The sequence below is a fragment of the Streptomyces sp. CNH287 genome (genome assembly GCF_000424825.1).
Genome location: NZ_AUKQ01000016.1, coordinates 1 through 207,002, shown reverse-complemented (window position 1 = coordinate 207,002; position 207,002 = coordinate 1). Strand labels below are relative to the sequence as shown.

Sequence of the window (207,002 nt, the reverse complement as noted above, 5' to 3'; positions counted from 1 at the left end):
ACCGGAAGCCTTCAGGTCAACCTCTCCTGGCGGTCCAGAAGCTCCGACTTCTCCAGCCGCCCCCCGCGCAGGGCTTCGCTGCGCAATCCGCTCCAGGCGTTCAAGCCGCAGGTGGTGCAGGCGCACACGCGGGGAGTGGTCAACTTCGACCTCGACCTGGCCTGCATGTACGAACTGGCGGACGGCAGCAAGGGTGTGGTGCAGCCGCTGGGCAATCTGCTGGGCGATTTCAACACGCCGCCGTTCGTCAAGCTCAGCGGTGACGACCGGTTCGGCTCACCGTCCGGCGAGACGATGTATGTGAATCTGGACCACAAGGAGCAGATCAAGCGCCTGCTGGTCTTCGTCTACATCTACGACAACACCCCGGCGTTCGACCGGGCGCACGCGCTGGTCACCCTGATCCCCAGCAACGGCGCGCGGATCGAGGTGCCCGTCGACGAGCGGGCGCCGCAGGCCCGCTCCTGCGCCGTGCTGATGCTCGAGCACGACAAGGACGACCTGGTCGTACGGCGCGAGGTGCGCTATGTCTACGGCTTCCAGTCCGAGCTGGACCGGCTCTACGGCTGGGGCCTCCAGTGGGGGCGCGGCTACAAGACGAAGACGTCCTGAACGAAGACGTCCTGAGCGGAGACGTCCTGAACGAAGGCGCCCTGCACGAGGGCGGCCTGCCCCGCTCGCCCCTGCCCGCCGCGCCGGGTCAGCGGTTGAGGAACTGCGGCCCCTGCGGCGGCAGTTCGGCGGCTCCCGGACCGGCGATCGCCGGTCCGGCGCCCCCCGGTCCGGCGGCTCCAGGAGCCGCGCCCGGCGGCTGCGGGTAGCCGTACACCGGCTGCGGATAGCCGTACGCGGGCGGGACGCTCGGCGGGTGCTGGGGCGGCTGCGGGTAGCCGTGCGCGGCCTGGGTCAGCTGCCCGTCGGGCACGGTGAACGCGGACACCCCGGCCGGCTGCGGCTGAGGTTCCGGGGCGGGCGGCTCCGGAGCGGGCCCGGGCCCAGGGCCCGGCCCTGGTCCAGGCAGCGGGTCCGGTACGGGACCGGGCCCGGGAGGTCCGGGAGGCCCCGGTACCGGCGTCGGCTCGGGGCGCGGTTCGGGCCGGGGGTCGGGCACGGGCTCCGGTACGGGCGAGGGGGTGGGGAAGTCCGGTTCCGAGGGCGGCTCGGGCATCGTCGCGCCGGACGCCGCCGTCCGTACGGGCTGGTCGCCGCCGCTCTCCTCGACCGAGATGCCGAACTCCGTCGCCAGCCCGATCAGGCCGGTGTCGTAGCCCTGGCCCAGTGCGCGGAACTTCCAGCCCTCGCCGCGCCGGTACAGCTCGCCGCAGATCAGCGCCGTCTCCGCCCCCGTCTCCGGGGCTATCGAGAACGACGCGAGCACCGTGCCGCGCCCGTCGCCGCCCTCGCCCCCGGAGCTGCCGGAGCCGCCTCCGGCGTCGTGCAGGGTGAGCCGCAGCTCCCGTACGTCTGCGAAGGTGCCGCCGTCGGCCGAGGCGGCGAGCATCACGCAGCTGACCGTGCGCTCCAGCGCGGCGAGGTCGGCCTCGACGGTGTCGGTCAGGCCGTCCGCCTCCCGCGCCTTGGGCAGGTGCCGGATGAGGCCGGAGGGGTGACGCGGCTGGTTGTAGAAGATGAAGTCGTCGTCCGAACGGACCTGTCCGTCCTCGCCCAGGACGAGTGCCGAGGCGTCGACGTCCGGTACGCCGCCCGGTCCGGGTATCCAGCGCAGTACGGCGCGCACCGCCGTCGCGCTCAGCTGAATGTTCGAGCCCTTCATCATCTCGTGGGTCATACGCTCAATCCTGCCCTCCGGACGCCGCCGCGGACAACGCGGGGCGACCGCTTGTACTTGCCGGTAATGCGGTCTTCATCTTCATGGGGAACGTCCGACCCCTCCTCGAACGTACGATGAGTGGCCAGATCTCGCCCTTCGGGTGCGGGACGGATGCGCGGCCAGGCAGGCAGGCCAGGCAGGCAGGCCAGGCAGGCGGGACAGGACCGCAACAGGTCATGGACACGTAGAAATGAGTACCCGATGCGGCATTTCAGGCACCTCGCGCCTGAGGTCCGGCGCGCGCTCTTTTATCGCGAACCGGTCGAGTTCGGCGCGGGTTCCCCCGTCCGCGTCCTCGCCGCGGCGCTGGGGGCCACGCTCTACAGCCCGGCCACCCGCCCCTCGCTCGCCGAGGACGTGCTCAAGCAGGCCGGACACGGGGTGGTCTCCATGGTGCTCTGCCTGGAGGACTCCGTCGACGACGGCGAGGTGCCGGCCGCCGAGGAGAACCTCGTGCGCCAGCTCACGGCCCTCGCCGCCGCGCCCGCGTCGCCCGCCGCCCCCGCGACACCCCCGCCGCCCGCCGCACCGGACACCGAGGATCAGCTCCCCCTGCTGTTCGTCCGGGTCCGCGCCCCGGCGCAGATACCGGACCTGGTCCAGCGGCTGGGCCCGGCCGTACGGCTGCTGTCCGGGTTCGTCCTGCCCAAGTTCACCGCCGAGACAGGTCTGCCCTTCCTGGAGGCGCTGGCCGACGCCGAGACGGTCAGCGGACACCGGCTGTACGCCATGCCCGTCCTGGAGTCCCCCGAGCTGCTGCATCTGGAGACCCGCGCGGCCACCCTGGCGGGGATCGGCCACGTCGTGGAGAAGTACCGCGACCGGGTGCTGGCACTCCGGCTGGGCGTCACCGACTTCTGCGCGGCCTACGGGCTGCGCCGCACGCCGGAGATGACGGCGTACGACGTGCAGCTGGTCGCCTCCGTCATCGGCGACGTGGTCAACGTGCTCGGGCGGGCGGACGGCACGGGGTTCACCGTGACGGGCCCGGTGTGGGAGTACTTCCGGTTGCAGGAACGAATGTTCAAGCCGCAGCTGCGCCAGAGCCCGTTCCTCAGCGGTCGCGCGCAGGAGCTGCGCACGGCGTTGATCGAGCACGACATCGACGGCCTGCTGCGGGAGATCGAGCTGGACCGCGCCAACGGACTGCTGGGCAAGACCTGCATCCATCCCTCGCACGTGGCGCCCGTGCACGCGCTGTCCGTCGTCTCGCACGAGGAGTACACCGACGCGACGGACGTACTGCGCCCGGAGGCCGACGGCGGCGGAGTGCTGCGCTCCGCCTACACCAACAAGATGAACGAAGTGAAGCCCCACCGCGCCTGGGCCGAACGCACCCTGCTGCGCGGCGAGGTCTTCGGAGTCGCCCGCGAAGGCGTGGGGTTCGTGGACCTGCTGGCGGCGGGGATCAAGTGAACGACGACGAGCGGGAGCGCGAAGCGGTGCTGGACGGAGACCTGCGGGCGGACGAGGCGGCGTGCACCGCCGTCGAGGAGGTGTGGCCGGGCACCTGGGTCGCCGAGCGGCTCGGTGCCGAAGTCACCGGCGAGGTGCGGGACTTGGTCGGCCTCGCCCTGCGCCGCAACCCGAAGCGGGCGCACCTGCTGGTCTCGCAGGTGCTCGGCAAGCACATACCGCAACGTCCCCGGTCCGTGCTGGGCGCCGGTCTCCGGCTGGGGCGGCGCGTGCGTGAGCTGCTGGGCGAGGCCGCCGACCGCGCCGTCGTCCTCGGCTACGCCGAGACCGCCACCGGCCTCGGCCACAGCGTCGTGGACGGCATGGCGGAGCGGGCGGCCGACGGGCGGCCCGGAGCCGCCGTGACCTGTCTGCACTCCACCCGGCGCCCGGTGCGCGGTACGGCGGCGGTGGGCGGCTTCGAGGAGGAGCACTCGCACGCCAGCGCGCACCTCCTGCTCCCGGAGAACCCGGACCTGCTGGCCGGGGACGGCCCGCTGGTCCTGGTCGACGACGAGTTCTCGACCGGGCGCACCGTACGGAACACCATCGCGGCGGTGCACCGCACACACCCGCGCAAGCGCTACGTCGTGGTCGCCCTGGTGGACATGCGCTCGGCCGAGGACACCGCCGCGCTGGAGCGGTTCGGCGCCGAACTGGGCGCCCGGGTGGAGGTGGTGGCGCTCGCCTCGGGCGGGATACGGCTGCCCGCCGACGTCCTGGAGCGCGGCCGGGACCTCGTCGCGCGCCACGCGGACGAGGGTGCGGGCTCGGGCTCGGGCACGGGCGCCGGTGCCGCCCTGCGGGTGGACCTCGGCTGGCCCGCGGGCCTCCCCGACGGCGGCAGGCACGGCTTCACCCCCGCCCACCGGGAGCGGCTGGGCGCCGCACTGCCGGGCATGGCGGCGCGGCTGGCCGACGCCCTCGCCGCGGTACCGGCCCTCGCCGCGTCAGCCGCCGCCCCCGCCGCCACCCCCGCCGCACCCCGGGTGCTCGTGCTCGGCTGCGAGGAGCTGATGTACGCCCCGCTGCGCCTCGCCGCCGCCCTGGAGCAGCACCTCGGCGCCACCGCCGAGGTGCGCTTCTCCACCACCACCCGCTCGCCCGTCCTCGCCGTGGACGACCCGGCGTACGCGATCCGCACCCGGCTCGCCTTCCCGGCCCACGACGACCCGGCCGACGGCCCCGGCGAGCGCTACGCCTACAACGTCGCCCCGGGCGCCGACCCCGCCCGCCGCTTCGACGCGGTGATCGCCGTCGTGGACTCCACCGCCGACACCCCCGCCCTGCACGCCCCCGGCGGCCTGCTGGCCCGGCTCGCCCCGCACACCGGCGCCGTGCTGCTCGCCGTCGTGCCCTCCTACATCCCGCCGCCCGCGCCGCTGCGGGGGCCGCGGTTCTCCTCGTACGAGCCCGAGGACGTCGGCTGGCTCCTCCAGGACGTCTCGGAGGTGCGGCTGGAGGCGCCGACCGAGGAGCGCGAGGAGGCGATCCAGAGCGGCGGCGCGCACTACGCCGAGTCGCTGCCCGTCGAGTACCAGCCCAGCGAGGACTACCAGCGCCTTTTCCACTCGGCGCTCGACGCCTCGGCCGCGCGCATCGCCCGCGCCGTCGGGGCGGTGACCGAGACGGTGCTCGCCGAGCGCGGCCCGCGCCCCGTACTGGCCTCGCTCGCCCGCGCGGGGACGCCCGTCGGCGTCCTGATGCGCCGCTGGGCGCGGCACGTGCACGGTCTCGAACTGCCGCACTACGCCGTCTCGATCGTGCGCGGACGCGGCATCGACACCACCGCGCTGCGCTACCTCGCCACCCACCACGACCCCGCGGACGTCGTCTTCGTGGACGGCTGGACGGGCAAGGGCGCCATCACCCGCGAACTCGCCGACGCGCTCACGGCGTTCACGGCCACGCACGCGGACGCGCACGCTCCCGCGGTGTTCAACCCGGAGATCGCGGTGCTCGCCGACCCCGGCGGCTGCGTCCGCACCTACGGCACCCGCGAGGACTTCCTCATCCCCTCCGCCTGCCTCAACTCCACCGTCTCCGGCCTCATCTCGCGCACCGTCCTGCGCGACGACCTGGTCGGCCCCGGCGACTTCCACGGCGGAAAGTTCTACCGTGAACTGGCCGGGGCCGACGTCTCCCGCCTCTTCCTGGCTACCATCGAGGCCCGCTTCGACGAGGTGCGCGACGCGGTCGCCGCCGACGTACGGGAACTGCTCGCCGCCGACCGCACGCCCACCTGGACGGGCTGGCGGGCCGTCGAGCGGATCAGCGAGGAGTACGGCATCGGGAACGTCAACCTGGTCAAGCCGGGCGTCGGCGAGACGACCCGGGTCCTGCTGCGCCGGGTGCCCTGGCGGGTGCTCGCCCGGCGTGGCGCGGGCCGCGACCTGGACCACGTACGCCTGCTGGCCGAGCAGCGCGGCGTGCCGGTCGAGGAGGTCGACGGACTGCCGTACAGCTGCGTCGGCCTGATCCATCCCCATTACACGAGGGGCGCCACCGGCGCCGACGGGAAGGCCGCCAAGTGACCACCTCCGCCGCAGCGGGCGCCGCAGCGGGTACGCTCTTCGCCAGCGATCTCGACCGCACCCTCATCTACTCCGCCGGTGCGCTCGGCCTCACCATGCCCGACCCGCAGGCCCCCCGGCTGCTGTGCGTCGAGGTGTACGAGCAGCGCCCGCTCTCCTACCTGACGGAGACCGCGGCCGCCCTCCTGGCCGAACTGGCCGCCGGGCCCGTCCTGTTCGTGCCCGCCACCACCCGCACGTGCGAGCAGTACGGGCGCATCCGGCTGCCCGGCCCGCCCGCCGCGTACGCCGTCTGCGCCAACGGCGGGCAGATCCTCGTCGACGGCGTACCGGACCCCGGCTGGCACGCGGAGGTGCGCCGCCGCCTTGCTGCCGACTGCGCGCCGCTCGAAGAGGTACGCGCGCACCTGCTGGCCACCGCCGATCCGGCCTGGCTGCTCAAGGAGCGCACCGCCGAGGACCTGTTCGCCTACCTGGTGGTCGACCGCGCGCTGCTGCCCGACACGTACGCCAAGGAGCTGTCCGACTGGGCCGGGCCGCGCGGCTGGACCGTCTCCCTCCAGGGCCGCAAGATCTACGCCGTACCGCGCCCGCTCACCAAGAGCGCCGCCGTCGCCGAGGTCGCCCGGCGCACCGGAGCCACCCGTACCTACGCCGCCGGGGACTCGCACCTCGACGCCGACCTGCTGCTGGCCGCCGACGCGGGCTGGCGCCCGGGGCACGGCGAACTCGCGGACAGTGGCTGGACCGCCCCGCATGTCACCGCGCTCGAGGAGCGCGGGGTGGCGGCGGGCGAGCGGATTCTACGGGAGGCGCGGCGGCTCACGCGGTAGACGCCCGCGCCTGCCGCCCCGCCGGTGCCGGGGTCACGCTTCGCGGTCGCCCCGGGCTCTGCGGTTCAGCTCCGCTAGCCGCCGCGCCCGCGCCGAGGCCTGCTCCCGGCCGCGTCGCTCCCGGGCCGCCTGATCGGGGTGGCGGCTGCGCCAGTACGGGTTGTCATGCGGCAGCGCGCCGCTGACCCGCCCGTACAGGCCGAAGACCAGCAGCAGGAGGCCCACCGCGAAGCTGAAGATCACGTTCTGCAACTCGAAGGCGAACGGGTTGAACTCCCGTTCCAGCAGGATGAGGTTCACGAAGCCGCTCAGCAGGAAACCCACTGCGAGTACCGTGTTCAGCGTCGAGGCGAAGTTTCCGCCGCGCACCATGCCGTAGAAGAGCAGCACGCCGACGATGATGGAGAGCACGCTGAGCGCGCCGTTGGTGTTCAGGCCCGCGACGGTGTCCCCGCCCCGGTCGAAGAAGCCGATCTTGTCGATCAGCCCCAGAATCCCGAAGGCCAGCAGCAGCAGGCCCACGAGACCGGCTCCCACGCGGTAGACCTTGCTCAGCTTGTGGTCGACGGGCAGATGCTCATCGAGCGCCGTGTGGCGCAGCGAGTGGATGGCGGCCATGAGCGGCCCTCCTCACCGGAGGCTACGCCTCCAGCATCCGCCCCCACCCGGCCGATCTCAACCGCAGACCGGCGGACCGTAGACCGCACGGGCGCACGGAGTCACGGGGCGCACGGATTCACGGGGCGAACGGGCCGCCGGAACCGAAGGCGAGAGCCGCGAAGCGCTCACCCATGCGCCGATGCGTGGCCGCGTCCGGATGCAGCTGGTCGGGCAGCGGCAGCTCGTCGGCGTCCGCCTCGCCGTAGAGCCGGCGGCCGTCGAGGTGGTGGAGGTACGGGTCGGACGTCGCGCGCTGCCGTACGAGGCGGGCCAGCTCGTCCCGGATGACGCGGAGGGTCAGCTTCCCGGCGGCCCGCTCTTCGGGGTCTCCGGTGGCCCGGAGCTGGAGCCTGCCCGTGCTGAGGCTGCCGAAGTCCGGCGCGGTGGGGCCGGGGGTGTCCTCGTGGATAGGGCACAGCACGGGCGAGACGACCAGCAGCGGGGCGGTGGGATGCCCCTCGCGGATGGTGTCGAGGAAGCCGTGCACCGCGGGGCCGAACGCGCGCAGCCGCATCAGGTCGGTGTTGACGAGATTGATGCCGATCTTGACGCTGAGCAGATCCGCGGGGGTGTCGCGCAGCGCGCGGGCGGTGGACGGGTCCAGCAGCGCGCCGCCACCCAGCCCCAGGTTGGTCAGCTCCACGCCGCCGAGCGAGGCGGCGAGCGCGGGCCAGGTGGTGCTGGGGCTCGCGGCGTCGGAACCCTGGCTGATCGAGCTGCCGTGGTGCAGCCACCGGCGGCGGTCCCCGTCCGGCGGCGGCTCGACGGGGGCGTCGCTGCGCAGGGCGACCAGCTGGGTGATCTCGTTGTGCGGCAGCCAGATCTCGACGTGCTTGACGCGGCCCGGGAGCCCGGAGAACCGCACCGTGCCCACGGGGCCGGGCCGCAGCTCGGTGGACCCGGTGGCCAGGTCCGCCAGCAGGACGTTGCCGCCGGTCACACTGCCCTGCCCGGCCAGCCGCCCGTCGACCAGCAGGTCGTACACGCCGTCGGGGCGGGGCGGCGCGCCCTGGTAGGCGTTCCTGGTCCGGAGCGCGTCCAGTTCGACGGCGGAGGCCCGGGTGCGGAAGCTCAGCCGCACGCCCGACGGCTGCGCCTCCGCCAGGGCCAGCGGCCCGTCGGGGCACTGGGCACGAGCCCGCGCGGGCAGCCGGTGCGGCAGCAGCCCGTACGCGTTGCGCTCCAGCTCCAGGGCACCGCGCACCAGGCCGGGGGTCAGGGGTGTGGTGATCCAGCCCGCCGACGGTGCCGGCGCGGGGGTGTGCGGGACGTCGCTGCGGGGGGCGTTCATGGGTGCATTGTGCGGGCCCGCCGGGTGGCCCGCGCAACGCGATTCCCCGGCCTGGCCCTGCGAGCCCTGGCCCTGCGAGCCCGGCCCCTGCAAGCCCCGGCCCCTACGAGCAGCAGCCGCCCCCGCAGCAGCCGCCGCCACCGGTACCCGCCCCACCGCTCGGCGCGGCGCCACCGGAGGAGGCGGCACCGCCCACGGAAACGGTGGACAGCAGCTTCACGGTGTCCTGGTGCCCCTGGGGGCAGCTCGCGGGGTCACCGGAGCGGGCCATCGGACGGCGGAGTTCGAAGTCTGCGCCGCACTGGCGGCAGCGGTACTCGTATCGAGGCATGCCCGAAGCATAGCCGCGGCGTCCGCACCGCAACCTCGATCCGCCCGGCCCTCTTTGCCGGTTCCGCCTCACTGGCCGCCCGCGCCGCGCTCCTGCCGGATCTGGTCCACCACGGTCTGCACCGTCTCCTTCACCGCGTCCAGTTCGACCAGGAAGTGCCAGTAGTCCGGGTGCCGCCCGGTCAGCCCCGCCACTGCGCGGTCCACCCGCTCCACCGAGTCGTCCAGCGGGCGCGCGTGACGCGGGTCCGGGGTGCTGCGGCCCGCCATCGCCAGCCGCTGGGCGTCCCGGATCGCGAAGCGCACCCGCTCCACCTCCGCGCTCTGGTCGAAGCTGACCTCGTTCAGCCGCTGGAGCCGGTCGCCGGCCGCCTTGACCGCGTCGTCGGTGGTGTTCAGCAGCGCCCGCACGGTCGACAGCAGCGCCGTGGCGTCCGGCCACCGCTGCTCGTCCCGGGCCTTCTGCGCATCCCGCAGCTTCTCCTCGGCCTGCCGCGCCGTCCGCACCGCCTCGTCCGGCACCCCCTGGAGGTCCTGCCAGCAGGCCGCGCTGAAACGGCGCCGCAGCTCGCTGAGCACCGGCTCGACCTTGCCCGCCCGGGTGTGCAGCGCCTGCGCCCGGGTGCGCAGCGAACTGAGCCGCTTGTCCGTCTCCGCGGCCGTCTCCGGCAGCCGCTCGGCCTGGCCTCGGATCGCCTCCGCCTCCCGCGCGACGCGGTCCGCCCGGTGCAGCGTCTCCCTTACGCCGTGGCGGCCCGCGCCCTGGTTGAGCTTGGTCAGCTCCGGCGAGAGCGCGGCCAGCCTCGCCGCGAGGTCGTCGGCCGCCAGGCCGGAAGCCCGTACGGCATCCAGCGCGTTGGACGCGGCCAGCAGCCCCTGCCGCCCCCGCTCGACGGCCGGGGCGAGGCGGGCCAGTTGGGTCTCCGCCTTGTCCAGCAGCCGGCCGAGACCCTGCTCGAAGCGGTCCAGCTCGCCCTTGACCCGCTTCAGCTCCTCGGTGGTCCTGCTCAGCTCGGCACGGGCCCGCGCGGCGGTGCCCGAATCCAGGTCGTCCCGGTCCAGGTCATGGGAGTCGACGGCGGTGATGTACGCGTGGCTGACCTCGTCGATGCGCGTACCGAGCGCGGCGAAGTCCTGCACCGCCTTGCGGCCCGCGGGCGAATCCTCGACAGCGGTGATCGTCTCGATGGAGATCCGCAGGTCGCGCTGTGCGGTGTCCAACTCGTAGAAGGCTGCTGCCGCGGCGTCCTTGGCGGCCTGCGCATCCGCCCGCAGGCTGTCGGCACGACCGCTGCCCCATCCCCATCGGCGGGTGCCGCCGCCGTTCATCGTCACGAAATCCTCTCCCCGTGCGCCGCAGCCGGATGATCAGTGCTCATTCTCCCACCCTGGGACAACGAACACACGGGTCAATCCGTTCACGCTCACCCCCCGGCACCGGCCGGTAGCCACCGGTTTGCATCCGCGCCCGGCCGACAAGGTATCCTGTGGCCTCATCCCCGTCCCGGGCGCATAGCTCAGCGGTAGAGCGCTGCCCTTACAAGGCAGATGTCGCAGGTTCGATCCCTGCTGCGCCCACCAGCGGAATCCCGCAAATCCCCTCGTCGGCCTGGGTGTTCCGAGGAACACCCAGGCACGTTCGAGCACCTCCGAGTACGGTCGAGTACGGTCGGGAATCAAGATCGTCTCCCGAATCTCTCCCAAAAGATCATGGCGTGATTGCAGGTCGGCGCACCCTGTCGGTGGTCCGGCTTCCCTGATGCGCCCGGCTGTTCGAGGGGGCTACCGCCACGGGCCCGGCGGTGCCGACTGCTACCGCGCGGGCGCTCCAGTGCCCGTGCGACCGGGGAGAGCGCGGCCCTGGCGGTGGCGCCCCCTGGACCAGTCGCAGGCGCCGGCGGCCCGTGAGCGCGCGGCGGTGCGCCTGGTGGCAGGCGGCGAGGGCGCGCTCTGCGAGCGCGAGCAGTTCTTCCCGGCGCTCTGGTGACCGCTCCTCTCCTCATCGCGGACGCGCTTGAGGTCGACCTCGCGGACCTGGTGCGCCAGCCGTAGCCGTCAGCGGACGGCGGCGGTGTACGCCAGCAGCGCCACCCCCGCAGCGACCACCAGCGCGAAGCAGATGCTCCACGCCGGCACGCCGAAGAAGCGGGTGCCCTCGTCGTCCTCGTGCGGCGGCATGTTCGCGCACGCCGGGTCCTGGCACATGCGCTCGCTGCGGATCTGCATCTCTACCGCCTCCGGGCTCGGGTGAGGACGGTCGCCACGATACCGACCGCGACCGCCGGTAAGGGCACAGCGGCGACCATGCAGCCGGACGAGCCGCCCGCCGTACCCTGGTCGCCGCCCGGCCCCGGCGCCCGGTGCTTCGCCTTGTCCTCCGCGTGCTTGCCCCGGGATTTGTTCTTCCCGCTGGCCTTGTCCTGGTACTCGCCGTACTCGCTCACGGGTCTCCTCGGGTGGGTGGGGCCGGGTGGTGCCGCCGCCGGAAGGCACCACCCGGAGCGCGTGCCTCTTCTCGGGGTGGCGGTGTTTCAGCTCATCGAGTCGGGTCTCCGCGACCTTCCGCGTCAGCGCTTGGAGCTGCGGGTCGTCGGTTTCGCGGAGCGCTCGGGACGCGGTCGCTGCCTCTACGATCAGGTCGTCGGTGTCCCGCTGCTCGTGCGCGCGGTCTTGGCTCATGGCGTCTCGCTTCGCTGTTCCTCGGTGGTGTCGGGTGGGGTGCCCGGCCGCGTGCTCACCGCGCGGCCGGGGACGGGGCTCCCGCCTGCCGCGCGGGGATGCCTGCGGCGGGCCGGAGCCGGTCTTCACGCCGCATCCGGCGGCGGCGGTGCGGGCCGCAGGCGCGGGGCTGCGCGCGTCGCGTCGATGGCGGCCAGGTCGTCGGCGAGCCAGCGGTGGCCCACGCCGTGCAGCAGCAGCGTCCGGGCGCATGGCAGGCAGCCGAGTTTCGTACGTGCTGGTCCGGAGCCGCTTTCGATGTAGGCGACCGCGACCCGCTCCGGCGCGTGCTCGCCGCACAGGCAGCACACCCCGGCGGGTTCGATGAGGTCGCCCGCGTCAACTCCCGTCATGGGGTCCTCGGCTCGGTGGGGGTGGTGTGCCAGGGGCGGCGGATGATTTCGCGGTAGGTGGTGTGGGTGGGGAGGCGTCCGGTGTGTTCCATGGCCCAGCGTTGGGCGGCGGTGAAGTCGGTGTAGGCGGCGGAGGTTTTGGCGCAGATGGTGCACTGCATGGCGTGGGTGACCGGTTCGGCGTCCGGTCGGTGGTCTGGGGTGCAGTGCCACTCGCGCGGCGGCGCGACGGCAGGTGGTGCGGGACTGTCCAGGGGGACGTTGACCAGGAGGCGGTAGGTGATCCCGCCTTCGAAGAAGAGCAGCTTGTCTCCGCCGGGCAACGCCCGCAGGTTGAGTACGACGCGTGGGGCGCCGTAGACGCGGACGGTGTCCCCGATGTGCACGGTCTGCGCCGTCACGACCGCTTCGGGCCGCCGCGTCACCGCGCGTCCCCCTCTTCGAGGAACCCGAGCAGGACACCGCAGTCGGTGGTCAGCAAGAAGACATGCGCGTGCGCGATCACCGGCGTGGTCGCGGGCGGCCACTCCAACGTGTGCCGCACCATGTCCAGGCGGGAGCGCCTCTGCCACCACGCCAGCGACCCCCGCCACAAATCCTCCGCTGCTGCGGCTGCCTCGGCTGCCGCGAGGAGAGAGGTTGCGTGGGCGCGTAACTCCGCCTCAAGCGGCGCCAGATCAGGCCGCCCCGGATCGGCGAGCGCGGCCTGCGCCCGCTCTATCACCGCCCGCACCACGGCGGCGGTATCGGGCAGCGCGGTGGGGACGGGCGGAAGGTCTGGGGTCACTGTGTGCCTCCGCTGGCATGGCCGCCCACTTGACATGCGGCATGTGCATGGGCGGAGTGCAGGTGTTGCCGCAGGCCAATGACGCTATGGGCGTGATGTGCACCACAGCCACCGATGTGCACCGATGTGCACGCGACTTGTTTGTGCCCTTGACCAGCGACATGCCTCACACGAGAGTGATGAACATCTGTGAACACCACGAGGGCTGGAGCCGGTCATGGACCTACAGTTCATCGGAATCGACCCGAACACCGGTGATGGCGAGAGCCCCACCGTGTGGATCGACCAGGAACAGAAGGAACTCGTACTACAGGGCTGGAAGCCGGGCGCGGAACTCGAAGCTGAGTGTGCGCGGTTCGAGGCTCCGGGACACGCGACGGGCATCCCGGACCACGAGGCAGTAATCAGAATCCCGGCCCGCATGGCGCCGATGATCAGGGAGGCGTGCGATGCCGTTGAGCGTCCCGACGTTTCCTGAACTGCTCGGCGGCGCCGTCGAGTCGGCCGTCCACCTGGAGATGCGTGACGCCTACGCGGTCGACTACGAGGCGGGGCCGTTCGCCGAGTGGAAGGGCGGCTTCCGTCACGATCCAGCCGATCGGGCGTCGTGGTGGCGGCCGTGGCTCGGCCTCATCCAGGAGACGGTAGGCCGCGGCGTGATCGTGCGGCGGGCGCGCATCGTGTCCGAGCCGGTGAGCGAGTACATCCGCTACGAGTACGACGGGACGTTCACCAACGTCGCCGCAGGCGAGCAAGTGCGGTGGCTCCCGCGGCGGCGAGCCTCGGGCATTGCGCTGCCGGGGAACGACTTCTGGCTGATCGACGGCCGCCTGATCCGGTGGAACCACTTCACCGGAGAAGGAGTCTCAGCGGGCGGGGAGATCAGCGAAGACCCGGCGGCGGTGAAGCTGTGCGCCGAAGCGTTCCAAGAGGTCTGGGCACGCGGCATCCCGCACGACAACTACACGATCAGCTAGCGCGGAAGTGGCCAGGCCAGCTCATGCCCATCTCCCCGTCCTCCGCGGCCCAGGCCGCCCGCGAAGCAGTCGCCGGGCGCTTGAAGGAACTCCGCGCTGATGCCGGAATCACTGGGCCTGAGCTGGCCGCCCGCTGCGGCTGGTCGCATCCGAAGACGTACCGGATCGAGGGAGCCCGTACACCGCCGTCCCCCGACGACATCCGCCGCTGGTGCGACGCGTGCGGTGCCGGCCACCAGTCGGCCGACATCATCGCCCAGTCCCGCACCGCCGAGTCCATGTACGTCGAGTGGCGCCGCAAGGTCCGCACCGGACTCAAGCAGCTTCAGAACAGCTACGTGCCACTGTTCAAGTCCACCAAGATGTTCCGCGTCTACTCGTCCACCATGGTTCCTGGCCTGCTCCAGACCGAGGGCTACGCGCGAGGGTTGATGCACTCGATCACGAGGTTCCGGAGCATCCCCGACGATGTGGCGGACGCGGTGGCCGCACGGCTTGAGCGCTCCCGCATCCTTCACGAGCCCGGCCACCGGTTCTCCATGGTCATCGAGGAATCGGCGCTGTCCTACCGGTTGGGTGACGAGGACGCGATGGCTGCGCAGCTCGGTTACCTGCTCACCGCAGGTGCACTGCCGTCGGTGTCGTTGGGCATCATCCCCAGCGCGACGCAGGAGCGGTCTATGTGGCCGCAGGAGACGTTCCACGTGTACGACCATTCCCTCGTCTCGGTGGAGTTGCTGGCCGCGCGCGTCCAGGTCACCCAGCCGTCTGAGATCACCCTGTACGTGAAGGCATTCGAACAGCTGCGGGGAATGGCCGTGTACGGAGCCGATGCCCGCGCGCTCATCGTGAACGCGATCGAAGCGCTGCGGTAGCGGGACCACGGGGCGGGCCGCGAACGCACGGGCGCCGACTTCTCAGTCGAGCGCGCGGTCTGGTCGGCGAGGTACGGAACGGGAACGCGGTGGCAGCGCTGCTCATGCTGCATAACCTGCGAATCCGCCAGGCGTAGACGCGCGCTCCCGGTAGGAGCTGGCGATGTGCCCTGACTGTGAACGACGGAGGTGCCCCGCCGCCGTGATGCGTCGCACGTCCTCGGGTCGCTTGCCATCCGCGCGGCGATTTCCGCCAGCGCGGACCCCTCCGGGAGGGGAAGCGCGGTGGGGGTGCCCGAGGTCAGGGCGGCTGGGGTTCTTGCGCCATTGCTCTACCCGCTGAGCTACCGGCGCCGGAGCGCCGGGCGGGGATCGAACCCGCGACCGATGGATTTAAGTGAAGTATCCCCAGCCTGCGCACCGGGCACCCCCCGATGCTGTGCCTCCCGAGGTCGAAAGTCGGCGTGCGGCGTGATTCACCCAAAGAAGTAGCCGCGGCCTGCGCACCGGGAGGTGTGTGAAGCGCTGCCGTCACTTTACTCGAACGGCCCCGTAGCGCAGCTGAGTTATCGGGAGCGGGGGGCGGCCGTCAGGTGTGGATGGCGAGTTTGAACTGCGCGTGCACGATGTTGCGGGTCCGGGAGTCGTCGTGGTGGACGTACAGCGCGAGCGTGGTGCCCGGGTGGACCAGGATCTCGTGGCTCTTGGTGAAGCATTGCAGCCCCGGTGAGCGCGGCCGGTGGTCGGTGGCGGTCGTGTCGCGGCCGGTGGAGAGGCCGAGGGGGTCGCGTACGAACTGGTCGCGGAGTTCGGTGTAACCCCCGTCCTCCCACTGGATCATCGCGGTCAGCCCGCCCCAGCCGTCCGCCGAGGGCCAGATGAGTCCGGACCGGTCGTCCTTGTCCCAGTCGTCGACCTGGTGCCCGTCCGGCTGGGCGGCCTGGTGCATGCCGTGCTCGTCGAGCGACTCGTCCGTGCCGAAGGCGAAGCGGACGAGGTGGTAGCCGTCGGCGGGGATGGGCTGCGGGGTGTCGCGGATGAGGGAGCAGACCTGCACTGCCATGGGGGGTTCCTCCGTGAGCGGCGCCGGTCGCCGGCGGGTGGCGCTGACCGACGCGCGGCGCGGCTGATCGTATCGGCATGTACTCGACAAATACCCGCTCCGGTGCCCGCTGTCACCCGTTGCCGAACGGTTGCCGGGCGGCGACAGAAGCGCCGTCGGTGCGGCACTAGGGTCGTCGTAGCGCGCCGGGGAGGAGGGCTCGTATCTCCAAGGGGGTCACGGATGGCGACCGGTTGCCGCGATTGTTCGACGTGCACGAAGCCCGGCCTGGTGCGGCTGGTCCAGAAGTGCGCGGTCGGGGCGCTCTACCTCTGCACGGCGGGCATCGCCTACGTCGTCAAGCGCGGTCTGATGCGCCACTGCCCCCAGTGCGGGCACCTGTTGGGCAACCATGCCCGCCGCCGGGACGGTTCCTTCCACGACTGAGTGCGGGCATCCGGCCGCATCGGCGCGTGAAGAGCCCGTCAAATGAGGTTAGCCTTGCCTTCTTTGAGTGTCGTTCCGTTCGGAGCGGCACACCGTCGAAGCCGGGGAGGCGCGTGGTGACGGAGCCGGGCGAGGAGCAGGCCGAGGGTCGCGAGAAGCTCATGCGGATGGTGTCCGGGGGCATGGTGTCGCACCTGCTCGCCGTGGCCACCCGGCTGAAGCTCCCGGACGCGGTCGGGGACGGCGAGCGGTCCGCCGAGGAGCTGGCCGCCGCGTACGAGATGCCCGGGGCGAACATGACCCGGCTGCTGCGCGCGCTGGCCGCGTACGAGGTGCTCGCCGAGCCCGCGCCGGGCCGCTTCACCGTGGGGCCCGTCGGCGCGCTGCTCCGCAGTGACCAGGAGGGTTCGCTGTACGCGCGGACCCGGATCTTCACCGACCCGGTGATGGTCGCGGCGTGGCAGCGGCTGGAGTTCAGCCTGCGCACCGGGCGCACCGCCTTCGACGAGATCTTCGGCACGGACTTCTTCGGCCACCTCGGGACCGAGCCCGAGCTGTCGGCGCTCTTCAACGCCTCGATGGGGCAGGGGGCCCAGGCGGTGGCCGCCGCGCTGTCCGAGCAGTACGACTTCGGCCCGTTCCGCACGGTGGTCGACGTCGGCGGGGGAGACGGCACGCTGCTCGCCGCCGTGCTGGGCGCGCACCCGCGGCTGCGGGGCATCGTGTACGACTCGACCGAAGGGGCCGCTCAGGCACCGGAGTTGCTGCGTGCGGCATCCCTTGACGAGCGCTGCACGGTCGAGACGGGCGACTTCTTCACCGCTGTGCCGGAGGGCGACGTGCACGTGCTGAAGAGCATCGTGCACGACTGGGACGACGAGCGGGTGGTGACCCTGCTCGGGCACTGCCGCCGCGCGGCGCCCGCGCACGGGCGGCTGCTGCTCGTCGAGCCGGTGCTGCCGGAGGCGGTGGACGGCTCCCAGCCGCCGCCGGCCTACCCCAGCGACCTCAACATGCTGGTCAACCTCGGCGGACGGGAGCGCACCCGGGCGGAGTTCGAGGGCCTCCTCGCGCGGGCGGGCTTCGCGCTGCACGCGGTCCGCCCGCTGGGGGCGTACTACAGCCTGGTCGAGGGGGCGCCTGCCTGACCCGCTCGACCTGCCTGAACCGCCCGACCCGCCCGGTCAGCCGGGGGAGTGCGGGCGCGCCGCGCGCGGGGCGTCGGGCCGCTGGGGCACGGGGGTGCCCAGCAGCCGGGACGCCGCGCGCCGGGCGCGCTCCGGAGCCGCCGGGTCGGCGTAGAGCTGGAGGGCGTGGTTCAGGCTCATCAGGATGCCGTTGAGTTCGAAGACGATCTGGTCCGCTTCGGTGTCCGCGGGCAGTTCGCCCGCCGCCACGGCCGCGTGGATGTCGCTCGCCAGCCGGTGCCGCCAGGCGGTGAACTGCCGTTGCAGCAGGTCGCGTACGGGCCCGGTGCGGCCGTCGTACTCGAAGGTGGCGCTGGTGAAGAGGCAGCCGCCGGGGAAGACGCCGCGCTCCAGGTAGGAGATCCAGGCCGCGCACGTCGCGCGCAGCCGGGTGAGCCCGGGACGGGCGCCGGAGACCGGGTGCCACACCTCGCGGCTGAACGTGCGCGACGCGCGCTCCAGGGCGGCGATCTGGAGCGCCTCCTTGGTGCCGAAGTGGCCGAGCAGGCCGGACTTGCTCAGGCCCAGGTCGGTGGCGAGACGTCCGATCGTCAGCCCGTCCAGGCCCTCCAGGGAGGCGAGTTCGATGCTGCGGTCGAGAATCCGCTCGCGGGTCCGCTGGGCCTCGGCGACGGACTTGCGGGGGCTCATGGGGACATCGTAAGCCGAGACGCGGGTCAATATAGCGTCCGACCGATCGGACGCTATATTGACCCGATGATGACCACTCACCTCGCCGCGCTGGGCCACTACCAGCCCGAACACGTGCTCACCAACGACGATCTCGCCCGGACGGTCGACACCAGCGACGCGTGGATTCGCCAGCGGACCGGTATCCGGCAGCGCCGGATCGCCCGCACCGAGTCGGTGACCGACATGGCCGCCGAGGCCGCCGGGAAGGCCCTCGCCGGTGCCGGGCTGGACCCGGCGCAGATCGGGCTGGTCACCGTCGCGACCTGCTCCGCCATCGACCGCTGCCCCTCCATCGCCGCCCAGGTCGCCGGACGGCTCGGCATCCCGGCGGCGGTGGCGTACGACCTCAACAACGGGTGCGCGGGCTTCACCACGGCCCTCGCCACCGCCGACCACACCGTACGGGCCGGCGCCGCCCGGCACGCGCTGGTCATCGGCGCCGAGAAGATGTCGGACCTGGTCGACTGGAGCGACCGTGCCAGCTGCGTGCTGCTGGGGGACGGGGCGGGCGCCGCCGTGGTGAGCGCCGGCGCGCCGGGCGGGGGCGGGGCGGCTACGGGTGAGCCGGGCACGGGTGCGCCGGATGCGCGGCCGGGCATCGGACCGGTCGTCTGGGGCTCGGACCCCACCCGGGGCGACGCCGTGCAGCTGCTCGACGCCTGGCAGCCGCGCTTCGCCCAGCAGGGCCAGACCGTCTTCCGCTGGGCCACCACCGAGTTGGCCCCGCTGATCCGCGAGGCGTGCGCACGGGCCGGGACGACTCCGGGTGAACTCGGCGGCATCGTCACCCATCAGGCCAACCTGCGGATCATCGACTCCCTGGTCCAGCGGCTCGACGCGCCGCAGGCCGTCGTGGCGCGCGATGTGGTCGACTCCGGCAACACCTCCGCCGCCTCGGTGCCGCTGGCACTGGCGAAGCTGGTGGAGCGCGGCGAGATCGCCACCGGTGCGCCGGTGCTGCTCTTCGCGTTCGGCGGCGGGCTGTCCTGGGCGGGACAGGTCGTCAGCTGCCCGTAGCGTCCGGTCGTGGTGGCCCGACGGCCTCTCAGGCGGTGGCGGGCGCGGGCTTGCGGTGTATGACGTACGCCGCGAGCGAGCCCGCCGCGAACAGCGCCAGCACCGAGATCGCGGTGCTGAGCCAGGCCGTGTCCAGCCACCTGCTGCCCAGATAGCCGAGGGTGACGCTGTACGCGGCCCAGGTCAGGCCCGCCAGCGCCGACCACGGCACGAACTCCTTCGCCCGCCGGTGCGCCGCCCCGGCCGTCAGACTGACGACCGAGCGGCCCGCCGGTGCGAAGCGCGCCAGCACCACCAGGGCGCCGCCGCCGCGCGCCAGCGCGTGACCCAGCCGCTCGTGCGCGGCGGCGAGCCTGCGGGAACGGCCGATGACGCGGTCCAGGCGGTCGCCGCCGCGCCAGGCCAGCCGGTAGGCGGCCAGGTCTCCCAGCAGCGAGGCGGTCGCCGCGCACAGGACCAGGGTGATCATCTCGGCGAAGTGGGTCGTGCCGCGGGCGGCCTCGGCGGCGGTGGTCCCGGCGGCGGCGGTCGCCGCGGCGATCACCAGCACACCGCTGGGCAGCAGCGGGACGAAGACGTCGAGCAGTACGGAGAGCGCGATGACCGCGTATATCCAGGGCGTACCGACAAAGGAGCCCAGAGCCTCCGGCACAGCTGGCTCCCCCGTTCGACTCCGTATCAGCCCGCTTACCGCCGTCCAGCGTACGCCGGGGTACTCCGCTCGGTTCGCGCGGGTGGCAGTGGCGTCGATCTCACCGGGCGGCGGTGTAGAGATGCGTCCATGGGCGCACGGCGCGTCAGGCGGGCCCGGAGTGAGGAGCGGCAGTCGTGGCAGAGGTGGCAGCAAAGAGGGGCAGGGCCGGTGCGACGGCCAGGGCGGCGGCGTCGGCGGTGGTCGCGGCGGTGACCCTCGCGGTGGCCGCCGGGAGCGGTACCGCGGGCGCCCACGGGGCTCCCGCCGACGCGGGCGCCACCGGCCACGAGCTGCGGGTGAGCGGGCGGTTCGCGCCGCCGCACGCGTTCGTCCCCTCGCCCGCGCTCACCTACGACCAGCGGCTGGTGCCCGCCGCCGCGGACATCACGGTGCGGCAGCGCGCCGAGGCGGCGGGCACCACCGTCGCCGTGTCCGTACGGGGCCTCGCGCGGCGGCACACGTTCGGGGTACACGTGCACACCCGGCCGTGCGGCACCCTCCCCGAGGACGCCGGGCCGCACTACCAGCACGTGCGGGACCCCAACCCGCCCTCGACGGACCCGGCTTACGCCAATCCGGGCAACGAGGTCTGGCTCGACCTGCGCACCGACCGCCGGGGCGGGGGCCGTTCGGCCGTGCGGCAGCCGTGGCACTTCCGTACGGGCGAGGCCCGCTCGGTCGTGCTGCACGAGCACGCGACCAGCACCGAGCACGGCGAGGCGGGCATGGCGGGCGCGCGGGTCGCCTGCTTCACGGTGCCCTTGTCGGGCGCCGGGCGGGAGTGACCGGCGGCGGGCCTGGCCGCCCGCACACCGCCGCCGGGCCACCGCGTGGCTGCCGGCGGGCGTCTTTGTCGGTATCGGCGTCACCGAATCCGCGCTGGGCCGCGCCCCCGCCGCCGTCAACCCGTGCACCCACCGGCTGGGGCGGCAAACTGGCAATCAGCCGCAAGTTCGCCCCTACCGCCAGGAACTACACCGTCTCGAAGCTGATGTCCCAGGTCGCACTCAGGGTCCCAACTCACGGATGGACTAGTGGGAGTTCGCATGTAGACATGCCCTCTGACCCTAGTTAGAGTTAAAGCATGGCACTTCGGATGACACTGCAGACTCAGTTGGTGTTGCAGGCGCTGCTACGTGACCCCGCTCGCGAAATTTACGGGCGGGAACTGTCAGATCAGACCGGGCTCATGCCCGGCACCACCCACCCGATCCTGCTGCGGCTGGAGACCGAGGGGTGGGTCACCTCCCGCAAGGAGGACATCGACCCTCACGTGGAGAAGCGGCCCGCCCGCCGCTACTACCGGTTCACCGCAAACGGCGCAGCTCAAGCCAGCGCTGCCCTGACCGCCGCTCGCCGCCCTCGCAGCACCGCCCTGCGCGGCCTGGCCGGGGAAGGTGCGACATCCTGATGACTCCAATCCTCCGTACAGGACGCCAACAGCTCCTCAAAACCGCAACGCGCAGCCTCGGTACCGTGGTCGCGATCACCCTCGTCGGCACAATGATCGGCGCCTTACTCCGTACGGGAATCGGCATCATCGACGGCGACGTCGGTACGACCGGGAGCGACTTCAGTCCCATCGGCCGAAGCGGCCTGATCGGGGCTATGGCGGCGGGTGCTGTCGGCAGTGGAGTGCTGGCCATCAGTGCCTTCTTCAAAGGTTTCCGCCGGAAACTGACCAGGATCACCGAACGTGCCAGCGGGTGGTGCCTTGGCTGCCTCGCGACCCTGGGCGGCTGTTCGATCCCCATCACCGTCTACCTTCTGTGGTCGGATACCGCCGTGGACGCTCTCTACGAGAGCCTCCACGGCAACATCTTCCTGCTGATCATCTGGGGTGCCTTCGTCGGAATCGCGGCGGGTGCTGCACTCGGCCTCGCCGTCGGCCTGCTCACCGTGGTTTACCTGGCCGTAGTCGTCCTGGTCCGGGTGTCGGCCGGGTTCCTCCACTCGGCTCGCAAGGAGCCGGAGTCGGTGTCGGCGGACCTGATCGACGGTGCGTGCGAACCCTGGCCCATTCGAACGGCTGCGGCGCTCATGCCTCCTGAGGCCGGTCGACGATGGCGGGACGACTTCAACGAAGCCCGCTACGACTACGAGAGCGACCAGCACGCCAAACTGCTGGCCGACTTCCTCGTTCACGCCCCGGCCGTCGCCGTCTGGGCCTGGACTGCCATCCTGCAGCGCCGTGTGCCTGGCGCCGGAAAGTCCCGGAAGCCCCGATGGTGACATCCGGCTCCACCGTTGAGCCTCCCATCAGCACCCCGTCAGGCCGACGGGCCTCTTTCGGCCTGGCCACAACCATCGTCGCCACCCCTACGGGCATCGCACTCGTCAGCCCCACGCTGGCCACTGTGTTGGCCAGTGCCGAACTCACGCTCTTGCTCACCGTTCTACTCGCCGCAGTCTTCGCCCCGGCCACCGTCAGCGAACGCGCCTTCCGTCTACTGCGCTGGATGACCGGCCGCCCCGAGCCAGGACAGCCCACCGACCCGGCCGGACCCCACAATCCAGGTGCTGCTCCGGAGAGTGACCCTGAGGCTTCACCGCGAACCCACGTGCCCACCACCTGAAATCCGGGCATCGTGACGAGTCGGCGGCCGTTCACCTCACCGCTCCACCTGGTCGGGCGGGCCCTTCACGTCTCCGGGGGCTTCTGATCGTCGTGTTCTTGCTCCTGCGCCCAGACGATCGCCCATTCGTCGAGCGGACGAAGGGCGTCACGGAGTGCTGTCCCCAGTCGAGTGAGCTCGTAGCCATCGGCCGAGGGCGCGATGATCCCGCTCGACGCGAGTTCGCGGAGCCGCTGGTAGAGGACGCTGGATGACAGCCCTTCGCACCGTGCCAGCAGCGCGCGGGCGCCGAGCGGACCCGCACGCAGCTCCCAGAGAATCCGCAGCGCCCACCGCCGGCCGAACAGGTCCATCGCGGCCATGAGGGGACGGCCGGTACTCGATCCACGAACCGGTGTTCCTGGGCGCGGCGTCGGCATGACCCTCCTTGTGTTTCTTTATTCGAAACACTAGCATCCAGCCGTGTTTCTGATTTCGAAACAAACTCGACGGGAGAGCCGATGTCGCGGACAGCACTACGGGAACCGCCGTGCACCGACCAGACCGGCGTACGGCCCGCGCGCATGATGCCCCGGGACGCCTCGCCGATCGGGCAGCTCCGCACGTTCGCCGGAACCCTCCCGATGGCCGACGCCATGCACGGGCGGGGTCGCTACGAGTCGGGCAGAGTGCCGGCGTCCTGGGACGGAGGTCGACATGCATAAGACGGTGGTTCTGTATCCCGAGCCCGCCGACCCGGACCACTTCCGCGACTACTACGTGAACCATCACCTTCCACTGGTCGTGGATTGGCCCGGCCTGCTTGCGTGGCGCTACAGCTTCGACGTGGCGGTGACCAGCGGAGAAGTGCAGTACTTCGCGGTCTTCGAAGCCGACTTCGCTGACGCCGCCGCCCTGGCCGCGGCGCGGGCGTCGCCGCAAGGCCAGCGGCTGGCCGCCGATGTCGTCAACTACGCCACCGGCGGTGTGGTCGTCATCGACTACCCGGTGCAGGACGGCACCGGCTGAGGCAGGACGGCACGCTCCGGGACTCGCGTTCGGAGCGTGCCGTTGCGGCCAGGTCCCGGCTGTCTTCAGAACGCCGTCGGCGGTTGCCGTTCGTCGAGCATCAAAGGAGGGCCGATGTCCTGGCCGGATGTCACGGTGGTTGCTGCGCGGATCAGCGCCCGGTGGGGGAAGACTCGCTCGCCCCGGTCACCGCGCGGTCCAGCACCGGCGCGAGCCGTACGCCCCCTTCGGTCACCCGGGCGCGGTGCATCGCGAGCCGGGCGGCGCGCCCGTGCAGCGTGAGGGTCATCAGGTGGTTCCCGAACCACGGGCCGCCCGTACGGCGCCAGCTGACCGACGGCGGCGCCAGCCTCCCGTGCCGGGCGAGCAGGCGGCCCAGCAGGCGGCCCGCGCCGCTCCAGCCGAAGCGGAATCCGGTGTGCATGAAGCCGGGGATGCTGTTGTGGATCGGCGAGCACGTCAGCTGGAGCACCCGCGCGTCCGGGGGCGTCTCGAAGTGCGGGGCCGCGAAGCGCGGTTCCGCCACGTACGCGTGGTGCACGTCGCCCGAGAGCACGCAGACCGTCGCCGGGGCGGCGGGCCCGCTGCCCGCCTCGGCTATCAGCTCGGCCAGGTCCTGGAAGGAGCGGGGGAAGGCGCCCCAGTGCTCCAGGTCGGAGGCGCGGCGCAGCTTCTCGCCGAAGCGCGCCCAGCGCGGCCCGCGCGCTCCCGCACACAGCGCCGCGTTCCACGACTCGGCGTCGTGGATGGCGGGCGGCAGCAGCCAGGGCAGCGAGGAGCCGATCAGCAGGTGGTCGTAGTCCTCCCGCCCGGTCAGCGCCTGGTCGCGCAGCCAGGCCAGCTCGTGCTGGTCGAGCATGGCCCGCCGCCCCTCGGCCAGCACCCGGGCGGCCCGGGTGTCGACCATCAGGAGGCGCACCCGGCCGAAGTCGCGGCGGTAGCTCCAGCGGACGGACTCCGGGTCCTCGTCGGCCTCGGCCGCGAACGCGCGCAGCACCTCCGTGCCGTCCCCGGCGGCGCGCACCGCCGCGTAGACCGGGTCCTCGGCCAGCTCGCCGGGTGAGAGGTTGCCCAGGTGCTGGTAGACCCAGTACGAGGTGAGCCCGCCGAGCAGCCGCTCATGCCACCAGGAGGTGGCGCGGATCTCGCGCTGCCACGACTCGCTGGTGTTCCAGTCGTCTATCACGTCGTGGTCGTCGAAGATCATGCAGCTGGGCACCGTGGAGAGCAGCCAGCGGACCTCGGGGGTGAGCCAGGACTCGTAGTAGAGCGCCGTGTACTCCTCGTAGTCCGCGACCTGGTCCCAGGGCGGCTCGCTCAGGTCGCGGTGCCGGGCGAGGCCGGTGCGGACGGCCTCGGAGGTCTCGTCCGCGTACACCTGGTCGCCCAGCAGCAGCAGGACGTCGGGCAGCTCGCCGCCCGTGATCGCCTGCCGGGCCAGGGCCTCCAGGGCGTCCGGGCCGACCGGGTCGTGCGAGCTGTCGGCCGGGCGGGCGGCCCAGCGGCAGGAGCCGAAGGCCAGCCGCAGCGCGTCGCGCCCGTCGGGGGCGGGGGTGCGGATGGTGCTGGGGGGCAGCGGCGCGGGGGCGGCGAGGGCGCCGCGCGCGGGCGGTGCGGCCGGCGCGGGCGGCGGCCACACCTGCGTGCCGTCCAGCAGCACGCGGTAGGCCGTCTCGGTGCCGGGCTCCAGCCCGACGACGGTGACCAGGGCGTAGTGGTGCCCGGACACCTGCCAGGTGGCGGCCGTACCTCCGGCGGGGGACGCCTCGCAGCGCACCTCGGCCTCGCAGGGGCCGTCCGTCTCGACCCATACGGTCGCCGTGTCCTCGTCCACGTACCGCAGCAGCGGGCCCAGGCGTAGCGCGGTCATCGCGGTCTCCCCTCCATCGCCCCGTAACCGTACGGAACGACGGAGGGAGACCGGTAGTTTCCCGTACCTGGTGCTTCTGCCGTACGGGCGGCACGGCCGTCAGCAGCCGGCGAGCACCTCCTCCAGCGCGCTCTTCTCCGCCGCGTCGACGTCGAGGCCGTGGGTGTGCTTCACCCACACCCACATCCGCGCGTACGTGCAGTGGTAGCCGGTGCTGGGCGGCATCCAGTCGGCCGGGTCCTGGTCGCCCTTGGACTGGTTGACGTTGTCGGTGACCGCGATCAGCTGCGCCACGTCCAGGTCGTTGGCCAGGCCCTCGCGCTGGTCCTGGGTCCAGTCGGCGGCGCCCGAGCGCCAGGCTTCGGCGAGCGGGATGACGTGGTCGATGTCCACGTCGCCGGTCTCCGTCCAGGTCTCGCCGTCGTACTCGCTGTACCAGCTGCCGCTCGTGGGGGCGCAGTCGCTGCCGGTCTCCACGCCTTCGCCGTCGCGCTTGAGGACGGCCTCGCGGGTGTTGCAGCTGTCGCCCTGGTCGCTCCAGTGCGGGAACTTGTCCCGGTCGTAGCCGTCCATGGAGCCCTCGGCGCGCTCGGTCAGCCCGGCGAGCTGGGTACGCGCCTCGGCGGCGCTGGGAGGTGCGGGCGGCGACGCCTGGGCGGCTCCGTTGGCCGTCAGCAGGGTGGCGCAGAGGGCCAGGAGAGCGGCGAGCGCCGCGCCCGGGAGGGCGCGACGCGCGTAGATGGTGCGCATGCGGTGCATACGGACTCCCTCTAGGTGGGGGGACTTGGAGAGCACATGCTGGAGGCGCCGGATGTCCGTCCGACGGTCTCCAGGTAACAGCGTGACGACGTGTGCACGTCACATCAAGCCCCCCGGCTGTCCGCGCGCGGCGCGGTGCGCGGGCGCAGCGCCGTGCGCGGCGCCCGCACGGCGGGCGCGCGGGGCGCGGGCGTGCCGGGTGCCGGTGCGGCTGCGCGGCTGTGTGGCTCGTGCGGCGTCCGGGCTGGGCCGTCCGGTCAGGCCGACCGGCCATGGCGTCCGCGACGAGGGCACTGGACGCCCCATAAGGTGAGCGCGTGCTGGCCGCCGACGCTCTGCTCCCCGTCAACCCTGTTCTCGGGATCGTCCTCGCCGTGCTGCTGCTGGCCGCGATGGGAGTGGCCGCCGTCGCGCACCTCGTACACGACGACGGCCCCGGCCCCGGCCGCCCGCAGGGCCACGCGCGAGCTGTCGCCGTCGCGGGACTGCGCGCCACCGTCCAACTGGCCGCCGTCTCCCTGCTGATCGGCTGGGTGGTCGGTGCCCTGCCCACGCTGCTCGGCTTCGTGGCGCTGATGTACGCCGTCGCCGTCCGCACCGCCGGGCGCCGGGTCACCGCCAACCGCACCTGGTGGTGGGCCGCGCTGCCGCTGGGCGCGGGGGTGCTGCCGGTGGTCCTGGTGCTGGTGCTGACCGGGCTGGTGCCGCTGGAGGGGGTCGCGCTGGTGCCGGTGGCGGGCATCCTCATCGGCGGCGCGCTGACGGCGACGGTGCTGGCGGGGCGGCGCGCGCTGGAGGAGCTGGAGACCCGTCGCGGCGAGGTGGAGGCGGGGCTGGCGCTGGGGCTGACGGACCGGGACGCGCGGCTGGAGATCGCCCGGCCCGTCGCCGCCGGAGCGCTGCTGCCCGGCCTGGACCAGACCCGGACGGTGGGACTGGTCACACTGCCCGGCGCCTTCGTCGGCATGCTGCTGGGCGGCGCTTCCCCGCTGCTGGCGGGGGCCGTGCAGCTGTTCGTGCTGGTCGCGCTGATGCTGGTGCAGGTGGTCGCGGTGGCGGTCGTCCTGGAGCTGATCGCACGCGGCAGGCTGCATCGCGTACCCTGGGGCGCGTCTGAAGGGGAGTAGCTCTTCGCCGGACCGTCGACATACTGGGTGGCTCGTCCGCCCCGGCGCCCGGAGCGTGTGCGGCGCCCGCGTTCTCGCGCGGTGCGGTGTGTGCGCAGCGAGACCTTCGGCCGCAGTGTCCGCATGCCGTGACGCTGCCGAGCCGAAGCGAGCGCGCACTCCCCGCGGGCCCCCTCCGGTCTCCGGTGGCAGCGGTCCTACCGATCGGGGAATCCCGTGTTCAGTCCCACCGTCGCCGCGGTGACCTTCGGCGTCGTCTTCCTGGCCGAACTGCCCGACAAGACCGCGCTGGCCGGGCTGATGCTGGGCGCCCGCTACCGCGCGAGCTACGTCTTCGCGGGGGTGGCCGCCGCCTTCGCCGTGCACGTCGCGCTGGCCATCGCCGCGGGCAGTGTGCTGACCCTGCTGCCCTCCCGCCTGGTGGACGCCTTCGTGGGCACGCTCTTCCTGGCCGGAGCGGCGGTCCTCTTCCTCAAGAAGGACGACGGCGAGGAGGGCGAGGTCAAGACGCCCGCCAACCAGACCTTCTGGAAGGTGGCGGTCAGCGGCTTCATGCTCATCCTGGTCGCGGAGTTCGGCGACCTCACCCAGATCATGACCGCCAACCTCGCCGCCCGCTACGACGACCCGCTCTCGGTCGCCGTCGGCGCGCTCCTGGCGCTGTGGGCGGTGGCCGGACTGGGCATCGTCGGCGGGCGCACGCTGATGAAGTACGTACCGCTCAAGCTGATCACCAAGGTGGCGGCGGCGCTGATGCTGGCGCTGGGCGTCTTCAGCCTGATCGAGGCCGTCAGGGGCTGAGCGCGCGGCGGCACCGGCGGCGGGCGTGCGGGAGCGCGCGCCCGCCGTGCCCAGGCGCCGGTGGCTCGGGCGCCGAAGCTCAGGCGTCGAAGCTCAGGCGTCGAAGCTCAGCCGCACGGTGCCGTCGGTGAGCGGCTCGACCCGGACCGAGGTCAGGTCCGGCACGCTCACCGTCGGCCCGTGTGCGGCGGCGCGGGGGCCGACGCCCACCACCCGCATGCCCGCCGCCTGGGCGGCGGCGATGCCCGCGCCCGAGTCCTCGAAGGCGACGCAGTCCGCCGGCGCGAACCCCAGTTCGGCCGCGCCCTTCAGGAAGCCCTCCGGGTCCGGCTTGCTCATGCTCACGGACTCGGCGGTGACCTGGACGAGCGGCATGGGCAGCCCGGCCGTACTCATCCGCGCCGTGGCCAGGGCGACGTCCGCCGAGGTGACCAGCGCGTGCGGGACGGAGCCCGCCCCGAGCGCGGTCAGGAACGCGAGCGCGCCCGGCACCGGCACGACGCCGTCGAGGTCGGCGGTCTCCAGCGCCAGCAGCTCGCGGTTCTCCGCGTGGTTGGTCTCCATGGGGCGGTCGGGCAGCAGCGTGGCCATCGTCACGTAGCCCTGGCGCCCGTGCACCACCTTCAGGACCGCCGCGCTGTCCAGCCCGTGCGCCTCGGCCCAGCCGCGCCAGACGCGCTCCACCACGGCGTCGGAGTCGACCAGGGTGCCGTCCATGTCGAGGAGCACCGCCTTGACCGCACCTATGGACTCCGAGTTGCGCATCTGAACTCCTCCGCTGGTCGCACCGCTTTGTTTGTCTAGGATACAAAGTGTTTCCCCCTCCCATGTCACGGCGCCCCTGACGCGGGGCGCGGGGTGCTGCCGCGCGGTTGCGGCGCCTCGCCGTGAGCGCCGTGAGCGCCTCCGCCTCGGCGACCCGGTCGCCTCATACGCATGGCCGATGTGGAGACGGCGGCTGGCGGACGACGGGCTGTACGGCCGCTTCGCCGGCCATGTCGCTGCGCTGCGGGAAGGGTCGACGCGGTCGGTCTGGGGGTGAGGTGCCGCGCCCCCGGCGCCGGCGTGGTGTCCCCGGCTCCCGTCCGGAGGGCAAGGCGGCTCCGCCCGCCGGTCAGGGACGCCCCGTCCGTCAGGTGCGGGGCACGGGCGGAACCACTTTGTTTGGGCAGGGTACAAAATGAGGGCTGCCAGTGCGCCGTCGGGGGTGCGCCCGCGCGGTCACACCGAGGCGTCGTGCCGCTTGGCGGTCCGGCTGATCCGGCTCATCCGCCCAGGAGTGCCCGCGCCGCGCGGGCACTCCTGCGGTGAGTTGCCCGTATCCGCGTTCAACTCGTGCACCAGCTCGGTCAGTTCGTGCGGGCGCTGCGGACCCCACCAGTCGCCCAGCAGCTCCGCGAGGGCCTCCTCGCGCGCCCGCGCCAGCTGCCCGGCCACCGTGCGGCCGTGCGGTGTCAGTACCAGTGGCAGCCCCTCCCGTACGGCGAGGCCACGCTCCTCCAGTTCGCGTGCCGCGTCCGCGACGACCTCGCGGGGCACCGGGCCCCGGTCCGCGAGCAGTGCGGGCTCCACCGCGCCCCGCCGGTAGAGGCGCAGCAGCATCCAGCAGGCGGCGGGCCGCAGTTCGACCCCGGCGCGCCGTGCGATGCGCGCGTACAGGTCCCGCCGGCCCTCCCTGGTGCCGAGCAGGGAGAGCGCGCGCCGCACCTCGTCCGCCGAGGAGCGCTCGACCGGGTTGGTGCCGAGTGTCTCGCTCGCGTCCGGTGTCTGCACGCTGCGGCGCAGCGGGTCCTCGCGGAGGAACAGCGCGAGCACGAAGGCGAGGAGCACCACGGGCGCGGCGAAGAGGAAGACGTCCGTGATGGAGGCGGAGTACGCGCCCAGCACCGCGCCGCGCGTGTCCGGTGGCAGGGTGGCCACCGCGCGCGGGTCTTCCTGGAGGGAGCCGGGGGTGACGCCGTCCGGCACCGTACGCCCGCTCAGCGCCGCGCGGAGTTCGTCGCCGAGCCGCCCGGTGAAGACGGCGCCGAAGACGGCGACCCCGAACGAGGCGCCGATCGAGCGGAAGAAGCTGGCGCCGGAGGTGGCGACGCCCAGGTGGCGGTAGTCGACGGCGTTCTGCACGGCCAGCACCAGCACCTGGATGACCAGGCCCAGGCCGAGCCCGAAGACGGTGAAGTAGACGCTCATCTCCAGGGTCGAGCTGTGCTGGTCCATGCGGTTGAGCAGCACCAGGCCGAGCGCGGTGACGGCCGTGCCCAGCACGGGGAAGATCTTCCAGCGGCCGGTGCGGCTGACCAGCTGCCCGGAGAGGGTGGAGGTCAGCAGCATGCCCGCGACCATGGGCAGCATGTGGACACCCGACATCGTCGGGGTCACGCTGTGCACGACCTGGAGGAACGTCGGCAGATACGTCATCGCGCCGAACATCGCGAAGCCGACCACGAAGCCGATCACCGCGCAGAGCGTGAACGTCCGGATGCGGAACAGCTCCAGCGGCACCACCGGCTCCGCCGCCCGCCGCTCCACCCGTACGAACACCGCGAGCAGCACCACGGCCAGCACCGCCAGGCCCAGCGTCTGGAGCGACATCCACGGCCAGCTGGTGCCGCCCAGCGAGGCGATCAGCACCAGGGCGGTGGCCGCCGAGGCGATCAGGAACGTGCCCAGGTAGTCGATGCGGTGCGCGCCGGAGCGGCTCGGCAGGTGCAGCACGGCGGCGGCGACCAGCAGCGCGAGGGCGCCCAGCGGCAGGTTGATGTAGAAGACCCAGCGCCAGTCGAGGTGCTCGGTGAAGAAGCCGCCCAGCAGCGGGCCCAGCACGCTCGTCGTACCGAACACCGCCCCGAACAGGCCCTGGTAGCGCCCCCGGTCGCGCGGCGGCACGAGGTCGCCGACGATCGCCATCGACAGCGTCATCAGCCCGCCGCCGCCCAGCCCCTGGAGCGCCCGGAAGCCGATCAGCTGCGACATGTCCTGCGCGATCCCGCACAGCGCGGAGCCGATCAGGAAGAGCACGATGGCCGCCTGGAAGAGGCGCCGGCGCCCGTACTGGTCGCCCAGCTTGCCCCACAGCGGGGTGGCGGCGGTCGCGGCCAGCAGGTAGGCGGTGACCACCCAGGACAGGTGGTCCAGGCCGCCCAGTTCGCTGACGATGGTGGGCAGCGCGGTCGCCACGATCGTCTGGTCGAGCGCGGCGAGCAGCATGCCCAGCAGCAGCGAGCCGATGGCCAGCCACAGCGAGCGCCGCGGCAGCTGCTCACCGCCGCCGGGCGCCGCGGGCGCGGCGCCGGACGGGCCGGACGCACCGGGCGCGGCGGGCTGCGCCGTCATGGGCCTCCCTCGCTCCCTCTCGGGGACGGGCTGCCCTCCCATCGTCACCGCTGCGCGCCCGGACGTCCTGCTGGAGGGTTCGCGCGCGGACGGTGTGCGCTCGTGCGCGCACCGTGTGCACGGGCACGCGCGGACCTAAGCTCGGCGGATGACATCCAGGTGGACGAACGAGGCCGCGATCGGGCAGTGGAACACCTCCGTCACACGGGCGGCCATGGAAGCCAACGCCACGGACGGGGACTTCGCCAAGCGCCACCTCGTGAACCCCGTCCTGCTGCGGCTGCTCGGTGACGTGCGCGGCCGGCGGGTGCTCGACGCGGGATGCGGGGACGGGTACTTCAGCCGCATGCTCGCCGGGCGCGGGGCACAGGTCGTGGGGGTCGAGCCGACGGACGCCATGTCCGCGTTCGCCCGGGAGCGGGAGGCCGAGCTGGGGCAGGGCGTCCGCTACGTACGGGCGGACCTGGCGCGGCTGCCGGATCTCGGCGGCCCCTTCGACGCCGTGGTGTGCAGCATGGTCCTCATGGCGGTCCCGGACTGGAAACCGGCGATGCGCGCCTGCGTGGAGGCCGTACGCCCGGGGGGCCTGTTCGTGTTCGCGCTGGTCCACCCGGCCTTCGAGCAGCTTGCCGCCACCTGGCGGGAGCACGGGGCGTATCGCGTGGAGCGGTATCTGGAGGAGTACGAGATCCGCGGGCCCGCGGCCCCGGACTTCCACCGTCCGATCTCGGCGTACCTCAACCAACTGGCCTCCCTCGGCTGCCGCCTGCGCGAGTGCGTGGAGCCCGGTCTCGATCCCGAGGTGGCGGCGTCGGCCCGGGCCGCGGCTCCGGGGGCCGACAGCTACGTGCACCTGCCGAACTTCCTGATCATCTCGGCCGAGGTGCCGTGATCCGTGACGGGTCGCGGCGGCCGGGCGCCGCGGCGGAGGCGAACACCCGCTTCCGCCAAAGGTCTTGACCGCGAACTGCCAAATGGAATAGGTCTAGACCTTGGTGATGTGAACGAGGCGAACACACCGCCGCCGCCGGCTCTTCACGGAGCGGCTGCGCCCCGCATCGTTGTCGGAGTGTCCGTCTTCACGTCGCCAGGCACGACCAGGCCGCCATCAGGTGTCAGCTCCCCAGGCTGACGACCGCCCCCACCCAGACAGGCGGCCCATAGTGAAGGAGTTGGCATGAAGAGCAAGAGCAAAGTCGCCGCAGTGGTCGGCGCGAGCATCGCTCCGCTGATCGCCGTAGCCCTCCCGGCCAGCACGGCCAGCGCGCACGGCTACGTGAACAGCCCGCAGAGCAGGCAGGCCCAGTGTGCCGAGGGCACCGTGGACTGCGGAGCCATCAAGTGGGAGCCGCAGAGCGTGGAAGGTCCCAAGGGCCTGACGAGCTGTAGCGGCGGAAACGCCGGGTTCGCCGAGCTGGACGACGACAGCAAGGGCTGGAAGGTCACGGACGTCGGCAGCTCGCAGGACTTCACCTGGCGGCTGACCGCCCGGCACGCCACCAGCACCTGGCAGTACTTCGCCGGCGGCAAGAAGCTCGCCGAGGTGGACGACGGCGGCGCCCAGCCCGGCGCGACGGTGACGCACAACGTCAACTTCGGCGGCCTGAAGGGCCAGCAGAAGGTGCTGGCGGTCTGGAACATCGCGGACACCCCCAACGCGTTCTACGCCTGCATCGACGTCAACATCCGCTGACGCTCTCGGCGTCAGCAGCACCCCCGGCAGCCCGCGGACGTTCCGGAGCGTCCGCGGGCTGTGGCGTGCCCGGACCCCGTTGCTCCACCCGCCTGCCGCCGCGGGGGCGGCCCGGGGGTGCCGGGACGGCCGCGCGGCGAAGGTCCTCCAGGACCTGTCCGCGCTGCCCGGGGCGGGGGGACGTGTGGTCCGCCGTGGAAGACCTCACCCGGTACGGCAGCGCCCTGCGCGCCGGTGAACTGCTCCGGGCGGACTGGGCTACGGCCTCGCGCGGGGAACGGTAGCGGGCCGGGCCGCGTCCTTCCCTACCGGTGACAACCCCGGGTACGGCTCCTGTCACGTGTGGTGGCCGGGCACCGGTACCTGCCTGGCGCTGCTCGGCAACGAGGAGCGCGCCGACACCGGCCCCGTGCTCCGGCGGCTCGCGGCCGTGGCCGAGGGCTGAGGGAGGACCCACGCAGGGTGCCGGAGGCGTGCCGGGGAGGGGCCTTGGGGGCGCTCCGCGCGGCCTCGATACGACAAGTGCCGTGTGCGGCCGATATTCTGGCGTTTTGGCGCGGTTTCGCCGTTGATCAGGCTGAATCTCCTGTTGACGGTGGGCTTCGGGGCCGTGTCAGGTAGCCGGTGGATGTCTCGCGTCTGACCACGGGGATGATGGTGCGGGACGACGGTTCGCAACGAAGGGGAGACGGCGGCGCGTGAGGGCTGATACGTCTGGGGAGCGGACGGAGAGGGACAGCGCGGACGTGGTGCGCGCGGGCCTCGCCGGGCAGCTGGGCTCACGCGGGGGAATGGCCCTGGCGGGGCTCTGGCTGCTGGCGGCGGCGCTCGTCGCGCGGCAGGCCGCCGCGGTGCTGCGGCAGCCGCCGGACGAACGACTGACCGACCTGCTCACCTGGATCGGCGACAACGGCGTCCTGCGGGTGCGCGGCTCCTTCTACGACGGGGCGACCCCGTTCACGGGCACGCCCTTCGCCGGACTGGTCCTCAAGCCGCTGACCCGCGCGGCCGAGCAGGGCCTCGGCGTGGCCTGGACCTTCGGCACGCTGCTGCTCGTCGCGGCGCTGGGCGTGGTCGCCGTACGGGCGCTGCCCGCACCGGTCTCGCCGCGCGCCAAGCTGTTCGCCGTGCCGGTGGCGCTCAGCCTGCTCGTCGTGTCCGTGCCCGTACGCAGCACCTTCACCCTCGGGCAGACCAGCATCCTGCCGGTGCTGCTCGCGCTGGTGGGCTGGCTCATGCTCAGCGGGGAGCGGCGGGCGGGCGGCGTGCTGATCGGCCTGGCCGCCGCGCTCCAGCCCGCGGTGCTGCTCTTCGTCCCGCTGCTGTGGTTCACCGGCCGCCGCCCGGCGGTGGCCGCCACCGGCGGCACGTTCGCCGCGTGCACGGTGCTGGCCTGGCTCACGATGCCGGGCGACTCCTGGACGTACTGGGTGCACCACATCGCGGGCTCCGGGCTGGGCGACTCCTCGGACGCGCTGTCCAACCAGTCCCTGCACGGCGTGCTGCTGCGGCTGGGCCTGCGCGGCCCGTTCGAGCTGGCGCTGTTCGCCGTCCTCGCGGTCGGCGTCGCCTGGCTGGCGCTGCGCCGGGCCGTCCGCTACGCGAAGGACGGACAGCCGCTGCTGGCCGCCGCCCTGGTGGGCTGCGCGGTGGTCGCGGTGTCGCCGACGGCCTGGCAGCACCAGCAGCTGTGGATTCTGCTGGCCGTGGCCGGCCGGGTCGGGCGCCGGGCGGGCGACCGGCTGATGTGGCCGGTGGCCGTCGTGCTGGTGATGTCGCTGGAGAGCGGCGCGCTGGTGCCCGGCATGCGCGGGCTGCACCTCCTCAGCGAGAACGCCCCGCTGCTCATGGCCCTGCTGGCGGCGTGCTGTGTGCCGTTCCTGTCCCGGTCCGCCGAGAGCTGGGCCAGACCGGAGCCCTCCGGCCCGTTCAGCCGCCCCAACCTGCTGCTGGAACTGCTGCTGATCCGGGTCGGCTACTGGGCGTACTCGTACGTGCGCGGCGACCACTCCCCGGCCAAGCGGGCCGAGGCGGAGGGGAACGGCAGCCAGATCCTGGACTGGGAGAAGCTTCTCCACCTGGACATGGAGCACGGCCTCAACCAGTTCACGGCCCGCACGGAGTGGCTGGAGGCCGCCAGCAACTTCTACTACTCCACATTCCACTTCCTGGTGCCCATCACCCTGCTCGTGGTGCTCTACATCCGCCGCCCGCCGTCCTACCGGCGGGACCGCGCGGCGCTCAGCTTCGCCACGCTGCTGGGGCTGGTCGGCTTCTGGCTCTACCCGCTGGCGCCGCCGCGCCTGATGCCCGGCCTGGGCTACGTGGACACGGCACACGGCCCGCAGGACCTCTCCGACCCGAACTTCGGCGCGCTGACCGAGCTGTCCAACCAGTACGCGGCGATGCCGTCCCTGCACGTGGGCTGGTCGCTGTGGTGCGGGGTGGTCGTCGTACGGATGACGCGCAACAAGTGGCTGCGCGCGCTGGGAGTGCTCTACCCGCTGCTGACCACGTTCGTGGTGATGGCGACGGCCAACCACTACCTGCTCGACGCGGCGGGCGGAGCGGCGGTGGTCGCGGGAGGCTACGCGCTCCAGCGCGTGCTGGGCCGGTTCCTGCCCGGCACGGGCAAGGCGGACAAGACGGGCGTAGCGGCAGGCGCTCCGGGTACACCGGTGGTCACCGGCGGTGCCCCGGCCAAGGAACTGCCCGGCACCCCGGCGCCGGTGCCCGGCCAGGGCTCGGGCCCCCGCCGCCCCGGCCCGCCGCGCGAGGAGGGAGCGGGCGAGGAGCCCGTCCCGGCACCCGCCAGGGAAGCGGTGGCTGCCAAGGAGCCGGTGGCCGCCGCGCCTTCGGGCGGCGCCGCACACGGCGCACCGCCGGGCGCGGCGGCCGAGGGCGCGCCGCCCACCGCCGTCACCCGTGCAGCTTCAGGCCCTTCGACGCCCGGTCCACGGAGTTCCGCGGACCGTACAGCGCCAGACCCACCAGGTTGAGCTTCTCGGCGTCGACGGCCCGCACCGCCGCGCGGTTGTCGACGTCGTTGTCGGTGGCGAACATCTCCTCGGTGTAGACGGCGGTCCCCAGCCCCCGCGACAACGCCCGCTCGCGGACGCGCCGCAGCGCCTCCACGTCGGCCCCGAAGCACAGCACGGGCTCGCGGAACATGCCCAGATAGCGGTTCCCCGAGCCGTCCTCGTACGGTTCGCCGACGATCTCCTCGGTGCTGCGGGCGATCCCGCCGGCCAGGAACGCGGTCACATTCAGCTTCTGCCACTGGGCGAGGTCCGCGCGGACCACCAGGGCGATCTTGGTGTCGAAACGCATGCCGCGAGCCTCGCAGCCGCCCCCGCGCCCCGTCTTGAACGCTGGTGCGCACCGGACGGTACGGCGACCGGCCCGGTGGCAGACTTGCCGCATGGGTCAGGCCAGGGAGCAGCACCGCGACTGGGCGCAGTACTGGCGCGACCCGGACCGCCCGCTGGAGGCCATGCGCGCCCACTTCACCCGGCACGTCTTCCACCGGCACAGCCACGACGCGTACTCCTTCGCCGTCACCGAGACCGGCGCCCAGCGCTTCCGCTGCCGGGGCGGCGACCACACCAGCGGAGCGGGCATGGTGATGGCCTTCAACCCCGACGACCCGCACGACGGCCAGGCCGCCGCGGAGTTCGGCTTCACCTACCGGATCGTGCACCTGGGCCCGGACGTCATCCGCTCCGTCCTGGACGACGCGGCCGGCCGCAGCGCCGCGATGCCGCTCTTCCCCAGCCCCGTACACGCCGATCCGGTGCTGCGCGCCGCGCTGCTGCGGCTGCACGTCGCGCTGACCGGCGGCGCGGACGCGCTGGTGCGCGACGAGCGGCTGACGGAGGCGGTGGTCGCGATGGTCCGCCGGGGTGCGGGCTCCGCGGTGCGTACGGCGGCGGGGGAGGCCGGGTCCGGCGCGGTGCGGCGGGCCCGGCTGCTGCTGGACGCCTCCGTGCCGGGAGCGCCCTCCGGCGTGCCTGCCCTCGGGGAGATCTCCGCCGAGCGGCTCGCGGACGCCGCCGGATGCAGCCGCTTCGCGCTCTACCGCGCCTTCCGTGCCGCCTACGGCATGTCGCCCAGCGACTACCTGCGGCAGTTGCGGCTACGGGACGCCCGGCGGCTGCTGGCGGCGGGCAGTTCGGCCGCGGCGGCGGCGGCGGCATGCGGTTTCGCCGACCAGAGCCACCTGCACCGCTGGTTCGTCCGCTGCTACGGGGTGACCCCCGGCGACTTCCGCCGCGCGGGCCGCCCCGCCCGGCCGGGAGGGCCGGTTCACAGCGGGGCGTAGCACAGGCCGGGGTCGACCTCCGACGGCGTTCGGAACGCCAGTTCGCTGATCCTCAGGTCCGTGAGGTGCGTGCCGAGGCAGATCTGGGCGCCACCGGCCGTGGTCAGCCGCAGCCCGCACATCGCGAAGGAGTCGGGAACCCCTGGTTCAGGTTCGCGGCTGATCACTTCCACCGAGGTGATCGGCTCGGTCACCAGGTAGCGCAACGGGTGGCCGGGAGCCGGTTCGGCTATCGGCGCCCGGATCGTCATGCCGGAGTACCAGGAGGAGTTGGCCAACGTCCTTGCGACATCCGGCAAGAAGCGGAGGTTGGCCTTGGACTCCTCGGTGTCAACCAGCCATTGCTCACCCTCTTCACCGGTCAGGAGCGCGGGCCCGTACTCAAGGCGCGGCTCGGCCTCGGCGGGTACGTCGAGAAGCCGGGCCACGGTTCGCAGGCGCCGCCCGAGAAGACGCCCGGCCAGCCGGTGGTTGTCAGGAAGGTAACTGTGGACGCTGCCCGGGGGAAGCGAGTCCGGGTGGAACCTGTGCACCAAGGGATGATCCTCCAACGAATACGCCTGCCCGGTGCCATCAGATCACGTGTGCGGATGCGGCCATCCGGTGGCCGCATCCGCACACGGACCCGTCTCACGGACGGAACTCCACCGGGGCCGCGAAGGCCGCGCGGCGGGTGGCGCGGCGGAGGGCTGCCAGGACGGTGGCGCCCAGGGTGAGGGTCAGTACGACGGTGAGGGCCGCGCGGGAGAGGTCCCAGCCCATGGACGTCGTCAGGTTGTACGCGACGAAGCGGGAGAGGTTCTCGCCCAGCGGGTCGCCGGGGACGAAGGAGATGCTGGAGCCGAGCCCCGCGATGTACGTCCAGCCCTGGAGGTTCATCACCGTGCCGTACAGCACGGCGGAGACCGCGCCGTAGGCGGCCAGCAGCCACAGTTCGGCGCGCCCGCGCAGGGTGTCCGGGCCGGGCAGCAGGCCCGCGCCCATGCTGACCCACCCCATGGCCAGCATCTGGAACGGCATCCACGGCCCGACCCCGCCGGTCAGCAGCGCGGACGCGAAGAGGGACACGGAGCCGAGCACGAAGCCGAAGCCCGGGCCGAGGACGCGCCCGGACAGGATCATGAGGAAGAACATCGGCTCCAGCCCGGCCGTGCCCGCGCCCAGGGGGCGCAACGCCGCCCCGGCCGCCGCCAGTACGCCGATCATCGCGATGGCCTTGGCGTTCAGTCCGGTGTCCGCGATGGTCGCGACGACGACCGCGAGGAGCAGCGGCAGCAGGGCCGCGAAGAGCCAGGGAGCGTCCTGGGAGTGGGCGAGCCCGGAGGCGGAGTCGGCCAGCAGCGGCCAGCCGAAGGCGGCGACGCCGATGGCCGAGACGAGGCCGAGGGCGGCGACGGAGCGCGGCCCGAGGCGCACGGCGCGCGCCTGCCGGTCGGCAGCGGGCAGGAGGGGGCCGGGTGTGCGGGTCACCGGGTCGCCTCCGCCGTGAGCGCGTCCCGGACCTGCGGGACGGTGAGCCAGCGCTGCGGGGCCAGGATCTTGGCGACCTGGGGGGCGAAGGCGGGCGAGGCGGTGACGACTTCGGGCGCGGGCCCGTCGGCGACGGTCTCGCCCTCGGCCAGGATGACGACGCGGTGGGCCAGTTCGGCGGCGAGTTCCACGTCGTGCGTGGCCAGTACGATCGCGTGGCCGGAGGCGGCCAGTTCGCGGAGGATGTCGACCAGCCGGGCCTTGGCCGCGTAGTCGAGTCCGCGGGTGGGTTCGTCCAGGAGCAGGAGCGGCGGCGCGGCGGTGAGGACGACGGCCAGCGCGAGGGCGAGCCGCTGCCCTTCGGACAGGTCGCGGGGGTGGGTGGCGTCCGGTACGTCCGGCAGCAGCCGGGTGACCAGGGCGCGGCAGGTGCCGTGCGCGGCATCGGCGTCCGCGTCGGCCGCCGCGCACTCGGCGGCGACGGTGTCGGCGTAGAGCAGGTCGCGCGGCTCCTGCGGGACGAGGCCCACGTGGTGCAGCAGCGCGGCGGGCTTGGTGCGGTGGGGGAGCACGGCCCGGGCGCCGGTGCCCAGGCGTACCGATCCGGCGGCCGGTTCGTGCATGCCGACCAGGGTGTTGAGGAGCGTGGACTTCCCCGCGCCGTTGCGGCCCATCAGCGCCACCGTCTCGCCGCCGCGCACGGCCAGGCCGATGCCACGCAGCACTTCGGTACGGCCCCGGCGCACAGTCAGCCGCTCGGCCTGCAGGGCGTACGGGGCCTCGGCGCTGGCCGCGGCTTCGGCGCCGGCGGCGCGCGCGCCGGGCGCCGGCAGCGCCGCCAGCCGCTCCCGCAGCGGGCCCGCGCGGCGCCGCGCGTCCCGTACGGTCAGCGGCGGCGGCGTCCAGTCCGCGAGCTTCCCGAGCGCGACGACCGGCGGGCGGACCGGGGAGCGGGCCATCACCTCGGCCGGGTCGCCGAGCACGGGCGGTTCGCCGGGGGAGGGGAGCAGGAGCACGCGGTCGGCGTACTGGACGACGCGCTCCAGCCGGTGTTCGGCCATCAGCACGGTGGTGCCCAGGTCGTGCACCAGGCGCTGGAGTACGGCCAGCACCTCCTCGGCCGCGCCCGGGTCGAGTGCCGAGGTGGGCTCGTCGAGCACCAGGACGTCGGGGTGCGGGGTGAGGACCGAGCCGATGGCGACCCGCTGCTGCTGGCCGCCGGAGAGGGTGGCGATCGGACGGTCGCGCAGCGCGGCCAGCCCCAGCAGGTCGAGCGTCTCCTCGACCCGGCGGCGCATCACGGAGGGGGCGAGGCCGATGGACTCCATGCCGTAGGCGAGTTCGTCCTCGACGGTGTCGGTGACGAAGTGCGCGAGCGGGTCCTGCCCCACCGTGCCGACGACGTCGGCCAGTTCGCGCGGCTTGTGCGTACGGGTGTCGCGCCCGGCGACGGTGACCCGGCCGTGCAGGGTGCCGCCGGTGAAGTGAGGCACCAGCCCGGAGACGGTGCCCAGAAGAGTCGACTTGCCGACTCCGGACGGGCCGACCAGCAGGCACAGTTCGCCCTCGGGCACGGTGAGGTCCACGCCGTGCAGCGCGGGTGCGGCAGGCTCGGCGCCGCCCTCGTAGGTCACGGAGACCTGCTCGAACCGGATCACTGGGGCGGCTCCTCGGGTGAGAGCGGGGCGGATGCGGAGGGGCGTCGGGCGGTGTGCAGGGGCGGCGGGGCGGTGGTGAGGGCGGCGGGGACGGTGGCGGCGGGGGCCGTACGGTCGCCGCGCGCGTCGTCCGCCGCCGGTGCTGCCGCCGGGACGGGGGCCACGAACGCCGGGAGCAGCCCCAGCAGTACGGCCGCCGCGGGCCACAGCGGCAGCGGCGGCGCGGCCAGCGGGACGGCGGACGGGTGCAGACCCGCCGGATCGAGGCTGCCCGCCCAGATCAGCAGCCCGGCCACCACCGCCCCGGACCCGGCCACCAGATAGGCCCGCAGGCCCCACACATCGGGCCGGTAGCGCGTCCGTACGCTGCGCAGCCCGCCCAGCCGCAGCCCGCCCAGCGCGGCGGCGACACCGGCCAGCAGCACCGGCAGGCCCAGCCCGGCGCCCTCGGACGCGAGCAGCCCGTACAGACCGGCGCAGATCCCCAGCAGGCCGCCGAGGGTGAGCGCGGTCGTGGTGTGCCGTACGGCGGGCGGTACCCGCGCGGTGCGCCCGTAGCCGCGGGCGTCCATCGCGGCGGCCAGCGCCACCGAGCGCTCCAACGCGCCCTCCAGCACCGGCAGTCCGACTTGGAGCAGCGCCTTCACCCCCCGGTCGCTCCGGCCGCGCAGGCGGCGGGCGGCGCGCAGCCTGCGCACGTCGGCGACGAGGTTCGGCGCGAACGTCATCGCGACGACGACGGCGACCCCCGCCTCGTACAGCGCGCCCGGCAGGGACTTGAGCAGCCGCGCCGGGCTGGCCAGTGCGTTGGCCGCGCCGACGCAGATGAGCAGGGTGGCCAGCTTCAGCCCGTCGTAGAAGGCGAAGAGCATGCCCTCGGCGGTGACCCGGCCGCCGACGCGCACGCCCTGCGCCCACTCGGGCAGCGGCAGTTCGGGGAGGGTGACCAGGACGTGGGTGCCGGGGATGGGGGAGCCCAGGAAGAAGGCGAAGACCATCCGGATGAGCAGCACGAGCAGGCCCAGCTTGAGGAACGCGCCGTACGAACGGGCCCACGGCGCGTCCGTACGCCGCGCGGCGACCACGTAGCCGGCCACCGCGATCAGCAGCGCGAGCAGCAGCGGGTTGGTGGTGCGCGACGCGGCCGTGGCCAGCCCCAGCGCCCACAGCCACCAGGCACCGGCGTGCAGCGCGCCGGAGCGGCCCGCCTCCGGCGCGCGCAGCCGGTGCGGGGGGCGCACGGGGCGTCCCGGGCGCGCGGGGCGTCCGGGACGCGGATGCCGCGAGGTCACGCCGTCATCCGCGGCGGCGCCGCGACTGCCGCCGCGCGGCCACGGCCAGCACCAGGACCGCGCCCACCCCGGCGGCGACGCCGAGCCAGGTGGCGAGGCTGTCGCCGTCGTCCCCGCCGCCGTCGTCCGCCGCCGCCCCGTCGTCCGTCTCCGACGACGCGTCGGCGTCCTTGCCGGAACCCGAGACCTGCTCGCCGCACCCCGACTCCGGGTAGCCCGCGATCGCGCAGAGCAGCGCGTCGGAGCTGTAGCGCAGCGGCCCCGCCTCGGCGGCCAGCGCGTCCGCGACCGTGGCGTCGTCACCCACCCGGGCGCAGGCCGTACGCGCCTTCGGCGGCTTCTCGCCGGAGGGGGCGTCGGCGGCGGTGCCGAAGTCGAGGACCAGGGCGACCCGCTTGCTGCCGGACTTCTCGGCGGTGTCCGCACAGATCGCCGCGAAGTCGGCGGCGCCGCGCGGCTTGGCCGCGTCCCCGGAGTTCTCGCTGACGGAGAAGCGCAGGCCGACCACGGCGCCGTCCTCCGGGCGCAGCGTGGACGGGCCCTGGGTGGCGTACGCCCACTCGCCGCCGGTGCCGCCCCGCTGCTCCCAGAAGGACCAGTAGCGGTACCCGGCCGCGTGTGCGGGAGCGGCGGCGAGCGCCAGCAGGCCGCCGAGCAGGCCCGCCAGCAGCGAGCACACGGCGAGCGCGCGCGTGGCGGGGGCGGTCACAGGCCCTGCTGCTTCCGGCGGCCGGAGAGCAGGAAGCCGATACCGGCTCCGGCCGCGAGGCCCGCGCCGATCAGCGAGACGGTGATGACCGTGCTGTTGCCACCGTCCTCGTCGTCGTCGCCCTTGTCGTCCTCGGCGTCCCTCGCGGCAGCCGCCGTCTCCTCCGGCGTTGCCACCTTCGCGGGCTTGGGGCCGGTGGCGTTCAGCCGCTTGACCAGGTCCGTGCCGCCGAAGTCGCGCGGGTCGGCGCCGGCGGCGTGCGCGGCGAGGACGAGCGAGCCCAGCGCGGCCGGGTCGGACGCGGACTTGTCCCAGTCCCCGGCGTGCTTCTCCAGCCACGCGAGCGACGCACGGGCCTCCTTGCCGTGGCCGCCCGCGGCCAGCGCGATCACGGCGTCGGCGGTGTTGCCGTAGTCCGGCTGGCCCTTGGCGCCGGGCGTGACCGACTCCAGGTGGTGGTCGTTCTTCGCGAGCACGTCCGCCAGGTAGGCCGCCCCGGCCTCCGCCGCGTCGTCCGGCTCCGCGGCGGAGCCCTTGCCGTCGCCGCCCTTGTCGTCACCGCCGCCCTTGCCGCAGGCGAGCGGCTCGGGGCTGTCGTTGTCGTCCTTCTCCAGCGGCTCGACGGCGAAGCCCTCGTCGAGACCGGCCAGCGCCGCCGCCGCCGTCGCGTCCGCGTTCGGGGCGAGGGTGCCCTTGTCCGGCTGGTAGGCGAAGGCGCCGCGCTCGGCGGCCTTCGCGTCGCAGCCGAGCTGGAAGCCGACCAGCGCGTCGAAGGGCGAGTTGTCCTTGTCCGAGAGGACCTTCGCCGGGTCCTGGCCGACGGCCGCGAGCGCGCCGATCACCACCGACACGGAGTTCGCGTCGGAGGGGCTGCCCGGGTTGTAGCCCCAGCCGCCGTCCTCGTTCTGGACGGACTTCAGCCAGCTCACGGACTTCTCCACGGCCTTGCTGTGCCCGCCCAGCGCCGCCAGCGCCTGGACGGCTGCGGCCGTGGCGTTGACGTCCGCCATCGATCCGGCGTCCAGCTGCGACCCGGCGCACTTCTCCGCCGGGTCGGGGCGGTACGCGGGGAAGCGCCCGTCCGTGCACTGCTGCGCCACGAGCCACTTCTCGGCCGCGGGCGCCGGGGTGACGCCCGCGGTGTCCTGCGCCAGCAGCGCCACCGACTGCCGCCACACGCCGTCGAACTTCGGGTCGCCCTTCCCGTACAGGCCCTCGTCGTCACCGGCGGGTGCGCCGGGCGCGGCGAAGGCCACCGGGGCGATCGCCGCCGTGGCCGTAGCGAGCACGGTGGAGGCGGCGAGGACCGCGGCGCTTCGGCGCAGATACATGACGGGTGCCTTTCGTGGGGACGGGACGCAGCGGGCACGGCCGTCCCGTCGCACGGCACACTCCGCGCGGCGGCACACCCGGCTCAGCTCCGTATACCTCGACGGTGCCGGGCCGCGGCTCCGCCCTGCGGCGGAAGCGCGGCTCGGTGAGCCTGCCGACGGTCGGGGGCTCCGGCTCCGGTGGCCGCACGCGCGCTGCGGGCAGGGCGTGTCGCGGGGCACCGTCACGGTTGCGGGTCAGCGCCGGGTTCGCACCGGCTTCTCCCGAACGAGGGCATTCAATGTACTGCCCACCTTAGCTGGCCCCTCCCCGGTGCTCGCCGTCCCGTGCGGGCGCCGCTCAGTGCGTCGCTCCGCCCGGCAGCCGCAGATCCGTGGTCCGGCCGGCGGCTGTGGTGAGGATCGCGCCGAGCGCGGTGGCGATGTCGGTCAGTGACATCGAGGGCGCCGCGCGGTCCACCACTTGGTGTGCCGCGTACGGCACGTGGACGAAGCCGCCGCGCAGGTCCGGCCGTTCGGTGGCGATCAGGTGCGCGAGCCCGTAGAAGACGTGGTTGCACACGAAGGTGCCCGCGGACTGCGAGACGGCGGCCGGGAGTCCGGCCTCCCGTACGGCCGCGACACACGCCTTGACCGGGAGGCTGCTGAAGTACGCGGCGGGACCGTCTTGGGCGATCCGCTCATCGACGGGCTGCTGGCCCGAATTGTCCGGTATTCGGGCGTCGTCGATGTTGAGCGCTACGCGTTCGACGGAAATGCCGGTGCGCCCTCCGGCCTGGCCGACGCAGAGGACGAGCGCGGGATCGTGCTGCCGTACGGCCTCCCGCAGCTCGTCCAGCGATCTGCCGAAGACGCAGCTCAGCTCGACGGCGGTGATCTCCAGGCCGGCGGGCGGCTGTTCGGCCAGCAGCCGCACCGCCTGCCAGGAGGGATTGGCTCCCTCGCCGTCGAACGGTTCGAAGCCGGTCACCAGCGCCCGGTACGGAGGCAGCGGAGCGGGTGGGGAGGGTGGGGAGGACATCGGGGCTGCCCCTAGAACGCGAAGAAGTAGATGAGGGCGATGTTGCAGCCCAGCATGGGGACAGCTGTCGGCACCTGGGCCTTGATCGGGCCGTACTGGTCCTTCAGCTCCAGCAGCGCAGCGGGCACCAGGTTGAAGTTCGCGGCCATCGGGGTGCAGAGCGTGCCGCAGAATCCCGCGAGCATGCCGATGGCGAGGACCGCGGCCGGATTGCCGTCCATCTGCTCGATCAGTACGGGCCAGCCGACGGCGGCCGTCATCACCGGGAAGGCGGCGAACGCGTTGCCCATGATGAGGGTGAACACTGCCATGCCGACGCAGTACAGCGCCACAGCCGCCAGCTTCTGCCCGTCGGGCAGCACCGACTCGGTGATCTTGCCGACCTGGGTGCCGACCCCGGCCTCCTGGAAGATGGACCCGAGCACGGCCAGCAGCTGCGGCAGCAGCAGTGCCCAGCCCATCGCCTCCAGCAGGCCGCGCCCGGCGTGCAGCGGCACACTCGGCCGCCGCTCGCGCAGCATCCACATGCCCACACCGAGAGCGGTGAGGGCACCGATACCGAGCCCGAGGATCGTCTCGCTGCCGTCCTCCAGTACGGGCTTGCCCCCGATGCGCACCTTGTCGATGAGCGTGGCGCAGATCACCGCGACGAGGGGGACGGTGAGTGCCGGGACGAACAGCTTGCTGCCCCAGCGGGCGGCGAGGGCCGTGCGCTGCTTCTCGTCGGTGGTGCGCGGCACACCCTTGCCGGTGAGGCCGAAGCCGCCGATGCAGATCATGACGAGGACGGCGACGCCGAGCGGCTCGGCGGGCACGGTCCCCTCCGCGACCCAGGTGCTGTAGAAGAAGCAGACGCCCAGCAACCCCCAGAAGACGCTGGACCCCAGACGCTTGGGATTGCTGCGGTCGACGGACATCTGGAGCGCCATCGCTATGAACACCGCGCCGACCAGCCAGAAGAACCACTCGGAGCGGATCATGCGCTCTTCTCCCCCTGCTCGCCGGTGCTCTTGCCACTGCCCGCGGCCGAGAGTTCGCGCTCCAGCGTCCGGTCCAGGCGCAGCAGCCGCGCACCGTGGATGAGGAAGGCGCAGATCGCGCTGGGTATCGCCCACAGGGCCAGCTGCAACGGCTCCAGATGGGTGTCGTAGGTGCTGTTGACGAAGCCGGTGATCAGCAGGATGGAGCCGATGGCCAGGAAGCAGTCCTCGCCGAAGAAGAGTCCGACCGTGTCCGCACCGGACGCGTGTGAGCGGACCTTCTCGCGCAGCCGCTCGGGCAGCGGGCGTCCGCCGTTCTGCCGCTCCGCGGCGGCCTCGGCCATGGGGGCGATCATCGGACGTACGGTCTGCGCGGGGCCGCCGATGGTGTGCAGGCCCATCGCGGCGGTGAGTTGGCGCAGCAGCAGGTAGAGGGTGAGGAAGCGTCCGGTGGTGAGCTTGCCCAGCTTGCCGACGAGGGTGCGGGCCTGTTGCTGGAGGCCGTTGCGCTCCAGGAGTCCGATGACGGGGAGGGTGATGGCGAAGATCGTCACCGAACGGCTGGAGGCGAAGCCCTCGCCGAAGGTCCGGAGGATCTCGAAGGGGGAGAGCTTCCCCAGCAGCCCGGTGACGATCCCTGCCACTCCGACCACCAACAGGGGGTTGCGTCGTGTGGCGAACCCGAGAACCACCACGAGGACGCCGAGCAGAACGATCATGTCGCCTCGGTCTTCCGTGTGAGAGCAGTCGCGCCTCAGGGGTAATGCGAGAAGCGGATTGCTGGAGGCTAGAGGATTGTTCAACGATCCGACAAGAGGCTTGCGCAAGCCGACGGGAGGGCGGCGGGCCCAAAGGCGCGCGGAGACGAAGGCGCGGCGGGCGCGGCAGGGGGTGCGGCGTGGCTGGGCCGGGTGCGCTCAGATGTGGGTCGCGGCGCGGTGGGCAGGCGACGGATGTGCCCGGAAGGGGCGCGCGGAACGGCGGGTTGGGGCTGGGTCCGGTGCCGGGTCAGGCTTCCTGGTCGGACGCGTCGGGGTACGCCTCGATCAGCTGGCGGCGGGAGTCTTCCAGGTAGAAGCCCAGCAGGCGCTCGGCTCCCGCCGCGTCGCCGGACTCCAGGGCGGCCAGGATCTCGCGGTTGCGGCTGAGGTAGGGCTCGTAGAAGCGGCGCGGATCGTCCATGACGTGGAAGGCGAGCCGCAGCTCGGCCAGTACGGCGCGCATCAGGTCGTCGGTGCGGGCGCTGTCCGCCAGGCCCGCGATCGCGCGGTGGAAGCGGATGTTGGCCGTCCCCAGGTCCTTCCAGGCACCCTCGGCCGCGGCCCGCTCGCCCGACTGCACGGCTGCCGACACCGCGTCCAGCCGGTGCGGCGGGCTGCCGAGGCTCCGGATGGCCGCGCACTCGATCAGGGAGCGGACCCGGTAGATGTCCCGGATGTCCGCTACGGTGAGCCGCCGTACGAACGTCCCCCGATTCAGGCGGTGGACGAGCAGCCGCTCGTGGGTCAGCAGCCGGAACGCCTCCCGCAGGGTGTTGCGGGAGACGCCGAGCGCGCCGCCGATGCGCTCCTCGGAGAGGCGGACGCCGGGGTGGAAGAGGCCCTGGGCGATGCGGTCGCGCAGGATGCTGGAGACGCGCTCCGCCGTGCTGGTGCGGCCGAGCAGGGCGCGGTCGGCGAAGAGCTCCTCCAGCGCGGGGCCGGTCTCGGCGGTCATGGTGCCTCTTTGGATCGTCAGGCGGCCCGGGGCGGATACTGCTGATGCAGTCAAGCGGAGAAATCGGAACAGAACAACAACCCTCTTGCCAAATTGTTGAACAATCGCCTAGCTTGACTGCTGTGATCGACCTCAACGCGGACCTCGGCGAGGGCTTCGGCCGCTGGCAACTGACCGATGACGAGGCGCTGTTGGCCTCCGTCACCAGTGCGAACGTCGCCTGCGGCTTCCACGCGGGCGACCCCGCCACCATGCGGCGCGTCTGCGCGCGTGCCGCAGCTTCCGGAGTCCGCGTCGGCGCCCAGGTCTCCTACCGTGACCTGGCCGGCTTCGGGCGCCGCGCCATGGACGTCCCCCCCGAGGAACTGACGGCCGAAGTCGCCTACCAGATCGGCGCGCTGACGCTCTTCGCGCGCGCGGCCGGCACCTCGGTGGGCTACGTCAAGCCGCATGGCGCGCTCTACCACCGCACCGTCGGCGACCGTGACCAGGCCGCCGCGGTCGTGGCGGGCGTGCTCCTGGCGGGGGACCCGCTCGCGGTGCTCGGCCTCCCCGGATCGGCTCTGCACACGGCCGCCGCCGCGGCCGGACTGCCCGTCGTGGAGGAGGCGTTCGCCGACCGCGGCTACCGCCCCGACGGGACTCTTGTCCCACGGTCGGAGCCGGGTGCGGTGCTCACCGATCCCGACGAGGTCGTCAAGCGTGCCGTGGGGATCGCCCGTGAGGGTCTGGTGACGGCATCGGACGGACGGCAGCTCGTCCTGCGCGCCCGCTCGCTGTGCCTGCACGGTGACACCCCGGGCGCGGCCCGCCTCGCCCGCCTCGTACGGGAGGCGCTGACGGCGGCCGGAGTCACCGTCCGGGCCTTCGCATGACCGCTGCGGGGACGGCCGGTGCGGACGGACTCCGTGTCCTGCCGGTGGGGCGGCACGGCCTGCTGGTCGAGCTCCGGACGGCCGAGGCGGCCGAGGCGTTCCACGCCGAACTGCTGCGCCGCCGCGCGGGCGGCGGCCTGCCCCCCGTGCGTGAGATCGTCCCCGGCGCCCGCACCGTACTGCTCGAAGGGTTGGACGAGCCCGCCCTGCTGGCCGCCCGGTTGCCCCACTGGGTGGTGCCACCGCTGACCCCGGGCCGGGAGGCGGCGGTCGAGATACCCGTCCGCTACGACGGCCCCGACCTGGAGCAGGTCGCCCGGCTGTGGCGGGTGCCGGCCGAGGAGGTCGCCCGGGTGCACGCGGCGACCGAGTTCCGGGTGGCCTTCTGCGGCTTCGCCCCTGGCTTCGGATATCTCACCGGGCTGCCGGAGGAGTACCACGTGCCGCGGCGCACCAGCCCGCGCACCAAGGTCCCCGCGGGGGCGGTGGCGCTCGCCGGGGCGTACACCGGCGTCTATCCGCGTTCCTCGCCTGGCGGCTGGCAGCTGATCGGCTCCGCCCCGCACACCGTCCTGTGGGACCCGGAGCGCAGCCCGGCCGCTCTCCTGGCGCCGGGGACGCGCGTCCGCTTCGTGCCGGAGGAGAGCCGGTGACCGCCGTGCCGGAGACCGCCGCACTGGAGGTGGTGCGCGCCGGCGCGCTCACCACCGTGCAGGACCTGGGCCGTCCGGGCCACGCCCATCTGGGCGCGCCCCGTTCCGGCGCACTGGACGAGCCCGCGCACCGGCTGGCCAACCGGCTGGTGGGAAATCCGGCGGGAGCCGCGACCTTGGAGACCACCCTCACCGGGTGCGCCGTGCGCGCGCTGCGCCCGACCGTGGCCGTCGTCACCGGTGCGCCCTGCCCGGTCACCGTGGACGGGCGGCCGGCCGCCTGGGGTGTGCCCGTCCGGCTGGCGGCCGGTGCCGTCCTGGCGGCTGGGACCGCCACCCACGGGTTGCGCGGGTACCTCGCCTTCGCGGGCGGTGTGGAGGTGCCGCCCGTGCTCGGCAGCCGCGCCACCGACCTGCTCACCGGGCTCGGCCCGGAGCCGCTGCGGGACGGCAGCCTGCTACGCCTGGGCGCTCCGTCACCCAGCCCGCCCGCGCCGGTCTCCGCCGCGCCCTGGCAGGCGCCGCCCCGCGAACTGGTGCTGCCGGTCGTGTACGGGCCGCGTGCCGACTGGTTCACTCCCGAGGCGCACCGGACGCTGATCACCGGCACCTACCGGGTCGCCTCCGCGAGCAACCGCATCGGGCTCCGGCTGGAGGGGCCTTTGCTGGAGCGCCTGCGCGAGGGCGAACTGCCCAGTGAGGGGATGGCGCTCGGCGCGCTTCAGGTGCCGCCCGAGGGGCGGCCGGTCCTCTTCCTCGCCGATCACCCCGTGACCGGGGGCTATCCGGTGATCGGGGTGGTACCGGCGGAGGCGCTGGCCGGGGCGGGGCAGGCGCCGCCGGGGACGGCGGTGCGGTTCCGCGAGGTGCGCTGACTGCCGCCGCGCGGGGTCGCTCCGTCCGCCACGTCCTGCCCCGCCCCCCCTCGCCCCGCCCTCAGCGGTCACCCAACGGCTCGTCGGTCCCGCCGAGCAGCCCGCACGCCGTCTCGATGTCCACCTGGACCTGTGCGATCGAGGCGCGGCCGGCGAGCCAGGTGATCAGGGCCGAGTGCCAGGTGTGCTCGATGACGCGTACGGCGGCCAGCTGCCGCGGGCTGGGCGCGGCCTCCAGCCGCATCGCGTCCAGGATGACCCGGGTCGTCAGCCGGGAGACCGCGTCCACCTCGGCGCTGACCGAGCTGTCCGCGAACGTCAGCGCCCGGACCATCGCGTCCGCCAGATGCCGGTCCCGGCGCATGGCGCGGAAGGCGCGCATCAGCGCCCCGGCGACCCGCGCGCCCGGGTCCGGCTGGGAGGGCGGGTGCCGGTGGAGGTCGTCGCGCATGCGCTGGAGCTGGTCGCGCATGGTCGCCACCAGCAGGTGCACCTTGGAGGGGAAGTAGCGGTAGAGCGTGCCCAGCGCGACCTGCGAGACCTCGGCCACCTCGCGCATCTGCACCGCGTCGAACCCGCCGCGCCGGGCCAGTTGGGTGCTGGCGTCCAGGATGCGGCGGCGCCGGGCCTCCTGGCGTGCGGTCAGCGGCGGGGCGGGGGTGGGCGCGGGGGGCGGCGCGGACGCCCGCACCGGTGGCGGTTTCGCAGGTGTCGTCATCGGTCCCCCCGTTGCCCTGTCCGTGCGCCCCTCCTCCCCGTCGCCCTGGGGCTGCCCGCACCGCTGGACCGGTGCGTCCCCGCGGGCGGGCGGCGGGTGGCGCGGATCACCCGCTCCGCTGCGTCGCGTGATGTGACCGGCCGGTAGATTCATGGCTCGGCAGGCGACGGGTGAGCCCAATCCTGAAACTTGTTCTAGATTAGCGCGAGCGGCTACGCTCCGCCGAAGTGCAGTGAAGAAGGGGGCCGCGAGTGACCGCAGAGGCCGTACGGGACACCGGGTCCGGCCCCCCGCCCGCACCCGCGCCCCCGCCGGGGCCCGCGACCGGCCGCCCGGGCGGGCGGACCGCCGAGGACGGCGCTCCGCTGCGCGTCGCGCTCCTGTCGTACAAGGGAAACCCTTTCTGCGGCGGGCAGGGCGTCTACGTGCGGCACCTGTCGCGCGAACTGGCCCGCCTCGGGCACTCCGTCGAGGTGATCGGCGCGCAGCCCTACCCCGTGCTGGACGAGGGCGTCACCCTCACCGAGCTGCCCAGCCTGGACCTCTACCGCCAGCCCGACCCCTTCCGCACCCCCCGGCCGGGCGAGTACCGCGACTGGATCGACCTCCTGGAGGTCGGCACGATGTGGACCGGCGGCTTCCCCGAACCGCTGACCTTCTCCCTGCGCGCCCGGCGCCATCTGGCCGCGCGGCGCGGCGAGTTCGACGTCGTGCACGACAACCAGACCCTGGGCTACGGCCTGCTGGGCCTGCCGCGCCGGGACTTCCCGCTGGTCACCACGGTCCACCACCCCATCACCGTCGACCGGCGGCTGGAGCTGGACGCGGCCGAGGGGCGCCGCCGCCGTGCGTCCCTGCGCCGCTGGTACGGCTTCACCCGGATGCAGAAGCGCGTCGCGCGCCGTCTGCCCTCCGTGCTGACAGTCTCGGGCAGTTCGCGCCGCGAGATCGTCGACCACCTGGGGGTGGCGCCTGAGCGCGTGGACGTCGTCCACATCGGTGCCGACGTGCGGCTGTTCTCCCCCGACCCCTCCGTCGCCGAGGTGCCCGGACGGATCGTCACCACCTCCAGCGCCGACGTCCCGCTCAAGGGCCTCGTCCACCTGGTGGAGGCGCTGGCCAAGCTGCGAGCCGAGCACCCGGGTGCGCACCTGGTCGTCGTCGGCAAGCGGCCCGGGGAAGGGCCGGTGGCCGCCGCTCTGGAGCGGTACGGCCTGGCCGGCGCCGTCGAGTTCGTCAAGGGTGTCAGCGACCCCGAACTGGTCCAACTGGTGCGCGGGGCGCAGGTCGCCTGTGTGCCCTCGCTCTACGAGGGGTTCTCGCTGCCCGCCGCCGAGGCCATGGCCACCGGGACGCCGCTGGTCGCCACGACCGGCGGGGCGATCCCCGAGGTGGCCGGCGCGGACGGCGAGACGTGCCTGGCCGTACCGCCCGGCGACGCGGGGGCCCTGGCCGCCGCGCTCGGGCGCCTGCTGGGCGACCCCGGCCTGCGGCGGCGGCTGGGGGCCGCGGGGCGGGAACGGGTGCTGGAGCGCTTCACCTGGGAGGCGGCGGCCCGCGGCACCGTCGAGCGGTACCGCGCGGCGATCGCGGCTGCGCGCGGCGGCGGCACGGCGCGGGGCTCGGTGCCCGGTGCCGCCGCGCCCGCCGCGGCACGGAGCGCGCCCGAGGGCGGCGACGCCGGGTGAACGCCCTCTGCGGGAGCGCCCCCAGGCACCGCCGCCCCGCACTCCGCGCCCCCCGCACCGACAGGCCCCGGCCGCCCGCCCGACACAGAAGGCAGACCACGTGCTGACCGTCGACTTTTCCCGCTTCCCGCTCGCCCCCGGCGATCGCGTGCTCGACCTGGGCTGCGGCGCCGGACGGCACGCGTTCGAGTGCTACCGGCGCGGCGCGCGCGTCGTCGCGCTGGACCGCAACGGCGCCGAGATCCGCGAGGTCGCCAAGTGGTTCGCCGCGATGGACGAGGCCGGTGAGGCGCCCGCCGGGGCCACCGCGACGGCGATGGAGGGCGACGCCCTGGCGCTGCCCTTCCCCGACGACAGCTTCGACGTGGTGATCATCTCCGAGGTGATGGAGCACATCCACGACGACAAGGGCGTACTCGCCGAGCTGGTGCGGGTGCTGCGCCCCGGCGGCCGGATCGCGGTGACCGTCCCGCGCTACGGACCGGAGAAGGTCTGCTGGGCGCTCAGCGACGCCTACCACGAGGTCGAGGGCGGCCACATCCGCATCTACCGCGCCGGCGAACTGCTCGCACGCCTCCGGGAGGCGGGCCTGCGCCCGTACGGCACCCACCACGCGCACGGGCTGCACGCGCCGTACTGGTGGCTCAAGTGCGCCTTCGGCGTCGACAACGACAAGGCGCTGCCGGTGCGCGCGTACCACAAGCTGCTGGTCTGGGACATCATGAAGAAGCCGCTGGCCACCCGGGTCGCGGAGCGCGCCCTCGACCCGCTGATCGGCAAGAGCTTCGTGGCGTACGCGACCAAGCCGCACCTGCCCCGGGACCAGGCGTGACGAGCACCGGCCGTACCGACCGGCTGGTGCTGCCGGGGGTGCTCACCGCCGAGCAGGCGGCCGAGACCGTCGCCGGGATCGCGGCCGTGCAGCGGGCGGACGGCGCCATCCCCTGGTTCCCGGGCCACCATCTCGACCCCTGGGACCACGTCGAGGCCGCGATGGCGCTGGACACGGCGGGGGAGCACGCGCGCGCGGCAGCCGCGTACCGCTGGCTCGCCGCCCACCAGCTGCCCGACGGCTCCTGGTACGCCGCGTACGCCGACGGCGACTCGGCCCGACCCGCCGACCTGGGCCGGGAGAGCAACTTCTGCGCCTATCCGGCCGTCGGCGTCTGGCACCACTACCTCTCGACGGGCGACGACGCCTTCGTGGAGGAGATGTGGCCGATGGTGCGCGGTGCCGTCGACTTCGTGCTCGCGCTCCAGCAGCCGGGCGGTCAGATCGGCTGGAAGCGGGAGCCGGACGGCACCGCGCTGCCCGAGGCCCTGCTGACCGGCTCCGCCTCCGTCCACCAGGCGCTGCGCTGCGCGCTGGCCCTGGCCGAGTACCGCGAGGAGCCGCAGCCGGACTGGGAGCTGGCGGTGGGCTGGCTCGCCCACGCGGTGCGCCACCATCCGGAGCGGTTCCTCGACAAGTCCCGCTACTCGATGGACTGGTACTACCCGGTGCTGGGCGGCGCGGTGCGCGGCGTGGCCGCGAAGGAGCGCCTGGACGAGGGCTGGGAGCGCTTCGTGGTGCCCGGCCTCGGCGTGCGCTGCGTCTCGCCGAACCCCTGGGTGACCGGCGGCGAGAGCGCCGAACTGGCGCTGGCGCTGTGGGCGGTGGGGGAGTCGGACCGGGCGCTGGAGATCCTCAAGTGGATGCAGCACCTGCGGGCGCCGGGCGGCATGTACTGGACCGGCTACGTCTTCGCGGACGAGGCGGTCTGGCCCCGTGAGCAGACCACCTGGACGGCGGCGTCGCTGCTGCTCGCGGTGGCGGCGCTGGGCGGCGACGAGCCGACGGTCACCGTCTTCGACGGCACCGAGCTGCCGTCCGGCCTGGCCCCGGACTGCTGCTGACGCCGGACCTGCCGGCCCGGGACCTGCCGACCCGGGACCGCCGCTGGCAGGCGCTGACCGGCCAGCGGCGTCCGGTGCCGGCCGGTGCCGGTCAGCGGCGGGCGAGGCGGGCGGCCAGGGCGTGGCCCGCGAGCAGGTAGACGACCGCCGCCAGGCCGTAGTTGACCAGCACGTTCAGCCAGTCCGTGCTGATCGGGAACAGGTCGTGGGACCAGCCCGCGAGCCAGCGTGCGCAGTCGTGGGCCAGGACGACCAGGTCGTTGGCCCCGTTGGCGTCCAGCAGGTAGAGCAGAATCCACAGGGCGATGATCGCGGCGGCGACATCGGCGAGGGTGCGTACCGCGATCGCGGCCTGGCCTGCTCCGGAACGTCTCGCAGTGACAGTCATCACCCTCGGGTAGCCACGATGCGGCGGAGCAAACCGGCCCGGCCGCACCGCCCGCCCGCAGGTACGGCGAAGGCCCCTCGCCCGCAAGGGGGAGGGGCCTCGTCGTCACCGCGGTGCGGTGCGCGGTGCATGTGCCGCACCGGGCGCGCGGGCTCAGCCGCGCTGGATGCCGGAGCTGTCCTGCAGCACGCCACGACGGCCGTCCTGCGTCTGGGCGATCAGGGTCTGACCGCGCTGCTCGACCGCCAGGTACCAGGTACCGGGTGCCAGTTCGGCCACCGGGCTCGGCGAACCGTCCTCGGCGAAGAGCGGACGGGCGACCGGGACCGCGAACCAGAACGGCTGGAAGTCACCGGCGCCGCTCTGTGCGGGCGCGGGCTGCGGCTGCCCCTGCTGGGGCTGGCCGGCGCCGTACGGCTGCTGGCCGCTGGGCTGGCCGCCGTAGGGCGGCTGGGGCTGGGCGTGGGCCTGGCCCGGGTAGCCGTAACCACCCTGCGGCTGGCCGCCGTAGGACGGTGCGGGCTGGCCGCCGCCCCCCGCGAGCGGTGCCTTGAGGGCCGGCATGATCGAGTTCATCACGGCGAGCGCGGCGAAGAGGAGGGCGCTGAAGATCGTCAGGTAGGCGCCGAAGCCGAACTCGATGCTGTCGTTCACGTCCGGGCCGTCACTGGAGCTGGGGAACAGCTGCGACATCATCGACCAGATGCCGGACCAGCCGACCACCACGGCGAGCGCGGTACCCCACTGGTCGAACGCGAGGCCCAGGATCTTGCGTCCCTCGGGCAGTGCACGCGCCAGGACGAACAGCCCTGCGGCGACGATCGCGAGCAGGTGCACCGTGGGCAGCATGGGGAAGGTGGCGCGGGACCATGCGCCGTAGTCGCAGTCGTCGCCTGAGCATTCGCCTTCAGGCGTGAAGAACGGCAGGAAAGAAGAGATCAGCAGCAGAACGGCCACTGCGATCAGAGCGCCGTCGCCTCGTGTGAGCGAGCGGATGTTCAACGTGGGGTCCTTGTCGGTCTTGATGGTCGGGTTGAGCTGCTTGCCGGGGGTGAGCACCCCATCGTACGGGCGACACTATGGCCTGATGTGGCGGGCCGTCTTGTTCGTTTCCGTTCTGTGTTAATGCCTCCCGGTCAAGAAGGCCACGAGCCCCTTGCTGATGCCCTCGGCGGCCCGTCCGCGCCACTTCGGATCGGTGAGTTGGGCGGCGTCCCGCGGGTCGCGCATGTTGCCGCATTCGAGGAAGACTTTGGGCACCCGGCTGAGGTTGAGGCCGCCCAGATCGCCGCGGGTCACCAATCCGCGGTCGGTGTCGAGATAGTTGGAGGGGGCGGCGTCGGTGGCGGCACGGAAGGACCGTGCCAGTTCGGTGCCGAGCCGCCGGGAGGGGCCGGTGATGTTCGACGTGTCGGCCTGGCCCGCCCGTACGGACGCGGGGGTGATCACGTGGAACCCCCGGTTGCCCTGGCCGGAGCCGTCCGCGTGCAGGGACACCGCGGCGTCCGCGTTCGCCTCGTTGGCGATCTGTGCGCGCTCGTCGATGCAGGGGCCGAAGGGGCGGTCGCCGTCCTGGGTGAGTTTCACGACAGCGCCCTGCTTTTCGAGTGCGGCGCGCAGCCGGTGGGCGAGATCGAGCGTGAATGAGGCTTCCGGGTAACCGTCGTTGGTGGCGGTGCCGGTGGTGTCACAGGCTTTCTTGTTCGTCCCGATATTCACCAGCTCGTTGATTTCCGTCGGGTGATCCCGGTTGTTCGGATTGTGACCGGGGTCGATCACCACGACTCGCCCCTCAAGCGGCCCGGCCGGGGTTTTCTCCCCGTTCTCCGCCGTCCCGCCCGCTTCCCCTTTCTCCTCCCTTTCCTTTTGCTCCTGGTCCTCCCCGTTACCGTCCGGCTGTCCGGAATTCCCCCCTCTGTCCGAGGTGTCGCGGTCCTGCGCGGTCGGCGCGGGCATGAGCGCGGGTGCCGGGTCCGGCTCCTTGTCCGGCCCCCGCACCGACTTCCACACCAGCCAGCCGGCGAAGCAGAGCGGCACGAGTGTGGCGAGAACGATCATCAGGGTCCCGGCACGGCGGGACGAGCTTCCGTAGGACACGGTTCGCGATCGTAGCGGTGCGGGTCAGTGCCCCGCGCCCGTCCGCCGAAGTACGCGGAGTGAACCGGTGGCGGACACCGGGGTGAACGCGCCCGAACCGAGTGCCCGCTCGTGGATGCGGTGCGGGGCCTGGCCGCCGTCGGCGGGGTCCTCGAAGACGTCGTGGATCACCAGCAGGCCGCCCGGCGCGAGGTGGGGCACCCAGCCCTCGTAGTCGCCGCGCGCGTGCTCGTCGGTGTGCCCGCCGTCGACGAAGACCAGGCCGAGCGCCCCGCCCCACACGGCGGCGACCTGCGGCGACCGGCCGACGACCGCGACCACGTACTCCTCCAGCCCGGCGGCGTGCAGCGTACGGCGGAACACCGGCAGCGTGTCCATCAGGCCGGTGGCCGGATCGACGAGCGCGGGGTCGTGGTACTCCCAGCCGGGCTGCTGCTCCTCGCTGCCCCGGTGGTGGTCGAGCGTAACGACGCTCACCCCGGCCGCGCGGGCGGCGTCGGCCAGCAGGATCGTCGAACGCCCGCAGTACGTGCCGATCTCCAGCAGCGGCAGTCCCAGCCGCCCGGCCTCGACGGCGGCTCCGTACAGCGCGAGGCCCTCGTCCAGGGGCATGAAGCCGTCGGCCCCCTCGAACGCGGTGACCACCTCCGGCGCGGGGCGGCTGCCGTTTCCCGGTCGTGCGTACCTGACGTCCATGCGCTGTCCGCTCTTCGTGCGTCTGTTCCCGCCCCATACTGCCGTACCGGTCTCACTCGTCACTGTGGGTCGGTAGGGTCTTGCTTTCTGTCGATGCCGAAGGGGGCAGCGGGTGGGGGAGAAACCGTGGCGGGGGAAGCGAGCGGTGGGCGCCGCCGTGCTGGCGCTGGTGCTGGGCGGCGGAGCCCTCACGGCGCGGGCGATCGGGGCCGGGGAGAAGGACCGCTACTGCTGGGGAGCGTGGCAGGAGGGCAGCGGCCCCTCCCTCCTGGGGGCGGACCCCACACGCAAGGAGACGCCCGCCCCCTCGTCCGCCCGGCCGCGCGGCACGTGCACCGTCGCAGGGGAGCAGGGCGAAGTCACCGTCAAGGTCGGCCCGGCCCCGCGCGACGTGCACGAACGCATCGTGCTGTTACGCGACTTCCTGGGCGGGTACGCCGTGCCGCTGCCCGACGGCGTGCCCGGTGCCGTCAGCGCGGAGCGGGGCATGGTGGTGCTGCCCGGCGACTGCGACGTCGACCGGCGGCCCTCCGTCGTCACCGTCCGCGGCGAGGAGAGCGATGAGTCGAGCCGGGGGCCCGGCCCCCTCCGGGACGAGTCCGAGGTGGCCCGGCTGCTGCTCGCGGTGGCGGAGAGGAGCATGGACGCCATCGGCTGTGCCCCGGCGCAGCCCTACCGCGCCACCTCGCCGTTCACCGCGGTCAGCGAGCGGGGGAAGGCCGGTCGCAGCATCCTGGGCGAGGACGATCCGGAGCGCGCCTGCCGGATACCGGGGCTGCGGTTCGAGGTGGAGAAACCGCGCTTCACCTTCGCGCTGGGCGTGGTCACGGACCGGATGCAGACCTGCGGCATGACGCTGAGGAGCGAGGAGGAGCCGGACGCCGAAGGCGGGTTCCTGATGGTCGCGGGGCCGAGGCTGGCGGCGCTGTTCGACCCGCTGGTCGGCGACCGCGCGCCGGGGCCGGGCTGGCGGGGCAAGGGCAGGCTCGACCCCGACTTCCAGGCGGTGCGGGCGGAGTGCGCGGGGCGGCCCACCGTCTTCTTCGCACAGCTCGACCCGGCGCTGCGCGACGCCCTGCGCCCTGATGCCCGGCAGGCGTTCGGCAATGCCGTCAATTCCGTGGCGGCGCGCCTCGGCTGCCCTGGGGTGGCGCCGTGAGGCCCCTGCCGTCCGCGGACCCGCGACCAGCGCGTAGCCGAGGGGACGACAGCAGGATGGTCACCTACGCGGCAGCGCGCACGTCACGCGCGGGCTGGTGGCGCCGCAGGGTCCGGAGGCTGCGCGGCAGGGTCCCAAGGCCGGGCGGCGCCGTCCTCGCGGCCGCCGTCGCCGGAGTGCTGGTGGGGGCGGCCGGTGTGGCGTGGCAGACCGGGCCGCCCGCGTCCGAGGAGCGGGCCTGCTGGGGTGCGCTCACCGACGCGGATGTGGCGGAGGTGCTGGACGGGGAGGTCCGCGCCGACTCGACGCCTTTCGAGGCCCTGGAAGACCGAAGTCTGCGGCCCGACGGCCAGTGCCGCCTCGCGGCGCACAGCGAGGGCAAGGAGGGGGTGGTGACCATCCGGGTGCACGCTCCCGGGGGGGTTCCGGGCCGTGACGCGAGAGAGTGGAGCACGGAGTTCCTGACCTCCGACATGGTCCCGCTGGGCGGTGGACGCACCGGCATGGCCTCGTCCGAACGGGCGTGGCTGGCGCTTCCGGCGGACTGCGCGGCCGGCATGTCCGGCGAACCTCCGACGATCGTGGACATCGACACGGGCTCCATGATCGCGGAGAGGGAGTACGAGGAGCCCAGAGCCGCCGCCGACAGGACGGTACTGGCCCGCGCCGTCACGCGGGTGGCCAACACCGTTCTCGAACAGCTTGAATGCGGCGGCGCCTTCAAGGTCCCCAGGCAGCTCTCGGCCGCCGCGAAGTGGGAGCCGACGGCGCCGAGCGGCCTCTGCGGGATCGACGGACTCGCCATGCCGTCGGAGAAGGACGAACGCTCTTGGGCGGAGCGCAACTCGGACGGCGACGGACCCGTCCGTGTCTGCACCCTCGGCTCTTTGCGGCCGGAAATCTCGCTGGTCACCGTCGAGCACCGGGGAATCGCCCAGATGCTCGAGCCCGAGGCGGGACGTGCCGGGGTGCCAGTCGAGAGCGACCAGGGCTACGGCTCGCTCGGCAGCAGCCGGGCCGCCTTCTGCATGACCTGCCAGACCGGTGAGGTCGTCTTCCTGGTGCAGATGGAGAATTACCCAGGGGACGGCATGCGGAAGGCCCGTGCCCTGCTGCCCCGCTACGTGGCCGCGGAGGCGGAGCGCCTGGGGTGCGGGAAGGTCACGATGCGGATACCCAGGACCGGTTGACCTCCCGTCCGGCCGTCAGGGCCCAACTGACCTGCCGGGGGCGTCGGGTGGCATGATCCGCGGGTGACGGAACGAGGGGGCGGCATGGCGGGGCGGGTGAAGGCGAAGCGGTACACGGTGGCGGCCTGGACGGCGCTGGTCGTGCTGGGCTCGGGGGCCACGATGTGGATTCAGGGCAGCACCGACGTGCAGGACCCCCCGTCCCGGGACAAGGGCACGCTCCTCCAGATCGACCCCGCCTGGACGCCGCCCCCGGTCGACGACACTCCGTGCCCGGACGAGCCGCCGGGGTCCGGCACCATCCCTGAGGACTTCGCCGTGCCCGACGACACGGACGCTGGAGAACTCGGCCCCCCCGGTGACATCGCGCCGGACCGCGCGTACATCTACATGTGTGCCTACACCGTGTCCCGTTGATCCGTACCGCCGCCGGGCCCGGGCCCGCCGCCAGGTCGGTGCGCGACCGGGGTCAATGCACGGGCAGCAGGGTGCCCTGCTCGGCGGGCGGGCGGGGGCCGAAGATGCGGCGGTCCGTCTCCTCGATGGCGACGTCGTTGATGCTGGCCTCCCGGCGGCTCATCAGCCCCTCGTCGGTGAACTCCCACAGCTCGTTGCCGTAACTGCGCCACCACTGGCCCGAGTTGTCGTGGTGCTCGTACTGGAAGCGCACCGCGATGCGGTTGCCCCGGAATCCCCACAGCTCCTTGCGCAGCGCGTAGTCCAGCTCCCTGGCCCACTTGTCGCTCAGGAAGGCCACGATGGCGGCGCGGCCGGTGACGAAGCTGCCGCGATTGCGCCAGACCGAGTCCTCGGTGTAGGCGAGCGCGACGCGCTCGGGGTCGCGGGTGTTCCAGCCGTCCTCGGCGGCCTGCACCTTCTGGGCGGCGGACGCTTCGTCGAACGGCGGGAACGGCGGCCGTGACGTCATGGCGGACTCCTTCGCGTACTGCTTGCCAACGCGGGAGAACGGTCGTTCTCCTCGGTGTCCGCTAGTGTAGAGAACGATCGTTCTCGGTGCCAGTGGGAGTTGCTGTGGATCATGAGGAAGCCCGCACCCGCCTGCTCGACGCGGCCGGGATGCTCTTCTACGAACGCGGTATCCAGGCGGTGAGCATGGACGAGCTGCGCGCCGCCTCCGGGGTCTCGCTCAAGCGGCTGTACCAGTGCTTCCCCGCCAAGCATGTGCTCGTGGAGGACTACCTCCGGCGCCGCGACGCGCGCTGGCGCGCCGAGCTGGCGGAGTACGTCGCCGGGCACGCCGCCTCCGCCGAGGACCGCCCGCTGCTCGTCTTCGACTGGCTGTACACCTGGTTCACCGCCGCCGACTTCCGCGGCTGCGCCTTCATCAACGCCTTCGGCGAGCTGGGTGCCGTCTCGGATGCGGTCACCCGCGCCTCCCGCGACCACAAGCTGGCCGTGCTCGACTACGTCACGGGCCTCGTACGCGCCCTGCCGGTCGGAGACCCGGCCGAGCTGGCGGGGCAGCTGGTGCTCCTCGTCGACGGTTCGATCACCGCCGCCGCGATGACCGGCGCCCCCTCGGCCGCCCGGCAGGCCCGCAGGGCGGGGGCGGTCCTGGTGGCGGCGGCCTGTGCGGCCGAGACGGGTTGAGTACTCCAGGGTTAACGGTCTTGGTGTTCCATTAGTATGCATCCCAGGAGAGAGGAAGACGTGTTGAGGGAGCAGGGGAAGGAAGCAGGGGAGCCGCGATGAGTACCGAAAGTGCGGAGCCGGGCACGATCCGGCCGGGCGGGCGCACCGCCAGGGTGCGGGCCGCGGTGCTGCAAGCGGCCGGGGACGCCCTGGTCGAGCACGGCTTCCACCGGCTCGACCTCGCCGACGTCGCCCGGCGTGCCGACGTCGGCAAGACGACCGTCTACCGCCGCTGGGGCACGGCCACGGGACTGGTCTCCGACCTGCTGCTCGACATGGCCGAGCAGTCCCTGCCCCGTACGGACACCGGTGCACTGCTGGACGACCTGCGGGCCAACGCGCGGCTGGTGGTCCGTACCCTGACCGACCCGCGCCAGGGCGCCCTGTTCAGGTCCGTGATCGCCGCCGCGCTCTGCGACACGCGCACCGCCGTGGCCCTGCACCGCTTCTACGCGACCCGTATCGGGGTGTGGGCGGGCTGCGTGGAGAAGGCGGTCGCGCGCGGGGAGGTCCCCGCCGGTACGGACGCCCGCGAGGTGGTCCGCGCGGTGTCCGCGCCGCTCTACTACCGGCTCGTCGCCAGCGGCGACCCGCTGGACGAGGCCGCCGCCGACCGGGCGGCCGAGGCGGCCGTCGTCGCCGCGCGGGCGGGCGCGTACGTGCGGTGAGCGCTGTGCGCGCCGTGAGCGCTGTGCGCGCCGTGCGCGCTGTGCGCGCCGACCACGGGCGGCGCGCTCTGCCCGGGGCGAATCTGCTACGGGCCGAGAACACCGCCGAGCGCGGTCCCGGGGGCCGAGAGTGAGGGGAGTGCGGCGAAGCGACCGCACCTCGAACCCGAACTCCCGCACCACCACGTGAATGTGGAGGACCGATGGCACTGCTCCCCACCGGCCTGGACCCGGCACCGTACGTCCGGGCAGCCGACGACGACACCCCTCCCACCCGCTTCGACGACCACCTCGCCGCGCAGCTCCTCATGCAGCGGATCGTCTTCCTGGGCACCCAGGTCGACGAGGTCTCCGCGAACCGCGTCTGCGCCCAGCTGCTCGTCCTGTCCGCGGAGGACCCGCGTACCGACATCAACCTCTGCATCAACAGCCCGGGCGGCTCCGTGTCGGCGGGACTGGCGATCTACGACACGATGCGGCTGATCCCCAACAGCGTCTCCACCCTCGTCATGGGCTTCGCCGCGAGCATGGGGCAGTTCCTGCTCACCGTCGGGGAGCGCGGCAAGCGGTTCGCGCTGCCGAACGCGCGGATCATGATGCACCAGCCCTCGGGCGGAATCGGCGGGACCACCGCCGACATCGCCATCCAGGCCGAGAACCTCGAATTCACCAAGCGGGCCGTGGAGCGCATCACCGCCGAGCACACCGGCCAGACCCAGGAGACCATCTCGCGCGACGGCGACCGCGACCGCTGGTTCACGGCCGAACAGGCAAGGGAGTACGGCATGGTGGACCGCGTCGTCGAGTCCCTGGAGGACGTCCGCCCGGCCGGGCGGCAGCGGAAGATGGGTCTCTGACATGTCCCAGTACACGATCCCTACCGTCATCGAGCGCACCCCGCAGGGCGAGCGGGCGTACGACATCTACAGCCGCCTGCTCTCCGAGCGGGTCATCTTCCTGGGCACCGAGATCGACGACGGCGTCGCGAACGTCGTGATCGCCCAGCTGCTGCACCTCGAATCCGCCAGCCAGGACCGCGAGATCGCGATCTACCTCAACTCACCCGGCGGCTCGTTCACCTCGCTGATGGCGATCTACGACACGATGACCTTCGTCAGCGCGCCGATCTCGACCTTCTGCGTCGGCCAGGCGGCCTCGACCGCGGCGGTGCTGCTGGCCGGGGGCGACCAGGGGCGGCGGTTCGTCCTGGAGCACGCGCGGGTCCTGCTGGGGCAGCCCGCGAGCCCCGGCCGGCAGGGGACCGCCTCGGACCTCAGCGTCCAGGCCAAGGAGATGCTGCGGATCCGCTCCGAGGTCGAGGAGGTGCTCGCCCGGCACACGCCCCACGACGTCGCGACCCTGCGCGCGGACATGGACCGTGACAGGTTCTTCACCGCCCGGCAGGCGGTGGAGTACGGGCTCGCCGACGAGGTGCTCAGCAGGCGGACCGGCGCCGCCTGACGGCACGGGGCGTCAGGCGGCGAGCGCCGCGCGCCGCCGCCCGCCCCGGTGCGCTCCGGCGCGCCGGACCCGCAGTTGCACGACGGGCGCCACCGAGGCGCGCGGACCGCGGACGGGACCGGCTGCCGGAACGCCGGGGGAGGTGACGGAGGTGATCGAGGTGACCGACGTGACCGGGGCGCCCGGCCGGGCCGCCGCCGTACGCGCCCCGGCTGCCCGCACGCGGGCCGCTCGCGCCCCGGCGTGCCGGGCCAACTCGCCCTGGCCGCGCGCCAGGAGGTCGGCCAGCCCGAGGCCGAGCGCCTGGGCGGCGGCGGCGAGCACCTCGGACGACGCCTCCTTGCGGCCACGCTCCAGCTCGGAGAGATAGGGCATCGAGATCCGGGCGGCGTCGGAGACGTCCTTGAGCGTCCGCTCCTGCGCGAGGCGCTCGCGCCGCAGCACGTCGCCCACGACATGCCGCCACAGCGGCTCCCTGGCCGCCGGGGCGGGTGCGGCTTCTGCCGCTGCCGCCGCTGGGCGCAGGGGAACGACGCGGGCTCGGTTGGACGCGTGGCTGCTCACCCCCTCAGCGTAGGAGGGTCGGGCCCGGTGGGGGAGCGGGCGGCATTCCGCCCTGGGCGAAGTCGCCCGTCCCGGTATGGCGGGAGGGCCGGGCGCTCAAGCGAACTCACGCGAACTCACGCGAACTCGCGTGCCACCGGGGCCAGCTCGCGCCACGTGGACACCGGCAGGGCCCCCGGCTCGGCGGTCAGCACCTGGAGGCAGACGTGGTCGGCGCCCGCGTCCAGGTGCTCCCGTACGCGCCGCCGCACCGCCGCCACGTCCCCGTACGCCACGATGGCGTCCACCAGCGCGCGGCTCGGGCCGCCGACGATGTCCTCGTCGCCGAAGCCGAGGCGCCGTACGCTCGCCTCCTGGTGCGCGGCCAGGGAGACGTACATGGCCACGTGCGCCGTCGCCGTCTCGCGGGCGCGGCCGAGGTCGGTGTCCAGCACGACGGCCTGCTCGACCCCGAGGAACGCGTCCGGTCCCATCGCGGCCCGTGCTCGTGCGGTGTGCTCGACGGGGACGAAGTAGGGGTGCGCGCCCCAGGTGCGCTCGGCCGCCAGCTTCAGCATCTTCGGGCCGAGGGCGGCGAGCACCCGGCGCGGGGCCGGGTCGGGGACGGGGCCGTGGGCGGGCACCGCGTCCATCGAATCCAGATAGCCGCGCATCGTGGCGACCGCCCGGCCGCGGGCGGGGACGGGGTAGCCGTCCAGTTCGTGGACGGTGTCGTCGACGCGGTGGCCGCCGAGCCCGAGCAGGTACCGGCCGGGGAACGCCTCCCCGAGCGCACGGGTGGCGCCCGCCATGGCGATCGGGTCCCGGAAGGCGATGTTGGCGATGCCCGCCGCGACCGTGAGCCGGCGCGTCGCGGACAGCAGCAGCCATGCCTGCCCGACCGTGTCGCGGCCGAACGCCTCCCCGAACCAGACGGCTCCGTAACCGAGTTCCTCGATCTCCGCCGCCGCCTCCCGTACCCGGCCCGCCGGGTGCCCGTCGAAGGCCAGGGTCCAGATGCCGACCCGGCCCAGCTCGTCCCGTGCGTTCTCGGTCATGAGGTTCCTCCGGCCTGGCTGTTCCGGAGAAGGTCTCCGGATATCTGGGGAGGTACGATACGGAGACACTCTCCGTTTGGCTAGCCGGGGAGATTCCCGGAGGGCGAGGAGCGGCGATGACGGCACCCCAGGAAGCCGGAGCCGGAGCTGAAGCCGGAGCCGCGACGCGGCGGCAGCGCACGGACGCCCGGCGCAACCGCGAGCGGCTCGTCACCGCGGCGCGGGAGGCGTTCGCCGAGGCGGGGCCGGAGGCGTCCCTCAACGACATCGCGCGCCGGGCGGGCCTGGGCCCGGGGACTCTCTACCGGCACTTCCCCACCCGCGCGGCGCTGTTGACGGCGGTGCTCAGGGAGCGGATCGAGGTGCTGTGCGCACGGGCCGCGACCCTGCTCGCGGAAGCGGAAGCGGAAGCGGAAGCGGTGGAAGCCGAAGCGGCGGCCGACCGCGCGCTGGCGGAGTGGCTGCGCGCCTTCCTCGCCCACGCCCGCCTCAACCAGGGGCTGGGCAGCGCCTTCATGCTGGAGGAGCCCGACGCGCTGGGCATCGACTGCCACCGGCTGATCCTCGACGCCGCCCGCGGCCTGCTCGCCCACGCGCAGCGCCGGGGCACCGCCCGCGCCGACCTGGCCGCCGACGACCTCCTGGCGCTCGTCACCGGCATCGCCCTGTCCACCGCCCGCGGCGGTGACGAGGACCCCGCGCGCCCCGACCGCCTCCTCACTCTGGTCCTCGACGCCGTGCGGCGCCCCTCCTGACGGTGTTTCCAGGTCGGGGACCGGGGCACCCGCAGTGCTTGACGCGGGCCGAAGTCCCGCCCCGTGGAGGTGGCATGACGAAGACAGCGGCGGCACCGCGGATCGCGGTACGCAAGGGAAAGCGGTCGGCGCGCAAGGCGTCGGACAGCACGGCGATGGAGGGTGCGGCCCGTTGGGGCCTGGCCGCACGAGGCGTGATCTACCTGCTCGTCGGACTGCTGGCGCTCCAGGTCGCCTTCGGCGACGGCGGCAAGCAGGCGGACCGGGGCGGGGCGCTGCACGAACTCACCCGGCAGCCCTACGGGGCGGCGGCGGTGTGGGCCGTCGGCGTCGGACTGGCGGGCATGGCGCTGTGGCGGCTCTCCGAGGCGGTCTTCGGCGCGGCGGGGCCCGACGGGCACCGGCCCTCGAAGCGGCTGCTGTCGGCCGGCCGGTTCGTGGTCTACGCCGTCGTCACGGTCTCGGTGCTCTCCTACGCTGCGGGCGAGTCGGGCAGCGGGTCCAGCGACAAGCAGTCGCAGGACATCACCGCGCGGGCCCTGGAACTCCCCGTCGGCCAGTGGCTGGTGGGCGCGGCGGGCGCGGGCCTGGTCGCGGCCGGGATCTGGATCGCCGTACGGGCGCTGCGGCGCAAGTACCGCGACCACCTCAAGCTGTCGGCCATGTCCCGCACCACGCGCCGCACGGTGGACGTGCTGGGGGTGGTGGGCGGCGTCTGCCGGGGCGCGGTGTTCGCGGTGGCGGGCGGCTTCCTCGTCCAGGCGGCGCTGGCGTTCGACCCGGACGAGGCCAAGGGCGTCGACGACACCCTGCGGGCGTTCCAGGAGACCCCGGCCGGGCCGTGGCTGCTGGTGGTGGTCGCGGCCGGGCTGGCGCTGTTCGGGCTCTTCTCCTTCGCGCTCGCCCGCTGGCGCCGGGTCTGAGCCGTGCGCCCTGGGTCGTGAGCCGCGGGCCGTGAGCCGCGGGTCCTAGGACCCGCGGCTCACCGCTCCGGTCCGGAATGCGGTGGGCGCTGTCGGCGCCGGATGGGAGCATGGCAGGCATGGCCCAGACCCCCGCCGCACCTGATGACGCCTCCCGCGAGGCCCGCACCCGGCGCCCGGCGCCTCGGCTGTGGGCCGTGGTGCTCGCCGCGTGCGCCGGGCAGTTCCTCGTCGTGCTGGATGTGTCGGTGGTCAACGTCGCGCTGCCGTCGATGCGGGCCGACCTGGGGCTGAGCGCGACCGGGCTCCAGTGGGTGCTGAACGCCTACACGCTCACCTTCGCGGGCTTCATGCTGCTGGGCGGCCGGGCGGGAGACCTCTTCGGGCGGAAGCGGATGTTCCTGGTCGGGCTCTCGGTGTTCGTGGTCGCCAGCCTGGCGGGCGGGCTGGCCCAGGAGGGCTGGCAGCTGATCGCGGCGCGTGCCGTGCAGGGCATCGGCGCGGCCGTGCTCTCCCCGGCCACGCTGACGATCCTGACCACCACCTTCCCCACGGGCGCTGCCCGCACCCGGGCCATAGGCACCTGGACGGCGGTCGGTGCGGGCGGCGGCGCGGCGGGCGCCCTGGTCGGCGGCGTGCTGACGGACGCGCTGTCCTGGCGCTGGGTGCTGCTGATCAACGTGCCGGTGGGCGCGGTGCTGCTGGGCGCGGCGGCCGTGTGGCTTGCGGAGAGCCGGGCGGGGGAGCGGCGGCGGCTCGACATACCGGGCGCGCTGCTGGTGACGGCAGGGCTCGGCGCCGTGGCCTACGGGATCGTGCAGACGGAGTCGGTGGGCTGGTCCGGGACGGGTGCCCTGCTGCCGCTGTTCGGCGGGCTGCTGCTGCTGGCCGTCTTCGTGGCGGTCGAGGCGCGTACGCGGGAGCCGCTGATGCCGCTGAAGGTCTTCCGGCGGCGGGCGGTCTCGGCCGCCAACGCGGCGGTGTTCGTGAACGGCGCCGCGATGTTCTGCATGTGGTACTTCATGTCGCTCTACATGCAGAACGTCCTGGGGTACACGCCGATCGAGGCCGGGCTCGCGTTCGTCCCGCAGTCGCTGACCATCGTCCTGGGCTCGAAGCTCGCACCCGTGCTCATGCAGCGCACCGGCGCCCGCAACCTCGCCATGGCGGGTGCCCTCACGGCAGCCGTCGGTTACTTCTGGCAGAGCGGCATGCAGGCGGGCGGCGGCTATCTGGACAGCGTGCTCGGCCCCGGCCTGCTGATGGCGCTCGGCGCCGGCCTGTCGGCCACCCCGCTGGCGACCGTGGCCACCTCCGGAGCCTCTCCCGGCGACGCCGGGCTGGTCTCCGGGCTGGTCAACACCTCCCGCACGATGGGCGGCGCGCTCGGCCTCGCCGTGCTCTCGACGGTGGCCGCCGCCCGGATCGGCGACGCCACCGGGCCGGTGAGCGAGACGGCGGGGCTGGCGCTGGCGTTCCGTACGGGCGCCTTCGTTCTGGTGGGCAGCACGCTGCTGATACTCCTGACGCTGCCGCGCCGGGAGCACAGTGACACGGGTGGCGCGGGCAGTCAGGGTGGCCAGGGCGGTGCGGGTGGCCAGAGCGGCGACCACACGCCGCCGGCCGCGCCGGTCAGCGTGGTTGCCGTGCCCGCCCCCGGCGCCGCCGAGGAGCGGGGTGCCCCCGGTGCGTGACTTCCCGGCCACCGGCCGCCGCGTCCTGGTCACCGGCGCCGCGCGCGGGCTCGGCCGTGCGCTGGCCCACGCCTTCGCCGCCAACGGCGACCAGGTCGCCGTCCACTACGGCACCCGCCGGGCCGAGGCGGAGCAGACCCTCGCCGCGCTGCCCGGGTCGGGGCACACCCTGGCCGGGGCGGACGTGTCCGATCCGGCGGCGGCGCAGCGGCTGGTGGCCGAGGCGGCCGACGCCCTCGGCGGCCTCGACGTCCTGGTCAACAACGCCGCGCTGAACGACCCGCCCCACCCGCCGCTGAGCACCTCCTACGCGGAGTGGACCGCGGCCTTCCAGCAGCACACCGCGGTGAACCTGCTGGGCACGGCGTACCTCTCGCACCAGGCGGCCGGGCACATGGCCGCGGACCGGGGCGGCCGGATCGTCAACATCGGTTCGCGTGGCGCCTTCCGCGGCGAGCCGGACAATCCGGCGTACGCCGCGACCAAGGCCGCCGTGCACGCGCTCGGCCAGTCGCTGGCCGTGGCGCTGGCCCCGCAGGGCATCGCGGTCGCCTCGGTCGCTCCCGGCTTCTTCGAGACCGAGCGGGTGGCCCACCGGCTGTCCGGCGCCCAGGGGGCGGCGATCCGCGCGCAGAGCCCGTACGGGCGGGTCGCGCGGCCGGAGGAGATCGCGGAGGCGGTGCTGTGGCTCGCCTCGCCGGGCGCGGAGTGGAGTTCGGGCACGGTGCTCGATCTCAACGGTGCCTCGTACCTGCGCACCTGAAGTGACCCGGCGCGGGGGCCGGGGCGGGCGGCGGGGCCGGGGTCAGGCGGAGAGCGGCTGACCGCCGTCCGCCGGATGTGTGCCGTCGGCCTCCGGCGGGCAGGTGGCGGCCAGTTCGTCCAGCGAGACCCCGAGGGCCGCGGCCAGCGCCGCCACCGTGAAGAAGGCCGGGGTCGGGGCCCGGCCGGTCTCGATCTTGCGCAGCGTCTCGGCGGAGACCCCGGCCGCCGCGGCGACCTCCACCATGCTGCGTTCGCCGCGTGCCTGCCGGAGCAGGACGCCGAACCGCTCGCCGCGTTGCCGTTCCCACCGGGTCAAAGGAGTGCGCACCATGAGCGTGATACTAATACCGGTATAGAAATTGGTGAACGCGGGGGCCGTGCGGCGATGGTGCGGCATGCCCGAAAACGCAGGGGAGACGCCGGACATGGTGGAGATCAAGACCGACAGCGCGCTGGACGCGATGCGCGAGGCCGGGCGCGTGGTGGCCCGCGCGCTCGCCGCCGTCCGCGCGGAGGCCCGCGTCGGGGTCGCGCTGCACGAACTGGACGAGGTGGCCCGCGCGGAGCTGGCCCGTGCCGGGGCGCGCTCCCCCTTCCTGGGGTACCGGCCCGACTTCGCCCCCACCCCCTTCCCTGCCGTGATCTGCGCCTCCGTCAACGACGTCGTCCAGCACGGCATCCCCGGCGCCTACCGGCTCCGGGACGGCGACCTGGTCAGCATCGACTGCGGCGCGGAACTGGACGGCTGGACGGGTGACGCCGCCACCACCTTCACCGTCGGCACCCCGCGCCCCGCCGACCTGGAGCTGATCGACGCGACGCGGCAGGCACTCGACGCCGGGATCGCCGCGGCCGTCGTCGGCAACCGCGTCGGCGACATCTCGCACGCGATCGGCACCCGGGCCCGCTCCGGCCGCTACGGCATGCCCGCCGACTTCGGCGGCCACGGCATCGGCCGCCGCATGCACGAGGACCCCCACGTGCCCAACCGGGGACGCCCCGCCCGCGGCTTCCCGCTGCGCCACGGTCTCGCGCTCGCCATCGAGCCGATGTTCATGGCGGGCGGCACGGACGCCTACCGTGTCGACGACGACGGATGGACGATGCGCACGCGCGACGGCAGCCGGGCGGCGCACATCGAGCACACCGTCGCGATCACGGAGGACGGGCCGCGCGTCCTCACCCTGCCCTGACCGCCCCCGCCCCCCTGACCGCCCCGCCGAGCTGGCCGAGTTCTGAGCTGGCCGAGCCCTGAGCTGGAGCCGCCCCGTGCCCATCGACCCCGCCCGGGTGGGTGCCGCCGCACCGCACCGCACCGAGATCACCTGGGACCGCAAGGACGTCCAGCTCTACCACCTGGGCCTGGGCGCCGGAACGCCCGCCACCGACCCCGCCGAACTGCGGTACACGCTGGAGAGCGAACTGCGCGCGCTGCCCGGCTTCGCGACCGTCGCGGGCGGCGGGCCGGGTGTCGTGGGCGTGCTGGACACCCCGGGCATCGGCGTCGACCTGGCGGCCGTGCTGCACGCCGGGCACGCGCTCACCCTGCACCGCCCGGTCCCCGTACGCGGCGCGGCGGTGCTGACCCGCGCGGTCACCGCCGTCCACGACAAGGGCACGGCCGCCGTCCTCGACGTGCGAGAGGAGGCCGCCGACGCCGAAGGGCCGCTGTGGACGAGCGACTTCCAGCTCTTCGTACGCGGGGCCGGCGGCTTCGGCGGCGCGCGCGGTCCGTCGCCGGAGCCGCTGCCGCCGCCGCAGGGGGCGCCGGTAGCGGCCGTCACCCGCCACGTGCGCGCGGACGCGGCGCTGCTCTACCGGCTGTCCGGCGACCTCAACCCGCTGCACGCCGACCCCGCCTTCGCCCGCCGCGCGGGCTTCGACCGGCCGGTCCTGCACGGCCTCTGCTCGTACGGCATGGTGCTCAAGGCCGCCGTCGACACGCTCCTCGGCGGCGACCCGGCCGCGGTGCGGCGCTACGCGGCCCGCTTCACGGGAGTGGTCTTCCCCGGCGAGACGCTGCGCGTGGCGATGTGGCGGGAAGGGCACGGGCGCGTCCGGCTGGAGGCGACGGTGGCCGAACGCGCGGACGCGGGGCCGGTACTGGCCGACGGGGTGCTGGAACACGGTGGCCCGGCGGCAGGCTGAGCGGCTGCCCGCGGGGGAGGACCCTGCGCTCCCTACCCGCCCGCGCCGATCCGGGCCGCCAGCTCGTCCGCGAGGCGGGCGGCCCGCTCCAGCATCGCCGTCGGCTGCGGCGGCAGCGGCGACGCGAGCCGGAAGGTGAGCGCACGCACGAGCAGTGGGGCGCCCGCCTCCCCGGGGACGGCCGATTCCACCAGTTGTGGCCCGGCGCCGTGATGGAGCAGGCCGTCCGCCGCTACGATCGCGTCGGCGTATCCGGCCGGCCGCCAGTACGGGGAGAAGTCGATGACGGCGGGCGGGTGGCCCGCCGCGAAGAGCACGTTGCCCGTCAGGTCTCCGTGTACGAGCTGGCAGGGCGCCGACACCGGCTCGGCCAGCGCCAGCAGCCGGTGCAGCAGCGGCAGGACGCTCGGCTCCGCCGCACGCGGCGCCACCTCTCCCCAGGCCACCCGGTCCGCCACCGCCCACGGATGGTCGTGCGCGGCCAGGAACCCGGGGCACGGTGCGTCACGCAGCGCACGGTGGAAGGCGCGCCCGGCCGCCAGCAGCGCGGCCCAGTCGACCGGGGCGCCCCGTCCGCCGCCCGGGCCCGGCGCACCCGCAACGAAGCGGGACGCCGCCCAGCCCTCCACCACCCAGCCGCCGCCGACCGCGCGTACGGGCGGCGGGACCCGGAACCCGCGCGCGCCCCGGTCGCCGCTCAGCTCCGCCATCAGCTCCGCCGCCCAGGCCGCCTTCTCCTCGCCCTCACCTCCGACGGGCTTCAGCACGGCGTCGCCGACCCGGACGCTGTCGCCCTGACCCCCGGGCAGCGGCACGGGCACTCCGGCGAGCCCGAAGGCGGCCAGTACGGACGGGGGAGGCAGCACGGCAGCCGATGGTGCGGTCATGCGCCCATCCTGCCGGGGGCGCACCGCCAGACGCACCCGGGTTCCCGGTCATGCTTGCGCTATCGGTGCCTGCCGCAGCGGCACGGGCCGCGCGGCCTGCCCGGGGGCGGCCTGCTCAGCGGCGGACTGCTGCGCGGGCGGGGCGGCGGCGGCCGGGTCCGGCCCAGCGGCGGGTGCCGGTGGGGTGGGCGCCTCCGTCGCCCCGCCCGCTGCCGCCCGCGCGGGTTCGCCCGGTGCGACGGCAGCCAGGTCCTCCCCGGCGGGCGGCGCGGGCGCTTCGGCCTGCTCGGCGTCCGGCGCGCCGGACGGCTCCGGTCCCGGGGGCGCTGCGGCCACCGGAGCGGACCCGTCCGCCCGCAGGGCGTGCGGAGTCCCCGCCTCCTGCGCGGGCTCTGGCGGTGGGAAGGCGGCCGGGCCCGGCTCGGCGGGCTGAGTGGCTGCCTCGGCCCGGCCGGACCGCCCGGCCTGGAGGACGTGCAGGGTTCCCCACCGCTGCGTGTGGGCCGCCTGCGGCGCGGCCTGCTCGTCCTGCTCGGCGCACCCGGTCCCCGGCCCCTGCCCGTCTGCGGGCGGGGGAGCGGCGGCCGTTTCGACGCGGTCGGCCCGGTGGGGGTGCGGGGTGCCCGCCTCCTGCGCTGGTGTCGGCCCGGTGGGCGGCGGGGGCGTGGTGCCGGGTGCGTGTTTGTCTGCCGACCGGGCGGCGGCCTGGTCCGGTCCGGTGGGGTGCGTGGCTGCTTCGGCCCCGTCGGTCTGCCTGGCCCATGGGGCGTGCAGGGTTCTCCTCGGCCGCACGTGGGCCGGTGGCGAGGTCACGGCGGCGTCCGCCGGCCCGGTGGGTGCGGTTGTTCCGGTCTGTTCCGTCTGCCTGGGGTGGGGAGTTCGCAACGTTTCTGCGTCCGGTGCCGGTGCCGGCGTCGGTGGCGGTGGCGGGACAGCGGCCGGGCCCGCCGTCCCGGTGGGCGGCGCGGGTGCTGCGGTCTGTTCGGTCTGCCTGGCCCACGGGGTGTGCCGGGTGGCCCTCGGCTGCACGTGGGCCGGTGGCGGCGGTGCGGTCTGTCCGTCCTGCCCGGTGTGTGGGGCTTCGGCCGCCTGCACGGGCGCCGGTGGCGGGGACATGGCCGGGACCGCCGCCGCGGTGGGCGGCGCGTGCGGCGCGGGCGTCGCACCCGCCCCGCCTGGCCCGTGCTTGTCTGCGGGCGGGGGAGTGGCGGCCCGGTCGGTGCGTCCGGCCCAGAGGGCGTGCAGGGTTGCCCTCCGCCGCACGTGCGCCGGTGGCGGTGCGGACTGCCCGTCCCGCCCGGTGTGCGGGGCTCCGGCCGTCCGCGTGGGCGCCGATGGCGGGCCGGGCACCCCCGTCGGCGCGGTGGGTGGTGCGGTGGGTGCGGCTGCTTCGGCCTGCCGCGCCTGACCCGTGCGAGTGGCCCACAGGGCTGCCGTGTCCCGCGCCTGCGCCTGCGCCTGGGCCCGTGCCTGAGCCTCGGCTTGTGCCTGCCGTGCGGTCTGGGCCGCTCGCGCCTGCCCGCCCGCTCCGGCCCACAGGGCTCCTGGCCCGTGCCCCTCCGCGGGCGGGAGTGCTGCGAACGGCACGGCCCCGTCGGCCTGTCCGGTCCGGCGGGCGTGCGGGGTGCCCGCCTCCCGCGCGTGGGCCTGCGGTGGTGCGGCCGGTGCGCCCCGCTCGCCCGCCCCGGCTCCGGGCGCCGCCGGTCCGGCTGGCGGCGGCGCGAGCGCCGCCCGCGCCGGTGCGGCCGGCCACAGGCCCGGATCGCCCCCGCGGCCCCGCTCCGCGGCGAAGGGGCGCCGGACCGCCACCCCGCACTCGGTCTGGGCGGTGGAGAACGGCAGCCGCAACTCGCCGTCCGCCGTCCAGAATCCGGTGCCCGCGAGCCAGCCCTGCGGCGCCGGAAGGTGCGTGAGCGCCTTCCGGCCCGGACGCCAGACGGCGATCCAGGTGCCGTTCGGCCCGTCCGCCCGCAGCGCGACCGCGCAGTCCTCCGGCTGGAGCACCTGCCCCGCCTGGAGGGCGAACGGCGTCAGCCGCACGCCCGCCGGGCAGAGCGCCTCCGGGAAGCGGACGGGCCGCGGGCTGCCCAGCAGGCCCCAGCCCAGCCGGTCCGCGCCCGCCGCGTCCGACCGCACGAGCAGCAGGCCGCTCGTAGGGCCCGCCAGCAGCAGCCGGTCGTCGCTGCCCTCGGCGATCTGGAGCAGCGGTGTCACCTCGCCCCCGCGCAGCAGGTCGACCACGATGCTCTTGACGGGCGTACGCCCGGCGCCCGGTGCCGCGCGGTCCAGTGCCAGCAGCCGCCCCTCCCGGTCCAGCCAGGCGCCGCCCGAGCAGTGGCCCGGCACGGTGGCGACCCGCTGCGGCCCGAAGGGCCCGCCCGCCACCAGCCAGACCGAGCTGGCCCGCGGCCCGCAGGCCAGTGCGTACGCCAGCCGCCCGCCCGGAGCGGGCGGCAGCAGGGTCAGGCCGACGGCGCCGATCGCACCGAGGTCGAGCGCGCCGAGCGCGATCTGCCCCGTGCCGGGGCCGGTCGGGTAGAGCAGGGCCAGGGTGTAGCGCCCGCCCCGGCGGCGGGCGATCAGCACCCGCCCGTCGGCCAGCGGCAGCACCTGGCTGTCCGGCGCCTCGGGCCGGTCGCCGGGCAGCGGCACGGCGTACGGCTCGGGGCCGTCCAGCGTCCAGCGCTCGGGGAACCAGCCGCGCACGGGCCCGGCCGCCCTGGTGAGCCGGGCCGCGTACGAACCGTCGGCCGAGATCACACAACTGTCCCGCACCGCGGCCTCTTCCTCGCCTGCGACGATCTCACTGCCACAAACAGTCATTACGCGATCACCTCCGGTGAGGAAAGCTATGCCTCGTACGCCCGGTCGAACAGAGCGAGTTGGGTCCCTTCACACGTAAGGGTGTCGCTCGAATGATTCGACTGAAACGACCATCAACCATGTGCAGAGCGGGTAGTGCCGCCGCTGCCGGGACAGGGCCGCGCGCGGGCGGCACCGGAGGGTAGCCTTCACCTGTGCCCGCACTCTCCGAAGTCATCTCCGCCCTCGACGGCCTCTGGCCCCGCGAGCGCGCCGAGCAGTGGGACGCGGTCGGCACGGTCTGCGGTGACCCGGAAACCGAGGTGACGGGGGTCCTCTTCGCCGTCGATCCGGTCCGGGAGATCGCCGAGGAGGCCGTCGGCCTCGGCGTCCAGCTGCTCGTCACGCACCACCCGCTCTACCTGCGCGGCACGACCACCGTCGCGGCCGACACCTTCAAGGGCCGCGTCGTGCACATGCTGATCAAGCACGACGTCGCGCTGTACGTCGCCCACACCAACGCCGACCGGGCCGCCCCCGGCGTCTCGGACGCCCTCGCGGGCGCGCTCGGCCTGCGCGTGGTGGGCCCGCTCGTGCCGGACGCCTCCGACCCGGAGGGGCGGCGCGGCCTGGGGCGGGTCTGCGAGCTGGACCGGCCCGTGCCGCTGCGGGAGTTCGCCCGGCTCGCCGCCGAGCGGCTGCCGGGCACCGTCCAGGGCGTCCGCGCCGCGGGCGACCCGGACCGCCCGGTCCGCACGGTCGCGGTCTGCGGCGGTTCCGGCGACAGCCTCTTCGCCGAGGTACGGGCGGCGGGCGTCGACGCCTACGTCACCGCCGACCTGCGGCACCACCCGGCCTCCGAGGCCCGGGAGCAGTCGCCGCTGGCGCTCGTGGACGCCGCGCACTTCGCCACCGAGTGGCCGTGGTGCGAGCAGGCCGCCGCGCAGCTGGACGCGATCTCGGAGCGGCACGGCTGGGCCCTGCGTACGCACGTCTCCCGCACGGTCACCGATCCCTGGACCGCCCACGCGGCGTCCGCCCTCGACACCGCCACCCCCGGCACCCCCGACTCGACCACCTCTGGAGCCCCCAACTGAACGCCGCCCCCGCCGACCAGATCCGCCTCCTCGACGTACAAGACCTCGACACCCGGCTCGCCCAGTCCGCGCACCGGCGCCGGAGCCTGCCCGAGCACGAGGAGATCCAGACGCTGGAGGCCGACCTCGCCCAGCTGCGCGATCTGCTCGTCGCCGCGCAGACGGAGGAGAGCGACACCGCCCGCGAGCAGACCAAGGCCGAGCAGGACGTCGACCAGGTGCGCCGGCGGGCCGCCCGCGACCAGCAGCGCCTCGACTCGGGCGCCGTGACCAATCCCAAGGACCTGGAGAGCCTCCAGAGCGAGATCGCCTCGCTCGCCAAGCGGCAGGGGGACCTGGAGGACGTCGTCCTGGAGGTCATGGAGCGCCGCGAGTCCGCGCAGGAGCGCGCGGCCGAACTGACCGGGCGGGTCGAGTCGGTGGGCGCCAAGGCCGCCGCCGCGGGCGCGCGCCGGGACGCCGCGCTGGCCGAGCTGGACGCCGAGGCCGCGACGCTGGCCAAGGAGCGCGGGATCGTCTCCGCCGAGGTGCCCGCCGACCTGCTGAAGCTGTACGAGAAGATCCGCGAGCAGCAGGGCGGTGTCGGTGCGGCCAAGCTCTTCCAGCGGCGTTGCGAGGGCTGCCGCCTGGAGCTGAACATCACCGAGATCAACGAGGTGCGGGCGGCGTCGGCGGACTCCGTGCTGCGGTGCGAGAACTGCCGCCGCATCCTGGTCCGCACGCCCGAGTCCGGCCTCTGATGGGGGCGCGCACCTTCCTCGTCGAGGCCGACGGCGGGTCGCGCGGCAACCCCGGCCCCGCCGGGTACGGCGCGGTGGTCAAGGACGCGCGGACGGGCGAGACGCTGGTGGAGACGGCCGAGTACATCGGGCGGGCGACCAACAACGTCGCGGAGTACAAGGGCCTGGTGGCCGGCCTGCGGGCGGCGTACCAGCTGGACCCCTCGGCGGCCGTGCGGGTCCGGATGGACTCCAAGCTGGTCGTCGAGCAGATGTCGGGCCGCTGGAAGATCAAGCACCCGGACATGCGCCCGCTGGCGGCCGAGGCGCAGGCGATCTTCCCGCCGGGCTCGGTCAGTTACGAGTGGATGCCGCGCGAGAAGAACAAGCACGCCGACCGGCTCGCCAACGAGGCGATGGACGCGGGCAAGCGGGGCGAGCAGTGGTCGCCCCGCGCCTCTACCGCCGAACTGGACGCGGGGGGCGCGGGTTTGGGAGGTTCCGGCGCGGGCGCGCCGACCGGCGGCACGGCCGCGGGCACCGCTGCCGCCACGGGCACCGCAGCAGCCGCCGACGCGCAGCGCGCGTCCGCGCCGCCCGCGGGCTGGGGCGACCCCCTCGGACCGCCCACCACCCTTGTCCTGCTGCGCCACGGCGAGACCGCGCTGACCCCGCAGAAGCGCTTCTCCGGCAGCGGCGGCAGCGACCCCGAACTCTCCGCCGCGGGCCGCCGCCAGGCGGAGGCCGCCGCGGCGGCGCTGGCCGCGCGCGGCACCGTGCAGGCCGTGATCAGCTCGCCGCTGCGCCGCTGCCAGGAGACGGCTGCGGCGGTCGCCGGGCGCCTCGGGCTGGACGTACGCACCGACGAGGGGCTGCGGGAGACGGACTTCGGGGCCTGGGAGGGTCTGACCTTCGCCGAGGTGCGCGAGCGCCACCCCGACGACCTCGCCGCCTGGCTCGCCTCCGCGGCGGCCGAACCGACAGGGGGCGGCGAGAGCTTCGCGGCGGTGGCCCGCCGGGTCGCGCGTGCCCGGGACAAGATCCTGGCCCGGTGGCCGGGCCGTACGGTCCTGCTCGTCACCCACGTGACCCCGGTCAAGACGCTGGCCCGGCTGGCGCTCGGCGCTCCGCCGGAATCGCTCTTCCGGATGGAACTCGCCGCCGCCTCCCTGTCAGCGGTGGCCTACTACGCGGACGGTAACGCGTCCCTGCGCCTGCTGAACGACACGGGCCACCTGCGCTGAGCGTGGCCGCCCCGCGCGGGGGGCCGGTCGTACGCGGGGCGCCGCCGTACCGGGCAGGACGCGGTGGCCGTCACGCTCATGCCTCGGTGGCCTCCGCCTCGAGCGTGATCGTGATGGTCTCGCCGATCATCGCCCCGGCGGCGCCGCCGGTGACCCCGAACTCCGTGCGGTTGATCTCGGTGGACGCGGAGAAGGCCGCGATGGCCTTGCCCTCGTAACCCTTCCCGAAGCCGTTCACCTCCAGGCTGAGGGTGACGGGACGGGTGACGCCGCGCAGCGTGAGTTCGCCGTCGACCAGGAAGGTGTCGCCGTCGGGGCGCACTCCGGTGGAGGTGAACTTCAGGTCGGGGAACTCCTCCGTGTGCAGGAAGTCGGGCGCCAGCAGGTGCGCGTCACGCTGCTCGCTGCGGGTGGAGACGGAGGAGGCTTCGATCGTCGCGGTGACGGAGGACTCCAGCGGGTCCTCGCCGGTGACGATCTGGCCCTCGAACCGGTCGAAGCGGCCCTTGATCTTGGCGATGCCCAGGTGCTTGACGGAGAAGGCGACCTCGGAGTGGATCGGGTCGATGTTCCAGGTGCCGGCTATGTAGCCGGGCGGGACGGAAACGGACACAGGGAACTCCCAGAATGACGGTCGGTGTACGCTCCGTGAGCGAGCGCAGTGCGAAAGTATCAGTTTCGTGTTGAGTGCTCAACTACTTGTAGGGTAGGGGTCATGCCCGTCCCCGACCCCGGCCAGCAGCGTCACCCGCACCGAGCGCAGGACTGGCTGACAGACCGCGAGCAGGAGCTGTGGCGCTCCTACATGACCTCGCACGCCAAGCTCCGGGCGCACCTCGACCGCAGGCTGCGCATGGACGCGGGCATGCCCGTCGCCTACTACGAGATCCTCGTCATGCTCTCCGAGAGCCCCGGCCGCGCGCTGCGCATGAGCCGCCTCGCCGCCGTATGCGACTCCTCCCGCAGCCGCCTCTCGCACGCGGTCGCCGCGCTGGAGAAGGAGGGCTGGGTCAGCCGCTGCGCCACCGACGGGGACCGCCGCGGCTCCGTCGCGCGGCTGACCGACGCCGGATTCGCCGCGCTGGAGGCCGCGGCGCCCGGACACGTCGCCGAGGTGCGCGCCTGCCTGTTCGACGGGCTCACCCCCGAGCAGCTCGACACTCTCCGCGAGGTCAGCCGCATCCTGCACGACAAGCTGAACCGGCGCGCCGCCGAGGTGTAGGGCCGCTCAGCCGTGCGCCCGGCGACGCCGGTAGTAGGCGACCGTCACCACCGCCAGCAGCGGGCCCCAGAGCAGCAGCGGGACGTAGCAGGCGGTCATGACGTGGGCGGCGGTGCCCGTGGGCGAGTGCGGCCCGCCCATCTTGTCCGGATCGTTCCAGGTGAATGCCCCGACTGTCGCGAGGAGGGTGACGATCAGCGCGCCGAGCGCGGCCGGGATCACCGCCGCCGGCGCGGGTATCCGGCGCCCGCCCAGCCAGGGCACCCAGCGGGGCAGGACCTCGCCCCAGCGCTGGACCAGCCCCAGCGTCAGCAGCCCGAGGCACTCCGCGAACACGCTGAGCGTGATCAGGTAGAGGGACGGAAGACCGAGGAGTTCGACGTCGTGCAGGGGGTCCGGCGCGGAGAATCCGGACGGCGCGCCCAGCGCGATCGCGACCCGCCACACGCCGCTGGGCAGCAGGGTGAGCGCGGCGGCCGTGGCGGCCCAGCGGATCGGACGGGAGACGAGGTGCGCGCTGTCCGGAAGCTCGCGCCGGGTGTGGTGTACGGCCGATGTGGCGGCGGGCGCCGTGGGAGCCGTGGGTGCGGTGGTCGTCATGGGGTGACTCCTTGTCCGTGGGCTCGTCCGGGGTGATGCCCTCAGCCTTGTCTCTGCGTGCCCGCCGGGCCATCTGCCGATCGGCGGATCATGCCGCCGCAGCCGCCCCCCGGCGCCTGCCGATCGGGCGATGCAGCCCGGTGCTGCCGTCGGCTAGCGTCGCTCCCATGACCCCAGCCAGTGGAGACGGACGAGCGGTCCGTGCGTACGCCGTCGGCGTCGCGGCGGGCGGTGCGACGCTGGGCACCGTGCTCGCGGCCGACGGGCTCAGCCCGTTCCGGGCGCTGTCCACCGTCGCCGTGGTGGCCGTCGCCGGGTGGGCCCTCGGCGGCTGGTCCTACGCCGCGCACCGGCTGGGGTGGCCGCTCGCCGGGGCCGCCGCGCTCTCGCTGCTCACGACCTTCGTCCCGCCGCCCCTCTCCACCGAGGAGACGGCGGGATGGAAGCTGTTCGAGGTCTTCGCGCTGCTGGCCCTCCTGGCCGTGGTGGTGCGCCTGTCGCCCCGGCGGCCCGCCGTCGTCGGCGGCGCGGTGGCCGCCGGGGCGGTGGCCCTGTGGACGCTGCCGCTGCTGGAGGCCGAGTCCTGGCTGGAGAGGATCGCCGTCCCGCTGCCGTGGCTGCTGCCCGTCGCGGTGGCGGTGGTGATCGGCGGATACCCCCGCTGGGCGGCTCACCGGGCACGGCTCGCGGTGACCGAAGCCCGCCGCCTCCAGCAGCTCGAACTCGCCCGCGACCTGCACGACTTCGTCGCCCACGACGTCAGCGCGATCGTCGTACAGGCGCAGGCCGCAAGGTTCGTCGCCGACAGCGACCCCCGGCAGGCGCTCCTCGCACTGGAGCGCATCGAGAAGGCGGGGCTCAGCGCGCTGGCGTCGATGGACCGCACCGTACGCACCCTGCACGACGCCGACGGCGGCCCCCTCGCCCGGTCCGCCTCCACCCCTCCCGGAGTGGACCAGCTGCCGCAGCTGGTCGAGCGGTTCGCGGCCGAACGGAGCCCCGAGTGCCGGTACGCGGCCGAGCCGGGCGCGGCCGAAGCGCTGTCCCGCGAGGCGGGCGTGGCGGCCTACCGCCTGGTCGTGGAGGCGCTGACGAACATCCGGCGGCACGCCTCCCCGGCCGCCCGCGTCGAGGTGGCCGTGACGTGGGCCGCTGGGCGGGCGGCGCACCCCGGCGCGGTGGAGGTACGGGTGGTCAACGCCGGCCCGCCGGGCGGCGGCAGCGGCCCCGCCGCGCTGCGCCGACGCGGCGGAACCGGGCTGGCCGGGCTGCGCGCACGCGTGGAGGCGGCGGGCGGCACGCTCACCGCCGCCCCCGACCGTGACGGATGGCGGGTCGCCGCCGTCTTCCCCGAGGCGGCATCATGAGCGGGGTGACCACACGCATCCTGATCGCCGACGACCAGGAGGACGTCCGCAGCGGCTTCCGGATGGTCCTCGACTCGCAGCCGGACATGACCGTCGTCGGCGAGGCCGCCGACGGCGAGGCGGCCGTCGCGCTCGCGCACGAGCTGAAGCCCGACGTCGTCCTCGCCGACATCCGCATGCCCCGCCTCGACGGGCTCGAGGTGACCCGGCGGCTCGCGCCGACCACCCGCGTCGTGGTGGTCACCACCTTCGACATGGACGACTACGTGCGCACCGCCCTGCGCGACGGCGCCTGCGGCTTCCTCCTCAAACGCTCGGGACCCACCCTGCTCATCGAGGGCATCCGCGCGGCGATGGCCGGGGACACGCTCCTGAGCCCGCAGATCACCGTGCGCCTCCTGCGCGAACTCGCGGGCCCGGCAGGCGGGACGGCACGGGCGGGCGGCGGCTCCCCCGCCCCGGCGCCGCATCCGCTGACCGACCGGGAGATGGAGATCGTACGGCTCGCTGCCCGCGGCCTGACCAACGCCGACATCGGCGCGCGGCTCTTCATCAGCGCGGGCACCGTCAAGACCCATCTCGCCAACATCCAGGGCAAGCTGGGCGCGTCCAGCCGGGTCGCCATCGCCGCCTGGGCCTGGGAGCACGGGCACGCGGCGCCAGGCGACAGGGGCGCTCCGGCGGATCTTTGAGGAGCGGCCCGCGGCCTCCGGTGCCGTGCCGTGCGCGGAGGGGCGGGGAACCGCCCTCGTGCGGGGTGTACGCGGGCGGTGCGACCACGGAAGAGATCCATCGGACCGTCCGCCTGCGACCCGGCTACGCGCCGCCGCCCGGGGCGATCAGCCCCGTCTCGTAGGCGAGGACGACGGCCTGTACGCGGTCGCGCAGGTCCAGCTTCGAGAGGATGCGGCCGATGTGCGTCTTGACCGTGGTCGGGCTGAGGAAGAGGCGGTCGGCGAGTTCGGCGTTGCTCAGGCCCGTCGCGAGCAGGCGCAGCACTTCCAGTTCGCGCGGGGTCAGGCCGGACAGGTCGCGGTGCGGGGTGGCGCCCTGCGGCTCGTCGCGCTGCGCGAAGCGCTCGATCAGGCGGCGCGTGATCGTCGGCGCGAGCAGGGCGTCGCCGGACCGGACCAGGCGGACGGCGGCCACCAGGTGCTCGGGGGTGACGTCCTTGAGCAGGAAGCCGCTGGCACCGGCGGTGAGCGCGGCGTAGACGTAGTGGTCGAGGTCGTACGTGGTCAGGATGATGACCCGGGTGCCGTCCGGACTGCCGTCGGCCAGGATGCGCCTGGTCGCCTCGATGCCGTCCATCTGCGGCATCCGGATGTCCATGAGGACGACGTCCGGCCGCGTGCGGCGGACCGCGGCGACCGCCGCGGCTCCGTCGGCGGCCTCGGCCGTCACCTCGATCCCGTCGGCGGTGAGGATCATCCCGAAGCCGGTACGCACCAGGGCCTGGTCGTCGGCGATGACGGCGCGCAGCGGCGGGCTCACGCGGCCCGCCGGGGAGCGCGCGCCGTGATCCGGAAGCCGCCGGCGAGGGTCGGGCCGGCCGTCAGCTCGCCGCCGTAGACCGCCAGCCGCTCGCGCAGCCCGATCAGGCCGCGGCCGTTCCCCTCCGCCTGCCCGGCGCCCCGTACGCCGCCGGTGTCGGTGATCTCGATCTCCAGATCCTCCTCGGAGTGGCTGATCGTGACGGTGGCCTCGGCGCCGGGCGCGTGCTTGATCGTGTTGGTCAGCGCCTCCTGGACGACGCGGTATCCCGTGAGGTCCAGCCCGGACGGCAGCGGGTGGGGCGGCAGCGACACCGCGACGCGCACCGGTGTCCCGGCGGCGCGCACCCGCGCGACGAGAGCGTCGAGCTGCCCGAGCCCCGGCTGGGGCACGAGGCCGTCGGGGCGCTCGTGGTCGGGGGCGGCCAGCAGGCCCATCACGTGGCGCAGTTCGGCCATGGCGGCCCGGCCCCCGGCCTCGACCGCGAGCAGTGCCTTCTGCGACTGCGCGGGCGCCGCGTCCATCACCTTGCGCGCCGCGCCCGCCTGGATGACCATCACGCTCACATTGTGCGTCACGACGTCGTGCAGCTCGGCGGCGATCCGGGTCCGCTCCTCCTCGACGGCTCTGCGTGTGGCCTCCTCCTGGTCCTGTTGCAGCCGCGTGTAACGATCCTGATGCTCCGTCAGCTGCCGCCGCCAGCTGCGGCCGAGGCTCGCCAGCACCCCGGCGATCAGCAGCACGACCGCAGGGCTCGACCATCCCGGCAGCACGGGCTCCGTCTCCCGGAAGGCGACCCCGGCCAGCACGGAGGCGAGGAGCAGCCCGCCCATGGCCCCCACCCGGTAGCGGCTGTGGGCGACGGCGCTGTATGCGCCGATGACGCAGGTCAGGACGTTCATCCAGGCGGCGTCGTCGACCATGGCCAGGGTCGCGCCCAGCACCACCGCGAACGCCGTCAGCGGATACCGGCGGCGGTAGGCCAGCGGCAGCGCCGAGAGTACGACGAGTGCCCACAGCACCGGCGAGGACTCGCCCTCCCACGCACCGGGGCCCGGCGGGGGAGCGTCCGGCGGTGGGGGAGGACCTGACGAGGGAAGGTCCGGCGAGGGGGGTTCCGGCGCGGGAGGGTCCGGCGGGTGCGGTACGTCCTGCTCGATATGGACGGGCCCGCTGTCGGGGTAGTGCACCGCCAGGATCAGCATGACGACGGTCAGCACGATCGCCAGCACCACGTCGGCGCGCACCGTCCCGCGCGCCAGGGGAGCGGGTCTCGCCTCCGGGCGGAGCGCGGTCCGCAGCTGCTGACGCCATCCGCGCCGGTCTTCCGTGTGCACCGGGCCATTGTGCGGGGAGCGCGCCCCGGGCCGCATCGGCCTGTCCGCCCAGGGCCCGGCCCGTCAGGAGTACTTCGCAGGGAGGACCCCGCGACCGGATCGTCCGCGAGGAGGGCCGCATGTCGGTGCCGCGGCGGACGTGCGCGGACAAGCTCCGCCCCTACGTTCGCCGTTGCCGGCAACCGGCAGCTCTCCCTCCCGATGCGAAGGACGGACATCCCGATGACCCAGGTGATCCAACTGGAGGGCGTGGCCAAGCAGTACGACAGCGCCGGGGCGCCCGTACTCGGCCCGCTCACGCTCACCGTCGAACAGGGTGAGGCGCTCGCCGTGACGGGCCCCTCCGGCAGCGGCAAGTCCACGCTGCTCAACCTCGTCGCCGGTCTGGACAGGCCCACCGAGGGCACCGTGACGGTGGCCGGGCAGCGGATCGACCAGCGCACCGAGTACGGGCTGGCCCGGTACCGCCGGGAGCGGATCGGCATGGTCTTCCAGTTCTTCAACCTGCTCGACGACCTGACCGTCGCCGACAACATCCTGCTCCCCGCGCAGCTGACCGGGACCCCTCGGCAGCAGGCGAGCACCCGTGCCGGTGAGCTGATGGAGCTGCTGGGCATCGCCGGGCACGCCCGCGCCTACCCCGGGCGGCTCTCCGGCGGGGAGCGCCAACGGGTCGCGGTGGCACGGGCGTTGATCAACCGGCCCGCGCTGCTGCTCGCCGACGAGCCGACCGGCGCGCTCGACACGGCCTCCGGCCACGACGTACGCGAGCTGCTGGTGGACCTGCACCGCGCCGGGCAGACCCTCGTACTGGTCACCCATGACCCGGCGCTGGCGCAGGCGTGCGCGAGCCGCACGATCCATCTGGTCGACGGCCGACTCGCCCTCGACACACAGGCGGAGGCCGTCCGATGTAGGGCTGGGGCATCGGCGCGCTCGGCCGGGTCGTCCGCGCCGGAGTCGCCCGGCGGCGGGTGCAGACGGTGGTCGTCGCGGTGGCCACCATGATGGCGGTGGCCTCCTCCGTGGTCGCCGGCGCGCTCATGGTCGCCGCGGACGCGCCCTTCGAGCGGTCCTTCGAGAAGCAGCACGGCGCACATCTGACGGCACAGTTCGATCCGGCCAAGGCAGGTACGGAGCAACTGCGGGACACCGGGCGGCTGGCCGGGGTCACCGCGAGTGCGGGGCCGTTCCCGGTCATGTCGCTCCACCCGCAGGACCGGGAGGGCGGACAGCTGCCGGGGCTGACCCTGGTCGGGCGCTCCGCACCGCACGGCGACGTGGACAAGCTGGACCTGAAGTCCGGCCGATGGGCGAAGGAGCCGGGCGAGATCGTGCTGTCCGCCGGGTTCACCGGACCCGACCTGGGAGTCGGCTCCACCCTGCGGACGTCGGACGCCGCCGGCAGCCGGTCCCTGACGATCGTCGGCTTCGCCGTGTCGGCCGGCCGGACCGCCGACGCGTGGGCGACCCCCGCGCAGGTCCGCGTGCTGGCATCGAAGAACGGCCCGGTCACCAGCCAGATGCTCTACCGCTTCGACTCCGCCGGGACGGACGCGCAGATCACCGCGGGCCGGAAGACGCTCGCCGCCGCCGTGCCCTCCGGCGCGCTGCTGGGCGCCGAGTCCTGGCTGGAGGCCAGACGCGCCGCCGACCAGGGTGCGGCGCCGACCATTCCGTTCCTCCTCGCGTTCGGCGTGCTCGGCCTCGTCATGTCGGTGATCATCGTGGGCAGCGTGGTCAGCGGCGCGGTCGGCACCAGCCTGCGCCGGATCGGCATCCTCAAGGCCATCGGCTTCACCCCGCGCGAGGTCGTACGGGCCTACGTGGCGCAGGCGCTGATCCCGGCCGGTGCCGGTATCGCGCTGGGGGTCGTGCTGGGCAACCTGCTCGCCGTGCCGCTGCTGGCGGACACCGAGTCGGTGTACGGCTCCGCCTCGCTCGCGGTGGCCTGGTGGGTGAACCTGGCGGTGCCCGCCGCCGCACTGGCCGTGGTGGGGGCCGCGGCGCTGGTCCCCGCGCTCCGGGCCGGGAGGCTGCGTACGGTCGAGGCCCTCGCGGTCGGCCGGGCGCCGCGCACGGGACGCGGCCGGTGGGCGCACCGCGCGGCGGGGAAGCTGCCGCTGCCGCGGGCGCTGACGTACGGCCTGGCCACCCCCTTCACCCACCCCGTCCGTGCCCTCGCGATGCTGCTCGCGGTGGCCTTCGGAACGGTCGCAGCGACCTTCGCGGTGGGGCTCACCGCGTCCCTGAACGCCATCGTCGCCACCCAGGACCCCGAGGACCGCGCCGCCGTCACTGTCGTCAGCGGCGCAGCGGTCCCCCAGGGGCCGCCGCCCAGTGGGCACCGGGCCGATCCACCACCCCCGGAATCGGAGAAGATCCGCGCCGCCATCGAGGCGCAGGCGGGCGCCGCGTCCTACTACGGCACGACCCAGGGGGAGGTCACCGTGGCAGGGGTCTCCGGCTCGGTCCGGACCACCCTCTACCAGGGCGATTCACGTCCCGGCAGCTACGCGATGATCTCCGGACGCTGGATCACCGGAGCCGGGCAGGTCGTGGTGCCCTCGCGCTTCCTGGAGCAGACCGGCACCAAGATCGGTGACACGGTGCGGGTGACCCTCCGGCAGAGCGCCGGGCAGAGCGCCAGGACACTGCGGATCGTCGGCGAAGCCTTCGACACTTCGGGCGATCAGCTGAAGATCCACGCGGATCTGGGCAGCTTCCCGTCGGCCGAGCCCGACACCTTCCTCATCGACGTGCGACCGGGCGTCTCGCCTGCCGCGTACGCCGAGGATCTCGCCGCGACGGTGGAGCCGCTGGGCGGGCACGCCATGGCCAACTCCCCCTCGGAGCGGGACAATCTGATCCTGGTCCTGGAGGGTATGGCGCTGCTGCTCACCCTCATGCTGGTCTCCGTGGCGGGTCTCGGCGTGCTCAACTCCGTCGTCCTGGACACCCGGGAGCGCGTCCACGACCTGGGCGTGTGCAAGGCGCTCGGCATGTCGCCGCGGCAGACCGTGGGCCTCGTGCTCGCCTCGGTGGCCGGGATCGGCACGCTCGGCGGACTGGTCGGCGTGCCGGCCGGGTACGCGCTGCACGGTTTCGTACTGCCGGTGATGGGGCGGGCGGTGGGGACCGGCCTGCCGCCGTCAGTCCTGGAGGTGTACGGAGCCTGGGAGCTGGCGTTGCTGGGGCTGGCCGGGATCGTGATCGCCGCGCTGGGCGCGCTGCTGCCGGCGGTTTGGGCGGCCAGGACGCGTACGGCCACGGCGCTGCGCACGGAGTGACGAGCGGGCGCGACCCGCGGGTCGGCACCTGTGGGTCGCACCCGTGGTCCGCCTTCGCGGGTCGCATCCGCCACGGCCGCCTTCTGGGTCGCCGCGCCTCAGCCGTGCGGGCGCAGCTGGGCTGCTGCCCGCGCCAGGGTCTCCACCCGTGCCCAGTCCTTCGCCGCCAGCGCGTCGGCGGGGAGCATCCAGGTGCCGCCGACGCAGCCCACGTTGGGCAGCGCCAGGTATTCCGGGGCGGATGCCGCACCGATCCCCCCGGTGGGGCAGAACCGCGCCCGGGGTAGCGGCGCCGCCAGCGACTTGAGATACGGCACCCCGCCCGCGGCCTGCGCCGGGAAGAACTTCATCTCCGTCACCCCGCGCTCCAGCAGCGCGACGACCTCCGAGGTCGTCGAGACGCCCGGCAGGTACGCCGCCCCCGAGGCGCGCATCGCCGTCAGCAGCCGGTCCGTCCAGCCGGGGCTGACCAGGAAGCGGGCCCCGGCGTCCACGGCGGCCTGCACCTGCTCGGGGGTGAGCAGCGTGCCCGCGCCGACCACGGCCTCCGGCACCTCCGCCGCGATCCGGCCGATCGCGTCCAGCGCCGCGTCCGTGCGCAGCGTCACCTCGATCGCGGGCAGCCCGCCCGCCACCAGCGCGCGGGCCAGCGGCACCGCGTCCGCCGCGTCGTCGAGGACGACGACCGGCACGACGGGGGCGAGGTCGAGCACGGACGACAGGGGCTGCGCGGGGGAGGTCATGCCGGCCATCCTGCCGCCACCGCGCGCACCGCGCAACGCGCGTTGCGCATCACGCAACAAGCGAGGTGCCGCTCAGAGGTCCGTCACGATGACGTCGAGCTGCCACGGGCGTCCCGGCCCCGCCGGTGCCCCGCCCTCCACCGTGTAGCCCAGCTCCCGCAGCGTACGCGCCAGCGCCGCCGGATCACGCGGCGCTGCGCCCGCCTCCAGCAGGTCCCGCAGCAGGCGCCCCTTGGTGGCCTTGTTGAAGTGCGAGACCACGCTCCGCTTCTCCACGCCCGCCACGATCCGCGACTGGAGCACCCGTACCGTCGCCGTTCGCTCCGCCGGCCCGCCCTCCGGCCGCCACATACCCGCATACGCCGACGAGCGCAGGTCCAGTACGAGGCCGCCGCCCGCCACCGCCGGGATCACCTCCGCCATCGGCCCCCGCCAGTGCCCCGCCAGCGCGCCCAGCCCCGGCAGCCGTACGCCGCCGGAGCACCGGTAGGCGGGAATCGGGTCCTTCAGCCCCACCGCGCCCCACAGACCGGAGAAGACCAGCAGCGCGTGGTTCGCGCGCCGCTTGGCCGCCGCGCTCAGCGTCGCCAGGCCCAGCGCGTCGTACAGCACGCCCGTGTAGATCTCCCCGGCGGGACGTACGGGTGCCGTCCGCAGCCCGGCGTTCCGCGCCACCTCGCCGCGCAGGCCCTCGCTCAGCCCGAGCACCTCGCGGGCCTTGTCCTCGTCGCCGGAGCAGAGCGCGACCAGTTCGGCCAGCACCGACGCGCGCGCCTCCGTCAGGCCGGGCAGCGACAGCGCCTCCAGGTCCAGCACGGACCGGGAACGCACCGTGGCCTTGCCCTCGGACGGCGGCAGCAGCACGAGCACGTGTCTTCCTCTTTCCTTCACGGCGACGGGGTACGGGGCAGCGCCCCGTCCCGCACCCTACGACGCCGCGTCGCTCAGCCTCCGCGTCCGCCCGACGACGACGGGCGGGCTGTGCCACGATCGAGTGAGAAGACCCGCTCCCGGTGGTGCCGACCCCCTCGGCGCCCGAGCATGGTCGCGACCAAGGAAAGGGCGTGACATGGCAGTCATGGCACACGAGCCGCTTTCGCAGGAAGAAGTCCTGCTGGAGGGCTTCTTGGCCCTGGGTACGCCGGAAGGCTTCCGGGCCGAGTTGATCGAGGGGGAAATCGTCGTGACGCCACCGCCGGACGGGGACCACGAGGACTACATCGGGTTGATCGTGAACCAGGTGGCCCGGCGGGCCGCAGCGGACATGCAGTTCTCCGGCCACAAGGGCCTCAAGATCATCGGTGGGCCGTCGGCTCTCACCCACCGCCTGATCCCCGACGGCACCTGGGCGCCCACGGAGCGACGCCTCTTCCGCGGAGCGGAATCGTGGATGCCCAGCGAGGGCGTGGCCATGGTGGCCGAGGTGACCTCCAGCCGCGCCGACCGCGACCGCGAGACCAAGCGCCGCTGCTACGCGCAGGGGGAGATCCCGCTCTACCTCCTGGTGGACCGTAGCCGGGGCGCGGTCACCCTCTTCAGCGGCCCCAAGGGCGGCGACTACCAGGATGTGGTCACCCATCCCTTCGGCAAGCCGATGCCGCTGCCCGCCCCGTTCTCCCTCGACCTGGACACGTCCGCCTTCGAGTGATCGCCCAGGTAGGATGAGCGCAGACAGACGAGTCGCGCGGGCGGTCGCGTCGGAATCCGCGAGGGTTCCGCCGAGGAACGTCCGGGCTCCGCAGGGCAGGGTGGTAGGTAACGCCTACCTGGGGCGACCCACGGGAAAGTGCCACAGAAAACAGACCGCCGGGGTCTCTTCGGAGGCACCCGGTAAGGGTGAAACGGTGGTGTAAGAGACCACCAGCGGCCAGGGTGACCTGGCCGGCTCGGTAAACCCCACCTGGAGCAAGGTCAAGAGGGGCTGTCCGTCCGCGAGGACGGCAGCCCTGCGCGGATGATCGAGGGCGGCCCGCCCGAGTCCGCGGGTAGACCGCTGGAGGTCGCCGGTGACGGCGACCGTAGATGGATGGCCGCCTCCGGGCGGACCGCGAGGTCCGCCCGAGACAGGACCCGGCGTACAGCGCGACTCGTCTGTCGCTCCCGCTCCTCGCCCCGGAAGGCCCCGGGTCCGGAGAACCACGGAAAACCACTGGTGGCTCGGAGTGGGCCCGCTAGAATGAATGAATGTTCACTCAAGATGCCGGTGCGCAGGACGCACCCTCGCCCCGCAGGACGCAGCTCCTCGACGCCGCGTGCAGGCTCATCGCGCGCACCGGCGTGCGGCGGCTGCGGATGGAGGACCTGGCCCGGGAGGCGAAGGTCTCGGTCGGGCTGCCCTACCGCTACTTCGCGAGCCGGGCCGAACTGCTCGCCGGGGTGCTGGACTACGTCGCCTCCGGCGCGGCGGAGCAGCAGCGCCGCCGCTCCCCCCAACGGCATGAGCTCGGCGGGGAGTTGGCGGACGCGCTGACCGCCGACTTCGCGGACGACCCGCTCGCGGTGCAGACCGCGCGGGTGTGGAGCGAGCTGTACGCCGAGGCCCTGTTCGACGAGGCGCTGCGGCACCGGCTGCGCGAGGTCACGTACGGGTGGATCGAGGAGATCAGCGAGGTGATGGCGGCCTCCGTCGGGCACCCGGCCGCGACGGTGCGCCCGGTCGCGGAGCGCCTGGTCGTCACGGCGGACGGCGTCAACGGCTGGTGGGCGCTGGGGATCGTGGACACCGCACAGGCCAGGGAGCTGGTGCTGGCGGCGGTACGGGCCGCCCTCGCCCAGGACTTCGGCGACGCGGCGGGCTGCCCCTGATGGGTGCCGCACACCGCTGGCCGCCCGTGGTCGGCCGGGCCAAGCGCAGGATCGCGGTGACCTACACCCTGGCGGTGCTGGAACTGGGCTGCGAGACGGCGTACCCGTGGGCCGTCGGCTACGCGATCGACAGGCTCCTGGACGGCAACCCGCGCGGACTCGTGCCGCTGGTCGCCGTCTGGCTGGCGCACGCCGGCCTCGGCGTGGTCCGACAGGCCTACGACACCCGGCTGTTCACCTCGCTCTACGCCGAGGCGGTCAGCGACATGCTCGGCCGCGGGAACAGCGCCGGGGTCTCCACGGCCGCGCTGGCGGGTCGCTCCGCGCTGGCGCGGGAACTCGTGGAGTTCTTCGAGGTCGACGTGCCCATGGTGCTCACCGCGGTGCTGGGCTGCGTCGGCTCGCTGCTCCTGCTGTCCGCGTACGAGCCGCGCGCGGGCGCCCTCGCGCTGGCGCTCGTGGTGCCCGTGGCCCTGCTGAACTGGCGGTACGGCAGGCGTGCCGCCACCTTGAACGCGGCCATCAACGACGCGGCCGAGCGGGAGGTGGACGTCATCGCTTCCCGGCAGCACTCGGCGGCCGTCGAGCACTTCCGGCGGCTCGCGACCCTGCGGGTCCGCCTCTCCGACGCGGAGGCGCGCACCTGGGGACTGACGGAGATCTTCCTCGCCGCCACCGCCGTCGGTGCGCTGCTGCTGCTCACCACACCCGCGCCCACCAGTCCCGGCACCATCTACGCGGCCATGACCTACCTCTTCGCCTTCATCGGCGGGCTCGACGCGGTGCCCAGCGCGGTCGAACGCACCGTCCAGGCCCGCGACATAGCCGAACGCCTGCACCCGGACCACGTGGCGGCCCCGCAGCCCGACACCCGCTGACCGGCCTGCCCGGCCGGGCTGCGGGTGTCGGGCTGCGTGGGAAGCTGCGGGGGAGGGCGCCCGGCCGCGCCCCCCGCCCGCCCTCTTGGTCACCTGTGCCCGCCCCGTGCGCCCAGGGGGCGCCGCATGCGCCCCGGGCGGCATAGGGAGATCCCTTGATGCTCCGAACGGTCCTGGTGCGCCGGAGCGGCGGTCTGGTTTCGTGGCGACTACAGCCGTTACGCTGGTCCAGACCACACTGACCAGGTGGGGGGATCATGAACTGCACGAAATGCGGAGCCACGGTAATTCAGGGGCCAGGTGGCGGCTGGTCGTGCAACAACTGCGGAGCGAGCGGATGACCAAGGAGCCACCCCGGTACATCTCCGATCGCGCCACTCTCAACTGCGCACACTGCGGTTGGGGCGAGGTGCAGATCGGGCCTCAGGGCGGATACGTGTGCCCCCAGTGCTTTCACACGAAGATCCCGCCGGGCCAGCCCCGGGCCGAGGACAGATAGCTCGCGAGGACCAGAGCTGCCCGCCCTGTCCGCCCTGACCGGGCCGCCTGACCGGCACCGGTCAGGCGGCCTTCGTCAGCTCCGCGCGGACGGCGGCCCGCCACAGCGCGCGGAGCCTGTCCAGCTCCGCCAACTCGGCCGGAGCCCAGCGCGTCCGCCCCGCGACGAACGCGCGGATCGCGGCGTTCGCCTCGGCCGCGGACGGTGGCGTCGGCGTCGGCAGGTGGGGTGAAGAGCTCGGCATGCATCCAATGTAGGGGCTGGTACTGACAACGGCACCCGCCTTTCCCGCGCTTGGGCGGTCCGAGGGGCGCTCAGCCGATGCGTACCGCCGTGCCCGAGACGTGGACGCGCGGGTCGCCGGGGCGCAGCTCCACCTCGAGCACGCCGGGGCGGCCCATGTCCGCGCCCTGGTGGAGGGTGAGGGTGGCCTCCTCGGGCACCAGGCCGAGTTCGCGCGCGTAGCCGCCGAAGGCCGCCGCCGCCGCTCCGGTCGCCGGGTCCTCGACCACGCCGCCGACGGGGAAGGGATCGCGGACGTGGAAGACCGTGCCCGAGGCGGAGTCCGGGTCGCGCCACACCAGTTGGAGTGTGGTGAGGTCGAGCCGCAGCATCAGGGCCTTGACCCGCTCGAAGTCGTACTCCAGTCGCGCCAGCCGGTCCCGGGTGGCCGCGGCCAGGACGAGGTGGCGGGCACCGGCGAAGGCGATCCGGGGCGGGATGGCGGGGTCGAGGTCGGCGCCCTGCCAGTCCAGCGCGGCCAGCGCCTCGGTGAGGTCGGCGTCGGCGACGGGTGAGGAGTGCGGCTCGACGCTGCTGAGCGTGGCCCGCAGCTCCCCGCCGCCCGAGGTGCGGTCCGTGGTGCCGCCCGCGCCGCCGCCGGCCGTGACGGTCACCGGGATGGCTCCTACGGGCGAGGCGAAGCGCAGCTCGCCGGGGCCCTCCCGCTCGGCGAGTGCGACGGCTGTCGCCACCGTGGCGTGCCCGCAGAAGGGCACCTCGGCGAGCGGGCTGAAGTAGCGGACGGTGTACGCGCGTCCGGATGCCGCCTCCCCCGCCGGCCCGGGCGGGGGAGGGGTGAGGAAGGCGGTCTCGGAGTAGCCGACCTCGGCGGCGATGGCGAGCATCGCCTCGTCGCTCAGCCCGCGCGCGTCCAGCACGATCCCGGCCGGGTTGCCGCCCTCCGGGGAGCGGGAGAAGGCGGTGTAGCGGAGGACCTCGGCGGTGGCGTGGCCGCCGGCGGTGCCGGTCGCGGCGTCGTGTGTGGTCATGGCCCCAGGAACCAGTCAGGGGCGGCGCGGTATTCCGAGAGGCCCGGGCCCCGTGCGCGGGAGCGGCGCCGGGGGACACCGCCCGGTCACCAGTCGCCACCGGATGGCCATACCTCTGTCGCGTACGCGACAACGGGGGGCCGTTCCCGGCCGATGCACTCGGCGGCATGACGCACACAGTGAGCGCCGACCGAGAACTCCGCGCCGCGGCCCGTCATCCGGGCCGGAGGCGGTTCCTGACCGTCACGGGGGCCGCCGCCGCGCTGGCCTTCGGCACCAACCTCCCCGACACCGCGCACGCCGCGCCCGCGCTCGACCCCCGCACCATCGGCAAGGACCCCTTCACCCTCGGCGTCGCCTCCGGCGACCCGCTGCCCGATTCGGTCGTGCTGTGGACCAGGCTCGCGCCCGAGCCCTTCCGGGCGGACAGCGGGCTGCCTGCCGAGCCGGTGACCGTCCGCTGGGAGCTGGCCCGCGACCGCCGCTTCACCCGGTCGGTCCGCCGGGGCAAGGTCACCGCGCACCCGGAGTTCCACCACTCGGTGCACGTGGAGCCCGGCGGGCTGGAGCCCCGCGTCCGCTACTACTACCGCTTCCGGGTGGGCCGTTGGACCAGCCCCGTCGGCTCCACCCGTACGGCGCCCGCCGCCGGCGCGCGGCCCGGCTCGGTGCGCTTCGCGGCGGTCTCCTGCCAGGCGTACCACCAGGGGTACTTCACCGCACTGAAGCACCTGGCGGCGGAGAAGGACATCGACGTGGTCTTCCACCTCGGGGACTACCTCTACGAGTACGCCGTCGACTCCGCGGGCGGCGACCGCAAGTACACCGACAAGGTCCTGCCCGGCTTCTTCGACAAGGAGACGGAGACCCTGGAGGACTACCGACTGCGCTACTCCCTCTACCACTCCGACCCCGACCTGCAGGCCGCGCACGCCGCCCACCCGTGGATCGTCACCTGGGACGACCACGAGACGGAGAACAACTACGCCGACGACACCCCGGAGAGCGGCGGCCCCGCCGAGGAGTTCCTGATCCGCCGCGCCGCCGCCTACCGCGCCTACTACGAGAACCTCCCGCTGCGCCTGCCGCAGCGCCCCGAGGGCGCCGACCTCCAGCTCTACCGGCGGCTGCGCTACGGACGCCTCGCGCAGTTCGACGTGCTGGACACCCGCCAGTACCGCGACGACCAGGCCGACGGCGACGGCTGGAAGGTCCCCACCCCCGCGTCCGAGGACCCCGCCCGCACCCTCCTCGGCGCCACCCAGGAACGCTGGCTGACCGACGGCTGGCGGACCTCGGACGCGGTCTGGAACGTCGTACCCCAGCAGGTGGTCTTCGCCCGCCGCCGCAACCGGACCGCGGCACCGCACCCGCTCTCCATGGACGCCTGGGACGGCTACCCCGCCTCCCGGCAGCGGGTCCTCGACGGCGCGCGGAGCGCCGGGGTGGAGAACCTGGTGGTGCTCACCGGCGACGTCCACGTCCACTACGCGCTCGACCTCAAGGAGGACTACGACGACGCCGGCTCCCGCACCCTGGGTGTGGAACTCGTCACCACCTCGGTCGCCAGCGGCAGGGACGGCGCCGAACGCCCGGACAACTGGGACGAGATGCACGCCGCCAATCCGCACCTGAAGTTCTACAGCGGGCTGCGCGGATATGTGGTGGTCACCCTGGACGAGGAGCAGCTGCGCGCGGACTACCGCACGGTGTCCAAGGTCACCACCCCCGGCGGTACGGTCAGCACCGCCGCGTCGTTCGTCACCCGCGCGGGTGATGCAGGTCTCAGGCCGGTCTGACCTTCACCGGTCTAAACGGGTGGGCCGGGGCGATTTTCCCTGGGAGAATGTGTCTGCCGTTAACAATCTCCTGGAGAGGTGCATGACCGACCCCGGCCCCTCGACTCCGGCCGCCGTACCCGCCCCGCCCCTCGCCCGCACCGGCGCACCCGTCGCCTCCGGCGGGCCCCGCGCCCCGGGCGCACCGGCCGATTCCCGCACCGGTCGAGGCTCCGGCCAAGGCGCCGCCGCGGCACCGCAGTTCACGCCCCGTCGGCGCACCGGCCTGCTGGTCACCCTCATCCTCGGCAGCCTCACCGCGTTCCCCGCGCTGTCGATGGACATGTACCTCCCGGCCCTCCCGGACGTCGGCAGCGCGCTGAACGCCCCGGCCGCCTCCGTCCAGCTCACCCTGACCACCTGCCTGCTCGGCCTCGCCGTCGGACAGCTCGTGGTGGGTCCGATGAGCGACCAGTTCGGCCGTCGCCGCCCGCTGCTGGCGGGCATGGCGCTGTACGTGCTGGCGAGCGCCGCCTGCGCGGTGGCGCCGACGATCGGCACGCTCACCCTCTTCCGGCTCGTCCAGGGACTGGCCGGAGCCGCGGGCATCGTGATCGCCCGCGCGGTCGTGCGCGACCTGTACGACGGGCTCGCGATGGCCCGCTTCTTCTCCACCCTGATGCTGATCTCCGGCGCCGCCCCGATCCTCGCCCCCGTACTGGGCGGCCAGGTCCTGCGCTTCACCGACTGGCGCGGCGTCTTCCTGATCCTGACCGCCATCGGGCTGGTGCTGCTCCTGGTCGTGCTGCGCAAGCTGCCCGAGACGCTGCCGCGCGAGCGGCGCGCCAAGGGCGGCGTGCCGGTCGCCCTGCGCACCATGCGCGGGCTCTTCGCCGACCGCGTGTTCACCGGCTACCTGCTGGCGGGCAGCTTCACCTTCGCCGCACTGTTCGCGTACGTGGCCGCCTCGCCGTTCGTCATGCAGGAGATCTACCGGGCCTCGCCGCAGACCTTCAGCCTGCTGTTCATGGCCAACTCCGTCGGCCTGGTCGCCGTCGGCCAGATCAACGGGAAGATCCTGGTCGGCCGGGTCTCCCTGGACAAGGTGATCAGCTTCGGACTGTGCGTGGTGACGGGTTCGGCCGTCGCCCTGCTGCTGATGACCCTGGGTGTCTTCGGCCCGGCCGGGCTGACGCCCGTCGCCGTCGGGCTCTTCACACTGATGTCCGGCATGGCGCTGATCCTGCCCAACGCCAACTCGCAGGCCCTGATGCGCACGCCGTACGCCGCCGGGTCCGCCTCGGCGCTGCTGGGCACCTCGCAGTTCCTCGTCGGCGCGGTCGCGTCACCCCTGGTGGGCGTCGCGGGCGAGAGGACGGCGGTGCCGATGGTTCTCGTACAGCTCGGCGCGCTGCTGGTCGCGGGGGCGTGTTTCCTGGGACTGTGCCGCCCGTGGCGTACGCGAGACTGAGGCCCGCGGGCTCCCCCGAGCGGGCGGGCCTGCGATCGGACGAGCTGGCCTCGCTGGTGCGGGGCGTCGACGCGCTGCCCGGCACCTGGTGCTCCGGCGCGGTGGTGGTGGCCGGGCGCGGCCCGTACGTGGCCGCGCGGCACGCGGCCGGATGGGCGGTGCGCTACGCCGCGTACGACCCGGAGGGGGACCGCGGCGTCGAGCTGCCGCGCGGACGCTGGGCGCCCGCCCGGCCGGACACCGTCTTCGACCTCGCCTCGCTCAGCAAGCTCTTCACCGCGATCGCCGTGCTCCAGCAGGTCGAGCGGTCCACCCTCGACCTGGAAGCCGAGATCGCCGGTTACGCGCACCGGTTCGGCCGCCGCAAACTGCCCGCACACGGCCTCACCCTGCGGCACCTGCTCACCCACACCTCCGGGCTGCGGCCGGAACTGCCGCTCTACGACCACGGCCCGCAGACCCGTACGGACATGCTGTGGTCCGAAGAGCCGCTCACCCCGCCCGGCGGCGCGTATTGCTACTCGGACCTGAACCTGCTGCTGGCACAGGGCGTACTCGAACTGGTGACGGGCCAGCCGCTGGACGCGCTCGTACGGGAGGGCATCACCCGCCCCCTGGGCATGAACCGCACCCGCTACCGCCCCCCGCCGAGCTGGCGCCCGCACATCGCGGCCACCGAGGACCAGCGCCGGCCCTGGGGCAAGCTGGACCGGGGCATGCTGCACGGCAAAGTCCACGACGAGAACGCGTACGCGCTCGGCGGCGTCGCGGGCCACGCGGGACTCTTCGCCACGGCGGACGACCTCGCGGTGCTCTGCCGCACCCTGCTGACCGGCGGCGCGTACGGGACCGGGCGCATCCTCGCGCCGTCCTCGGTGGCGCGGCTGCTGGCGCCGCCGGGGCTGGGGTTCGGCGTCGGACAGGAGTGGTTCATGGGCGAGCTGGCTGGTCCGATGAGCGAGCGGCGGGCGGCCGGGCACACCGGTTTCACCGGCACCAGCCTGGTCATCGACCCGGTCACCGACACGTTCCTGGTGCTGCTGGCGAACACGGTCCACCCGGTACGCCGCCCCGCCGACTCGGCGCCGCGCGCGGCGGCGGCGACCCGGCTGGCCCGCGCCGTACGGTGACCCGCGGCGCGAGTGTCGGCGCCGCCGGGGCCGCGCTGCGGGCACAGCCCCAGGCCGTGCCGAACACGGGCGCGTCTGCTCCCGCCTCCGCCTTCGTCCCGCCAGGCGCGACGGGACTGCCCGTAAACTGCTGCGGTGCACGACATCACCTCCCCACCGGTCGAAGAGCAGCTCCGGGCCGTACTGGCCGGGCTCCTCGACGGGCTGCCCGCCCGGCAGGCGTCCGGCGCCGTCGACCGGCTGATCGCCCACTACCGGGGGGCCACCCCGACGCACACCCCCGTGCTCCGGGACCGCGCGGACGTGGTGGCGTACGCGGCCTACCGGATGCCCGCCACCTTCGAGGCCGTCGCCGCCGCGCTGGGGGCGCTCGCCGACCGGCTGCCGGGCTGGTCACCGGCGTCCCACCTGGACGTGGGCGGCGGTACCGGCGCGGCCGTGTGGGCGGCGGCGCGCGTGTGGGCGGGGGAGGGCGAGGGCGGCGGCGTGCCGCGCCGCACCGCCGTGCTCGACTGGGCCGAGCCCGCCCTCGCGCTCGGGCGTGAGCTGGCCGCCGGATCGGCCGGGGCGGCACCTCGGGCGGCGCGCTGGCACTCCGGGAAGCTGTCCGCCGAGACGCTCACGGCCGCCGCGCGGGAGCTGTCCGACGCCACCACCGGGGCGGGCCCCGGCGTCGAACTGGTCACCGTCTCGTACGTGCTCGGCGAGCTGACCCCCGCCGACCGCCGCGAGACCGTCGCCGCCGCGGCACGCGCCGGACGTGCCGTGGTGATCGTCGAGCCGGGCACCCCGGAGGGGTACCTGCGGGTGCTGGAGGCCCGGCAGCTGCTGGTGGACGCCGGGCTGCGGGTGCTCGCCCCCTGCCCGCACAGCGCGGCCTGCCCGATCACCCCCGGCACGGACTGGTGCCACTTCGCCGCCCGGGTCAGCCGCTCCTCGCTGCACCGGCGGGTCAAGGGCGGCTCACTGCCGTACGAGGACGAGAAGTTCAGCTACGTCGCGGCGCTGCGCCCCCATCCGGTGGCGAGCGAGGAGGCGGAGCGGCCCGCCGGGGCGCGGGTCGTCCGCAAGCCGCAGCTGCGCAAGGGGCTGGTGCTGCTGGAGCTGTGCACCGCCGAGGGCGAGCTGCGCCGCACGACCGTCAGCAAGCGGCACGGCCCGCTCTACCGTGCGGCCCGCGACGCGGAGTGGGGCGACGCCTGGCCGCCGGAGGCGGACGCGGCCACGCCGGCCACACCGGAAGCGCCCGAAGCCGGGGCAGGCGGCTGACCCGGCTCCCGGGATCGCCGGGAGCCGGGCCGGCCGGTGGGTCAGGGGCCTGCGGCCCGCGGCCCGCGGGTCAGTCGCGCAGCTCGGCCGTGCAGCACTTGACGCTGCCGCCGCCCTTGAGCAACTCGCCGAGGTCGACGCCGACCGGTTCGTAACCCCGTGCCCGGAGCGGCTCGAACAGGCCCTGCGCCGCCTGCGGCACCAGCACGTGGTGGCCGTCGCTCACCGAGTTCATCCCGAACGCCTGCGCATCCGCCTCCCCGGCCACGATCGCGTCCGGGAAGAGCCGCGCCAGGACGGCCCGGCTGCCCGGCGAGAACGCCTCCGGGTAGTACATGACCGCGCCGTCCACGGCGTCGTCCAGCACGCACAGCGCCGTGTCGAGGTGGTAGTAGCGCGGATCGACCAGGTCCAGACCGATCACCGGGCGGCCGAAGAACTCCTGGACCTCGCCGTGCGAGAGCGGGCTGCTGCGGAAGCCGCGCCCGGCCAGCAGCCAGGACGCGGTGACCGCGAAGTCCCCCTCGCCCTCGTTGATGTGCTCGGGCTCGCGCACGTCGGCGTAGCCGTGGCTGCGGTACCAGTCGAGGTGCGCGACGGCCTCGGCGGCGCGTTCGGGATGGGCGAAGCGGGCGCCGAGGACCCGGCCGCCGACGACGGTGGCGCCGTTTGCCGCGTACACCATGTCGGGCAGTCCGGGCCGCGGTGCCAGCTCCTCGACCGTGTGGCCGAGCGCGCGGTAGCGGTCCCGGAGGCTCTCCCACTGCGCGAGCGCGAGCGGGAGGTCGACCGGCTTGCCGGGGTCCATCCAGGGGTTGATGGAGTACGTCACACGGAAGTGCTCTGGTGGGCACATCAGATAACGGCGGGCTTTGAACAACGAGGGCTCCTCACGGGATCGCCGTGCACTGTGTCGGCCGTACGGCCTCACCTGCGGGAGCCGGCGGCGTCGCCCGCCGACGATCACAGGTGAGAACGATGGTCCACTGTGCGGGGCGCGTTCGCCGGGATTCCCGCGGAAAGCACGTGAGCGCCGCGTACGCCGTACGGCTGGCGCCCCCGGCCGCGCTCCGCCGTCGTGCGCCCACCGTGCGCCGCACCCCCGCTGCGCGCCGACCTGCGAAGGGGAGGAGTATGGGGGTGAGTCATCCCCGAGGTGAACGCGGCGTGGCCCGCGACGGGGCGTGCGGTGTCCGTGCCGGGTGGGTGCGATCGGCGGTCGTGATCGCGGATTCGGCCCTGTGCCCGCGTGCCGCTGCGTACCCTCGACCTATCCGGGAGCGCGGGATCAGCGTCCGGAGGAGCGGCGCCACGGTCCCCGGTCGCGAGAGTGAGGCGGTAGATGGAACGCGAGGGCAGATTCTCCCAGTGGCTGCGGCGGCGCGCCCGTACCGGCGCGGGCGGCGGTGCCGCGGAGGCGGGCGGCGGGCAGGCCCGCGAGGATCTGCTGCTGGCGGCGGCCGGCGCCGGCTTCCCGCTGGCGCCCGCCGCGTATCCCGAGGGTTACGGCTGCTCCTGCGTACGCATCGGGTGTCCGACTCCCGGCAGGCATCCCGTCTCCTTCGCCTGGCAGACCCAGGCCACCACCGACCCTGGCCAGATCACGCGCTGGGCCGCCGGCGAGCCCGAGGCCAACTTCATCACCGCCACCGGCCGCGACCACGACGTGCTGGACGTACCGGTCGAGGCGGGCCGGATGGCGCTGGAGCGGTTCGACGCGGAGGGCACGGGGACGGGGCCGGTGGCCGTCTCCGGCGGTGACCGGATGCTCTTCTTCACCGCCACCCGCGGCACCCCGGAGGACGAGGACGAGTGGTGGCCGTGCGAGCTGGACTGCCACCCGGAGACGATGGACGAGCACCCGGGCCTGCGCTGGCACTGCCGGGGCAGCTACGTGCCGGTGCCACCCGCGCGGCTGCCCGGTGACGGCGCGGACGCGGTGGTGCGCTGGCTGCGGCCGCCGGTGCCCGGCGAGGCGCTGCCCGAGCCGCTCACGCTGCTGGAGCCGCTGACGGACGCCTGCGCGGTCTACGCCGGTGGCCAGCCGGACCAGGACAGCGCGGCCCCCTGGCCCGTCCGCTAGGAAACCGCCGTCGGGCCGGGCCGCGCGCCCGCGCGCGGCCCGGCTGCCCGCCGCGCTCACTCGCCGCGCGCGCTGATCAGACCGGTGGTGCGGCTGACGAAGGCGAGGTCCCCGCCGTCCTTGGCGGCGGGCACCGTCACCGCCTGGGACGACATCCGCACGTAGGTGATCGACTGCTTCGGCGTGCCAGTCATCAGCGCCTTGACGTACGGGTCCTTGACCTTGGGCGAGTACCCCTTGGCGACGGTCTGCTTGGTCTGGTGGTGCGAGGCGAAGAAGACGAGCGCCCCGCCGTTCTTCGTCCGTAGCCCGAACGGCGTGAACTGCGGCGGCTTGGCGGGCAGATCGGCCCACTCGGTGCGTACGCCCTCCTGCTTCGCCGCCTTCTCCCGCTGCTCGCGCAGCACGCTGGTGTGCGTGCCCGGCGCGAAGTCGCCCTCCCCCTCCTTGAGGTAGCGGGTGTAGGTCCGGCTGAGCTTGGCGGGCGGGACGGCCAGCTTCGAGCCGGAGATCTCCGGTACCTCCTGGGCGTACCCCTCCTTGTCGACGGCGAAGTCGGGCACCTCGCCCTCGGGGACCACCGCGAGGTACGTCGCCTTCCAGGCGGCTTCGGCGCTGTCGCGCTGGAAGACCAGCAGCCAGCGGTTGCCCTCGGAGGCGCTGCTCGCGGTGTCGGCGACGAACGACTTGGGCCAGCCCGCCTGCTCGGGTATGAAGAAGCGCGGGTCGGTCAGCTTGAGCGGCGTGTGGTCCTTGTTCTTCTCCCCGTCGACCTTCCGGCGGGACTTCAGGCCGGCCTGGTCGATCGCGCCGAGCGCCCCGGCCTCGACGGTGGCGTTGAGCTTCGCGTCCAGGTTCTGGCTGGACTTGTTGTGCGTCGCGGTGAACTTGTCGAGGGCCTTCTGCGCCTCGGACTCGCCGACCGCCGGGATCACGGCCGTCTCCCCGTGCACGGTCATGCATCCCGACAGCGTCAGGGCCAGCACCGCAGGGATCGTCGTCGCCGCCAGCAACCGGGCTCTCATCCTGCGTCCTCCCACACGGCCTTCCGGGATTCGAAACCCTACCGCTGCGCGGCGGCGCCCGGGCGCCCGGTGCCACACCCGGCCGGCGGGGCGGCGTACGGCGGGCAGCGCGCGGGCGGGTGTGGCATCATGCGGCGGATCGGGGGCGGGCGGACAGGGGGGCTCGGTGGCGCGGGGAGCACACCGGCGCAGGTTCAGCGCGGCGCTGCGCGAACTGCGCGCGGCGCAGAAGACGGCCAAGGGGGTCTCGCTCTACTCCCGGCATCTCAACCGGCCCGCCGGGCGCGTCCTGGCGGCGGCGGCACACACCCTGCGGCTCACCCCGAACCAGGTCACGCTGCTCAGCGCGGCGTGCAGCTTCGCCGGAATCGCCGCCCTCGCCCTCGTCGCCCCCTCCTGGCCGCTGGCGCTGTGGGTGTACGCGGCCCTCGCGGTCGGCTTCGCCCTCGACTCGGCGGACGGGCAGCTGGCCCGGCTGCGGGGCGAGAGCAGCGCGGCGGGGGAGTGGCTGGACCACGTGGTGGACTGCGCCAAGATCACCGCACTGCATGCCGCGGTGCTCATCTCCTTCCACCGGTTCTTCGAACTGCCCGGCGCGGGCTGGCTGCTGCTGCCGCTGGCGTTCCAGTCCGCCGCGGTGCTGATCTTCTTCGGCGGGCTGCTCGCCGACAAGCTCAAGCCCCGCGCCCCCGCCCAGCAGGGCGCGCCGCCGCCCTCCCGGCTGCGCGCCGTCGCCCTGCTGCCCGTCGACTACGGTGTCCTGTGCGCCGTCTTCCTGCTGCTGGGCAGCGAAGCGGCCTTCCTCGGCGGCTATCTGGCCTTCTTCGCCGCGCACGCGCTCTTCCTGGCCGCGTTCCTGGTCAAGTGGTTCCGGGAGCTGTCCGCCCTGGGCGCGGGCTGACCCGCGAGGCGCCCGGCGGCGGCGCCAGCGCGTCCAGCGCGCGGCGCAGCTGGGTGCTGGAGGTGTGCACCGTGTACGGGAAGTAGACGATCTCCACGCCGACCGTGCGGAAGTCGGCCTCCAGCCGCTCGCCCTTCGCTGTGCCCCGCCAGTCGTCGCCCTTGAACAGCACGTCGAAACGCACCTGCCGCCAGGTCTCCAGCTTGTCCGGCACCGTCTCGACGAAGGCGGCGTCCACGAAGCGGATGCTGCGCACGATCTCCAGCCGCTCCACCAGCGGCACCACCGGCGGACGCCCCTTCGCCCGCTCCGCCAGCTCGTCCGAGACCACCCCGGCCACCAGGTGGTCGCAGCGGTCCCGGGCGTGCCGCAGCAGATTCAGGTGCCCGACGTGGAAGAGGTCGTACGCCCCCGGCGCGTACCCCACGTACTGACTCATTCGCGATCCCCCCACGGAACTCGGCGAACTCGGCGGACCCCGGCCGCGTCCCGTCGTACAACTGGGAGCGACGAACCGGGCGTTGGCGCCGATCCAACCACAACACGGAGAGGACCGGGGCAACTTGTGTGGACGGTGTGCCCGAAGCCGCTAAGGTGCCTGATCGGGGACAGCGAGGGTATCGAGGGGGAGGGGGCGAAGGTGTCCGCGCAGCCGTTACGGCGTTTACTGCTGGTTTCCACCAACTACGCGCCGGAGCAGGCCGGGATCGGCCCGTACGCCGCCCAGATCGCCGAGCACTGGGCGGCCGATCCGGCCACCGAGGTCGACGTGCTCACCGGCATGCCCCACTACCCCTCCTGGCGCGTCGACCCCGCCTACCGGGGCCGGTGGCGCGCGGCCGAACTGCGCGCCGGAGTGCGGGTGCACCGCAGGCGCCACACCGTCCCGCCCCGGCAGACGGCCGCACGCCGCGCGCTCTACGAGGCGTCCATCCTCGCCCACGGCCTGCTCGTGCCGCCCCGGCTCCCCGGCGGCCCCCCGCACGCCGTACTCGCCCAGCTGCCCAGCCTCGCGGGCGGTCTGCTCGGCGCCCGCCTCGCCCGCCGCCACGGCGTGCCCTTCCTGCCCGTCGTGCAGGACCTGATGGGCGCCGCCGCCGCGCAGAGCGGCATCCGCGGCGGTGACCGCGCCGCGGCGCTCGCCGCCGCCGTCGAGCGCCGGGTGCTGCGCGCCGCCACGCTGACCGGGGTCATCCACGAGAGTTTCGTCGACCGCGTGGCGGCCATGGGCGTGCCCCGCGCGCGCATCCGGCTCGTCCCCAACTGGTCGCACGTCGCGCCCCCTTCGGCGCCGCGTGAGAAGACCCGCGCCCGGCTCGGCTGGACGGACGGGCGGACGGTCGTCCTGCACTCCGGCAACATGGGCCTCAAACAGGGGCTCGAGGTGCTGATCGAGACCGCCCGGCTCGACCCCAGGCTGCGCGTGGTGCTCATGGGCGACGGCAACCAGCACCGGCGGCTGCGCGCCCTGGCCGCCCCCGTCGCCAACGTGGAGTTCCTGCCGCCCGCCGACGAGGCCGACTTCCCCGACGTGCTGGCCGCCGCCGACGTGCTGGCCGTCACCCAGCGGGCCGCCGTGCTCGACATGAGCGTGCCCTCCAAACTCACCTCCTACTTCGCGGCCGGGCGCCCCGTGGTCGCCGCCGTCGCCGACGGGGGCGGCACCGCACAGGAGGTACGGCGCTCCGGCGCTGGCCGGCTGGTGCCACCGGAGGACGCGCCCGCGCTGGCCGCCGCGACCCGCGCGCTGGCCGCGGACCCGGCCGCCGCGGCGGCCCTGGGAGCGCGGGGCACCGCCTACGCGCAGGCCCGGCTGGGCCGAGGTGCCGGGCTCGCACGGATCACCGGCCTGCTGGACGAGGCACTGGCGGAGCACACCGCGCGAAGGGGGGCCACGGCATGAGGGACGGCGGTGCAGGCGGCGGGAGCGGAGGCGGCTCCGGCTCAGGAGGCGGCGGAAGCGTACGGGAGGACAGCCGTGGCACTCACCCGTACGACGAACCCGACCTGCTCCGCGAGCAGTTCCGGCAACTCCTGCGCTACCGCGCGCTCATCGTGCTCGGGCTCCTGCTGGGCGTGCTCGGCGGCGGCTGGCTCGGCATCTCCGGCGGCGACTCCTACGACGCCTCCAGCGAGGTGACCCTGCGCTCCACCACCGTCGACCCGCTGTCCGACTCCGGCGGCGCCAAGGCCGACCTCAGCATGGGCTCGGAGCGCCGCACCGCGCTCAGCCGCGTCGTCGCCGAGCGCGCCGCCAAGGAGCTGGGCACACCCGGCCGGGCCGTCCCGCTCTCCCGGGACCTCCAGGTCACCAACCCGCCCAACACCGTGGTGCTGCGCTTCGCCTACACCGCCGACAGCCCCAGGACGGCGGCCGAGCGGGCCAACGCCTTCGCCCAGGCGTACCTGGACCACCGACAGAAGGACACCGACCGGTTCATCGTCAACACCGTCATCGCCTACAAGGAGCAGCGCGCCCCGCTGGCGGAGGAACGCGACCGGCTGGCCGCCGAGATCGCCGAACTGCCCGACGGCCGCGCCCTGGACTCCGCCGTCGCCGCGCACACCTCCCTGCTGGGCCGCATCGCCGAGATCCAGAGCGACATCAGCAAGCTCGAGGCGCTCGACACCACCCCCGGCACCGTCGTCTCGGCCGCCACCCCGCCCGACTCGCCCGCCGGGCCCGGGCTGTTCCTGCTGCTGGGCCTGGGCGCCGCCGTCGGCATCGGTCTCGGGCTGCTCGCCGCCTGGGTGCGGCTGGTCTTCGACCCGACCGTCCGCTCCTCCGGCGACGTCGTACGCGCGCTGCGCGCACCCGTGCTGGGCACCCTGCCGCGCGGTCGGCGCGGCCGTGCCGGGGTGCTGCTGGCGGAGGGGCGGCTGGCCGAGGAGTACCGCTCCGTGGCCTTCCGGCTCGCCTACGACGAGCAGTTCGCCCAGCGCCGACGGCTGCTGGTCGTCGCACCGCGCGGCAGCATCGAGACGGCGCTGGCCGCCTCCGTCAGCCTCTCCGCCTCCTTCGCCGAGATGGGCAAGGACGTGCTTCTCATCGAGGCGGACCTGCGCACCCCCAGTCTCAACGAGGCGCTGCACCACGCCGACGGCGTACGCCCCGGCTGGGCCCGCGCACCCGAACAGGGCCTGGGCGGCTGGCCGACGGGCCGCCGCGTGCCCATCGACGCGGGCGAGTCGGGGGTCTTCGACCTCGTGCCCGGCCGCCGGGTGCGCAACGTGCCGCGCGCGCTGACCTCGCCCGCCGCGACGCAGCTGATAAGCCAGGCCGACGCCCGCAACGCGGTGGTCGTCGTCCTCGCCCCCGCTGTCCTCTCCTACGCCGACGCCATCGCGCTGACCGACCGGGTGGACGGCGTGCTCGTCGTCTGCGACCCCCGCGAGGTGCGACGGGACGACCTGAGCCGGATAAGAGAACTGGTCGTGGGAGCCGGGGGCACCCTGCTGGGCGCCGTCCTGCACGGTAACGGCACGGGGTCCACGCGCGGCGGCGCTGGTGGCGGTGGCGCCGGCGGGCAGGGGCGCAAGGGCCGCCGGCGCGGCGACCCGGACCTGCCGCCCGGCGAAGGCGGCCCCGCCGACTGGGACCGGCCCCGCGTGCCGCACCGCGACGTCGGCTCCGAGACCGTCGGGCTGCGCATCGTCGATCCGGCCGACCTCGAAGAGCACACCCCGCGTTCGTGACCGCACCGCCTCCCCGCACCGGCACCCCCGGCGGCCCCGCCCGTACCCGTGCCCGCCCCGCCCTGCTCGCCTCCGTCGCCGACCAGGGGGTGGCGGCGCTCACCAACATCGCGGTCCTGGTGGTCGCCGCCCGGCAGTCCACAGCCGCCTCGTTCGCCGTCTTCTCCGTCGTCTACACGGTCTTCGCCGTCGCCCTGGGCCTGTGCACGGCGTACGTCGGCCAGGCGCTGGTGCTGGAGCGCGGCGAGCGGCGGCAGGTGGGCGGCGCCTGCCGGTCGGCGGTCGCCTTCACCGCCTGCGCCTCGTCCGCGCTGGGCGCCCTGGCCCTGGCCGCGCTCTGGCTCACCACCGGCCTGCACGGCGAACTGGCCCGGGCGCTCGCCGCGTTGGCCGCCGTGCTGCCCCTGGCCCTCACCCAGGACTGCCTGCGGTACGCCTTCGCCACCCTGGGCCGACCGCACCGCGCCCTCGCGGCCGACCTGCTGCGGCTCGCCGCCGTTCTGCCGCTGCTGACCGTCCAGCCGCGCGGCGCGGGCGCGGACCGGCTGATCCTGGTGTGGGGGCTCGCCACGCTGCCCGCGCTGGCGGCGGGCCTGCTGCTGCTCGCCCCGCTCGCGCCGCGCCGCGCGGGCGCGCCGGGCACCCGCCGCCTCCCGCACCGCCGCCACCTGGGCGGGCGCTTCGCCGTCGAGTTCGCCGTCGGCAACGCCGGTACCCAACTGGCCGTCATCGGACTCGGCCTGTGGGCCACCCCGCTGGCGGTGGGCGCGCTGCGCGGTGCGACCACCCTCTTCGGGCCGATGAACGTCCTCTACAACGCGGCCACCGGCTTCGGCCCGCCCCTGCTCCACCGGGGCGGGGGCGGCGACGCCGACCCGCGCCGCACGGCCCGCACGGCCGCGGCGGCGGGCGGCGTACTGGCCGCGGTCGCCGCGCTCTGGGCGACCGTCCTCGTGCTCCTCCCGGACCGCTTCGGCCGCATGCTGCTGGGCGACACCTGGACGGCCGCCTCCGCGCTGCTGCCCGCCACCGGCAGCCAGTACGCGGTGATGGCGCTGGGCACCTGCGGCCTCCTCACCCTCCGCGTCCTGCGCCCCCGCACCACGCTGCCCCTCCAACTCGTCTTCTCCGCGCTCTCGGTCTGCGCCCTGCTGACGGGCTACGCCTGGGGCGGCATCACGGGCGCGGCCTGGGGCCTGTGCGCGGGCTCCGCGTGCAAGGCGGCGGCCACCTGGCTGCGCGTCCGCAGCGTCCTGCGCGCACCGGCGGCGCCCGCTGCGGGCACGCTCTAGCGGAACCGGCGGTCGGCGAAGCCCGGCACGATCTCGCGCATACGGGCGAGCGCGGGGGGCTCGGACGTCCGCCGGCTGCCGGGGGTGCGCAGCGCCGTGTGCCAGCCGAGGTAGCCGCAGGAGTTCAGCGTCTCGTCGAGGTACTCCGCGAAGGACAGCGGCAGTTCGGTCAGGTCCTCACCGAGGGTGTGCAGGTGGACCGAGTCCTCCGGGACACCTCCGGCCCCCAGGCGGAAGGCGGCACAGGACTCGGGGATGTACAGGTCGAAGGGTTTGACGGATTTGAATCTCTCCCCGCCCTCCAGCCCTGCGAACCAGACGGCGCCCTCCCAGTCGCCGAACACGTCCTCCAGCGGCAGCACGTCGACGGTGCCCGAAGCGGTCACCCCACCGCCCGCCTGCGGGTCCGCGTACTCCCAGGCCAGCCGGAAGCCGTCCGCCTCCCCGTAGAACTCCGGGACGCCTTCCGGCAGCCGTCCGCCGACCCGCGAGCGGACGGCGTCGATGACGCGCGACCCGGCCGGGGCACGCACCTCCGCTTCTTTGACGGTGAAGCCGGGCGTCGTACGCAGCTCACTGATGCGCGCCGCGAGCCGTTCGGTGAATGCGCCGGACATGTCCTGCCTTCCGTTCGGGGGCGGCGGGCCGGGGGACCGGGACCGTTACACGCCTGCGCCTCGCTTCGGCCGTTCCGCATGGAACGCCACCGAGGCGCTCTGCCTCTGCGCCCACACCGCGTACTTGTTGCGGAACTCCGCGTCCAGCGCGACCAGTGCGGCAACGAACCCGCCCGGGTCACCCGGACGCTCGACGGAGGCCCAGCCGTGCAGCATCCGTACCTGGTCCGGACCGCTCATATCCTTATGCGTCAGGAACTGGCCCAGCACACCGTCGTTGTACATCTCCCTGGCGAGCCGGACCTTCTCCTCGTCGGGGTAGTACCCGAAGAGCAAGGGGTCCGCCTTGGCGAGCCCGTCGGCGTCCTGGCCGAGAGTACGCAGCAGCCGGTGGCGCTCGTCGGACGGGCAGCGGACGAGCAGGTCCCGTCGTACCTGCGGGGTCTGCTGGGTGAAGACGCGGCGGGCCTCCTGAGGGTTGCCCGCCGTGGCCAGCGGGATGAGGCAGTGCGGGAGCAAGTCTTCGTAGGCCGGGATGACCAGCGCTCGGAAGGCGTCCCGGTCCTGCGCACTGGGGAGGAAGCCCAGGAACAACCCCTTCTCCACCGTCGACTGCATCGGGAAGAGGAAGGGGTGGGCTTCCATGACGACCCGTTGCAGTTCGACTGTCGGCACGAGGCTCAACGCCCTCATCCGGACCTGGTCGGTCTGGTTGGCGAGCTCCGCCAGCAGAGCCGTCCGGTTGGCGGGGGTGTCCTGCATCGTGCTGTAGGCCTGCTGCTGCTGGGCGTCGAGCGGATCGACCGGCAGAGGGATCTGCGCCGACCACGATCCTCCCTCGCTCGACTGCTCCACGCCCCACGAGAAGGAGATCCGGTTCGGGACGATGGTGGTCAGGTCGAGGGTGTTCGCCGGGCCGTTCTGGTACTCCACCTGGGCGCGCAGCCACACCGACCGGCCGGCCGCCACCAGGGCCTTGACCTTGTCCTCCGCCTGGGTGGACATGGTGGAGTTGACCGTGGCCGGTCCCGGAGCGAGGTTGAGCACGTTGTTCCCCGGGCCGCCGAGCCGGCCGTTCCACAGGTGCATGCGCACGGCGTTGTAGTGGGCGTCGGGGGGCATCTTCCCGGTGAGCTGTAGCCCTTCACGGGTCAGCGACGTCCAGCCGACGGGATCGACCGTCGGCTGGTTGTGCCCGTTCTGGAGTACGCCGCCTTGCAGGTTGTGCACCTCCACCGTGCCGGCCCGGCCCCCGTCCGGCGTGAAGACGGGGTCGTCGGCCTCGATGCGTGTCGTCCCGTCGTCCTCCACCCAGCGGCGCTGCACCACGGGCGCCGCCGCCGACGTGGCACCGGGCGGCGTCCGGCGCTGCACGGGCTCCGGACTCCCCGAACCCCGCAGCACCCGGTGCGCGTTGGCCTCCGCCGCACGCTCGTGCCGGTCGGCCGGGTCCGAGATCCGCAGCCCCGCACCGTTGTCCGCGCCTGCCACGGGACCCCGCCGCTGCTGGATGACGTGCGTCAACTCGTGCGCGAGAGTGTGCCGGTCGAGACCGCCCTCCCCGACGACGACATGGCTGCCCGAGGTGTACGCGTGCGCGCCCGCCACCGCGGCCGAGGCGCGCGCCGCCGCGTCGTCGTGCACGCGGACGTCGGAGAAGTCCGCGCCGAGACGTGACTCCATGTCCGCACGGACCGCCTCCTCCAGCGGACGGCCGGGCGCGCGCAACACGCCCTCGACAGCGGAACGCTGCCGCTGCGCGCCCTCCTCCTCCCGCTGCACCACCTGCGCCGCTTGCGCCGCCTGCGCCGCCTGCGCCGCCTGCACTGCCTGCGCCCCGGGGTGGCCGGCCCGGCGTAACTGCTGGACGACGGCGGCGTTCCCCGCGCTGCGCTGCAACGCGAGCAGTCGCTGCGACGGCACCGCCTCCTGCCCCGCCCGCGTACGTGACCGCGCCCGCCCCGGCTCTGCGGCCTGCGGCTTCCTGGCATCGTCCCTGGCGTGCATGAGGCTCCTTCGGGCGGGTCCGCGATGACTCCCTCCGCTATACGGGACCCACCCCCACCCGGTCCAGGCCCCCAAGGGCACACCTCCCCGCCCCGAAGGGCAACCCACCTGCGCGAGCCGCCCGGCCGCCCGCCGCGACGCCCGGTGGTGTTCTTGCGGTCGTGGCGCCGTTGCTGTTCAGTCGGGGAGGGCACGTCCCGGAGGGACGTCCGCGTCCCGGGAGAGGCTCCGCGTCGGCCCCGCCGTATGCGGCGTGCTGTTCTCGCGGGGGCTGCCGGAAGGGGGTTCGCCAGTGCTGCGTCACGCGGTGAGGGCCGACGTGCCGGAGATTGCCGCGCTCATGCGGCAGTCGGTGCTCGACGCGTTCCCCCGATTCCACGACGAGCGCGAGACGGCCGCCGCTGCCCGCTACCTCACCGAGCCCGACCAGGTCCTGATCGACGACGGAACCTACTTCGTCCACGAAGCCGACGGGCAGATCGTCGCCTGCGGCGGCTGGAGCAAACGGGGCAAGCTCTACACCGGCTCCGGACCCGGAGCCTCCGACGACCGCCCGCTGGACCCGGCCACGGAGCCCGCACGGGTCCGCGCGATGTTCGTCCACGGCGCCTGGACCCGCCGCGGCCTGGGGCGCGCGATCCTCACCAGGTGCGCTCAGGCGGCCCGTGCGCAAGGTTTCCGCTCCCTGGTCCTGATGGCCACCTTGCCGGGCGAGCAGCTCTACCTCTCCTACGGCTTCCGCGAGACCGGCCGCACCCGTGTGCCGATGCCCAACGGCGTCGTCCTGGACGGAGTGACGATGGAGTACCCCTTGCCCGGGTGACGCACAGACCCACGGGGCGGTGGGGGTCGGCGGCACCGCGCTTGCAGCCGCGCAACCGCCGTACCAAGGGTGACGTCATGAGCCCAGGAACGGCACTCGCCCCAAGCCCGTTTCGGGTCGAGCCGCGGGTGGCGGCGTATGCCAGCAGCGCTATCCCGGCGGCGACCACCAGGGCGAAGCAGAGTGCCCAGGCAGGTACGCCGAAGATGCGGGTGCCCTCGCCGTCGCCGTGGATCTGCCCGCAGTCGCAGTCCAGGTCCACGCGCTCTGTGCGGATCTTCACGCTGTGGTTGGTGGTGGTGCGGGTCGCGGGTGTGGGGTGGTGCGTGTGGTGGCGATGGTGGTGAGGTCGTCGGCGAGCCAGGGGGTGGCCTACGCCGTGTGCCAGGAGTGTGTGGGCGCATGGCAGGCAGCTGAGTTTCGTCCGTGCTGGCCCGGAGCCGCTTTCGATGTAGGCCGCAGCGACGCGTTCTGGCGCGTGTTCGCGGCACAGGCAGCAGGGCCCGGCGGGTTCGATGAGGTCGCCCGCGTCAACTCCCGTCATGGGGTCTTCCGCTCGGTGGGGGTGGTGTGCCAGGGGCGGCGGATGATTTCGCGGTAGGTGGTGTGGGTGGGGAGGCGTCCGGTGTGTTCCATGGCCCAGCGTTGGGCGGCGGTGAAGTCGGTGTAGGCGGCGGAGGTTTTGGCGCAGATGGTGCACTGCATGGCGTGGGTGACGGGTTCGGCGTCCGGTCGGTGGTCGGGGGTGCAGTGCCACTGGCGTGGGGGCTCTGCGGCTGGTGGTGCGGGGCTGTCCAGGGGGACGTTGACCAGGAGGCGGTAGGTGATGCCGCCTTCGAAGAAGAGCAACTTGTCTCCGCCGGGCAGTGCGCGGAGGTTGAGTACGACGCGTGGGGCGCCGTAGACGCGGACGGTGTCCCCGATGTGCACGGTCTGCGCCGTCACGACGGCTTCGGGCCGCCGCGTCACCGCGCGTCCTCCTCTTCGAGGAACCTGAGCAGGACACCGCAGTCGGTGGTCAGCAAGAAGACATGCGCGTGCGCGATCACCGGTGTGGTCGCGGGCGGCCACTCCAACGTGTGCCGCACCATGTCCAGCCGGGACCGCTTCTGCCACCACACCAGCGAGCCGCGCCACAAATCCTCCGCCGCCGCTGCCGCCTCCGCCGCCGCGAGCAGCGCGGACGCGTGCACACGCAACTCCGCCTCCAGCAACGCCAGATCCGGCCGCCCCGGATCAGCCAACGCCACCCGCGCCCGCTCTATCACCGCCCGCACCACAACCGCATCGGGCGGGGTGCCGGTGGCTTGTACCTGCGATTCCACGCCGCGTGGCATTTCACCCGGTACGGTCAGCCGCCCAGCCGTGTCGTGCTGCGATCGCATTGTCACCGTCGGCTCCTTGGAAGTCATCCCTGCCCCGGTGGCCTCCAATGTGGCCCCGGGGCTGACTGGCTCCCAGAGTCGATCTGTGGGCGGCAGACTGCTACCCGCCCGCGGGTATACCCACGATGGGTAGGATTTCGGGAAGTTGCCCCAGCAGGCTTGCGTCGGCAGGAAGGGTGATGGCGTGATCGAATACGAGCCACCTACCGCCCTGCCTCGGTATCTCCTCGTTGATGAGGAGATGCGTGCTGCGCTTGAGACGCACGACTTCGGGATGGTCTTTCGCCTGGCGCGGAAGCGTGCTGGCATCAGCTACTCGAAGATCGCAGCGGAGTGCGACATCAAGCCGGAACGCGTGGGGACACTTGCCCGAGGGCAAGGCAAGGTCACCTCGTTCGACAAGGTCGTGTGCATCGCAGACGCCTTGCGCGTCCCCGGATACATGATCGGCCTTGCTTCTCGACCGTGGGAGGTGGAGAAGGACCGAAGCACTCTGGGTGCACCCAACAACGGTGCACAGAACGGAGATCACGTGCGACGTCGGACTTTCGTGGAGACGGGACTCGCTGTGGCGTTGCCTGCCCTCGTCAACCCGGTCGCCCCGCAGCGCGTTGGGGCTTCGGCGGTGGAGACCTTGAGGGAGCGCACGGCACGACTGCGACGACTCGACAACATTCTCGGCGGTGCCGACACCTACCGTGTGTACCTGAGGGAGTATCAACACACCAAGGCCCTGCTGCGGACGGCTGCTTACACCGAGGGTGCGGAACGCGGACTGTTCTCCGTCCTTGCCGAACAGGCTCAGCAGGCCGGTTGGGCGGCGTTCGATGCTGGCTGGGAGTCTGACGCTGTCAGCCTCTACAAAGAAAGCTACTCGACTGCCGTAGAAGCGAACGCTAGCTGTCTCGCCGGGAATGCGCTGGCATTTCTTGCCTATCAGGCTATTGCGGGTGACCGATCAGGCGCCGTCCAGATCGCTGCCCGCTCCTGCGAAACCATTGACGCCGAGACACCGTCGCGAGTTCGGGCACTGCTGCAAGAGCGGAGGGCTTGGGCGTGCGCCGCATCCGGGCAGACCCACGAGACGGAGCGGGCACTCGATGACGCGTACGCGGCTCTGGACGAGGCGACCGGGTACGAGCAGCCGCCGGACTGGGCCGCGTGGGTCGACCGGACCGAGCTGGACATTATGTCGGGTCGCTGTTGGACGGAGTTGCGTCGACCGCTGCGGGCTGTGCCCGTGCTGGAGGACGCACTCTCACGGTACGACGACACCCATGCACGAGATAAGTCGCTCTACCTGACCTGGTTGGCTGCTGCCTACTTGGCCGCTGGCGAGGTGGAGCAGGCCGGTGTCGTCACCGCACGGGCGCTGGATTTGGCCACCGGCGTTGCATCAGTGCGGCCCCGACAACGACTCGCCCCGGTGCTGCGACAACTGGGGCAGCACCGAGGTGTGGCAACGGTTCGCGTTGCTCTGGAGAAAGCCGGGGTCTAAGCGGATCGATCAGGTTCGATCGTGTCGCTGATCCACTGAAGGCACCGCTCCGCCGCAGCCGCGATCGGTACGGCGGACACCTCGGGGTTGTCCCACGGGTGGTGTTCGAGGAGGTGCTCCTCAAGGGCTGGATATCGTGCGAGGCTCGTCTTCAGCAGAAGCTGCCACTCCTCGCCCTCGCCGAACTCTCCGAGGTGCCAGAAGACCGAGGTCACAGGTCCGATGATCTGGGCTCCGGCTGCGAGGCGGCCACCCACGGTGGACCGGGCCAGTTCGACCGCCTGTTGGCGGGTTGCGGTGGCTGTCGACACCTGCACGAAGTCAGTCATGGCAACGATGTTATGCGCCGGTAGTGCCCTGTGGCCCGAGTCCTCGTGCCTTTCGCAGCGCTGGTGGGGTGCTGCGGAGGGGAGGAGTTGGGCCGGGTCAGGTGGTCCAGGTCGGGGTGGGGCCGTGCGGGGGTCGGTAGGGGAGGGGGCGGCCGGTGTGGGCGTCGAGCAGGATGCGGTCGGCCAGGGGGCGGGCCAGCGGGACGGTCAGCTGCCGCAGCTTTTCCTGTTTGGTGCAGTGCCCCTCGTGCTCGCCGTGCTTGACGGAGGCGGCGAGCACCACCGTGCCGCGTGCCTCCAGCACTTCGACCACCGGGCCTTCGTCGCAGGCGCCGTGCCCGGCCAGGACGGTCACCGAGCGCCCGTCCGCGGCGATCCGGCTCACGTGGTGCAGCGGATGCCAGGGGATGTCACGGGCTCGCCCGATCGGTGGCCGGGGGAGTGGCGAGGGTGTGGCGGCGGCCTGCTTCAGCGGAGTGTCGTAGCCCTCCAGGGTGAACAGCCAGGCGGGGACGGCTGCCGGGCCACGGCTGGTGGCGAGCGTCATCTCGCCCAACCGCACGCCGGTCACCGCGAGGCGGGGACTCGTTCCGGTACGGCGGCCGGAGAGGGCCTCGTACGACTCGGCCGCGCCCGCAAGCGGCCGGGTGAGCGTGTCACCCCCGGCCCAGGTCACCCGGCCGTGCTCGGGCGAGGTGGCGGGCAGTTCTGCGCGCAGGTCGAAGTCGCGCTCGGCGTAGGCCCGTTCGTCGGCTGTGCTGCGCAGGCCGCCGCGTGGGGGCTGGACCACGTCGCCCATGGGGTGGTAACCCGCGCGCCATGCGGCGGATGCGGGCGAGCCGTGCCAGGCCGCAGCGACCTGGCGGGCGCGGTGCGTCAGCTTCTCCGCGTCGGTGCCGGGCTCCTCGCCCTCCCGCTGGCCGCCGCAGCCAAAGCCGGCGCTCAGGACCGCGATCAGCAGGGCCAGGACAAGCCCCCGCACCGCGAGCCGGCCTGCCGTACGCGGTGCCCTGATACGCATGGGGACTCCAGATGGCACGGCGACGTCGCGGCCTCCCTCTGACGCGGCCGGGCCGGGGAGGGTTCCGCCACCGCGCATCATCCCGAGTCAGCCGCGCTTGAAGAACTCGACCTCGCCCAGGGCGAGATGGCGGCCCGGGGCCTCGCCGGAGGCCTTACGGAGGACGAGGCGGATCTTGACCACGTCGCTGATGCCCGTGTTGACCGTCTGCTCGCCCGGCTTGTCGTTGAGGGTCACCTCCTTGCGGTGTACTTCGCCGTCCTTGTCGGTGATCAGCAGGTCGATGTCGGTGGGCCGCGCCTGGCGGCGGAAGTCCTGCGCCTTGGCCGAGGCGCCGGTGTGCACGACGAGGCTGACCAGCCGGAACGGGGAGCGGAAGGTGAACGTCGCGGACTCGCCGACGCGGGGCACGCCCCAGTAGCGGTTCGTCAGGCCGTCCGTGAGGGCGCTCGCGGGGTGCTTCGCGACCTCGGCGCTCGCCGAGACGCTGGTCGGGGTGAGCTGCCGTGGCTTGCCGAGCTTGTCCCGGACGTCCTCGAACGCCTTGCGGCCGAACGGCAGCAGCAGGAATCCGGTGATCAGGACGGCGATCAGCAGGACCAGCACGACGCTCCGGCGGAGCGCGTCGCCCGAGCCGCCGTTGCCCACCCGCCGCCGAAAGGGCCACTGCCTGCGCCACCAGGGCAGCTCCGCCACCGTGTCGGGCGTGTCGAGCGGCGCCGCGCAGCGGCGGCAGAAGCGGCGGCCGGGCGGGTTGGTGGTACGGCAGGAGGGGCACGGCGGGCCGTCCAGGGCGTCGTCGTCCGTTGCGGACTGCCGTACGACCGGCCGCGCGGTGACCGGCTTGGCGGGCTGGACGGGTGCCACGGGAGGGGCCGCCGGGGGCGGAGCGGGTGCGGGCGGTGTGGGGGCGGGTACGGGGGCAGGGTCGGGGGCCTGCGGCTCGCCGGTGCCGGTGTCCGGCGGCCGTACGGGCGGTGACGCGAGCGGTGGCACGGGCGGTGACGCAGGCGCAGGCGGCGGCGTCGTACCCGCTCCCGGCGACGCGGGCTCGGACCAGCCCAGATAGGTCCCGCAGTTCCCGCAGAAGTCGTCGGCGTCGCCATTGGCCGTGCCGCACTCGGGACATGAGCGCATGGGGTCAGCTCTCCTCTCCGCCGGGTGGGCCCGGCAGGATCTCCACCCGGCAGCTGAGATGGACCGGGCACACCGCCTCGACGACCGCCCGCACCCGCGCCTCGTCCCACACGCGGCCCTGTGCGGGCCACACCCGCACCACCACTTCCGCCGCCGGTGCGGGCGGCAGCGCGGAGCCCGCCGTCGTGGACCAGGACACGCCGCCGCCGTCGAGGATCTCCGCGTCCGCGCCGGCGCTCAGCCGCAGCAGTTCCCGCAGCCCGTGCCGGGTGCCGCGCCAGCGGTGCAGTTCCACCGCGTGCGCGACGGCCGCCCGCGCGGGCTCCCCGGCCGCCCCCGCACCGGCCGCCCCGGCCTCCGCCCTGCCGGGGCCCGGTGCCGGGTCGGCCCGTACGCCGACCCAACTCGCCAGCCAGCTGAGGAAGTCGGCGGGCGTCAGGCGCGGGTCGAGGTAGGCGGGCAGGTTGTCGAGGGTGTGGAAGACCGGCGCGAGGACCGTGTCCAGCCCGGCCGTGAACCGCTGCGCGAAATCGTCGTCCGCGTACAGCGCGGGCAGCAGTTCGCCGATGGGGTGCCGGGAGGGCAGCCCGTCCACGGCGGCCCGGCTCACGGCGCCTCCCCGGTGGCATCCGCCGTGACGACCACCTGGTGCTGGTGCGAGAAGACCAGCGCGTCGGGTGCGACGTCGACCCGCTCGGCGGGGGCCGCGCGCCGCCCGGTGATCGGGTCGGCGGGGAAGAGCCGTACCTCCTCCACCAGCGTGACTCCGGCGATCCGCTGGAGTACGGCGAAGACCTCGCCGTACTGCACCGGCCTGCCGAAGGGCCAGCCCGTGCCGTCGGTGCCGCCGCGCAGCGGGTTGAGGTGGCGGAAGAGTGCGGCGAGCGCGGCCTCCCGCACCCGGTCGGCCTCGGCGGCGGGGGCCGTCAGCCGGGCGACCACGGTCACGCCCTGGTAGGCGGGCGGCTCCACGACCAGCCGGGTGCCGATCAGCCGCCGCTCGTCGAGGCGTTCGGCGATCGCGGACAGCATCCGCTCCGGCGGGATCAGCTGCTCGAACCGCAGCCGGTCGCCTTCGTCGGCCACCGCCTCGGGCACCACCAGGACGCGTACGGCGCCGCCCTCGCCCGCCACCGCCGGCAGGCACCTGATCCGCGCGGCCGAGGGCGCGGCCTGGCGGGCGATGATCTCGTGGTCCTCGGCGGTGACCGCGCGCTCCTGGAGGCGCAGCAGCTGGGGCGCGCGCATCTTCGCGTTCTCCACCGTCTCGCCGTCCACCCCGCCGCGCGCGGCCTCCCGGTTGTGCACCGCGGCGATGTAGGGCACCGAACTCTGGAGGACGGAGATCGCCCCGCGCGCGACGTTCCCGGCGGTGCCGCCGCCGGTGCGGTAGCTGGGCACCCGCAGCCGGGCGCCCTTGGGCGGGACGGCGCCGTAGGTGCGGACCGTCCCGTCCGGTTCGCGTACGGCGGGCGGCAGGCTGAACTCCCCGGCCGTGGCGTCGATCACGACGTGCCGGTCCTGCGGCGTCGAGTCGCCGAAGTGCTCCACGGCGGTCCACGTCTCCCAGCCCTCCCCGGCGGAGACCTCGACCACCGGGGGCTCCCCGTCCAGCAGGACCGGCGCCCTGCCCACCGAGAACCGCTGCCCCGCGACGCCCTCGGAGACGCCGAGCGGTACGTCCCGCACCGTCTCGGCGTGCCCGGCGGTGGCAGTGCCGCCGATCGTGAACACCTCGGCCTCGCGGAGGGTGGGGGACTCGGAGTAGAACGGCTGGCCCGGCTCCGGCTCGGTGACCCGGCAGCGCAGCCAGCCCGCCCGGGTGCCCGCGAGCACCGAGGCGGTGTGCGCGGCGGGGACGTACACGACGATCTCGCCCGGCCGGTTGAGGCCGCCGGTCGTGTCGGACGCGGTCTCGCACGCCACCCAGCGGGCACCCTCCCACGCCTCCCACACCAGCGGCGGCTGCCGCGGATCGACGCCGACGCCCTCCACCCGGCTGTCCAGCCGTACGGCCACGATGCACCGCGGTACCGCGGCCGGGAGGCCGAAGAGCAGCGCGTCACCCGGTGCGGGGCGGGTCTGGAAGCACGGCACGTCGGCGCCGTCGGCGAGCCGTCCGGTCACGTCGGTGGCGGTGCCCTGGTGCGGCGCCGTGACCAGCTTCTCCAGCGAGCTGGGCACGATGGGCAGGTCCTCGCCGGTGGTGAAGACCACCGCCTCCTCGGTGTCGCTGCGGGGCGTGGCGACCTGGGTGCCCGCGCGGAGCAGGACGGTCTCCGGCTGCGGCGCGGACAGCCGGAAGTCGACCTCGACGGCGGCGGCGGCGGGCGGGAAGAGGCGCACGCCCAGCAGGTCGAGGAAGGCCGTGTAGTTCTTGTCCGGCACCCGGTTGAGGCGGTAGAGGAGCTGGTCGACCATGTAGGCGAAGGTCTCGATGAGGGTGACCCCGGGGTCGGAGACGTTGTGGTCCGTCCACTCGGGCGCCCGCTGCTGGACGTACCGCTTGGCCTCGTCGACGAGTTGCTGGAACCGCCGGTCGTCCAGATGGGGTGCGGGCAGTGCCATCAGCTGACTCCTCCGTCTTCGGCGGCGCCCTCGGCCGACGGGATCGTGTAGAAGGGAAAGACGAGGTTGCGGCGGTCGTTCGTGGAGCGGACGGTGTAGTGCACGTCGATGTAGAGCGTCCCGTCCTCGACGGAGTCGAAGGCGATCACGACGTCGTCCACCTCGATGCGCGGCTCCCAGCGCTCCAGGGCCGTCCGCACCTCGTGGGCGATGCGGCCCGCGGTGGCGCCGTCGCCCGGCGCGAAGACGTAGGCGTGGATGCCGCAGCCGAACTCCGGGCGCATCGGCCGCTCTCCCGGCGCGGTGCCCAGCACCAGGCGGATGGCCTCCTCGAGTTCGCGGTCGCGCTCGACCATGCCGATCCCCCCGGTGGCGGACACCCGCAGCGGGAAGGCCCAGCCCCGGCCGACGAACCGGTCGGTCACAGCGCGCCCCCGATCAGCACGTTCGGCGCGCCGGTGAGGATGACGGCCCCGCAGGCCGTCCGGTCGCCCATCCGGGCCGCGGGCAGCCCGCCGATCAGGACCTGGCCGGACGCCGCGCCGCCGGGCGAGGGCAGGACGACGTTGGCCGGGCCGAGCGCCGCGTGCGGGGGCATGGGGCAGACGTGCAGGCTCCCCACGACGGCGGCGGGACGTCCGCCGATCAGCACCGTGGACACCCGGGGGAGGGAGCCGGGGGGCGGGGTGGTGAGAGCGCCGCCGTGGACGGTGGTGTCGCCGGTGCGGGCTGCGGGGGGCATCGCGGTTCTCCTCGGTCGTGGGACGGCGGCGGGGCAACGCCCCTGGGCAGGCGGTCAGTTGATGCGGATGAGCTTCCCCTTGAGCACGGTGAGCAGGCCGCCGTCGACGGTGACGCCGGTCGTGCCGTTGACGGTGACCGAGCGCCCGCGCAGATCGAGCGTCCCGGTGCCGGCGTCGAGGGTGATGCCGGTGGCCGACAGGGACACCGAACTCAGCGCGCGCCTCCCGCCCACCCCGAACACCGTCAGCTCGATCCGGCCCCGGCGTTCGTCGAGCATGACCTCAAGCCGCTTGTCGCCGCTGGCCAGCCGTACGCCGGAGGGGCCGCGGGGCGCGTCCAGCAGTTCCAGGCGGTTGCCCGAACGGGACACCAGGGAACGCCGGTTGACCTTGCCGCTGGTCGGGTCGACGAGCGGGACGTCGTGCGGCGAGGGCCGGTCGACGCCGTTGTAGAGCCCGCCCAGCACGTACGGGCTGTCCAGCGAGCCCTGTTCGAACCCGACCAGCACCTCGTCGTTGACCTCGGGCCCGAACACGCCCCCGCCGCCCTGCCCGCCCCACTGGACCGTACGCACCCAGTCGGTCACGTAGGTGTCGTCCAGCCAGGGGAACTTCAGCCGCACCCAGCCGCGTTGGGCGCCGCCCTGCTCCCGGACGTCGGTGACCACGGCGGTGGCCAGGCCCGGCATGCGCGGGCTGTGGGGCGCTGTGCCGCCGCCGGTCACCAGCCCGGCCAGGGACCGGTCCGGCGAGGCGGAGACCGTCACGTGCGACCGGTAGCCGCCCTGCGGTTCGAGCACGTGCCGCACGGAGGTGGTGGTGTAGCGGCCGGAGAAGGCGGCGCCCACGTTGCCGAGCGCGACCGGCACGCCCGCCCGCAGCTTCGGACTCCCCTCGGCGACGGCCTCCAGCTCCGCGAAGCCGTCGCTCACCGAGGCGGCCACGGCGTCGGCCGCCGCCTTGGCCCCCGCCTGCGTGCGGTACGGGGTGTCCGCGACGGTGACCCGCGCGGCGGCGCCGAACGCCTTGCCCGCCACGGCCGGGTTGAGCCCCGGCAGTACGGCTGTGCTGCGGACCGAGGGCTTCCGGGCCACCAGCGGCTTCTTGGTGGTGACGTTCCAGCCCCGGACCTCGACGCTGCCCGCCCCGTCCGCGCCGGTCAGCACGGCGCGCAGCGCGAGCAGGTTGCGGCCGTACTCCAGGACCAGCGGGTCGCGTACGGCCGAGGTCGCGGGGGACGGTGCCTTCGCGGCCCGCGCGGGCCGGACGAACTCCAGCTTGCCCGTGTCGTCGACGCTCACCCGCGCCCCGCTCTCGCGCGCCAGGTACTGGAGGAACTCCCAGTCGGAGATGTTGGCCTGGGACAGGTGCTGGTGGGTGACGGGCACGGGGTCGATCCGGCCGCAGCTCAGGCCCGCACCCCGCGCGACCTTGCGGACGATGTCGGCCGTGGTCATGTTGCGGAACGCGGCCACCTTGCGCCCGCGCATCAGCCGGTGCGTCTTCGCCGACGCCCGCACCACCGTGAACGCGCCCGTGGTGTCGGTGTCCAGCTCCAGCGCCGTCACCTCACCGGTGAACAGGCGCTGCCGGGTGCGGCCGTGCACGGTGACCACGGAGATCTTCAACTGGGTGCCGATGGTGATCCCGGTCTTGGCGAGCAGTTCGTGGTTCGGGTCGCGGTAGCTGAGCACGGCGGAGTCGGGCAGGCCCACGCTCTCGTCCACCTCGCAGCCCACCAGCTGCGCGGCCCACACGGGCGGCAGCTCGCGCGGCGCCTCGACGATGGGGTCGGCGGCGAACGAGCGCCCGCCTCTGGCGTCGGGTGTGTTCATCGGTCCTCACCGCTTTCCGCCGCCGTGCGCTGCGCTGCCCAGCCGTCCGCCGCCGTGCCGTCCGCCGAGGCGCTGTCCCACGACTCGTCCAGGCCGGGCAGCACCAGTTCCGTGCCGGGCACCAGGACCATCGGGTCGTCGATGCCGTTGGCCTCCGCGATCGTGCGCCAGGCGGCGGCGTCCCCGTACTCCCGCCAGGCCAGCAGCGGCAGGCTGTCGCCCGCGATCACCCGGTGGGTGCTGCGGGCCTCCTGTGAACCGGAGGTCGGGTTCTGGCCGGGCGGGTCGACCCCGGCCTCCTCGATGCTGAGCGAGCACGTCGCGCGCAGCGGCTTCCCGTCGACGTCGAAGAGCGTGTAGGAGACCGAGAGGCTGGAGAGCACGCCGTCGAACGAGGTCGTGCGCGCGGTGCCCCAGTCGAAGCGCACCCAGGGGCTGGCCGGAGTCTTGCGGGACAGGCTCTTGGGGGTGGGCACGCAGGCCGTCATCAGCTTCTCGACGGCCTTCTCCACCGAGTTGTCGTGGGTGGCCGTCGCGTCGAGGAACACCTCCAGCGAGAGGGCGCGCGGGCCGCTGCCGACGAACTCCGGCAGTGCCACCTGGCCCGCCATCCGGGACGGGGTGCGCCGCCACTCCGTGCTCTTGCTCAGCGCCAGCGACGCCGGGTTGAACTGCAACGGGAGCCGGGCGAGCGTGCCGCCCGGCTTCGCGCCGACGGACGAGGGCGGCTCCATGATCGTCAACTGGGCGCGGGCACGGCTCGTGCGGGTTGCGGGGGCCATCCTCTTCCTCCTTCCAGGAGCGGTACGGGGGCCGGAGGCGCGGGAGCCGTGGGGTCGGCGGCCGGGGCCGAGGCCGGGGGCACGGGAAGCGGCGGCGCGCCGCGCGGGGTCATGACGGCCGCAGCCCCTCGTGCGCGATCTCCAGCGTCTCCACCGCGGCAGCCGAGTTGGCCGGGTCGAACGACGGACCCGTCCAGCGCACCGGGACGATGCCGAGCACCTGCCAGCTCACGATCCGGCTCAGGTCCGGCTTGAGCGCGACGATCTCGCCGTCCTTGGGCTCGACCCGGCGCACGATCTCGTCCAGCCACTGGGCGATCTTCGCCGTGTCCTCGGTGACCGGGCGGGTCAGCGAGATGTTGGACCAGGTGATGCGGCCCGGCAGCTGCCAGGCGAAGCCGTTGTTGCCGCCCTCGGCGAACTGCTCGATCTCCACCTCGGCACCCAGTCCCTCACAGGTGTGGAAGGCGCCCAGGTCGTTGCCGCCGATCGTGAGCTTGAAGAACACGCTCGTCGCGAAGATCTCGTTCGTCATCCGGTCCTCTCCCTGCGCTGCGATTCCCTGCGTGTCGTGTGGTTCTGTCGGCTCCCGCCGACGGCGCCGGGCCGGTCAGCGGCGGCCGTCGTACAGCCGCCCGGCGCGTTCCCTGCCGCGCCGCAGGTCGGCGCGGAGCAGGCGGCCGACGGGCTCGATCAGCCGCCGCGCCAGCTCCTCGACGTCCACGCCACCGGGGTCCCCGTCCGGCGCGCCGGACCGCTGCGACGGCGGCGCGGGCGCAGCCGGGGACGCGGCGCTCGCCTGCACCTGGCGCGCGGCACCGTGGCGGGTCGGCACGGCGGTCACCGGGACGCCGGTCACGCCCGTCTGCGCCGCCACGCGCTGCACGGCGGCCCGTTGGGCCGCCGTGTGCGGCTGGGTTGGGGCGGGGGTGGTGCGGGAGGCAGGCGGAGACGGGTGGGCGGGCGCGGCCGGGGGCGGCGGCGACCCGGGCGCGGGGGAGGTGCGTACGGCGCGGACCGGCAGCGTCGACGCGGTGGGTGCGGGGGCACCGTCCGGGGCCGGGGCGGCGGGCGGGGCGGATGCGGCGGGCGGGGCCGGGGCGGCGGGAACTTCGGGGGAGAGCCGTTGCACGGTCCGCGCCGCCCCCGGCTGGTCGGGGTGGCCCGGGGGTGCGGGGCGCACCACCAGGACGGGCGGGCGGGCCGCTGGGGCGGGAGCCGCGTGCCCGCTGCCGCCGTGGTGCGCGGAGCGCTGCACGGGGCGGGCGTCGCCGCCGCGCCGGGCGGCGGACGGCGGGGCGGCCGGGGCACCGGGTGCGTCGGGGGTGCGGGGCGCGCCGGTGGCCGGTGGAGGGGCGGTCTGCGGGGCGGCGGCGGGCCGGGGTGCGGCGGCGCGCGTGGCAGCGTGCCCCGTCTGCCCGGGTCCCGAAGGGCCGTACCGCGCCCCGCCGTTGGTCCGTTCCGGGCGCGTGGCCCGGGGTGCGTCGGGAGTCGCGGCGGGCTCGCGTACCCAGTCGGCACGTACGACCGGCGGAGCGGCCCCGGCTGCCGGAGCGGGCACGGAGAAGCTCGCGGGCGTACCGAGGCCGACCGTCAGCTGACGGGTCGCCAGCAACGGTCGCCTGCGCGGTGCTGCGGGCAGCGAGGCGCCAAGTCCTGCAGTGGCGGCGCTGGTTGTCGCTCCCGTCCGCTGCACCGGGGTGGTGCGGCCGGTGGAGGCCGCACGCGGTGCGTACGCGCCGGAGGCGGGGGTGCGTGGCGCAGCCCCACCGGCGGTCACGGTGACGGCGGGGGTGGCGGAGGTCGCGGTGCCGCCGCTCCCGGGCGCCGTACCCGTACGTGCCGTCCGCCCCGGCCCGGCGCTGCGGGCCACCGGGACCTCCGCGACGGACCCGCTGCCGGAGGCGGTGGGGCGCACGGGTTCCCGCGCCCCGGCGGGCGGTACGGCGGGGTGGGCGGCCTCCGGTGCCGCGTGTTCGCCGCCCGAACGCACGGGCATGGCCGGGGCGTCGGCGTCCGGTGCGGAAGGGGCGGGCGGGTGTGCGGTCGTGGGCCGGGAGGCGGGGCGCCCCGGCTCCGCCCCCGGTCCGCCGGGTGCCCGGGGCGCGGTCATCCGCGCAGCGGGAGGGGCTCCGCCGATGGGCGGCGCGACGGCGCGGGCGGGGGCAGCCGTGCCGGGCAGGGAGCTGAGTGGCCGACCGAGCCCGGTACGGGGCGGCGTCGGGGCGGTGGCCGGTCCGTCGCCGTGCGGCTGCGGCGGCTGCGGCGGTTGCGAGCGCCGCTGCGGCGGCCGGGGCGGCTCGGTGGGCGCGGACGCGGACGGGGACGTGGACGGGGGCGCGGTCCGGTCCGGGGCGCCGGTGGCGGCGGCTTCCGGGACATCCCGCTGCACCACGGGGAGTGTGCCGGGATGCGGCGCGGCAGGGGAGCCGGGGATGGCGCGGGGCTGACCGGCTGAGGTCGCGGGCACCGCGCTGGGGGGCAGCGCGGGCAGCGCCGCGCCGAGCGTCGGTCGCGGCGGGCCGTCAGCACGGCGCTGGACCGCCGCGCCGGGAGAGGGTGTGGCCTGCGCGGACAAGGCACCCCGCGCCGTCACGGGCCGTGGACCGGGCGGGAGTTGCCCTGAGGACGGCGGCTGTTCGGGCTTCGGCTGCTCCCGTCGCAGCTGTTCCGGCGGCAACTCGGCCGACGGCTGCGCTGCGGCGGGGCGGGGCACGGGGCCCGCGCCCGTGCGGCCCAGCGGCGCGGGCGGTGTCGCGGGTACGGCGCCCGCCCGGTCGGCCGGGGGGACGGTCGTCGCCGGAGCGTCCGGCACCCGTGCGGGCGGCAGCGCGGTGACGCGCCGCGCGGGCAGTACGGGGCGCCGGGCCACGGTCAGCGGCGGCCCGGGCGGGCGCGGCCGTACGGGCCGTCGTACGGCCGGGGGCGGCGGCGCCACGGCCACAGGCCCGGCGTCAGCAGGTGTGGCGTCAGCAGACCAGATGTCAGCAGGCCGGATGTCAGCGGGGCCGCCGGACGCGGGTCCGCCGGCCACAGGTGCGCCGTCCACGGCCCCGTCGTCGCCGGGTGCTTCCGGCGCGAGGGTGCGCAGCAGCAGCGGCCCGCCGCCCGCGTACGATCCGGCCCCCGTGGCCGGGCGGGCGACGTCCCGCACGAGGCCCGCCGGGGCGGACGGCAGCACCGCGTGCCCGAGCCCGCTGCCGAACGAGGGGTCCTGCCAGGCCGCGAGCCCCGAGCGGAAGCGCAGCCCGTCGCTCACCCCGATCGCCGACCGCGCCACGGTCACCACCGCAGGCGGCACCGCGCGCCAGCCGCCGTCCCAGCCCGGCAGGGCCGCATCCCCGCCCCCGCCCGTGCCCGCCTCGCCCGCGTCCTCCGGCGCCGCCGCCCCGCCGGCCGCCTCGTCCGCCCGGCGGCTCCCCCGCCGGAGCCTGTCCCGGAACCCCATGTGCTCACCCGCCTTCGTTCACGCGGGTGTTGATCCGCGCTATCTCCCGCACCCACTGCTGGCGCTCGCCGTGGGTCAGATCGAGGATGTCCTCGCGCTGCCAGTGGAAGTGGTAGGCGACGTACGCGATCTCCTCCCGGAGCCGGGGAAGCGCGTACGTCACGATTCCCCCAGGCGCCCACCGGAGAGGTCGATTTCGAACCCGCCGTTGCACAGCGGGCAGGTCACCGCGGCGCGGGTGTGGCCCTCGCTGTTGATGCGCTGGTAGAAGTCCTGGAGGAACGCCACATCCGTGGCGTACATCCGCTCCACGACGCCGGCGTGCACGTCGGTGACCGTGCCGAGCCGGGTGATGACCTGGCTCAGCAGCACCACGCTCAGGTACGCCGGATTCTCCTTGACCCGCAGGTCGATCTGCGGGCGCAGTTCGTCGCGCGCCGTCGCCAGCCGCATCGTGCCCTCGCGGTGCACGGCGCCGTCCTCGTCCACGTAGCCGCGCGGCAGCTCGAACTCGAACTCCGTGCGCGGCCCCGCCGCCGCACGCTGCGGCGCGGGGGCCTCCCGCCGGGGCGGCCCGGCGTTCTCCAGGAGTTCGTCCAGGCCGGTGCCGGAGGTGACCGTACGCCGTCTCATTCGACAACGATCTCCTCGAACGTGATCGTGACGCTTTCCGTGGCGGCGCTCGACTCACCGGCCTTGAGGGAGGGGCCCTCCCACTTGCTGGCCCATCCCTGCATCAGCTGGATGCGGCGGACCGTCTCGCCCGTCGAGTCCTTGATCTCGATCGTCAGGTTCTGCCGCGCGGTGTCGACCGCGCCGTTGTTCAGCGTCTCCTTGATCCAGGTCGTGAACTCGCTGCTCTGGTCGAGACCGCGGGTGATCGTCACCTCCCCGGCCTGGCGCGCGCCGGGCTGCTTGCGGATGATCTGCTTGCCCTCGGCGGTCACCTGCCGGACCTCGACCACCTCCTCCTCGACGGTCAGACCGCTGATTTCCTGGATGGACTCGACCAGATAGCCGCCCAGTTGCACGCCGAAGACGTGTGTGGAGAGCGCGTCACCTGCTGCCATGACTGCTTGTCACCTTCCCTTGCGGACGTGCTGGTGCGGACGTGCCGGTGCGGACGTGCCGGGGTTCTGCGGTCACTCGCTGACCAGGCTGGTGCTGTCGGAGAACTGGGACAGCCGGAACACCACGAACTCGGCGGGCTTGACGGGCGCCACGCCGATCTCGCACACCACCTGGCCCAGGTCGATGGACTCCTGCGGGTTGTTGTCCCGGTCGCACTTCACGTAGAACGCCTCGGTCACCGTCTGCCCGAACAGCGCCCCCCGGCGCCACTCCTCGGTCAGGAACGCGGTGACGTTGCGCCGGATGCTCGCCCACAACCGGTCGTCGTTGGGCTCGAACACCACCCACTGGGTGCCCAGCAGGATGGACTCCTCCAGGTAGTTGAAGAGCCTGCGCACGTTCAGGTAGCGCCAGGCGGGGTCGGAGGAGAGCGTCCGCGCCCCCCAGATGCGGATGCCGCGCCCCGGGAAGGTGCGGATGCAGTTGAGCCCGATCGGGTTGAGCAGGTCCTGCTCGCCCCTGCTGAGCCGGATCTCCAGGTCCACCGCGCCGCGTATCACCTCGTTGGCCGGGGCTTTGTGGACGCCGCGCTCGCCGTCGCTGCGTGCCCACACCCCGGCGACGTGGCCGCTGGGCGGGACCATGGTGTTGCGGCCCGTCGCCGGGTCGAACACCTTGATCCACGGGTAGTAGGCGGTGCCGTAGCGGGAGTCGAAACCGGCGTCCTCGCTCCGCCAGTGGCGGGCCTGCTGCGCGCTCAGCGCGGGCGGCGTGTCCAGTACGGCGACCCGGTCGCCCATCTGCTCGCAGTGCGCCAGCACCGCCAGCTGCACCGTCTTCACGCCCTCGGCGTCGAGGTCACCGCGCCGGAAGGCGCTCATCAGGTCGGGCACCGCGACCATCGTGATCTCGTCGATCGCCTCCAGCCCGGCGCAGCCGGTGCGCGCCGCCGGGTCGCCGATGAACTCGGCCGGGCCGACCGCCGCCGAACCGGCCACCGGGGACGGCGCGGGCGCCGCCGCGAGCGCGAGAGTCTGGTTCTCCGGGCGGCGCTGCGCCACGCCCGGCTGCTCGGTCACCTCGATCAGCTTCGACTCCCGCGCCTGGGTGAGGAGGTAGCCCTTGGCGTTCTTGCGTACGGTCGCCTCCAGCGTCTCGACGACCTTGGTGCCCTTGCGGACCACGACCCGGAAGCGGTCGTCCGGCGCGTTCTCGGTCTCGGAGTCGGCGATCTCCACGGAGACGTCCGCCCCGGCGCCGGGCAGCGCGGAGAAGAGGAACCCGGCGGTGGCCACCGGCGGCGGCAGCAGCTCGGCGGCCGGTTCGCCGCCCGACGCGGGCCCGCCCACGCGCACCGCGTACGCGCTGCCGCCGCCGTTGGCGAAGTACCCGTAGACGGCGTGGGCGAGGTGGAGGCCCTCGGTGAAGCCGCCGAAGTGCTGCGTGTACTGGTCCCAGCTGGTCACCAGGGTCGGCTGGTGGAAGGGGCCCGTCCCGGCGAGGCCGACGAACGCGGCGACGGCGGTGCCCACCCCCTCGATCGGCCGGGCCCCGGACTGGACCTCCTCCACGTAGACACCCGGGGTGAGGTACGACGGCATGCTGGCTCCTTCGGGTGGCAAGGACGGTCGGCGACGAGTGTGACCTGCGGACCGCCCCCGGCATCAGGTCCCTTCGACCCATGCCAGGGGCAACGCGGCTGCCTTCCGGGGCACCCCGGACCACCCCGGACCACCCCGCCGCGTCACGCCGGGCCGTGCGACTCCCCGAGCCAGGGGCCGAACTCGCTCTCCAGAGCCAGCCGGCCGAGCTTGCGGTACTCCTGGAGTACGGCGGAGACGAGCTGCTCCATGTCCAGCGGCGCCGCCCGCTCCGCCGCCAGATAGGCCGCGGTCACCGCGCAGGAGCGGATCGAGCCGCCCGTCAGCTCGAAGCGGCGGGCGCAGAAGTCCAGGTCGAGATCGGCGGCGCGCGGTATCCCGGTGCCCAGGCAGCGGTCCCACAGCGCCCGCCGCTGTGCGGCGTCGGGCACCGGGAACTCCGCGACGACGTCGAGCCGCCGGGTGAACGCCTCGTCCAGGTTGGCCCGCAGATTGGTGGTGAGGACGGCGATGCCGTCGAAGGACTCCATGCGCTGGAGCAGGTAAGCCGACTCGACGTTGGCGTGCCGGTCGTGCGCGTCCTTGACCGCCGAGCGCTTGCCGAAGATCGCGTCGGCCTCGTCGAAGAGCAGCACTCCGTTCACCTCCGCCGCCTCGGTGAAGACGCGCTCCAGGTTCTTCTCGGTCTCCCCGACGTACTTGTCCACGACGGTGGACAGCTCGACGACGTACAGCTCCATGCCGAGTTCCGCCGCGACGACCTCGGCCGACATCGTCTTGCCGGTGCCCGACTCCCCGGCGAACAGCGCGATCACCCCCCGCCCGCGCCCGCCGCCGGGGCGCATCCGCCACCGCCCCAGCACCTGTTCGCGGTGCTTGGCGCGCAGCGCCAGCTCGCCGAGCCGCTGCCGGGTCTCGGCGGGCAGCACGAGGTCGTCCCAGCCGACGGCCGGTTCGAAGCGCCGGGCGAGCCGGGCCAGTCCGGCGCCGTTCTGGGCCCGTACGGCGCCCCGCAGGTCGCCGCCGCGCACCGGCCGCCCCTCACTCGCGGCGGTGCGTACGGCGACGGCCGCCGCCCGGCGCACCGCGTCCGCGTCGAGCCGGTAGGAGGCGACCGCCGCGGACACCTCCTCCTCCGGGGGCGTGCGGCCCCCTGGGCCTTCCGCGAAGTGCCCTTTGGCGGCGGCGAGTTCGTGCTTCCACCGCGCGGTGCGCTGCGGCGCCTCCAGCGGCGGCACGGTCAGGGTCACCGGGCTCTCGGCGGCCCACCGCGGGTCCCAGACCTTCGCCCCGTAGGTGATCAGCGGCAGGCCCGCCAGCGCGGCGCACAGCTCGCGCAGCAGCCGCGCCCGCTCGGGCCGCTCCGGCTCCCAGCGCTCCAGCGGCCCCAGGACCAGGCCGCCGCCGCTCAGCCGCGCCTCCAGGGCCAGGGCGCGCACGGGCAGCGTGCTGTGGGCGTACGGGCCGTGGGCGGACGCGGCGTCAGCGGACGCGGCCTCGTCGGAGGGGTCCGGCGGCGAACCGGCCGTGCACGCGGCGAGGTCGAGCACGAGCGGGCGGCGGCCCGCCGCCGTCAGCGCCTCCACGGCGAGGCCGGCGGCGTCGCCGCCCCCGTCCAGCAGGTGTACCAGTCCGGAGCCGTCCGCCGCCGCCGCGCCGATGCGCCGCGCCTGGTCCGTACGCGGGTCCCCGCCGCCCGCGAGGGGGGCGAGCAGGCCGCGCAGCCGGTCGTCGGGCGCGTCGTCGCCGAGCAGGTGCGCGGTCACCCGGTCGGGCACCCGCAGCCCCCGGGAGAGCAGCGGCCGGCCCGGCTCGGTGACCTCCAGCAGGCCGCCCGCGACCAGCGGCGCGTGTGCGGCGAACCGGAACCTGCCCGCGCCCGCGCCGGGCAGGCCGCACAGTTCCAGGGCCAGGCCGATGGTCGGACGGCGGCGGGTCAGATCGTCGTGGAGGTAGCCGTACAGCTGCTCGAAACGGGGGTCGACGTCCGGAGCGAGCGCGACGAGGAGCAGGTCGAGATCGAGCGGCGGCAGGCCGAACACCTCGGCGAGGCGCCCGATCCGGGTTCCGGGGGGCGGGGGCGCCGCCGCGTGGCCGGTGCCCTCGGGGCGCGGCGCGGCGGGGGAGGCCAGGATGCGTTCGACGGCCTCCGGCGTGAGGTACTGCCCCCGGTAGGGGTCGCCGGGGTCGGGGTCGACATCCCGGCGGGCCGCCACGGCGGAGCGTACGCGCTGCTCGACGAGGCGCAACCGGGCCCAGAACGGGTCCTGTCCGGACACTCCCGCCGGTGCCTGCGCCGGTGCCTGCGCCTGCGCCGCCTGCGCCGCCGCGTCCGGGGGGCTGTGGACGTCCAGGCTCACCGTCCCGTACCCCCGCGCCGTCTGCGGCCGGGCGGCAGCGGGCGCTCGCGCGGGGCCGCGAGGCCCTCGGAGCCGGGCGGACCGGCGTCGCGCCCGTACCGCAGGCGGCGCGCCGGGCCCGTCGCCGCACCGGCCACGGGGGCGGGCTCCGCACGGCGCTCCGCGCTCCGTGCCGCACCCTGCTCCGCGCCCCGCCCCGGGCTGGTCCCCGGCCCGGGGAGCGGCACGTCGGTCTCCTCCCGTTGTGCGGCGGCCCGCAGCACCAGCCCCTCGGTGACCGGCGGCCCGGTGCCGGTGCGCGTGCCGGACAGCGGCGCCAGCACCCGCAGGTCGATCGACGGCTTCAGCTCGCCGCCCAGCGCCGACCACACCTCCGACGCGGAGGGGCCGTTCTCGCTCCCGCCTCCCGCGTCGAGGGTGACGGCGAGGCGGAGTTCGGCGAGCGTGCCGGTGAGCATCCGCTCGGGCAGCACGTCCGTCCCGGTCAGGCAGCGCAGTGCCTGGGAGAGCAAGCGGTGCTCGTCCTGCGGGCGGTTGGTCCACGCGGTCACCAGGTAGGCGAGTTCGAACCACCGGGGCGGGGTCCGCCGGCCGACCAGCGTGCCGTCCGCGTCGTACTCCTCGGCCGTGCCGGTCTGCCGCCGGGCCGCCTCCTCGCGGATGCCGTGCAGGAAGACGCTGATCGTGGGGGCGTTGCGCCGTGCCGCCCAGTCCTTCGTCGGGGCGTCGAAGACCAACTCCACCCCGCCGCCGGTCAGACCACTCTCGGTGAGCAGCAGCCGCAGTCCCTCGTCCACCTCGTGGATCATCGGCGCCGCACCTCGTCCGGGGGCTGGACGCTGCCGTTGACCACCAGGAACGGGGTGTCCACCGGGCTGAAGCCCGCTCCCCGCGCGGTGATGGTGCGCGGGCCCGTCTGGTCCTTGGCGAGGATCAGCAGCTGGGCCGCGAACCTGCCGTCGCGGCCGGGGAGCGTGGGCGCCGCCGAGGCGGTGATGCCCGGGTCCCAGCTGAGCCGCACCGGCACGCCCGGCGGGAAGTCCCGGCCGCGTACGGAGGTCACGAAGCCGGGCTTGCCGAGGGCGGGCACCGCGACGATGCGCGGCTGGAGGATGCGCAGCGGCTCCCGTGCGGTGTTGTCCGCGCGGTCGGCGTCCGTCCCGGTCGTGGTCAGCTTCCCGGTGATCGTGGTGGTGAGCGCCTTCTTCGGCGCCAGGACGACACGCAGGACCGTCGAGGCTCCCGGCTCCAGGTCGCCCAGCGCGCACGCGGTGCGGGTGCACCCGGCGGGCAGCCGCCCGGTGGGCACGCCCCGGGGCAGGCCGAGTTCCAGCCGCAGCCCGGTGGCCAGCGCGTCGGCCCGGTTGCGCACGGTGTAGCTCACCGTCACCCGGCCGCCGACGTAGCCCGGTGCGGGCTGCGCGTCCAGGGCCAGGCCGGGGCCTGCCGTCGCGGGCCGGTCGGCGGGGGGCCGGGGGGACTCGGCCGGCGGGTCGGGCGCTTCCGGCGCGGGCGGCGTCGGAGGCGGGCTCGACGGCGGGTCCGGGGGGTCCGGCGGGTCCGGGGGATCGGGCGGGTCGGGCGGGTCCGGCGGGTCGGGCGGGTCCGGCGGGTCGGGCGGGTCCGGAGCGCGGACCGGTACGACCGTACTGCCCGCGTTGTCACTCGGGTTCGGGTCGAGCACGGCACCCGAGAGGGACCAGCCCACCCGCTGGTCCCCGGCCGCCAGGCCGATGACCTCCGCGCTCACCCGCACCGTCGCCCCGGCCTCGAGCAGGCCCAGGTCGCACTGGAGCGAGGCGGCGTCGCACCGTCCGCCCGGCGAGGTCAGCCCGGCGAGCCGGGCGCCTGCCGGGAGCGCCGCCGTGAACGTGCTGCCCGGCGAGGGGGAGGGCCCGTGGTTGGTCACCGTGATCGGGACCGTGACCCGCTCGCCGGTCCGTACGGCGTCGGTGGTGCCGGGCGCGCTGAGCGCAAGGTCGACCGACTGCTGGAAGGCGGGCTCCTTCTGGCGGCCGGGCATGTAGTCGGTCAGGGGCGTCAGTTCGCCGCCCTCGAGGTCGAGGATCGACAGCCGCTCGGGCGAGTTCGGCTCGACCGCCCGGCGTTCGGACAGCACGAGCCGCGCCCCGTCGGGGGACCAGGCGACGTCGCGGGGCTGGAAGGGGCCGCCGGTGGTGGTGTCGGGCAGTTGCCGGGTGCAGGCGTCGGGTGTCTGGTCCAGCCCCCGGGGCAGCACGACCGTGCAGTCGTCCCCGTCCAGCGAGGCGACGAGGACGCCGTTGCGTTCGTTGCTCCGGCCGCCGCCGTCCTTGCGGTTGAACGCGAGGGTCCGGCCGTCCGGCGAGAACGCGGGGCTGTCGTCGATGACTTCGCAGCCCTGGGGGCACATCCGCGCGCTGCGGTCGGTCTGTTCGCCGAGCGCGTCCGCGCGCGCCGTCCAGACGTGCTTGTTGCCGCCGTTCCCGTAGATCTGGGCGGTCCGGGTGAACGCGAGCAGCGAGCCGTCCGCGGACCAGGTGGGCTGGGCGTCGCTGGCACCCTCCTGCCCGTCCGGCGGCCGGACGGTGCCGACGATCTCGCCGGTGTCGGCGTCCGCGATCAGGACGCGGCCCGGCCCGGAGGCGGAGCCCACGCCGCCCGGCGAGGTCCTGGTGAAGGCGAGGAGGCGGCCGTCGGGCGAGAAGGCGGGGTCGGTGTCCCAGTCGCCCGCCTTACGGCCCGCCAGCCGCATGGGGCGGGGGTCCTCGCCCTCGGCGCCGGTCAGCCAGACGCGTTCGACGCGCCCCGCGGCCGAGTCCTCGAACCGGGTCGCCACGAGGCCCCGGCCGTCCGGCGTGTAGCTCTGGCGCTCGGTCCACGGATCGAAACCGGACCGGGGCTGGAAGAGCGGATCGTTCCTGGGATCGGTGTTGTCGTAGGCGGCCGGGTCCTCTTCCAGGAGTGTCAGGCCCAGGTCCCTGGGGTCCGCGCCGTCCGGCCTGATGTCCGAGAGCCGCGCCAGGTTCGGCGCCGGGGCGCTCGTACGGGAGACGACGACGTCGCCGTCCGGCCCGGAGTCCAGCCAGGTGGGGGAGCCGAGGTTGCGGTCCTCCGCCAGCACCAGCCGGGGCGGCGCGGCCGAATCCGCGCCCGCGCGGTGCACGTTCTCGTACGGGGCGGCCTCGCCGCTCACCCGGTCCGGGCTGAGGAAGAGCACCTCGTCGCCGCCGGGCAGCCAGTCGGCGGAGCGGGACCGCCAGCCCGCCTGGATTCCGGCGAGGAGCGGGCCCTCCTCCCCGGCGGGCGTGGTGACCCGCAGCCGGGGACCGGCGCTGCCGTCGGGGTCGAAGGTGTAGGCGATCCGGTCGCGGTGCCCGGGTTCGTCCACCGGGTTCCACACCGGTTCGATCGCGTCGCCGTCCGCCGCGTCGGTCACCGGGCTGGCCGTGCCGCCCTCCAGCGCCCGTACGTAGACCTGCTCGCGGCAGGTGCAGGCGTCGTCGCTGGAGTAGGCGAGCCGGGTGCCGTCGGGGGAGACGCTGGGCCAGCGCTCGTCGGCCGCGCTGTCCGTCAGCTTCCGCTGGCCCGACCCGTCCGTCCCCACGATCCACAGGTCCCGCTGCTTCTTCCCGTCGGGGCCGCCGGGTTCGGCCGAGTCGAACACGACGGACTTCCCGTCCGGGGTCAGCCTCGGGTGGCCCGCCTCCCGGCCGGAGGTCAGCTTGCGCACCTCACCGGCGGACGTCCGCAGATACACCTGCGGGCGGGTGTCGTCCCGCAGGCTGATGAAGACCAGGGCGCCGTCGCGGGCGGAGGTGTGCTTGTCGAAGTGGGCGGGACCGGGGCCGAAGAGCGGATCGCTGCGCCCCGTGTCCGCCACCCGGCCCAGGCTGCGGTGGTCCGTGCCCGCGTAGGTGATCCGCAGGGAGCCGGCCGCGGGCGAGGGGGCGGGCGCCGCGGCGGCGGCCGGTGCGGCTTCGGCGCGGCCGGGCGCGGAGAGGTCCGCGCCGGCCGTCACCGTCGTCAGCAGCAGCGCGGCGGCGAGCGCCGGCCGCGCCGACCGGCCCGCCCCCCTGGCCCACCGCCTCGCCGCCCCCGCCCACCGGCCACGCCCGGCGAAGCCCGTGGTGCCGATCACGCTCCACCTCACAAGTCCGCACGAGAGTTCTCCCGCCGCCAGCCTGACCGGCCGCGCCCGAGCGGCACAGGCCCCGGGGGCCCGCGCCGGGGGAAAGGCGCGGTGACCGTGAGGGCAACGCCGCCGCGCCGCGGGCCCGGCGGTCAGATCAGCCCGTGACGCAGGGCGTGGCCCACCGCGTGCGCGCGGTTGCGCAGCCCCAGCCGGGTGGCGACCTCGTGCAGCACGTTCTTGACGGTGCGCTCCGAGTACGAGGTCTTGGCCGCTATCTCCGCCGTGTCGTACCCCTCGGAGACCAGCCGCAGCATGTCCGACTCCCGTGCCGTGAGCGGGGAGAGGGTGAGCCCCCGCGGGTCGAGCATCGTGCGCTGGAGGCTGCCGACGTGGTCGAGGAGCTGGCCGAGCAGGTCCCCGGGCAGCACGCCCTCGCCCCTGGCCAGCGCGGAGATCAGATGGACCAGCCGGTCCTGGTCCGCCTCGGTGCGGCGCAGCACGGCCACCGCACCGCAGTCGATCATGGTTTGCAGCGCCGCGGTCTCGAAGCGCCCCACGACCAGGCCGGTACGGGTCGCGGCGTTGCGCTGCAACCGCCGCAGCAGCTGCTCCGCCGAGTCGTCCAGCTTGTCCACGACCACCAGGGAGATTCGGGCCTGGTCCGCCTCGGCCTCCCGCAGCAGTTCGACCTCCGGCCGCTGGCGTAACAGATGAGTGATGCCCGCGTACAGGACCGGGTCCTCCGCGTACACGGCCACGGAGACCCGGGCGGGCTTGGTGTCGACGACCTCCCGTACGGCGGACCAGCGCCGTACGGCCTGCTGCCCTGGTGCGTCGCCTGCGTGGCACTTCTCGACCGACGTCATGAGTGGTTCCGCTCCTCTTCGCACGTGCTGGTCAACCGTCCTGTGCGGGCCGGGCACCGGGTGCCGCGCGCCTCCGTGCCGTGGTGCGGGGGGAGCCGGGGCGGTGCGGCGGTCCGGGCGCGCTGTGCCCGCAGGGCAGCGACCGTGCCCGCGAACTGCCCTCGTGTCCCTCTCGCCGGACCACCCGGCAGCCCTACCGTCCCGCTGTGACCACAACTGCCGAACTCGAGATCCCGACCCTGACGGTGTCGCCGGGCGGTGAGGCCTCGACGACCCTGACCGTGCGCAACGACACCGACATCGTCGAGGCCTACACGTTCGAGGTGGTCGGGGACTGCGCCGCGTGGAGCACCGTCGAGCCCGCCCGCGTCTCGCTCTACCCCGGCACCTCCGAGACGGTGACCGTACGGCTCACGCCCCCGCGCTCGTCCGCGGTCCGCGCGGGCGAGGTACCGCTGGCGGTACGGGTGCTGCCCGTGGAGCACCCGGAGTCGGTGACCGTGCCCGAAGCCACGGTGACCGTCACCGCGTTCCACGAACTCCGCGCCGAACTGGTGCCCCGGCGCCGCCGGGGCTGGCTCCGCGCGAGGTACCGGGTGTCGGTGCGGAACCAGGGGAACGCCCCGACGGGTGTCGCCCTCACAGCGGACCAGCCGGGCGAGGACCTCACGTTCGGCTTCACGCCGGACAGTCCGCAGCTCGCACCGGGCGAGTCCGCCGAGGTCCGGCTCCGAGTCCGCGCGGGCACGCCCGTCTGGTTCGGCGAGGGCACGGCATGGCCCTTCGAGGTCGCCGTCGACCGGGGCGGCGAGGGAGCCCCCGCGGACCGGAAGGGCGCCCAGCGGCACCCGGACCAGCGCGCGGAGCCCACGGAGCAACGCGTCGCGGTCGAGGGCGAGTTCGTCCAGCTCGTGCTCTTCCCGAAGTGGCTCATCGCGCTGCTCGCCGCGCTGCTGGCGCTGCTCCTTGCCTGGTTCCTGCTGGTGCGGCCCGCGGTGAAGAGCACGGCGAAGGAGGCGGCGGACGACGCCGCCAAGGAGAACGCCGCCGTGGCACGGGAGGATGCGGCCAAGGAGGCGGCGGAGGCCGACGGGACGGTCCCCGAGGCCGAAGGCGAGGGCAAGCCGGGCGGGCGGGGCGGCGAGGAGGGGCGTACCGGCGGCGGGGGAGAGGGCGGGCGCGAGGGGGAGCGCACGACCAGTTCGGGCGTCCCGGGGACGGGCCTCCAGAGTTCGGCGACCATCGATGTGCGGACCGGGAGCGGGAAGAAGAAGGACGGCGAGTACCAGGTGCCCGAGGGCAAGGTGTTCGGGATCACCGACATCGTGGTGGCCAACTTCCAGGGCGACGAGGGCCTGGTGACCGTGACCTTCGGCGACCGCAAGATCACGACCATCGCGCTGGAGACGTTCCGGAACCAGGACTACCACTGGGTGACGCCGATCGAGGTCCCCGAGAACCAGACCGTCACGATGAGCGTGACCTGCGCCAAGCCCGGCACTCCCGCCTCCGGCGAAGCCGCCTCCGACTGCAACGAGGTACTGAACGTCAGCGGCATCATGAGCGACATCGACGACTGAGGGAGCGACACGGGCATCGGCTTCTACCCCCGGTAGGGCGGCGGCTGGGCGGTGTTCCGTCGTAATGGTGAGAACGTATCGGGACGTACGGGAGCGTGGCTGGTACGCGCCGCGCAGATTTCGTCCAGTTTTAAACTTGTTCTTTCGTCCGCCTGATCATCAGGGTGGCGCGCGGGGCGCCTTGCCGGCGGCTGCGCGGGGCCGCCGGTGCGGTGCTGGCCAGGCAGGACGGGCGGGCGCACGGCTGCGGGGCGACCTGGGGGCGGATGGCGGCCGGAGTGACTCCCGCGGTGCGGGATCTGACAGGAAATGACCGAAAGCCTACGAGAGCGGCGCCGCCGGGCTCTGTCCGCCGGAGCGGATTCCGGAACGCGCGCCGCCACGCGCGCGCCGGTCGCGCCCCGGTCGCCCCGGTCAGCGACCGCCGGACGCGTCCCCCTGGTACGCGGTCGATCCCCCCTCGGGGCTCCACGCGAAGGCGAACGGCACCAGGTCCTCGATGCGGACGCTGCCCACGCCCTGATCCGTGGGCAGGATGACGCGGATGCCGGGGTGGTAGTCGAAGAGCACCTGCCGGTCCCTGCCGCACGGCCCGATGACGCCCCGCCCCAGGTTCCCCACGGCGACGATCGCGGACAGCTCGCGGGCGCCGGAGGCACGCGCGTGGCCCAGCGCGACGAGTTCCGCGCACGGGCCGCCGGTGAAGTGGTAGAGGTTGATCCCGGCGTACGTCGTGCCGTCGACGGCACGGACGGCGGCGCCCACGGTGTGGATTCCGTCCTCCCCGTCGGTGTGCGCGTCGACGACGGCACGGGCGAGGTCGATGAGTTCCTGGTCGGCGGCGGTGAGTTCCTGTACCGGAAGGTGCATGGCCGCAGGCTACGACGGCCGCGCTTGGTGTGATCGGCTGGTGCCATGGATGCGATGTGGACAAGTGTCGTGGCGGTCGCGGGCATGCTTCGGCGATCTCCTCGTCCATGGCCTGGTGACGGCGGGCCAGGCGGCGCAGAGCCGCCCGCGTGGCGGCCAGTGGGCGGGACAGGTCGTCACCCGGCTCTTCCCGCTGCTGGACGGGCCCCCGGGGGCTCCGGGCCCGGCGTGAACGCGGCGGCGCCCCGCCGCCCCGCTGCGCGCGCCCCGCCGGCCAACCGTGCTGGTGGCCGCCCGGCTTGGTGCCCGCGCTGTAGGCTTTCGCTCTCCTGACCGGACGGCCCCGCTCCTGGCCGCTGGGCCGGGAGAGGGGGCCCGTCGCCTTTCTCGGCGGAATGCCGGGGCCCGGGGCCGGGTACCAGGGTGGCGGCTGTGGTGGTGGGGTAGGGGTCGGGTGGACCCGTGTGGTCCGGACGGGGGAAGGGGCCGGGTGGAGCCGTTGAAGACGGGGGATCCGGAGCGGGTCGGGGAGTTCTTGCTGCGCGGACGCTTGGGTGCCGGAGGCATGGGCGAGGTGTTCCTCGGCCGGTCGCCGGGTGGCCGGGCGGTGGCGGTGAAGGTCGTGTATCCCCACCTGGCGCGGCAGCCTGAGTTCCGGCGCCGTTTCGGCCGGGAGGTGGCGGCGGCCCGGGCGGTGGGCGGGGCGTTCACCGCTCCGGTGGTGGCCGCAGGGCCGCAGGACGACCCGCCGTGGATCGCGACCGTCTACATTCCGGGGCCGGACCTGGCCCAGGCCGTGGCGGAGTCCGGGCCGCTGCCAACGGACTCGGTGTGGGCACTGGCGGCCGGGCTGGTGGAGGCGCTGCAGGCCATCCACGCGGTCGGCCTGCTCCACCGTGATCTCAAACCCTCCAACGTGCTGCTGGCCGCCGACGGCCCCCGCGTGATCGACTTCGGGATCGCCCGGACCCTGGACTCCACCGCCCTGACGGCCACCGGTACGGCGATAGGCACGCCCGGCTTCATGTCCCCGGAGCAGGCCGAGGGCGGTCGGGTGGGCCGGGCCGGCGACGTCTTCGCGCTCGGAGCGCTGATCGCCTTCGCCGCCAGTGGTGTCGAACCGTTCGGCCAGGGCCCGCCCCTCGCGGTCCTGCACCGCGTCGTCAACGGCCCGCCACGCCTGGACGCGCTCCAGGGGCCGCTGCGCGAACTGGCCGCAGCCTGCCTGGCCAAGGACCCCGGGAAGCGGCCCGATCTCGCGGAACTGCTGGCGCGGATCTCCTCCTACTGGAGCCCGCCGGACCACTTCCCCGGCGTCTCCCCCTGGCCCCACGCTGTGACCGCCCTCATCCGCAACCGCGTCACGACACCGACCGCTTCGTACACCCAGCCCGGCGGTCCCGCTCCGGCCCACGACGCACCCACTGCCACCACGCCGCGGCGGGAACATCCAGCCGGCCAGGACGCCAGGGCACGGCGGCCCCGCCGGCCTGCGGACCCTCCGGGGGCCGCCCGCCCCTCAGCGAGCGGACCGGAGGCTAGGCGCCTGCCCGCCGTCGGCATCGACGTCGGTACGAGGCACGTGGCCGCCGCTTTCCTGGAAGGCGGGAAGGTGCGGCTGATCCCCAACACCGGGGGAGCGGTGCGGACACCGAGCCTGGTGGCCGTCACCGCCGAGGGAGAGATCCTCGTCGGCACGGCCGCCGAGCGGCAGGCGGTCACCAACCCCGAATACACCGTGCACGCGGCCCAGCGGAACCTGGGGACGGACTGGAGCATCACGCGGGGCGACGTCCGCCTCACGGCGGAGGACGCCGTCGGGCTGCTCCTCGCCCGCCTGCGCGAGGACGCCGAGGTGCACTTTGGAGGGCCGCCGTGCGGGGCCGTGCTGACGGTGCCCGCCTGCTTCGGGCTGGACCAAAGGGCAGCTCTGCGGCGGGCCGGTGAGCAGGCGGGGCTCCCCGTTATGCGGATGATCAGCGCACCCGTGGCCGCCGCACTGGCATACGGCCTGGATCGCGGCGACGACGACACCGTGCTGGTCTTCGACCTCGGCGGAGGGACGCTCGACGTCGTACTGGTCAGGCTCGGCGACGGTGTGGGGGAGGTGGTGGCGACCGCGGGCGACCACCATCTCGGCGGTGACGACTGGGACATGCGGATCGTCCAGCACCTGATCCAGCGCGTACGGCAGCGGTACGGACTGGATCTCGCCGACGACGCCGTGGCGACGCAGCGGCTGCGGGAGGCGGCCGAGGCGGCGAAGAGGGAACTGTCGGCGGCCCGCGCCGCCTCCCTCCAGCTGCCCTACCTCGCCTCCGGCCCGCACGGGCCCGTGCACCTCGACGAGACCCTCACCCGCGAGGAGTTCGAGGCGCTCACCCGGGATCTGCTGGAACGCTGCCGACGGCCCGTCGAGCACGCACTCGACGATGCCGGGCTCACACTCTCCGACGTCGACCAGGTCATCCTGACGGGCGACGCCACCCGGATGCCCGCAGTGGGCGAACTGGTCCGCCGGCTCAACGGCGGCCGGGAGCCCTGGCGGGGCCTCGCCCCGGAAGGTGCCGCCACCGGCGCCGCCGTCCACACCGGTGTCCTGACCGGTGTGATGAAGGACATGCTGCTGCTCGACGTCTACGCCAACTCGATAGGCGTCGAGACGGAAGGGGGCATCAACACGAAGCTGCTGGAACGGAACACGACGATCCCCACGAAACGCAGCGAGTTCTTCACCACGCACACGCACGACCAACCCAGCGTGGTGATCCACGTCGTGGAAGGCGAACGCCGCGAGGCAGCACGGAACAGGACCCTCGCGGTCCTCGAAGTGGCCCTCCCGCCCGCTCCCAAGGGCGTGCCCCAGATCGAGGTCGCCGTCGACATCGACGCGAACGGCCTACTCCACGTCACGGCCGAGGACTGGGGCACCGGCAACACGACCACGGGCACCGTCGATGTCGCCGCCGCCGCGCTGGTCGGCTCCGCCCGATGGCCCGGCCTGCGCGCGCACGTCCCCGTTCCCCTTCCTGAACCTGTCTCCGAAGCCGGTCCCGAACCGGACTGAACCGGACTGAACCGGCCGTGACGTCACCGCAATCGCTTGCGGGGCGGCTGGTCGCGGAAGGTGGTGACCAGTACCAAGCAGAGCGCGGCGATGGCGATCCGCCCGGAAGCCTGGAGAAGCGGCCCGCGCAGCAGGATGAAGCTGTACCCGGCGACCAGCGGGATCACTACGGCCGGGAGGTTGCCCGGCCCGGTGTCGTCGAGGGTCTGCCGTACGTAGCGGCGGTCCGCGCGGGCCGCCAGGTAGCCGACGCCCAGGAAGCCGCCGAGCATGCCCAACGGGCCGAAGTCGAGCCAGAGTTCGGCCCACAGGGGGGAGGAGAGGTTGGTGTTCCGCATGCCCATCCACTCGCCGACCCGCACCCCCGAGTCCTCCGCCTTGCCGCCCCACACGGACCGGGGCACGAAGAAGAGCGCGGTGGAGGAGAGCTGCCCGCCGTAGGTGTGCCCGGTGCCCGCCTCGGCGAAGGAGATGGTGTTGGCGAACATGCCGATCTGGTCGTAGTCCTTGAGCGTGAGCGGTACCAGCAGCGAGTCCGACTCGGGCAGGCGCGCGCCGTCCTCCTCGTAGCGGAAGCGGTCCGCGAAGGGGAAGACGACCAGCGCGATGACCACCCCCAGCGCCAGCGCGCCCCGGTACATCACCGGACTGCGCGGGAAGGCGGTGAACAGCAGCGCGAAGAGCACCGTCAGGAACCAGTAACGCGGGTTGGAGACGGGGTTGTTGACGATCACGTTCAGGCCGAGCAGGCCCGCCCACATCAGCAGGACGGTCGGCCTGCGCCGGGCGGTGCGCGAGGTGACGAGCCAGCGGGTGAGGAAGAGCAGCGCCAGCAGCGCGGGCACCGTACCGAAGCCGCGCAGGAGCGCCGAACCGGCCTGCGAGGCGGCTGCCGCGCCCGCCTCTGCGCCCGTCGCGCCCCGTACGCTCTCGCTGATCCCCTCCCGGCTGCTGAAGAACACCCCGACGCCGCCCAGTTGCACGATCATCAGCGCGCTGCCCGCGTAGGCCAGCGCCACCAGCAGGTAGAGCCGGGGCCGGTGCACCGTCGCGGAGCGCCGCACGCGGCGGCCCCGCACCGAGGGGCGGTGCCGGGCCAGCAGCGCGCCCACGTCGAACGCGACGACGCCGCCCAGCACCAGCACGAGGGCCTGCACGGTGTCCGAGCCGGGGCCGACGACCGGCGTCGGCGTCCGGTCGAGGACCGTCTGTGCCAGCGGCGCGATGCCCAGGGCGATGTAGACGAACAGCCAGAAGGAGCCCTGCACCAGCCGCCGCCGGGCGGTGAGCACCATCGCGGCCAGCCGGGCGCCCGCGTAGCAGCACAGCGCCAGCTGGAGCCAGAACGCGGATTCCCGCATCCCCGGGCCGGGCTGGGTGGCCACGGCCACCGGCAGCACCACGACCGTCCCCAGCACCAGCGGCACCGCCAGCGCGCGGGAGAGCGCGGCGCGCGGCGCGGCACGGCGCAGTTCGGCCGAATCGCGTAACGCGGCGGACGTGACGCCCGCCCGCTCCTCTACGCTCACGCGGGCCACCCCCTCCGCATCCGCGGACTCCGCGCTGAATCCTAGCCAACGGGGCCGGTAGGCTTCTCGGCACGTTCACAGACATCTGCCGACATGCTGCTGTGAGGCGCTGACGGGCTGACGGGCCGCCGCAGTGCGTGCGCCGCCACGGCGCGGGGCAGCGCCCGTACTCCCGTACCGTGCACGGGCGGTCACCGCGAGGTCGTAAGGTGGGCGGATCGCGTCCTGGGGGCCGGGTGGGGCGCGGGGGAGGGGAGCCCGTGAAGGTCCTGCACGTCGTCACACTGCACACGCCCACGCACGACTTCGGCGGCCCCACGCGCGTCGCGCTCAACCTCTCGCGCGGCCTGCGCGCACGCGGCACCCGCGCGGTGGTCGTCGCGCTCGGCGACGGCTTCCCGGCCGGGGAGCCGCTGCCGCGCGAGGTGGACGGCGTACCGGCGCGGCTCTTCCAGGCCCGGCACGTGCTGCCGAGGTTCGAGGTCAGCGGCATCACCTCGCCCGCGCTGCTGGGCCGGGCCCGGCGCATGGTGCGCACGGCCGACGTCGTGCACGTCCATCTGATGCGCGACCTGGTCACGCTGCCCGTGGCGCTCACCGCGCTGTCGTGCCGCCGCCCGCTGGTGCTCCAGACGCACGGCATGATCGACCCGACCGAGCAGCGCGCGGCGCGGCTGGTCGACGTGCTGGGTCTGCGCCGGGTGCTGAAGCGGGCGGACGCCGTGCTGCACCTGACCGAGCAGGAGCGGCGGGACACCGCGGCCGTGGTCGCGCCGGAGGCGATGGCGCCCGCCTACCGGCTCGTCAACGGCGTACGGCCGCAGGAGCGCCGCCCGGTGCGGGACGGGCAGGACGGGCGGCGGGCCCCGACGGTGCTGTACGTGGCGCGGGTGCAGGAGCGCAAGCGCCCGCAGGACTTCGTACGGGCGATGCCCACCGTGCTCCAGCGGCACCCCGGCGCCCGCTTCGTGCTCGCGGGCCCGGACACCGGGGCGCTGGCGGACGACATGCTGGCGCTGGCGCGCGGCCTGGGAGTGGGCCACGCGCTGGAGTACGCGGGCCCGTTGGAGCACGGCGAGGTGCTGGCCCGGCTGCGGGAGGCGGACGTCTACGTGCTGCCGTCGGTCGTGGAGCCGTTCGCGGTCTCCGTGCTGGAGGCGATGTCGGTCGGGCTGCCGGTGGTGGTCGCGCGCGGCGGCGGGCTCTCGCCGGACGTGGCGGCGGCGGGCGCGGGCCGGGTCGTGGACAGCCGCGCGGACCCGGGCGCCGACGAGGGCAACGGTGAACTCGTCGGCCAGGCCGTGCTGGAGCTGCTCGACCCGGCCGCCAACGCCGCCGCGTCGGAGGCGGCGTGGCGGCTGGTGCGGGACCGCTTCACCCTGGAGGGGGTCGTGGAGACGCTGGAGGGGATCTACGACCACGTCATCGAGGAGCACGCCCGGCGGCGGGTGCGGCGCTGACGGCGGCGCCGGGGTCAGAGCCGGGCCCGGGTCCGGTGGCCAGGTCGGGCCGCTGCCCGTACTCCCGTGCCTTGAGGCCGATCTGCCACCGGTAGAAGCTCATCGCCAGCGCGTAGTCGAGACCGGCCCGCCCGTCCAGGAACCCGCGCTTGTAGAGGTACGCGTAGCCGAACGACACCAGCGGCTTGAAGGGCGCGCGGTGGAAGAGCTGCCCCTGCCGGGTCTTCGCCTGCCGGATCTGCTCCCGCACCAGCGGGTGTCCGGCCAGCCACGCCTCCCAGTCCGAGTAGCGGTTGTGCCGGTCGAACCAGGTGCGCACCGGGTCCAGGTCCTGGTGCTCGATGGTCCCCTTGAGCGTGTGCACCGGGTCGGCCAGCGGCTGGTAGTGGCCCTCCTGCTCGCCCATCCCGGGCGCCGCCAGGTCGTCCGGCTCCGGGAAGCGGCAGCGCGTGCGGTCCAGCAGGGCGCGCTTGACGATGGTGTAGCCGTGCCGCAGCCGCCTGCCCGCGAACCAGTAGCCCAGCGGGATGTCGAACGCGGCGGGCCGCAGCGTCCTGCCCGCCGGTACGGCGAAGATCCGGCGCAGCTCGGCGAGCAGCTGTGCGCTGGGCGTCTCGTCGCCGTCGAGGAAGAGCAGCCAGTCGGTGCCGGTGTGCACGTGCTCCAGGCACCACTGCTTCTTCTTCGGATAGCCGCCGTCCCAGCTGTACGGCACCACCTCGGCGCCCGCCTTGGCGGCCAGCGCGCGGGTGTCGTCCGTGCTGTCGGAGTCGACGACGACGACCGCGCGGAAGTGGCCGGCGACGGAGCGCACGGTCGAGGTGATGTTCTCGGCTTCGTTCTTCGTCGGTATCACGACGACGATGGGCAGGGGGTGCACGGTTTCGCTCCTCGTCAGCTGCATCAGCTCTTGCCCGCCGCGTCCAGCAGCGGCCGGTGCTCGGGGCACAGGTGGCGGACGGCGTCCTCCGCGTTGGCGATCTCGCCCGCCTTCAGGGCGCTCACCGCGGCCTCGCGGTCTGCCTCGGCCGTGCTGCCGATCCGGTCGCAGGCCGCCTGCCCGGCCTCCAGGACGGCCGCCGGATCGGTGCCCTGCGGCACGCGGCCGGTCAGGTACTTCTTCTGCTTCTTGGTGAACGTGCCGGTGGCGGGGGTGAGTTCGGAGCTGGGCACCTTGGGTCCGCCGTCGGCCTCGTCCCCGGTGCCCGGCTCGTCGCCCGCGTCCTTCGTGGGTGTGGCCGGGGCGGGCGCGGCGGTCGGTGCGGTGGTGGGCGCGGTGGTCGGCGCCACGCTGCGCGCGCTCTCCGGACCGCCGCCCCCGTCACCGCCCGCATCGCCGTCCCCGTCGTCCCCGCCGCCGCACCCGGCGGTGAGCAGCAGCGCGGCGGCCAGCAGCACGGCGGGCAGGGCGGCCCGGACGGGGCCGGTGCGCGCCCTCACACCGCCTCGAAGGTGAGCGTGAGCCGGGGTGCCTGCGCCGCCCCGGACTCCTTCGCCCACAGCCAGAGGCTGTCCGTGCCGGTGCTGGTGAGCGCGAGATCGAGGTTGCCGCCCAGCTCGCCCGCCAGCGGCGCGGCGCTGAGCGCGACGGTGCGGTCGGTCTGCAGCTCGGTCGCCCCGCTCAGCGTGCCCAAGGTGGTGGAGCCCAGGGCCGGTTTCGTCGCGTAGGTGACGGCCGACTCGGACCAGCTGCCGGTGACCGGCCTTATCCGCACGTCGTCCGCCGACCCCGCCACCGCGTCGCCGCTGGTCCGTACGGTCAGCTTCGCCCCGGTCAGCTCCATGCCGCTGGGCGCGGCGGGCAGCGCGAACCGCACGTAGCTCTCGTACGCCGAGGTGCCGCGCACCGCCAGCTGCTGGTGTGTGCCGTAGGTGGCGGAGGCGGCCGCGCCATTGACGTACGCGTCAGCGGTGGCCGCCCGCTCCACGGTGGTCTCCACGGGCGTGCCCGGCGTCGTCACCGTGGCGCCCGCGGACGCGGAGCTGGTGTTGGCGCCGCCCGCGTCGCTCGCGGTGACCCGGTAGGTGTAGGCGGTGCCGGGCTTGGCGGTCGCGTCGGTGAAGCTGGCGGTGGGCCGCTTCCAGAAGAAGGAGTCCGCCGTCATGGTGTGCACGGGCGTGCCGGAGCCGTTGCGGTAGACCTTGTACGTCAGTGTGGAGTCGTCCTCGTCCAGGCTGGTGCGCCAGCTGACCTTGACCTTGCCGCCGGTGACGTTGGCCGCGGCCACCTGGTCCGGCACGGTCGGCGCGCCGGTGTCCGGGCCGCTCGCGAACCGTACGAGGCCCTGCTGCTTCATGTTCCCGTGGGTGACGATCCGGGTGAACTCGCCGCCGACCCACAGGTAGTCGGTGCCCGCGCGGGACGAGGCGACCATGGTGCGCGGGCCGATCTGCTCGGTGCCCGCGGGGCCGTCGTCGGTGTCCGGGAACCAGGACAGCAGCGGCTTGGGGTTGTCCACCGACTCGGCCAGCAGGTGCTGGCGGTCGTCCATCTGCGGGAACTGCCCCATGCTGGAGCAGTCATGCGCGTGCGAGGCGCTGTAGAGCACGGAGTCGTGGACCGCGACGTCCTGGGTGGCGCCCAGGCAGGTGTCGCGCCAGCGCTCGCCGAAGCCGTCGAGATCCAGGGCGATCCGGCCGTCGAAGACGCCGCCGCCGGTGCCCTCGTTGGCGGTGTAGACGCCGGTCTCGTCGACGGTCAGGCCCTTGACCGTGGAGGCGCGGTGGATGAACGTGGAGCCGTAGGCCCTGGTGGTCGCCCCGGACGTCGCGTTGACGACGGCCAGCGCGTGCGACGCCTTGCCGCCGACGGTGTCGAAGTCGCCGCCGAGGACGACGTTCCGGCCGTCCGGGGTCACCTCCAGGGCGCGGGCGACCTTGTCGGCGTTCGGGTTCCAGGCGGTGAGGGCGCCGGAGGTGCTCACGGCGGCGAAGCGGCTGCGGTTCTGCCCGCCGACCTTGGTGAAGTCACCGCCCAGGTAGACGGTGCCGCCCGAGACGTCCAGGGCCCGTACGGTTGCCGAGACGGACACCTTGAAGTCCGGCTTCACCGAGCAGTCGGCGAGGTCGATCGCGGCGACGTTGCTCACCGAGGTGCCGTTCACCGCGCCGAACCGGCCGCCCGCGTAGAGCGTGCCGCCGTCCGGCGAGACGGTCAGCGCGCGCACCGTGGCGGTGCCGGAGCCCACGGTGAAGGACAGCCGGCAGCTGGTCGGCGCGCCGGTGGCGGCGTTGAAGGCCGCGAAGTTCAGCGCCTCGCGCTCCCCGGTGCCCGGCTCCGCGCCGGGCGGGCGGATCGCTGAGAAGGTGCCGCCCGCGAAGACGACGCCCTCGTGCTGCGCCATGGCCCACACCACGCCGTTGGTCTGCCAGGTCGGCAGGTCGTCGGCCGTGAACCCCACCGGCGGCGTCACGGCGTGTGCCGGGGCGGGGGCCAGCAGCTGCGCCCCCGTCCAGGACGCGAGGGTGACCGCGAACGCCGCGAAAGCGGCGCCCGCCCGCCTGCGCCTGCGCGCCGCGCCGTTCGTACCTCGCCCGCTACCTCGCATCGAACCCCACCTCGTCCGCTTCCGTGTGCCCTGCGCCGTGCCGTTCCCGTGCTGCTCCGCCGTTCCCGTGCGCCTCACCGGTCGATCCGTACGGCGGCGCCGGTCAGTTCGGCCTCCAGCGCGTCGATGTCCGCCTCGACCATGATCCGGGCCAGCTCCGGCCAGCGGACCCGCGGTTTCCAGCCGAGCACCGACTCCGCCTTGGCCGCGTCCCCGATCAGCGCGTCCACCTCGCTGGGCCGCTCGTACTTGGGGTCGAAGCGCACGTACCGCTCCCACTCAAGCCCGGCCGCCGTGAACGCGGCGCCCAGGAATTCCCGTACGGAGGCCGCCTCGCCGGTGGCCACCACGTAGTCGTCCGGCTCGTCGTGCTGGAGCATGCGCCACATCGCCTCGGTGTACTCGGGGGCGTAGCCCCAGTCCCGTACGGCGTCGAGGTTGCCGAGGTAGAGGTGCTGCTGCAGCCCGGCACGGATGCGGGCCACCGCCCGGGTGATCTTCCGGGTCACGAAGGTCTCACCGCGGCGGGGCGACTCGTGGTTGAACAGGATGCCGTTCACCGCATAGAGGCCGTACGCCTCCCGGTAGTTGACGGTCGACCAGTAGCCGAAGACCTTGGCGACGCCGTACGGGCTGCGCGGGTGGAACGGCGTGCGCTCGTGCTGCGGCGGCGGCGCGGAGCCGAACATCTCCGAGGAGGACGCCTGGTAGATGCGGGTGTCCACGCCGCTGGCGCGGATCGCCTCCAGCAGCCGCAGCGCGCCCATGGCCGTCACGTCGCCGGTGTAGAGCGGGGAATCGAAGGAGACGCGGACGTGCGACTGGGCGCCCAGGTTGTAGACCTCGCCCGGCGCGATCTCACGCAGCAGGTTGACCAGCGCCACCCCGTCCGTCAGATCCGCGTGGTGCAGGATCAGCGAACGCCCGGCCTCGTGCGGGTCCTGGTAGATGTGGTCGAGGCGGGCGGTGTTGAAGGACGAGGAACGGCGCACCAGCCCGTGCACCGTGTAGCCCTTCGACAGCAGCAGCTCGGCCAGGTACGAGCCGTCCTGGCCGGTGATGCCGGTGATCAGCGCGCTCTTGGTCATAGGCGGCACCTCGGGTCCGTCGTGGGGGTGGCCGGGCTCGCGGACCCGGAGGCTCGTACCGCGGGGGCGGCTCGGGCGAAGCCGTCCGCGCCGCGCGGCGCGCTGGCAGAATCCGGGGGCATGAGGCCACCGAAGCAGCTGCTGCCGTCCCGCGCCCGGATCTTCGTCGCGGGCCACCGCGGGCTCGTCGGCTCGGCCGTCGCCCGGCGGCTGACCGCCGAGGGCCACGAGGTGCTCACCCGCGACCGGGCGGCACTGGACCTGCGCGACGCGGCCCGCACCGGGGCGTACCTGCGCGCGGAGCGGCCGGACGCGGTGGTGCTGGCGGCGGCCCGGGTGGGCGGGATCATGGCCAACCAGGACTTCCCGGTGGAGTTCCTGGAGGCGAACCTCCACATCCAGCTGAGCGTCATCTCCGGGGCGCACGCGGCCGGGGTGGAGCGGCTGCTCTTCCTCGGCTCCTCCTGCATCTACCCCCGGCTGGCGCCCCAGCCGATCCCCGAAGAGGCCCTGCTGACAGGCCCGCTGGAGCCCACCAACGAGCCGTACGCGCTGGCCAAGATCGCCGGGATCACCCAGATCCGCGGCTACCGGCGGCAGTTCGGCGCGTCCTACATCTCCGCGATGCCGACCAACCTCTACGGCCCCGGCGACAACTTCGACCTGGCCACCTCGCACGTCCTGCCCGCCCTCGTCCGCCGCTTCCACGAGGCGGCGCGGGAGAACCGGGAAGAGGTGGTGCTCTGGGGCAGCGGCACACCGCGCCGGGAGTTCCTGCACGTGGACGACCTGGCGCGGGCCTGCTCCCTGCTGCTGCGCGTCTACGACGACGACTCGCCGGTCAACGTCGGCACCGGCACCGACCTGACCATCCGTGAGCTGGCCGAGACGGTGCGCGAAGTCGTCGGCTACCGGGGCCGCATCGCCTTCGACCCGGCCCGGCCCGACGGCACCCCGCGCAAGCTGCTGGACGTCTCGCGGCTGCGGGCGCTGGGCTTCGCGCCCCGGATTCCACTGGTGGACGGCGTCCGGGAGACCTACCGCTGGTGGCTGGAGGCGTCCGGGGGCGCGGCCCCGGGCAGACGCTGGTAACGACATCTAGTACGCCCCGCGTCCGTCGACGACCGCGCGGACCGTACGGGCGAGCACGTCCAGGTCCGTGGTCAGCGACCAGTTGTCGGCGTAGCGCAGATCCAGCGCCAGGCTCTCGTCCCAGGACAGCTCCGAGCGCCCGCCGACCTGCCACGGCCCGGTCATGCCGGGCTTGACTTCCAGCCGCCGCAGCTCGACGGTGTCGTAGGCGGCGGCCTCGTCGGGCAGCGGCGGGCGCGGGCCCACCAGCGACATCTCCCCGCGCAACACGTTGACCAGCTGCGGCAGTTCGTCCAGCGAGGTGCGCCGCAGCAGGCGCCCCACCCGGGTCACCCGGGGGTCACGGCGGATCTTGAACGTCGGTCCGTCCTGCTCGTCCGCCGCCGCGAGACCGGGCCGCAGCTGCTCGGCGTCCGCCACCATGGAGCGGAACTTCCACATGGTGAACGGCGCGCCGTGGTGGCCGATCCGGCACTGCCGGTGGAGCACCGGCCCCGGGGAGTCCAGCCGGACCGCCAGCGCCAGCAGCACGAACAGCGGTGCCAGCACCAGCAGTCCGAGCGCCGCCGCGGTCCGGTCCAGCGCGCCCTTCAGTGCCAGCTGCGGCCCGCGGCGTACGGGCGGGGCGACGTGCAGCAGGCTCAGCCCGGCGGCCGTGGCCAGCCGCACGCGCCGCTGCGCCACCTCGGCCAGGCCGGAGGCGACCACCAGCGGGAGCCCGGCGTCCTGGACGGCCCAGGAGAGCCTGCGCAGCCGCTCCCCGGTCAGCCGGGTGCCGGGGACGATCAGCACGACGTCGGCGTGCAGCCGCCACGCCGCGTCCAGCACGACGCCGCCGTCCTCGCGCGGCGGCTGCACGCGGAGGTTGAGGGTGATCTCGCTGTGCGGCAGGCGGCCGTCGTCCGGGCCGGGCGCCTCCCCGGGGGCGGCGGGGGGCAGGGCCGCCATCCGGCCCGACTCGGGCACGCCGCTGCACAGCTCCCGCTCACCCACCGCGACGGCGCCGATCACCACGTACGCGTGGTCCGTACGGGCTGCCAGCTGACCGACCACCTCGTCCACCGGGCCCGCCTCGCCGACCACCAGCGCCCGGCACACCGCCTGGGCCGCCCGCCGCTGCCCACCGAGGTGATGGTGCGTCAGCACCCGGCAGGACGCCGTGAGGACGAGGGCGGGCAGCAGCGCGAGCAGCGCGTAGGCGGGGCCGGAACTCTCCCCGGTCGCCACCCGGAGCACGGCCAGCAGGCCCATCAGCGCCAGCCAGTCCTGCGCGGCGGAGAGCAGCCCGCGCGACTCACCCAGAGCGGGCGCGGCGTAGCGCCCGCGCACCAGCTGGACGGCCACCCAGGCCGCCGCCACGGTCAGCGCGGTGGCGACGGGGTGGGGGCGGTCGGTGGCCCGGCAGACGAGAAGGACCGGTAACCCCGTCCCCAGTACGTCCGTGGCCACCGCCAGGGGTGCGTACCAGCGCGCCTTGCCCCGGCCCGGGCGCCGCCCGCCGCCGGGCGCGGCCGGAGCCGGCGCCGTCGGACCGTCACCGGGTCTGTGCCGACCGGAGCGAAACATCGCGTCGAGCCGCATGTACCCCCCAGGCACCGAGGACCCCTTCCAGACGGCGTCCTGTCCACTTCCCCAAGTGCGACGAGCTGGCGTGAGGGAGACCTTAAGTCATATCGGCGGGGTTCCGCCTGCGTATGGTCAAAATTCGCCCGATAGTTGCGGTGACGGACCGGCTGGGAGTGAGGGGGTGGATTCGGGTGGTTCCTGGGTGACTTGGGGCGAGGAGGCAGTCACGAGGCGCCTTCCGGCGGTTCCTTTCCTTCCGCTTCCTGCCCCGGATGCTTCGGGCAGCGGGCGGAAACGAGAGAGCCACGGCGTACCGGACGTCTGTGCGGAGGCCCGGCAGCTGCGGGTTGGCTGACATGCGCCGTCGCGTGCGGCGGCGTACGGGCCTCTCGGCGCTACGGCACGGGGACGGGCGCCTCGCGCGGCAGCAGGCCCTCCGCTTTGAGCGCGGCCCACAGCGCGGCCGGTACGGGACGCCTGAAGTGGCCGACGCTGGCGGTGACTTCGTCCGGTGTCCGGGCGCCGATCAGCACGGAGCCGACCGCCGGGTGTGCAGCCGGGAACTGGACCGCCACGGCGAGCGGCGAGACCTCGTGGCGCTCGCACACGGCCCGCAGGGCGGCGATCCGCGCGGCGAGGTCGGGCGGCGCCGCCCGGTCCGCCCCGGCTCCGGCGGCCGTCCCGGCACCGCTGCCCCCGCCGGTGAGCAGGCCGCCCTGGAAGACGCCCGCCGCGATCACCGCGACCCCGCGCTCCCGGCACAGCGGCAGCAGGTCCGCCAGCCCCGACTGGTCGAGCACCGTGTAACGCCCGGCCAGCAGGACGCAGTCGGGACCGGGCGCGGGCGCGTCGCGCAGGAAGCGGGCGGCGACGTCGGCGTGGTTGACCCCCAGCGACACCGCGCGCACGGCACCGCGCTCGCGCAGCGCGGCCAGCGCCGGGTAGGCGCCGTGCAGGGCCGCCGCGTAGTCCTCGTCCGGGTCGTGGATGTGCAGTACGTCGAAGCGGTCCACACCCACCCGCTCCAGGCTCTCCTCCACCGACCGCAGCACCGCCGCGTACGAGTGGTCGCGCCGCGGCCCGACGCCCGGCGGCGGGTCGGCCCAGATCGGCTGCGTGTCCGGACCGTCCGGCTCGATCAGGCGGCCCACCTTGGTGCACAGCACCAGCTCCTCGCGCGGCCGCCCGCGCAGCGCCCGCCCGGCCCGGGCCTCGGAGCGGCCGTACCCGTACACCGGCGCGGTGTCGAACAGCCGCAGTCCCGCGTCCCAGGCACGGTCGATGGTCGCGCGGGCCTGCGCCTCGCCGACGGGGGTGAACAGGCCGCCGAGGGAGGCGAGTCCGAGGCCGAGCCGGGTCACCGGCAGCCCGGTGCGGCCCAGCGGCACGCGTGCGTCAGGCTGCATCGCCCCAGCCTCCCAGATCCGCCCAAGGCTCCCGGCCACCCCGCCGTCAGGCGTCCCGCACCGGCAGCACGAGCGGCGCGCCCGTACGCGGGTGCGGCAGGACCTCCAGCGGCTGGCGGTAGATCCGGGAGAGCGGCTCCGCCTGCAACGCCTGCCGGGGCGGGCCCTCCAGTGCGATCCGGCCCGCCTCCAGCACCGCCACGCGGTCCGCGTAGGCGGCGGCCAGCCCGAGGCCGTGCAGCACGACCACCACCGCCGCGCCCGCCGCCGCCCGCTCCCGGCACAGGCGCAGCACCAGCTCCTGGTGGCGCAGGTCGAGCGCCGCGGTGGGCTCGTCCAGGAGCAGCAGGGGCGCGCGCTGGGCCAGCACCCGGGCGAGCGCGACGCGGGCGCGTTCGCCGCCGGAGAGCGCGGCGAAGCTGCGTCCGGCGAACGCGTCGGTCTGGGTGGCCGCCAGGGCTTCGGCGATAGCTTCGGCGTCCTCGGCCGCCGCCTCCGTCACCGCCCACGGTGCCCGGCCCATCCGTACGACCTCCTCGACGGTGAAGGGGAATGCCAGCGAGGCGGTCTGGGGCAGTACGGCGCGCCGCAGGGCCTGTTCGGCGGCGGACCAGGCGCCGGCCGGACGTCCGGCCAGCAGCACCTCGCCCGCGGCGGGCGGAACGTCGGCGGCGAGCGCGGCCAGCAGCGTGGACTTGCCCGCGCCGTTCGGCCCGACCAGGGCGAGCACCTCGCCACTGGCGGCGCTCAGGTCCACCCCGGCCAGCACCGTACGGCCGCCCAGGCGCACTTCGAGCGCGCGGGCCTCGGCGGCGGGGACGCCGGGCGGGAGCGCGTCCGGCAGCGGCACGGTGCGCCCGGCGAGCAGCCGCCGCACGAACCCGGGCCGTGCGGTGGCGGTCATGCCCAGCCTCCCTGGCGCCGCCGGGTCCTGCGCAGCAGGAGGAAGAAGAACGGCGCACCGATCAGTGCCGTCAGGACGCCCAGCGGCAGTTCGGCGGGCTGCGCGAGCGTACGGGCCGCCAGGTCGGCGCCGACCAGGACCACCGCCCCGCCCAGCGCGCTGCCCGGCACCAGGAAGCGGTGGCCGGGGCCCGCCGCCATCCGCAGCAGGTGCGGGACGAGCAGGCCGAGGAAGGTGATCACCCCGGCCACCGCCACCGCGGCGGAGGTGAGCAGCGCGACGACGAGGATCAGCACCATCCGCAGCCGCTCCACGTCCACGCCCAGATGGCGCGCGGGTCCCTCGCCCAGCGCCAGCAGGTCGAGCTTGCGCGCGGAGAGGGGAGCCAGCACCAGCCCGGCGAGGGCGCAGGGCAGCACGGCCAGCACCTTCTCCCAGGTGGCCTGGGAGAGCGAGCCGAGTTGCCAGAAGGTGATCTGGGTGACCGCGGCGTTCTCGGCGAAGAAGATGACGAGCCCGATCAGGGCGCCCGCGAAGGCGTTCACGGCGATGCCGGTGAGGATCAGGGTCACCACCTCGGTGCGCCCGCCGGAGCGCGAGAGCACGTAGACGAGCAGCACGGTGCCCAGCCCGGCGGCGAACGCGCAGGCGGTGATGGTCCAGTTGCCCAGGAAGCTGAGCCCGAACGCGATGGAGGCGACGGCGCCGACCGCCGCGCCCGCCGAGATGCCGATCACGCCCGGTTCGGCGAGCGGGTTGCCGAACACGCCCTGCATCAGCGCCCCGGCGCAGCCCAGCGAGGCGCCGACGAGCAGGCCGAGGACGACGCGCGGGAGGCGTACGTCCCACAGCACGCTCTCGCCGATCCGGTCGAGTGGCGCACCGCCCAGCCCTGCCCGGTGCGCCAGCGAGCCGAGGAGGTCGCCCAGCGGGATGCCGTACGCGCCGGTGCCGACGGAGAGGAGGGCGAGGAGGACGAGGGCGGCGGTCAGCAGGACGGCGAGGGCGGCGGTGCGTCCGGTGCCTGCGGCCGGGGCGGTGCGGGGGTCAGGGGCGGTGCGCGCGGGCTCGCCGGTGCCCGCCTTCGGCCGTACCGGGTCCTCGTGCAGCGTCACTCGGCGTCCCGGTGGATCTGCCGGATCAGCGAGCGCAGCACCTGGTCCGTCCGCGGGCCGTAGCTCAGCAGCACCCCGTCGTCGACGGTGGCGATCCGGCGGTCCATGCCCGCCGGGGTCTGCGCGACGCCCGGAATCCTGACCAGGCCGTCCACGCCGTCGACCGACTTCAGCCCCTTGGTCATCACCAGGATCACCTCGGGCGCCGCCTTGACCAGCGCCTCGCTGGTGATCGGGGTGAAGTCCTTGGTCAGCCCGGACTGCTCGCCCGCGTCCACGCCGCCCGCCGCCTCGATCAGCGAGGTCGCCCCGGAGCGGGCGCCGCCCAGCAGGTAGACGGACGCCGAGCCGCGCAGGTAGAGGAAGGCGACCCGCGGCCGGTCGCCGCCGCCCGCGCCGCCGGGGACGGAGCCGCGGGCCTTCGCGACCCGCTCCTCGCTGCGTTCGCGGAGCCGGTCACCCGGCCCGGCCACGCCCAGGGCCTCGGCGACGGCGTCGATCCGGGCGCCGATGTCGTCCAGTTCCTGCGGCAGTTCGACGACCACGAGGGGCACGCCCGCGTCGCGGATCTGGTCGACGGCCTCGCTCGGCCCGGTGGTGGTCTCGGCCAGGACGACGGTGGGTTCGAGGGCGAGCACGCCCTCGGCCGAGACGTCGTGGGCGCGGGTGACCATGGGGAGATCGGCGGCCTGTTCGAAGGTGGTGCTGACATCGCGTCCCACGACGTGGTCGCCCAGGCCCAGTGAGAAGACGATCTCGGCGAGCGAGCCGGAGAGCGGCACGATCCGCTCGGTGCTCCGCACGGTGGTGCGGCTGCCGTCCGCCGAGGTGACGTGGGCGGGGAGTTCGGGCCGGGGGGCGGGGCCGGAGAGTGGCTCGATTTCGTCGGCGGGTCCGGCCTGGTCCGTGCCGCTGCGCTGGTCCGCGCTGCCGGAGGCGGCCGACTCGCCGCCGGTGCCGCCCGCGCCGCCGCAGGCCGTCAGCGTCAGCGTCAGGGCGAGCGCGAGCAGGGCGGCGAACGCCGCCAGGAAGCGGGGTGGTTGGCGCACGGCGCACTGCCTTCCGTGAGGTGGACGGGGTCCGGCGGGTGCACCGGGTGGCCGGGTTCCAGCCGAGCATAGCTTAGGTTAGCCTTACCTTTGTTTCCAGTTCCGCCCGGCCCGCCTGTGGAGGCCCACCCATGCCCGCGCTCAGAACCGGCCACCGTCCCGACCGCCGTACGGCGGGCGTCGCACTGCTCGGCGTGCTCATCGTGCTCGCCGCCGTGCTGCTGCCCGCCTCCGGCGTGCAGGCGGCCGAACGCACCGTCGCGGGCGGGCGGCTGGACTGGGGCGTCAAGGCGTCCTTCCAGCGCTACGTCACCGGCCCCATCGCCCAGGGCAGCTGGGAGTTGAGCGGCGGCGCGGCCACGACCGGCGAGAGCGGATACCGGTTCCACTCCGCCAAGGGCGGCTACGACCCGGACACCGGCTCCTTCGACGCGGCCTTCTCCGGCGGGGTCCGCTTCACCGGCCACGCCGAGCCGGACGGTACGCACCAGCTGGAACTGACGATCGGCAACCCGGCCGTCCGGATCGGCGGCGGCGGTTCCGGCACCCTGCACGCCGACATGCGCAGCAAGGAGAAGGGCAGCGGAAAGGTTTCCGCCCGCTCCCAGGTGCCGCTGGCCTCGCTCGACCTCTCCGGCGTGGAGATGCGCGGCGGCGGCACGCCCGTGACGCTTGCCGCGGTCCCCGCCACGCTCACGGCCGAGGGCGCCAAGGCGTTCGCGGGCTACTACACGGCCGGTACGCCGCTGGACCCGGTCAGCCTCTCGGCCGACGTCGCGTCCGGCACGGCCGCCCCAGACGACGGCGACGGCGGCGCGGACCGCGCGAAGGGCTCCGGCGACGAGAAGCGGGCCCGGCCGCAACCGGCCGCCCAGCGCGGCAGGTTCGCGGACGCCGCGGTCGACTGGGGCGTGCGCCGCACCTTCCGCGAGTACGTGACGGGCCCCGTCGCCGAGGGGCGGTGGAAGCTCTCGGACGGTGCCCGCGACGGCGGCGCGCTCTACCGCTTCCCCGCCGGGAAGGGCCGGTACGACCTGGCCGAGGGGGAGTTGGACGCCGACTTCGGCGGCACCGTCCGCTTCACCGGCAAGGACGTGGACCTCGCCCTCGGCAAGGTCTCCGTCCGGATTCGGGACGGCCGCGGCACGCTCTCCTCGGACGGCACCCCGCTGGTCACCTTCGACGCCGCGCTCAAGGCGCGTGAGGGCCTGGTCCGGTTGGCGGAGCGGCCCGCCGAACTGACGCCAGAGGGCTCCGACTTCTTCGGCGGAATGTACCGCGAGGGCACCGAGATGGCGCCCGTCTCCCTCGCCGTGGCCCTCGACGAGAAGGCCGTACTCCCCGCCCTGCCCGACCTCGGTACGGATGCCGCCGCGCCCTCGAAGTCGCCGACCGTGCGCACGGCCCCCGCCGCCGGGTCACCGGCCGCCGAGGACTCCGGCGCCCTCTCCGGCGCCGCCCTCGCGGCCTCCCTGACGGCCGCGGCGCTGCTGGTCGCGGGCGGCGGCCTCTGGTTCCTCCGCAGGCGCCGCCGCCCGGCCACAGACCCGGCCCCGGCCCTCACCCCGGCCCCGGCCTCCGACCCACCGACCGACCACTCCCCACCCAGCGACCAGACACCCCAGAGTCCAGAGAAGTCCGAGGAGCAAGAGTCCCGATGACCACCACCAGAAAGACCGCTGCGCTGTCCGCCGCCACCGCCACGGTGCTGGCCGCCACCGCGTTCCTCACGCTGCCCGCGCTGGCGGACGACGCGTCCGGCACGGCCGCCCCGCCCGCCGTCGACCTGACCGACGGGACTCTCGACTGGGGTGTGAAGGAGTCGTTCCGCAAGTACGTGGAAGGGCCGATCGGAGGCGGCGAGATCACCGCCGGCTCCGGCGCCGGGAAGAACGCGGACGGCACCTTCCGCTTCTCCGGCGGCGAGGGCTCGCACGATCCCGGCACGCACGGCACGGACGTCGCCTTCGACGGCAGCGTCCACTTCACCGCGCACCACGGCGCGCTGGACCTCACCTTCGCCGACCTCAAGCTCAGCACGGACGACGGGCGCAGCGGCTCTCTCACCGCCGACATCACGGTCAGCGGCACCAAGAGCGACGACGTCGAACTGGCGACGCTGGATTTCGCCGCGGCCGAGAAGGGCACCGACGCGAGCGGCCGGATGACCTTCACGGGCATTCCCGCCACCTTGACCGGCGAGGGCGCCACGGCGTTCAACGGCTTCTACCGGGAGGGCGACGCGCTGGACCCGGCCACCATGGCCGTGCGGCCCGGCGAGAAGCCCGGCGGGCCGGGCGGCGGCGACTCGGCGGGTGCGGACGGCGGCGCGGCCGAGGGGAACTCGGGGTCGGGCGGCTCGGGTTCGTCGGGGTCCTCGGGTTCCTCCGGTTCCGGCGGTTCCTCGGGCTCCTCCGGTTCCGCGGGTTCGTCCGGTTCCGCGGGCTCCTCCGGTTCCGGCAGTTCCTCCGGCTCGTCCGGCTCCTCCGGTTCCGGCGGCTCCTCGGGCTCCTCCGGTTCCTCCGGTTCCCCGGGGTCCTCGGGGTCCACCGACTCCGGCGCAACGGGTGGTGAGCAGGTCGCCGCCAAGTCCGGCAAGGTGGCCGACGGCAACCTCGACTGGGGCGTCAGGGCGTCCTTCCGCAACTACGTCACCGGCCCCATCGCCCACGGCAAGGTGGAGCTGTCCGGCGGTGCCGCCGACAGCGCGGGCGGGTACCACTTCCCGGGCGGCAGCGGCGACTTCGACGCGGCCGTGCCCTCCCTGGACACCCGCTTCGAGGGCGCGGTCCGCTTCCTGGGGCACAAGAAGGGCGGGTCCTACTCCCTCGACCTGAACTTCTCCGACCTGCGGATCACCGCGAAGGGGCGTACGGGCTCGCTGGTCGCCGACGTCTCCTCCAAGGATGAGAAGACGGGCAAGGTCAGCCGGTACGCCGACCTGCCGGTCGCCTCGCTCAAGCTGCCCAAGGGCGCGCTCAACCCCGCCAAGGACATCGTCACCCTCACCAAGGTGCCCGCCACCCTGACCAAGGGCGGTGCCAAGGCGTTCGGCGGCTTCTACCAGCCCGGCGAGGCCCTCGACCCGGTGTCCGCCGCGGTCTCCCTGGACGGGAACGCCCGGCTGCCGGGAGCCGGTTCGGGGAACCCGGGCAGCTCGTCCGGCACCGGCACTGGAACCGGCACCGCCGGCGGTACGGGCTCCGGCGGCTCGACGGCCCCGGCGGGCACGGTCGGCGGCTCGGGCAGTCTGGCCTCCACCGGATCGGGCCTTCCCGTCCCGGGCCTGCTGGGCGGCGCGGCCGGCCTGGCCGCGATCGGTGCGGCGGCGGCCTACGCCACCCGCCGCCGCACGGCGCGGAGCTGACCGGCTCCGCGCACCGAGCCGTGCCCGCCGTGCCCCTCCGGTCGGCGGGCACGGCTCGGATTTAACAAATATTCACTCAAATCAGCTAATTGCGGCGTATGAGTGAGTGTCCAGGGTTCACCTGGGGAGAAAGTGGCTGCCCGGCACTTCCGTTCGCCGGTCTCCGTCTTTCCGTTCCCGCTTCCTGGAGCACCGTCGTGGATGTCGCTGATGCCGTGTGGTCCTGCCCGTTCGACTTCGCCAAGGCCCTCGATTTCGACCCGCTGCTGAAGAAGCTGCTGACCGAGGAGCCCGTCGCCCGTATCCGCATGCCCTACGGCGAGGGCGAGGCATGGCTCGTCACCCGCTATGACGACGTGCGGACCGTCACCACGGACCGGCGCTTCAGCCGGAGCGCCGTGGCCGGGCGGGACTTCCCGCGGATGACGCCCGCGCCGATCGTCCAGTCCGAGGCGATCAACCTCATGGACCCGCCGGTCAGCAGCCGCCTGCGCGGCCTGGTGGCCAAGGGGTTCACGCCCCGCCACGTCGCCCGGATGAGGTCGCGGACCCAGGCCGTGGTGGACACGCTGCTGGACGCCATGGCCGAGTCCGGCGGCGAGGCGGACCTGATCGGGCACCTGGCCCAGCCGCTGCCGCTAACTACGATCTGCGAGGTCCTGGACATCCCGGAGCCGGACCGCCCCAGGCTGCGCACCTGCGCGCTGACGATGATGAACATCGGCGCCGCCAGCAAGGACGCCGCGGTGGCCGCCAAAGCAGAACTGCGGACGTACTTCTCCGAGTTGTCCGCCGAGCGCCGCCGCGCCCCGGGCGACGACCTGATCAGCACCCTGGCCACCGCGCGGGACGGCGCGGACCTGCTCGACGAGCAGGAGCTGGCGGTCATGGCCATGGTGCTGCTCATCACCGGCCAGGACACCACGACGTACGAGATCGGCAATCTCGCCTACACCGTGCTCACCCGCCCGGAGGTGGCCGGGGCGCTGCGCGCGCGGCCCGAGGCGCTGCCGCAGGCCCTCCAGGAGATGCTGCGGTTCATCCCCTTCCGCAAGGGCGTCGGCATCCCGCGGGTCGCCACCGAGGACGTCGAGCTGGGCGGCGTGACCATCCGCGCCGGGGAGGTCGTGCACGTCTCCTATCTCACCGCCAACCGGGACCCGGCCAAGTTCCCGCGGCCGGACGAGCTGGACCTGGAGCGTCCGGCGACGGGCCACATGACGTTCGGCTGGGGATCGCACCACTGCCTGGGCGCCCCGCTGGCCGAGATGGAGCTGGAAGTGGCCCTGGGCACCTTGCTGACGCGTTTTCCCGGCCTGCGGCTCACGGTCCCGGCCGCCGAGGTGGAGTGGAACACGACGTCGATCTGGCGGCATCCGCTCGCGCTCCCGGTGGCCTGGTGAGGGCGGTGGCCGGTGCCGGGGGAGAGGGTCCTCCGGCGCCGACGCTGTGCCGGCCCGCCGTGTCCGTGCCGGAGCATGTCATCACGCTGGAGGAGACGCTCGGGCTGGCGCGGGAGCGGCACCCGGGGCATCCGCAGCTCGCGCTGGCCCTGCGGCTCATCGAGAACACCGGCGTGCGCACCCGCCATCTCGTGCAGCCCATCGAGGAGACGCTGCGCCATCCCGGCTTCGAGGAGCGCAACCTGCGCTACGAGCGGGAGGCCAAGTCCCGGGCGCCCGAGGTCGTCCGCCGCGCGCTGGCGCACGCGGAGCTGGAGCCGGCGGAGATCGACCTGATCGTCTACGTCTCCTGCACCGGGTTCATGATGCCCTCGCTCACCGCGTGGATGATCAACAACATGGGCTTCCGTGCGGAGACCAGGCAGCTGCCCATCGCCCAGCTCGGCTGCGCGGCGGGCGGCGCCGCGATCAGCCGGGCCCACGACTTCTGCACCGCCTACCCGGGGTCCAACGCCCTCATCGTCTCCTGCGAGTTCTGCTCGCTCTGCTACCAGCCGACCGACCTCGGCGTCGGCTCGCTGCTGTCCAACGGCCTCTTCGGCGACGCCCTTTCGGCGGCGGTCGTGCGCGGCCGTGGCGGCTCGGGCATCCGGCTGGAGCGGAACGGCTCGCACCTGGTGCCGGGCACCGAGGAGTGGATCTCCTACGCGGTGCGCGACACCGGTTTCCACTTCCTGCTCGACAAGCGGGTGCCGGGCACGATGGAGATGCTGGCCCCGGTCCTGAAGTCGCTGACGGAGCAGCACGGCTGGGACGTCTCGCTGCTGGACTTCATGATCGTGCACGCGGGCGGGCCGCGCATCCTGGACGACCTGTGCCGGTACCTGGCCGTCCCGCCGGAGATGTTCCGCTTCAGCCGGGCCACGCTCACCGAATACGGGAACATCGCCAGTTCGGTCGTCTTCGACGCGCTGGACCGGCTGTTCGCGGAGGGCGGTGTCCCCGAGTCCGCGCGCGGGCTCATCGCCGGGTTCGGTCCCGGGATCACCGCCGAGGTCGCGCTCGGGCGGTGGGCGGGCGCCGCCGTGCCCGCGGCGCGCGCCGCGGTCTCCGGCGTGCAGTCGTGAGCCGCGCCGGTCAACCGACCCCGGCCCACCTGGCAGCCCTCAGGCGCTCAGCGGGTGCTGCTCGCCCAACTCCCGGAAGACCGCGGTGTTCAGCGCGAAGGCGCGCTTGCACTCGTCCACGATGCGCTGCTTCTCCAGGTCGTCCACGGGCAGTGCGTCCAGCCGCTCGCGGTACTCCCGCTTGAACGCCGCGGGGTTGCCGATCTCCTCGAAGACGTAGAAGCGCACGCCGTCCCCCTTGCGGGCGAAGCCCCAGGTGCGCTCGGCCTTGTCGCGGATGATCTGGCCGCCGGAGAGGTCGCCGAGGTAGCGGGTGTAGTGGTGGGCGACGTAACCGCCCGGCCAGTCGCGGGCCACCTCCGCGACCCGGGCGGCGTAGCCGCGGGTGGCCGGCAGCGGCCGTATCTCCGTGCGCCAGCCCGTCCCTCCGTGCAGGTGGTCCAGGTCGCGGCCCAGGGAGGGCAGCCGGTGGAGGCCGGCCCGCAGGAACGGGCCCGCCACCGGGTCGCCGGCCAGCGGGCCCGCTGCCTCCTCCAGCGCCGTGTAGAGGAACCACAGCTGCTCGGTGTAGCGCCGGTACGCGTCCACTCCGAGCCGTCCGCCCAGCAGGTGGGCCATGAAGGCGGTGGACTCGGCCTCGGTGTGCTGCTCCTGCGAGGCGGTGCGGATCAGCGTGGAGAAGGGCGTGGGATCGGACGCGGCCATGCTGGGGCCTCCGGGGGAGCGGTACGGGGAAGGAGGCGCCGCCCGAGGGCTGACGCTGCCCCTGATCCTCTTACTTAGGCTTACCTAAGTCAATGGATTGCCGACGTGCTGTCGGCAAGCTTCGGCAAGCCGCGTCCGCTGTGATCAGGGCAGGGTCAGGATCTCCGCTCCGGTGGCGGTCACCACCAGGGTGTGCTCGAACTGCGCCGAGCGCCTGCGGTCCCGGGTGACGACCGTCCAGCCGTCGTCCCACATGTCCCACTCGTGCGTGCCCAGGGTGAGCATCGGCTCGATGGTGAAGGTCATCCCCGGCTCCATCACGGTCGTCGCCCGCTCGTCGTCGTAGTGCGGGACGATCAGCCCGGAGTGGAACGAGGTGTGGACGCCGTGCCCGGTGAAGTCCCGGACCACGCCGTAGCCGAAGCGCTTGGCGTACGACTCGATGACGCGGCCGATCACGTTGATCTGGCGGCCCGGCCGCACCGCCTTGATCGCGCGGTTGAGCGACTCGCGCGTCCGCTCCACCAGCAGCCGCGACTCCTCGGCCACCTCCCCGCACAGGTAGGTCGCGTTGTTGTCCCCGTGCACGCCGTCGACGAAGGCGGTCACGTCCAGGTTCACGATGTCGCCGTCGCGCAGCACCGTGGAGTCGGGGATGCCGTGGCAGATGACCTCGTTGACCGAGGAGCACAGCGACTTCGGGTACTCGCGGTAGCCCAGCGTGGAGGGATAGGCGCCGTGGTCGCACAGGTAGGCGTGCGCGACTTCGTCCAGCTTGTCCGTCGTCACCCCGGGGGCGATGTGCCGGGCGGCCTCCTCCATCGCCTGCGCGGCGATGCGGCCCGCGACCCGCATCCGCTCGATGGTCCCGGAGTCCTGCACCGCGGGCCCGGTGTACGGGGCGGGTGCCTTGCGGCCCACGTACTCCGGACGCGGGATCGAGGGCGGAACGGCACGCGGAGAGGAGAGGGTGCCGGGTACGAGAAGTGTCTGGCCTGACATGGCGGCGAGTCTAATGCGGGAGCGCGGCCAGCTGTGGTCCGCTGCCCGTCCCTGGGGGAGCATGGGGGCATGGCGCTGTTCAAACGCAAGACCGTGGGCAAGCCCGGCGAGTGGTACTACTGCCTCGACCACCAGACCGTCGAGGAGGGGCCCGACTGCCCGGGAAAGAACCGCTTCGGCCCCTACCCGAGCCGCGAGGCGGCGGCGCACGCGATGGAGACGGCCCACGAGCGCAACCTCGAGTGGGAGACCGATCCGCGCTGGCACGACGCGGGCCGCCGCGCGGCGGACGACGAGGACGGCTGAGCCCCGGGCCCGTACCGTCCCGTGCCGGCCCCGCTCCCCGGCCGTCGCCCGCGCCCGGCTACTCCTGTGCCTGCGCCTGCGCCTGCGCCTGCGCCGCCCCGCGCTCGCGCATGGCGCGGGCGTGCGGGTCGGTCCGGGCGTCGTACGACATCAGCTTCGGCAGCGCCAGCGACAGCAGCCCCACCGCGGCCACGCACACCACGCCACCGCCCCACACCGAGGTCCGCACCGAGGTCAGCGCAGCCATGCCGCCCGAGCGGAACTGGCCGAGCTGCGGCCCGGCCGAGTACGACAGCAGCTCGATGCCCGCCAGCCGCCCGCGCAGCTCGTCCGGGATGGTCTGGTTCCACATGGTGGTGCGGAAGATGCCGCTCACCATGTCGAAGGCGCCCGCGACGGTGAGGAAGAACAGCACCAGCCAGATGTTCCCCATCAGTCCCGCCACCGCCATCGACGCACCCCAGCCCATCGCGGCGAACGCGACCATCCGGCCGTGCCGGTGCACCCGGCCCATCCACCCGCTCGTCGCGCTCACCATCATCGAGCCCAGCGGCAGCGTCGCGTACATCAGGCCGAGCGCCCACTCGGCGTCCAGTTGGTCGGCCAGGAAGGGGAAGAGCGCGAGCGGGAAGGCGAAGAGCATCGCCACCACGTCGACGGCGTACGTGCCCAGCAGTTCCTTCCTGCTCCAGGCGTAGCGCGCGCCCTCCAGGATGCCGCGCAGCGAGGGCTTCTCCGCGTCGTGCGCGGCGGGGGAGGGGCTGAGCCGCCGGGCCAGCAGGAGGGAGCCCGCGAAGGTGAGCGTGTCCAGGGCGTACGCGGTCTCCAGCCCGGCGTAGGCGATCAGCAGCCCGGCCAGCGCCGGTCCCGCCACGCCCCCGATCTGCCAGCGCAGGGCGTTCAGCGCGGCGGCGGCGCTGAGCTGGTCGTGCGGCACGATGCGGGGGAGGAGCGCGGACAGCGCCGGTTGCTGGATGCCGACGAGTGCGCTGGTCAGCGCCCCGGCGACATACAGCGGCCAGACCATCGGGTGCGGCAGCAGAGTGTTCAGGAGCAGCCCGAGCGCGACGATGCCGAGCGCTGCCTCGCTCCAGATGATGAGCTTCCGGCGGTCGAAGGCATCGGCCAGCGCGCCTCCGTACAGTCCGAAGACGAGCAGCGGGACCAGTTCCACCGCGCCCAGCGCTCCGACCGCGACCGGTGAGCCGGTCAGCTCCTTGAGCTGGAAGGGCAGGGCGACGAACGACAGGAAGCTGCCGAAGACGGTGATCGCTCCCGCGCACCACAGCAGGCGGAAGTCGCGCGAGGAGCGCCAGGGGGAGAGGTCAGGCAGCAGCGCGCGTGGTTTTCTGGGCACGACCGGTCATCCTGGGCCTCACCTGCCAGGTGAGGCAATCGAATTTCGGAGCCCGGAAGTGATCACCTTCACGGGCGCCCGGCGGGGCGGGAGGCGGCAGGTGCTGGCAGGATCGGGCCATGACTTCTCCCGCGACACCCGCAGCCAAGAAGGACCCCTGGAGCCTCCCGGACGTCTCGGGACTGACCGTCGGCGTGCTCGGCGGCACCGGAGACCAGGGCCGCGGGCTCGCCTACCGGCTGGCGCGGGCCGGCCAGCAGGTGATCATCGGCTCGCGGGCGGCCGAGCGGGCCCAGCAGGCGGCCGGTGAACTGGGCCTGGGCATCGAGGGCGCCGAGAACGCCGAGTGCGCGCGCCGTTCCGACGTGGTGATCGTGGCGGTGCCCTGGGACGGGCACGCCAAGACGCTGGAGTCCCTGCGCACCGAGCTGGCGGGCAAGCTGGTCGTCGACTGCGTCAATCCGCTCGGCTTCGACAAGAAGGGCGCCTACGCGCTCACCCCGCCGGAGGGCAGCGCCGCCGAGCAGGCCGCGGCCCTGCTGCCGGACTCCCGGGTCACCGCGGCCTTCCATCACCTCTCGGCGGTGCTGCTCTGCGACCAGGAGATCGAGGAGATCGAGACGGACGTGATGGTGCTGGGCGAGGTGCGGGCCGACTGCGAGATCGTGCAGGCGCTGGCCGGGCGCATCCCCGGCATGCGGGGCGTCTTCGCGGGGCGGCTGCGCAACGCGCACCAGGTCGAGTCGCTCGTGGCCAACCTGATCTCGGTGAACCGCCGCTACAGCGCACACGCGGGCGTCCGGCTCACCGACATCTGAGTGCCGGGCGGCATGGGGGACAATGGCGGCGGCACGTACGCGCGTGCCCGTACCCGCCCGCCGCGCCGACTGGAGCCCGCCCCCATGCCCGCCGCCCCGCCGTCCTCCCGGCCGCTGTCCCGCCTGTCGTCCCGCCTGCCGCGCGGGATCGGGCTCTACGTCACGGTGCTCTGCGCGCTGTCGGTGATCGCCGCGGTCGTCTCGTTCGCCAACGGCCACTGGCTGGGCGTCGTCTGGCTGCTGCTGGCGGGCCTGACCTCGAACATGTCCTGGTACTACCTGCGCCGTGGTCGTACGGCACGCGGCGGCTCGGCCCCGTAGCCCCTCCGGTGTCACCGGAGGGTGACCTCGCGCCATCGAACCGTGACGAGTGCGAGTTCCCGTCTTCGACGTGAGTGCAGCGTCAACCGGCCGTTTCCGGAGGATCACGTGAGCTTGAGCAGCCTGAGCGCGGAGGACCCGAAGCGGGTCGGCGACTCGACGCTTGTCGGTCGGCTCGGTGCGGGCGGCATGGGCGTCGTCTATCTGGCACAAGACGCTGACGGCCGGCTGGTGGCCGTCAAGCGGTTACGCGAAGAGTTCGCCTCGGACCCCGAGTTCCGGGCACGGTTTCGGCGTGAGGCCGCGGCGTTGCTGCGCGTTCAGGGCACGTGCACGGCGCGGGTGTTGGCCGTCGAGGTCGAGACGGGCAGCCCGTTCGTCGTCATGGAGTACGTACAGGGCCCGACGCTCTTGGAACACGTCCGCGAGCACGGGCCGCTGCGTGGTGACATGGCGCACGGCTTCGCCGTCGGGCTGGCCGAGGCGCTGGTGGCGATCCACCGGGCCGACGTGGTGCATCGTGACCTCAAGCCCGGCAACGTTCTCCTGTCGGAACAGGGCCCGAAGGTCATCGATTTCGGCATCGCGAGGGCCGCCGACGCGACGGCGTTGACCCGCACCGGCGTGGCCGTCGGGACCGTGGGATACATGGCACCGGAGCAGTTTCGCGGGCAGGCCGGTCCGCCGGCCGACGTGTTCGCGTGGGCGCTGACCATCGCCTACGCCACTACCGGACGGCCGCCGTTCGGCACCGGTCCGGTCGAAGTGGTGCTGCACCGCATGCTGCACGAGGAACCCGACCTTGACGGAGTTCCCGCTGCTCTGAAGGTTCTGCTGACGTCGGCTCTGTCCCGATCACCCGAGCGGCGCCCCACCCCCGAGCAGCTGCTTTCGCAACTGACCGGTGACCAGGATGCCGGGACGAGCCTCGACACCGATGCGGTCAGCACAGTCCTCGCCACCACGTGGCAGCTGCCGGAAGCTGCCGAGCCGCCCGCTGCCGCACCGACCTGGCGCACGAGCCGGGCCGCCGCCGCGGCGGGAGCGGTGGCGCTCCTCCTCCTGATCGGCGGAATCCTCTGGACGGTGCTGCCCGGCCGGAGCCCCTCGGGATCAGCCACGGCCGCGTCTCCGGGTGAGTCGGCGGCGAGCAGGACTCCGTCGTCGTCTCCAGCGGCATCGGCGCCGCCCAGCACGCCGGCGGCGACCCCCTCACCGACACCGCCGCACACACCCTCCGCGTCCACGGGCCGGATCAGGAACGCGCACAGCGGACTGTGCATCGACACCAACGGCCCGCAACGCCCTGGGCTCAACGTGGAGCTGCGGGAGTGCGGGAGGTACAGCGGCCAGCGCTGGCATCACGACGAGACCAGCCTGCGTTTCACGAACACTCCCAGTGGCCTGTGCCTCGACACGGACGGGAAACCCGCCACCGGCGTCGCTGCCGTGCTCAACCCCTGCGGTGACGGCAGCGGCCAGCGCTGGCGCTACGACGCAGAAAGCGGCCGGTTGATCAACCCGGACAGCGGGCTGTGCTTGGACACGGACGGCCCCCCGGCTGTCTACGGAGACCTGATTCTCAGGCCCTGCGCAGATCTCACCGGCCAGCGCTGGCGGATGTGACCGAGGCCTGAGCCCCCACGCCCGAGCGCCGCCCTCCGGGGGCGCGAGGCGTCAGAGGGGACCCAGCCCGACGAAGGCGCCTGTACGGGCGCGGGGGTGGCGCGCGCTCCGGACGTGCCCGGCTCGGTGCCCGTGGTGAGGGGCGAGTCACGCGGTGTGCCCGTGGTGCGCGGTTGTTCGTCAGGCTTGCAACAGACCGCCGCCAGCCCTGGGAACGGCCCTCGACCCGCGGTTACGTTGGCCGGACCGATGGCTGGAACGTGTACGGGGGTCACCGTGGAGTTGACGCAGGAGATCAGGGCGCGGCGGGCGGGGCAGGGTGATCCGCGCGCGTTGGTGGGGGAGTTCCGCCGGACGCCGGTGCTCGTGCCTCTCTCCGAGGGTGGCCTGATGTCCGCAGCGTACGGCGGTGTGCGGTGGATCTACGCGTTCACGGGCGAGGAGGCGCTGGCCCGCTTCCTGCTGGCTCGCGGGGCGGCTGCCGATCAGCCGTGCGACTACGAGGCGGTGCTGGGCGCGCGGCTGCTGGACAGGGTGATTCCGGCCATCGACGGTCCGGCCGGGGTGGCCGTCGACGTGGCGGACCTGGAGGGCTCCATGCTCTTCCCGCCCGCACGCGGCATCGTGCCCGACGAGGCGGCCGTCGACGTCGGGCCGGAGGCTTCGGCGGGAGGCGCGCGGTGAGTGGCGGCGAGGGCGGTGCCGGCGACCTGGACATCAGCAAGGTCTCGCTCGATCTGATCACCAAGGGGCTGAACGCGGCCATCGGTGAGCTGAAGAGCGTGGGCACGGCGACCGGCGCCTTGCAGGGCAGCGGCTTCGAGTCGATGTCCATGACGGGCATGGAGGCGGGAGGCGGCGGCCTGGCCGACAACTTCGAGGGCTTCTGCGAGCGCTGGGAGTGGGGGGTGCGCGCGCTGGTGCAGGACGCGAACCAGATCGCGCAGCGGCTGGGCCTGGCCGCGGGCATGGTCTGGTCGGAGGACCAGTACTGGGAGAGCACCTTCAAGGTCGGGGCCAACTCCCTGGTGGGCAACCCGTACGCGACCGAGGAGGAGGTCGCCCGGCAGAACTGGGGCGACATCTTCACCCCCGACGCCCCTGACTACAGCGCCGAGTCCTGGGAGAAGGCAGGGCAGGACATGAAGCAGGACTGGCAGGACACCGGCCGCGCACTGCTGACCGAGGGCCGCGGCGGCACGCAGGCGGACCTGATGAACGACGCGCTGGGCCTCGACGACCAGGAGTTCGACCAGGCTCTGGACGACACCTTCGGGCCCTCTCCGCAGGAGCGTGCCGAGCAGGAGCGTGCCGGGCAGGAGGGCACCGGCTGATGGGGATCGGGGACTTCATTCCGGACCCGGTCGAGGACTTCGTCGAGGACGGCGTCGAGGTCCTCGGCGAAGGGCTCGACACGGCCGGGGACTGGACGGCCGACCGGCTGGACGAGGTCGGCTGGGAGAGCGGCGCCGACTGGGTGCGCGAGAACTCCGACTCGGCGGCCAACGCGATGGGCGCGGACGTCGACGAGATGCAGCTCGGCGAGAGCGACGACCCCAAGAAGCTGATCCACGGCAGCGTCAGCACGCTGCGCTCCAACTCCAGCCACCTCAAGGACTTCAAGGACGCGTTCAACAAGGTCGGGAACGGGCTCAAGGGGCTGGACTCCGACCAGCTCAAGGGCGAGTCGGCCGACACCTTCCGGGAGAAGGTGTCGATCGAGCCGAAGAAGTGGTTCAAGGCGGCCAACGCCTGCGAGAAGGCCTCCAAGGCGCTGGGCGACTTCGCCGACACCGTCGAGTGGGCGCAGGGCCGGGCCAAGGCCGCGATCACGAAGTACAAGGAGGCGAAGAAGGAGTCCGAGGAGGCCCGTACCGCGTACAACGACAAGGTGGAGACGTACACCACCGCCGCCGAGACGTACAACGCGAAGGTGCGCGCCGGGGAGGACCCGGGCACCCGGCCGGTCGATCCGGGCGAGTTCAAGGACCCGGGGACCGCCAAGCTCAACGAGGCGCAGGAGATCCTCAAGGAGGCCCGGACCCAGCGCAACACCGCCCGCAGCACCGCCGAGACCGCGGTGGGCGAGGCGCGGGACGAGGCCCCGGCGAAGCCCAGTTACGCGGAGCAGGCGTCGGACGGGCTCACCGGGCTCCAGCTGGACGCGTCGCACCTGTTCGGCGGGGTGGTCAAGGGCGGGGCGGACCTGGTCAACTTCGTCCGCAGCGTCAACCCGACGGACATGTACAACCTCACGCACCCGGCGGAGTACGTCACCAACCTGAACAGCACCGTCACCGGGCTCGTGCAGGTGGCCAACGACCCTCTGGGCACGGCCCAGAACATGTGGGAGACCTTCAAGCAGGACCCGGCCGAGGGGCTGGGCCGGCTGATCCCCGAACTCCTGGGCACCAAGGGGGCGGGCGCGGCGAAGAAGGCCGCCACGGCGGGCCGGCACGCCGACGACGCCCCCTCCGGCCGCAACCAGCTGGACCAGGACGGCAACGGCCAGCACAACCGCCCGGACAGCGACAAGGAGTCCGAGGACACCGACCCGGTCGACCTGGCGACCGGCCGCATGTACCTGCCGCAGACGGACGCGACCCTGCCGGGCGCGCTGCCGCTGGTCTTCTCGCGCCGGGCGGACTCCGGCTACCGGGCGGGGCGCTGGTTCGGCCCCTCGTGGTCCTCCACGGCCGACCAGCGGCTGGAGATCGACTCGCGCGGCGTCGTCCTGGTGACGGCGGAGGGCCTGCTGGTGGCCTATCCGCATCCGGCGCCGGGGGTGCCGACCCTGCCCGAGGACGGACCGCGGCTGCCGCTGGAGCGGACCGCGGAGGGGGACTACACGCTCAGCGACCCGGACACCGGACGGGTCTGGCACTTCGCCGGACCCGAGAACACGGCGGCGGACGGCGGCGCGGACGGGCTCCCGGACACCGGCGCGGGCGGGCTCCCGGACGGTCTCGCCTACGGCGGCGACGGCGAAGCGCGGCTGGAGCAGATCAGCGACCGCAACGGCCACCGCGTCGACTTCACCTACGACGCGGACGGCGCCCCCCGCGACATCCGCGACAGCGCGGGCCGCCACCTGCGGCTGACCGTGCACGACGGCCGCGTCACCGCCCTGCACCTGGGGGAGCGGGAGCTGGTCCGGTACGGCTACACCGGCGGGAACCTCACGGAGGTGACCAGGTCCAGCGGCGTGCCGCTGCGCTTCGAGTACGACGACGAGCACCGGATCATCGCCTGGATCGACACCAACGGGCGGCGCTACGACTACGTCTACGACAACCGGGACCGCTGCATCGCGGAGGGCGGCACCGAGGGCCACGTCCAGGTGCGCCTCGACTACGGCGCACCGGACCCCGCCACCGGCCACCGGACCACCACCGTCACCACGGCGCGCGGCCGGGTCACCCGCTACGTGGTGGACGACCGGTGCCGGGTGGTGGCGGTGCACGACCCGGGCGGCGGCGTCACGTACACCCGGCGCGACCACCGCGGCCGGGCGCTCGCGCGCACCGACGCGCTGGGCCGTACGACCCGCTTCGACTACGACGAGGAGGGCCGCCTCACCGCCCTCACCCGGCCCGACGGGCGCACCTCCCGGCTGGAGTACGGCGCGCTCGGCCTGCCGGTCGCCGCCGTCGGCCCGGACGGCGCGCGCTGGCGGCAGGAGTACGACGCGTACGGCAACCGCACCGCGCTGGTCGACCCGGCCGGCGGGGTGACGCGCTACGACTACGACGCGCGCGGCCACCTGTGCGCGGTGACCGACCCGGCCGGCGCGGTGACCCGCATCACCGGCGACGCCGCCGGACTGCCGGTGGAGGTCACCGGCCCCACCGGCGGCGTCACCCGCTACGCGCGCGACGCCTTCGGGCGGGTGACCGCGCTCACCGCGCCGGACGGGGCGGTCACCCGGCTGGAGTGGACGCCGGAGGGCAAGCTCACCCGCCGCCTCGACCCGGACGGCGCGGAGCGGCGCTGGAGTTACGACGGCGAGGGAAACTGCCTCCGGCACGTGGACGCCTCAGGCGGGGTGACCTCGTACGAGTACACCCACTTCGACCTGCTCGCCGCCCGCACCGACCCGGACGGGTCGCGCCACGAGTTCACCCACGACACCGACCTGCGCCTGGTACGGGTCACCAACCCGCAGGGCCTGAGCTGGAGTTACACCTACGACGCGGCGGGCAGGCCGGAGTCCGAGACGGACTTCGACGGCCGCACCGTCACCTACACCCATGATGCGGCGGGCGGCCTCGCCACCCGCACCAACCCGCTGGGGCAGACCGTCTCCTTCGCCCGGGACGAACTGGGCCGCGTCGTCCGCAAGGAGGCCGACGGCCGCGCCACCAGCTACGCCTACGACCCGGCCGGCAGGCTCACCGTAGCCCTGGGACCCGACGCCGAACTGCGCTACCACCGGGACCGGCTCGGCCGCGTCAAGTCGGAGGTCGTGGACGGCCGTGCGCTGCACCACGCCTACGACGCCGCCGGCCGCCGCACCCGCCGCACCACCCCCAGCGGCGCCGTCACCACCCTCGACTACGACGCGGCGGGCAACCGCACCGCGCTGACCGCCTGCGGCCACACCCTCGGCTTCACCTACGACGCCCAGGGCCGCGAGAGAGGCCGCAGCTTCGGCGACGGGGTCTCGCTGCACCAGGACTGGGACCCGATGGGCAGGCTGACCGGCCAGACCCTCGCCCTCACCGGCAAGGGCGAGGGTGAGGTAGAGGACATCCTGCAACGGCGGTCCTACCACTACCGCACGGACGGCCACCTCACCGGCGTGCGGGACCTGCTCGCCGGAGACCGCGCCTTCGACCTGGACGCGGCGGGCCGGGTGACCGCCGTGCGCGCCGAGGGCTGGACCGAGAGCTACGCCTACGACGAGGCGGGCAACCAGACCGAGGCCCGGTGGCCGGACCGCGCCCCCCACCCCGAGGCGCGCGGCCCCCGTACCTACACCGGCACCCGCATCCGTACGGCGGGCCGGGTCCGCTACGAGCACGACGCCGCAGGCCGCATCGTACTGCGCCAGAAGGCGCGGCTCTCCCGTAAGCCGCAAACCTGGCGCTACCGCTGGGACGCGGAGGACCGGCTCACCGAGGTCACCACGCCCGACGGCACCGTGTGGCGCTACCACTACGACGCGCTCGGCCGCCGCACCGCCAAGCTCCGGCTCGACGGCGCCGGACAGGCCGCGGAGCGGGTCGACTTCACCTGGGACGGCCCGCTCCTGGTCGAACAGACGACCACCTCACCGGAGTTGCCCCACCCGGTGACGCTCACCTGGGACCACGACGGGCACACCCCCGTCGCCCAGACCGAGCGCCGCCTCGACCAGCTCACCCAGGACGAGATCGACTCCCGCTTCTTCGCGATCGTCACCGACCTGGTCGGCACGCCCACCGAACTGGTCGGCGAGGAAGGAGACATCGCCTGGCACACCCGCACCACCTTGTGGGGCACCACCACCTGGAACCGCGGCGCCACCGCGTACACCCCGCTGCGCTTCCCGGGCCAGTACGCCGACCCGGAGACCGGCCTGCACTACAACTTCCACCGCCACTACGACCCCGAGACCGCCCGCTACACCACCCCCGACCCGCTGGGCCTGGCGCCCGCCCCCAACCCCGTCGCCTACGTGCGGAATCCGCACGCGTGGACCGATCCGCAGGGGCTGACGCCCTGCCGCCCCTGGATCACCGGCAAGGGCGACGACCCGCTCGTGCCGGAACTGGCGGACGAGATACACGCCCGCTATCCCGGTCACGTACGGGCACAGGGAATCGACATCATGGGGCCGGACGGAAAACCGCTGACCGACTTCGACCTGGTCACGGAGAACGCGGTGATCCAGGTCAAGGACGGCGGCGGAAAAGGCGCGCTGAAACAGGCGCTGGTCACCCAGGACCTCACCGACCGGCCGGTGATCGTCTACCTGCCGAAGGGGAAACCCAGTGTCATCCGCTCCCTGGAGGAGGCGGGTATCATGGTCACCAGGGACAAGGAAACGCTGATGGGAGTCATCGCACCATGAGAGAGACCTTGGTCCTGCTGACGGCGCGGGCCGACGCCGACGACGTACGGGGCCGCGTCCTCGCACTCGACGAGACCTCCGGGACCCGGCATTTCCGCTCTTTCACCCTCGGCGACTGCGTGTTCGGTGTCGAGACCGGTCAGAGCGTCCTCGCGGAATACGACGAGGACGAGTTGCGGGAAGTGCGGGAGCGCCTCGGTGAATTCGAGCCGCTGCTCGTCGAATACCAGGACGCGGCCTGTGTGCGGGCTTTCCTGACGCATTGCCTCGGTGCCGCCGGCGGAATCCTCGACACCAACTACGGCCATCTGCTGGACTATGCGGAGGTCCTGCGCGGAATCCGGGAGAGCCCGGAGTGGACGCCCCGGGAGCCCTCCGTGGGCTGACCGGCCTGGGGCCTGTCTGGCAGCTCGCGCAGCCGGAGATCCGGCACGAGACGGCCGCCCGCGACCGGCCGGTCGTCGTGGCGGGCGCCGAACACCTCTGGATAGCGGGCGAACTCACCCTCGACCAGTACACGGCCGCCGACCACGTCACGGTCTCCCGCCGCGGTCGGCTGCGCGACCCGCTGGACGAGCTCCTGGAGGCCCGCGGACTGCGCCGCCGCGTCATCGCCTCCGTGCCGACGAGCATCGCCGCGCTGCGCTTCGTGCGCGACAGCGACGTCCTGGCCGCCGTGCCCGAGCGGGCGGTCCGGCCGATGGCGGAGGAACTCGGGCTGCGCGTGCACCCGTTGCCCTTCGCCGCGCCGCCGGTGCCCCTGACGATGGCGTGGCACCAGCGGTACGACGACGACCGGGCCCACGCCTGGCTGCGCGGCCAGGTCCGCGCCGCGCTCCAGTGGGTGTGCGGCCCGCCGCCGGACCCGGACCTGCACGGCTCGCGGGCCGCCTCGTCCTGAGCCGAGCCGAGCCGACCCGGCGCTGCCCGGCCCCGGCCGAGGGTGCGGGCCGGTCCGCGAAGATCCACCGGACGGGCCCCCGGCCGCCCACCGCTCCGGCCTGCGTGGCCTGGCAGTATGGGCAGGTGCGCTACCGCTATCGCGTTCTGGGGACCACGCAGGCGCTCCGCGCGGACGGCACTTCGGTGCCGCTCGGCGGAGCGCGGCTTCGCGCGCTGCTGACGGCGCTGGTGGTGGCAGGCGGGCGCCCGGTCCACACGGAGGCCCTGGTCCGGGAGGTCTGGGCGGCCGGGGAGGAGCCGCCGACGGACGAACTCGCCGCCCTCCAAGCCCTGGTGGGCCGCCTGCGGCGGGCGCTGGGCCGGGAGGCCGTCGTCTCCGGCACGGGCGGCTACCAGCTGGTGGCCGAACGGGACGACATCGACCTCTTCCGCTTCGAGCGGCTCGCGGACGAGGGCGCCCGCGCCCTGGAGGACGGCGACCCCGGCAAGGCGGCCGAACGGCTGGACGACGCGCTGGCCCTGTGGCGCGGCCCCGCCCTGGCCGACCTGCCCGACGGCGGCGCGGCGGCCGTACGGACGCGGGCCCGGCGGCTGGCCGCGCGGCGCAACCGGCTGGCGGCCGAGTGCGCGCTCGGCCGCGCCGAGACGGCGCTGCCCGCGCTGCGCGAGCTGACCGCCGCGCACCCCCTGGACGAGCCACTGCGGGCGCTGTACCTGAGAGCGCTGCGGGACACCGGCCGCCAGGCGGAGGCCCTGGCCGCGTACGAGGAGGTGCGGGTCACCCTGGCCGACCGGCTGGGCGCCGATCCCGGGCCCCAGCTGCGGTCCCTGCACGCCGAGTTGCTCCGCGCCGCCCCGGACACCGCTGCCGCCCGGGACACCGCCCCTGCCCCGCCCGGCGGCCCCGCCCGTACGGCGTCCGCCGCCGCGCCGGCCGCCTCCGCGCCCGGCGCCCCCTCCGGCCGGGGCGCCGCCCGCGCCGCACGTCCCGGCAACCTGCGCGCCCGGCTCACCTCCTTCGTCGGCCGGGAGGCGGACCTCGCAGCTATCCGCGGCGACCTGTCGGACGCCCGGCTGGTCACCCTGCTCGGCCCCGGCGGCGCCGGGAAGACCCGGCTGTCCCAGGAGGCCGCCGAATCCGCCGTCAGCGAGTGGCCCCACGGGGTCTGGCTCGCCGAACTGGCCCCCGTACGCGACCCGGAGGACATTGCGGAGGCCGTACTGACCGCCCTCGGCGGCCGGGAGACGGTCATCCGGGGTACGGCCGCCGAGGGCCTGCGGGCCGCCGCCGACCCGCTCGCGCTGGACCCCCTCGCCCAGCTCGCCGAACGCTGCGCCGCCCGGCGGATGCTGCTGGTGCTGGACAACTGCGAGCACGTCGTGGACGCGGCGGCCGCGCTGGTGGAAACCCTGCTGGTGGAGTGCCCGCAGGTCACCGTCCTGGCCACCAGCCGCGAGCCGCTGGGCGTGCCGGGGGAGCGGGTGCGGCCGGTGGAGCCGCTGCCCGACCCGGTGGCGCTGCGGCTGCTCGCCGACCGGGGGGCCTCCGCCCGTGCCGGGTTCCGCATCGAGGAGGACCCGGAGGCGTGCGCGGAGATCTGCCGCCGGCTGGACGGGCTGCCGCTCGCCATCGAACTGGCCGCCGCCCGGCTGCGCTCGCTCACCCCGCGCCAGCTGGCCGCCCGGCTGGACGACCGCTTCCGGCTGCTGACCGGCGGCAGCCGTACCGTACTGCCCCGGCAGCAGGCGCTGCGCGCCGTCGTGGACTGGTCCTGGGACCTGCTGGCCGACGACGAGCGCGCGGTGCTGCGCAGGCTGGCCGTCTTCTCCGGCGGCTGCGGACTCGGCCAGGCGGAGGAGGTCTGCGCGGACCTGTCCGGGCCCGTCCCCGTCGACCCGCGCGACGTGGCCGCGCTGCTCGGCGCGCTGGTCGACAAGTCGCTGGTCATCGCCGCCCCCGCCGGGGAGGGCGGCATGCGCTACCGGCTGCTGGAGACGGTCGGCGAGTACGCCGCCGAGCGGCTGGACGAGGCCGGGGACCGGCCCGCCACCGAACGGCGGCACCTGGTCACCTACCGCGAACTCGCCCGCACCACCGATCCGCTGCTGCGCGGCGCCGGCCAGCGCGAGCACCTGGACCGGCTGGAGCGGGACCACGACAACCTGCGCACCGCGCTGCGCCGGGCGCTGGCCGCCGCGGACGAGCATGAGGCCTTCTGCCTGGTCCTGTCGCTGTCCTGGTTCTGGGAGTTGCGCGGACACCGGGCGGACGCCAGCGGCTGGTCGCAGGCCGCGCTGGACCTGGGGCCCAGCCCCTTCGCGCCCCCGGCCACGACCGCCCCCTCGCTGCGGGAGCGGTGTACGGACCGGCCGCCGCCGATGTCGCCGGAACAGCTGGAAGAGGCCCGGCGCAGCGTGTGGATCATCCACTTCATCAGCACCCAGCCGGACATCACGGTGATCAACTCGCCGGTGATGCGGGAGCAGCTGGGGGTCCTGGCGCAGACCTACCGGCCCGGGCAGCCGCAGGTGTGCCGTCCGCCGGGGCTGTTCTGGTTCTTCGCGATGATCCTGCTGGGCGACTCCGAGCGGCTCGACGAGATCCTGGAAGCCGCCGAGCGAGGCAGCCGCGAGCTGGGCGACGACTGGTCGGTGGCCGCGGTGCTGCAACTGCGCAGCAGGGTGCTCAACGAGCGCCCCGAGGTGCTGGCGCGCGCCACGCGCGACGCCGACGAGAGCCTGGAGATCTTCACCAGGATCGGCGACCAGTGGGGCATCGCCGAGGCGCTCGCGGGCCGCGGCGAGACGCGGGAGAAGCACGGCGACCTGCCCGGCGCCGCCCGGGACTACCGGCGGGCGGCGGGCATCGCGGAGGAGGCGGGCGCCCATGCCCAGGTGCCGATGCTGCGGGCCCGGCTGGCGGGGGTGCTGCTGGAGTCGGAGGACCCCATCGGCGAGCGGGGCGAGGACGCCGAGCGGATGCTCTACGACGCGATCGAGACCGGGGAGCGCGCGGGCGGTGACGCGGCGCACTTCGCACGGGTCGCACTGGTGCAGCAGATGGGCCAGGCGGGCCGGGTCGACGAGGCCAGGGAACAGCTGGCGGTGCTGTGCGACCGCCTGCGCGGCGTGGCGCCGCCGCTCTTCCAGGGCATGCTTCTGGGGATCGAGGGCTGGCTGGACATCCGCGCGGGCAGGCCGCAGGAGGCGCTGCCCAAGCTGCGCGAGGCGGTCGCGGTGACCCTCTCGGACCCGCTCAGCCAGACCATCGCCCCCCAGCTCACCGTCTGGCAGCTGGTGAGCGGGGCCGAGGCACTGGCCGCGCTGGGCAGCGGCGCCGTCGCGGCGCGGCTGCTCGGCGCGTTCGACGCGCAGGACCTGGTGACCAGCCCAGGCACGCGGGCCAACCGTTACTGCCGCAGGCGGGCCGAGGAGATGGCGCGCGAGGACCTGGGGGACGAGGAGTACGCCCGGTGGCACCGCGAGGGCGGCGGCCTCTCCGTCGAAGAGGCCGCCACCCTGATGCGCTGACGCGGCGCGGGGCAGTGCGAGCAGTGGGGCTGCGTACTGCGGTACTGCGTACTGCGGTGATTCCCGGTGCCCCGGGCACCCGGATGAGGGGCTGCCCGGCTCCCCGGACGAGGGGGCGCTGAGTCACCGGGGCTCGGGAGGTGCGAGGACCTGCCGTGGTGGCCGGCCGGAGCCGGCCGCCCCCGTCAGGTCTTCTTGCGGAACTTGTTGATCGCGATCGGCGCGACCACCGCGGTCAGGCCCACGGCCCAGATGACCGTCCACATCGCCGGGCCGGCCACCGCGCCCTCGCCCAGCATCAGGCCCCGCGAGGCGTCCGCCACATGGGACAGCGGGTTGACGTTGGCGAACGACCCCAGCCACCCCGGCATGGTGCCGATGTCCACGAAGACGGACGAGCCGAACTGGAGCGGCATCAGGATCAGGAACGACACACCCTGCACGGCCTGAGCGGTGCGCATGGTGAGGCCGAGCAGCATGAAGATCCACACCAGCGAGGCGCCGAACACCGCGGTCAGCCCGATCGCGGCGAGCATCTCGACCCAGCGGCCTTCGATGTCCAGACCGACCAGGAAGCCGACCGTCAGGAGCACCACGATGGCGATCAGCATCCGGCCGATCTCCACGATGACCTTGGCGACCAGCACCGAGGACCTGGCTATCGGCATGGACCGGAAGCGGTCCATCACGCCCTTGCGGAAGTCCTCGTTGATGCCGGTGCCCACCGCCATCGCGATGTTCATCCCCATCATGGCCATCATGCCGGGCAGCAGGTAGTTCGTGTACTGGTCGCGGTTGCCGCCGCCGGCGCCGCCGGCGATGGCGCCGCCGAAGACGTACACGAACAGCAGCGTGAAGATGATGGGCATCAGCAATGCGTCCATCATCGACTCGGGGTCCTGCTTGATCTGGAGCGCGTTGCGGCGCACCAGCGCGCCGATGTGGCGCAGGTTGGCGCGGAGACCGATGCGGCCCTCGTCCGTGACCTGCGCGGACGACTGCGGCGAAGCGTCCGGCGAGGGCCCCTTCGCGGGCTCCTTGGCGGGCTCCTTCGATGAAACGGTGGCGGTGGTCACGCCGCTACCTCCTTGAGTTCGGTCTCCTCGTCCTGGTGGGTGGCCTTCTGGCCGGTGATGGCCAGGAACACCTCATCCAGGCTGGGCAGGTGGGTGGCGATGTCGGAGATCGCGAAACCGCGCTCACCCAGCAGGCCCACCACGGCGGTCAGCTGCTCATCGCTGATGATCGGGACGGTCACGACGCCGTGCTCCTCGTCGGCCGTCGCGCCGGAGACGCCGTCCAGGCCCGCCTGGGCCAGGGCGCCGACCATGCGGTTCAGCTCGCCGGGCTCGGCCGGGCGGATCTCCAGCGTCCGGCCGCCGACCTTGGCCTTCAGCTCGGGCACCCGGCCCTCGGCGATGACCTTGCCCTGGTCGACCACAGTCAGCTCGGTCGCCAGCTGCTCCGCCTCCTCCATGTACTGGGTGGTGAGCAGCACGGTGTTGCCCTCGGCGACGATGCGCTTGACCTCTTCCCACACCTCGTTGCGGGTGCGCGGGTCCAGGCCGGTGGTCGGCTCGTCCAGGTAGAGCACCTTGGGGTGGCCGATCAGGGAGGCGGCCAGGTCCAGGCGCCGCCGCATGCCGCCCGAGTACTGCATGACCGGCTTCTTCGCCGCGTCGGTCAGCGAGAAGCGCTCCAGCATCTCGTCCGCGCGCTTGCGGGCGTCCAGCCGGGACAGGTCGAGCAGCCGCCCGATCATGTAGAGGTTCTCGAAGCCCGCGAGCTTCTCGTCGACCGAGGCGTACTGCCCGGTCAGGCCGATCGTCCGGCGCAGCTGACGGGGCTGGCGCACCACGTCGTAACCCGCCACCGTCGCGTGGCCGCGATCCGGCGTGAGCAGGGTGGAGAGGATGCGGACGAGGGTCGTCTTACCCGCGCCGTTCGGCCCGAGCACACCCATGACCGTGCCCTCGCGCACGTCCAGGTCGATGCCGTCCACTGCTTTGGTGTCCCCGAAATGCTTCACCAGGCCGCGGACTTCGACGGCGTTCGTGCCGTGGCCGGTGGTGTTCTGTCGCGTCATGGGAACAAAGATGCCAGGCGCCACCGACAAACGGCCGACAGCCCGCCTACACGGGGGCGTAGCCGGGCTGTCGGGAAGGCGTCGGAGGCCGCCCGAGGCGGCGCGGGCTCAGGCGAAGCTGTGCTCCTCGCTGGGGAACGCGCCGCCGGTCACGTCGTCGGCGAACGCCTTCGCCGCCCCGCCCAGGGTCTCCCGCAGCTGTGCGTACTGCTTGGTGAACCGGGGCAGCCTGCCCGGCGTCAGCCCGGCCATGTCCGTCCAGACCAGCACCTGCGCGTCGCAGTCCGGTCCGGCGCCGATGCCGACGGTGGGGATCTGGAGCGAGCGGGTCACCTCGGCGCCCACCCCGGCGGGCACCATCTCCAGCACGACGGCGAACGCGCCCGCCTCCTGTGCCGCCTTCGCGTCCCGCAGCAGGTCGTGCGCGTCCTTCTCGCCGCGCCCCTGCACGCGGTAGCCCATCGTGTTCACGGACTGCGGGGTGAGCCCGAGGTGCGACATCACCGGTATCCCGGCCGAGGCCAGCAGCTCCGTCTGAGCCAGCGACCGCTCGCCGCCCTCCAGCTTGACCGCGCCCACCCCCGACTCCTTGACCAGCCGCGTCGCGTGCCGCAGCGCCTGCGCCGGACCCTCCTGGTAGGAGCCGAACGGCAGGTCGGCGACGACCAGGGACCGCTTGGTGCCCCGCACGACGGCGGCCGAGAGGATGGCGACCTCGTCCATCGTGACCGGCACGGTCGTCTCGTAGCCCAGGTGGCAGTTGCCCATCGAGTCGCCGACGAGCAGCACGGGGATGCCGGACTCGTCGAAGACGGACGCGGTCATCGCGTCGTAGGCCGTGAGCATCGGCCACTTCTCGCCGCGCTCCTTGGCGGCGGCGAGGTCACGGATGGTGACCCGGCGGTTGCGGGCACCTCCGTAGAGCGTCTTGACGGAGCCCTGGTCGCCGGGCGGGGTCTTCCGGTCGGGCTGGGCGTTCCGGTCGGGCTGGGGGGTCTGGTCCGGCTGAGGGTTCTGGGCAGGCGTCATGGCACATGCTCCTGAAAGTCGGCGTCTCGAGGCGCCCGCACGGCGTCCCCGGATCTCCCGTCCATGCTGGCACGCCCGACGCGGTGGGGGGAAGGGGCATCGGCCGGGCGGTACGGGAGCGGTACGCTGCGGCGTCATCCCTGGCCGCAGGGTGACACCGCAGTCGGTCCCGGATCACCCGGCCCGCTCTCAGCGCGGGAAGTCCACCGAGGCCGCCACCGGCAGGTGGTCGCTGCCTGTCGCGTCCATGGTCCAGGACGACGCGGGCTCCATCCCCTTCACCATGATCTGGTCGATCCGTGCCATCGGGAAGGAGGCGGGCCAGCTGAAGCCCATGCCCTGGCCGCTCGCGCCCTGTGTCGAGCGCAGCTGGGAGGTGATGGGCGCCAGCGCGCGGTCGTTCATCGTGCCGTTGAGGTCGCCCAGGAGCACCACCCGGCCGATCCGGTCGTCCGCGATCCGTTTGCCCAGCATCTGCGCGCTGACGTCCCGCCGCTCCGCCGTGAACCCGGCGCGGAACTGCACCCGCACCGACGGCAGGTGCGCCACGTAGACGGCGACCTCGCCCTGCGGCGCCATCACCGTCGTCCGCAGGGCCCGCTCCCACCCCATGCCGATGTCCACCGGCTCGGAGTCCCGCAGGGGGTGGGTGCTCCAGACCCCGACGGTGCCCTGCACGTCGTGGTACGGGTAGGCGTCCGCCAGCTCTTTGCGGTACACCGCGATCTGGCGGCCCGCGATCTCCTCCAGCGCGATGACGTCCGCGCCCGAGCCCTTGAGCTGGCGGGCGGTGCCCGCCGGGTCCGGGTTCCCGGCGTTGACGTTGTGGGTGACGACGGTGAAGTCGCCGTCGGCGCCGCCGCGGTCGGTCAGCAGGCCGCCGAAGAGGTTGAGCCAGGCGATCAGGGGCACCAGCAGCGCGGCCAGGGCGCTGACCGAGCGGCGGATGAGCGCGACCACCAGCAGGACCGGGATGAACACCCCGCCCCAGGGCAGGAAGGTCTCCCAGAGCGAGCCGAGGTTGCCGATGGTGTTGGGGACCTTCGAGTGCAGGATCAGGGCCAGCCCCAGCAGGGCGGCGAGGACCGCCGTCACCCAGCCGCGCCGCCACATCCCGGCGCCGCCCCAGCCGCCGAACGCCCGCCGCAGCAAGCGGGCCGGGCCGCGGCCCCGGGACCGCTCGCCGTCACCGGCCCGCCCGGTCTCGCCGGTCTCCGCCATGAACACCCGTGCCATCCGCGCCGTCCTCATTCACGTGCCGTTGCCGCTCCGCAGGCGCGGGACGGTCCGCGTGGTCCGAGCCCGCGCCTGCCGGCCGCCGATTCCGCCGCCGGTGCCGCGCCGGGCACGGTCCACCCCGCGAGCCGCCCTGGCACACGCGTTCGCTGCGTTGGCCGAAAGCCCAGGCAGTCCGCTACAAGTGGCTTCCGGCCGCCTATGCGACCGCACGCACCTGACACCGCCCCACCCGCCCCAAAGGGGCGGACGACGCCACTTCGCAATCACTCGTCTAGATCATCCCAGGCCGTACGGAGAACAGGACGAACGGCGCGTGCCGCCGGGTTCCCGCCTCCCCACCGATCACGTCGGGCTGTGACAGAACGCGCACATCCGCGCGGGTCAGCTCGTCTCCCGCCAGCGGTTGGTGATCGGGAGCCGCCGGTCCTTGCCGAAGCCCTTCGCCGAGATCTTGGTGCCCGGCGGATACTGGCGCCGCTTGTACTCGGCGGTGTCCGTCAGCCCCAGCACCCGGGTGACCAGGCCGGGGTCGAAGCCGAGCGCGATGATCTCGTCGCGGCCCCGGTCCCGGTCGACGTACAGCTCGAGGACCCGGTCGAGCACGTCGTAGTCGGGCAGCGAGTCGGAGTCGAGCTGGCCGGGCCGCAGCTCGGCGCTGGGCGGCTTGGAGATCGAGTTCTCCGGGATGGGGGGCGTGTGGCCGCGCTCGGCGGCGGCCGCGTTCCGCCAGCGGGCCAGCCGGAAGACGGTCGTCTTGTAGACGTCCTTGATCGGCCCGTAGGCGCCGACCGAGTCGCCGTAGAGGGTGGAGTAGCCGCAGGCCAGCTCCGACTTGTTGCCCGGTGCCAGCACCATGTGCCGCTCCTGGTTGGAGAGCGCCATCAGGAGCGTGCCGCGCAGCCGGGCCTGGAGGTTCTCCTCGGCCAGCCCGGTCAGGGCCAGGGCGTCCATGTAGGCGTCGAACATCGGGCCGATCGGCACCGTGCGGAAGTGGAGCCCCGTACGCCGGGCCAGCTCGGCGGCGTCCTCACGCGAGTGCTCCGAGGAGTAGCGGGAGGGCAGCGAGACGCCGTGTACGTTCTCCGCGCCCAGCGCGTCGCAGGCCAGGGCGGCGACCAGCGCAGAGTCGATGCCGCCGGAGAGGGCGATCAGTGCGGAGCGGAAGCCGTTCTTGGCGGCATAGGCGCGCAGCCCCACCACCAGCGCGGTGTAGACCTCCTCGTCGTCGTCCAGCCGGGGCGCCTCGCTCCCGGTGACCTCCGGCTCGTACGCCGCCAGCGGTTCGGCGGAGAGGGTGACGTGCGCGATGCGCAGCCCGTCGTCCACCGTGCCGGAGGGCACCGGTCCGGCGGCGGGCAGGTCCAGGTCGAGCACGACGCAGCCCTCCTCGAACTGCGGCGCCCGTGCGATCACCGTGCCGTCCCGGTCGACCACGATCGAGTCGCCGTCGAAGACCAGTTCGTCCTGGCCGCCGATCATCGCGAGGTACGCCGTGGTGCAGCCCGCCTCCTGGGCGCGCTTGCGCACCAGTTCGAGCCGGGTGTCGTCCTTGTCGCGCTCGTAGGGGGAGGCGTTGACCGAGACGAGCAGGCCCGCCCCCGCCGCACGGGTGGCGGGGACCCGGCCGCCGTCCTGCCACAGGTCCTCGCAGATGGCGAGGGCCACGTCGACGCCGTGCACCCGGACCACCGGCAGCGTGTCGCCGGGCACGAAGTAGCGGAACTCGTCGAAGACGCCGTAGTTGGGCAGGTGGTGCTTGGCGAAGGTCAGCACCACCTCGCCCTGGTGCAGCACCGCCGCGGCGTTCTGCGGAGCGCCGGCCGGCTGGCCGTAGCGCTCCCGCGCGTGCTCGGCACGGTCCAGGTAGCCGACGATCACCGGCACCGTGCCGAGGCCCTCCGCCGCCAGCCGCCGCGCCAGCGTGCGCAGCGCGCTGCGGCTGGCCTCCACGAAGGACGCGCGCAGCGCCAGGTCCTCCACCGGGTAGCCGGTGAGCATCATCTCGGGGAAGGCGACGAGGTGCGCCCCCTGCTCGACGGAGTGCCGCGTCCAGTGCAGGACGGACTCGGCGTTGCCGGCGAGGTCCCCGACGGTGGAGTCGATCTGATTCAGGGCGAGACGTAGTTGAGGCACGGGCCCACTCTAATCGTCTTCCTGACGCGATGTGCGGTGCGGCGGGTGTGAGCACGGCCACCAGCCGCGGCGTGTGGCGGGGTTACGACATTGACGTCAAGTGGCCACCGCGCGGATGATGCTCGGATGCTGGAGGCTCTCGATCTCGACCCCGTGCAGCAGCAGACGTACGAGGCGCTGGTCGACGGCGCCCTCACCGTTCCCCAGCTCCGCGACTCCCTCGGTCTGGCCGCCACCCTCGTGCGGGCCAGCCTGGCGTCACTGGAACGGATGGGTCTGGTCGAGCGCACCCCGGGCGGGCGCGGAGCCCCCGACCGCTACCTGCCGGTGTCCCCGGAGGTCGCCTTCGATGCGCTGCTGACCGCCCGTGAGGCGCAGTTGCGGCAGGCGCGCCGCCATGTGCAGCTGCTGGCCGCGCGGTTCCGGGCCGGCGGGGAGGCCCGGGACGCCATGGACCTGGTGGAGATCATCACCGGCCGGGCGGCGGTCATCCAGGGGGTCGACCAGCTCCAGCGCAGCGCGCGCCGCCAGATCCGCGGCATCGACCGTCCGCCGTACGCCAACAGCGGCCCCGACCGCCAGGACCCGAAGACGGGGATGATGCCGCTCCAGGCCCAGACGATGCGGCGCGGTGTCGGCTACCGGGTCATCTACGACACGGACGGTCTGGCCGCCTACCACCGGCTGGACACCGACATCGAGGCGTGCGTCGAACTGGGCGAGGAGGCTCGGGTGATGGCGGGCACGCCGACCAAGATGATGATCGCGGACGACCGGCTCGGCCTGATACCGCTGCGTGCCGCGCCGGACGAGATGGTCAGCGGTGTCCTGGTCCACCCCTCGGGGCTGCTGGAGGCGCTGTGCGAGTTCTTCGAGGTCCTGTGGGCCGGAGCGCTGCCGCTCAGCGACTACCTGGCCGAGGGTGCGGGACACTCGCCGGACGGCCCCGGCGGGGACGACGCGCGGCTGCTGGCGCTGCTCACCACGGGGCTGACGGACCAGGTGATGGCACGTCAGCTGGGGATCAGTCATCGCACCTTCCAACGGCGGCTGCGCGCCCTGATGAGCCGTCTGGGCGCCACCACCCGCTTCCAGCTCGGCCTGCGCGCGGCGCGTGAGGGGTGGATCATCCCGGGCGGCGACGGCCGCGGGGACCGGCTGCCCGGTGCTGGTGGGGCGGGTTCCGGCCCAGTGGCCTAGACCGGTCGGCGGGGAGTGGGTGACTCGCCCCCTATTGCCACCCGAATTCCGTAATGCACCTCTTGGAGGGCCCCTTGTCCGGGCCGCGTCAATGCGATTGGCTGCTTGTCATGCGCCCCCACAGCGCACCCCCCACAGGAGAAGGAATTCTCGATATGGCAGTTATGCGCAGGAAGCTCGCCGTCGGCATCTCGGCCGCGGTCGCCGCAGCCGCGATCGGCACGGTCGCCGCCTTCCCGGCGAACGCGTCGCCGCCGGAAGGGACGGTGGTCGGCGCCTCGTCCGAGAACGCCGTCAAGGGCAGCTACATCGTGACCCTGAAGAAGTCCACCTTCAAGGCGGACACCGCTCAGGGCAAGTCGGTCATCGCCGAGCACGGCGGTGAGGTGCGCAGGACCTACACCCACGCGCTGAACGGCTACTCCGCTTCCATGTCCGCCCAGGAGGCGCGCGAGCTGGCCGCCGACCCGGCGGTCGAAAAGGTGTACGCCAACCAGAAGCACACGATCTCCGCCGAGCAGACCAACCCGCCCAGCTGGGGACTCGACCGGATCGACCAGCCGGAGCTGCCGCTCGACGACAGCTACACCTACCCCGACAGCGCGGGGGAGGGCGTGACGGCGTACGTCATCGACACCGGCGTCCGCAAGTCGCACTCGGACTTCGGCGGCCGGGCCACCGACGGCTACGACGCCATCGACGGTGACGACGAGGCCCAGGACGGCAACGGCCACGGCACCCACGTCGCCACCACCGTCGCGGGTGAGCAGTACGGCGTCGCCAAGAAGGCCGACGTGGTCGGCGTGCGGGTGCTCAACGACGAGGGCTCGGGCACCACCGAGCAGGTCGTCGCGGGCATCGACTGGGTGACCGAGAACGCCAAGAGCCCCTCGGTCGCGAACATGTCGCTGGGCGGCGGCGTGGACGAGGCCCTCGACGAGGCCGTGCGCAACTCGATCTCCTCCGGTGTCACCTACGCGGTGGCGGCCGGTAATTCGGGAGCCGACGCGAGCGAGTTCTCGCCCGCCCGCGTCCAGGAGGCCATCACGGTCGGCGCCACCGACCAGACGGACGCCATGGCCGACTTCTCCAACTACGGCGAGTCGCTCGACGTCTTCGCCCCTGGTGTGAACATCACCGCGGGCTGGAACGACAGCGACGACGGCACGAGCACCATCTCCGGTACGTCCATGGCCTCGCCCCACGTGGCGGGCGCCGCCGCCGTCTACCTGGCGGGCAACCCGGACGCCACGCCGGAGCAGGTCTCCGCGGCCCTCACCGAGGGCGCCTCGCCCGACGTGGTGGGCAGCCCGGGCGCGGGTTCGCCGAACCTGCTGCTCAACCTCGTCGAGTAACCGGCACCTCTGAGCGCGACACCGACCGCGGTCCGGACACCTTCCGGGTCGCGGTCGGCGTGCCCGTGCGCCGCGGCCTGCGGCGGCGAGAGCGCCGAGGGTGGCTCCGGCGCCTGGAGGTGCACGGACGACGGGGGCGTGCAGCTCAGTGAGGACCGGCGGCCCGTCGGCGGGAAGCCCAACCCACCCTGGACATCCGCGTCGCGCGCACCCCGCTCCCCGATCCGCTGAAGCGGTACGAGGAACCTGCCCGGAGGTCAGGAAGGCCACCGAGGCCAAGGCCCGCTTCCGCGCGGCGGAGCGGATGCTGCGCGAGGCCACGAAGGCCGGGCGCGGCCTGAAGGTCCTCGCGATGACCGGCGACGGGAGCAGAGGTACATCGCCGTCCCCGATTCTTACGCCGACCTGCACTACTTCAAGGCTGTGACCTCGATTTGGTGAGGGTCTCTGTCGTGCGAGTCTCCGCGGAGCGCCGCCCCGGGGCCGTCGGTCGTGGGTGCGGTCGGCAGCAGGGTGCGAGGCTGGGGCCATGTCGCAACTCGGTTCTGAAGTCGCCTGCTTCGAGCTGCTCGACGGACACTCAGTCGTCGAAGTGGTGGGCGATGCCGAAGCCCACATGCTGTTGTTGATGGGTGATGCCGTTGCGGTCTGCGGCGACGACAGCTGGGGCAGCGTCGACCTGCTCGCCGCCCGTGCAGGTCGGCAGGTGTGCGGATCGGCCGAGGTCAAGTCCCTCGTGGGATGGCTGGCCGACCCAGGCCTTGACCTCGCTGCAGCCCGCACCACGCCACACGACGCCCTCGACCGGCTACGCCCCCTCCTCAGTCTGCTGCGGCCCGGACACCACACGTTGTCCGCGTACGTGCCCCACCGACCGATCCTCGTCGTCGAGCACACGGCCCACTGGTACGAGGAAGACCAGACCGTGGTTGTCCCCACCGACTCATGGCCGCCGGAAGACACGGAAACCGTGCGCCGGTACCGCACCCGCATCCAACGCAAACGGGCCAGGCCTGCAATTGTCGTCCTTGCCCCCACGCCCGACAGCGAGATCGGCTACCTGCTCGACGGCCACCACAAGCTCGCCGCCTACCAGGAAGCGGGCGTCGCCCCGACACTCCTCCGGATCTGTCCGCAAAGCCCCTTCCCGGCCCGGCCGGATGACATCGCCAGAGCCCACCGAGCGTTCAGCGTGGAGGTCACACGCCCGCACACCGTCCTCGCCGAACCCGGCACCGCACCCGTGCGACGACTACTCGCCAGGATGGAACGCAACAAAACCGCACTCCCGCCACACACCTGACGGGCAGACCGGCGGCTGCACGATGGTGTACCGGCCCGCAGGGTCGCCACGTATCGGCGCACCGAGATCCTGCTTCCCGAAAACTCTGCTCGTGGACCTCCCGGAGGCAAAGCCAGGAGCGGCAGTGCGTTCGACCGCTCGGGTGAGACTGCGGAGCAGTTGCCGGCGGTCGGCGATCTGGATCATGTCAGGGGTGACACAGCGGATGGCCTCGCTGAACGTGCTGCTCCAGCCGGGCAAGAAGCCCGTCCGCGCCGGGCTGCCCGCGGCCGAAGCTGGGCAGACCACCTCATGGGCCATGGAGGAGAGGTGCAGCTACCGGGGGTACGCCCCCGTCGTCGAGCGGCTCGCCGCCGCGCTGAAGGGCGCCGGGAAGCTCTGAGAACAGCCGGGATCGGGGCGCCCCGCCCGCCCGCCGCCGCCTCCCGTGACCCGTACGGGCCCCGGGCGCGCAACGCGTTCGAAAACGTGTGGTGTGATGCTCGTGTACCTCGACGTGCCCCGGTGCGCCCTCGGTACGCCGTGGCATCCCGGGGCACCGCTCGACCAGCGAGGATGGGTGAGAATGGATAAGCAGCAGGAATTCGTGCTCCGCACACTGGAGGAGCGCGACATCCGGTTCGTCCGGCTCTGGTTCACCGACGTCCTCGGCTTCCTGAAATCCGTCGCCGTCGCCCCCGCCGAGCTTGAGCAGGCGTTCGACGAGGGTATCGGCTTCGACGGCTCCGCCATCGAGGGCTTCGCCCGCGTGTACGAGTCGGACATGATCGCCAAGCCCGATCCCAGCACCTTCCAGATCCTGCCCTGGCGGGCCGAGGGCCCCGGCACCGCCCGGATGTTCTGCGACATCCTGATGCCGGACGGCTCCCCCTCGTACGCGGACCCGCGCTACGTCCTCAAGCGCACCCTCGCGCGCACCTCGGACCTGGGCTTCACCTTCTACACCCATCCCGAGATCGAGTTCTTCCTGCTCAAGGACAAGCCCGTCGACGGCAGCCGTCCCACCCCGGCCGACTCCTCGGGCTACTTCGACCACACCCCGCAGCACGTCGGCCAGGACTTCCGGCGGCAGGCGATCACCATGCTGGAGTCGATGGGCATCTCGGTGGAGTTCTCGCACCACGAGGGCGCGCCCGGCCAGCAGGAGATCGACCTGCGGTACGCGGACGCGCTCTCGACCGCCGACAACATCATGACCTTCCGGCTGGTGATGAAGCAGGTCGCGCTGGAGCAGGGGGTGCAGGCCACCTTCATGCCCAAGCCGTTCTCGGAGTACCCCGGCTCCGGCATGCACACCCACCTCTCGCTCTTCGAGGGCGACCGCAACGCCTTCAACGAGTCGGGCGCCGAGTACCAGCTCTCCAAGGTCGGCCGCTCCTTCATCGCCGGACTGCTGCGCTACGCGGGCGAGATCTCCGCGGTCACCAACCAGTGGGTCAACTCCTACAAGCGGATCTGGGGCGGCTCCCAGCGCACCGCGGGCGAGGGCGGCGAGTCCCCCTCGTACATCTGCTGGGGCCACAACAACCGCTCGGCCCTGATCCGGGTGCCCATGTACAAGCCCGGCAAGACCGGCTCCACCCGCGTCGAGGTCCGCTCCCTGGACTCCGGCGCCAACCCGTACCTCTCCTACGCCGTACTGCTGGCCGCCGGGCTCAAGGGCATCGAGCAGGGGTACGAGCTGCCGGCCGGGGCCGACGACGACGTCTGGGCGCTCTCCGACTCCGAGCGGCGGGCGATGGGCATCGAGCCGCTGCCGCAGAACCTCGGCGAGGCCATCTCGCTGATGGAGCGCAGCGAACTGGTCGCCGAGACGCTCGGCGAGCACGTCTTCGACTTCTTCCTGCGCAACAAGAAGCAGGAGTGGGAGGAGTACCGCAGCGAGGTCACCGCCTTCGAACTGCGCAAGTCCCTCCCGGTGCTGTAGCCGTGGCGGCGGCGGGCGGTCGACGGGACAGCAGGTTCGGGCAGTTGCTGCGGCGCGGGTTCACCGACCCGGCCGCCGCCGGAGCGCTGCTCGACATGTACGAGCTGGAGCCCGTACGCGAGGACACCCTCTTCCTCGACGCGCTGGCCGCGACCGCCGACCCGGACCTGGCGCTGTTCGGGCTCGTCCGGCTGGTCGAGGCGCTCGCGATGGGCCCCGAGATGCCCGGCGCGGCCACCGAGGGGGGCGGCGAGGCTGGGCGGAGCGAGGCCCAGCTGCTGCTGGACACCCTGCGCGGCGCCAAGCCGCTGCGCGACCGGCTGCTGGGCGTGCTCGGTGCCTCCGAGGCGCTCGCCGACCACCTCGCCCGCCACCCCGCCGACTGGCGGGCGCTGGCCACCTACGAGTCCGCCGATCTCCACCCGGGCGTCCAGGAGTTCGAGGCCGCCTTCGCGGAGGTCGCCGACCCGGACGGCCTGCGGGTCGGCTACCGGCGCTGCCTGCTCTCCATCGCCGCCCGCGACGTCTGCGGTACGACCGAACTGGCCGAGACGGCCGCCGAGTTGGCGGACCTGGCCACCGCCACGCTGCGCGCCGCCCTCGCGCTGGCCCAGGCCGAGGAGCCGGCCGACGCCGCCGCCTGCCGGCTGGCGGTCGTCGCCATGGGCAAGTGCGGGGGCCACGAACTCAACTACGTCTCCGACGTCGACGTGATCTTCGTCGGCGAGCCCTCGCAGCAGGCCGCGAGCGGTACGGACGGCACGGGCGGCACCGGCGGCGGCGCCGACGAGGCCGAGGCGGTACGCGCCGCCACCCGGCTCGCCTCCCGCATGATGCGGATCTGCTCCGACACCACGGCCGAGGGCACCATCTGGCCGGTGGACGCCAACCTCCGCCCGGAGGGCCGCAACGGCCCGCTGGTGCGCACCCTCAGCAGCCATCTCGCCTACTACCAGCGGTGGGCGAAGACCTGGGAGTTCCAGGCGCTGCTGAAGGCCCGCCCGGTGGCCGGGGACCTGGCGCTGGGCCAGGCGTACCTGGACGCGGTCGGCCCGCTGGTGTGGCAGGTCTCCGAGCGGGAGAACTTCGTCCCCGACGTGCAGCGGATGCGCCGCCGGGTGGTGGAGAACATCCCCGCCGCCCACGTCGAGCGCGAGCTGAAGCTGGGGCCAGGCGGGCTGCGCGACGTCGAGTTCGCCGTCCAGCTGCTGCAACTGGTGCACGGCCGCACCGACGCCACGCTGCGCAGCCCGACCACGCTGGCCGCCCTCGCCGCGCTCGCCGCCGGCGGCTACGTCGGCCGGCAGGACGCCGCCGCGCTGGACGCCTCGTACCGCTTCCTGCGCACCATGGAGCACCGCATCCAGCTCTACCGGCTGCGCCGTACCCACCTGATGCCCGAGGACACCGGCGACCAGCGGCGGCTGGCGCGCTCGCTCGGTTTCCGGGTGGAGCCCGTCAGCGAGTTGAACCGGGCCTGGAAGCGGCACGCCACCTCGGTGCGGCGGCTGCACGAGAAGCTGTTCTACCGCCCGCTGCTGGACGCCGTCGCGCAGCTCGCCCCCGGCGAGAACCGGCTCTCCCCCCGCGCCGCGCAGCAGCGCCTGGAGGCGCTGGGCTATGCCGATCCGGCCGCCGCGCTGCGGCACCTGGAGGCGCTGGCCAGCGGGGTCAGCCGCAAGGCGGCCATCCAGCGCACGCTGCTGCCGGTGCTGCTGGGCTGGTTCGCGGACTCGGCCGATCCGGACGCCGGGCTCCTGGGCTTCCGCAAGGTCTCCGACGCGCTCGGCAAGACCCCCTGGTACCTGCGGCTGCTGCGTGACGAGGGCGTCGCGGCGGAGAACCTCGCCCGGGTGCTGTCCGCCGGGCGGCTCGCCCCCGACCTGCTGCTACGGGCCCCCGAGGCCGTCGCGCTGCTGGGCTCCGCGCACGATCTGGTGCCGCGCGGGCGGCTCGCGCTCACCCAGGAGATCCTCTCCGCCGTCGGCCGCGCGGACGGCCCGGAGGCGGCGGTCGCGGCGGCGCGCGGCGTACGGCGGCGCGAGCTGTTCCGTACGGCCGCGGCCGACGTCATCCAGGCGTACGGCACCGAGGACACGCCCGTGCCGGAGGACCCGGCGCCCAGCGTGGACCGGGTCGGCGGCGCCCTGAGCGACATCAACGCCGCCACCTTGGCGGGCGCGCTGCGCGCCGCCGTGCGGGCCAGCTGGGGCGACGAGCTGCCCACCCGCTTCACCGTGATCGGCATGGGCCGGTTCGGCGGCCACGAGCTGGGCTACGGCTCGGACGCGGACGTGCTGTTCGTGCACGAGCCGCGCCAGGGCGTGAGCGATGCAGAGGCGGCCAAGGCCGCCTTCGCGGTGGCCAACGAGATGCGGCGGCTGCTCCAGCTGCCCACCTCCGACCCGCCGCTGCTGATCGACACCGACCTTCGCCCCGAGGGCAAGTCCGGGCCGCTGGTGCGCTCGCTGGCCTCCTACGCGGCGTACTACCGGCGCTGGTCGCAGGTGTGGGAGAGCCAGGCGCTGCTGCGCGCCTGGCCGGTCGCGGGCGACGAGGACCTGGGCACGCGCTTCCTGGAGCTGATCGACCCGCTGCGCTACCCGGCCGACGGCCCCGGCGAGGACGCCGTGCGCGAGATCCGGCGGCTCAAGGCCCGGATGGAGACCGAGCGGATGCCGCGCGGCGCCGATCCCACCACCCACGCCAAGCTCGGCCGGGGCGGGCTCTCGGACGTCGAGTGGACGGTGCAGCTGATCCAGCTGCGGCACGCGGGCACCGTACCGGCCCTGCGCACCGTACGCACCCGCGAGGCGCTGGCCGCCGCACGGGAGGCCGGCCTGCTGGCGGCCGACGACGCCCGCACCCTGGACGAGGCGTGGCTGCTGGCCACCCGGGTGCGCAACGCGGCGATGCTCGTACGGGGCCGCCCCTCGGACACCTTCCCCTCCGCGCCGCGCGAGCTGGCGGCGGTCGGGCGCTACCTCGGGTACCGGGGCGCCGAGGAGCCGGGGGAGGGGCGTCCGGAGGGGGAGGGCGGCGGGGTGGGGGAGATGCTGGACGACTACCGCCGCACCACCCGGCGTGCGCGCGCCGTGATGGAGCGGCTCTTCTACGGGGCGTGAGCCGCGCGCGGGCAGCCGCGGCGTGCGCGACCAGTCCGGCGTGCGCGGCTCACGCGGCCTACGCGGCTTTGCGCAGCGTCACCTGGCGCGGCATCTTGTGCGCCATCCGTCCGTAGCACACCCGCGACACTCCGAAGCCGAAGGCGAGGCAGATCAGGCCGCCGACGGCGTCCAGCCAGAAGTGGTTGGCGGTCACCACGATCACGAACAGCGTCGCCACCGGGTAGAGCGCGCCGAGCAGTTTCACCCACAGCGGCCGGGCCAGCGTCGCTATGGTGATGCCGCACCACACCGACCAGCCGATGTGCATGGAGGGCATGGCCGCGTACTGGTTGGACATGTCGGCCAGGTTGCCCGACGCCATCGAGCCCCAGGTCCCGTGCACCTGCACGGTGTCGATGAAGTTCTCGCCGCCCATCAGCCGGGGCGGGGCGAGCGGGTAGAGGTAGTAGCCCAGCAGCGCGGTGGCGGTGGTCGCGAAGATCACCAGCCGGGTCGCCGCGTAACGGCCCGGTTGCCAGCGGTAAAGCCAGACGAGCACACCTATGGTGACGACGAAGTGGAGCGTGGCGTAGTAGTAGTTCGCCGAGATGATGAGCCAGGTGACGCCGTTGACCGAGTGGTTGAGCGACTCCTCGAAGGCGAGGCCGAGCTTCTGCTGGGTGTCCCAGATCCAGTCGGCGTTGCGCAGTGCGGAGTCGCGCTGCTCGGGCACGGCGTTCCGGATCATGGAGTAGACCCAGTAGCTCACGGCGATCAGGGCGATCTCGAACCAGAGGCGGGGTCTGCGGGGGGCTCTCCACCGGGCGACGAGTGTATGCGTGCGCTTCTCCGCCGGGTCGGCCTCGCGAGTCTCCTGCAGGGTGGTCGCGGCGGCCGACCGGCGAGTGGTCTTCGTCCTCGCAGTCGGTGCCCCCATGGGGCAACAGTCTGCCAGACTTCGGCGGCCCACCGATCATCCTCTGGTCTGGTCTTCGTCCGCCCGCCTCCTGCCTGCGGTGCAGGCAGAGACCCTCGGCCCGCTCAGAGCGGCGGTGCAGAGGCAGTTGAACCGCGAACGACCAGTTCGGGCAGGAAGACGAACTCGCTGTGCGGGGCCGGCGTACCTCCGATCTCCTCCAGCAGCGCGCGTACGGCGGCCTGTCCCATCGCCGTGACCGGCTGCCGGATCGTGGACAGCGGTGGGTCGGTGAAGGCGATCAGCGGGGAGTCGTCGAAGCCGACCACCGAGACGTCCGAGGGGACGGCCAGCCCCCGCCGGCGGGCCGCGCGGACGGCGCCGAGGGCCATCATGTCGCTGGCGCACACCAGTGCCGTACAGCCCAGTTCGAGCAGCGCGGAGGCGGCGGCCTGGCCGCCCTCCAGGGTGTACAGCGAGTGCTGGATCAGTCGCCGCGTGTCCGCCTCGGGCACGCCGAGCCGCTCCTGCACGGCCTGGAGGAAGCCGTCCGTCTTGCGCTGGACGGGCACGAACCGCTCCGGTCCCAGCGCCAGGCCGATCCGGCGGTGGCCGAGCGAGACGAGGTGCGTCACGGCCAGCCGCATCGCCGCCCGGTCGTCGGGTGAGATGAAGGGGGCGCGCACCTTCGGGGAGAAGCCGTTGATCAGCACGAACGGGACACCCTGCGCGCGTAGTCGGTCGTAGCGCTGCGTGTCCGCGGTGGTGTCGGCGTGCAGGCCGGAGACGAAGATGATCCCGGCGACGCCGCGGTCCACCAGCATCTCGGTCAGTTCGTCCTCGGTGGAGCCGCCGGGGGTCTGGGTGGCCAGCACCGGCGTGTAGCCCTGGCGGGTCAGGCCCTGCGAGATGACCTGCGCGAACGCGGGGAAGATCGGGTTCTCCAGCTCCGGAGTGATCAGCCCGACGAGGCCCTCGCTGCGCCTGCGCAGCCGGACGGGGCGCTCGTACCCGAGGACGTCGAGTGCGGCGAGCACTGATTCGCGGGTGGTCGCGGAGACGCCCGGCTTGCCGTTCAGGACCCGACTGACCGTCGCCTCGCTCACCCCCGCCTGGGCTGCGATGTCAGCTAGCCGTGCGGTCACGCCTCGGACTGTACCGGCCGCGCGCCGCGTACCGCACAGCGCGTAGGGGACCCGGTGCCGGCGGTGAGGAGTCGCGGCGGGACCGTTGCGGTGGCTGTGAAAGCAGCTGCCCAAGGTTTCGGAAAGATTGCCGCAAGACCTTTCGGGAACTTTCAGGCGCTGTTACGTTCCTCGGCAACCGGCCGCCGCACAGGTGCCGGGGTACATCCAGGAAGGATCAGACATGCGGCGTGGCACAGGGGGCACCGCTGTGGTGGCGGCGCGCGTACCTTCCGCAACGGCTTGCGGCGTCCGCCTCCCGCCTCCCGTACCCGACCCAGGGAAGACATGACCCAGCACTCATCCGCCACGCCTTCCGTCCGTACCGGCTCCGGATGGTGGCGCGACGCCGTCATCTACCAGGTCTACCCGCGCTCCTTCGCCGACGGCGACGCCGACGGCATGGGCGACCTCGCGGGCATCCGCACCCGACTGCCCTACCTCGCCGGCCTGGGCGTCGACGCCGTCTGGCTGAGCCCCTTCTACGCCTCCCCGCAGGCGGACGCCGGCTACGACGTCGCCGACTACCGGGCCATCGACCCGATGTTCGGCGAACTGGCCGACGCCGAGGCGCTGATCAGCGACGCCCACCAGCTGGGCCTGCGCATCATCGTGGACCTCGTCCCGAACCACTCCTCCGACCAGCACGAGTGGTTCCGGCGCGCCCTGCGCGAGGGCCCCGGCTCGCCCTCCCGTGCGCGCTACCACTTCCGGTCCGGCCGCGGCGCGAACGGCGAAGAGCCCCCGAACGACTGGGAGTCCATCTTCGGCGGCCCCGCCTGGACCCGCACCAAGAACCCGGACGGCGGCCACGGTGAGTGGTACCTGCACCTCTTCGCCCCCGAGCAGCCGGACTTCAACTGGGACAGCCCGGCGGTACGCGACGAGTTCCGCTCCGTGCTGCGCTTCTGGCTGGACAAGGGTGTCGACGGCTTCCGGATCGACGTCGCGCATGGCATGGTCAAGGCCGACGGGCTGCCCGACATGGGCCACGGCGAACAACTGCGGCTGCTCGGCCACCAGGTGCTGCCCTTCTTCGACCAGGACGGCGTCCACGAGATCTACCGCTCCTGGCGCACCATCCTGGCGGAGTACGGGGGCGACCGCATCGGCGTCGCCGAAGCGTGGACGCCCAGCGCCCGGCGCACCGCGCTCTACCTGCGTCCCGACGAGCTGCACCAGGCGTTCAACTTCCATTACCTGAACGCCGGATGGGACGCGGAGAAGCTGCGCGCGGTCATCGACGAGACACTCGACTCGCTCCGCCCCGTCGGCGCCGCCACCACCTGGGTGCTCTCCAACCACGACGTCGTACGCCACCTCACCCGCTTCGGCGGCAGCCTGGAGCGGGCCCGCGCGGCCACCATGCTGATGCTCGCGCTGCCCGGCTCCGCGTACGTCTACCAGGGCGAGGAACTGGGCCTGCCCGAGGTCACCGAACTGCCGGACGAGGTGCGGCAGGACCCGTCGTTCTTCAAGAGCGACGGCCAGGACGGCCTGCGCGACGGCTGCCGGGTGCCGATTCCCTGGACGGCGGCGGGACCCTCCTACGGCTTCGGGGAGGGCGGCAGCTGGCTGCCGCAGCCGCCCGCGTGGGCGGCCCTCAGCGTCGAGGCGCAGACCGGCGACCCGGACTCGACGCTGGAGCTGTACCGCACGGCGCTGCGCGTCCGCCGCGAGCACCCCGACCTGGGGGCCGGGGACGCCGTCGAGTGGCTGGACGCGCCCGAGGGGGTGCTGGCGTTCCGGCGCGGCGCGTTCGTGTGCGCCGCCAACACCGGCACGGCGGCGGCCCAACTGCCCTCCGGGCTCCGCGTCGGGAGTGCGCGGGTGCTGCTGGCCAGCGGCGCGTACGACGGCGGCACCGTCCTGCCCGCCGACACGACGGTCTGGTGGACCGCCGGATGACAGCGCTCCCCACCGCCCGGCCCGCCCAGCACGCCGGTGCCGGGCACCCGGACGCCGGGCGGTGCAGCGGTCACTTCGCCTCGCCGCACAGGGAGCGGCCGGGGATCAGGAGCCGCTGCGAGCCGAACGGGCAGCCCGTGGACGCCGGTCCGGCGGAGGTGCTGCGCACCTCGTACTGGCTGGCGGCGGACCAGCAGGGGACCTTGACCCACTCGCTCTTCGTCTCGGCGTCCTCGCCCTCCCCCTTGGTCCAGACGTCGAAGTAGACGCAGTCCCCGACTCCGGCCGCGGAGACGGAGCCGTGCAGGAAGTGGCTGACGTAGCGGGAGAAGCCCTCGTGCTGGCCGTAGAGCAGGAGGGCCAGCACCAGGGCACCGGCCGCGAAGAGCCAGCCCGCGCCGGAGCTGCTCGTCGGCTTCGGCGTCGGCTTCGGAGTGGGCTTCGGTGCGGGTTTCGGCGTGGGCCTGGGTGCGGGCTTGGGCTTGGGCTTCGGCTTCTGCGGGGAGACCGGTTGGGTCAGCGGGCGAGTGGGCCGCACCGGCGGCGTGCGCCGGGTCGTCGCCGTGCTGCTGTGCTTCGGCGGCGTGCTGTCCTTCGGCGGTGCCTTGATCATGCGCAGGGCCTCGGCGACCGTCGGGCGGTCGCCCGGTTCCTTCGCCAGCAGGCCGGTGATCAGCGGCTCCAGGTACCCCGCGCGCCGCATCGGCGGGGGCTCTTCGTACCCGACCGCGTGCAGGGAGGCCGCCGTGCTCTCCCGCTCGAACGGCGAAATGCCCTCGATCGCCTCGAACAGCGTCGCCCCCAGCGAGAACAGGTCGCTCGGAGCCTTCCCCTTCTTGCCCCGCGCCCGCTCCGGTGCGAGATAGGGCGCCGAGCCGATGACCGCGCCGTCCGTGGTCAGCCTCGCCCCCGTCTCCAGGGCGGCGATCCCGAAGTCGGTGAGAAGTACCTGCCGGTCCTCGGTCATCATGACGTTGGCCGGTTTGACGTCCCGGTGCACGATGCCCTGCTGATGTGCGGCGTCCAGCGCCTTCAGCAGGGCGGTGCCCAGCTTCCTGGTGGTGGTGACCGACAACCTGCCCGCACGGAGGCGGTCTTGGAGCGTGCCGCCGGTGACCAGCTGCATGATGATCCAGGGGCGTTCGTCCTCGGTGAGGACATCGTGGATGGTGACGACGTGCGGATGGTCGCGCAGCTTGGCGGCGCTGTGCGCCTCGACCTCGACGCGCCGCAGCAGCCCGGCCCGCTCCTCGGGCGGTGTCGCCGGGTGCAGCCACAGCTCCTTGACCGCCACATGCGTGTCGAGCCGTCTGTCGTGCGCCTTCCACACGCGGCCCATGCCGCCGGTGCCCAGGGGTGCGAGAAGCCGGTAGCGTTCCGCGACGACATCGCCCTGTTGTGCCCCCTGCGACAATTTTTCCCCCGCTCAGCGTCCCATCCGGAATGCAGCATGGTAGAGCCTCCGAGGCCAACGCAGCGCCCCTGCCAGGGGTTTGGGCACTCCTTCCCCGCTCTCGCCGAGTGTGCGGGCCGCTCCTCGTGCGTGAAGAACCGGCGGACCGGGCCTACGCCGGGCCGGGGACCGGCAGACGGCCGGGGGAGAGCGCCAGGACGTCCTGGAGGAGGTGCTCGATCAGACCGCCCTTTGGCTCCTGTGCCAGGACGTCGCGGATGACCGCGGCCGTCTCCTCGTCGTGCGCGGCGGTGACCGCCGCGAGTGCCAGGAAGCCGTGCACGAGTTGGAGTTCCAGCTCCTCGCGCGGCACGCTGCGCCCGTCCAGCCAGGTGAGCGCGGTCGTCTCGGCCAGCCCGACCCAGGAGCGCACGACCAGCGCCAGCCGCGGCCCCGGCTCCGCGACGCCAAGGTGCGCGAGGACCTGCGTGTGCGCGGCCTGCCGCACGTCGTCGATCATGGCGTTCGCCTGGGTGGAACCGACCGCGGGACCACCGCGCAGCAGGGCGGAGAAGCCGGGGCCGTGCTCCGCGACGAAGTCGAAGTAGCGGTGCATGACGCGCAGCAGCCGCTCGCTCAGCGGACCCTCCTGCGGCTCGGAGAAACGCGACGCCAGCTCGTCGGCCGCCCGCCGCACCGCCGCCTCGTAGAGACTGTGCTTGCCGGGGAAGTAGTGGTAGACGAGCGGCCGGGAGATCCCGGCGGCGCTCGCGATGTCGTCGATGGAGACATCCTCCGGAGAGCGGCGGCTGAACAGCTCCAGCGCCACTGCGATCAGCTGCTGCCGTCGCTCCTCGACACCCATCCTGCGGCGTGCACCGGTGGTCGGGGTGGTCGTCATGGGGATAACCCTAACGACCTCACCCGCGACAGAGCGCGGCCTCCCGGCCGGTGGCGACTCCGCCTCCGGCGTTGTCGTCGGTCGACGACGCTCCGCGTCGCCTCCCTCCTCCGCCTTGGATACGAAGCCGCCTCCGGCCACTCGCTGATCCACGCGCTGCCACGGGCGAGGTCGCGACGACCTCACCCGCGACAGAGCGCGGCCTCCCGGCCGGTGGCGACTCCGCCTCCGGCGTTGTCGTCGGTCGACGGCGCTCCGCGTCGCCTCCCTCCTCCGCCTTGGATACGAAGCCGCCTCCGGCCGCTCGCTGATCCACGCGCCGGTGTCGGACGGACGCCGACGTTCGGGTCAGCCCCGGTCGAGATAGGCCAGCACCGCCAGCACCCGGCGGTTGTCGTCGTCCGAGGGCGGCAGCCGCAGCTTGCCGAAGATGTTGGAGGTGTGCTTGGCGACGGCCCGTTCCGTGATGAACAGCTGGCCCGCGATCGCGGCGTTGGAGCGGCCCTGCGCCATCAGCTCCATCACCTCCTTCTCCCGCGCGGTCAGGTGCGCCATCGGCTCGTCCTGCGCCCGCCGGGACAGCAGCTGCTGGATGACCTGCGGGTCCATCGCGGTGCCTCCGGAGGCCACCCGCCGCACCGCGTCGATGAACTGCTCCACGTCGAAGACCCGGTCCTTGAGCAGGTAGCCGACCCCGCCGTTGCCGTCGGCCAGCAGTTCGCGCGCGTACAGCTGCTCGACGTGCTGGGAGAGCACCAGCACCGGCAGCCCCGGCCGGTTGCGGCGGGCGGTCAGCGCGCACTGGAGCCCCTCGTCGCTGAAGGAAGGCGGCAGCCGTACGTCGACCACCGCGACATCGGGCTCCAGCTCCGCCAGCGCACGGGTCAGCTCCGGTCCGTTGTCCACTGCGGCGGCGATCTCGAACTCGTACGCCTCCAGCATCCGGACGAGCCCGTCCCTCAAAAGAAAGAGGTCTTCTGCCAGGACAACGCGCACGGAAACTCCATCAGGGCGGCGGCTGGGCACCCGAGCGGCTGAACCGGGGTGCGATCACGGAGAATCTACCGCCTGCGAATCTACCGCCTGCCGCGCGCGGCCGAGGAGTTCTCAGCCTTGCGCGACGATCTCGCAGGGGATCTCCATGGTGACCATCGTCGGCCCGCCCGCCGGGCTGCTCACCGCGAGGACGCCGTCCAGTGCGCCCAGCCGCCGCTCGATGCCCCGCATGCCGGTGCCCTTGTCCAGCGCGGCGCCGCCGTGCCCGTCGTCCGTGACGGCGACCTGGAGCATGCCGCCCGCCGAGCGGCTGTAGTGGATGTCCAGCCACACCACGGCGGCTCCGGAGTGCTTGGCCGCGTTGGTGAGTACCTCGCTGATCGCGAAGTACGCGGCGGACTCCACCGGCTCCTCGAACCGGCCCGGCAGCTCCACGTCCACCTCGACGGGGATCTGCATCCGCAGCGCCAGCGCCTTGGCGGCGTCACCGAGTCCGCGCTCGGCGAGCACCGGGGGGTGGATGCCGCGCACCAGGTCGCGCAGTTCGGTCAGGGCCTCGGCCGAGGACGAACGGGCCTGCCTCAGCAGCTCCTTGGCCTTGGCCGGATCTTTCTCCACCAACGCCTCGATGGTGCCCAGACTCATGCCCATGGCGACCAGCCGGGCCTGCGCCCCGTCGTGCAGGTCCCGCTCGATGCGGCGCAATTCGGCGGCGGAGGAGTCCACCGCATCGTGCCGGGTCTCGTAGAGCCGCTCCACCCGCTGGGCCAGCTGGCTACCGCGGGTCGGCGCGATCAGGCTGCGGGCGACCAGGAAGTGCGCCTTGATGAAGTACGGGTTGGCCCAGTACGAGGCCACCAGCAGCGCCACCCCCAGCAGCGCGCACTGCACGGCGCTGCCGAAGCCCTCGACCCGGATGAAGCCGTACCAGTAGCCGTCACCGCCCAGCGGCTTGTAGAGGCCCGCCATCATCAGGATGCCCTCGAGGCCGTACGCGATCAGGGCCGGCGGGAAGAGCGCGGTGACGAAGCCCGCGACGGCGTCGACCAGCAGCCACAGGATGTCCCGCCAGGTGGCCGGGTCCTTCAGCAGATGGGTCAGCCGCTCCACCACCCCGGTCACCCCGGGGCGCGTGGCGCGCGGCAGCGGCTGGTAGGGCGGCGGGATGGCGACGCCGCTCCACCGGGCGGACAGCAGCCGCCGCTGGTTGGCGTGCATACGCACCCAGGAGAGGACCACGGGAGTGGTGAAGACGCCGACTCCCAGCAGGATGAAGACGATCGAGAGGACGGAGAGGATGAACAGCGCCAGCGAGACGCCCAGCGACAGCAGCGACAGCGCCAGGCCCTGGGCAGCCGCCAGCAGCGATCTGCGGGCCGAGGCGCCGGCCGCCGGTGTGTCCACGATGCCCACCTGTGTGCTCCTCACTCCGCCTGCCTCGCCCGGACTCCGTACGTCCCGGCCGCTCCGGGTGTACGCACAGTCTCCTGGGTACGGGGCGGCCGGTCACGGGGACCGGCCCCCGGCCCGGGGTGTATCTGGCACCACCTCGCGCCCGGTCCGCCCGCCCCGCCCCGGTGAGCCCGCGCGAAACACGCCCTAAACTGCCCCCATGAGATTCGGCCTGCTCGGCACCGGCCCCTGGGCCGGGATGACCCACGCTCCCGCGCTGCGCGCGCACCCCGAGGCACAGCTGACCGGCGTGTGGGGCCGCCGCCCCGAGGCCGCCGCCGCCCTCGCGGGGCAGTTCGACACCCGCGCGTACGACGACGTGGACGCGCTGCTCGCCGACTGCGACGCCGTCGCCATCGCGCTGCCCCCGGACGTGCAGGCGCCGCTGGCCGTACGGGCCGCAAAGGCGGGCTGCCATCTCCTGCTGGACAAGCCGGTCGCCACCACACCCGCAGCCGCCGCCCAGGCCGTGGACGCGGCGGAGCGTGCGGGCGTGGCCTCCGTCGTCTTCTTCACCCTGCACTTCAGCGAACCCACGGCGTCCTGGATTCGCGAGCAGGCCGCCGCGGACGGCTGGCTGCTGGGCCGCGCCGACTGGCTCTCGCCGGTCTTCGGCGGCAGCGACTCGCCCTTCGCCGACTCGCCCTGGCGCCGGGAGAAGGGCGCGCTGTGGGACGTCGCCCCGCACGCGTTGTCCGTACTGACCCCCGTGCTCGGCGAGGTCAGCGACGTCACCGCGGCGCGCGGCCCCGGGGACACCGTCCACCTCGCGCTGCGGCACGAGAGTGGCGCCTCCAGCACCGTCACGGTCAGCCACACCGTGCCGCCCGCCGCGGCGGCCGTCACCGCGGAGATCCGCGGCAGCGCGGGTGTGGCCACCCTGCCGGTGCGGGACGAGTCGGCGGCGGACGCCTTCGCCCGCGCCGTGGACGCGCTGCTGGAGTCCGCGCGTACGGGCAGGCCGCACGCGTGCGACATACGGTTCGCGGCGCGGGTGACGGGCGTCCTGGCCCGGGCCGAGGAAGCGCTCGCGGACGCCTGAGCGCGGCGCCTGCGCAGCTCAGCGGGCGAGCGCGTCGCGTACGGCGTCGTCCGTGCGGGCCACCACGGCCGTGCCGTCGTCGGCGGTGATGATCGGCCGCTGGATCAGCTTCGGGTGGGTGGCCAGCGCGGTGATCCAGCGGGGCCGTGCCGCCGCCTCGCGCGGCCAGTCCCGCAGGCCCAGCGCCTTCGCGTCGGCCTCCTGGGTGCGTACGAGGTCCCACGGCTCCAGGCCGAGGCGGTCCAGTACCTGCCGCAGGTCGTCCTCCGTGGGGACGTCCTCCAGATAGCGGCGGACGGTGTAGTCCGCGCCCGCCTCGTCCAGCAGCCGCACGGCGCTGCGGCACTTCGAGCACGCCGGGTTGATCCAGATCTCCATGCCGACACGGTACGGCCTCACCTCCCCTCACCCTGGTCCTGCCCGGCCGTTTCTGGAGGACGGAACCTGTCCGCAAGGGCGCCTAGCGTGCGGAGCACAGGCAGCAACCAGCACGATCGCCGAGGGGCAGACATGACTTCACGCTGACCGGGCCCGAGGCGCTGACCCGGCCCGAGAAGGTGCGCATCCTCGCCGAGTCGACCGGGGCCGAGATCCGCTTCACCGAACTCACCGAAGAAGAGGCACGGCGGGAGTGGGTCGCGCAGGGGCACTCGCAGGAGATGATCGAGTTCTTCGTTTGGGTGCACGGGAACACGCCCGAGATCGGTTACACCGTCGTCCCCACCGTCGAGCAGGTCACCGGCCGTCCGGCGCGCACCTTCGCCCAGTGGGGGGCGGAGCACGCCGAGGCGTTCCGCCGCTGACCTGCTGCTGGCCGCCGCTGACCGCCGCCGGACCTGGTTACGGGCGGACGGAGCGGGACCTGGGCAGGCTCTCGGGCAGGGATGCGGGCAGGCCGAACAGCTCGAAGAGGCTCAGCTCGAAGAACGCCGTCACATGCGAGACGTGCGCGCCGTCGAGGGAGAGCACCATGAGGTTGAAGGGGTGGAACGCGCCGTCCTCAGCGCGCATGTAGAGGCCGAACGCGTGCTGGCCGTTCATCCGCGTCGCGACCAGCCGCATGTCGTCGGGGCCGCCGGGGCAGTGGGTGTCGATGAGGGTGCCGATGTCCGCCGGCCCCTCGTACCAGCCGGTGAAGGGCGGCATCTCCCAGACGGCGTCCTCGGTGAAGAGCTTCACGATGGCCTTCATGTCCTTGACCTCGAAGGCCGCGACATAGCGCTCCAGCAGCTCGCGCTGCTCGGGCGAGGTCGGCTCCTCCACCGAACTCTCGCTGGGCGCGACCTTCTCCAGCTGGGCGCGGGCGCGCTGGAGCGCGCTGTTGACCGAGGCCGTCGTCGTGCCCAGCAGGTCGGCGGCCTCGGCGGCCTTCCACTTCAGCACCTCGCACAGGATCAGCACCGCGCGCTGCCTGGGGGGCAGGTGCTGGAGAGCGGCGATGAAGGCCAGCCGGATGGTCTCGCGGGAGCTGACGATGGCGGCGGGGTCGGCGGCGTCCGAGGCGCCCACCATGGAGTCGGCGATCGGCTCCAGCCACGGCACCTCCCGGCTCTCGACCAGGGCGTCCGACGGGTCGGCGCTGGGGCCCCCGAGGCCGGTGGGCAGCGGGCGCTTGCTCCGGCTCTCCAGGGCGTCCAGACAGGTGTTGGTCGCGATGCGGTGCAGCCAGGTGCGCATCGACGAGCGGCCCTCGAACTTGTCGTACGCACGCCAGGCGCGCAGGTACGTCTCCTGCACGAGGTCCTCCGCGTCGTGCACCGAGCCCAGCATGCGGTAGCAGTGCGCCAGCAGCTCGCGCCGGAAGGGGTCGGCCAACCGGGGAAAGTCCTCACTGGTCTGGTTCTCCGACATGGTCTCGCCCTTTCGTCAGCTGAGCCGTCGCGGTGGATTCACATCCTGGCACCCGGGTCTGACAACGGCGCCCCGCCGACGCGCCGCCCCCACGCGGACGGACCGGTCGGGCACTCACTGGTCGCTGTGTGTCCACGGGTGCGGGTCGGGGTTCTCCCACAGCGGTGGCGGTGCGGCGCGGTCTTCGACGAGGGCGCCGGACAGGGGGCAGGGCCGGGCCGTGCGGGTGTGCTCGGAGATGTGGCCGTCGGTCACGGTGACGCGGTGGCGGCACTGCGGGCAGTGCAGCGAGGTGACACGGCCGAACGGGTCGCGGTGCATGGCTGGCTTTCTGGTGGGTGATGAGCGACAGCGGTGAAGGGTCGGCCCCCGGGGATGCTGGTCTCAGTCCGCCGGGGCTGGGTGGGGCTGGTCGGCGGGTTCCCCGAGGATGAGCAGGGGTAGTTCGTTGCCGCGCTCCAGTGCGTCGAGTGCTTCGCGGACACGGCGTTCCTGGTGGGGCTCGGCGTGCCGGGACAGCTGGCCCGGTGCGATCAGACGGCTTCCTCCAGCGGGAGGGACAGGTCGAGGTCCGCGAACCACTCGCCATCGCGCAGTATCCACAAAGGCAGCACACACCCGCCGCCTGGCGCGGGCCGCACCGGCCTGTCCGGGATGCATTCGATGCGCCAGACACCGGGACGGGGCACGCTCACCGCTGCGCCTCCCGTTCCGTGACCGAGTGGGCTACCCACTCCGGAGCGTGCGGGGAGGCTGCCAGCTTCGGCAGGCACGGCGGGCAGGCGTAC

General features: G+C 73.7%; 190 protein-coding genes, 1 tRNA gene, 1 other RNA gene and 1 pseudogene. 90 read left to right on the top strand and 103 right to left on the bottom strand.

The genetic code is table 11. From position 1 onward, the window contains the following. Positions 1-612, top strand: a 612-nt coding sequence (locus tag H299_RS0118095; protein ID WP_027749543.1) for a Tellurium resistance, incomplete at its 5' end; no start/stop codon positions are given. 88 nt (positions 613-700) lie between these two features. Here H299_RS0118095 and H299_RS0118090 read toward each other — a convergent pair. Next, positions 701-1,789, bottom strand: coding sequence for a TerD family protein (locus H299_RS0118090; protein ID WP_027749542.1), 1,089 nt, complete (start codon positions 1,787-1,789; stop codon positions 701-703). Positions 1,790-2,032: 243 nt separating this feature from the next. Here H299_RS0118090 and H299_RS0118085 point away from each other — a divergent pair, with 243 nt between their 5' ends. The 3 genes from H299_RS0118085 to H299_RS0118075 all read left to right on the top strand — a co-directional run bounded on the left by H299_RS0118085 (position 2,033) and on the right by H299_RS0118075 (position 6,653). Beyond that, positions 2,033-3,247: an HpcH/HpaI aldolase/citrate lyase family protein gene (locus H299_RS0118085; protein ID WP_027749541.1), complete on the top strand. Its 1,215-nt coding sequence runs from the start codon at positions 2,033-2,035 to the stop codon at positions 3,245-3,247. A gap of 26 nt (positions 3,248-3,273) precedes the next feature. Continuing rightward, complete coding sequence (locus tag H299_RS0118080) at positions 3,274-5,820, top strand: phosphoribosyltransferase (RefSeq protein WP_486587328.1); 2,547 nt, start codon at positions 3,274-3,276, stop codon at positions 5,818-5,820. Positions 5,821-5,915: 95 nt separating this feature from the next. Beyond that, positions 5,916-6,653, top strand: coding sequence for an HAD family hydrolase (locus H299_RS0118075; RefSeq protein WP_486587327.1), 738 nt, complete (start codon positions 5,916-5,918; stop codon positions 6,651-6,653). A gap of 33 nt (positions 6,654-6,686) precedes the next feature. On the opposite strand, the gene H299_RS34860 is transcribed toward H299_RS0118075, so the two are convergent. The 4 genes from H299_RS34860 to H299_RS0118060 all read right to left on the bottom strand — a co-directional run bounded on the left by H299_RS34860 (position 6,687) and on the right by H299_RS0118060 (position 10,263). Continuing rightward, positions 6,687-7,271, bottom strand: coding sequence for a DUF4383 domain-containing protein (locus tag H299_RS34860; RefSeq protein WP_051262587.1), 585 nt, complete (start codon positions 7,269-7,271; stop codon positions 6,687-6,689). A 118-nt stretch (positions 7,272-7,389) separates the two neighbouring features. Next, positions 7,390-8,604, bottom strand: a complete 1,215-nt coding sequence (locus H299_RS0118065) for a GDSL-type esterase/lipase family protein (protein ID WP_051262586.1) — start codon at positions 8,602-8,604, stop codon at positions 7,390-7,392. Positions 8,605-8,707: 103 nt separating this feature from the next. After that, positions 8,708-8,935, bottom strand: coding sequence for an FmdB family zinc ribbon protein (locus tag H299_RS38440; RefSeq protein ID WP_078512836.1), 228 nt, complete (start codon positions 8,933-8,935; stop codon positions 8,708-8,710). 68 nt (positions 8,936-9,003) lie between these two features. Continuing rightward, positions 9,004-10,263: a hypothetical protein gene (locus H299_RS0118060; RefSeq protein ID WP_027749537.1), complete on the bottom strand. Its 1,260-nt coding sequence runs from the start codon at positions 10,261-10,263 to the stop codon at positions 9,004-9,006. 177 nt (positions 10,264-10,440) lie between these two features. Between H299_RS0118060 and H299_RS0118055 the strand changes: the two genes are divergently transcribed. Together H299_RS0118055 and H299_RS39660 are read left to right on the top strand one after the other, a co-directional pair. Further along, a tRNA-Val gene (locus H299_RS0118055) sits at positions 10,441-10,515 on the top strand. A 256-nt stretch (positions 10,516-10,771) separates the two neighbouring features. Further along, positions 10,772-10,921, top strand: coding sequence for a hypothetical protein (locus tag H299_RS39660; RefSeq protein WP_158692348.1), 150 nt, complete (start codon positions 10,772-10,774; stop codon positions 10,919-10,921). Between the two features lie 68 nt (positions 10,922-10,989). Here the strand turns inward: H299_RS39660 and H299_RS39655 are convergent, their stop codons facing one another. The 5 genes from H299_RS39655 to H299_RS0118025 form a co-directional block, all read right to left on the bottom strand. Continuing rightward, positions 10,990-11,160, bottom strand: coding sequence for a hypothetical protein (locus H299_RS39655; protein ID WP_158692347.1), 171 nt, complete (start codon positions 11,158-11,160; stop codon positions 10,990-10,992). A gap of 2 nt (positions 11,161-11,162) precedes the next feature. After that, complete coding sequence (locus H299_RS0118040; protein WP_027749536.1) at positions 11,163-11,378, bottom strand: hypothetical protein; 216 nt, start codon at positions 11,376-11,378, stop codon at positions 11,163-11,165. Positions 11,379-11,738: 360 nt separating this feature from the next. Continuing rightward, positions 11,739-12,005, bottom strand: a complete 267-nt coding sequence (locus tag H299_RS34855; RefSeq protein ID WP_037759459.1) for a hypothetical protein — start codon at positions 12,003-12,005, stop codon at positions 11,739-11,741. Then, positions 12,002-12,406 (bottom strand): DUF7848 domain-containing protein, encoded by a 405-nt coding sequence (locus tag H299_RS40505; RefSeq protein WP_486587323.1) that lies wholly within the window; start codon positions 12,404-12,406, stop codon positions 12,002-12,004. The genes H299_RS34855 and H299_RS40505 overlap by 4 nt, the downstream gene beginning before the upstream one ends. A 20-nt stretch (positions 12,407-12,426) precedes the next feature. Next, positions 12,427-12,792: a DUF6415 family natural product biosynthesis protein gene (locus tag H299_RS0118025; protein ID WP_027749535.1), complete on the bottom strand. Its 366-nt coding sequence runs from the start codon at positions 12,790-12,792 to the stop codon at positions 12,427-12,429. A gap of 217 nt (positions 12,793-13,009) precedes the next feature. Here H299_RS0118025 and H299_RS0118020 point away from each other — a divergent pair, with 217 nt between their 5' ends. The 3 genes from H299_RS0118020 to H299_RS0118010 are packed head-to-tail and all read left to right on the top strand — an operon-like array spanning position 13,010 to position 14,644. Then, complete coding sequence (locus H299_RS0118020; RefSeq protein WP_027749534.1) at positions 13,010-13,270, top strand: hypothetical protein; 261 nt, start codon at positions 13,010-13,012, stop codon at positions 13,268-13,270. Further along, a complete protein-coding gene (locus H299_RS0118015) occupies positions 13,242-13,769 on the top strand; it encodes a DUF6879 family protein (RefSeq protein WP_027749533.1) in 528 nt (175 codons plus the stop codon). The genes H299_RS0118020 and H299_RS0118015 overlap by 29 nt, the downstream gene beginning before the upstream one ends. A gap of 23 nt (positions 13,770-13,792) precedes the next feature. Beyond that, positions 13,793-14,644, top strand: coding sequence for a Scr1 family TA system antitoxin-like transcriptional regulator (locus tag H299_RS0118010; protein ID WP_027749532.1), 852 nt, complete (start codon positions 13,793-13,795; stop codon positions 14,642-14,644). Between the two features lie 589 nt (positions 14,645-15,233). Here the strand turns inward: H299_RS0118010 and H299_RS0118005 are convergent. After that, positions 15,234-15,707 (bottom strand): hypothetical protein, encoded by a 474-nt coding sequence (locus tag H299_RS0118005; protein WP_027749531.1) that lies wholly within the window; start codon positions 15,705-15,707, stop codon positions 15,234-15,236. A gap of 222 nt (positions 15,708-15,929) precedes the next feature. Here H299_RS0118005 and H299_RS0118000 point away from each other — a divergent pair, with 222 nt between their 5' ends. Together H299_RS0118000 and H299_RS0117995 are read left to right on the top strand one after the other, a co-directional pair. Continuing rightward, entirely contained in the window at positions 15,930-16,133 is a 204-nt protein-coding gene (locus H299_RS0118000) for a hypothetical protein (RefSeq protein ID WP_027749530.1), read from the top strand. A gap of 161 nt (positions 16,134-16,294) precedes the next feature. After that, the gene (locus H299_RS0117995) at positions 16,295-17,281 is read left to right on the top strand and encodes a methyltransferase (protein WP_051262600.1); all 987 of its coding nucleotides are present in this window, start codon (positions 16,295-16,297) and stop codon (positions 17,279-17,281) included. A 36-nt stretch (positions 17,282-17,317) separates the two neighbouring features. Here H299_RS0117995 and H299_RS34845 read toward each other — a convergent pair whose 3' ends face one another. Then, complete coding sequence (locus H299_RS34845; protein WP_037759456.1) at positions 17,318-17,971, bottom strand: TetR/AcrR family transcriptional regulator; 654 nt, start codon at positions 17,969-17,971, stop codon at positions 17,318-17,320. Positions 17,972-18,037: 66 nt separating this feature from the next. Between H299_RS34845 and H299_RS0117985 the strand changes: the two genes are divergently transcribed. After that, positions 18,038-19,030, top strand: coding sequence for a beta-ketoacyl-ACP synthase III (locus H299_RS0117985; RefSeq protein WP_027749528.1), 993 nt, complete (start codon positions 18,038-18,040; stop codon positions 19,028-19,030). A 28-nt stretch (positions 19,031-19,058) separates the two neighbouring features. Here H299_RS0117985 and H299_RS0117980 read toward each other — a convergent pair whose 3' ends face one another. Next, the gene (locus H299_RS0117980; protein WP_027749527.1) at positions 19,059-19,682 is read right to left on the bottom strand and encodes a VTT domain-containing protein; all 624 of its coding nucleotides are present in this window, start codon (positions 19,680-19,682) and stop codon (positions 19,059-19,061) included. A gap of 176 nt (positions 19,683-19,858) precedes the next feature. On the opposite strand from H299_RS0117980, the gene H299_RS0117975 reads away from it, so the two are divergent. The 3 genes from H299_RS0117975 to H299_RS0117965 all read left to right on the top strand — a co-directional run bounded on the left by H299_RS0117975 (position 19,859) and on the right by H299_RS0117965 (position 21,956). Then, complete coding sequence (locus H299_RS0117975) at positions 19,859-20,509, top strand: superoxide dismutase family protein (protein WP_027749526.1); 651 nt, start codon at positions 19,859-19,861, stop codon at positions 20,507-20,509. Between the two features lie 299 nt (positions 20,510-20,808). Then, positions 20,809-21,135: a helix-turn-helix transcriptional regulator gene (locus H299_RS0117970; RefSeq protein WP_199782464.1), complete on the top strand. Its 327-nt coding sequence runs from the start codon at positions 20,809-20,811 to the stop codon at positions 21,133-21,135. Between the two features lie 65 nt (positions 21,136-21,200). Next, entirely contained in the window at positions 21,201-21,956 is a 756-nt protein-coding gene (locus H299_RS0117965) for a hypothetical protein (RefSeq protein WP_158692346.1), read from the top strand. A gap of 409 nt (positions 21,957-22,365) precedes the next feature. Here H299_RS0117965 and H299_RS0117960 read toward each other — a convergent pair whose 3' ends face one another. Next, positions 22,366-22,662, bottom strand: a complete 297-nt coding sequence (locus tag H299_RS0117960; protein ID WP_027749523.1) for a winged helix-turn-helix transcriptional regulator — start codon at positions 22,660-22,662, stop codon at positions 22,366-22,368. 334 nt (positions 22,663-22,996) lie between these two features. Here H299_RS0117960 and H299_RS0117955 point away from each other — a divergent pair, with 334 nt between their 5' ends. Next, entirely contained in the window at positions 22,997-23,308 is a 312-nt protein-coding gene (locus tag H299_RS0117955) for an EthD family reductase (protein WP_027749522.1), read from the top strand. Between the two features lie 151 nt (positions 23,309-23,459). On the opposite strand, the gene H299_RS0117950 is transcribed toward H299_RS0117955, so the two are convergent. Together H299_RS0117950 and H299_RS0117945 are read right to left on the bottom strand one after the other, a co-directional pair. Continuing rightward, positions 23,460-25,178, bottom strand: a complete 1,719-nt coding sequence (locus tag H299_RS0117950; RefSeq protein ID WP_027749521.1) for an alkaline phosphatase D family protein — start codon at positions 25,176-25,178, stop codon at positions 23,460-23,462. 99 nt (positions 25,179-25,277) lie between these two features. Next, positions 25,278-25,928 carry an HNH endonuclease family protein gene (locus H299_RS0117945; protein ID WP_027749520.1) on the bottom strand — a complete coding sequence of 217 codons (651 nt, stop codon included), beginning with the start codon at positions 25,926-25,928 and terminating at the stop codon, positions 25,278-25,280. A 401-nt stretch (positions 25,929-26,329) separates the two neighbouring features. Here H299_RS0117945 and H299_RS0117940 point away from each other — a divergent pair, with 401 nt between their 5' ends. Together H299_RS0117940 and H299_RS0117935 are read left to right on the top strand one after the other, a co-directional pair. Further along, positions 26,330-27,064, top strand: coding sequence for an ABC transporter permease (locus tag H299_RS0117940; protein WP_051262599.1), 735 nt, complete (start codon positions 26,330-26,332; stop codon positions 27,062-27,064). A gap of 216 nt (positions 27,065-27,280) precedes the next feature. Beyond that, the gene (locus H299_RS0117935; protein WP_027749518.1) at positions 27,281-27,865 is read left to right on the top strand and encodes a TMEM165/GDT1 family protein; all 585 of its coding nucleotides are present in this window, start codon (positions 27,281-27,283) and stop codon (positions 27,863-27,865) included. 93 nt (positions 27,866-27,958) lie between these two features. On the opposite strand, the gene H299_RS0117930 is transcribed toward H299_RS0117935, so the two are convergent. Together H299_RS0117930 and H299_RS34840 are read right to left on the bottom strand one after the other, a co-directional pair. Continuing rightward, positions 27,959-28,630, bottom strand: coding sequence for an HAD-IA family hydrolase (locus H299_RS0117930; RefSeq protein WP_027749517.1), 672 nt, complete (start codon positions 28,628-28,630; stop codon positions 27,959-27,961). 456 nt (positions 28,631-29,086) lie between these two features. Next, a complete protein-coding gene (locus H299_RS34840) occupies positions 29,087-31,198 on the bottom strand; it encodes an MFS transporter (protein WP_078512834.1) in 2,112 nt (703 codons plus the stop codon). 148 nt (positions 31,199-31,346) lie between these two features. Here H299_RS34840 and H299_RS0117915 point away from each other — a divergent pair, with 148 nt between their 5' ends. From H299_RS0117915 to H299_RS34835, 3 genes are all read left to right on the top strand, one after another. Next, positions 31,347-32,090, top strand: coding sequence for a class I SAM-dependent methyltransferase (locus H299_RS0117915; RefSeq protein ID WP_027749516.1), 744 nt, complete (start codon positions 31,347-31,349; stop codon positions 32,088-32,090). Positions 32,091-32,375: 285 nt separating this feature from the next. Beyond that, on the top strand, positions 32,376-32,891 hold the full coding sequence (locus H299_RS0117910; protein WP_027749515.1) for a lytic polysaccharide monooxygenase: 516 nt from the start codon (positions 32,376-32,378) through the stop codon (positions 32,889-32,891). Positions 32,892-33,682: 791 nt separating this feature from the next. Next, on the top strand, positions 33,683-35,890 hold the full coding sequence (locus tag H299_RS34835) for a phosphatase PAP2 family protein (protein ID WP_106965819.1): 2,208 nt from the start codon (positions 33,683-33,685) through the stop codon (positions 35,888-35,890). Here H299_RS34835 and H299_RS0117895 read toward each other — a convergent pair. Beyond that, positions 35,811-36,221: a DUF2000 domain-containing protein gene (locus H299_RS0117895; RefSeq protein ID WP_027749514.1), complete on the bottom strand. Its 411-nt coding sequence runs from the start codon at positions 36,219-36,221 to the stop codon at positions 35,811-35,813. The two genes, H299_RS34835 and H299_RS0117895, sit on opposite strands and share 80 nt — an antisense overlap. Before the next feature lie 91 nt (positions 36,222-36,312). Between H299_RS0117895 and H299_RS34830 the strand changes: the two genes are divergently transcribed. Further along, entirely contained in the window at positions 36,313-37,212 is a 900-nt protein-coding gene (locus tag H299_RS34830) for an AraC family transcriptional regulator (protein WP_051262584.1), read from the top strand. Here H299_RS34830 and H299_RS0117885 read toward each other — a convergent pair. From H299_RS0117885 to H299_RS0117840, 10 genes are all read right to left on the bottom strand, one after another. Then, positions 37,197-37,640: a hypothetical protein gene (locus H299_RS0117885; RefSeq protein WP_158692345.1), complete on the bottom strand. Its 444-nt coding sequence runs from the start codon at positions 37,638-37,640 to the stop codon at positions 37,197-37,199. The two genes, H299_RS34830 and H299_RS0117885, sit on opposite strands and share 16 nt — an antisense overlap. 202 nt (positions 37,641-37,842) lie before the next feature. Further along, on the bottom strand, positions 37,843-38,682 hold the full coding sequence (locus H299_RS0117880) for an ECF transporter S component (protein WP_486587322.1): 840 nt from the start codon (positions 38,680-38,682) through the stop codon (positions 37,843-37,845). Then, positions 38,679-40,340 carry an ABC transporter ATP-binding protein gene (locus H299_RS0117875; RefSeq protein ID WP_027749511.1) on the bottom strand — a complete coding sequence of 554 codons (1,662 nt, stop codon included), beginning with the start codon at positions 40,338-40,340 and terminating at the stop codon, positions 38,679-38,681. The genes H299_RS0117880 and H299_RS0117875 overlap by 4 nt, the downstream gene beginning before the upstream one ends. After that, on the bottom strand, positions 40,337-41,581 hold the full coding sequence (locus H299_RS34825; protein WP_486587321.1) for a CbiQ family ECF transporter T component: 1,245 nt from the start codon (positions 41,579-41,581) through the stop codon (positions 40,337-40,339). The genes H299_RS0117875 and H299_RS34825 overlap by 4 nt, the downstream gene beginning before the upstream one ends. A gap of 55 nt (positions 41,582-41,636) precedes the next feature. Further along, the gene (locus H299_RS0117865) at positions 41,637-42,341 is read right to left on the bottom strand and encodes an SCO2322 family protein (RefSeq protein ID WP_051262583.1); all 705 of its coding nucleotides are present in this window, start codon (positions 42,339-42,341) and stop codon (positions 41,637-41,639) included. Beyond that, positions 42,338-43,672: an SCO2321 family membrane protein gene (locus H299_RS0117860; RefSeq protein ID WP_027749509.1), complete on the bottom strand. Its 1,335-nt coding sequence runs from the start codon at positions 43,670-43,672 to the stop codon at positions 42,338-42,340. Before H299_RS0117860 ends, H299_RS0117865 begins: the two co-directional genes overlap by 4 nt. A 340-nt stretch (positions 43,673-44,012) precedes the next feature. Further along, positions 44,013-44,693: a pyroglutamyl-peptidase I gene (gene pcp / locus H299_RS0117855; protein WP_051262582.1), complete on the bottom strand. Its 681-nt coding sequence runs from the start codon at positions 44,691-44,693 to the stop codon at positions 44,013-44,015. 11 nt (positions 44,694-44,704) lie between these two features. Then, positions 44,705-45,673 (bottom strand): DUF979 domain-containing protein, encoded by a 969-nt coding sequence (locus tag H299_RS0117850; RefSeq protein WP_027749507.1) that lies wholly within the window; start codon positions 45,671-45,673, stop codon positions 44,705-44,707. Continuing rightward, entirely contained in the window at positions 45,670-46,392 is a 723-nt protein-coding gene (locus tag H299_RS0117845) for a DUF969 domain-containing protein (protein WP_027749506.1), read from the bottom strand. Before H299_RS0117845 ends, H299_RS0117850 begins: the two co-directional genes overlap by 4 nt. A 289-nt stretch (positions 46,393-46,681) precedes the next feature. Beyond that, positions 46,682-47,389, bottom strand: coding sequence for a GntR family transcriptional regulator (locus H299_RS0117840; protein ID WP_027749505.1), 708 nt, complete (start codon positions 47,387-47,389; stop codon positions 46,682-46,684). Positions 47,390-47,511: 122 nt separating this feature from the next. Between H299_RS0117840 and H299_RS0117835 the strand changes: the two genes are divergently transcribed. Genes H299_RS0117835 through H299_RS0117825 form a run of 3 tightly spaced genes read left to right on the top strand, consistent with a single transcriptional unit; the run spans position 47,512 to position 49,792 of the window. Beyond that, positions 47,512-48,264, top strand: coding sequence for a 5-oxoprolinase subunit PxpA (locus H299_RS0117835; RefSeq protein ID WP_027749504.1), 753 nt, complete (start codon positions 47,512-47,514; stop codon positions 48,262-48,264). Then, the gene (locus H299_RS0117830; protein WP_027749503.1) at positions 48,261-48,917 is read left to right on the top strand and encodes a 5-oxoprolinase subunit B family protein; all 657 of its coding nucleotides are present in this window, start codon (positions 48,261-48,263) and stop codon (positions 48,915-48,917) included. Before H299_RS0117835 ends, H299_RS0117830 begins: the two co-directional genes overlap by 4 nt. After that, a complete protein-coding gene (locus H299_RS0117825) occupies positions 48,914-49,792 on the top strand; it encodes a 5-oxoprolinase subunit C family protein (RefSeq protein ID WP_486587320.1) in 879 nt (292 codons plus the stop codon). Before H299_RS0117830 ends, H299_RS0117825 begins: the two co-directional genes overlap by 4 nt. A 61-nt stretch (positions 49,793-49,853) precedes the next feature. On the opposite strand, the gene H299_RS0117820 is transcribed toward H299_RS0117825, so the two are convergent. Then, complete coding sequence (locus H299_RS0117820) at positions 49,854-50,510, bottom strand: TetR family transcriptional regulator (RefSeq protein ID WP_027749501.1); 657 nt, start codon at positions 50,508-50,510, stop codon at positions 49,854-49,856. Between the two features lie 251 nt (positions 50,511-50,761). Here H299_RS0117820 and H299_RS34820 point away from each other — a divergent pair, with 251 nt between their 5' ends. From H299_RS34820 to H299_RS0117805, 3 genes are all read left to right on the top strand, one after another. Next, positions 50,762-52,198, top strand: a complete 1,437-nt coding sequence (locus H299_RS34820) for a glycosyltransferase family 4 protein (RefSeq protein ID WP_037759453.1) — start codon at positions 50,762-50,764, stop codon at positions 52,196-52,198. Between the two features lie 100 nt (positions 52,199-52,298). Continuing rightward, complete coding sequence (locus H299_RS0117810) at positions 52,299-53,030, top strand: class I SAM-dependent methyltransferase (RefSeq protein ID WP_027749500.1); 732 nt, start codon at positions 52,299-52,301, stop codon at positions 53,028-53,030. Continuing rightward, positions 53,027-54,094, top strand: a complete 1,068-nt coding sequence (locus tag H299_RS0117805; protein WP_027749499.1) for a prenyltransferase — start codon at positions 53,027-53,029, stop codon at positions 54,092-54,094. The genes H299_RS0117810 and H299_RS0117805 overlap by 4 nt, the downstream gene beginning before the upstream one ends. 91 nt (positions 54,095-54,185) lie before the next feature. Here the strand turns inward: H299_RS0117805 and H299_RS0117800 are convergent, their stop codons facing one another. The 4 genes from H299_RS0117800 to H299_RS0117785 form a co-directional block, all read right to left on the bottom strand. After that, positions 54,186-54,482, bottom strand: coding sequence for a hypothetical protein (locus H299_RS0117800; protein ID WP_037759450.1), 297 nt, complete (start codon positions 54,480-54,482; stop codon positions 54,186-54,188). A gap of 153 nt (positions 54,483-54,635) precedes the next feature. Next, entirely contained in the window at positions 54,636-55,541 is a 906-nt protein-coding gene (locus tag H299_RS0117795; RefSeq protein WP_486587319.1) for a hypothetical protein, read from the bottom strand. Positions 55,542-55,604: 63 nt separating this feature from the next. Beyond that, the gene (locus H299_RS0117790; RefSeq protein WP_027749496.1) at positions 55,605-56,579 is read right to left on the bottom strand and encodes an N-acetylmuramoyl-L-alanine amidase; all 975 of its coding nucleotides are present in this window, start codon (positions 56,577-56,579) and stop codon (positions 55,605-55,607) included. Positions 56,580-56,603: 24 nt separating this feature from the next. Continuing rightward, positions 56,604-57,275, bottom strand: a complete 672-nt coding sequence (locus H299_RS0117785; protein ID WP_037759448.1) for a class I SAM-dependent methyltransferase — start codon at positions 57,273-57,275, stop codon at positions 56,604-56,606. 112 nt (positions 57,276-57,387) lie between these two features. On the opposite strand from H299_RS0117785, the gene H299_RS34815 reads away from it, so the two are divergent. From H299_RS34815 to H299_RS0117770, 3 genes are all read left to right on the top strand, one after another. Next, positions 57,388-58,434, top strand: coding sequence for a hypothetical protein (locus H299_RS34815; RefSeq protein ID WP_158692344.1), 1,047 nt, complete (start codon positions 57,388-57,390; stop codon positions 58,432-58,434). Positions 58,435-58,490: 56 nt separating this feature from the next. Further along, positions 58,491-59,624, top strand: coding sequence for a hypothetical protein (locus H299_RS0117775; protein WP_027749494.1), 1,134 nt, complete (start codon positions 58,491-58,493; stop codon positions 59,622-59,624). 63 nt (positions 59,625-59,687) lie between these two features. Continuing rightward, complete coding sequence (locus H299_RS0117770; protein WP_158692343.1) at positions 59,688-60,041, top strand: hypothetical protein; 354 nt, start codon at positions 59,688-59,690, stop codon at positions 60,039-60,041. A 52-nt stretch (positions 60,042-60,093) separates the two neighbouring features. Here H299_RS0117770 and H299_RS0117765 read toward each other — a convergent pair whose 3' ends face one another. Next, on the bottom strand, positions 60,094-60,552 hold the full coding sequence (locus H299_RS0117765; RefSeq protein WP_027749492.1) for a nuclear transport factor 2 family protein: 459 nt from the start codon (positions 60,550-60,552) through the stop codon (positions 60,094-60,096). A gap of 104 nt (positions 60,553-60,656) precedes the next feature. Here H299_RS0117765 and H299_RS0117760 point away from each other — a divergent pair, with 104 nt between their 5' ends. The 4 genes from H299_RS0117760 (at position 60,657) to H299_RS0117745 (ending at position 63,406) form a co-directional block, all read left to right on the top strand. After that, a complete protein-coding gene (locus tag H299_RS0117760) occupies positions 60,657-61,235 on the top strand; it encodes a TetR/AcrR family transcriptional regulator (RefSeq protein WP_027749491.1) in 579 nt (192 codons plus the stop codon). 98 nt (positions 61,236-61,333) lie between these two features. Beyond that, positions 61,334-61,945 carry a TetR/AcrR family transcriptional regulator gene (locus H299_RS0117755; RefSeq protein WP_027749490.1) on the top strand — a complete coding sequence of 204 codons (612 nt, stop codon included), beginning with the start codon at positions 61,334-61,336 and terminating at the stop codon, positions 61,943-61,945. Between the two features lie 203 nt (positions 61,946-62,148). Continuing rightward, on the top strand, positions 62,149-62,802 hold the full coding sequence (locus H299_RS0117750) for an ATP-dependent Clp protease proteolytic subunit (protein ID WP_027749489.1): 654 nt from the start codon (positions 62,149-62,151) through the stop codon (positions 62,800-62,802). Between the two features lies 1 nt (position 62,803). After that, on the top strand, positions 62,804-63,406 hold the full coding sequence (locus H299_RS0117745) for an ATP-dependent Clp protease proteolytic subunit (RefSeq protein WP_027749488.1): 603 nt from the start codon (positions 62,804-62,806) through the stop codon (positions 63,404-63,406). A 174-nt stretch (positions 63,407-63,580) separates the two neighbouring features. Here H299_RS0117745 and H299_RS38430 read toward each other — a convergent pair. Both H299_RS38430 and H299_RS0117735 read right to left on the bottom strand, forming a co-directional pair. Further along, positions 63,581-63,970: pseudogene (locus H299_RS38430) on the bottom strand (helix-turn-helix domain-containing protein); the annotation flags it as partial. A gap of 116 nt (positions 63,971-64,086) precedes the next feature. After that, positions 64,087-65,007, bottom strand: a complete 921-nt coding sequence (locus tag H299_RS0117735) for a TIGR03620 family F420-dependent LLM class oxidoreductase (RefSeq protein WP_027749487.1) — start codon at positions 65,005-65,007, stop codon at positions 64,087-64,089. A 116-nt stretch (positions 65,008-65,123) separates the two neighbouring features. Between H299_RS0117735 and H299_RS34805 the strand changes: the two genes are divergently transcribed. The 4 genes from H299_RS34805 (at position 65,124) to H299_RS0117715 (ending at position 69,142) form a co-directional block, all read left to right on the top strand. Further along, positions 65,124-65,762 (top strand): TetR/AcrR family transcriptional regulator, encoded by a 639-nt coding sequence (locus H299_RS34805; RefSeq protein ID WP_037759446.1) that lies wholly within the window; start codon positions 65,124-65,126, stop codon positions 65,760-65,762. 74 nt (positions 65,763-65,836) lie between these two features. Next, on the top strand, positions 65,837-66,685 hold the full coding sequence (locus tag H299_RS0117725; protein ID WP_078512828.1) for a DUF1206 domain-containing protein: 849 nt from the start codon (positions 65,837-65,839) through the stop codon (positions 66,683-66,685). A 110-nt stretch (positions 66,686-66,795) separates the two neighbouring features. Further along, positions 66,796-68,379, top strand: coding sequence for an MFS transporter (locus H299_RS34800; RefSeq protein WP_106965814.1), 1,584 nt, complete (start codon positions 66,796-66,798; stop codon positions 68,377-68,379). Then, a complete protein-coding gene (locus tag H299_RS0117715; RefSeq protein ID WP_027749485.1) occupies positions 68,372-69,142 on the top strand; it encodes an SDR family oxidoreductase in 771 nt (256 codons plus the stop codon). The genes H299_RS34800 and H299_RS0117715 overlap by 8 nt, the downstream gene beginning before the upstream one ends. Before the next feature lie 42 nt (positions 69,143-69,184). On the opposite strand, the gene H299_RS0117710 is transcribed toward H299_RS0117715, so the two are convergent. Further along, complete coding sequence (locus H299_RS0117710; protein WP_027749484.1) at positions 69,185-69,475, bottom strand: helix-turn-helix domain-containing protein; 291 nt, start codon at positions 69,473-69,475, stop codon at positions 69,185-69,187. Positions 69,476-69,569: 94 nt separating this feature from the next. On the opposite strand from H299_RS0117710, the gene map (H299_RS0117705) reads away from it, so the two are divergent. Both map (H299_RS0117705) and H299_RS0117700 read left to right on the top strand, forming a co-directional pair. Next, positions 69,570-70,337, top strand: coding sequence for a type I methionyl aminopeptidase (gene map, locus H299_RS0117705; protein ID WP_027749483.1), 768 nt, complete (start codon positions 69,570-69,572; stop codon positions 70,335-70,337). A gap of 76 nt (positions 70,338-70,413) precedes the next feature. Continuing rightward, on the top strand, positions 70,414-71,292 hold the full coding sequence (locus H299_RS0117700) for a MaoC/PaaZ C-terminal domain-containing protein (protein WP_027749482.1): 879 nt from the start codon (positions 70,414-70,416) through the stop codon (positions 71,290-71,292). 32 nt (positions 71,293-71,324) lie between these two features. Here H299_RS0117700 and H299_RS34795 read toward each other — a convergent pair whose 3' ends face one another. Then, positions 71,325-72,179: a hypothetical protein gene (locus tag H299_RS34795; protein WP_037759443.1), complete on the bottom strand. Its 855-nt coding sequence runs from the start codon at positions 72,177-72,179 to the stop codon at positions 71,325-71,327. 48 nt (positions 72,180-72,227) lie between these two features. After that, the gene (locus H299_RS37635) at positions 72,228-75,002 is read right to left on the bottom strand and encodes a hypothetical protein (protein ID WP_158692342.1); all 2,775 of its coding nucleotides are present in this window, start codon (positions 75,000-75,002) and stop codon (positions 72,228-72,230) included. A 194-nt stretch (positions 75,003-75,196) separates the two neighbouring features. Between H299_RS37635 and H299_RS0117685 the strand changes: the two genes are divergently transcribed. From H299_RS0117685 to H299_RS0117675, 3 genes are read left to right on the top strand one after another with little or no spacing between them, the layout of a single operon-like run. After that, positions 75,197-76,078: a Nif3-like dinuclear metal center hexameric protein gene (locus H299_RS0117685; RefSeq protein WP_027749481.1), complete on the top strand. Its 882-nt coding sequence runs from the start codon at positions 75,197-75,199 to the stop codon at positions 76,076-76,078. Continuing rightward, positions 76,075-76,818, top strand: a complete 744-nt coding sequence (locus tag H299_RS0117680; protein ID WP_027749480.1) for a CT398-like coiled coil hairpin domain-containing protein — start codon at positions 76,075-76,077, stop codon at positions 76,816-76,818. The genes H299_RS0117685 and H299_RS0117680 overlap by 4 nt, the downstream gene beginning before the upstream one ends. Continuing rightward, positions 76,818-78,041 carry a bifunctional RNase H/acid phosphatase gene (locus tag H299_RS0117675; RefSeq protein ID WP_027749479.1) on the top strand — a complete coding sequence of 408 codons (1,224 nt, stop codon included), beginning with the start codon at positions 76,818-76,820 and terminating at the stop codon, positions 78,039-78,041. Before H299_RS0117680 ends, H299_RS0117675 begins: the two co-directional genes overlap by 1 nt. A gap of 76 nt (positions 78,042-78,117) precedes the next feature. Here H299_RS0117675 and H299_RS0117670 read toward each other — a convergent pair whose 3' ends face one another. Beyond that, positions 78,118-78,654, bottom strand: a complete 537-nt coding sequence (locus H299_RS0117670; protein WP_027749478.1) for a YceI family protein — start codon at positions 78,652-78,654, stop codon at positions 78,118-78,120. 102 nt (positions 78,655-78,756) lie between these two features. On the opposite strand from H299_RS0117670, the gene H299_RS34785 reads away from it, so the two are divergent. Next, on the top strand, positions 78,757-79,263 hold the full coding sequence (locus H299_RS34785; RefSeq protein WP_051262578.1) for a MarR family transcriptional regulator: 507 nt from the start codon (positions 78,757-78,759) through the stop codon (positions 79,261-79,263). A gap of 6 nt (positions 79,264-79,269) precedes the next feature. On the opposite strand, the gene H299_RS0117660 is transcribed toward H299_RS34785, so the two are convergent. Next, on the bottom strand, positions 79,270-79,863 hold the full coding sequence (locus tag H299_RS0117660; RefSeq protein WP_027749477.1) for a hypothetical protein: 594 nt from the start codon (positions 79,861-79,863) through the stop codon (positions 79,270-79,272). Positions 79,864-80,030: 167 nt separating this feature from the next. Here H299_RS0117660 and H299_RS0117655 point away from each other — a divergent pair, with 167 nt between their 5' ends. Both H299_RS0117655 and H299_RS0117650 read left to right on the top strand, forming a co-directional pair. Further along, the gene (locus tag H299_RS0117655; protein WP_078512826.1) at positions 80,031-81,230 is read left to right on the top strand and encodes a histidine kinase; all 1,200 of its coding nucleotides are present in this window, start codon (positions 80,031-80,033) and stop codon (positions 81,228-81,230) included. Next, a complete protein-coding gene (locus tag H299_RS0117650) occupies positions 81,227-81,922 on the top strand; it encodes a response regulator transcription factor (RefSeq protein ID WP_199782463.1) in 696 nt (231 codons plus the stop codon). Before H299_RS0117655 ends, H299_RS0117650 begins: the two co-directional genes overlap by 4 nt. Before the next feature lie 124 nt (positions 81,923-82,046). Here the strand turns inward: H299_RS0117650 and H299_RS0117645 are convergent, their stop codons facing one another. Together H299_RS0117645 and H299_RS0117640 are read right to left on the bottom strand one after the other, a co-directional pair. Continuing rightward, positions 82,047-82,724, bottom strand: a complete 678-nt coding sequence (locus H299_RS0117645) for a response regulator transcription factor (protein WP_027749474.1) — start codon at positions 82,722-82,724, stop codon at positions 82,047-82,049. After that, positions 82,721-84,061 (bottom strand): histidine kinase, encoded by a 1,341-nt coding sequence (locus tag H299_RS0117640; protein ID WP_027749473.1) that lies wholly within the window; start codon positions 84,059-84,061, stop codon positions 82,721-82,723. Before H299_RS0117640 ends, H299_RS0117645 begins: the two co-directional genes overlap by 4 nt. A 222-nt stretch (positions 84,062-84,283) precedes the next feature. Here H299_RS0117640 and H299_RS34780 point away from each other — a divergent pair, with 222 nt between their 5' ends. Continuing rightward, positions 84,284-85,069, top strand: coding sequence for an ABC transporter ATP-binding protein (locus H299_RS34780; protein WP_078512824.1), 786 nt, complete (start codon positions 84,284-84,286; stop codon positions 85,067-85,069). Beyond that, a complete protein-coding gene (locus H299_RS0117630; protein ID WP_486587318.1) occupies positions 85,036-87,351 on the top strand; it encodes an ABC transporter permease in 2,316 nt (771 codons plus the stop codon). The genes H299_RS34780 and H299_RS0117630 overlap by 34 nt, the downstream gene beginning before the upstream one ends. 98 nt (positions 87,352-87,449) lie before the next feature. On the opposite strand, the gene eda is transcribed toward H299_RS0117630, so the two are convergent. Both eda and yaaA read right to left on the bottom strand, forming a co-directional pair. Further along, the gene (eda, locus tag H299_RS0117625) at positions 87,450-88,094 is read right to left on the bottom strand and encodes a bifunctional 4-hydroxy-2-oxoglutarate aldolase/2-dehydro-3-deoxy-phosphogluconate aldolase (protein WP_027749471.1); all 645 of its coding nucleotides are present in this window, start codon (positions 88,092-88,094) and stop codon (positions 87,450-87,452) included. 72 nt (positions 88,095-88,166) lie between these two features. Then, a complete protein-coding gene (gene yaaA, locus H299_RS0117620) occupies positions 88,167-88,964 on the bottom strand; it encodes a peroxide stress protein YaaA (RefSeq protein WP_027749470.1) in 798 nt (265 codons plus the stop codon). A gap of 208 nt (positions 88,965-89,172) precedes the next feature. Between yaaA and H299_RS0117615 the strand changes: the two genes are divergently transcribed. The 4 genes from H299_RS0117615 (at position 89,173) to H299_RS0117605 (ending at position 91,777) form a co-directional block, all read left to right on the top strand. After that, a complete protein-coding gene (locus H299_RS0117615) occupies positions 89,173-89,742 on the top strand; it encodes a Uma2 family endonuclease (RefSeq protein ID WP_027749469.1) in 570 nt (189 codons plus the stop codon). Between the two features lie 28 nt (positions 89,743-89,770). Beyond that, positions 89,771-90,188: RNase P RNA component class A (rnpB, locus tag H299_RS37640), an RNA gene on the top strand. Between the two features lie 90 nt (positions 90,189-90,278). After that, positions 90,279-90,899 (top strand): TetR/AcrR family transcriptional regulator, encoded by a 621-nt coding sequence (locus H299_RS0117610; protein WP_027749468.1) that lies wholly within the window; start codon positions 90,279-90,281, stop codon positions 90,897-90,899. After that, complete coding sequence (locus H299_RS0117605) at positions 90,899-91,777, top strand: ABC transporter six-transmembrane domain-containing protein (protein ID WP_027749467.1); 879 nt, start codon at positions 90,899-90,901, stop codon at positions 91,775-91,777. The genes H299_RS0117610 and H299_RS0117605 overlap by 1 nt, the downstream gene beginning before the upstream one ends. A gap of 560 nt (positions 91,778-92,337) precedes the next feature. Here the strand turns inward: H299_RS0117605 and H299_RS34775 are convergent. Together H299_RS34775 and H299_RS0117595 are read right to left on the bottom strand one after the other, a co-directional pair. After that, the gene (locus H299_RS34775; RefSeq protein ID WP_037759440.1) at positions 92,338-92,520 is read right to left on the bottom strand and encodes a hypothetical protein; all 183 of its coding nucleotides are present in this window, start codon (positions 92,518-92,520) and stop codon (positions 92,338-92,340) included. A 70-nt stretch (positions 92,521-92,590) separates the two neighbouring features. Then, complete coding sequence (locus H299_RS0117595; protein ID WP_027749466.1) at positions 92,591-93,547, bottom strand: PhzF family phenazine biosynthesis isomerase; 957 nt, start codon at positions 93,545-93,547, stop codon at positions 92,591-92,593. A 167-nt stretch (positions 93,548-93,714) separates the two neighbouring features. Here H299_RS0117595 and H299_RS0117590 point away from each other — a divergent pair, with 167 nt between their 5' ends. The 4 genes from H299_RS0117590 (at position 93,715) to H299_RS34765 (ending at position 99,195) form a co-directional block, all read left to right on the top strand. Next, on the top strand, positions 93,715-95,346 hold the full coding sequence (locus H299_RS0117590) for an alkaline phosphatase D family protein (RefSeq protein ID WP_027749465.1): 1,632 nt from the start codon (positions 93,715-93,717) through the stop codon (positions 95,344-95,346). 82 nt (positions 95,347-95,428) lie between these two features. After that, on the top strand, positions 95,429-96,796 hold the full coding sequence (locus tag H299_RS34770; protein ID WP_051262577.1) for a multidrug effflux MFS transporter: 1,368 nt from the start codon (positions 95,429-95,431) through the stop codon (positions 96,794-96,796). Then, positions 96,769-97,926 (top strand): serine hydrolase domain-containing protein, encoded by a 1,158-nt coding sequence (locus H299_RS0117580; protein WP_027749464.1) that lies wholly within the window; start codon positions 96,769-96,771, stop codon positions 97,924-97,926. The genes H299_RS34770 and H299_RS0117580 overlap by 28 nt, the downstream gene beginning before the upstream one ends. A gap of 135 nt (positions 97,927-98,061) precedes the next feature. Beyond that, a complete protein-coding gene (locus H299_RS34765; RefSeq protein ID WP_486587317.1) occupies positions 98,062-99,195 on the top strand; it encodes a small ribosomal subunit Rsm22 family protein in 1,134 nt (377 codons plus the stop codon). 70 nt (positions 99,196-99,265) lie between these two features. Here the strand turns inward: H299_RS34765 and ddaH are convergent, their stop codons facing one another. Continuing rightward, positions 99,266-100,075, bottom strand: coding sequence for a dimethylargininase (gene ddaH / locus H299_RS0117570; RefSeq protein ID WP_027749463.1), 810 nt, complete (start codon positions 100,073-100,075; stop codon positions 99,266-99,268). Between the two features lie 462 nt (positions 100,076-100,537). Between ddaH and H299_RS0117565 the strand changes: the two genes are divergently transcribed. After that, a complete protein-coding gene (locus H299_RS0117565) occupies positions 100,538-101,278 on the top strand; it encodes a bifunctional DNA primase/polymerase (RefSeq protein WP_027749462.1) in 741 nt (246 codons plus the stop codon). Positions 101,279-101,334: 56 nt separating this feature from the next. Here the strand turns inward: H299_RS0117565 and H299_RS0117560 are convergent, their stop codons facing one another. After that, complete coding sequence (locus H299_RS0117560) at positions 101,335-102,303, bottom strand: SCO2278 family lipoprotein (RefSeq protein ID WP_037759436.1); 969 nt, start codon at positions 102,301-102,303, stop codon at positions 101,335-101,337. A gap of 166 nt (positions 102,304-102,469) precedes the next feature. Here H299_RS0117560 and H299_RS0117555 point away from each other — a divergent pair, with 166 nt between their 5' ends. Next, a complete protein-coding gene (locus H299_RS0117555; RefSeq protein ID WP_486587316.1) occupies positions 102,470-103,204 on the top strand; it encodes a CDP-alcohol phosphatidyltransferase family protein in 735 nt (244 codons plus the stop codon). Here the strand turns inward: H299_RS0117555 and H299_RS0117550 are convergent. After that, entirely contained in the window at positions 103,164-103,643 is a 480-nt protein-coding gene (locus H299_RS0117550) for an adenylyltransferase/cytidyltransferase family protein (RefSeq protein ID WP_027749459.1), read from the bottom strand. The genes H299_RS0117555 and H299_RS0117550 overlap by 41 nt on opposite strands. A 201-nt stretch (positions 103,644-103,844) precedes the next feature. Between H299_RS0117550 and H299_RS0117545 the strand changes: the two genes are divergently transcribed. Genes H299_RS0117545 through H299_RS0117535 form a run of 3 tightly spaced genes read left to right on the top strand, consistent with a single transcriptional unit; the run spans position 103,845 to position 108,192 of the window. Next, positions 103,845-105,107, top strand: coding sequence for a glycosyltransferase (locus tag H299_RS0117545; RefSeq protein ID WP_027749458.1), 1,263 nt, complete (start codon positions 103,845-103,847; stop codon positions 105,105-105,107). Continuing rightward, positions 105,104-106,900, top strand: a complete 1,797-nt coding sequence (locus tag H299_RS34760) for a lipopolysaccharide biosynthesis protein (protein ID WP_486587315.1) — start codon at positions 105,104-105,106, stop codon at positions 106,898-106,900. Before H299_RS0117545 ends, H299_RS34760 begins: the two co-directional genes overlap by 4 nt. Beyond that, positions 106,897-108,192: a hypothetical protein gene (locus H299_RS0117535; protein ID WP_051262576.1), complete on the top strand. Its 1,296-nt coding sequence runs from the start codon at positions 106,897-106,899 to the stop codon at positions 108,190-108,192. Before H299_RS34760 ends, H299_RS0117535 begins: the two co-directional genes overlap by 4 nt. On the opposite strand, the gene H299_RS0117530 is transcribed toward H299_RS0117535, so the two are convergent. Both H299_RS0117530 and H299_RS39190 read right to left on the bottom strand, forming a co-directional pair. Then, positions 108,189-108,809, bottom strand: a complete 621-nt coding sequence (locus H299_RS0117530; RefSeq protein WP_027749456.1) for a hypothetical protein — start codon at positions 108,807-108,809, stop codon at positions 108,189-108,191. The two genes, H299_RS0117535 and H299_RS0117530, sit on opposite strands and share 4 nt — an antisense overlap. A 45-nt stretch (positions 108,810-108,854) precedes the next feature. Continuing rightward, entirely contained in the window at positions 108,855-110,816 is a 1,962-nt protein-coding gene (locus tag H299_RS39190) for an eCIS core domain-containing protein (protein WP_106965813.1), read from the bottom strand. Positions 110,817-111,135: 319 nt separating this feature from the next. Between H299_RS39190 and H299_RS0117520 the strand changes: the two genes are divergently transcribed. Continuing rightward, complete coding sequence (locus tag H299_RS0117520; RefSeq protein ID WP_199782461.1) at positions 111,136-111,639, top strand: GNAT family N-acetyltransferase; 504 nt, start codon at positions 111,136-111,138, stop codon at positions 111,637-111,639. A 540-nt stretch (positions 111,640-112,179) separates the two neighbouring features. Here H299_RS0117520 and H299_RS40500 read toward each other — a convergent pair. Beyond that, positions 112,180-112,608 (bottom strand): DUF7848 domain-containing protein, encoded by a 429-nt coding sequence (locus H299_RS40500; protein WP_486587314.1) that lies wholly within the window; start codon positions 112,606-112,608, stop codon positions 112,180-112,182. Beyond that, entirely contained in the window at positions 112,605-113,030 is a 426-nt protein-coding gene (locus H299_RS39185) for a DUF6415 family natural product biosynthesis protein (RefSeq protein ID WP_158692341.1), read from the bottom strand. The genes H299_RS40500 and H299_RS39185 overlap by 4 nt, the downstream gene beginning before the upstream one ends. Before the next feature lie 178 nt (positions 113,031-113,208). On the opposite strand from H299_RS39185, the gene H299_RS0117505 reads away from it, so the two are divergent. Further along, positions 113,209-114,522, top strand: coding sequence for an NsdA family TPR-like regulatory protein (locus H299_RS0117505; RefSeq protein WP_486587313.1), 1,314 nt, complete (start codon positions 113,209-113,211; stop codon positions 114,520-114,522). Here the strand turns inward: H299_RS0117505 and cutA are convergent. The 19 genes from cutA to H299_RS0117410 form a co-directional block, all read right to left on the bottom strand. Beyond that, on the bottom strand, positions 114,519-114,851 hold the full coding sequence (gene cutA, locus H299_RS0117500) for a divalent-cation tolerance protein CutA (RefSeq protein WP_027749452.1): 333 nt from the start codon (positions 114,849-114,851) through the stop codon (positions 114,519-114,521). The two genes, H299_RS0117505 and cutA, sit on opposite strands and share 4 nt — an antisense overlap. Positions 114,852-114,948: 97 nt before the next feature. Beyond that, positions 114,949-115,872, bottom strand: coding sequence for a hypothetical protein (locus tag H299_RS0117495; protein WP_027749451.1), 924 nt, complete (start codon positions 115,870-115,872; stop codon positions 114,949-114,951). An 87-nt stretch (positions 115,873-115,959) separates the two neighbouring features. Beyond that, positions 115,960-117,009, bottom strand: coding sequence for a zinc ribbon domain-containing protein (locus H299_RS34745; RefSeq protein ID WP_027749450.1), 1,050 nt, complete (start codon positions 117,007-117,009; stop codon positions 115,960-115,962). 4 nt (positions 117,010-117,013) lie between these two features. Next, entirely contained in the window at positions 117,014-117,619 is a 606-nt protein-coding gene (locus H299_RS0117485; protein ID WP_027749449.1) for a phage tail protein, read from the bottom strand. Next, entirely contained in the window at positions 117,616-119,577 is a 1,962-nt protein-coding gene (locus H299_RS0117480) for a putative baseplate assembly protein (protein WP_027749448.1), read from the bottom strand. Before H299_RS0117480 ends, H299_RS0117485 begins: the two co-directional genes overlap by 4 nt. Beyond that, positions 119,577-120,002, bottom strand: a complete 426-nt coding sequence (locus H299_RS0117475; protein WP_027749447.1) for a GPW/gp25 family protein — start codon at positions 120,000-120,002, stop codon at positions 119,577-119,579. Before H299_RS0117475 ends, H299_RS0117480 begins: the two co-directional genes overlap by 1 nt. Next, on the bottom strand, positions 119,999-120,319 hold the full coding sequence (locus H299_RS0117470; protein WP_027749446.1) for a PAAR domain-containing protein: 321 nt from the start codon (positions 120,317-120,319) through the stop codon (positions 119,999-120,001). Before H299_RS0117470 ends, H299_RS0117475 begins: the two co-directional genes overlap by 4 nt. A gap of 54 nt (positions 120,320-120,373) precedes the next feature. Next, on the bottom strand, positions 120,374-122,155 hold the full coding sequence (locus tag H299_RS0117465; protein WP_027749445.1) for a VgrG-related protein: 1,782 nt from the start codon (positions 122,153-122,155) through the stop codon (positions 120,374-120,376). Beyond that, positions 122,152-122,937, bottom strand: a complete 786-nt coding sequence (locus tag H299_RS34740) for a LysM peptidoglycan-binding domain-containing protein (RefSeq protein ID WP_051262575.1) — start codon at positions 122,935-122,937, stop codon at positions 122,152-122,154. Before H299_RS34740 ends, H299_RS0117465 begins: the two co-directional genes overlap by 4 nt. Positions 122,938-123,046: 109 nt before the next feature. Continuing rightward, complete coding sequence (locus H299_RS0117455; RefSeq protein WP_027749444.1) at positions 123,047-123,472, bottom strand: phage tail protein; 426 nt, start codon at positions 123,470-123,472, stop codon at positions 123,047-123,049. A gap of 75 nt (positions 123,473-123,547) precedes the next feature. Continuing rightward, a complete protein-coding gene (locus H299_RS39980) occupies positions 123,548-126,385 on the bottom strand; it encodes a hypothetical protein (protein ID WP_027749443.1) in 2,838 nt (945 codons plus the stop codon). Positions 126,386-126,389: 4 nt separating this feature from the next. Next, positions 126,390-126,548 (bottom strand): DUF6760 family protein, encoded by a 159-nt coding sequence (locus H299_RS39975; protein WP_003966147.1) that lies wholly within the window; start codon positions 126,546-126,548, stop codon positions 126,390-126,392. After that, positions 126,545-127,018, bottom strand: coding sequence for a hypothetical protein (locus H299_RS0117440; RefSeq protein ID WP_027749442.1), 474 nt, complete (start codon positions 127,016-127,018; stop codon positions 126,545-126,547). The genes H299_RS39975 and H299_RS0117440 overlap by 4 nt, the downstream gene beginning before the upstream one ends. After that, complete coding sequence (locus H299_RS0117435; protein ID WP_027749441.1) at positions 127,015-127,455, bottom strand: phage tail protein; 441 nt, start codon at positions 127,453-127,455, stop codon at positions 127,015-127,017. The genes H299_RS0117440 and H299_RS0117435 overlap by 4 nt, the downstream gene beginning before the upstream one ends. A gap of 72 nt (positions 127,456-127,527) precedes the next feature. After that, positions 127,528-129,057: a phage tail sheath subtilisin-like domain-containing protein gene (locus H299_RS0117430; protein WP_027749440.1), complete on the bottom strand. Its 1,530-nt coding sequence runs from the start codon at positions 129,055-129,057 to the stop codon at positions 127,528-127,530. A gap of 143 nt (positions 129,058-129,200) precedes the next feature. Further along, entirely contained in the window at positions 129,201-131,336 is a 2,136-nt protein-coding gene (locus H299_RS0117425) for an AAA family ATPase (RefSeq protein ID WP_027749439.1), read from the bottom strand. A 77-nt stretch (positions 131,337-131,413) separates the two neighbouring features. Continuing rightward, positions 131,414-132,226, bottom strand: coding sequence for a Pvc16 family protein (locus H299_RS0117420; protein WP_027749438.1), 813 nt, complete (start codon positions 132,224-132,226; stop codon positions 131,414-131,416). Then, complete coding sequence (locus tag H299_RS0117415) at positions 132,223-135,534, bottom strand: hypothetical protein (protein ID WP_486587326.1); 3,312 nt, start codon at positions 135,532-135,534, stop codon at positions 132,223-132,225. Before H299_RS0117415 ends, H299_RS0117420 begins: the two co-directional genes overlap by 4 nt. A gap of 146 nt (positions 135,535-135,680) precedes the next feature. Beyond that, on the bottom strand, positions 135,681-136,397 hold the full coding sequence (locus tag H299_RS0117410) for a response regulator transcription factor (RefSeq protein WP_027749436.1): 717 nt from the start codon (positions 136,395-136,397) through the stop codon (positions 135,681-135,683). 206 nt (positions 136,398-136,603) lie between these two features. Here H299_RS0117410 and H299_RS0117405 point away from each other — a divergent pair, with 206 nt between their 5' ends. Next, complete coding sequence (locus H299_RS0117405; RefSeq protein ID WP_027749435.1) at positions 136,604-137,977, top strand: hypothetical protein; 1,374 nt, start codon at positions 136,604-136,606, stop codon at positions 137,975-137,977. Between the two features lie 414 nt (positions 137,978-138,391). Here the strand turns inward: H299_RS0117405 and H299_RS34735 are convergent, their stop codons facing one another. Then, entirely contained in the window at positions 138,392-138,847 is a 456-nt protein-coding gene (locus tag H299_RS34735) for a cytidine deaminase (protein ID WP_051262574.1), read from the bottom strand. Positions 138,848-139,301: 454 nt separating this feature from the next. Between H299_RS34735 and H299_RS37630 the strand changes: the two genes are divergently transcribed. Further along, positions 139,302-141,914 (top strand): Hsp70 family protein, encoded by a 2,613-nt coding sequence (locus tag H299_RS37630; protein ID WP_486587312.1) that lies wholly within the window; start codon positions 139,302-139,304, stop codon positions 141,912-141,914. 23 nt (positions 141,915-141,937) lie between these two features. Here the strand turns inward: H299_RS37630 and H299_RS0117390 are convergent, their stop codons facing one another. Then, on the bottom strand, positions 141,938-143,443 hold the full coding sequence (locus H299_RS0117390) for a hypothetical protein (RefSeq protein WP_037759493.1): 1,506 nt from the start codon (positions 143,441-143,443) through the stop codon (positions 141,938-141,940). 260 nt (positions 143,444-143,703) lie between these two features. Between H299_RS0117390 and H299_RS0117385 the strand changes: the two genes are divergently transcribed. Further along, complete coding sequence (locus H299_RS0117385) at positions 143,704-144,903, top strand: glycosyltransferase (protein WP_027749433.1); 1,200 nt, start codon at positions 143,704-143,706, stop codon at positions 144,901-144,903. Here the strand turns inward: H299_RS0117385 and H299_RS34720 are convergent. The 4 genes from H299_RS34720 to gmd form a co-directional block, all read right to left on the bottom strand. Next, on the bottom strand, positions 144,866-145,783 hold the full coding sequence (locus H299_RS34720) for a glycosyltransferase family 2 protein (protein ID WP_106965812.1): 918 nt from the start codon (positions 145,781-145,783) through the stop codon (positions 144,866-144,868). The genes H299_RS0117385 and H299_RS34720 overlap by 38 nt on opposite strands. A gap of 23 nt (positions 145,784-145,806) precedes the next feature. After that, positions 145,807-146,343 carry a hypothetical protein gene (locus H299_RS0117375; RefSeq protein ID WP_051262572.1) on the bottom strand — a complete coding sequence of 179 codons (537 nt, stop codon included), beginning with the start codon at positions 146,341-146,343 and terminating at the stop codon, positions 145,807-145,809. Beyond that, positions 146,340-148,451 carry a CBM96 family carbohydrate-binding protein gene (locus H299_RS34715; protein ID WP_051262571.1) on the bottom strand — a complete coding sequence of 704 codons (2,112 nt, stop codon included), beginning with the start codon at positions 148,449-148,451 and terminating at the stop codon, positions 146,340-146,342. The genes H299_RS0117375 and H299_RS34715 overlap by 4 nt, the downstream gene beginning before the upstream one ends. A 74-nt stretch (positions 148,452-148,525) precedes the next feature. Continuing rightward, positions 148,526-149,539: a GDP-mannose 4,6-dehydratase gene (gene gmd, locus H299_RS0117365; RefSeq protein ID WP_027749431.1), complete on the bottom strand. Its 1,014-nt coding sequence runs from the start codon at positions 149,537-149,539 to the stop codon at positions 148,526-148,528. A 120-nt stretch (positions 149,540-149,659) separates the two neighbouring features. On the opposite strand from gmd, the gene H299_RS0117360 reads away from it, so the two are divergent. Further along, complete coding sequence (locus tag H299_RS0117360) at positions 149,660-150,631, top strand: GDP-L-fucose synthase family protein (protein ID WP_027749430.1); 972 nt, start codon at positions 149,660-149,662, stop codon at positions 150,629-150,631. A 6-nt stretch (positions 150,632-150,637) separates the two neighbouring features. On the opposite strand, the gene H299_RS0117355 is transcribed toward H299_RS0117360, so the two are convergent. The 5 genes from H299_RS0117355 to H299_RS0117335 form a co-directional block, all read right to left on the bottom strand. After that, positions 150,638-152,197, bottom strand: a complete 1,560-nt coding sequence (locus tag H299_RS0117355) for an exopolysaccharide biosynthesis polyprenyl glycosylphosphotransferase (protein WP_199782465.1) — start codon at positions 152,195-152,197, stop codon at positions 150,638-150,640. A 395-nt stretch (positions 152,198-152,592) separates the two neighbouring features. Further along, a complete protein-coding gene (locus tag H299_RS0117350) occupies positions 152,593-153,603 on the bottom strand; it encodes an aldo/keto reductase (RefSeq protein ID WP_027749428.1) in 1,011 nt (336 codons plus the stop codon). Positions 153,604-153,649: 46 nt separating this feature from the next. Then, a complete protein-coding gene (locus H299_RS0117345) occupies positions 153,650-154,507 on the bottom strand; it encodes a heme ABC transporter ATP-binding protein (protein ID WP_037759429.1) in 858 nt (285 codons plus the stop codon). Continuing rightward, positions 154,504-155,616, bottom strand: coding sequence for an iron ABC transporter permease (locus H299_RS34710; RefSeq protein WP_078512837.1), 1,113 nt, complete (start codon positions 155,614-155,616; stop codon positions 154,504-154,506). Before H299_RS34710 ends, H299_RS0117345 begins: the two co-directional genes overlap by 4 nt. A gap of 2 nt (positions 155,617-155,618) precedes the next feature. Continuing rightward, the gene (locus H299_RS0117335; RefSeq protein ID WP_037759428.1) at positions 155,619-156,671 is read right to left on the bottom strand and encodes an ABC transporter substrate-binding protein; all 1,053 of its coding nucleotides are present in this window, start codon (positions 156,669-156,671) and stop codon (positions 155,619-155,621) included. Between the two features lie 131 nt (positions 156,672-156,802). Here H299_RS0117335 and H299_RS34705 point away from each other — a divergent pair, with 131 nt between their 5' ends. The 4 genes from H299_RS34705 to H299_RS34700 all read left to right on the top strand — a co-directional run bounded on the left by H299_RS34705 (position 156,803) and on the right by H299_RS34700 (position 162,568). Continuing rightward, positions 156,803-158,332, top strand: coding sequence for an HtaA domain-containing protein (locus H299_RS34705; RefSeq protein ID WP_078512821.1), 1,530 nt, complete (start codon positions 156,803-156,805; stop codon positions 158,330-158,332). Then, positions 158,329-160,038 (top strand): HtaA domain-containing protein, encoded by a 1,710-nt coding sequence (locus tag H299_RS0117325; protein WP_027749425.1) that lies wholly within the window; start codon positions 158,329-158,331, stop codon positions 160,036-160,038. The genes H299_RS34705 and H299_RS0117325 overlap by 4 nt, the downstream gene beginning before the upstream one ends. 197 nt (positions 160,039-160,235) lie before the next feature. Then, positions 160,236-161,441 carry a cytochrome P450 gene (locus H299_RS0117320; protein ID WP_027749424.1) on the top strand — a complete coding sequence of 402 codons (1,206 nt, stop codon included), beginning with the start codon at positions 160,236-160,238 and terminating at the stop codon, positions 161,439-161,441. 65 nt (positions 161,442-161,506) lie between these two features. Then, entirely contained in the window at positions 161,507-162,568 is a 1,062-nt protein-coding gene (locus H299_RS34700; protein WP_486587325.1) for a type III polyketide synthase, read from the top strand. Positions 162,569-162,607: 39 nt separating this feature from the next. On the opposite strand, the gene H299_RS0117310 is transcribed toward H299_RS34700, so the two are convergent. Continuing rightward, complete coding sequence (locus H299_RS0117310) at positions 162,608-163,273, bottom strand: biliverdin-producing heme oxygenase (protein ID WP_027749423.1); 666 nt, start codon at positions 163,271-163,273, stop codon at positions 162,608-162,610. A 144-nt stretch (positions 163,274-163,417) separates the two neighbouring features. Continuing rightward, positions 163,418-164,275: a type I methionyl aminopeptidase gene (map, locus tag H299_RS0117305; protein WP_027749422.1), complete on the bottom strand. Its 858-nt coding sequence runs from the start codon at positions 164,273-164,275 to the stop codon at positions 163,418-163,420. A gap of 69 nt (positions 164,276-164,344) precedes the next feature. On the opposite strand from map (H299_RS0117305), the gene H299_RS0117300 reads away from it, so the two are divergent. Beyond that, on the top strand, positions 164,345-164,581 hold the full coding sequence (locus tag H299_RS0117300; protein WP_027749421.1) for a hypothetical protein: 237 nt from the start codon (positions 164,345-164,347) through the stop codon (positions 164,579-164,581). A gap of 58 nt (positions 164,582-164,639) precedes the next feature. Here the strand turns inward: H299_RS0117300 and H299_RS0117295 are convergent, their stop codons facing one another. Continuing rightward, on the bottom strand, positions 164,640-165,938 hold the full coding sequence (locus H299_RS0117295; RefSeq protein ID WP_027749420.1) for an MFS transporter: 1,299 nt from the start codon (positions 165,936-165,938) through the stop codon (positions 164,640-164,642). Between the two features lie 119 nt (positions 165,939-166,057). Between H299_RS0117295 and npdG the strand changes: the two genes are divergently transcribed. The 8 genes from npdG to H299_RS0117250 all read left to right on the top strand — a co-directional run bounded on the left by npdG (position 166,058) and on the right by H299_RS0117250 (position 179,192). Further along, positions 166,058-166,756 carry an NADPH-dependent F420 reductase gene (npdG, locus tag H299_RS0117290; RefSeq protein WP_027749419.1) on the top strand — a complete coding sequence of 233 codons (699 nt, stop codon included), beginning with the start codon at positions 166,058-166,060 and terminating at the stop codon, positions 166,754-166,756. Positions 166,757-166,870: 114 nt separating this feature from the next. After that, positions 166,871-167,077 carry a hypothetical protein gene (locus H299_RS0117285; protein ID WP_037759480.1) on the top strand — a complete coding sequence of 69 codons (207 nt, stop codon included), beginning with the start codon at positions 166,871-166,873 and terminating at the stop codon, positions 167,075-167,077. Positions 167,078-167,191: 114 nt separating this feature from the next. Further along, positions 167,192-168,703, top strand: coding sequence for a serine/threonine protein kinase (locus tag H299_RS37625; protein ID WP_158692340.1), 1,512 nt, complete (start codon positions 167,192-167,194; stop codon positions 168,701-168,703). A 390-nt stretch (positions 168,704-169,093) separates the two neighbouring features. After that, positions 169,094-169,387 carry a hypothetical protein gene (locus H299_RS0117275; protein WP_486587311.1) on the top strand — a complete coding sequence of 98 codons (294 nt, stop codon included), beginning with the start codon at positions 169,094-169,096 and terminating at the stop codon, positions 169,385-169,387. Continuing rightward, positions 169,384-170,037 carry a hypothetical protein gene (locus H299_RS0117270; RefSeq protein ID WP_027749416.1) on the top strand — a complete coding sequence of 218 codons (654 nt, stop codon included), beginning with the start codon at positions 169,384-169,386 and terminating at the stop codon, positions 170,035-170,037. The genes H299_RS0117275 and H299_RS0117270 overlap by 4 nt, the downstream gene beginning before the upstream one ends. Then, a complete protein-coding gene (locus H299_RS34690) occupies positions 170,037-174,758 on the top strand; it encodes a putative T7SS-secreted protein (RefSeq protein ID WP_051262567.1) in 4,722 nt (1,573 codons plus the stop codon). Before H299_RS0117270 ends, H299_RS34690 begins: the two co-directional genes overlap by 1 nt. A gap of 262 nt (positions 174,759-175,020) precedes the next feature. Continuing rightward, positions 175,021-175,659: a LysR substrate-binding domain-containing protein gene (locus tag H299_RS34685; RefSeq protein WP_486587310.1), complete on the top strand. Its 639-nt coding sequence runs from the start codon at positions 175,021-175,023 to the stop codon at positions 175,657-175,659. 125 nt (positions 175,660-175,784) lie between these two features. Continuing rightward, positions 175,785-179,192 (top strand): BTAD domain-containing putative transcriptional regulator, encoded by a 3,408-nt coding sequence (locus tag H299_RS0117250; protein ID WP_051262590.1) that lies wholly within the window; start codon positions 175,785-175,787, stop codon positions 179,190-179,192. Between the two features lie 185 nt (positions 179,193-179,377). Here the strand turns inward: H299_RS0117250 and H299_RS0117245 are convergent, their stop codons facing one another. The 5 genes from H299_RS0117245 to H299_RS0117225 form a co-directional block, all read right to left on the bottom strand. Next, the gene (locus tag H299_RS0117245) at positions 179,378-180,268 is read right to left on the bottom strand and encodes an ABC transporter permease (RefSeq protein WP_027749413.1); all 891 of its coding nucleotides are present in this window, start codon (positions 180,266-180,268) and stop codon (positions 179,378-179,380) included. Continuing rightward, positions 180,265-181,278 (bottom strand): ATP-binding cassette domain-containing protein, encoded by a 1,014-nt coding sequence (locus H299_RS0117240; protein ID WP_027749412.1) that lies wholly within the window; start codon positions 181,276-181,278, stop codon positions 180,265-180,267. Before H299_RS0117240 ends, H299_RS0117245 begins: the two co-directional genes overlap by 4 nt. Positions 181,279-181,386: 108 nt before the next feature. Further along, positions 181,387-182,307, bottom strand: coding sequence for a 3-methyl-2-oxobutanoate hydroxymethyltransferase (gene panB / locus H299_RS34680; protein ID WP_051262565.1), 921 nt, complete (start codon positions 182,305-182,307; stop codon positions 181,387-181,389). Between the two features lie 189 nt (positions 182,308-182,496). Beyond that, positions 182,497-183,420, bottom strand: coding sequence for an endonuclease/exonuclease/phosphatase family protein (locus H299_RS0117230; RefSeq protein WP_486587324.1), 924 nt, complete (start codon positions 183,418-183,420; stop codon positions 182,497-182,499). Between the two features lie 507 nt (positions 183,421-183,927). Continuing rightward, positions 183,928-185,679 (bottom strand): NAD+ synthase, encoded by a 1,752-nt coding sequence (locus H299_RS0117225; RefSeq protein ID WP_027749410.1) that lies wholly within the window; start codon positions 185,677-185,679, stop codon positions 183,928-183,930. A 126-nt stretch (positions 185,680-185,805) separates the two neighbouring features. Here H299_RS0117225 and H299_RS34675 point away from each other — a divergent pair, with 126 nt between their 5' ends. From H299_RS34675 to H299_RS0117195, 6 genes are all read left to right on the top strand, one after another. Beyond that, positions 185,806-186,879, top strand: a complete 1,074-nt coding sequence (locus H299_RS34675; RefSeq protein WP_051262564.1) for a helix-turn-helix domain-containing protein — start codon at positions 185,806-185,808, stop codon at positions 186,877-186,879. A 155-nt stretch (positions 186,880-187,034) separates the two neighbouring features. Beyond that, positions 187,035-188,234, top strand: a complete 1,200-nt coding sequence (locus H299_RS0117215; protein WP_027749409.1) for a S8 family peptidase — start codon at positions 187,035-187,037, stop codon at positions 188,232-188,234. 529 nt (positions 188,235-188,763) lie between these two features. Then, positions 188,764-189,537, top strand: coding sequence for a hypothetical protein (locus tag H299_RS37620; RefSeq protein ID WP_051262563.1), 774 nt, complete (start codon positions 188,764-188,766; stop codon positions 189,535-189,537). A 193-nt stretch (positions 189,538-189,730) separates the two neighbouring features. Continuing rightward, complete coding sequence (locus tag H299_RS39175; RefSeq protein WP_486587309.1) at positions 189,731-189,919, top strand: hypothetical protein; 189 nt, start codon at positions 189,731-189,733, stop codon at positions 189,917-189,919. A 183-nt stretch (positions 189,920-190,102) separates the two neighbouring features. Beyond that, positions 190,103-191,464 carry a glutamine synthetase family protein gene (locus tag H299_RS0117200; RefSeq protein WP_027749408.1) on the top strand — a complete coding sequence of 454 codons (1,362 nt, stop codon included), beginning with the start codon at positions 190,103-190,105 and terminating at the stop codon, positions 191,462-191,464. Between the two features lie 2 nt (positions 191,465-191,466). Beyond that, positions 191,467-194,589: a bifunctional [glutamine synthetase] adenylyltransferase/[glutamine synthetase]-adenylyl-L-tyrosine phosphorylase gene (locus H299_RS0117195; RefSeq protein WP_027749407.1), complete on the top strand. Its 3,123-nt coding sequence runs from the start codon at positions 191,467-191,469 to the stop codon at positions 194,587-194,589. Positions 194,590-194,647: 58 nt separating this feature from the next. Here H299_RS0117195 and H299_RS0117190 read toward each other — a convergent pair whose 3' ends face one another. Both H299_RS0117190 and H299_RS0117185 read right to left on the bottom strand, forming a co-directional pair. Further along, entirely contained in the window at positions 194,648-195,508 is an 861-nt protein-coding gene (locus tag H299_RS0117190; RefSeq protein ID WP_027749406.1) for a phosphatase PAP2 family protein, read from the bottom strand. 104 nt (positions 195,509-195,612) lie between these two features. Then, on the bottom strand, positions 195,613-196,632 hold the full coding sequence (locus H299_RS0117185) for a LacI family DNA-binding transcriptional regulator (protein ID WP_027749405.1): 1,020 nt from the start codon (positions 196,630-196,632) through the stop codon (positions 195,613-195,615). A 327-nt stretch (positions 196,633-196,959) separates the two neighbouring features. Here H299_RS0117185 and H299_RS0117180 point away from each other — a divergent pair, with 327 nt between their 5' ends. Further along, positions 196,960-198,579 (top strand): glycoside hydrolase family 13 protein, encoded by a 1,620-nt coding sequence (locus H299_RS0117180; RefSeq protein ID WP_027749404.1) that lies wholly within the window; start codon positions 196,960-196,962, stop codon positions 198,577-198,579. Positions 198,580-198,649: 70 nt separating this feature from the next. Here H299_RS0117180 and H299_RS37615 read toward each other — a convergent pair whose 3' ends face one another. From H299_RS37615 to H299_RS0117160, 4 genes are all read right to left on the bottom strand, one after another. Continuing rightward, positions 198,650-199,993, bottom strand: a complete 1,344-nt coding sequence (locus H299_RS37615) for a serine/threonine-protein kinase (protein WP_051262562.1) — start codon at positions 199,991-199,993, stop codon at positions 198,650-198,652. A gap of 151 nt (positions 199,994-200,144) precedes the next feature. After that, positions 200,145-200,873: a TetR/AcrR family transcriptional regulator gene (locus H299_RS0117170; protein ID WP_037759418.1), complete on the bottom strand. Its 729-nt coding sequence runs from the start codon at positions 200,871-200,873 to the stop codon at positions 200,145-200,147. Between the two features lie 348 nt (positions 200,874-201,221). Continuing rightward, positions 201,222-201,869 (bottom strand): response regulator transcription factor, encoded by a 648-nt coding sequence (locus tag H299_RS0117165; protein WP_027749402.1) that lies wholly within the window; start codon positions 201,867-201,869, stop codon positions 201,222-201,224. 111 nt (positions 201,870-201,980) lie between these two features. Continuing rightward, a complete protein-coding gene (locus H299_RS0117160; RefSeq protein ID WP_486587308.1) occupies positions 201,981-203,282 on the bottom strand; it encodes a sensor histidine kinase in 1,302 nt (433 codons plus the stop codon). A 199-nt stretch (positions 203,283-203,481) separates the two neighbouring features. Between H299_RS0117160 and H299_RS0117155 the strand changes: the two genes are divergently transcribed. Next, positions 203,482-204,363: a Gfo/Idh/MocA family oxidoreductase gene (locus H299_RS0117155; protein WP_027749400.1), complete on the top strand. Its 882-nt coding sequence runs from the start codon at positions 203,482-203,484 to the stop codon at positions 204,361-204,363. An 18-nt stretch (positions 204,364-204,381) separates the two neighbouring features. Here H299_RS0117155 and H299_RS0117150 read toward each other — a convergent pair whose 3' ends face one another. Continuing rightward, positions 204,382-204,741, bottom strand: a complete 360-nt coding sequence (locus H299_RS0117150) for an arsenate reductase family protein (protein WP_027749399.1) — start codon at positions 204,739-204,741, stop codon at positions 204,382-204,384. A gap of 179 nt (positions 204,742-204,920) precedes the next feature. On the opposite strand from H299_RS0117150, the gene H299_RS0117145 reads away from it, so the two are divergent. Beyond that, a complete protein-coding gene (locus H299_RS0117145) occupies positions 204,921-205,166 on the top strand; it encodes a hypothetical protein (RefSeq protein WP_027749398.1) in 246 nt (81 codons plus the stop codon). Between the two features lie 37 nt (positions 205,167-205,203). Here the strand turns inward: H299_RS0117145 and H299_RS0117140 are convergent, their stop codons facing one another. The 3 genes from H299_RS0117140 to H299_RS39650 all read right to left on the bottom strand — a co-directional run bounded on the left by H299_RS0117140 (position 205,204) and on the right by H299_RS39650 (position 206,909). Continuing rightward, complete coding sequence (locus H299_RS0117140; protein WP_027749397.1) at positions 205,204-206,214, bottom strand: sigma-70 family RNA polymerase sigma factor; 1,011 nt, start codon at positions 206,212-206,214, stop codon at positions 205,204-205,206. 114 nt (positions 206,215-206,328) lie between these two features. After that, on the bottom strand, positions 206,329-206,535 hold the full coding sequence (locus tag H299_RS0117135) for a hypothetical protein (protein WP_027749396.1): 207 nt from the start codon (positions 206,533-206,535) through the stop codon (positions 206,329-206,331). A gap of 212 nt (positions 206,536-206,747) precedes the next feature. Continuing rightward, positions 206,748-206,909: an LLM class oxidoreductase gene (locus H299_RS39650; RefSeq protein WP_158692339.1), complete on the bottom strand. Its 162-nt coding sequence runs from the start codon at positions 206,907-206,909 to the stop codon at positions 206,748-206,750. Positions 206,910-207,002 lie beyond the last annotated feature (93 nt).

Bases quoted from the DNA above. Each gene is read 5' to 3' on its own strand.
- H299_RS0118005 (WP_027749531.1), bottom strand. From the start codon at position 15,707: ATGGCAGTGCAGGTCTGCTCCCTCATCCGCGACACCCCGCAGCCCATC.
- H299_RS34785 (WP_051262578.1), top strand. From the start codon at position 78,757: ATGCCCGTCCCCGACCCCGGCCAGCAGCGTCACCCGCACCGAGCGCAG.
- H299_RS39655 (WP_158692347.1), bottom strand. From the start codon at position 11,160: ATGCAGATCCGCAGCGAGCGCATGTGCCAGGACCCGGCGTGCGCGAAC.
- H299_RS0117550 (WP_027749459.1), bottom strand. From the start codon at position 103,643: ATGAGTCAGTACGTGGGGTACGCGCCGGGGGCGTACGACCTCTTCCAC.
- H299_RS34830 (WP_051262584.1), top strand. From the start codon at position 36,313: ATGGGTCAGGCCAGGGAGCAGCACCGCGACTGGGCGCAGTACTGGCGC.
- H299_RS34745 (WP_027749450.1), bottom strand. From the start codon at position 117,009: ATGCGCTCATGTCCCGAGTGCGGCACGGCCAATGGCGACGCCGACGAC.
- H299_RS0117750 (WP_027749489.1), top strand. From the start codon at position 62,149: ATGGCACTGCTCCCCACCGGCCTGGACCCGGCACCGTACGTCCGGGCA.
- H299_RS0118010 (WP_027749532.1), top strand. From the start codon at position 13,793: ATGCCCATCTCCCCGTCCTCCGCGGCCCAGGCCGCCCGCGAAGCAGTC.
- H299_RS34855 (WP_037759459.1), bottom strand. From the start codon at position 12,005: ATGACGGGAGTTGACGCGGGCGACCTCATCGAACCCGCCGGGGTGTGC.
- H299_RS34805 (WP_037759446.1), top strand. From the start codon at position 65,124: ATGACGGCACCCCAGGAAGCCGGAGCCGGAGCTGAAGCCGGAGCCGCG.
- H299_RS0117300 (WP_027749421.1), top strand. From the start codon at position 164,345: ATGGCGCTGTTCAAACGCAAGACCGTGGGCAAGCCCGGCGAGTGGTAC.
- H299_RS0117590 (WP_027749465.1), top strand. From the start codon at position 93,715: ATGACGCACACAGTGAGCGCCGACCGAGAACTCCGCGCCGCGGCCCGT.
- H299_RS0117820 (WP_027749501.1), bottom strand. From the start codon at position 50,510: ATGACGACACCTGCGAAACCGCCACCGGTGCGGGCGTCCGCGCCGCCC.
- H299_RS0117725 (WP_078512828.1), top strand. From the start codon at position 65,837: ATGACGAAGACAGCGGCGGCACCGCGGATCGCGGTACGCAAGGGAAAG.
- pcp (WP_051262582.1), bottom strand. From the start codon at position 44,693: ATGTCCTCCCCACCCTCCCCACCCGCTCCGCTGCCTCCGTACCGGGCG.
- H299_RS0117675 (WP_027749479.1), top strand. From the start codon at position 76,818: ATGGGGGCGCGCACCTTCCTCGTCGAGGCCGACGGCGGGTCGCGCGGC.
- H299_RS0117495 (WP_027749451.1), bottom strand. From the start codon at position 115,872: ATGCGTATCAGGGCACCGCGTACGGCAGGCCGGCTCGCGGTGCGGGGG.
- cutA (WP_027749452.1), bottom strand. From the start codon at position 114,851: ATGACTGACTTCGTGCAGGTGTCGACAGCCACCGCAACCCGCCAACAG.
- H299_RS0117955 (WP_027749522.1), top strand. From the start codon at position 22,997: ATGCATAAGACGGTGGTTCTGTATCCCGAGCCCGCCGACCCGGACCAC.
- H299_RS0117735 (WP_027749487.1), bottom strand. From the start codon at position 65,007: ATGACCGAGAACGCACGGGACGAGCTGGGCCGGGTCGGCATCTGGACC.
- H299_RS39980 (WP_027749443.1), bottom strand. From the start codon at position 126,385: ATGGGGTTCCGGGACAGGCTCCGGCGGGGGAGCCGCCGGGCGGACGAG.
- H299_RS0117440 (WP_027749442.1), bottom strand. From the start codon at position 127,018: ATGAGACGGCGTACGGTCACCTCCGGCACCGGCCTGGACGAACTCCTG.
- H299_RS0117480 (WP_027749448.1), bottom strand. From the start codon at position 119,577: ATGGCACTGCCCGCACCCCATCTGGACGACCGGCGGTTCCAGCAACTC.
- H299_RS0118015 (WP_027749533.1), top strand. From the start codon at position 13,242: ATGCCGTTGAGCGTCCCGACGTTTCCTGAACTGCTCGGCGGCGCCGTC.
- H299_RS34840 (WP_078512834.1), bottom strand. From the start codon at position 31,198: ATGACGGCGCAGCCCGCCGCGCCCGGTGCGTCCGGCCCGTCCGGCGCC.
- H299_RS0117895 (WP_027749514.1), bottom strand. From the start codon at position 36,221: ATGCGTTTCGACACCAAGATCGCCCTGGTGGTCCGCGCGGACCTCGCC.
- H299_RS39190 (WP_106965813.1), bottom strand. From the start codon at position 110,816: ATGCACGCCAGGGACGATGCCAGGAAGCCGCAGGCCGCAGAGCCGGGG.
- H299_RS0117560 (WP_037759436.1), bottom strand. From the start codon at position 102,303: ATGAGAGCCCGGTTGCTGGCGGCGACGACGATCCCTGCGGTGCTGGCC.
- H299_RS34860 (WP_051262587.1), bottom strand. From the start codon at position 7,271: ATGGCCGCCATCCACTCGCTGCGCCACACGGCGCTCGATGAGCATCTG.
- H299_RS0117915 (WP_027749516.1), top strand. From the start codon at position 31,347: ATGACATCCAGGTGGACGAACGAGGCCGCGATCGGGCAGTGGAACACC.
- H299_RS0117310 (WP_027749423.1), bottom strand. From the start codon at position 163,273: ATGGCCGCGTCCGATCCCACGCCCTTCTCCACGCTGATCCGCACCGCC.
- H299_RS0117170 (WP_037759418.1), bottom strand. From the start codon at position 200,873: ATGACGACCACCCCGACCACCGGTGCACGCCGCAGGATGGGTGTCGAG.
- H299_RS0118020 (WP_027749534.1), top strand. From the start codon at position 13,010: ATGGACCTACAGTTCATCGGAATCGACCCGAACACCGGTGATGGCGAG.
- H299_RS0117930 (WP_027749517.1), bottom strand. From the start codon at position 28,630: ATGCGCAACTCGGAGTCCATAGGTGCGGTCAAGGCGGTGCTCCTCGAC.
- H299_RS0117970 (WP_199782464.1), top strand. From the start codon at position 20,809: ATGGCACTTCGGATGACACTGCAGACTCAGTTGGTGTTGCAGGCGCTG.
- H299_RS34735 (WP_051262574.1), bottom strand. From the start codon at position 138,847: ATGCACCTTCCGGTACAGGAACTCACCGCCGCCGACCAGGAACTCATC.
- H299_RS0117360 (WP_027749430.1), top strand. From the start codon at position 149,660: ATGAGGCCACCGAAGCAGCTGCTGCCGTCCCGCGCCCGGATCTTCGTC.
- H299_RS0117745 (WP_027749488.1), top strand. From the start codon at position 62,804: ATGTCCCAGTACACGATCCCTACCGTCATCGAGCGCACCCCGCAGGGC.
- H299_RS34780 (WP_078512824.1), top strand. From the start codon at position 84,284: ATGACCCAGGTGATCCAACTGGAGGGCGTGGCCAAGCAGTACGACAGC.
- H299_RS0117565 (WP_027749462.1), top strand. From the start codon at position 100,538: ATGGAACGCGAGGGCAGATTCTCCCAGTGGCTGCGGCGGCGCGCCCGT.
- H299_RS0117860 (WP_027749509.1), bottom strand. From the start codon at position 43,672: ATGTATCTGCGCCGAAGCGCCGCGGTCCTCGCCGCCTCCACCGTGCTC.
- H299_RS0117350 (WP_027749428.1), bottom strand. From the start codon at position 153,603: ATGCAGCCTGACGCACGCGTGCCGCTGGGCCGCACCGGGCTGCCGGTG.
- map (WP_027749483.1), top strand. From the start codon at position 69,570: ATGGTGGAGATCAAGACCGACAGCGCGCTGGACGCGATGCGCGAGGCC.
- H299_RS0117190 (WP_027749406.1), bottom strand. From the start codon at position 195,508: ATGGGGGCACCGACTGCGAGGACGAAGACCACTCGCCGGTCGGCCGCC.
- H299_RS0118075 (WP_486587327.1), top strand. From the start codon at position 5,916: ATGCCCGACCCGCAGGCCCCCCGGCTGCTGTGCGTCGAGGTGTACGAG.
- H299_RS0117655 (WP_078512826.1), top strand. From the start codon at position 80,031: ATGACCCCAGCCAGTGGAGACGGACGAGCGGTCCGTGCGTACGCCGTC.
- H299_RS0117230 (WP_486587324.1), bottom strand. From the start codon at position 183,420: ATGTGGCGGCGCGGCTGGGTGACGGCGGTCCTCGCCGCCCTGCTGGGG.
- npdG (WP_027749419.1), top strand. From the start codon at position 166,058: ATGACTTCTCCCGCGACACCCGCAGCCAAGAAGGACCCCTGGAGCCTC.
- H299_RS0117530 (WP_027749456.1), bottom strand. From the start codon at position 108,809: ATGTCCGGCGCATTCACCGAACGGCTCGCGGCGCGCATCAGTGAGCTG.
- H299_RS0117610 (WP_027749468.1), top strand. From the start codon at position 90,279: ATGTTCACTCAAGATGCCGGTGCGCAGGACGCACCCTCGCCCCGCAGG.
- H299_RS0117150 (WP_027749399.1), bottom strand. From the start codon at position 204,741: ATGGAGATCTGGATCAACCCGGCGTGCTCGAAGTGCCGCAGCGCCGTG.
- H299_RS0117345 (WP_037759429.1), bottom strand. From the start codon at position 154,507: ATGACCGCCACCGCACGGCCCGGGTTCGTGCGGCGGCTGCTCGCCGGG.
- H299_RS0117660 (WP_027749477.1), bottom strand. From the start codon at position 79,863: ATGACGACCACCGCACCCACGGCTCCCACGGCGCCCGCCGCCACATCG.
- H299_RS0117420 (WP_027749438.1), bottom strand. From the start codon at position 132,226: ATGATCCACGAGGTGGACGAGGGACTGCGGCTGCTGCTCACCGAGAGT.
- H299_RS0118085 (WP_027749541.1), top strand. From the start codon at position 2,033: ATGCGGCATTTCAGGCACCTCGCGCCTGAGGTCCGGCGCGCGCTCTTT.
- H299_RS0117465 (WP_027749445.1), bottom strand. From the start codon at position 122,155: ATGAACACACCCGACGCCAGAGGCGGGCGCTCGTTCGCCGCCGACCCC.
- H299_RS0117785 (WP_037759448.1), bottom strand. From the start codon at position 57,275: ATGGACGTCAGGTACGCACGACCGGGAAACGGCAGCCGCCCCGCGCCG.
- H299_RS0117775 (WP_027749494.1), top strand. From the start codon at position 58,491: ATGGTCACCTACGCGGCAGCGCGCACGTCACGCGCGGGCTGGTGGCGC.
- H299_RS34775 (WP_037759440.1), bottom strand. From the start codon at position 92,520: ATGCCGAGCTCTTCACCCCACCTGCCGACGCCGACGCCACCGTCCGCG.
- H299_RS0117435 (WP_027749441.1), bottom strand. From the start codon at position 127,455: ATGGCAGCAGGTGACGCGCTCTCCACACACGTCTTCGGCGTGCAACTG.
- H299_RS0117800 (WP_037759450.1), bottom strand. From the start codon at position 54,482: ATGACTGTCACTGCGAGACGTTCCGGAGCAGGCCAGGCCGCGATCGCG.
- H299_RS0117850 (WP_027749507.1), bottom strand. From the start codon at position 45,673: ATGATCCGCTCCGAGTGGTTCTTCTGGCTGGTCGGCGCGGTGTTCATA.
- H299_RS0117155 (WP_027749400.1), top strand. From the start codon at position 203,482: ATGAGATTCGGCCTGCTCGGCACCGGCCCCTGGGCCGGGATGACCCAC.
- eda (WP_027749471.1), bottom strand. From the start codon at position 88,094: ATGACCTCCCCCGCGCAGCCCCTGTCGTCCGTGCTCGACCTCGCCCCC.
- H299_RS34675 (WP_051262564.1), top strand. From the start codon at position 185,806: ATGCTGGAGGCTCTCGATCTCGACCCCGTGCAGCAGCAGACGTACGAG.
- H299_RS0117355 (WP_199782465.1), bottom strand. From the start codon at position 152,197: ATGTTTCGCTCCGGTCGGCACAGACCCGGTGACGGTCCGACGGCGCCG.
- H299_RS34705 (WP_078512821.1), top strand. From the start codon at position 156,803: ATGCCCGCGCTCAGAACCGGCCACCGTCCCGACCGCCGTACGGCGGGC.
- H299_RS0117995 (WP_051262600.1), top strand. From the start codon at position 16,295: ATGCGGATGGTGTCCGGGGGCATGGTGTCGCACCTGCTCGCCGTGGCC.
- H299_RS0117945 (WP_027749520.1), bottom strand. From the start codon at position 25,928: ATGCGCACCATCTACGCGCGTCGCGCCCTCCCGGGCGCGGCGCTCGCC.
- H299_RS0118090 (WP_027749542.1), bottom strand. From the start codon at position 1,789: ATGACCCACGAGATGATGAAGGGCTCGAACATTCAGCTGAGCGCGACG.
- H299_RS0117960 (WP_027749523.1), bottom strand. From the start codon at position 22,662: ATGGCCGCGATGGACCTGTTCGGCCGGCGGTGGGCGCTGCGGATTCTC.
- H299_RS0117940 (WP_051262599.1), top strand. From the start codon at position 26,330: ATGGGAGTGGCCGCCGTCGCGCACCTCGTACACGACGACGGCCCCGGC.
- H299_RS37620 (WP_051262563.1), top strand. From the start codon at position 188,764: ATGTCGCAACTCGGTTCTGAAGTCGCCTGCTTCGAGCTGCTCGACGGA.
- H299_RS0117325 (WP_027749425.1), top strand. From the start codon at position 158,329: ATGACCACCACCAGAAAGACCGCTGCGCTGTCCGCCGCCACCGCCACG.
- H299_RS0117830 (WP_027749503.1), top strand. From the start codon at position 48,261: ATGACCGCTGCGGGGACGGCCGGTGCGGACGGACTCCGTGTCCTGCCG.
- H299_RS0117140 (WP_027749397.1), bottom strand. From the start codon at position 206,214: ATGTCGGAGAACCAGACCAGTGAGGACTTTCCCCGGTTGGCCGACCCC.
- map (WP_027749422.1), bottom strand. From the start codon at position 164,275: ATGTCAGGCCAGACACTTCTCGTACCCGGCACCCTCTCCTCTCCGCGT.
- H299_RS0117200 (WP_027749408.1), top strand. From the start codon at position 190,103: ATGGATAAGCAGCAGGAATTCGTGCTCCGCACACTGGAGGAGCGCGAC.
- H299_RS34690 (WP_051262567.1), top strand. From the start codon at position 170,037: ATGGGGATCGGGGACTTCATTCCGGACCCGGTCGAGGACTTCGTCGAG.
- H299_RS0117710 (WP_027749484.1), bottom strand. From the start codon at position 69,475: ATGGTGCGCACTCCTTTGACCCGGTGGGAACGGCAACGCGGCGAGCGG.
- H299_RS38440 (WP_078512836.1), bottom strand. From the start codon at position 8,935: ATGCCTCGATACGAGTACCGCTGCCGCCAGTGCGGCGCAGACTTCGAA.
- H299_RS34845 (WP_037759456.1), bottom strand. From the start codon at position 17,971: ATGAGCCCCCGCAAGTCCGTCGCCGAGGCCCAGCGGACCCGCGAGCGG.
- H299_RS0117470 (WP_027749446.1), bottom strand. From the start codon at position 120,319: ATGCCCCCCGCAGCCCGCACCGGCGACACCACCGTCCACGGCGGCGCT.
- H299_RS0117410 (WP_027749436.1), bottom strand. From the start codon at position 136,397: ATGACGTCGGTCGAGAAGTGCCACGCAGGCGACGCACCAGGGCAGCAG.
- H299_RS0117845 (WP_027749506.1), bottom strand. From the start codon at position 46,392: ATGATCGTTCTGCTCGGCGTCCTCGTGGTGGTTCTCGGGTTCGCCACA.
- panB (WP_051262565.1), bottom strand. From the start codon at position 182,307: ATGACGCCTGCCCAGAACCCTCAGCCGGACCAGACCCCCCAGCCCGAC.
- H299_RS37635 (WP_158692342.1), bottom strand. From the start codon at position 75,002: ATGACTGTTTGTGGCAGTGAGATCGTCGCAGGCGAGGAAGAGGCCGCG.
- H299_RS34770 (WP_051262577.1), top strand. From the start codon at position 95,429: ATGACCGACCCCGGCCCCTCGACTCCGGCCGCCGTACCCGCCCCGCCC.
- H299_RS34715 (WP_051262571.1), bottom strand. From the start codon at position 148,451: ATGCGAGGTAGCGGGCGAGGTACGAACGGCGCGGCGCGCAGGCGCAGG.
- H299_RS0117765 (WP_027749492.1), bottom strand. From the start codon at position 60,552: ATGACGTCACGGCCGCCGTTCCCGCCGTTCGACGAAGCGTCCGCCGCC.
- H299_RS0117275 (WP_486587311.1), top strand. From the start codon at position 169,094: ATGTCCGCAGCGTACGGCGGTGTGCGGTGGATCTACGCGTTCACGGGC.
- H299_RS0117840 (WP_027749505.1), bottom strand. From the start codon at position 47,389: ATGACCGCCGAGACCGGCCCCGCGCTGGAGGAGCTCTTCGCCGACCGC.
- gmd (WP_027749431.1), bottom strand. From the start codon at position 149,539: ATGACCAAGAGCGCGCTGATCACCGGCATCACCGGCCAGGACGGCTCG.
- H299_RS0117215 (WP_027749409.1), top strand. From the start codon at position 187,035: ATGGCAGTTATGCGCAGGAAGCTCGCCGTCGGCATCTCGGCCGCGGTC.
- H299_RS0117910 (WP_027749515.1), top strand. From the start codon at position 32,376: ATGAAGAGCAAGAGCAAAGTCGCCGCAGTGGTCGGCGCGAGCATCGCT.
- H299_RS0117755 (WP_027749490.1), top strand. From the start codon at position 61,334: ATGAGTACCGAAAGTGCGGAGCCGGGCACGATCCGGCCGGGCGGGCGC.
- H299_RS0117240 (WP_027749412.1), bottom strand. From the start codon at position 181,278: ATGACGCGACAGAACACCACCGGCCACGGCACGAACGCCGTCGAAGTC.
- H299_RS0117135 (WP_027749396.1), bottom strand. From the start codon at position 206,535: ATGCACCGCGACCCGTTCGGCCGTGTCACCTCGCTGCACTGCCCGCAG.
- H299_RS0117950 (WP_027749521.1), bottom strand. From the start codon at position 25,178: ATGACCGCGCTACGCCTGGGCCCGCTGCTGCGGTACGTGGACGAGGAC.
- H299_RS0117455 (WP_027749444.1), bottom strand. From the start codon at position 123,472: ATGACGAACGAGATCTTCGCGACGAGCGTGTTCTTCAAGCTCACGATC.
- H299_RS0117595 (WP_027749466.1), bottom strand. From the start codon at position 93,547: ATGACCACACACGACGCCGCGACCGGCACCGCCGGCGGCCACGCCACC.
- H299_RS34740 (WP_051262575.1), bottom strand. From the start codon at position 122,937: ATGGCCCCCGCAACCCGCACGAGCCGTGCCCGCGCCCAGTTGACGATC.
- H299_RS0118060 (WP_027749537.1), bottom strand. From the start codon at position 10,263: ATGAACGGCGGCGGCACCCGCCGATGGGGATGGGGCAGCGGTCGTGCC.
- H299_RS0118065 (WP_051262586.1), bottom strand. From the start codon at position 8,604: ATGAACGCCCCCCGCAGCGACGTCCCGCACACCCCCGCGCCGGCACCG.
- H299_RS0117985 (WP_027749528.1), top strand. From the start codon at position 18,038: ATGATGACCACTCACCTCGCCGCGCTGGGCCACTACCAGCCCGAACAC.
- H299_RS34795 (WP_037759443.1), bottom strand. From the start codon at position 72,179: ATGACCGCACCATCGGCTGCCGTGCTGCCTCCCCCGTCCGTACTGGCC.
- H299_RS0117615 (WP_027749469.1), top strand. From the start codon at position 89,173: ATGGCACACGAGCCGCTTTCGCAGGAAGAAGTCCTGCTGGAGGGCTTC.
- H299_RS34800 (WP_106965814.1), top strand. From the start codon at position 66,796: ATGGCAGGCATGGCCCAGACCCCCGCCGCACCTGATGACGCCTCCCGC.
- H299_RS0117650 (WP_199782463.1), top strand. From the start codon at position 81,227: ATGAGCGGGGTGACCACACGCATCCTGATCGCCGACGACCAGGAGGAC.
- H299_RS0117180 (WP_027749404.1), top strand. From the start codon at position 196,960: ATGACCCAGCACTCATCCGCCACGCCTTCCGTCCGTACCGGCTCCGGA.
- H299_RS34835 (WP_106965819.1), top strand. From the start codon at position 33,683: ATGGCCCTGGCGGGGCTCTGGCTGCTGGCGGCGGCGCTCGTCGCGCGG.
- H299_RS0117605 (WP_027749467.1), top strand. From the start codon at position 90,899: ATGGGTGCCGCACACCGCTGGCCGCCCGTGGTCGGCCGGGCCAAGCGC.
- H299_RS34760 (WP_486587315.1), top strand. From the start codon at position 105,104: ATGAGGGACGGCGGTGCAGGCGGCGGGAGCGGAGGCGGCTCCGGCTCA.
- H299_RS0117430 (WP_027749440.1), bottom strand. From the start codon at position 129,057: ATGCCGTCGTACCTCACCCCGGGTGTCTACGTGGAGGAGGTCCAGTCC.
- H299_RS0118000 (WP_027749530.1), top strand. From the start codon at position 15,930: ATGGCGACCGGTTGCCGCGATTGTTCGACGTGCACGAAGCCCGGCCTG.